Genomic DNA, 227730 nt, shown 5'->3' with positions numbered 1-227730 from the left:
GGCCGTGCAGCAGCACCTCCACGTCCGACTTCTCCCAGTGGAAGCCTTCCTGCTCGTAGCCGATGTCCTTCACCGCCTTGCGGGCGACCTCGACGATCGCGTCCTCGGTGATGGAGGAGGGGCCGCGGGTCTCGCCGGCGATCACCACGCGGTTGGTGGTGGCGAGGGTCTCGCAGGCGACGCGCACCTGGGAGATGTCCATGCCTTCCTTCAGCGCGGTGTCGAAGAACAGGTCCACCACCTCGTCGGAGATGCGGTCGCAGACCTTGTCGGGGTGGCCTTCGGAAACCGATTCGCTGGTGAACAGGTAGTTTTGGCGTGCCATGTCGTGACCCCAATTGCGCCCGCGCCGCGAGGCGATGCCGCCGTTTTCGCAGCGCGGGATTGACCGGTCAAGATCAAGGCGCGGAATCCGTTCGTCAAAACGAACGGATCAGGCCTCCTGCTCTCCGGCGATGGCGGTGACGAGGTCGACGATCTTGCGCCGCACCTTGGCATCCGAGATGCGCATGAAGTTGCGCGTCAGCGCGAGCCCGTCCGAGGTGGCGAGGAAGTCGGCGACGTAGGCCGGAGAATGACTTTCCGTCACGCCGTCGACTTCCGGTCCGACCGACGGCGCGCCTTCGAAGAAGAAAGCGACGGGCACGCCCAGCACAGTCGAAATCTGCTGAAGACGACTGGCCCCGATGCGGTTCGTACCTTTCTCGTATTTCTGGATCTGCTGAAAGGTGATGCCGAGGTGTTCGCCCAGCTTCTCCTGGCTCATCTGAACCATCATGCGGCGCATGCGCACGCGCGCGCCCACATGCTTGTCGATAGGATTAGGCGCCTTCTTGGCCATGGTCTCCCCGGCTACGTCGGAAAAGAGAATACGCACTACTTCGCATCGCGAAGGCTGCCCTGATTGGTGGCGAACATAGGCACACAACGTGCGAGCGTCGATCAACTTCTGCGTGCAAACCGGGGTTGCGATAGAATTTGCGACGCGACAAATCCAGATAAAATGAGACAAATCAGGATCAGCCCGCCGGCTGTGGCGGCGGCGGGAACCGTTTTCAAAGGCTGAGGAAGCCATCCGTCCACCAGCGTCTCCTCTCCCAATTGGGAGCCTGCGACGATACGTCCCAGTGGATCGACGATGGCGGAGAGGCCGGTGTTCGCCGCGCGCACCAGCGGCAGGCCCTCCTCGACCGCCCGCAGACGCGCCTGTGCGAAGTGCTGGTAGGGGCCGGGAGTACTTCCGAACCACGCGTCGTTGGTCACGTTGAGCAGGAGTCCCGGCCGTGGACCGGGCGGAATCACCTTTCCCGGAAAGATAATTTCATAGCAGACCAGGGGCGCGGCCAGCGGCAGGCCAGGCACCGAGAGCGTGCTCAGGACCGCACCTGAAGAAAATCCACCGCGTACACGGGTAAGTTGTTCCAGGCCCAGTTCTTCGAGAGCTGCCTGAAACGGCAAGTATTCACCGAACGGCACCAGATGGACCTTGTCGGTGCTCGCCAGAACCTGCCCTTCGTGGTCGATCACCCGGATGGCATTGAAGAAGGGCGAGACCTGTCCCTTCGGCGGGGTGTCGTATCGCACCGCGCCGGTGACGAGGGTGACGTTCGCCGGCAGCGCGGCGGCGATCGCCTCCGCCGCCCAGGGCTCGCGCTCGTAGATGAAGGGGAAGGCCGATTCCGGCCAGACCAGGACGGTGACGTCCTTCAGGCCCTGCGGATAGGAGGCCGAAGGCTGGGCGCTCAAGGCGAGGTAACGGGCGAGGATGTCCTTGCTGCGCCCGTAGGCGAACTTCGCGTCCTGCGCCAGGTTCGGCTGCATGATGCGAAGGCGCACCCCGTCCACCGGCACCGCGGGATGAGTGGCGAGGCGCGCTTCGCCCCACAGGGCGGCCGCGACCAGGATCAGCGCCGCGCCGCCGGCCAGGGCGAGCGCCGCCCGGCGCGGCCTGAGCAGCAGCACCGGCGCGGAGAACAAGAGCAGCGCGAAGAAGGTGAGGCCGTAGACCCCGACCAGCGCCGCGCTCTGCATCAGCGCCGGGTCCTGCGCCACGGCATAGCCGAAGGTGTTCCAGGGAAATCCCGTAAGCACGTGGCCGCGCAGCCATTCGCTCGTGGTGAAGCCGGCCGCCAGGGCGAACACCCGTCCCGGCCCCCGGCTCCACAGCAGCTGCGCCAGCGCCGCGCCGAGCGCCATGAAGAGCGCGAGCCCCGCCGGCATGGCGATGACCGCGAACGGCAGCAGCCAGCCGAACACGTCCGCCTCCACCAGGAAGGCGGCGCCGATCCACCACAGGGAGGCGAGGAAATAGCCGAAGCCGAACCACCAGCCGACGCTTCCCGCGGCGCGAAGGCGTGACGTCATCCGGCCAGCGCCATGCGCTCCGTCCAGCAGCAGCACCAGCACGGGAAAGCTCACCGCCAGCGCCGGCCAGGCGCCGAGCGGCGGCATGGCCAGCGCCCCGAAGGCGCCCGCAAGGAAAGCCATCGCCAGCCGCGCCCGGCCGTCGGCATGGCGCACGCGCGCGGGAACGGCGAGGAGCGGCAGCAGGCGCTGCGCGAATCCGGGCCCGCGCCTGGCGGGCGCCGATGGCGCGCCGGTCCCCGTCACGCCGGATCAGGCGCCGCGGCGTGCTCGCCCCCATCCGGGCGCGGGGGAATGATGCGCAGCTTCTTCACCCGGCGCGGGTCGGCCTCCAGCACCTCCACCTCGAAGCCGCCGGGCAGCGCGATCACCTCGCCCTCCACCGGCACGCGCGAGGCGATCATCACCAGCAGCCCGCCGAGGCTGTCCACCTCCTCCAGCGCCTCCTCGGACGCGAAGTCGGGCCCGAGCACCTCGACGGCCGCTTCCAGTGGCGTGCGGGCGTCGGCGAGGAAGCTGCCGTCGTCCTGCCGCGTGAGCAGCGTCTCCGGCGCCTCGTCGTGCTCGTCCTCGATCTCGCCGACGATCTCCTCCACCACGTCCTCGATCGAGACGAGGCCGTCCGTGCCGCCGTATTCGTCGATCACGAGGGCAAGATGGGTGCGCGCCGCCTGCATGGACACCAGGAGGTCCACCGCAGGCATGGAAGGCGGCACGTAGAGCAGGCGCCGCACCAGGCCGGCATCCTCCAGGCTGCGGTCGAAATTCACCGCGCCGAGATCCAGCTTGCTGTCGGCCTCGTCCATGACGCCGGCCGCCAGCACCGCCAGAAGGTCGCGGATGTGGACCATGCCCACGGGGTCATCGAGGGTGTCGTCATAGACCACGAGGCGGGAGTGGCCCGCGCTCACGAACACCTTCAGCAGCTCGCCCAGGCTGATGTCCTTGCGCACCGCGACGATCTCGGCGCGCGGCACCATGATGTCGCCGATGCCCACATCCCTCAGGTGCAGGATGTTGCGCAGCATCTTGCGCTCGGAGGCGGTGAACTCGCTTTCCTCCTCGGCGGCCTCCGTCGCTCCGAGCACCTCCTGCAGGTCGGTGCGCAGGGAACCGTGCGGACGGAACGTGCCGAGGAGGGCACGCAATCGATCGAGAAAACTCTGGGGCTCCGCGGAGCTGGTCTCGGTCGGCTGGTCAGTGTTTGACATGGGTCCTTCTTCGCCTTCGAACGTCATCCGTCCTGCGGCAGGCGGTAGGGATCGTCGATCCCGAGGCCTGCGAGGATGCTGCGTTCCAGCGCCTCCATTTCCTCTGCTTCGTCGTCTTCAAGGTGATCATAGCCCATCAGGTGCAGCGTGCCGTGCACCACCAGATGGGCCAGATGATGCGCCGGCGCCTTGGCTTCCGCTTCCGCCTCGGCCTTGAGCGTCTCGAAGGCGACGATGACGTCGCCGAGCGGCTGCGGCGCGTCCACCCCCTCAGGCAGGTCGGCCTGGGGGAAGGAAAGCACGTTGGTGGGCTTGTCCATGCCGCGCCATTCAAGGTTCAGCACCCGGATCGCGGCATCGTCGGTGAGGGTGACGGCAAGCTCGCAGGGGGTGGGAACCTCGTCCCCGCAGGCATCGAGAGCGGCCTGCGCCGCGCGCCGCGCCACCGCCTCGGCATCCGGAACGGCGGACCAGCCGTCCGCCTCCACCAGCACGTCGATGGCGACGGCGGCCTCGTTCCGGGGCGCGGGCAAAGCGGACATGGGCCTCAGGACCCGGGCTTGCCGAGGCGCGCGGCGGCGGCCTCGATCTTCTGCGCGTCCAGCCTCTCGTAGGCGGCGACGATGCGCTGCACCAGCTCGTGGCGCACCACGTCCTCGGCCTTGAAGTGGCAGACGCCGACACCCTCGACGCCATCGAGCAGCCGCACCGCCTCCGCGAGACCCGACACCTGCCCGCCGGGCAGGTCGGTCTGGCTCGGGTCGCCGGTGATGATCATGTGCGAGTTCTCGCCGAGGCGGGTCAGGAACATCTTCATCTGCATGGAGGTGGCGTTCTGCGCCTCGTCCAGGATGATGGCGGCGTTCGACAGCGTGCGCCCGCGCATGAAGGCGAGCGGAGCGATCTCGATCTCGCCCGACTGCAGCGCCCGCTCGACGAACTGGCGGTCCATGAGGTCGTAGAGCGCGTCGTAGATGGGGCGCAGATAGGGGTCGACCTTGTCCTTCATGTCGCCGGGCAGGAAGCCGAGCCGCTCGCCCGCCTCCACCGCCGGGCGCGAGAGGATGAGGCGGTCCACCATGCGCCGCTCCAGCAGGTGGACGGCATAGGCGACCGCGATCCAGGTCTTGCCGGTGCCGGCCGGGCCGGTGCCGAACACCAGCGTGTGGCGCTTCAGGGCGCGGATATAGGCATCCTGCGCGGCGGTGCGGGCGCGGACCGGGCGGCGGCGCAGGTGGATCTCGTCGAAGGACTGGCGCTGGGCGGCGGGGTCGAAGTCGAACAGCGAGCCTTGGGAGACCGCCTCCCTTATGGCGCCGTCGACGTCGCCTTGGGAGATGTCCCGGCCTTTCTTCAGCGCCTCGTAGAGGTGCTCGAGGACCGCCCGCGCCTGCTCGCAGGCCTCGCGCTCGCCCTCCAGAGTGACGTGGTTGCCGCGCGAATCCGCCTTCACGCCGAGCTTGCGCTCGACCAGGGCGAGGTTCCGCCCGTAATGGCCGAACAGCTGGCTGGCCAAGCGGTTATCGTCGAACGCCAGCACCACGTGGGCCGGCGCTTCCGCGTCCGCGCTGGCCCAGGGGGCGGTCACGGCGGCGCGGGCGGGGCCCTGGGGAGGGCCTTGGGGAGGGCGGTCTTGGTCGCTGCCGGATCTGCGCAAGCTCAGGCCTCCATGGCCGCGAGGGGCCGGGACAAGGCGGGGGCCGGCGCGCGGCCGGCGAGGCTGTTGGGGCCGACCTCGGTGATGGTCACCGCGAGGAGGTCGCCGATGGCGGCCGGCGGGTCGGTGACCACCACGCTCTGGAGATAGGGCGAGCGGCCGATGAGCTGGCCCGGATAGCGCCCGCTCTTCTCCAGCAGGATCTCCAAGGTCTTGCCCTGCAACGATTTGTCGAACGCGGCCTTGGAGGCCTCCAGCAGCTTCTGGAGCGCCTTGAGGCGCTCGGACTTCACGTCCTCGGGCACCTGGCTGCCGTGGCCCGCGGCCGGCGTTCCGGGGCGCGGGGAGTATTTGAAGGCGTAGGCGCCGGCGAACCCGACCTCCCGCACGAGCTCCAGGGTGGCCTCGAAATCGGCGTCGCTCTCGCCCGGAAAGCCGACGATGAAGTCGGACGACAACGCCAAATCCCGCCGCGCGGCGCGCAGGTCCCGCACCAGATCCAGGTAGGTTTGGCGGGAATGGCCCCGATTCATCAAGTCCAGCACCTTGTCTGATCCCGACTGCACCGGCAGGTGCAGATAGGGCATCAACTGGGGCAGGTCGCGATGGGCGGCGATCAGGTCCGCCCCCATGTCGCGCGGGTGTGAGGTGGTATACCGCAACCGCGCGAGGCCGTCGATGCCGGCGAGGGCCCCCATCAGCCGGGCGAGGCTCCAGGGGCGCCCGTCCGGACCCTCCCCATGGTAGGCGTTCACGTTCTGGCCGATGAGGGTCAGCTCGCGCACCCCCTGCCCGACGAGCCGCTCCGCCTCGGCGAGGATCTTGCCCGCCGGCCGCGAGACCTCGGCGCCGCGGGTATAGGGCACGACGCAGAAGGTGCAGAACTTGTCGCACCCTTCCTGCACCGTGAGGAAGGCGGCCGGGCCGCGGGCGCGGGTGGCGGCGCGGGAGGGGGCGGGAAGGTGGTCGAACTTGTCCTCGACCGGAAACGCGGTGTCCACCACCCGCTCGCCCTTGCCGGCGGCGCGGAGCAGCTCGGGCAGGCGATGGTAGCTCTGGGGGCCGACCACCAGGTCCACCACCGGGGCGCGGCGCATGATCTCGGCGCCCTCGGCCTGGGCGACGCAGCCGGCGACCGCGACCAGGGTGTCGGCGCCCGCCTCCTGCTTGGCCTTCCTGAGGCGGCCCAGCTCGGAATAGACCTTCTCGGCGGCCTTCTCGCGGATATGGCAGGTGTTGAGGATGACGAGGTCGGCCTCGGCCGGGTCCTGCGTCTCGGTGAAGCCCTCGCGCGCCAGGGTGTCCGCCATACGCTGGGAATCGTAGACGTTCATCTGGCAACCGAAGGACTTCACATAGAGCTTGCGGGGCTGCTGCATCGTGCCGTGTCTGCCGTGGTCATTCTCGCGCCTGGGCGCGACGCGATCATGACGCCGGCTCCCGTCGCTCCCCTTCGTGGTTCAGGAGGGGATATGTTTAATGGCAAACGGGGGGTTTGGGAATGGCGGGGGGTGGCGCATCAGGCGCCGGCGCTCTCCGGAAACCTTCAAGGGCGGCCCAGCCGGCGGCCCCAGGCCGCCAGATCCACCGCCTCGTCCCCGACGACCGCGATCTGCGCGGGCTTCGCGTTCTCCGTGAAGACCACCACATTGCTGGCCGGCCACCGCGCGTTCGGCACCACGATCGCCTCGTACTCGTAGAAGAAGGCGGCCTCGGCGATCTGCTGGAGGCGCGGATATTCCTCGCGCCGCTGGATGTAGGACAGGCGCCCGTAGGCGGCCATGTTGACGCCGAGGGCGGCGAGCCTGTCGCCGGTCAGATCGAGCGTGCGCTCCAGCGCCGCCTCCAGCCGGTGGAGGCGCTTTCTGGGCTTCGAAGGAACCACGGGCTGGCCCTGCGAGGCGTGGAACCAGGCTTCCGCCAGGGCGCCGTCCCGGGCGGTCGAGGTGTAGAGCACGTCGAAGGTGCCGTCGTCCCAGCGGCCGCCCGCGGGGCCGGGGCGCAGCGGATCGTAGCCGTTGGTGACGACCCGCCAGACGCTCCCCGTGAACGGCCGGGCGACCTCGGCTTCGATGGCGTCGAGCAGCGCCTTGGGGCGCACCCGCCGATGGTCGGGCGTCAAAGATAGGCCTCGGCGTCGAGCCGGTCGAGGATGCCGATGACCTCCTCCGCGCCGCCCTCGACGATCACGTCGATGGCCCGCCGCCCCTCCAATTGCGGATGGGGCGCGTAGAGCCAGAGGCGCACCTCCTCGGGCGTGTAGTAATCGTCCAGCCGGCTGACGATGTAGTGCAGCTGCGCCAGCAGAAGCTGCGTGCGGGGGTGGGGCGTGTGCGACCCCGCCTTCCAGCGATGCACCGTGGCCGAGGACACATCCGTGAAGTTGGCGATATCCGTGCCCTTCAGGCCGCCCTGGTCCTGGAGGGATTCGATATAGCGGGCGACGGCGGCGGTCATGTCAGGCGGGCCTTGGCAGGGGGCGGTTGGCTGGATAGCTCATGGGGATAGGCTATCATTTTGTTTTCATCGGCGCCATGTGGTGAAAACAAAAGCGCTCGGTTTGGAAATCCTGCGCCTGCGATCCGTGACCGCCGCCAAACCCTCTCCCGCTTGCGAGACCTCTGCGAAATGACGTGAGCTTTGGGTTGTGATTCACTGCGTGTGAGGGGGATGCGGTGATGGATCAACAGAGCTTCCTTGACGCATTGTTGCCTGCGGGGTTTGGGCGCAATGCGCGGCTCGAGCGGATCAGCGGTCTGCTCGACTGGACGCGGATCGAGGCGCTGGTGGTGGCGGTGCGGCCCGGCGAGACCGGGCGTCCGCCGTACAGCCCGCTGTCGATGTTCAAGGCGCTGCTGCTGCAGCAATGGTACGGCCTGTCCGATCCGGGCCTGGAGGAAGCCCTGCTGGACCGGGTGTCGTTCCGTCGCTTCTGCGGCCTCGCCTTGGATGCCGCCACCCCCGACGAGACGACGCTGTGCCGGTTTCGCAACGCGTTGAAGCAGGCGGGCCTGGGCGAGGCGCTGTTCTGCGAGGTGCTGCGCCAGCTGGAAGCGGCGGGCTTCGTGCTCAAGACCGGCACCCTGATCGACGCCACCCTGGTGCAGAGCGCGGTGCGCCCGCCGCCCTCCCGCTCCACGCCGCGGGAGCAGGAAAGCCGCTCGCCGCAGGACCCGGACGCGAACTGGACCCGGCGGGGGGCGGCGCGCACCCTGTTCTTCGGCTACAAGGTCCATATCGGTGTGGACCAGACCTCTGGCCTGGTGAGAAGCCGGGTCCTGACCCCGGCCAAGGTGTATGAGAGCGAGGTCGCCGATCGCCTGATCCTGGGCGACGAACGGGCGGTCTATGCCGACAAGGCCTACGAGAAGAAGGCGCGGCGGCAGGCCCTGAAGGCGCAGGGCATCAAGGACCGCATCCAGCACCGCCGGAACAAGCACCAGAAGGGGCTGCCCCGCTGGCAGGCGGTGCGCAACACGCTGATCGGCCGGGTGCGCTCCGGCGTCGAGCGCACCTTCTCCCAGCTCAAGGGGCGCTACGGCCTGGGGCGGATGCGCTACACCGGCCTTCTCGCCAACGCCTTCCACCTGGACCTGATGCTCATCGCCTTCAACCTCAGGACCCTGACCGGCAAGGCCGCCTGAGCGCCACAGGCGCTCGCCCGAAGCGTCCGCGCACTCCCATCGCTTCGGTGCGCAACACCCTCGGAACACGCCAAACGCTCAATCCCAGCCGTGACGCGATGTTTCGCAGAGGTCTCGCAGGCGGGGGAGGGCAGGGAGGGGGAATTCCCGCGCGCTGCGCCGAACGCCAGTGAAGCCCCCGCCACGCTTGCCCCCTCCCCAACCCTCCCCCGCAGGCGGGAGAGGGAGTTGGGTGCGGGCTGCATTCAATGCGCCTGATGGCGTCGCGATCGCGTCGCCGGCTCCCGTCGCTCCCCTTCGTGGTTCAGGAGGGATATGTTTGATGGCAAATGCGGGGTTTGGGAATGGCGGGGGTTGGGGGTGATCGGATCCTTCCCAGCCTTCGGAATCTCCTCTGTCCGATGCCATCAGAAGTTCAAATCCATTGCGCCGTTCGTGCAAAGCTAGCCAACTTGAGCTGCTAGGCCTATTTGTCGAATAAGGGAGGCCTCAGATGTTTAGAAGCCAAGTGCGTCAAAGCGTCATAAATGCCCTAATCGATCGAGCTGCAACTCGCAATTACGGAAAGTATCTTCCAAAACTAACCCTCAAAAGGGTCCGAGGTTTCGAAAATCAACCGATCAGTTTTGACTTTCCGGTAACCGCGATAATTGGCCCTAATGGTGGTGGAAAAACCACCGTTCTCGGCGCAGCGGCTTGCGCTTATAAAGAAGTAAGTCCTCGACGATTCTTCGCTAAGAGCGGTGCTTACGATGAGAGTATGCAAGACTGGTCAATTGAATATGAATTAATTGATCGAAATCTTGCGCAACGCGATACAGTAAGGCGCACTACAAGCTTTCGGAACCGTCGGTGGAATCGAGAAGCCCCTGATAGGCGGGTTCTGATATTTGGCGTGTCGCGAACTGTACCTGCCAATGAACGAACCGAATTAGCAAAATGTGCAACGACATCGTTTGCCGTTCCAGAAGACCGTGTAACTGCGTTTTCAGATCGTGTCCGCGAAGCGGTGGGTCGAATTCTGGGAAAGGACGTCGCAGGCTATCGCACAATGAAAGTGCGTAGAGATGGCCGAATCCAACTCCTCACGGGACGCACCAAAGGTGGAACTGGTTATTCTGAATTCCATTTTGGGGCTGGAGAATCAAGCATCATCCGAATGATAGCTGAAATTGAAGCTGGAGAAGATCAATCTTTGATTTTAATAGAAGAAATTGAGAATGGGTTACATCCAGTAGCTACTATTCGTCTTGTTGAATATCTAATTGAGGTTGCAGATCGCAAGAAAGTGCAAGTGGTATTTACAACTCATTCGAATGAAGCCCTTCTTCCGCTCCCTTCAAAAGCGATATGGGTTGCAACCGAGGATCGACTGTTCCAGGGAAAACTTGATGTTGGATCACTTCGTGCAATTACCGGCCAGATCACACGTGAAGTGGTAGTCTTTGTCGAAGATGCATTGGCGAAGACATGGGTGGAAACCGCAATTCGTCAACGCCAACCCGCATTCATCGATCATGTCGAGGTGCATGCGATGGAGGGAGACGGCGCCGCCGTCAAAACACATCGCTATCATAATGCTAACCCAGTCACAGATGTTCCTTCAATTTGCTACATTGATGGAGACTCGCGACAGGAAGTTGACGGACCATCAGGAATCTATCGCTTGCCAGGCGCGATGCCAGAAACCTATATCCTGGATAGTGTTTTGTCTGCATGGGATAGGTTTGGCGGCAAACTTTCTGTAGCGTTATTAAAGGAGTTTGAGCAAGCGCCCGATGTAAAACGAGTATGCGAAGAAATATCACACACAAACATGGATCCACATCTTTTGTTTTCACAGATCGGCGAGCGCTTAAGTCTGCTCCCGGAAGAGACGGTAAGGATGGCATTCTGCACCATATGGGCTCAAGCTTACCCAGAAGAGGCAGATGCGATCGTGTCCCGAATAGTGGCGCTGAGGCGGGCCGAGACGGCATAACAAATGGGTTTCTTGGCAGTTTTTAGCGTGAGCGGTGCTTGACTACCCCAACCGCCCCAACGCCCACCCCGCCGCCTCCCGCACCACCTCCGCCTCATCCCCCAGCCGTGCCTCCACCAGCCCCCGCAGCCCCGCGTCGCCCGAGTTCCCGATCGCGATCAGCACGTTCCGCACGAACCGGTCGCGCCCCACGCGCTTGATGGCGCTCTTGGGAAACCGCGCGCGGAACGCCGCGTCGTCCAGCGTCACCAGCTCGGCGAGGTCCGGCGCGTCGTTCTCGGCCCGCGCCGCGAGCTTGGCCTCGCGGCCCGCCACGGCGAACTTGTTCCAGGGGCAGGCGGCGAGGCAGTCGTCGCAGCCATAGATGCGGTTGCCCATGAGCGGGCGCAGTTCCAGCGGAATGGACCCCTTGTGCTCGATGGTGAGGTAGGAGATGCAGCGCCGCGCGTCGATCACATAAGGCGCCGGGAAGGCGGCCGTCGGGCAGGCGTCCAGGCACGCGCGGCACGAGCCGCAATGGTCGCGCTCGGGGGCAGTGGGGGCAAGCTCCAGCGTCGTGGCGATGGCGCCGAGGAACAGCCAGGAGCCGAGATCGCGCGAGACGAGGTTGGTGTGCTTGCCCTGCCAGCCGAGGCCCGCCGCCGCCGCCAGCGGCTTCTCCATCAGCGGCGCGGTGTCCACGAACACCTTCACGTCGGCCGCGACGCCGCGCGCCTTGGCCTCGGCGAGGAGCGCGCGGGCGATGCGCTTCAGGCGCGGCTTGATGACCTCGTGATAGTCCTCCGCCCGCGCATAGGCCGAGATGGCGCCCTTGGTGCGCTGCGCCAGCACGGCGCGCGGGTCCTGCGCCGGGCCGTAGTTCAGGCCGAGCATGATGACGGAGCGGATGTCCGGCCACAGGGTGCGCGGGTCGGCCCGGCGCTCCAGCGTGTCGGCCATCCAGCCCATGTCGCCGTGCGCGCCGTCCGCCACCCACGCCTTCAGGCGCGCGCCGGCTGGCTCGATGGCGTCCGGGGCGGCGATGCCGAAGGCGTCGAAGCCCTCGTCCAGAGCGAACCGGCGGGCGACGTCCTCCAGGGGGACAGACGATGCGGGCGCGGGCGACCTGTCGGCAGGTGCCGGCGTCCGGGAGCGGTGATTTTCGCGCAGCACTGTCATGGCCGGGCTTGTCCCGGCCATCCACGCCGGGCCGTTTCGACAAGGATCGGATGCTGCGCCCGGCCCCGGCCGGTGGATGCTCCGGTCAAGCCGGAGCATGACGGCGGGAGGGGCGGAGGGGCGGCCTGCCTCAGGGCGGATGGTGGCGCCGTGCGGGTCCGCCTGGGGATCTGCGCTTGCGCCCGGCCCCGGGCCGTGGATGGCCGGGACAAGGCCGGGCATGACGGCGGGAGGGGGCGCGGGGCGGTGTCCCTCAGGGCGGCGGACGGAGCGGGGCCGGCGGCATCCTTCTCCGGCAGCGGCCTCAGAAGTCCAGGTCCGCGTAGGTCTTGGACGGCGGCATGCCGGGGATGCTCTCCGCCAGGAGCTGGCGGAAGGTGGGGCGCGACTTCACCCGCGCATACCAGTCCCGTGCGTTCTCGTCCTCGTCCCACGGCACGTCGCCCAGATAGTCGGCCACCGACAGATGCGCGGCGGCGGCAAGGTCGGCCTGGCTGAAGCGCTCGCCGGCGAGCCAGTTGCGCGCCTTGGAGAGCCAGCCGATGTATTTCAGATGATAGCGCAGATTGGCGCGCGCCATGCGCAAGGCGGTGGCGTCCGGCGGCCCGCCGCCCTGCTCGCGGCTCATGTAGCGCTTGTAGATGCGCTCGCGCACCAGCGGCTCGGTGCATTCCACGAACATCTTCTCGTGGAACCAGGAGGTGAGGCGGCGCACCTCCACCCGGCCCAGAGGGTCCTCGGGCAGGAGGCGGCGCTCGGCGAGCGCGAGGCCGCGCGTCTCGTCGAGATATTCGGCGATGATGGCGGCGCCCGGCACCGAGGGCGCCTGCGCCTCGACGATCACCGGCGTGTCGCCGGCCGGGTTCAGCGCCAGCAGGCCGGGCCGTCGCTCCCACACCCGCTCCTCCACCAGCTCCGGCTCGAGCCCGTATTCGGCGAGCAGCAGGCGGACGAAGCGCGAATGGGGGCAGAAGGGATGATGGTGCAGCTGCATGTCGGGAGGCGGCTTTCGGAAGCGGGGTCGGCGGACCGGCGGGGAAACCTTAAGCGGCGAATCTTTCCGTTTGGTTCCGCGCGGGGGAAGGGGGCGCGATGCGCCGGCCGGATCGCGCGCACCGTGCCACAGCGGCGGGGAAAGATTGTGGCCCGAGCGCCACAGAGGGCCACAAAGCGGGCCTGACGCTGGGTCGCCCGCCACGGCGGCGCCGGGCCGCGCATTGCGCCCGCGCGGGCGAGCGGCGAGGATGGCGCCGCCCCGCGCGCCCTCACCTTCCGGAAGGCTCCATGACCCTCGGCGACATGCTCGAAGCCCTGTTCCTCGGTCTCCTGGAGGGGCTCACCGAGTTCATCCCGGTCTCGTCCACGGCGCACATCCTGCTCGCCGGGCACTTCCTGGGCTTCGAGAGCACCGGGCGCACCTTCGAGGTGCTGATCCAGCTCGGCGCCGTGCTCGCGATCCTGACCGTCTATTTCCACCGCTTCCTCAACGTCGCCAAGGCGCTGCCCACCAATCCGGCGGCCCGGCGCTTCGTCATGGGCATCCTCATCGCCTTCCTGCCGGCGGCGGTGATCGGCGCCTTCGCCCACGGCTTCATCAAGAGCGTGCTGTTCGAGACCCCGGTGCTGATCTGCGCCATGCTGATCCTCGGCGGCATCGTGCTCTTGTTCGTCGACCGCATCGTGCCCGAGCCGCGCTACGACAACGCCATGGCGCTGCCGCCGCTCACGGCGCTGAAGATCGGCTTCTGCCAGTGCCTCGCCATGATCCCCGGCGTGTCGCGCTCGGGCTCCACCATCGTCGGCGCCATGCTGTTCGGGGTCGACAAAAGGGCGGCGGCGGAGTTCTCGTTCTTCCTGGCGCTGCCGACCATGTTCGGCGCCTTCGCCTACGACCTCTACAAGAACCGCAACGCGCTCTCCATGGATGACGGCATCCTGATCGTCATCGGCTTCGTCGCCGCCTTCTGCGCCGCGGTGCTGGTGGTGCGCACGCTCTTGGAGTTCGTGGCGCGCCACGGCTACGCGCCGTTCGGCTGGTGGCGCATCTTCGTCGGCACCGCCGGCCTGATCGGCCTCTATCTGGTGGGCTGAGGCGGGTCTCAGAAGTCGGTGGCGATGCCGCCCACCTCCCAGTCGCCGTAGCGCACCGGCTCGGGGCCGTCGCGGCCGTTCAGCTCCCTGGGGCGCTCCTTCTGCGCCGCGTCGATGGCGGCGCGGCGCGCCTCGGCCTCCGCCAGCGCGCGCTTCGCCGCATCGCTCAGCACCTTGCCGGGGGCGGCGCCGGGCGGCGCGGGCGGGGGGGATGTTTCGTCGGCCATGGGTCACGGTCCTCGATCGCGTCACGGGCGCCATCCTTGCCGCTCGCCTGGAAGCGTGCTAGCGGACGCCCGCCTTTCGAGGCCACTCTATCAGAGCATTCAACCTTATGGAGACGCGCATGGCGACGCAGAATGGCGGCCCCACCGAGAACAAGGCGCCGTCGCTGAACGTGCTGGCGCAGTTCGTCAAGGACTTCTCGTTCGAGAACCCCAACGCTCCGCGCTCGCTGATGGCGCCGCAGAGCCAGCCGGACGTGAACATCCAGATCAACGTCAACGCCAAGCCCGGCGCCAACGGCGAGTTCGAGGTGGAGCTGAAGATCGAGGGCGGCGCCAAGGTGGAGGGCAACACCCTGTTCGCCTTCGACCTCGCCTATGGCGGCATCTTCCGCATCCTCAACATCCCGGAGCAGAGCCTGCAGCCGGTGGTGCTGATCGAGTGCCCGCGCCTGCTGTTCCCGTTCGCGCGGCAGATCATCGCGGACGCGGTGCGCAACGGCGGCTTCCCGCCCCTCATGATCGACCCGGTCGACTTCGCCGCGCTCTACCAGCAGCGCATGAACGCCGAAATGCAGCGCCAGGCCGCCGCCGGCCAGGCCTGACGCCACCAGCCCTCCCGCAGGCCGGGAGGGCGTCCGCACCGGTCGGAGCGGCGGCGGTTTGACCGCGCCCGCCCGTGTGCTACTCCTCCGCCAAGAACGGACGCATGGCGCAGGGGCAGGTGAGCCCTTCGCGCACTGCAACGACAAGCGGGCAACCGCCGCGGCGTCTTGATCGGGTACTTCTGCCCCTGTCCAAGGCGATGCCATGGGTCCGCGCGTCCGCATCCTGATTCTCCGCCCAGCTTCCCCGCCGGCGCGCGCGCCGCGACGGCAGGCCGCGCCATGACCGCCGGCGTGGTCCGTGGCGACGTGCTGTGCCCCTTCTGCGGGCTCGGCTGCGACGATCTGGAGGTGGAGGTCTCCGGCCGCGCCGTGCGCCCCCGCAAGGCCTGCGGCGAGGCCGCCCGGCTCCTGGAGCGCAGCGGCGATCCGCCGCCCGCCTGCCGGGTGGAGGGCCGCCCGGCTTCCTTCGAGGAGGCGGTGCGCGCCGCGGCCGGGCTCATTGCGCCGCGCCGCGCCATCGCGATGGCCGGCCTCGGCGCCGACCTGGAGGGCCTCGGCCGGCTCTACGACCTCGCCAGGACGGTGGGCGCGAGCCTCGACCATGCCGCCTCGGCGGGCCTGTTCGCCAATCTCGACCGCCTCGCCCGCAAGGGCTGGATCGCCGCGACGCTGGCCGAGGTGCGCAACCGCTGCGACCTCATGGTGGTGCTCGGTCCCGATCCGAGCGCCGCCTTCGCCCGCTTCTTCGAGCGCGCCCTTCCCGCGCCCGCCCTGGCGGCGGGCGATCAGGCGGCGCCCATGTTCGTCGATCGCACGCGCCGCCGCCGCGTCGCCGTCCTGGGCGGCCCGCTGAGCGCCGCCGGCCGGCGGGCGCTGGCGCCGCACGACGTGGCGGAGATCGGGCTCGACGGGGCGGGGCTGCCGCAGGTCGCGGCGGCGCTCGCCGCGCAGGTGAGGGGCGCCGCGCCCGGCCTGTCGGCGCTGTCGGCGGAGCTCGGCGCCGCCGTGTCCGAGCTCGCGGGCCTTCTGGCCAAGGCGCGCTATGCGGTGTTCGCCTTCGATGCCGGCCGCCTGCCGCCCGCCGATGCGGCCCTGGTGGCCGAGGCCGCCGCCGAGGCGGTGGCGGCGCTCAGCCGCACCACCCGCGCCGCCGTCTTCCCGCTGGGCGGGCGCGACAATGTGGTGGGCGCGCACCAGCTCTCTTTGTGGCGCTTCGGCTGGCCGCTGCGCACGGCGGTGGGGCCGGGCGGCGCGCGCCACGCGCCGGACCTCTACGAGACCCGCGCCGCGCTCGCCGACGCCGACCTCCTCGTCTTCGCCAGCGCCCTGCGTCCCGACGCGCCGCCGGACTTCGCGCGCGGGCCGGTGATCGCGCTCGGCCACGCCCAGACCGTGTTCCCGCGCGAGCCGGACGTGTTCATCCCGGTCGGCACGCCCGGCGTCGACCATGCCGGCCATGTCTTCCGCATGGACCAGGTGGTGTGCCTGCCGCTTTCCGCCTTGCGGCCGGCGGAGCTGCCGAGCCTCGCCGAGGCGGCCGGCGCGATCCTGTCGGCGCTGGAGACGCGGCCATGAGCGCGCGCATCCGCATATCCGGCGGGCGCGTCTACGACCCCGCCAACGGCGTCGCCGATCAGGTGCGCGACCTGCTGATCGCCGACGGCCGCATGGTCGCCGACGCGCCGCCCGCGCCCGGAGAGAGCGTGATCGACGCCGCCGGCACGGTGGTGATGGCGGGCGGCATCGACCTGCACAGCCATATCGCCGGCGGCAAGGTGAACCTCGCCCGCCTGCTCATGAGCGAGGACCGGGCCGCCTTCCCGGAGCCCGAGGGCGCCTTCTGCGGCTGCGGCGGCGGGCGCGCCGCCCCCACCACCCACGAGACCGGCTGCCGCTATTCCCAGATGGGCTACACCGCCGTGTTCGAGCCGGCCGTGGTGGGCGCCAATGCGCGCCACGCGCACCTGGAGATGGCCGACATCCCCAACATCGACACCGGCGGCTTCCTGGTGCTCGGCAATGACGACTTCCTGCTGCGCCTGATCGCCGAGGGCGAGGGGCAGCAGGCGGTGAACGACTACGTGGCCTTCATGCTCAGGGCCACCCAGTGCTGCGCGGTGAAGATCGTCAATCCGGGCGGCATCTCGGCCTTCAAGTTCAACGCCCGCGCGCTCGACCTCGACGAGGCCGGCCCGTTCTACGGCCTCACCCCGCGCCGCATCCTCGCGACGCTGCAGCGGGCGGTGACGGAGCTGGGCGTGCCGCACCCCATCCATCTGCACGGCTGCAATCTCGGCGTGCCGGGGAACGTGGCGACGACGCTCGCCACCATCGGCGCCACCGAGGGCTTCCCGCTCCACCTCACCCACGTGCAGTTCCACGCATACGGCACCGAGGGCGACCGGCGCTTCTCCTCCGGCGCGGCGGAGATCGCCGCCGCCGTGAACGCCAATCCGCACATCAGCGTGGACGTGGGCCAGATCATGTTCGGCCAGACCGTGACCGCCTCGGCCGACCTCATGTCGCAATACCGCAACCACCGCCTCGCCCATCCGAACAAGTGGATCGGCATGGACATCGAGTGCGACGCGGCGTGCGGCGTGGTGCCGTTCGCCTACCGCGACCAGTCGTTCGTGAACGCGCTGCAATGGGCCATCGGGCTGGAGCTGTTCCTGCTGATCGAGGACCCGTGGCGGGTGTACCTGACCACGGACCATCCCAATGGCGGCCCGTTCACCTCCTACCCGCATCTGATCCGCCTGCTGATGGACAAGGATTTCCGCGACCATCACCTCGGCCGCATCCACAAGGCGGCGCGCGCCCACACGCGTCTCGCCGAGATCAAGCGCGAATACACGCTGGAGGAGATCGCCGTCGTCACCCGCGCCGCCCCCGCGCGCACGCTGGGCCTCAGGGACCGCGGCCATCTCGGCCCCGGCGCGCGCGCGGACGTGGTGCTCTATGCCGACGCCGCCGACCGGGAAGCCATGTTCGCGGCGCCGCGCCTGGTGCTGAAGGACGGCGTGGAGGTGGTGCGCGACGGCGCCGTCACGGCGCTGAGGCGCGGGCGCACCTATGCCGTCCACGCGCCCTATGACGGCGCCATGGACAGGCGCCTCGACCAGTGGTTCGACGCCGCCATCGGCCTCAAGGCGAAGCATTTCCGCATCGCCGACGGCGAGATCCGGAACGGCGAGGGCCCGGAGCTGGTGGAGCTTCAGCCATGAGCGGCGCCCCCGACCTCGTCCTCAACGGCGTCGCGGTGCGCGATGGCTTCGCCGAGGCCTTTCCCATGGCGGGAACGCGGCTCGTCATCACCGCCGACACGGCGCGCTGGGCGCTCACCGCAGCGCGCAGCATGACCGGCTTCGCCACCTCGGTGATCGGCTGCGGCTGCGAGGCGGCCATCGAGCGCGAGCTCGGCCCCGCCGAGACGCCGGACGGGCGGCCGGGCGTCAGCGTCCTGGTCTTCGCCATGTCGCTGAAGGACCTGAGGAAGGTGGTGCCGCTCAGGGTCGGGCAGAGCGTGCTCACCTGCCCCACCACCGCCTGCTATGCCGGCATCGAGGGTGGACCTTCGATCCCGCTCGGCCGGGCGCTGCGCTATTTCGGCGACGGCCACCAGGTGTCGAAGCGCCTGGCGGGCAGGCGCATCTGGCGCATCCCGGTGATGGAGGGCGAGTTCGTCTGCGACGAGGCGACCGGCGCGGTTCCGGCGGCGGTGGGCGGCGGCAACTTCCTGATCCTCGCCCGCTCGCGCGCCGCCGCGCTGATCGCCGCCGAGGCGGCGGTGGAGGCGATGGCGCAGGTCCAGGGCGCGGTGCTGCCCTTCCCCGGCGGGGTGGTGCGCTCGGGCTCGAAGGTGGGCAGCAAGTATCCCGGCCTCATCGCCTCCACCAACGGCGCCTACTGCCCGACGCTGCGCGCGGTGACGCCGAGCGCGCTGCCGCCGCAGGCCGAGAGCGTGCTGGAGATCGTCATCGACGGCCTGTCGGAGGCGGCGGTCGCCGCCAGCATGCGCGCCGGCATCGCCGCGGTGTGCGAGCTCGGCGCCGAGGCCGGCGTCCTCGCCGTCGACGCCGGCAATTACGGCGGCAGTCTCGGCCCGTTCCACTTCCACCTGCACGCCATCATGGAGGGCGTGCCATGAGCGGGCTGCGCCTCGTCCTCAGGGCACCGCTTCAGGCGCGGCTCGACTGCTCGGCGCTGGCGCCGGCGGCGCTTGCGGGCCTGGGCGAGGCGGCGGCCGAACGCCTGCTCCTGCCCTACGGAACCGGGCGTGCGGCGCTGGGCGACCTCTTCACCGTGACGCGCGGCGCCTCGGCGGCGCTGGTGATCTCCGGCGACCCGCGGCTCGACGGTGTCGGTGCCGGCCTCTCCGTGGGCGAGATCCTGGTGGACGGCCCCATCGGCGCCGGCGGCGGCCGGGGCATGGCCGGCGGGCGCCTGGTGGTGCGCGGCGACGCGGGCGACGATCTGGCGACCGGCATGGCGGGCGGGCGCATCGAGGTGTCGGGCGGCGCCGGCGCGCGGCTCGGCGGTCCGGTGCCGGGCGCGCGCGCCGGGATGCGCGCCGGGCTGGTGAAGGTGGGCGGCGGCGCCGGGCCCGGTCTCGGCACGCGCCTGCGCGGCGGGCTGATCCTCATCGGCGGCGATGCCGGCGAGCGGGCGGCGGAAGCCATGATCGCCGGCACCCTGGCGGTGGCGGGCTCGATCGGCCCGCGCGCCGGGCGCGGCATGCGGCGCGGCTCGCTGCTGCTGGGCCGGGCGCCGGAGCACCTGCCGGCCGGCTTCGCGTCGAGCGGCGCCGGGGATTTCGTGCTGCTGCTGCTCCTCGCCCGGCGCGTGCCGGAGATCGCCGCCCTGTTCGGCGGCGGCGTGTCCGGCCGGGCCGAGCGGCTGGTGGGCGACCGGCTCTCGGGCGGCGAAGGCGAGATGCTGCTGCTCAGGTGAGCGCGCGGCCGAGCCGCGCCACCGCCACCGCCGGCGCGCAATCGGCCGCCGCGCCGGCCAGGCCGCGCCCGTCGTCGCTCCCGTCCGCCAGCAGGGTCCCGGCATCGCGGAAGGGCCGGCCCGCGCGCACCGCGAGGCGCGCCATCAGGCCGCGCCCCACGCCCGCCCCCACCAGCGGCGCGTCGTCCGGCAGGCCTGACGCGGCCAGCACCCGCCCGAGCCCGCGCGTCAGCAGGCCGAACTGCGCCTCGCACGCGGCGGCGGCGAGCACGCCGGCCTCTTCCAGGCCGCCCGGTTCCAGATCGCGCCCCACCATGCGCAGCAGCCGGCGGGCGCTCGCTTCCTCGGTCTTGGCGCCGCCGTCGGCCGCCGGGTGGAGGTCCGCGCCCTCGGGCAGCTCCTCCAGCAGGCGGTAGACGTCGGCGGTGGTGGCGAAGTGCTCCGCCATCAGCGGCACCCAGGCGCCCCGGAACGGCAAGGCCGGCGACAGCGCCATCACCGGCGTGCGGGCGATGCCGGTATAGACCAGCTCCCCCGCCACCAGCCGGTCGGCGTCCGCATAGGCCATGGCGCGCACCGCGCCGTCCGCGAACAGCACCAGATCGGTGGTGGTGGAGCCCATGTCGGCGAGCAGGCCCGCCGGCAGAAGCCGCGCCAGGGCGCTGGCGGTGGCGTGCCAGTTGGCGGAGGCGATGTCGCCCGCATGGGCGCCGAGCCGGTCCGCGCCGACGAAGCCCGCCGGCCCGGCATAAAACAGCGTCCCCGCCCCGAGCCGCTGCGCCAGCGCCGCGCCCAGCGCGGCGACGCCGGTCGCGCGGTCGGGCCACAGGTCCACCAGCTCGCCGGTCATGGTGACGAAGGACGGCGCCGCGGGCGCCGGCGGCAGGCCGGCGATCGCCGCCTCCAGCCGGTCGAGCCCCTGCCAGAGCGCGCAGGGGGCGATGGCGACGGCCTGAAGCCGCCCGTCGGCGCCGAGCACGGCGCGCTTCAGGTGGGCGCCGCCCACGTCCCAGCCGATGACGGGGCTCATCTGAGGTCGATCTCCACGGGTGTCGCCGCCGGCAGATGGGGCAAGGCCGGCGGCGTGCCGGCCCGGATCAGCTCCGGCAGGAAGGCGGCGGGGTTCACCCCGAGCGCGGCATGGAGGCCGGCATAGGCCGTGGTGACGCGCGGGTTCACCTCCACCACCACCGGCCCGGCGTCCGTCAGCACGAGATCGATGCCGACGATGCCGGCAAGGCCGGGAAAGGCCGCCGCCACCTGCGCGGCGAGGCGGGCCAGCGTCCCGTCCGCATCCTGAAGGCCGCCGACGGTAAGCCCGGTCAGGCTCAGGGCGCCGTCCGCCACCGCCAGATGCTGGCGGTTGACGGCGAGCAGCCGCACCCCGTCCGGCCGCACCAGCACGCTGAGGCTCGCGGGAACGCCTTCGACGAAGGGCTGCACCACCAGGCCCGGCGCGGTGGATGGCCGTGTGCCGGCCGGCCACAGGCGGGTGTCCGCGCACCCCGCGCCGTCGTCGGGCTTGGTGAGGCGCGGCCAGGCAAGGTCGTCCGGCGCCGCGTCGGCGGGAAAGGTGGGGATGCGCGGCAGGCCGGCGGCGGCGAGGCGGCGCGCGGTCTCGCTCTTGCTGGAGCAGGCCTCCACCGCCGCCAGTTCGCTGGCGACAAGCCGCGCCCCGCCGCGCCCCAGCCGGCGGATCATGGCGGCGAGCAGGCCGGAGGTCTCCGGCGCCACCGGCCAGATCACGTCCGCCTGCGCGGCGAGCGCCCCCCACGCCGCCCACGGGTCGGTCCCCTCGGATACCGGCACGGAGGTCGCGCCCGGCGCCGGGAGCCGGTCGTCATGGGTGGTGAGAACCTCCCGCACGCCGGGCAGCAGCGCGAGATCGCCGCAGATGGCGTCGCGCATGCGCGTGCCCTCGGGCACCAGGGTCTCAGGCAGCGGCACATCCCTGAGGCCGCCCGCGGTCACGAACTCGCAGACGAAGACGCGCATGACGGGCTTCCTTCGGACCGCAGGGGACGGGGCTCGGCGAGGCGCGCGGCCAGCGGTTCCGCCATGTCGCGGCCGGTGGCCTCGTAAAGGCCCTTCCAGGCGGGCATGGAATTGACCTCCAGCACGAACAGGCGGCCCTCCCGATCGGCGATGATGTCGACGCCGGCATGGTCGGCGCCCACCGCCGCCGCCGCCTTCACGGCGAGGGCCGCGAGCGCCCCCTCGGGCGCCACCGCAGAGCCGACGGCGCCCTGGTGGATATTGGTGATCCAGCCCGTGCCCCGCCGCACCATGGCGCCTTCCGCGCGCCCGCCGACGACGAAGACGCGAAAGTCCTCATGGGCGGGCGCGGCGACGAAGTCCTGAAGATAATAGAGCGCGTCGACCGTGTCCGGCTCGGGCAAGGGCGCGCCCGGGGCGAGGCGCGCCAGGCCCCGCCCCTGGGCGCCGAACAGCGGCTTCAGCACCGTGTCGCCGGGCGCGGCGTCGACCAGCATCTGCGCCGCGGCGCGGTCCTCCAGCACCCAGGTGCGCGGGGTGGACAGGCCGGCGCGGGCCAGAAGGAAGGTGGCGGCGCTCTTGTCGACGCAGCGCTCGATGGCGCGGGCGTCGTTCATCACCGGCACCCCGAGCGCGCCGAGGGCATGCAGCACGCCGAGCCGCGCCGTCACCTGCTCGAAGCTGCCGGCCGGCACCGCGCGCACGAAGCAGGCAGCGGGCAGGAGGTCGCCGAAGCCGGGCAGCAGCAGACCGTGGGCGGTCTCGCCCACGGCGAAGCCGCAGGCCTTCAGCGACAGCACGCGTCCCGCGCGGCCGTGCCGCTTCAGCGCCGCGAGGAGACGCCGCACATGCCAGTCGGCGTGCTCGGCGAAGACGACGATGTCGGCGGCGCGGGCGCCGGTGCGGGCGCGGGCCATCTCAGCCGCCGAACGAGCGGGCGACGAGGTCGGGCGCGAAGCCGCCGGCGGTGAAGCTCACGCCGTGCTCCAGCGCGCTCACCGTGACGCGCGCGGGCGAGAACAGCATCGCGTCCACCTTGTAGAAGTCGCATCCATAGCCGGCGAACACGTCGGCGAACGGCCGGCCGTGGTCGCGCGAGGTGCTCGACGGCAGGCGCGCCGCGAGGTCGCGCGCGGCTTCCGCCGGGCCGGCGACGAACAGGTGGACCTCGCCGCCATAGAGCACTGCGTCGTTGGTGCGGCCCATGGCGGCGAGGAAGTCCGGCGCCGGCGGCGGCAGCGGCGCGCTGGCGAGCCCGTCGACGATGCGCTCCAGCGGGAAATGGAGCGCGTGCGCCTTGTGCAGCGCCACCTCCAGCGTGCGGGCGACGATCTGCACCGTGCCGGCGAGCGACGAGGTGGGGGTGAGGATGAGCGTCACCGCCTCGGCCGGAACGCCGGAGCGGGCGGCGATCTCGGCCACCACCGCGCCGGGCGGCATCTGCGCCGTCTCCAGCACCAGCGTCACGGCGTCCGCCGCGTCGGCATAGCCGAGCTCCGCGAACAGCGGCTCGACCCGGGCGACGGCGCGCCCCGGCCCGGAGCCGAGGGCGAAGAAGTCTCCGGCCGCAAGGCTCCAGCCGGCATACTGGCTGGCGAGGCAGGCGAGCACCGGGTCCTCGGCCGAGACCGACACCAGGGTCGACCAGGGCGAGAAGCGGTCCGAGGGCGTGAGCGCGACGCGGCCGAGGCCGCCCATGCAGATCTCGGCGATGCGGCGCCCGGCCTCGATGCCGCCCGGCACCGCGATGCCGGCATCGACGATGCGCGCTCCCGAGGGGTCCCGCGAGACGGCGAGGCGCAGGCGCGCCGCATCGGCGACGAGCGCCGCCACCAGCGGCCGCGCGCCTGCGGCGAGGCTCGGGCGGGGGGCCGGGCGGGCGGCTTGGGGGTCGGCGGTCATGGCGCCCCCTCAGGCGAGCTCGCGCGCCAGCGCGAACATGACGGAAAGGTCCAGGAACTGCGCCTGCCGAGCCGCCAGCAGGCGCTGGAACAGCGCCTGCTGGACCCGGTACTTGAGATCGCCGACGGCGAGCGCGCCGATGCCGGCGCCCGTGCCGTTGGCAAGCGGCGCGCCGTCGTCGTACGCGCCGATGCCGGCGATGCCGGAGGGCGGCACCGCATTGACGTCGGCGGCCACCAGAACCCGGCCGGCGGCGGCGATCAGGGGCGCGGAGAGAATCTCGATCCCGGCCCGGCCGGTGCACAGCACCACGTCGCTGGCGGCGAGAAGGTCCGCCTTCTCGGCGTCGGTCTCGGCTCCGGCGCCGGAGAGCTCGACCCCGAAGCGCCGCCTGAACTCCGCCGCCTTGATCTCCACCGGCGTCAGGCCGCGATGGCTCACCATCGTCACCCTGGCGCCCGCCCCGGCGGCGATCACGGCGGCGATGGAGCCGACGACGCCGGTGGCGCCGAACACCTTCACCTCCGCGCCCGTCAGGGCGCCGGGGCGCCGCCCGGCGAGCCGCCGCTCCACCTTGGCGATCAAGGCGGCGGCGGTGGTGAAGGCGCCGGAGGGATCGGGAAAGATCGAGATCTCGAACGGGGGGAACAGGGCGGCGCGCGCCGCCTCCGCCATGTCGAGCGCCAGGCTCGCGTCGCGCCCGCCGATGAAGAGGGCCGTGCGCGCGGCGGCGGCGGGCGGGCGCGAGAACATCATGTCCTGGGTGAGCGCGCGCATCTCGTCGAGCGTCACGTGGGCATAGGGCGCGATGCGCGCATAGCCGGCATCGAACGCCATGTTCACGTCGAACGGACTCACCTGGGACAAAGGCGAGATCATGTGCAGGATCGGTGCGGCGTCCGCCATTGGGGGGATGCTCCAGTTGGGGGAGGCATCGGCGGGTGGCCGCGCCGCGATCGCAAGGGATCACGGCGCGGCGGTTTCAGCCCCGCGCGGGTACGTTCAGGCTGGCAGGCGCGTTCCGGCCGGTCGCGCCCGTGCGAGCGCGGGCCGGCCCGGAACCTGCCGGCCCTCAGGCCGCGAACGGGTGCTTGGCCTTGTCGCGCTCGGCGGTCACGGTCGCCGCGGTCGGGGTGCCGGCGACGGCGCGCTCGATCGAGAGCTTGGTGGCCTCGTAGTTGTACTGCTGGATCTTGGCGTCGTCCGCCGCCTCCCAGTGGATGAACACGCCGACGCAGATGAAGATGTCGTCGGCCTCCTCCATGGGGATGGTGCCCTCGGCGACGCAGTCCTGCACCGCCTTGGCGACGCCGTACTGCGCCGGGCCGAACATCTGCACCGCCTGGCGCGCGTCCTTGATGGTCACCTTGTTGAACATCACCGTGTTGGGCTTGCACGGCAGGTTCGGGGCGATCACCGCCAGGAGCGAGGTGAAGCCGTCCTTGTTGTTGGTGAGGCTGTTGCAGAACGCGGTCTCGACCGCGCTGCCGCGCGGGCCGATCAGCAGGTCGATATGGGCCACCTCGTTGCCCTCGCCCACCAGCGCCTCGCCCACCAGGACCTTGGAAATCTTCGCCATCTTCAGCCTCCCTCGTCGGATGGATCCATGGGTGGCCGCCGCCGGAAACGGGCAGCGGTTCCACGCCGCCTATCCTTGTTGCAGCGTCCGGCGGGGAGGCCGGACCGGTTCGCCAGATAGCGCGGCAGAACCTAGCCGAGCCCCCTGCCGCCAGCAAGCGGCGGCGCGGCGGGCACGGGGCGCCTGTTGCCGGGCCTCTTGCAGGGGAAGGCGCCGCTTCCCATCCTTATTGCGACGATCCGGCGCAAGGCCGGATTTCTGGAGGAGGACGATGAACCATCTGAAGACGGTGATCCTGCTCGCGGGCATGACCGCGCTGTTCATGGGCGTCGGCTACATGATCGGCGGCCAGGGCGGCATGATGATCGCCTTCCTGGTGGCCGCGGCCACGAACATCTTCAGCTACTGGAACGCGGACAAGATGGTCCTGCGCATGTACGGCGCGCGCGAGGTGGACGACCGCACCGCGCCGCAGCTCGTCGGCATGGTGCGCCAGCTCGCCCGCAATGCCGGCCTGCCCATGCCCAAGGTCTACATCATGGACAACCCGCAGCCGAACGCCTTCGCCACCGGCCGCAACCCGCAGAACGCCGCCGTGGCCGCCACCACCGGCCTGCTGGAGATGCTCACCCCCGACGAGGTGGCGGGCGTGATGGCGCACGAGCTGGCGCACATCAAGCACTACGACACCCTGACCATGACGCTCACCGCCACCATCGCCGGCGCCATCTCCATGCTGGCGAACTTCGGCATGTTCTTCGGCGGCGGCCACAACCGGGAGGGCGGCAGCCCGTTCGGCGCCATCGGCACCATCGCCATGGTGATCCTCGCCCCGCTCGCCGCCATGGTGGTGCAGATGGCCATCTCGCGCTCGCGCGAGTACGAGGCCGACCGGGGCGGCGCCGAGATCTCCGGCAACCCCATGGCGCTCGCCAGCGCGCTCGCGAAGATCTCGGGCGCCGCGCACCAGGTGCCCAACTACGAGGCCGAGGCCAACCCGGCCACCGCGCACATGTTCATCATCAACCCGCTGTCGGGGGCGCGGATGGACAATCTGTTCTCCACCCACCCGGCGGCGGAGAACCGCATCGCCGCCCTGACCGAGCTGGCGCGCCGCATGGGCGGCGCCTTCCGCGGCGCCCGCCCGGCGCCCGCCGGCCCCGATCCCCGCGGACCGTGGGGCGGCGGCCAGAGCGGCGGCCGCGGCCCCTGGGGGTGAGGGGCTTCGCGCCAAACCGTCATGCCCGGCCTTGAGCCGGGCATCCACGTCCCGCGACCGGGCGCGCCTTGCGGACGCCGGGAGATCGGCCCGGCGTGGATGGCCGGGACGAGCCCGGCCATGGCGGTGGACTTGGACCACCCCCCTTTTCCTGTCGAAGGCGGACCCAAGCGCGCTGACAGGGGCGCCCGCGCCCTTTAGCCTCGCGGCCCATGACCGCGCACACGCCCGCCCCCGCTCCCGCCGCCCCGCCCGCCAAGGCGGAGGAGGCGCGCGTCACGCCCATGATGGCGCAGTACATGGAGATCAAGGCGGCGAACCCGGACAGCCTCCTGTTCTACCGCATGGGCGACTTCTACGAGCTGTTCTTCGAGGACGCCGAGGCCGCCTCGCGCGCGCTCGGCATCGTGCTCACCAAGCGCGGCAAGCACCTGGGCGCGGACATCCCCATGTGCGGGGTGCCGATCGAGCGCGCGGAGGAATATCTCCACAAGCTGATCGCCCTCGGCTTTAGGGTCGCGGTCTGCGAGCAGCTGGAGGACCCCGCCGAGGCCAAGAAGCGCGGCCCGAAGAGCGTGGTGCGCCGCGACGTGACGCGCCTCGTCACCCCCGGCACCCTCACCGAGGACGCGCTGCTCGACGCCCGGCGCGAGAACGTGCTCGCCGCCCTCGCCCGCACCGGCGCCTCCGGCGCGGATTTTTCCTACGCGCTCGCCTTCACCGACATGTCCACCGGGGCGTTCCGGGTGATCGCCAGCGCGGCCGATGCGCTCGCCGGCGACCTCGCGCGCATCGACCCGGCCGAGCTTCTGGTCTCCGACGCGCTCTATGACGACCCGGCGCTGAAGGAGATCCTGCGCGCGCTTCCGGCCGTCACCCCGCTGCCGCGCGCCGCCTTCGACGGGGCGAGCGCGGACAAGCGCCTTTCCGCCTTCTTCGGCGTCGCGGCGCTCGACGGCTTCGGCGCCTTCAGCCGCGCCGAGCTGACCGCCGCCGCGGCGGTGGTGGCCTATGTGGAGCGCACCCAGCTCGGCGCCCGGCCGGTGCTGGCGCCGCCGCGCAAGGAGGCGGACGGCGGCGTCATGGCCATCGACGCCGGCACCCGCGCCAACCTGGAGCTGGTGCGCACCACCTCCGGCGAGCGGCGCGGCTCGCTGCTCCACGCGGTCGACCGCACCGTCACCGCCGCCGGGGCGCGCCTGCTGGCGCGGCGCATCGCCGAGCCGCTCACCGACCTTTCCGCCATCCGCGACCGGCACGACGCGCTCGATGTCCTGGTCGCGGACGGCGGCCTGCGCGCCGACCTGCGCGCCCGCCTCGCCCGCGCCCCCGACATGGCGCGCGCCCTCACCCGCCTCGCTCTGGGCCGCGGCGGCCCGCGCGACCTCGCGGCGGTGCGCGACGGGCTTGCCGGCGCGCTCGACCTCGCCGCCTTGTTCGGCGCCGCGCCCCCGGCCGACCTCGCCCGCGCCGCGGCGGCGCTGGCGGCGGTGGACGCGGCGCTCGCGGCGCGCCTTGCCCAGGCGCTCGCCGAGGAGCTGCCCGCCCACCGGCGCGACGGCGGCTTCGTCGCCAGGGGCCATGACGGCGACCTCGACGCCACCCGCGCCTTGCGCGACGAGAGCCGGCGCGTGGTGGCCGCTTTGGAGCGTCGCTACGTCGAGGAGACCGGCGTCAAGTCCCTGAAGATTCGGCACAATGCCGTGCTCGGCTACTTCGTCGAGGTGACGGCGCAGAACGCCGACCGGCTGCGCGAGCCGCCGTTCGCCGAAATTTTCGTCCACCGCCAGACCATGGCCGGCGCGGTGCGCTTCTCCAGCGTCGAATTGGGCGAGCTGGAGAGCCGCATCGCCTCCGCCGGCGAGCGGGCGCTGGGCCTGGAGCAGGCGATCTTCGACCAGCTCGCCGCCGAGGTGGTGGCGGCGGCCCCGGCGATCCGCGCCGCCGCCGAGGCGCTCGCCGAGCTCGACGTCGCCACCGGCCTTGCCGAGCTCGCGGTCAGCGAGCGCCATGTGCGCCCGCGCATGGAGGAAAGCGCGGCGTTCCTGATCGAGGGCGGGCGGCATCCGGTGGTGGAGCAGGCGCTGGCCCGCGACGGCGGCCCGTTCGTGCCCAACGGCTGCGACCTCTCCCCGCCGCAAGGCGAGGCGGACGGGCGCATCGTCCTCGTCACCGGCCCCAACATGGCGGGCAAGTCCACCTTCCTGCGGCAGAACGCGCTGATCTGCGTGCTGGCGCAGGCCGGCGCCTTCGTGCCGGCGCGCGCGGCGCGCATCGGCGTTGTGGACCGCCTGTTCTCCCGCGTCGGCGCGGCGGACGACCTGGCGCGCGGGCGCTCCACCTTCATGGTGGAGATGGTGGAGACCGCCGCGATCCTGAACCAGGCCACCCATCGCTCGCTGGTGATCCTGGACGAGATCGGCCGCGGCACCGCCACCTTCGACGGCATGTCCATCGCCTGGGCGAGCCTGGAGCACCTGCACGAGGTGAACCGCTGCCGGGCGCTGTTCGCCACCCATTTCCACGAGCTGACCGCGCTCTCCCAGCGCTGCCGCCGCCTCGTCAACGCCACGGTGAAGGTCACCGAGTGGCAGGGCGACGTGATCTTCCTGCACGAGGTGGTGCCGGGCGCGGCGGACCGCTCCTACGGCATCCAGGTGGCCAAGCTCGCCGGCCTGCCGGACCAGGTGATCGCCCGCGCCCGGGCGGTGCTGGCGGAGCTGGAGGCGGCCGAGCGCGCCTCGCCGGCGCAGAAGCTGGTGGACGACCTGCCGCTGTTCGCGGCCCTGCGCCCGGTGCCGGCCTCCCCGGGGGCGCCTTCGGGGCCGGACCCGCTGCGGGCGGCGCTGGAGGGGATCGATCCCGACGCCATGAGCCCGCGCGACGCGCTGGAGGCGCTCTACCGGCTGAAGGGGCTGGCGCAGTAGCTTGGCGCGCGGGGCGGATTGGCCTGCGTTACCGGAGCCGTTCTGCCGGGCCTTTTTTGATGCGTTCGGGGCTTATGAGGACAGCCCCTTCCGGGACATGCCGCCATGGCCGGGCTTGTCCCGGCCATCCACGCATTGCGGCGTGGCGCAAACATTCCCAGCGCAGCCTCGGCGGCCCGGCGTGGACGCCCACCAGGACAAGCCCGGCCATGACGGCGCGCGCGGGGCCGTCCCGCTGGCGCTACTGCGCGGCCGGGGCCGGCTGCTGTTGCTGCTGGTCCTGGGCCGGCGGGCGCGGCAGCAGCTCGCCCCAGGCGGAGAAGGCGTCGTTGAACGCCTGGTCGCCCGGCTCGCCCTTCTGCAGGGTGATGAGCGCGCGCTTGCTGTTCGAGAACACCACCGGCACGTCGATCCACTGCGAGAACTGCAGCAGCGCCATGTTGCGCTGCTTCTCCGAGGCGCCCGGGGCGAGGCCCACCAGGAACAGGGTCGGGTTGACCTTCACCGACAGGCCCGCGAGCGGCGTGCCGCGCGCCTGGGGATTGGGCTTGGCCGCGATCAGCGGCACGCTCGCCACGTCGCCGAACGGGAAGTCCTTCGGCAGCGTGAAGTTCACCTCGATGGTGTGGGAGGCGGGCAGGGTCGGGTCGGTGTTGCGCCGGAGCACGAAGGTCATGCTGATCTGGCGCTCGGGAATGGTGACCTCGCCGCGCACGCCGATGTCGGGCGGCAGGCCCGGCCCGGCGCTCACCGTCTCGGTCTTCCAGGTCACCGTGCCGTCGAAGCTCTGCGGCTGGCCGCCGCCGGGCGTCTCCTCGAGCAGGACCGCCCGCTGGGCGGTGCCGGGGGTGCCGGCGGGGCGCGGCGCGGCCGGCGTGCGCCGTGCGCCGTCGGTGGTGGGCGCGACGCGGTCGGCGGATTTCTGGGCATCCGCCGCCGGGGCCGGGCCGCCGCCGTCGCCGCCCAGGAGGAGATGGCTGTTGACCACGGCGAGGGCGACGCCGCCCAGCACCACGCACGCCACCAGCGCCCACAGGATCAATTTCTGCCAGGAGCCGCCGCGCTCGCTCTTGCGCGGCTTGCGCTTGGCGCCGTTGGCGGCGCCGCGGCTGCGCACCTCGCCCCGGCGCAGGCCGGGACGGGGGTCGGTTCCGGCCTCGGCGGCCTCCGCCCCCTCCTGATCGCCATCGGCGCGCGGGCGCGGCGGGGCCTCGCGGCGCTGGGGGTCCGCGGCCGTCTCGTCGGGGGCATCGTTGGCCGGCAAGGCGCGCGGGGCGATGCGCCGGGGCTCGCCTTGGGCCGGCGGCCGCAAGGCGGGCGGGGCGGCGGCTGGCGGCGGCGCCTCCTCGGGCGCGGCTTCGGCCGCTTCCGGCGGCGCTTCGGGCGGCGGCGGGAACTCCGCCTCCACGCGGCGGATCGCGTCTTCCAGCGACATCCGCTCCCGGGTGATCTCGCCTTCCGGCAGCGGCGGGTCGACGCTGCGCAGCTGGCGCAGCAGCGTCGCGCGGGCACGATCGTAGACCGCGCGACGGCTCTCGGCGCTTTTCTGCGGCAGGCTCGAAATGGCGCGAGCCAGAAGCGGGAAATAATCGGCCATCGGGACTTTGCTTCGCGCTCCGTTGGGTGGCCCTGGGGTCAGGCCTGGAAGGGATTATGCACGAGTATGGTGTCGTCGCGCTCCGGGCTTGTGGACAAAACCGCCACGGGGCAGCCGATCAGCTCCTCCACGCGGCGCACATATTTCACGGCCTCCGCCGGCAGGTCCGCCCAGGAGCGCGCCCCGGCGGTGGAATCCTGCCAGCCTTCCATGGTCTCGTAGATCGGCTCGGCCCGCGCCTGCGCGCCGCTCTCCGCCGGCAGGTAGTCGATCTGCCTGCCGTCCACCTTGTAGCCGACACAAACCTTCAGCTCGGTAAATCCGTCGAGCACGTCGAGCTTGGTCAGCGCGATGCCGTGGATGCCGCAGGTGCGCACGGTCTGGCGCACCAGCACCGCGTCGAACCAGCCGCAGCGGCGCGCCCTGCCGGTGACGACGCCGAACTCGCGGCCCTTCTCGCCCAGCGTCTTGCCCACCTCGTCCGTGAGCTCGGTGGGGAAGGGGCCGCCGCCGACGCGGGTGGTGTAGGCCTTGGTGATGCCGAGCACGTAGTCGAGCGCGCCGGGGCCGATGCCGGAGCCGCTGGAGGCCGCGCCCGCCACCGTGTTGGAGGAGGTCACGAACGGATAGGTGCCGTGGTCGATGTCGAGCAGCGCCCCCTGGGCGCCCTCGAACAGGATCTTCCTGCCCTCGCGCCGGGCGTGGTCGAGCAGCTCCCACACCCGGTCCATGAACGGCAGCACCTTGGGGGCGATGGCGTTCAGCTCGCACACCAGGGTGGTGGCGTCGACCTCTGGGACGCCGAGGCCGCGGCGGATGAGATTGTGGTGCGCCAGCAGGCGCTCCACCTTGCCGGGCAGCGTCTGCGGCTCGGCGAGGTCGACCAGGCGGATGGCGCGCCGGCCCACCTTGTCCTCATAGGCCGGGCCGATGCCGCGCTTGGTGGTGCCGATGCGCGCGCTCTCCACCGTCGCGTTCTCGCGCAAGGCGTCGAGCTCGCGGTGCAGCGGCAGGATGAGGGGGGTGGTCTCGGCGATGCGCAGGCGCTCGGGGCCGATCACGACGCCCTGCCCCGCGAGGCGCGCCAATTCGTCCACCAGCGCCTGGGGGTCGAGCACCACGCCGTTGCCGATCACCGACAGCTTGCCGGGGCGCACCACGCCCGAGGGCAGCAGCGACAGCTTGTAGGTGACGCCGCCCACCACCAGCGTGTGGCCGGCATTGTGGCCGCCCTGGAAGCGGACCACCACGTCCGCCTGCTCGGAGAGCCAGTCGACGATCTTGCCCTTGCCTTCGTCGCCCCATTGCGAGCCGACCACGACCACGTTGGCCACGGGGTGGAGCCTCCTCGAAGCGGCGCGGATCATCGCCATGCGGCCCGCGCGACAAAACAAAGCCCCGGCGCTGGTCCGGGGCGTTTAGCTGGCGTCTTAAGGGATCGCCGCACGGGAGGCAAGGCTGGGCGCCGCCGCCGATGGTGCCCGGCTAACGGCGTTCCGGGCCGCAGCTGGGGCCGCGCCTGGCGCCGAGGTTGGTTTGGCCGCCGCTTCATGCTCTATCTGCGGCGATGAGACCTCCTTCCCGTCCGCCGTCCCGTCCCCCCGCCCGCTCCGGTTCGGGGGCGCCCGCCCGTCCGCCCGAGCGCCGGCCCCGCCCGCCGGCCGCTCCGGGCCTTGCCGCCCGCGTCCTGGCGGTGGACGGGCTCGAGAAGGTGCTGCGCCACGGCGCCGCGCTGGAGGAGGCGGCCGAGGGCTTCGACCCGGCGCTGGAGCCGCGCGACCGGGCGCTCGCCTTCCGCATCATGGCGACCGCGGTGCGGCGCCTCGGCACCCTGCGCCTGGTGCTCGGCAGGCTGCTGGAGCGCGGCCTGCCGAAATCGGCGCCGCGCCTGGAGGCGATCCTGCTCGCCGGGGCGACGCAGCTGCTGTTCATGGACGTGCCGGACCATGCGGCGGTCGGCCTCAGCGTCGATCTCGCCCGCGCCGACCGCTCCACCGCCGGCTTCTCCGCGCTCGCCAACGCGGTGCTGCGGCGCCTGGCGCGGGAGAAGCAGGCGCTGCTCGCCGGCATCGACCCGGTCGAGGCCGACACGCCCGACTGGCTGCGCGCGCGCTGGCGCGCGGCCTACGGCGCCGAGGCGGCGCGCGCCATCTGCGCCATCAACGCCGTGGAGCCGCCGCTCGACATCACCGTGAAGGCGGACCCGGAGCGCTGGGCGCAGGCGCTCAGCGGCGAGGTGCTGCCCACCGGCTCGGTGCGCATCGTCCAGGCCGGCCCGGTGCGCGCGCTGCCCGGCTTCGCGGACGGGGAATGGTGGGTGCAGGACGCCGCCGCCGCCCTTCCCTCCCGGCTTCTGGGCGAGGTGAAGGGCCTGAAGGTCGCGGACCTGTGCGCCGCCCCGGGCGGCAAGACCGCCCAGCTCGCCGCCGCCGGGGCGCAGGTGACGGCGGTGGACCGCTCCGGCGCGCGCATCGGCCGGCTGAAGGAGAACCTCGCCCGGCTCAGGCTCTCCGCCAAGGTGGTGGCGGGCGACGTGCTGGAGTTCCGCGACGGGCCGTTCGACGCGGTGCTGCTCGATGCCCCCTGCACCGCCACCGGCACGCTGCGGCGCCATCCCGACATCGCCATCACCAAGCGCCCGGGCGACGTGGCGGCGCTGGCCGAGCTGCAGGGCCGGCTCCTCGCCCATGCGGCCGACCTGGTCCGGCCCGGCGGCACGCTGGTCTATTCCACCTGCTCGCTGGAGCCCGAGGAGGGCGAGGCGCAGGTGGAGCGCTTCCTCGCCGCCCATCCCGACTTCGCCCGCGCGCCGCTCGCGCCGGGGGAGATCGCCGGCATCGATCCGTTCATAACTCCTCAAGGGGAATTGCGCACACTGCCGAGCGGATGGGTGCGCGGCGAGCCGGAGCGCTCGGGGCTCGACGGCTTCTTCGCGACGCGCCTGCGCCGGCTGCGGTAAGGCGCGCCGCGCCCGTCCGTCAACGCGGCGAGCGAATGTTTCGCTCGATCCGCCAGAGGGATGGGCGCAGATGGACGAGAATGGCGGGCGGTCTGGTGGCGTGCTTCGGCCCTTGCGCGGGCTTGGCGCCCTGAGCCTGCCGGCCCCCTTTCGCGGCCAGAAGGGAGCGGGGACCAAGGTGAGCCGGGGCAGCGTGGCGGAGCGGGCGCGACTTGCCGGCATCGTCGCCGGGGCGTGGGTGCGCGCGCTGGTGGCGCGCGCCGGCGGCGGCGACGTGGCGCTGTCCTATGTCCCGGTCCCGGTGCCCGAGCGGCTCCTCATCGCCCCGCAGGACCTGCGCACCGGCGACGCCACCCTCGCGAGCGAGTTCTATGCCGGCCGCTTCGCCTTCGCCGGCAAGGTGGTGAGCCTCGACGGGCGCACGCCGTTCGAGCTGGTGCCACCCTCCATCGAGTGGGCGGAGACCCTGCACGGCTTCGGCTGGCTGCGCCACCTGCGCGCCGCCGGCACCACCATCGCCCGCGCCAATGCCCGCGCCCTGGTGGGCGACTGGATGCGCGACCCCGGCGCCTCCCGCGCGCTCGCCTCCCGCTCGGACGTGACCGCCCGGCGAGTGATCTCCTGGCTGACCCAGGCGACCTTCCTGCTGCAGGACGCCGACCACGATTTCTACCGCCGCTTCATGCGCTCGCTGGCGCGGCAGGTGCGCCAGCTGCGCCGGGCGGCCGGCGAGGCGCCGGACGGCTATCCGCGCCTGCTGGCGCTGCTCGCCCTCGCCTTCGCCGGCCTGTGCATGTCCGACCAGGGGCGCCTGATGAAGGCGGCCGAGCGGCGCCTCGCCGAGGAGCTGGAGCGCCAGATCCTGCCGGACGGCGGACCGCTCTCGCGCAATCCCGGCATGCTGATCGACCTGCTGCTGGACCTTCTGCCGCTGCGCCAGGCGTTCGCGGCCCGCAACCTGCCGGCGCCGCCCGAGATGATGAACGCGGTCGACCGCATGATGCCCATGCTGCGCTTCTTCCGGCACGGGGACGGCGCGTTCGCCCACTTCAACGGCATGGGCCACACGGCGGCGGACCAGCTCGCCACCATCCTCGCCTTCGACGACGCGCGCGGCGCGCCGGTGGCGAACGCGCCCTATAGCGGCTACCAGCGCCTGGAGGGCAAGGGCTGCGTGCTGATCGCCGACACCGGCACGCCGCCGCCGGTCTCGGCCAGCTGGGAGGCGCATGCCGGCTGCCTGTCGTTCGAGTTCTCCTCCGGCCGCAGCCGCATGGTGGTCAATTGCGGCGTGCCGGCCACCGCCCGCGACACCTGGCGGCAGGTGGCGCGCTCCACCGCCGCCCACTCCACGGCGGTGATCGCCGACACCTCCTCGTGCCGCTTCCTCCAGAGCGCGCGGGCGAGCCGCATCATGGGCGTGCCCATCGTCGCCGGGCCGCGCACCGTGGACGTGCAGCGGGGCGCCCGCGGCGGCGCGGTGCTGCTGCGGGCGAGCCATGACGGCTATCTCGATCCATTCGGGGTGATCCACCAGCGCTCCTTCCGCCTGGCCCAGGAGGGCGGTCGGCTCGACGGCGAGGACGTGTTCCGCGCCGCCGCCGAAGGGAGCGCGGTGCCGGACGCGCCGTTCGCCGTGCGCTTCCATCTCCATCCCACGGTGCGGGTGGAGCGGCTGGACGATCCCCATACCGCGTTGCTGAGCCTGCCCAATGGCGAGGCCTGGGCGTTCGCGGCGCCGCATGTGCCGCTGGCGGTGGAGGAGAGCGTCTATCTCGCCGCCCCCGGCGGGCCGCGCCGCACCGCCCAGCTGGTGCTCGCCGGCTCGACCCAGCGCACGCCCCGCCTCATCTGGACCTTCGTGCGCACCCGCGAGGCGACCCCCGCGCCCGGCGCACCCCTGCGTCCCGCCCGCTGAGGGACGCTTCCGCCCCGGCTCCAATGGTGATAGGCGAGCGGCGAAACGTCGTTCGCCTATCCGCCCGCGCGGCCGGTCTTTGGCCCCGGTCGGGCGCGCCACCAGCCGGAGCCGCCTCATGTCCGCCCATATCCGTCCCGTCACCCGCGCCTTGATCTCGGTGTCGGACAAGACCGGACTGGTGCCGTTCGCGTCCGCCCTCGCCAAGAGCGGGGTGGAGCTGGTCTCCACCGGCGGCACCCGCAAGGCGCTCGCCGAGGCCGGCCTCGACGTGAAGGACGTGTCCGACCTCACCGGCTTTCCGGAGATGATGGACGGGCGGGTGAAGACCCTGCACCCGAAGATCCACGGCGGCATCCTCGCCATCCGCGCCGACGCCGGCCACCAGGCCTCGCTCGCCGAGCACGCCATCGCCCCCATCGACCTGGTGGTGGTGAACCTCTACCCGTTCGAGGCGACGGTGGCGCGGGGCGCCGATTTCGACGAGACCATCGAGAATATCGACATCGGCGGCCCTGCCCTTATCCGCGGCGCCGCCAAGAACCACCACGACGTGGCGGTGGTGGTGGACGCCGCCGACTACGAGGCGGTGCTTTCGGAGATCGCCGAGCACGGCGGCACCACGCTCGCGCTGCGCCGGCGCCTCGCCCAGGCCGCCTATGCGCGCACCGCGGCCTACGACGCCGCCATCTCCAACTGGTTCGCGCGCGAGCTGAAGCTCGATGCGCCACCCTACCGCGCCTTCGGCGGCAAGCTGCTGGAGGCCCTGCGCTATGGCGAGAACCCGCACCAGGGCGCGGCCTTCTACGCCTCGGACGAGAGCCGGCCGGGGGTCGCCACCGCGCGGCAGGTGCAGGGCAAGCAGCTGTCCTTCAACAACATCAACGACACCAACGCCGCCTTCGAGGCGGTGGCCGAGTTTCCGTCCGCGCGCACGGCGGCGGTGGTGATCGTCAAGCACGCCAATCCCTGCGGCGTCGCCGAGGGGGCCTCGCTCGCGGACGCCTACCGCAAGGCGCTCGCCTGCGACCCGGTGTCGGCGTTCGGCGGCATCATCGCGGTGAACCGCACGCTCGACGCCGAGGCGGCGAAGGCGATGGTGGAGATCTTCACCGAGGTGATCGTCGCCCCCGACGCCACCGAGGAGGCGATCGCGGTGGTGGGCGCCAAGAAGAACCTGCGCCTGCTCATCACCGGCGGCCTGCCGGACCCGCGCGCGGCCGGCCTCGACGTGCGCACGGTGGCGGGCGGTCTCCTGGTGCAGGGCCGCGACAATGCCAGCGCCGACGATGTGGAGCTGAAGGTGGTGACGAAGCGCGCCCCCACCAACCAGGAGCTCTCGGACCTGCGCTTCGCCTTCCGGGTGGCCAAGCACGTGAAGTCCAACACCATCGTCTATGCCAGGGACGGCGCCACGGTGGGCATCGGCGCCGGGCAGATGAGCCGGGTGGATTCGGCCCGCATCGCCGCCCGCAAGGCCGAGGACGCGGCCGAGGCGGCGGGCCTCGCGGCGCCGCTGACGAAGGGATCGGTGGTGGCCTCCGACGCCTTCTTTCCGTTCGCGGACGGGCTGCTGGCGGCGGTGGCGGCGGGGGCGACGGCGGTGATCCAGCCGGGCGGCTCCATGCGCGACCAGGAGGTGATCGACGCCGCCGACGCGGCCGGCCTCGCCATGGTGTTCACCGGCGTGCGCCACTTCCGGCACTGAGGGGCGATCCGGTCCGATCGAGCCGGTCCGGGCGGCGTATCGACGGACACCAGCCGCTCCTCGCGCGCCGTCATGCCCGGCCTCGTGCCGGGCATCCCGCCGCGCCGCCGGCGCTCCGTTGCAGATGGGCGCGCCCCGCCGCAAGACGTGGATGGCCGGGTCAAGCCGGTGGTCGCGGGAGCAGGCTGTCCTCGGGGATGGTTCGGGGGCGGGAGCGCGCCCGCGCGCGCTCAGCCCTCGGTGAGCTGGCGGATGATGCGCCGGCTGAGATAATGCGGTCCCTCGAACACGAAGGTCTCGATGCCGCGATAGGTGTCGAGCTGGGGCCTCAGCTCCTGGGCGGTGGCGGGGCGCAGGCCGCCGGAGCCGTCCGGGCGGAACGCCTCGGCGATCAGCGCCACCCGTTCCGGCCCGAGCCGCACCCTGAGCGCCTCCACGTACTGGCGGGCGGATTCGGCGGTGCGCATGTGGCCGCCGAGGCCGTCCTGGAGCATCACGCCCACGTCCTTCGGCAGGAAGCTGGCGAGCCAGTCGCCCAGCGCGGCGCCGCCGACGTTGGAATTGTCGTAGCAGCTCACCCACAGTGGGCGCGGAATGTCCGCGAGCAGCGGTCCGATCTGGCCGGCGGCCTGCCAGGTGGGGTCGATCTCCACCGGGAAGTAGAAGGCGGACGGCTTGAACGGCAGCCTGGCGCGCGCGACCTTGGCCGACAGGGCGGCGAGCTGGGCCACGTCGCGCCGGGCATTGGGCTCGTTGCCGTAGGAGGCGAGGCCCATGATGATCTTCTTCGCCCACGGCTCGCGTTGGATGCGGCGCCAGTTGGGCGCGTCCTCGATGGTGGGCAGGCCGAGCAGGTTGGGGATGAAGGACACCCCGTCCAGCACCGTCCACTGCAGCAGCAGCGAATGGGCGCCGATGCGCTGCCATTCCCCGTGCGGATCCAGCATGCTGGCGAGCAGCTGCCAGACGATGCCGTCGATCAGGTTGCGCTCGGGCGGGTCGATGCTGGCGGTGGTCTCGGCCGGGCTCACCGGCGGCGGCGGCGCGGGCGGATGCGGTGTCGCCGCGCGGTTCTCGCGCAGGAAGAGGTCGGCGCCGAGCGCCCCGAGCGCGGCGGCGCCTCCGGCGATGATGAGGGTGCGGCGATCCATGTCGTCATGCATATGTTGGGTCACGGCATGGCTGCAAGGCCCGCCGCAGGTGTGATCGGGTCTGCGCGGCGGCGGCGTGTCCGGTGCCGGCGCCGGGCGCGCCGCGAAGGGCGCGCCGCCTCAATGGCTTACCATCAGGATGCGCGCGCGGCCTCGCCGCGGCGCCAGCGATAAATTTATGCCGGCACCAGCGGGGCGACGCGCTGTTCCTGCTCCTTGAGGGTGGCTTCGAGGGCTTCCGCCTGCACCACGCCGCAGCGCACCAGGTATTCGCCGATTCGGCCGTCCTCCTCGGGGCGGTACTGGTCCATGGCGGCCTCGAAGGCCTCGCGGCGCATCAGGCCCCGCTCCAGCAGGATGTCGCCCAGCAGCGGCGCCGACTGCTGGCCCTCGATGGTGTCGCCGACGCCGCGCAGCAGGCGCAGGCCGTCATTGATCTCGCTCTCGCGGGCGATGCGCTGCTCGGGCACGTCGCCGGCGGCGGCGCGCAGCTCCTCCTTGGCGCGGGCGCCCAGCGGCGAGGTGGTGGCCACCACCAGGCGGCCGGTCTCGTCGCGGCCGATCGGCACGATGCGCCAGCGCACCATCACGTCGAGCGGCAGGAGATCCTGGAACGTGCGCACCATCTGCTCGGTGACATGGGTGCGCGGCAGGTTGGCCTGGAAGGCGATGGCCTCGGCCAGCGTCTCCTCGTCGAGCCAGCCATGGGCGACGAGGATGCGCCCGAGCGGCTGCTGGCGCTTGCCCTGGACTTCCAGCGCGTTTTCCAGATGCTCCGGCGTCACCGCCTGCCAGGTGAGCAGCAGCTCGCCCAGGCGCTGGTGGCGCTGGTCGAAGGCGGAGGCCTCCGGGAAGTCGTGCATGGTCTTGTCCCAGACGATGCGCGTGCCGAAGATCAGGTGCGAGATGAAGATGCGCCAGGCGCGCACGGTGGCGGCGAAGTTGACGAAGTTGCCCATCACCAGGCGCGGGATGGACATGAGGCCCTGCTCCCAGCCGTACACCGCGGTGACGAAGTAGAAGCGCTGGGCCATGCGCAGGGCGAAGCAGAGCGCGTTCGCCGCCAGCACTGCCAGCAGCCAGCCCTCGGTGGCGAAGATCGAGGGGAAGCGGGCGGGCAGGAGGTTGAACTGCTCGGCGAAGTAGATGAGCAGGAAGTGCGCGGCCAGCACGTAGGCCATCACCGCCACGATGGAGGTGACGATGCCCTTGCGGTCGCGGAACAGGAAGTATTTCGACTGCCAGGAGCCCTTCCAGCCGATCTGGCGCCAGCCCTGGAGCGCGATGCCGAGCACCCAGCGCGCCTTCTGGCGGTAGGAGGTGCGGAACGTGTCCGGGAAGAACTCGCGCACGCACAGGGGCATGACGAGCTGCATCTCCTTCTCCGGGCCATAGCCGAAGAGGGTGCGGCGGCGCACGCGGAACTCCACCGGGAAGCGGGCGATGATGCAGTGCATGTGCTCGCGCGCGAGCCGGTTGGAGACGTCGTAGTCCTCGGTGAGGCTCTCGGTGTTGAACACCTCGCCGGTGCCGTCGCCGCGCAGCGCCATCAGCGCGCGCCGCGAGAAGCAGGTGCCCACGCCCGCGGACGGCACCGATCCGGCGACGCTCTCGCGCACGATCAGGTCCTTGGCGTGCCACTCGGCGAACTCGTCCATGTAGATGCCGGCGACCACCTCCGACCAGTGGCGCTCCAGCGACACCACCGGGATCTGGATCAGGTCCTTGCGCGGCAGCAGGTAGTTGAAGAAGCGCAGCTCCAGCGGGTGCAGCACGTCCTCGCAGTCGTGCTGGACCACGCCGGCGAACTGGGTGCCGGTCATCATCTCGTGCTGGAACACCGCCTGGACCACCGCGTTCAGGCAGTCCGCCTTGTTGGTGGGGCCGGGATGGCGCGTCTCCACGCGCACCAGCTGCTTGTAGCGCCGGCGCATGCGCTCGACCTCGGCGATGGTCTCCGGGTCGTTGGGATAGGTGCCGACGAAGATCATGTAGCGGCGGTAGTCGAGCACGCTCACCGCGTTCTCGATCATGGCCGCGATCACGTCCGCCTCGTGCCAGGCGGGGATGATGATGGCGATCGGCTGCTCGTCCTTCTGGTAGAGCGCGCTGGCGGTGAGCGGCCGGATGTAGGGCTCGACCGTGACGCGGCGCCAGACGCGGCGGGTCCAGTACCAGAAGTCGACGAACAGGTCGTCGAGCGAGGAGATGAGGATCAATACGGCCACCACCGCCGCCACGTATTCGACGACGCGGATGTATTCCGCCAGAAGGTAGGGCCAGTACAGCTCCATGGCTGCGATCCTCGGGAGCCGCCGTCGGCGGCTCGGACGGAGTACAGGAGGGACGCCGGCGCGGAGGCCGGCGTCCGGTCTTCGTCAGCCCCTGCGGCGCACTTGGGTGGCGCGCACCAGCAGGAGGAAGAACAGCGCCGCGGCGCCGATGCCGAGCGGCAGGCCCCAGTCGGCGGAGCTCTGCCACAGCCGTTGCAGCGTGGCGGCGGCGCCCTCGGTGTCGGGCAGGCGGACGGTGCCCGGGGCGGCGCCGCTCGCGGACATCTCCATCAGCGTGCCGTCGATGCCCACCAGGGCCACGTCGCCGCGCGACAGGCGCACGGACTTCTGCGGCGTCACCGCCACCGAGCCCACGCTCTGCCAGAGGATACCACGATAGGCGTCGGCGCGCAGCGCCTGCACCAGGGCCACGTTCTTGAGGCCGGAGATGTCCAGCAGGCGGGACTGCTCGTCGGTGCCGACCACCAGGCGGTCGCCCTCCACCCGCGCCTTCAGGTTGGCGCCCTGGGTGGGCACGTCCATGGCGAGGAAGGTGCCGGCGACCCGGTAGGGCGCGCCCGCGGGGGCGACGTCGAAGCTGCTGGTGCCGGCCGGCAGGCCTGCGGCGGCGGCGGCGCGCACCACCCGCGGCAGGCTCTGGCTCTGGGTCGACAGGTAGGTGTCGGGCACCACCAGCTTGCCGCCGCCGGCCATGGCCGAGATCACGCCCAGGAAGTCCGCGCCGGGCGAGGTGCCGCCGAGCTCGAAATTGCTGGAGGGCAGCACCGACACCGGGAACGCCTGGGGCGTCTCGCGGCAGCGGTCGCTCACCGGCTGGCGCTGGAACGAGACGCGCAGCACGTTGCGGGCCGCCAGCGCATAGGCCGGGATGGCGGCGCTGATCTGCTCCGGCTCGCCGTTGGCCTTCAGGCGCTTGGCGGCGAGCAGCACGTCGTTGAGGAACACCGCCGCGACCGGGTCGGAGGTGGAGGCGCCGGGGGCGGCCGCCACTTCCAGGTTGACCCGGCTCGGCAGGCTGGTGCCGCCGGTGGCCGCGGCGAGGTCGAAGTTCACCACCCAGTCGCCGCGCGAGAGGACGTCGATGTTGCCGGCCGCCGCGCCGAGGCTCGACAGAGGCAGCCGGTCGCCGGTCAGCGGCGGGGAGGCGGCGGTGCGCACGTTCACGGTGCCGCCGGACAGGGCGTTGCGCCAGAAGCCGTCGAACAGGTCGGCCGCCTTGGCGCCGGCATTGATGCCGACGGCGATGACGGGCTGGCCGGCGAGCGACTGGAGGCTCACCTCGTCCGGGGAGATCACCGCCGCGGTGAGGCTGGCGGCGCGCTGGCGCCACTCCGCCAGGGCCGGGCTGGCGCCGCCGAGGCGCGCGGCCACCGCGTCGAGCGCGGTGCGCAGGCCGGTCAGCAGCGCGCTGTCCGCCACCGCCACGTCGGCGGCCAGCGGCGAGCCGCCGAGCAGCAGCAGCGCGCCGACCTCGGACAGGTCCTTGATCTTGTAGCGGCCACCGCCCACGAACGAGGAGAAGGGGGCGATGGAGCGCAGGGTGGCCGGCACTTCGAGGTCGGTGAGGTCCACCTCGTCGCCCACCACGGGCAGGGTCTTCACCTTCAGGCGCTTGCCCGAGCCTTCGAGCGCGAGGCCGAGGCGCCAGGCGGTGTCGTAGCTCTCCTTGGCGAGCGTGCCGCCCGCCACCAGCATCACGCCGACGCCCGGCAGCGCGCTCCAGGCGGTGGAGAGGTCGCGCACCGCGCCGGCGTCGAAGGAATAGGTGAAGTGGCTGCCGGGGCGGATCTTGGCGGCATTGCCGATGGCGCGCTCGTCGGCGCACAGGTCCTCGCCGATCACCGACGACCAGGCGAGGCCGAGCCGGACGAAGCCGCTGTCGCGCGGGTTGCCCTCGACCGCCAGATTGGCGGTGGTGGAGCCGCTCTCGCCCTCCAGGCGGCGCGAGAAGACGGGGTTGCCGTCGACGATCAGCACCAGCGTCGTGCGGCCGCCGTCGCCGCGCAGATAGTCGGCGTCCACCACCATGCGCGCGTCATAGAGCGGCACGCGGGCGGGCACCGGCAGGTAGATGTCGCGCCGGGCGTCGAGGCCCTGGAGCACGACCGGCCCCTCGATGCCGAGGTCGGAGAGGGTGATGCGGCGCGTCACCCGGGTGTCGCGCGCCCGCTCGTTGAGGGCGGCGGAAATGGCGTCGTTCTGGGGCGAGGGGACCGGCTGCGCGTACGCGCCGGGATAGGCCGCGGCGGGCGCGGGCAGCTGGCCGGGCGCCGGGAGCTGGCCCGGGGCGGCGGTCTGCGCCTGTGCGGGCTGGACCTGGCCGGGATATTGGGCCTGGAGCGGATATTGGGCCGATGCCGTCCCGGCGAGCCCGAGGGCTGCCGCGAAGGCGAGGGGCAGGATGCGCGCTGCGCGCCGGGTGTGATGAGGTGCCATCTCTTAGTCTCTCGCGACCATAATGGGGAGGCCGTCGACCGGCCGAAGGATGGGCGCCGCCTTGGACGGGGTGGCGTCGGCGGAAAACTCGTCCACGGGCCGGCCGCAGATGCGGTCGACGATGCGCCGGCATGCCTGGCCGTCGCCGTAGGGGTTGATGATCTCGGCGAAGCGCGCATAGGCGTCGTCGTCGTCGAGCAGGTGGCGGGCGGCGGCGAGGATCTTGTCGACCACGGTGCCGACCAGCAGCACCGTTCCGGCTTCCACCGCCTCGGGCCGTTCCGTCACCTCCCGCATGACCAGCACCGGCTTGCCGAGCGCCGGAGCCTCCTCCTGCACGCCGCCGGAATCGGTGAGCACGATGTGCGCGCGGTCGAGCAGGCGCTGGAAGGAGAGGTAGTCCAGCGGGCCGGGCAGATGGATGTTGGCCCGCCCGCCCAGGGCTTCGCGCACCGGGCCCTCGACATTGGGGTTGAGGTGGACCGGATAGACGATCTCGACGTCCTGGCGCTCGGACAGGATGCGCAGCGCGTCGCAGATGTTGCGGAAGCCCGCGCCGAAGCTCTCCCGGCGATGGCCGGTGACGAGGATCAGGCGCCGCGCGGGATCGAGGTTCGCGAACGGCGCGTCGAGCCGGGCGCGCAATGCGGCGTCTCCGGCGATGCGGGACTGGGTCGCCTGCAGGGCGTCGATCACGGTGTTGCCGGTGACGGTGATCTCGCCTTCCACGTGCTCGCTGAGGAGGTTCGCCTTGGAGCCCGCGGTGGGCGCGAACAGGAGCGCGCCGGTGACGTCGACCACGCGGCGGTTCATCTCTTCCGGGAACGGCCGGTCCATGCGGTAGGTGCGCAGTCCCGCCTCCACGTGCCCCACCTGGATGCGGCGGTGGAAGGCGGCGAGCGAGGCGGCCATCGCCGTGGTGGTATCCCCGTGCACCAGGACGAGGTCCGGGCATTCCGCGTCCAGGATCGGGTCGAGGCCGGAGAAGATGGCGCCTGTGAGCGCGTTGAGGCTCTGGTTGCGGACCATGAGCTTGAGGTCGAAATCAGGCTCGATGCCGAAGAAATCCAACACCTGATCAAGCATTTCCCGATGCTGGCCCGTCACGCAGACGAGCGAGACGATCCCCGGCTCACGCGCAAGCGCCTGAACCAGCGGAGCCATCTTGATGGCCTCCGGCCGTGTGCCGAAGATCGAGAGAATTTTCAATGATCCCACCACTCAGCATCTCAGCAAATTTCGATGAAGCCGGGACAAATGATTGTCAAGACAAAGAATCCGGCACGCGGCGCGCCGAGTTAGACTCATCACACGGTTCAGGAGCCTCGGCCGCTTTGGAAACAGGATACCAGGATACCGAAGCGGAGTCGCGGTCAGCAGTGTGGATGCCGAAGGTTGCTGGAAGCTTAAGCCGCGCTTACCTAAATGGAGTCTGCCCGCTCCGGGTGGGCGGAACGGGCCGCCTCCGCCTGCCGCGCCAATTTAAGAATTGGTTAACAGGCGTGGTTAACGCACATGGTTAACGCGCCCTTATCGCGCTTGCGCCCGCCGGTCGGCGATGGCGGCGCGCAGCAGCGCCACCGCCTCGGGCCCGGCCCATTCGGCCGGGCCGGCGAGATAGGCGATCTCGCAGCCCTTGCCGTCGACGATGAGCGTCGTGGGCAGGCCGAAGCCGCGTCCGGCGCTGCGCAGGGCCTGGAACGACTTGGTCGCCGGGTCGGCGAAGTAGCGCAAGTGCTTCACGCCGATCTCGCCGAGGAAGGACTTGGGCTTTTCCGGATCGCGGGTGTCGAGGTTGATCGCCACCACCTCGAAGGACCCGTTGCCCAGCGTTCCCTGGAGCGTGTCGAGCGCCGGCATCTCCTTGCGGCACGGGACGCACCAGGTGGCCCACAGGTTCACGAGCACGGTGCGGCCCTCGAAATCCTGCAGGCTCATGGGCTTGCCGGACGCATCGGCGAAGCTCAGCGCCGGCAGCCGCCGCGGCTCGGTGGCAAGCCTGAGCGCGGCGATCTCGCCCTTCACCAGCGGCTCGAGCGCCTTGGCGCGCGCCACCGCCGGCGCGCAGGCGGGATCGGCCGCGCTCGCCACCTGAGCCGCCGGCGCCGCCGGGGCGGCGGCTGGCGCATTGCCGGGAAGCCGGTTCATCCCGTATAGGGCGAGCGCGCCGACCGCGGCGCCCGCCACGGTGGCCAGCGCCACGACGCCGATGGCGCGAAAGGAAGTCGCGCGGCCTCCGGATGCGGGAGCCGCGCCGGACGCGGGCTCCGCCGGCGTCCGGCCGGCGTCTTCCATCTGCGGGTTCGAGGGGTCGAGCGTCACCATACCGGAGGTCCAAAATGAGCAACAAGATGTGGGGCGGCCGTTTCTCTTCCGCCCCCGACGCCATCATGGAGGAGATCAACGCCTCCATCGGCTTCGACCAGCGTCTTTACGCGCAGGACATCGCCGGTTCCAAGGCCCATGCCGCCATGCTGGGCGCCCGGGGCATCGTGGCGGCGAAAGATGCCGAGACCATCGCCAAGGGTCTAGACACGATCCTGTCAGAGATCGAGCAGGGCAAATTCACCTTCCGCCGCGAGCTGGAAGACATCCACATGAACGTGGAGAGCCGCCTCGCCGAGCTCGTGGGCGCGCCGGCCGGCCGGCTCCACACCGCGCGCTCGCGCAACGACCAGGTGGCGACCGACTTCCGCCTCTATGTGCGCGACACCATCGACGCCTTCGACGCCCAGCTCGCCGACCTCCAGCGCGCGCTGGCGGAAAAGGCGCTCGCCCATGCCGGAACCGTGATGCCGGGCTTCACCCACCTGCAGACCGCGCAGCCGGTCACCTTCGGCCATCATCTCATGGCCTATGTGGAGATGGTGGCGCGCGACCGCGGCCGGCTGAAGGACGCGCGGGCGCGCCTCAACGAGTGCCCGCTGGGCTCGGCGGCGCTCGCCGGCACCTCCTTCCCCATCGACCGGGAGGCCACCGCCAGGGCGCTCGGCTTCGACCGGCCCACCGCCAACTCGCTCGACGCCGTCTCCGACCGCGACTTCGTGATGGAGACGCTGGCGGCGGCCTCGATCTGCGCGATCCACCTGTCGCGCTTCGCCGAGGAGGTGGTGATCTGGACCTCGCCCTCGTTCGCGCTGGTGAAGCTGTCGGACGCCTTCACCACCGGCTCGTCCATCATGCCGCAGAAGCGCAATCCGGACGCCGCCGAGCTTGTGCGCGCCAAGGCCGGGCGCATCGTCGGCGCCCTCACCGCCATCCTGGTGGTGATGAAGGGCCTGCCGCTCGCTTATGCCAAGGACATGCAGGAGGACAAGGAAGGCACGTTCGACGCCTTCTCCGCCTTGTCGCTGGTGATCGCCGCCACCGCCGGCATGGTGCGCGACCTGGAGCCGGACGCGCGGCGGATGGAGAAGGCGGCCGGCCAGGGCTATTCCACCGCCACCGACCTCGCCGACTGGCTGGTGCGCACCCTCAACATGCCGTTCCGCGAGGCGCACCATGTGACGGGGCGGATCGTCGCGCTCGCGTCCGAGCGCGGCATAGCGCTCCACAAGGTGCCGCTCGCCGACATGCAGCAGATCGAGCCCAGGATCACGCAGGACGTGTTCTCGGTGCTCTCGGTGGTGCGCTCGGTGCGCAGCCGCGTCAGCTATGGCGGCACCGCGCCGACGCGGGTGCGCGCCCAGGCCAGGCGCTGGCTGAAGCGTCTGGGTGACACGCCGGCATGAAGCGATGCCGGCGCCCGCTCGCGCCTCTGTTCCCGCTCGCCTTTGGCGCGCCAGGGACTATAGTGGCGGCAAATTCATCGGATGGCACGGATCGTGATGGCCCGCCTCAGATCGTTTGACCCTGCCGCCGCGGCGCGGCGCGCCCGGAGCCCCGCCGGTCGGGTGCCCGCGGGAGCGGCTCGCGTTGCGCTGGCGCTCGCCGGGGCGCTGGCGCTCGCCGGCTGCGGCGTCAAGGGGCCGCTGGAGCTGCCTCCGGGCGCCCATGCCACCCCCGCGCCCGCCGCGGCGGCTGCGGATGCCAGCGCCAGCAGGAACGGCTCCTCTTCGAGCACGCCCCTGATCGGCGGGTCCGGCAGCAGCACCGGCTGGACGTCGGGCACCACCAACAGGAATACCTCCGCAGAGCCCGAGCAGCTCAAGGGCGCCAGCCGGCCCAACCAGCCGTTCATCCTCGACGGCCTGCTCTGAGCGGCCGCTTGCTCCGGGAGCCGCACGGGAGCACGCAAGCGTGCTTCAGGAGGCGCGCGATGGGAGGGGCGCCATGCGGGACGCAGGACGGGCGTTCCGTCCGCAGTCCAGTGCCGGCTCAGACGGCCCAACCTGATCAAGCCACCCGTTTCCGATGCACCACTTCACCTATCGCAATGCCAGCCTCCACGCCGAGGACGTGAACCTCACGTCGCTCGCCGAAACGCTGGGCACGCCCTTCTACTGCTATTCCACCGCCACGCTGGAGCGGCACTACCGCGTGTTCATGGAGGCGTTCGCCCACCGCGACGTGACGCTCTGCTATGCGCTGAAGGCCAATTCCAACCAGTCGGTGATCGCGACGCTGGCCCGCCTCGGCGCCGGCGCGGACATCGTCTCCTCCGGCGAGCTCATGCGCGCGCTGGAGGCCGGCGTGCCGGCGGATCGCATCGTCTTCTCCGGCGTCGGCAAGACGCGCGAGGAGATGGCGCAGGCGCTCGCCGCCGGCATCCTGTGCTTCAACGTGGAGAGCGAGCCGGAGCTGGTCCTGCTCTCCGAGGTCGCCCGGAGCCTCGGCCGCGCCGCGCCGGTCTCCATCCGCGTCAATCCGGACGTGGACGCCAGGACCCACAAGAAGATCTCCACCGGAAAGTCGGCCACCAAGTTCGGCATCCCCATCTCCCGCGCCCGGGAGGTCTATGACGAGGCGGCGCGCCTGCCGGGCCTCGCCATCGCCGGCGTCGACATGCACATCGGCAGCCAGATCACCGACATGGCGCCGTTCGACAATGCGGTGGCGCTGCTGGCGGAGCTGGCGCGCGACCTCATGGCCGCCGGCCACCGGCTGCACCATCTGGACCTCGGCGGCGGCCTCGGCGTGCCCTATGCGGCCTCCGACCCCGTTCCGCCCGCCCCCGACGCCTATGCGAAGGTGGTGGAGCGCGCGCTCGGCGGGCTCGACCTGCCGCTGGTGTTCGAGATGGGGCGCATGATCGTCGCCAATGCCGGCATCCTGGTCACGCGCGTGATCCGGGTGAAGCAGGGCGAGGGCAAGACCTTCGTCATCGTCGACGCGGCCATGAACGACCTGATCCGCCCGACCCTCTACGAGGCGCACCACGACATCATCCCGGTCGCCGAGCCCGCGGCCGACGCGCCCATGATGCTGGCGGACGTGGTGGGGCCGGTGTGCGAGACCGGGGATTTCCTCGCCCTCGACCGGCCGCTGCCGGAGCTGAAGGCGGGCGACCTCCTGGCGGTGATGACCGCCGGCGCCTATGGCGCGGTGCAGTCCGGCTTCTACAACACCCGCCCGCTGGTGCCGGAGGTGCTGGTGCGCGGGGGAACGGCGGCGGTGGTGCGCCCGCGCGTCGACGCGCGGGCCCTGATCGGCCTCGACCGCATGGCGCCGTGGCTCGGGTAAATCTGGCTCGGGTAAATCTGGCTCGGGTGAAGCTGGCTCGTATGAATTTGGCCCGGGTGATCAGGCCCCGGAGCGCCGTGGCTCAGTTCGCGAAGCCGTGGCTCTGCTGCGGCTGCGCGAGCCCGTGGGCCGAGATGAAGTCCAGCAGCGCCTCTTCCGTCATGGGACGGCCGAGGAAGAAGCCCTGCACCTCGTCGCACTCGTCGTTGCGCAGGCATTCGAGCTGGCTCTCGGTCTCGACGCCCTCGGCCACCACCTGCATGCCCAGCGCCCGGCCGAGCCCGACGATGGCCTGGACGATGGCGAGCGCGCCGCGGCTCTGGTCCAGGTCGCCGACGAAGCGGCGGTCGATCTTCAGGGCGTCGAACGGGAAGGTTCGCAGGTAGCCGAGCGAGGAATAGCCGGTGCCGAAGTCGTCCATGGACAGGCGCACGCCCAGTCCCTTGAGCCGGATCAGGATGTCCAGCGCCTTGTCGGTGTTCTCGATCAGCACGCTCTCGGTGATCTCGAGCTCCAGGCGGTGGGCGGGCAGGTCGAAGGCCTTGAGCGCCGATTCCACCGTGCCGACGAGCTCGCCGCCGCGGAACTGGACCACCGACACGTTCACCGAGACGTTGAGCTGAGGCAGCCGCGAAATGGTGTCGCAAGCCTTGCGCAAGACCCATTCCCCGAGTGGGACCACCAGCCCGCTCTTCTCGGCCAGCGGCACGAACTCGTCCGGCGCGAGCCGGCCGAGCTGGGGGTGATCCCACCGGATCAGGGCCTCGACGCCGAGGATTTCCAGGGTCTTGGTGTTCCAGCGCGGCTGGAACAGCAGCACGAACTGGTCAGAGGTGATGGCGCGGCGGAGGTCGCCCTCCAGCGAGCGCAGGCCGCTCGCCTCGTCGTTCATGTCGGCGGAATAGAAGCGCCAGACCCCCGGGCCGTCCGACTTGGCGCGTTCCAGCGCCCGCTCGGCGCTGCGCACCAGCTCGTCCGCATCGAGCCCGTCCAGCGGGGCGAGCGAGATGCCGATGGCCACCTGCGGATAGGAGGTGCCCTCGGACAGGTTGACGGGCACGTTGATGGCTTCCTGGAGCCGGCGGCACAGGCCTTCGACGGTCTTCAGGCCGGCGACGCCGGTGGCGACAAGCACGAACTCGTCCGGACCGGTGCGCGCCACGAGGTCGTTGTCGCGGACGCAGCGGCGCAGCCGCCGCGCGATCTCCGACAGGATGGCGTCGCCGGCATTGAGGCCGTAGCTCTCGTTGACGGAACGGAAATTGTCGAGGTCGATCGCCAGCACCGCCACCGTGCGGTCGCCTTCGCGCGCGGTGCCAAGGGCGCCCGACAGGAACTCCATCATCAGGAGCCTGTTCGGCAGATTGGTCAGGGGATCATGCAGGGCCAGATATTCCGACCGCCACGGTCCTCCCGGCTGATCTGTGGCCTCGGTCGTCATTCTCCTCGCTCGATCCGTTCTATTGCCCGTGCGGCAGCCCGCCGTGCGTTTCGTTTGCCTGGGCGGTACGCCGCCGGTCTCCACGCTCTAGGTTCAGAGTTCTATGTCCAGAGTTCTACGTCCAGACGCCGGCGCGCCGCGCATGCCGGTGCCGCGTCATGACTCGATTCAACTCTCAACTCGACGCAATATCGTTATAATTATCTCATGGTGAGCTTTGCCCGTCCATGTGGCAAGCGCGGATATCGCCTGAGGTGGCCTGCGGGTCAAGGTTCAACCGGGTTTCCGGGCCGGCTCAAATTCCGGTGTGCTTTCTTAACGATATGTTTCCATGACGCTTTTCCCAGCTGGACTGGCCGCGGCCGGCTGGCCCGGCGGTAGCCGATGCGGTCCAAGTTTGAGCATCGCGGAGCGGGGCTGGACGACGTTCGAATGCTGTCGGCCGCGCTTAAAGCGCGATGTCGACCCGCATGATGGAGGGGTCCTCGCTGCCCGGCCGCATCTTGAAGCCGAGGTCCTCGGCCATGTGCAGCATCGGCAGGTTCTCCCGCATCACGTCCCCGAACACGCGCTTCAGGCCGCGCTTGCGCGCATGGTCGAGGATCTCGGTCATGAGGCGGTAGCCGAGACCGCGCCCCTTCATGTCCGAGCGCACCATGATGGCGTATTCGGCCTCCTCGTTGTCGGGATCGGCGATGATGCGCACCACGCCGCAGATCTCGCCTGAGGACTCGATCGCCACATAGGCCATCTCCCGGTCGTAGTCGATCTGCGACAGGCGCGCCGCCATCAGGTGCGGGAAGTCCTTCACCGAGCCGAGGAAGCGCATGCGCACGTCCTGCGGATCGGAGCGGCGCACCACGTCGACGAGGCCGGGCTCGTCCTCCGGGCGGATGGGCCGCAGCGCCAGCACCTGCCCGTCGGTGAGCACGATCTCCTTCTGCTGGTTCGATGGATAGGGCCGGATGGCGAAGCGGTCGGTGCCGCTCACCTGCGCCTCGTGCACGACGATGCGCGCGTCGAGGGCGATCACGCCGCGCTCGTCGGCCAGCAGCGGATTGATGTCGAGCTCGGCGATCTGCGGCAGGTCGGCCAGCAGCTCGCCGACCTTGATCAGCGTCCCAGCGATGGCGTCGATGTCGGCGGCGGGGTGGTCCCGGTAGCCGGCGAGAAGCTTGGAGACGCGCGTGCGCTCGATCATCTCGCGCGCCAGCACGCCGTTCAGCGGCGGCAGGGCCACCGCCCGGTCGGCGATCACCTCCACCGCCGTTCCGCCCTGCCCGAACAGCACCACCGGGCCGAAGGTCGGGTCGTGGGCGATGCCGGCGATCAGCTCCTGGGCGTTGGGGCGGCGGATCATCTGCTGCACCGTGAACCCCTCCACCCGGGCGCCCGGCTTCTTCTCCGCCACCGAGGCGAGGATGGCGCGGCAGGCGTCCTCGACCGCCGCGGCGCTGTGGAGGTCGAGCCGCACCCCGCCCACGTCCGACTTGTGGGTGACGTCGTGCGATATGACCTTCACCACCACCGGCCCGGCGATGTCGCCGGCGAGCCGCCCCGCCTCCTCGGGGGTGGCGGCGATGCGGGTGTCCACCACCGGGATGTCGTAGGCCGCCAGCACCGCCTTGGCCTCGAACTCGGTGAGCACGCTGCGGCCCGCGGCGAGCACCGCGTCCACCACCTCCCGCGCCCGGCCGCGGTCCGGCTCCTCGAAGGTGCGGGCCGGCGGGGTCTCCATCAGCAGGGTCTGGTTGTGCTGGTAGGAGACCAGGTGGGCGAAGGCGCGCACCGCCTCGTCCGGGGTCTCGTAGGTGGGTATCCTGCGGGCGGCGAACCGGCGCCGCGCCTGCGCCACCGTCTGCTCGCCGAGCCAGCAGGTGAGCACCGGCGCGCGGGGCCGCGTCTCCAAGAGGCCCATCACCGCGTCGGCGGCCTCGGAGCTGTCGGCGACCGCGGTGGGGCAGTTGAGCACCAGGATGGCGTCGGAACCCCTGTCGCTCAGCAGCGCCGCCAGCGCGTCCCGGTAGCGCGCGCTCGGCCCGTTTCCGGCGATGTCCACGGGATTGCCATGCGACCAGCCGGAGGGCAGCACCTTGTCGAGCGCCTCGACGGTGGCGGGGGCGAGGGTGCCGAGGCGGCCCGGCGTGCCGTCCAGCGCGTCCACCGCCAGCACGCCGGCGCCGCCGCTGTTGGTGAGCACCGCCAGCCGGTCGCCGGCGAGGCGGATGCCGGAGGACAGCGTCGTCACCGCCTCGAACAGCTCGCGCAGCTCGCCCACCCGGAGCATGCCGGCGCGGCGGAAGGCTGCATCGTAGACCGCGTCGGAACCGGCGAGCGCGCCGGTGTGGGAGAGCGCCGCTTTGGCGCCGGCCGCGGTGCGTCCCGCCTTGATGACGATCACCGGCTTCGCGCGCGCGGCGATCCGGCCGGCGGACATGAACTTGCGCGCGTCGGTGATGCTCTCGACATAGAGCAGGATGGCGCGGGTGGAATTGTCGAGGGCGAGGTAGTCCAGCAGGTCGCCGAAATCCACGTCGGTCTTGTCGCCCAGCGAGACGATGTGGGAGAAGCCGAACCCGCGGGCGCTGGCCCAGTCGAGCACCGCGCTGGCCATGGCGCCCGACTGGGAGACGAAGGCGACGTCGCCCTTGGCCGGCATGAGATGGGCGAAGCTGGCGTTCACCCGCGCGCCGGTGGAGATGAAGCCCAGGCAGTTGGGGCCGACGATGCGCAGGAGATGGGGCCGCGCCGCGTCCAGCATCCGCTGGCGCAGGTCCGGCCCCACGGCGCCCTCGCTTTCGTCGAAGCCGGCGGTGATGGCGACGGCGGCGCGGCAGCCTTTCTCGCCGAGGCCGGAGATGACGCCGGGAATGGCCTCGGGCGGGGTCGCGATCACCGCGAGGTCCACCGGAATGGGCAGGTCCGCCACCGAGGGATAGTTGAGCGAGGACCGGACCGCCCGCTCCTTCGGGTTCACCGTGAGGATCGGCCCCTGGAATCCCGCCTCGAACAGGTTCCGGGCGATCACGGCGCCGATGGAGCCGGGCCGGTTGCTGCCGCCCACCAGGGCGATCGCGCCCGGACGGAAGAGGGCGTCGAGATTGCGCGTGGTCATGTCTCGCCTCGCTGGTGCGGCGGTGCGGCCGCCGGCATTGGCGCTCGGACTATGCCCCAAACGTAAGACGGCCGCGCGTGAATGTCCGGCATGAATTTCCCCAGGGGAACGCCCTCGGGGCACCGAATGGCGAACGGGGTCCGGCCTGCACCGGGCTCCTGTCGGCTTCACAGCGGCGGCGAGCGTTTCCCCGGCGTGGTGTTCTTGGATGGATCGCGCCCGACCTTAATGAGGGAGAACGCGGTATCCGCTCAGCTTGCGGCGCAGGCTGAGCGGCGCGCGCTCTAGCAGGGGCGGGAGCGGCAGAAGCTGTCGCGCACCGCCTCGCTCAGCTGGTTTCCCAGCAGGGGCTTCTCGATGATCGCCACGCCCTGGTCGACGGCGCGGCGCCGCACACGGGCGGTGGGGTTGGAGGTGATCAGGAAGGTCGGCAGCTTCACGTCGCGCCGGTCGAGCTCGTTGACCAGGTCGAGCCCGTTCAGGCCCGGAAGATTGTAGTCGACGATCATGCAGCCGCGGCAGGAGATGTCGGCGTCCAGGAACTCGCGCGAACTGGCGTAGGTGCGCACGCAGAACCCTTCGATCTCCAGGGCGAATTTCAGGGAATTGCAGACCGCGAGGTCGTCGTCGACCACGTGGACAATCCAACCTTTCGTCTCGCCGGTCATTGCCTCTCATTCCTTCCCACGACCCGCTCGTGGGGTTGCACGTGGCCGGTGAGGGCGGACGCTAGCGGACGCGGGCGGGGCGCGCCTTGCGGCAGATCAAGGGGTTTCACGCGCCGCGCGGGACAATGCCGGCCAGAAGCGCCATGCGCACCAGCTCGGACAGGCTCTGGGCCTTCATCTTGGTCATGACGTTGGCGCGGTAGACCTCGACCGTGCGGGGGCTGATGCCGAGGTCGTAGGCGATCATCTTGTTGGCCTGGCCGGCCACCAGCAGCTCCAGCACCTGCCGCTCGCGCTGGGACAGGGCGGCGACGCGCTCGGCCACCTCCTCGCGCATGGCGTCGTGCTGGTGGGTCTGCTCGCGCCGGGCGAGGGCCGACTTCACCACGTCGATGATCGCCACGTCGTCGAACGGCTTCTCCAGGAAGTCGGCGGCGCCGAGCTTCATGGCCGTCACCGCCAGCGGCACGTCGCCATGGCCGGTGATCACCACCACCGGCACGGTGGAGCCCTTGTCCTTCAGGTGCTGCAGCAGGTCGATGCCGGTCATCTCCGGCATGCGCACGTCGGTGATGATGCAGCCCGCCGCGGCATCGGTCGCCGGCAGCCCGGCATCGACGAAGGATTGGGCCGAGGGGTGCTCCTTGACCTGGTAGCCGACGGTCGCGAGGAGGAAGGCGAGGGACTGGCGCACCGCATCGTCGTCATCGATCACATGGATGACCGCCGTCTCAGTCATCGACCGTCGCCTCCTCGTCCACCGCGCGCAGGGTGAAGCGGAACACCGCGCCGCCCTCCGGATTGGGGTCGGCCCAGATGCGTCCGCCATGAGCCTCGATGATGGTGCGCGAGATCGACAGCCCGACCCCCATGCCGTGCCGCTTGGTGGTCAGGAACGGCGTGAACAGCTGCGCGCCGACCTCGGGGCTTATGCCGTGGCCCGTGTCGGACACGCTGATGAGAACCATGTCGTCCTCCGCCGGTTCGGTCCGGACCGTGAGCTGGCGGCGCGGCGTGTCCATCATCGCCTCCACCGCGTTGCGCATCAAGTTGAGTAATACCTGCTGCACCTGGACCTTGTCCGCAAGCACGAGGTCGCATTTCGCGCCAAAGTGAAACCGTACCTGGATGCCGTGTTCCTTGGCGCCCACCAGCGCGAGCGCGCTTGCCTCCTCCACCAGCTTGGAGAGGCTCTCCAGCCGCCGCTCGCTCTCTCCGCGGGAGACGAAGTCCCTGAGCCGGCGGATGATCTGGCCGGCGCGAAGCGCCTGCTCGCCGGCCTTCTCCAGCGCGTCCTGCATCATCTCCAGGCGCGGCGGGTCGCCCTCCAGCAGCCGGCGCGAGCCCTTGATGTAGTTGGCGATGGCGGACAGCGGCTGGTTCAGCTCGTGCGCCAGCGTCGAGGCCATCTCGCCCATGGCGGTGAGGCGCGAGATGTGCACCAGCTCGGCCTGCAGCTCCTGCAGCCGCGCCTCGGTCTCCTGGCGCTCCGTGAGGTCGCGGATGAAGCCGGTGAAGAAGCGCTCGGAGGCCGACTTCATCTCCCCCACCGACAGCTCCATGGGGAAGGTCGTGCCGTCCTTGCGCTCGCCCACCACCACCCGGCCGATGCCGATGATGCGCCGCTCGCCGGTGGTCAGGTAGCGCTGGATGTAGCCGTCATGGGCGGTGCGGTAGGGCTCCGGCATGAGCGCGGAGACGTTGCGGCCCACCGCCTCGGCGGCGCCGAAGCCGAACAGGCGCTCGGCGGCGGAGGAGAAGGAGCGGATCACGCCCTGCGCGTCGATCACCACCATGGCGTCGGGCACGGTGTCGAGGATCGAGGAGAGGTGCGCCTCCCGCGCCATCAGGTCGCGGTTGCGGGCCACCGCGTCGGAGGTGGTGCGGCGCAGCCGCTCGCCCATCGCGCAGATGCCGATGCCGCAGGCGGCGAACAGGGCGGCGGCGACCGGGTCGAAGGCGGCGCTTGCGGGCGCGACGGCGGCCATGGTCGCCGCGCCCGCGATGCCGGCGATCAGCGCCGCGATGCCGGCCGCGATGCCGCGCGCGCTCACCACCACCACGGCGCCGAGCAGAAGCGGCAGGCCGTGGCCGCCGAGCGGGGGCAGCGCGAACAGCTGGCACACGAGCAGCGCCGCCCCGGCCACCGCCACCCCGGCGACCACCTGCCGCACCGGCGCCGACACCCATGACGCCGCGCCTGCCTTGGTCTTGCTCACGTTCTGCGCCTCGCTCACGGGTTCGCCGATCCGGGTTGAGGAGCCGCCGGGCCCCTCCGTAGTTCTACCTAAGGAGACGGACTTAAGTGTAAGAGCCGAATTTATCGTTTTCCTGCAAGCGCCTATCCAAAGCAGGCCTCCCGAGCGAGGCGCATTGCAGGAGGTAACGATGCCGACCCCCGCCGCCGCGATCGCCACCAGAGCTTATGCGCCGCTCCCGCCTTCGGGAAAGTGGAAGGATGACGCGGATACCCATCGGCCTGTCAGCATCCTCTCGACGCTCGGTGCCGTGGTCGGCTACGACCGCAATGCGGAAATCTACGGCGAGGACGCCAGCGCCGAGCACGTTTATGTGGTCCTGTCCGGCGCGGTGCGGATCTGCAAGCTGCTCGGCGACGGCCGGCGCCAGATCGAGGCCTTCTGCCTGCCGGGCGACGTGTTCGGCTGGGAGGCTTCCGGCCGGCACCGCTTCTCGGCCGAATCGGTGTGCGACACCAAGGTGGTGCGCATCAAGCGCTCGATGCTGTTCGCCCGCGCCTCCGATGATGCCGAACTCTCCCACGCCTTGTGGTCGCTGACGGTGGCCGAGCTGCACCGGGCGCAGAACCACCTGCTCGTGCTCGGTCGCAAGAACGCCCAGGAGCGCGTCGCCACCTTCCTGGTCGACATCGCCGCCCGTTCCGGCGCCAGCACGGACGAGGTCCTGCTGCCCATGTCGCGCCAGGACATCGCGGACTATCTCGGCCTGACCATCGAGACCGTCTCGCGCACCCTGACCCATCTGGAGGAGCGTGGCGCCATCGCGCTGCCCTCGTCGCGCCGGGTCGTGCTGCGGGACCGGAATGCGCTGCGCCAGCTGAATTCCTGATCCCTCCCGGTCATTCTTCCAGGGCGCGGCGGATTGTCTTCCCCCCGCGGCCGCCCTCCTGCCTCGGCACGCGTGATGGCGGTCCTCAGACGGCCGCCGCGTGCCGCATTTTTTGCCCGCCCTCGGCTTCCTCCGCCGCCTTCTGGGCGGCGAGGCGCGCGTCGAAGCGGGCGCAGGCGACGCGGGTGAAGGCGCGCGCCGCCTCCGGCACCCGCACCACCCCTCCGCTCACCTCGGCGAGGCCGTCCGCCACCAGGTCCGCCATGCCGGCGAACTCGGCGGCGAAGGTGCCGCGCGCGAAGCCGTGGCGGTCGCAGGCGGCGTCGAGGTCCACCTCCAGGTCGCACATGAGGCGCTCGATCACGTCGCGGCGCAGGCGGTCCTCGGCCGTGACGGCGATGCCGCGCGCCACCGGCAGCCGGCCTTCCGCCACCGCCTTGTGCCAGAGCGGGGTCGAGGCGATGTTCTGCGCGTAGCCCTGGGGAAGCGCGCCGATGGCCGAGGTGCCGAAGCCCAGCAGCAGCGGCGCGTCGTCGGTGGTGTAGCCCTGGAAGTTGCGCTTCAGCGTGCCGGCGCGGGCGCGCGCCGCCATGGCGTCCTCGGCCCTGGCGAAATGATCGAGCCCGACCGCCGCATAGCCGTGGTCGCCGAGCAGCGCCGCCACCGCCTCGGCCTGGGCGAGGCGCGCCTCAGGTCCCGGCAGCTGGGCCTCGGGGATCAGCGCCTGATGCTTCTTCATCCACGGCACGTGGGCGTAGCCGAACACGGCGATGCGGCTCGGGTCCAGCGTCAGCGCCGCTTCCACCGTGCGCCGCACCGACGCCTCGTCCTGGTGCGGCAGGCCGTACATGAGGTCGAGATTGATCGCGCCGATGCCCTCGGCCCGCAGCGCCTCGACCACCGCCCGCGTGGTCTCGAAAGACTGCGTGCGGCCGATGGCGGCCTGCACCTTCGGCTCGAAATCCTGCACCCCGAGGCTGGCGCGGTTGAAGCCCTCGCGCGCCAGCACGCGGGCCTTGCCCGCATCCATCACCCGCGGATCGATCTCGATGGCGATCTCGGCGTCGGGCGCAAAGTCGAACGCCGTCCTGAGCGCGCCCATGACGGCGGCGAAGTCCGCGTCCTCCAGCATGGTGGGCGTGCCGCCGCCGAAGTGGAGATGGGTGAGGCGCCGGTGCCCGGGCACGCGCGCGGCGACGAGGCCGATCTCCTCCACCAGCCGCCGCGCATAGGCCTCCACCGGCACGCGCGTGCGCGCCACCTGGGTGTGGCAGCCGCAATAGAGGCACAGCTCGGCGCAGAACGGCACATGGACATAGGCCGAGACGGCAGCCTCGGCGGGCGCGTCGGCGAGCCAGCGGGCATAGGTCTCGCCGTCCATGGCGCTGAAGTGGGGCGCGGTCGGATAGCTGGTGTAGCGCGGCACGGGCCGCGAATAGCGGGCGAGGAGATCCGGTCTCATGGCCGAATGCATCGCGCCGCCCGGCCACGCGCGCCTTGACGTGGCGCAACGCCGGCCCGCGGCATGCGGACCCGGCGTTGCGCGGCCGTGCCCCGGCGCGCCCGTCAGTAGGACAGGAAGGCGCCGGCGAAGATGCCCTCGGCGCGGTCGTCGCCGGCGAGCTTGAAGCGGTACTGGAGCGTGAGGTCGAGATACGACATGGGCGCCGTGTACTCGTCCTCGCGGAACCAGTAGCGCATGGTCGCTCCCGGTCCGGCGCCGAGCGCGAACGGCGTGTCCACGCTGTTGTCGTAGCTGCCGCCGATGGCGAGGAACGGCCACAGCACCAGCCGGTTGCTGATGGCGTCGAGCCGGAACGATTCGCCGTACCGGGCCTCGAAGCTGGAGACCGTCTGCCCCGACATGGCGAAATAGTTGTAGTCGGCATAGATCTGCCAGGTGCGCCAGTGCGGCACGTCCACGCGCAGGTCCGTGCCCTCGCTCTTGGAATAGGCGGCGCGCAGCAGCCAGTCCTGGCGGGAGGCCTGTCCCACCGGGAACAGGTAGGCGGTTTCGAAGATCAGGTTCTGGTCCTTGAGCGGCTTCCAGCGCGCGCCGACGCTGCCCTGGACCGTGTCCCAGCCGGCGCCGCCGTTCTCGGAGTAGGCCGTGCCGTAGCCGCGCACGAACAGCTCGAAGATGGCCCCGTCGCGATAGCCGATGCCCGGCGGGCGCCAGTAGATCTCGCCGCCGATGCCCACGGCCCGGTTGGCGCTGATCGGCAGCGGCGCCAGCGCCGAGGACGGCGCGATGCCGGCCGAGGAGCCATAGCTCGCCGAGAGGTAGGCGCCCCAGGTGCGGCTCAGCTCCGCCACCTCGCGGCGCAGGCCGAACAGATACTGCGGGTCCATCGGCAGCTTGCCCTCGCGGTGCTCGTCGATGGCGCGCTTGAAATAGCCGATGGCCTCGTTGTTGTGGTAGGTGCGCCGGGCGTTGTAGGCGGCGTCGATCAGCGTCGTGCCGCGCAGCTGCCACTTGGCGTCCGCTTCGGTGAAGTAGTCGTAGGCGATCTGGTCCTCGCCCACCTGGCCGGCGAGCACGGCGAGGTCGACCGCCTTCATGCCGCGCAGCTCGCCGCGGTTGTAGGCCTCGAGGAAGATCTGCTTCGCCTCGTCCTTGCGGCCGAGCTGCACCAGCACGCCGATGCGGGCGGACAGCATGGTGCGCCGCTGCTGCGCCGTGGTGGCGTAGACCGCGGCCTCGGAGAAGGCGGCGAGCGCGCTCTCCTTGTCTTCGAGCGCCAGATAGGCATAGCCGAGGCGCGCCTGGACATCGTAGCTGCGCTCGTTGGCCATGGGCTTCAAGGTGGCGAGCGCGATCTCCGGCTGCTTGGCGGCGAGCGCCGCGTCGGCGAGCGAGAGGCGCACTGCGCGATACTGCGACACCGGCAGGTTTCCGGAGGCGAGCGCGGCGCGGTAGTCGCGGATGGCGCCGGTATAGTCCTTGGCGCTCAGGCGCAGGCCGCCGCGCTGGACCAGGAGCGTGGCGTCGCGCGGGCTGCGGGCCAGCAGATAGCTGGCGATCTGCTCCGCCTCGGCATATTTGCCGCGCGCGGTGAGCACCTGCATGAGCAGCAGGCGGTAGCCGCGATTGTCGGGATCGGCCGCCACCGCGCGGCGCGCGGCCGCCTCGGCGCGGGCATAGTCGCGCTTGGCCAAGGCCTCGTAGGCCTCGGTGCCGTCGGCGTAGCCGGGCGAGCTCGCATCCCCGCCCCCGCCGCCCTGGTTGGCGAACACCGAGCAGATGACGCCGTAGGTGGTGGGCTGGCAGAACACCTGCGGCTCCTGCAGCGCCGGGCGCTTCGATGTCGGGTTCTTGAGCATGGCCTGGGCGACCTTGCGAAGCGCATCGATCTCGCGGTTCTTCGGGTCCTCGATCGGCTCGATGAGGCTCAGCGCCTCCTCGGCCTGGCCGTTGGCGAGCGCCGCGTTGGCGGCGATCAGGCGGTAGTTGACGTTCTCGAGGTCGGTGAGGATGTTCGAGCCGATCACGGCGTCGAAGTCCTTGCGCGCCTGGAGCGTCTTGCCGGTCTTCTGGAGCAGATAGCCGCGCACCATGCGGGGCAGCGGGTCGTTCTCGTCCATCTGCACCGCGGCGTTGGCGGCGGCGAGCGCCTCCTCGGTCTGGTCGGCGGCGAGCAGCGCCTGCAATTGCACCACGCGATAGACCATGGCGTCGGGCGCCCGGTCGACGGCGCGCTTGGCGGCGGCGACCGCGGACTTGGTCTTGCCGGCGGCCACGTCCTTGATCGCCTGCACCGCGTCCGGCTCGGCGAGGCGCTTGTCGGTCACCGCCTTGCGGGCGACGAGGGAGGGATCGGTGTCGCCCAGCGCGATCGCCTCGCGGATGGCGGTCGCGAGATCCTGGAGCTTGTTGGCGCGGTCGAGGGTGTCGATCAGCAGGCGCCGCCAGGCGAGGTTGCCGGGGCTCGCCTGGAGCGCCTCGCGGATGCGCGTCTCGGCGAGCGCGTTGTCGCCGTCGCGATAGGCGTTGAACGCCTCCAGCGCCTCGATGTAGCCGGGCGTGTCGGAGACGCCGGCGCCGGGCGGGGTGGTGGCCGGGACGAGGCTGCAGACCGGCCCGTAGGGCGTGTCGGTGCACTTCTGGTAGGGCACCGGCAGGATCTGGTTGGCGTTGTCCGGGACGATCTGCGGCTTGTCCTTCTGGGCGTTGGCCACCTGGCGCCGGGCGGCGACGCCGGGCTCCTTGGCGTCCAGCCCTTCCAGCACCCTGAGGGCGCGCTCGGGATGGCCGGCGGCGATGGCCGCGTCGGCGATGACGATGCGCACGTCGCGATTGGTGTCGCCGGTCAGCACCTCGTCCTTCAGCGCCTCGTCGAAATCCGCCTCCGCCGCCTCGATCTGGCCGAGCCGCTCGCGCAGGTATCCGCGCAGGGTGCGGGGCAGGAACGAGCGCGGATCGGCCTCGATGGCCTGCGTCGCCGCCTTCTCCGCCGCCTCGATCTGGCCGTCGGCGATCAGCGAATAGACCAGCAGCATGCGGTAGCTGAGATCGTCCGGCACCAAGGCGATGGCGCGGCTCGCGGCCTCGATGGCGGCCTTGGGGTTGTGGTCGGCGAGCGCCTTGTTCGCGGCCAGGGACGGACCCTGGGCGAGGATGCGGCTCTGGGCCCTGAGGCGGGCGATCACGGTCGGGTCCTTGATGCCGGCGGCAACCGCCTCCGACGCCGCGGCCACCGATTCGGCGAGGCGGTTCTGCGCCTCCAGCGAATCCATGAGCAGCAGCCAGAGCCGCGGCACGTCCGGCCGCAGCTTCAGCGCCTCGCGGGCGAGCGCCGAGGCCTGGGCGTAGTTCTTGTCGCGGTGCGCCTTGTAGGCCATGTCGGCGGTGCGCCAGGCCTCGCCGGTGAGTTCCGGCGGCTCGGGTGCCGGCGGCTGGGCCGAAAGCGCGGGCGCTGCGGCGGGGCCTCCGGGCTGCGGCGGCGCGGCCTGCTGCTGGGGGGCGGGAGCCGGCGCGGCCACCGAGGTGGTGGGTTGCGGGGGAGTGGCGGAGGGCAGCGACGGCAGCGTCTGCGCCAGGCGCGGCGGCGCGGCGAGCCGTGGCGGCTCGGATGGCTGGGCCGGAGCCCCGCCCGAGAAGGCGAGAGACATCGCGCCGGCTGAAGCGGCCACCATCAGGCCCAAGGCGATCCGCCTCAGGAGCTTCTTCCGTTGCCGTGAACGGGCGGAGGGCACGTGTCGGATATCGAGCGCGGTGGTCATGGCGTCACCGTCGCCGCAAATGCTTAAATAGCAGTTAACCTTAACATGGGAACAACTTGGCGCATGTAAGTATTCACCATTTGTTTACTATTGTGGCGACGGGGCCGGGCGTCCGCTGGAAGGCCGAGGCGCCGCGCGCCGCCCCAGGTGTGCGCCAGAATAATATTTTATAATCAATATCTTAATTCAATAGCGAAGACGCCGCTCCGGGGGCGTCGGGACGCCCGGCGTGGCTTCGGCGCGGGCCGGTCGGGCGCAAAAGCTTGCTGCTCTTGACGTGGGCGTGTGGCGCCTGCGCCACCAAGTATTCAGGATTTGTTTACTCTCTGCGGCGGCGCGCGGGGCGGGGCGGCGGCATCGGCTGAAATGTGTGAAATGCCAGCTTGTTATCAGCAAAAAGGCCGCGGCTCCGGATCTGTCCGTTCCGGAGCCGCGGCCGAATACTTTAGCGTGCTACCGCCGCACGCCCTGCTGCATGCGATCGCGGAACGTCTGCGGGCTCATCAGCGAGGCGGTGTCCCACTGGTCGGGCGATTCCGGGCCGGAATGGAACGGCCCCTCGTTGAACTGCCAGATGACGATCTGCGGCGGGGCGCGCTGGAAGTCGGGCGCCGCCAGGAACTGGAGGAAGGTCGCCCACGGCCCTACGTTTCCCGGCTGCCACGTGAGGGACACCGGCCGGTCGATGACGCTGGAGAGCTTCTGCGGGAAGCCGAGATAAGGCTGCACGAAGCTGTTGCCCACCACGTGCACCGGTGCCGGGCCGGAGCCGAGCAGGCCGCCGCCGCTCTGGCCGGAGGCGCGCACGGTGAACAGGTCCGGGCCCACCTGGCGCTGCTGCTCGGGGGTGAGGAAGCGCTGGGCGAGATCGCCCAGATTGCGCTGGGTGACCCACTGGCCGAGCTTGTCGCCGGTGCCCGGCTGTCCCGCGAGCCGCGGGAACTTCTGCTTGATGAGCTGGCCCACGGTGTCGGCCGCGGCCTCGGCCGCCCAGGCGGTCCAGTGATAGTCCGCCCGGTAGAACGCGGTCTGCTTGCCGGTCTCCACCGACTTCAGCGCCGGGCGAAGGTCCACCGCCTCGATCCCGGCCTGCCGCAGCTTGCCGAGGATGTAGTCGTACTGGCCCTCGATCTCGGCGGAGATGCGCGTGCCGTCCGGGAGGTTGGTCGCATAGGAGCGCGCCTTCAGTGGCACCACGGGCACGATCAGGGCGATGTTCCGCCCGGCGAGCGCGGCCTTGGTGTCGGCGATCAGGCCCACCACCTTGTCGATGCCGGGCTTGTCGAGCGTCGTCAGGCTCTCCCAGCCGGGAAAGAGCCATCCGCCCTTGCCGATGATGACGCTGTTCTGCGCCCGGGCAGGCGCCGCGCCGAAGGCGGCGGCGACCATCAGGCCGGCGGCGGCGGCGCCGAAGGCGCGGCGCGTGATGGCGCGGGGGCGCGGAGGGGGCAGCGTCATTTCTCGTCTCCCAGGAAGCGGCGCTCGGCCTCGGTGAGGGGGTAGGTCAGCGTGCGGATGGGCAGCTCCCAGACCACGAGACGCGTACCGTCCAGCACTTGGGGATTGTTGAGCAGGATGTCGAGGATGGCGCCGGAAAAAGCGCCGCCTTCGCGGCTTTTCTGCCCGACCTCGCGCGACAGCGCCGCGGACAGGAAGTCGGGAAAGCCGGAGCGCAGCGAGAAGGAGGTGCCGATCAGAACCACGCTCGGCGCGGGAACGTCGTCCAGCAGGCCGCCGGAGCGGATGATGCGGCTCGACACCTCGCCCTGCATGTCCGGCGCGGGACCCGACCAGGTGTAGGAGCGGTCGAGGCCCGACAGGTGCATCAGGTCGCCGATCCGGGGCTGCGGCGCGCCCACCGTCACCTCCACCTTCTCCGTGCCCGGCCCGAGGCGCGCGGTGATGGCGGCGGCGAGCGTCTCGGCGGCGTAGCGCGCGCCGTCCGAATTCCAGTGGGTGTCGGTGCGCAGGTAGCCGTGGGCCGGGAAGCCGGTGATCACGTCCACCTGCTGGAGGCCCATGTGGGCGGTGCCCGCCCGCCAGGCGTCGAGGCGCCCCTGCGCCTGGCGCGACACCGGCAGGCCGCAACTGCCGTCGCGCGAGACGGAGATCTTGTCGGGCACCGGCATCACCAGCATCTCGACGCCGCGCGCCTTCACCGCGTCGCGGATCTTGGCGGCGATCTTCAGCCGCGCCGCGAGGTTGGCGTCGCCGCCCTTCTGGAACGCGATCTCCTCGGTGATGAACAGCCAGCCGGGGCAGCCCGCGCGCACCTGCGGGCCGGCGTCGTCGAGGGCGAGATAGGTGAGGCCGGCCATCAGCCCGTCCAAGGCGGGCGTGCCCGGCAGCGCGCCCACCACCTGCTTGTCCACCACGGCGGTCACCCCGCCGTCGATGAGGTTCTTGCCGTGGGCGGCGGCGAGGATCGGCTCCTTGCCCGGGCCGGCGAGATGCACCGCCACGAAGGCGAAGCCCGGAAAGATCAAGGCGAGGAAGCCCAGGGTGGCGATGGTGCGGAACAGGTCGGCCATGCGCTCCCCCCTAGAACTGGAAATAGAGGAAGGGGACGACCGTGCGCCCCTGCAGCACCCAGACCGCGAACAGGAACAGCGGCAAAGCGAGCGCGGCGCGCAGCGTATGGCCCGGCTCGGGGGCGGACGGGTCGATGCGCATCAGCTTCGGCAGGTAGATGAGGCCGATGCCCACCACGAAGGTCATGATCTCCACCGGCCGCAGCACCGCGCCCATGCCCGGGGAGAGGCCGACGCCGTGGTTGCCGAACAGCCCGCTGGTCATCAGCCCGGCCTCGGCCCAGCTCTGGGAGCGGAACAGGATCCAGCCGAGATTGATGAAGACGATCGCCAGGATGTGGCCGACCAGCGGCGGCACCTTGGGCCAGCCCGAGACGTCCCACAGCTTCTCGAACACCAGGGCGGCGCCGTGCCACAGGCCCCACACCATGTAGGTCCAGCTCGCTCCGTGCCACAGGCCGCCGAGGCCCATGGTGATGAGCAGGTTGGCGCACACCCGCGGCAGCTTTGCCCGGCTGCCGCCGAGGGGGATGAAGAGATAGTCGCGCAGCCAGGTGGACAGCGAGATGTGCCAGCGGCGCCAGAAGTCGCCGATGGAGGTGCAAAGGTAGGGATTGTCGAAGTTCTCCGGGAACTTCAGGCCCACCATCAGGCCGAGGCCGATGGCCATGGCGCTGTAGCCGGCGAAGTCGAAATAGAGCTGCAGCGAATAGCCGACGATGGAGACGATCACGTCGACGGTGGACGGGTCGGGCAGGTGGTAGCCGGCATCCACCACCGGGGCGAGGGTGTCGGCGATGAGCACCTTCATGGCGAAGCCCATCATGAAGCGCTCGACGCCGAACATGAACTCGGCGCGGTGGAAGGTGCGCTCCTTGAGCCGCTCCGCCACCCACTTGTAGCGCACCACCGGGCCGGCCACGAGGTGGCCGAACATGGACTGGTAGGTGGCGTAGTTGATGAACGAGGGCTCCGCCGGCACGGTGCGCCGGTAGACGTCCATGGAATAGGAGATGGCGCCGAACACGAAGAAGGAGAGGCCGATCGGCAGGAGCACGTCGGCCCACCAGGCGGTGGCGCTGGGTCCCAGCACGTCCGCGGAGTGCACCAGCATGTTGGCGTACTTGAACCAGACCAGCGAGGCGAGCGGCCAGGCGATGCCCACCAGCAGCGCCCGGTGGCGCTCCGGCTCCTGCGCCCGCGCGATCCACAGGCCGGTGAGCCAGGACCAGATGGCGATGGAGACGATGAGGGGCAGGAAGTCCACCCGCCACCAGGCGTAGAAGAGCCACGAGAAGGAAAGGATGCAGAGGTTCCGCACCCCTGCCGGACTCAGCGCATAGGCGATGAGGAAGGCAGGCAGGAATAGGAACAGGAAGCTGTCCGAGGCGAAGACCATGCGGGCGCCGTCAGTTCGCGGTGCCGCGATAGGGCTCGGTCTCGTCCCGCTGCCCGAGGAGTGTCACGCCCGAGGGACCCTGGACCAGGAACAGGCTGAAATTGTCGCCCGCCTTCAGCGGCGGCAGCTTGAGCGCCTGGGAGGCGGCGCCGCCGCAGCGGCCGGTGAGGCTGGCCTCGATGGGATTGATGACCCGCTGGCGGGTGCCGAAGGTGGCCACGTCCTCGAACACGGTCGGGCCGTCGACCACCGCCACGGCGCCGGCGCAGCCGGGCACGAAATTGTAGAAGCGTAGTTGCGCCTTCAGGTCGTTGCGGCCCTCGGTGGAGTCAGAGATGATCTGCGCCGGCGCGCCGCCGGGCGGGATCACCACGGTGGAGAAGCCGTCGGCGGCCGGCACCAGGGCGCCCGCCACCGGCTTGCCGTCGCGCGACAGCGTGAGCGGGACGCCGCCCTTCACGATCCGGAACAGGGTGGCCGCCTCGCCGTCCGCGGCCTTGGCCGCCGGGCCGTCGCCGAAGGTGAAGCTGCCAGGCGAGCCGGAGAGGTCCACCACCCGCACGAATGCCGAGCCCGGCGGCGGCTTGGGGGCGTAGAGGCGCGCCACCTCGCCGGCTGCGCGGGCGCCGGGCGCCGGCAGCAGGAGCGCGGTCGAGGCGAGCGCGGCGAAGATGAGAGCGAGGCGTCCGGTCGAGCGCATGGGTGAACCTTCGGGACGGCGCGCCGGGGAGCGGCCCGTCGCGCGCGGGCGGTCTGGCTCCCTCCCTCGGCGGCGCGGGCCCGGAGCGATCCGCTCCGCTGCCAGCCTGATCGGCGCACCATGGTGGGGAGAACGCTGAACACGGTCGAGGCGCCGCTCGCGCCTGCAATCCGTGCTCTAGGGCGCAAACGCGGCCATTGCAACAGCCGCGGCCATCACAGCGGCGCCAGAAGCCTGGATTGCGGCGCTGCGACGCCCCGCGCCGGGCTGGCGACGCGGCGTGCGAGCTGGCCTAAGATCATGCACGGGCCGTAAGGCCGTGCCAGCCACCGCGAGCATTAAGCATGATCTCAAGAATGCCGTTCCGCCGCCGTTTCCGGGCGACTCCCGGGGGGCGAATCCGCTGATGCCTCCGGTGTCCTTCGCGCCCTGGCTGGCGGCCAAGGCGTTCGCCGTCCGCAACCTGCGGGCGCTCGCCGGTGCGCTCGCTGCCGGACTCACCGCATCCGTTCTTCTGGTCGGCGCCTTCTCGGCCCGTGGCGGCGGAATGCCTGCCGATGCCCCAGCGCTTCCCGCGGACGTCGGGCGCCTCGCCGCGTTCGCGCCTCAGGGCCATGTGGGCTCGCAGGCCTGCGCCGGCTGCCATGCGGCCGAGGCGAAGGACTGGGCCGCCTCGCACCATGCCCTGGCCATGGCGGCGGCGGCGCCGCAGAGCGTGCTCGGCGACTTCTCGGGCGTGAGCGTCCGCGATTTCGGCGCCACGGCGCGCTTCTTCCGCGACGGCGCGCGCTTCCTGGTGGAGGCGCAGGGACGCGACGGCAAGCCCGAGACCTTCGAGGTCTCCGACGCGTTCGGCATCACGCCGCTGCAGCAATACCTCGTGACCTTCCCGGACGGGCGCCGGCAGGTGCTGCCCTGGGCCTGGGACAGCCGGCCGAAGGCGGACGGCGGCCAGCGCTGGATCCACGTCTATCCCTACGAGGTGAAGCCGGGCGATCCGGAGCACTGGACCGGTGCGCTGCAGACCTGGAACCACATGTGCGCCGAGTGCCACTCGACAGCGCTCAAGAAGGGATATGACCCCTCTTCGAATACCTATAAGACAACCTTCTCCGAGGTCAGCGTCGGTTGCGAGAGCTGCCACGGGCCGGGCGCTGGACATGTGGCCTGGGCCACCGCCACGCCACGCCCAGACCAGCCGCTGAAGGGATTTGAGGCCGCCTTCGCCCGCCGGCCGCCGGTGGACTTCACGCCCGATCCGGCCACCGGAAGCCCGAGCGTCGCGAGCCCCGCGCGGCCGGCGGGCGACGAGGTGGAGCTGTGCGCGCGCTGCCATGCGCGGCGCGGCCTCCTCTCCGAGGATTGGAAGCCCGGCCACCCGCTGGCCGACACCCACCTCGCCGCCTTCCTCTCCGAGGGCCTGTTCGAGGCCGATGGGCAGATGCGCGACGAGGTGTTCAACGACCACGCCTTCAAGCAGTCGAAGATGTTCGAGAAGGGCGTGGTCTGCACCGACTGCCACAATCCCCATTCCGGCCGCCTGAAGGCCGAGGGGGCGGCGGTCTGCGCCCAGTGCCATGCGCCGGAAAAGTTCGCGGCGAAGGCCCACACCGGCCATCCCGACGGCCCCGGCGCGCCCGACTGCATCTCGTGCCACATGCCGGCGCGCACCTACATGCGCGTGGACGTGCGCCACGACCACTCGTTCCGCGTTCCCCGGCCGGACCTTTCGGTGAAGCTCGGCACGCCGAACGCCTGCACCGACTGTCACAAGGACAAATCGGCCGAATGGGCCGCCGACGCGGTGGAGGCCTGGCACGGGCCGGTGCGCAAGGGCTTCCAGACCTATGCGGACGCCTTCGCCGGCGCCCGGCGCGGCGATCCCTCCGCCCGCGAGAAGCTGATGGCGCTCGCCGCCACCCCCGGCGTGCCGGGGGTGGCGCGGGCCACCGCCCTTGACGCGCTGGCGCGCTTTCCCTCCCGCGCCGGGCAGCAGGTGATCGAGAAGGGCCTCGCCGATCCCGAGCCGCTGGCGCGGGTCGCCGCCCTGCGCGCGCTCGTCGGGCAGCCGGCCGAGCGGCGCTGGGCGCTGGCGGCGCCGCGGCTCTCGGACCCGGTCCTCGCGGTGCGGCTCGCGGCGGCGCGCGCGCTGGCCGATATCCCGCCCGCGCGCGTGCCGGAAGCCGACCGCGCCCGGTTCTCCGCGGCGCTCTCCGCCTACGAGGCCTCGCTGTGGCTCAATTCCGACCGGCCGGAAGGGCGCGGCAACCTTGCCACCTATTTCCTGCTCAAGGGCGACACGGCGGCGGCGGAGCGGGAGCTGCGCGCCGGCCTCGCGCTCGATCCCGGCGCCGAGGCGCTGGCGGTCAACCTCTCCGACCTCTACCGCCGCACCGGGCGGGAGGCGGATGCCGAGCGGATCCTGCGCGAGACCCTGCCCAGGAGCGTGGCGCCGGCGATGCTGCACCACGCCCTCGGCCTCAGCCTGGTGCGCCAGAAGCGCACCGAAGAGGCGGTGAAGGCGTTCCAGACCGCGGCGGCGCTGGCGCCGGACGATCCCGGCTTCGCCTACGTGCTCGCGGTGGCGCTGCGCTCGACCGGGGACGCGGCGGGAAGCCGGGCGGTGCTGGCCGCGGCCCTCGCCCGCGCGCCCCATGACGGCAACCTTCTCGCCCTGGCCCTGAACGACGCGCTGAGCGCCGGCGACGTGGCGGCGGCGCGCCCGCTCGCCGCCCGCCTCGCCCGGCTGCTTCCGGACGACCCGCAGATCGCCGCCCTCGTCACGCGGCTGCGGGGGACGCCCCCGCCGCCATAGGCGGGAGCGTGCTCTCGCTTAATGATAGAGTGCGCGCTGTCCGATCAGCCTGCGCCGCAAGCTGATCGGCGCAGGCTCTAGGCGCCGGCGGCCTGCTTCCGGCGCGCCTCGTCGCCCGCTGGCTTGGCGTCGCGGAACGGCTTGAGGAAGTCGCTGCCGCGCAGCGAGGGATGGCAGCGCTCGTAGGGATGCGGAAAATAGACGTTGGCGCCGAGCGCCTCCGCCGCATGCCAGGCCCAGCGCGGGTTGTAGAGCATGCCGCGGCCAAGGGCGACGAGGTCCGCCTTGCCCTCGCGCAGGATGTCCTCGGCCTGGGCGGGCTCGGTGATCAGCCCCACCGCGATGGTGGGAATGTCCGCCTCGGCGCGGATGCGCTCGGCCAGCGGCACCTGGTAGCCGGGCTTCACGGCGATCTTCTGCTCCGGCGTGCTGCCGCCGCTCGACGCGCAGACATAGTCGCAGCCGCGCGCCTTCAGGCGCTGCGCGAACACCACCGATTCTTCCAGGGTCCAGCCGCCCTCCGCCCAGTCGGTGGCGGTGATGCGCACGCCGAGCGGCCGGTCCGCCGGCCACGCCGCGCGCACCGCGTCGAACACTTCGAGCGGGAAGCGCATGCGCCCTTCGAGCGAACCGCCATAGGCATCGGTGCGGGCGTTGGCGAGCGGCGTCAGGAAGGAGTGGAGCAGGTAGCCATGGGCGTTGTGGATCTCCAGGAGATCGAAGTCGAGCGCCTCCGCCCGGCGCGCCGCCGCCGCGAAGGCGTCGCGGATCTCTGCGAGCTCCTCCACGCTCAAGGCGTGGGGCACCGGCCGGCCCGGATAGGCGACCGGCGAAGCGCTCTTCAGCTGCCATCCGCCATTGGTCTCGTCGAGGGCGATCTGCTTCTCCCACGGCACCGAGACCGAGCCCTTGCGTCCCGCATGGGCGAGCTGCATGCCCATCGAGGCGCCGCCATGGCGCCGGCAGAAGGCCATGGCCGCGCGCAGCGGCGCGATATGGTCGTCGGACCAGATGCCGAGGCAGGCGCTGGAGACCCGGCCGGCCGGCTCCACCGCCGTCGCCTCGGTGATCACGAGGCCGGCGCCGGACACGGCGAGATGGCCGAGATGCATCAGGTGCCAGTCGGTGGCGAACCCTTCGGGTGTCGCCGAATACTGCCCCATGGGCGACACCACGATGCGGTTCGGCAGCTCCAGGCCGCGCATCCGGAAGGGCGAGAAGAGAACTGGCTCGGTCATGGACGTCCCTTGGGGCTGTTGTGGCCCGCGCGCGAAGGCCCCTCCCGCGCGCGGAGCTCGACGCCTCAGGCGTCGAGCGTGAGATCCGATGTGGGCACCGCGCGGCAGGTGAAGCACAGGCCCTCCTCCAGCCCGGCGACGTCGGACAGGTGGGCGATCCGGCCGGAGACGACGCCGACGGCGCAGCTCTCGCACTGGCCGACGCGGCAGCCGTTCGGCAGATCGAGCCCGCCCGCCTCGGCGCAGGCGAGGATGGTGCCCTTCTCCGGCGTCCAGTCCATGGACCGGCCGGAGCGGGCGAAGACGATGCGGTGGGTCCCGGTGGGCATGGCGCCGGTGGCCTCCCCGCTCCAGAAGCGCTCCTGGAAGATCTCGAAGCGCGGCACGCCGCGCGCCATCAGCCCGTCCGTCACCTGCCGCATCATGGCGTCCGGCCCGCACAGGTAGAAGCGGGCGCGGGCGCCGACCAGCGCGTCGTCGATGGCCGCGCCGGTGATCCGGCCCACGGCGTCCGGCCGGTCTCCAGGCATCGGGCGGGAGAGATGCCGGCGCACGGCGAGGTTCGGCAGCCGCGCCGCCAGCGCCGCCAGCTCCGCCCCGAACGCTTCGGAGGCGCCGTCCCGGCTGCCGTAATGGAGGATCACGCTCGGCTCGCCGGCGGCGCCCGAGAGCGTGCGCAGGTAGGAGATGAAGGGCGTGATGCCGACGCCGGCGGCCACCAGCACCACCGGGAACTCGTTCTGCAACGGCAGCACGAACAGGCCGCCGGGCGCCTGGCACTCGACCTCGTCGCCCGGGGCCAGGGCGGCCACCAGCGGCGAGAACGCGCCGCCTTCGAGCCGGCGCACCGTCACCTCGTAGGCGCCGGGCGCCGGATCGGCGGCCGAGGACAGCGAATAGGAGCGCGCCAGCCCGCCGCGATGAAGCGTGATGTGCTGGCCCGGCAGGAAGCCCGGCAGGGCGCCGCCGTCGCAGGGCGCGAGGCGCAGAGTGACGACGCCGTCGCATTCCTCGCGCCGCTCGGCGATCCGGAAGGCGCGCCGGCCGATCCAGGCGCCCGCGCTCTCGCGCGACACCTCGCAGGCGAAGGAGCGCAGGCCCGGCGCGCCGCTCACCGGGTCGCCATCGGCATTGGAGATCAGGTTGTTGTAGTTGAACCCGTCGGGATCGCCCGCCACGCTGCCGGGCAGGCCGAGGTCCGGGCAGGCTTGCCACCAGCCATAGTCCGCTACCACCGTTCCCGGCTGCACCGCGGCGTCGATCCGCGCCCGGAAGCGCGCGCTGCCCACGCGGCTCGTCAGGCGCACCCGGTCGCCGCCGGAAATGCCGCGCGCCGCCGCGGTCTCGGGGTTGAGGCTCGCTTCCGGCTCCGGCGCCCGCCGCCGCAGGGCGACGATGTCGCGGTGCTGGGAGTGGCAGAAATTGCCGCGGTTGCCGGTGGTGAGCACCAGAGGGAAGCGCGCGCTGGTGGGCTCGGCCGGGGGCGCGAAGGCGGGCACCGGGTCATAGCCGTGCCGCAGCAGCAGCTCGGAATAGATCTCGATCCGGCCGGTGTCGGTGGCGAACCCCGTCTGCTCGTACTTGCGCGGGCGCCAGGCGAGCGGCAGGCGGATGCCCTCCGGGCGGCGCCGCAGGTCGTCCACGGTGAGGCCGATGGGCTCCAGCATGTGGTTCCATCCCGCCTCGACGCTGCCGCCGAAGAAGGCGTCGCCGAGGCCGAGGCGGCCGGCGAGGTCGAACACGATGTCGAGGTCGGAGCGCGCGCGCCCCAGCGGCTCGACCATGCGCTGGCGCAGCTGCACCAGCTCCTCGGCCTCCTGGGTGATCTCGAAGCCGACGCGCAGGCTCTCGCGCTCCCAGGCGCTCGCCACCGGCAGGACGATATCGGCGAAGTCCGCGGTCGGGTTCAGGAACAGGTCGCAGTGGACCTGGAATTCCAGCGCCTCCAGCGCCGCCCGCGAGCGCGCGGGATCGGGGTGCGAGACCAGGATGTTGGAGCCGAACCCCACCAGCGCCCGCACGCGGTAGGGCTCGCCTTCCAGGATCGCCCGGTGGAGGTCGCGCGAGGTGATCCAGCCGTTGCGCGGCGGGCCAAGGGGATGGGAGCCGAGGCCGAGCGCCTTGGCGCGCTGCTCCGGGGCCAGCAGGGACGGCGGGTTGATGCCGCGCACCGGGTGCTTGGCGAACAGCACGTTGCCGCCGGGCGCGTCGAAGCTGCCGGTGAGCGCGTGCAAGGTGGCGACGGCGCGGTCGGTCTGGGTGGCATTGGTGTGCTGGCCGATGCCGGTCCAGCCGTAATAGCTCACCGACGTCGCGCCGGCGAAGGCGTCGGCGACCGCCTCCAGCAGATCGGGCGCGACGCCCGTCTCCGCCGCCACGCGGTCCGGCGTGAACGGGGCGAGCGCGGCGCGGTAGTGGGCGAAGGCGGTGCGGCAGGGCCGCGTGCCGCCGGGCGTCTCCACGGCGATGGCGGCGTCGAGGTCGGGCGCCCGCACCTGCTCGGCCGACGCGATGGCGCCGGAGCGCGCGTCGACGGCGACGTAGCCGTCCGCATCGTCCCAGCAGAGGTCGGCGCCGCGCAGGAAATGGCCGGTATCGTCGCGCACCAGGAACGGGGCGTTGGTCCAGCGGGCGACGAAATCCCGGTCGAACGCGCCGCGCGCCACCAGCAGCCGGGCGATGCCCAGCGCCAGCGCGCCGTCGGTGCCCGGCCGCACCGGGCACCAGATATCGGCGCCCGAGGCGCTGCCGGAGCGGTGGGGATCGACCACCACCAGCTTCGCCCCGCGCGCCTGCGCGTCGCCGATCGCCTGGGCCTGGGCGAGCCAGGAATTGGCGGGGTCATGGCCCCACAGGACGATCAGGTCGGCGTTGCGGTAGTCCGGCGTCGGCAGGCCGACGCCGAAGGTGAAGGCGTGGCCGTAGTCCTTGTGCCAGTTGCACATCTCCACGGCGAAGCAGTTGTTCGGGCTGCCGAACAGGCGCACGAAGCGCTGCAGCCAGTCGGTGCTGTCGGAGATCGGGCTGGAGCTCTGCGAGGTGATGGCGAAGGCGACGCTCTCCGGCCCGCTCTCGCCGCGCAGCGCGTCGAGGCGCCCGGCGATCTCGCCCATGGCCTCGTCCCAGCCGATCTCGCGCCAGCCGGGGTCGGCGGCGCCCTTCGGCGCCGTGCGGCGCAGCGGCACGGTGAGGCGGCGCGCGTGATGGGCGATCTCCGGGGCCGCCCGCCCCTTCGGGCAGATCGCCTGGCCGGTGGGGTGGGACCGGTCCGGCCGCACCTCTACGAGGCGGCCGTTCTCCACCACGTTGAGGGTCCCGCAGCGCGAGCGGCACAGGGAGCAGAAGCCGGCCTTCGCCGTCATGGCGCCGCCCCGCCGGCCGCGTTCCGGCGCTCACGCATCCACATAGGCGATGCCTTCCATGATCCGGCGCGCGGTGCGGCCGAAGGCGGCGCGGGTGACGCCGCCGGCGGCCACCTCCGCTTCCGCCTCCACCACCCCGGCGGGGTGGCCGATGCGGATCGGCGCGCCGGGCGCGACCGCGCGCGCCACCTCGGCGGCGATGCTGCCGGGAAGGCGGGCGGCGACGCCGGTGCAGGCGATGGAGGTGGCGGCATAGCTGGGATGGACGCGCTCCAGGAAGATCAGCCGCGCGGCCATGTCCATCTCCGGCGCGGCGATCTCGCGCCCGTCCGGCCCGGCGCGGTAGGCGGCGGGCGGGCCGGCGATCACCACCATCGGCGTCACCCGGCTCTCCTCGCGCGCCTTGCCGGGATCATCCACCAGGCCGAAGCGGAAGGCCGCCTGCCCGCGCACCTGCTCCAGCTGCTCCATGAGGCCGGGCCGGCGGTGGATCTCCTCCGCGCTCTCCGTGCCGGAGAGGCCGAAATCGGCCGCCCGCACGAACACGTGCGGATTGGCGATGTCGACCAGCGAGACCTCGACCGGCCCGAGGCCGGGCACCTTCACGGTATCGCGCGCCCGTCCGGTGGGCAGCAGCGCGCCCGAGGCGGCGCCGGCGGTGTCGGAGAAGTCCACCAGGATCCTGGCGCCCGATCCCGGCACGCCGGGAATGGCGTAGTCGCCGGCCTCCACCGCGCGCCCGCCCGCGACCGGAACCTCGACGGTGATGATCCGGCGCAGGTTGGTGTTGAAGATGCGCACCGGCGTGAACGGTCCCTGCGCCTTGACCAGGCCGCGCTGCACCGCGTGCAGGCCGACGGCCGAGACGATGTTGCCGCACGGGCTCGCATAGTCGATGGCGGCGCGCTCCAGCTCCACCTGCCCGAAGGTGTAGGTGACGTCGGCGCCCGAGGTGCCGCCGGGCGCGATCAGGGCCAGCTTGCTGGTGAGCGGATCGCCGCCGCCGAGCCCGTTCACCTGCCGCCGGTCGGGCGAGCCGAACACGGCGAGGATCACGCGCAGGCGCTCCTCTTCGTCGGCGGGCAGGTCGGCCGCGTCGAGGAACACGCCCTTGCTCGTGCCGCCGCGCATCAGCGCGCAGCGAAGCTCGCGAAACATCGTTCCATTCCTCCCGGCGCGCTTCCCGTCGTCATTGCGATGGGTTATCGTCCATTTTCATAGAACATAGTTCTGCAATATAGAACAGTCGAGAGGGAACGATGCGCAGGAGAGAATTCCTTCTGGGGGCGGCCGCCGCGTGCGCCCTGCCGGGGCCGGGCTTCGCCTCGTCCTATCCCGACCGGCCGGTCCGGGTCGTGGTCGCCTTCGCCGCGGGCGGGGGGACGGACCTCATCGGGCGCACCGTGGCGCAGCGCCTGCAGGCGGTGCTGGGACAGCCGTTCGTGGTGGAGAACCGGGGCGGGGCCGGCGGCAACATCGGCACCGACCTCGTCGCCAAGGCGCCGCCGGACGGCTACGCGCTGCTGCTCGGCTACAGCTCCAACTTCGTCATCAGCCCGTTCCTCTATGACGACCTCGCCTACAAGCCGTTGAAGGACTTCGCGCCGATCTCGCTGGTGGCGACCGCCACCAACATCCTCGCCGCGCACCCCTCCTTGCCGGTGAGCACCCTGAAGGAGCTCCAGGCCTACGCCAAGGCCAATCCGCGCAAGGCCTATTTCGGCACCGCCGGGGTGGGCACGCTCGGCCATCTCACCGGCGAGCTGTTCTCCTCCGTGGCCGGGGTCGAGATCGTCCACGCGCCCTACAAGGGCAACAGCGCCGCCCTGACGGACCTGCTCGCCGGGCGCGTGCAGCTGTTCGCCGGATCGCCGGCGGTGGTCATGGAATTCGTCCGCAACGGGCGCCTCAAGGCGCTCGCGGTCGCCAGCCCCCAGCGTGAGCCGGGCATGCCGGAGATCCCCACCTTCATCGAGCAGGGCTTTGCCGTGGAGGCGCTCGCCTGGTTCGGCCTGCTGGCGCCCGCCGGCACCCCGGCGGAGGTGATCGACAAGCTCAACAAGGGCGTGGTCGTCGCGCTCGACGACCGGGAGGTGAAGGAGAGCTTCGCCAAGCTCGGCTACGAGGTGCGCACCAGCACGCCCGCGGCCTTCGCCGACTTCATGCGCACCGACTACGAGCGGTGGCAGAAGGTCATCAAGGCCGCGGGCATCAAGGCCGAATAGGTCTCAGCTCCCCGTCGCCGCCTGCGGCGACGGGCCGTCCACGCCCCAGTCGGCCAGCACCTCGGCCCCGTCGCAGCCGAGCGGGCCCATGGCGCGGGCGACCAGGGCCGGCGTCGCCGAAAGGCGGATCGGCGATGCCAGAAGCGGCCAGGCCTGGCCCAGCGGCGAGGTGCCGGCGGCGATGACGCCGCGCGTGCGCGCCCGCTCGCTCTCGGCGACCTCGCTCACGCTCAGCACCGGCGCCGCCCTGAGGCCCATGGCCTCCAGCTTGGACGCCGCCTCGGCGCGCGGGAGGCTCCCCACGAGGCCGGGCGGCAGCTCCCGGTCGGCGCGGTCCACGGCGATGAAGCCGTCGGCGCAGGCGAGCACAGTGGTGGCCGGCGCCGTGGCGCCGTTCCAGTCGAGGCGCGTCATCCAGGCCGCCGCGTCCAGCATGGACAGGTCGATGAACTGGCCCTCCCCGGTGCGCTCGCGGTGGTCGAGGGCGGAGAGGATGAACAGCAGGCCGAGCTGGCCGCCCACGAGGTCGATCAGCGAGATGCCGGCCTTGTAGGGCACGTCCTCGTGCCGGATCGCGTCCATGATGCCGGCGGCGCTCTGGATGGTGGTGTCCATGGCGCCGCGCGCGCGGTCGGGCGCATCGGCGCCGAAGCCGCTGACGGCGCAATAGACGAGGCGCGGATTGATGCGGTTGAGCGCGTCCGGCGAGAAGCCGAAGCGGCCGAGCGCGCCCGGCTTCATGTTCTCCACCAGCACGTCGGCGCGGGCGACGAGCGCCGCGAACATGGCGGCGTCCGCCTTGTCGCGCAGGTCCACGGTCACGCCGCGCTTGTCGGAATTGCTCATGGTGAAGAAGTAGCCCTGCCCCTCGCGCATCGGCGGCAGGAGGCGCGCGGGCTCGCCGCCGGGCGGCTCGATCTTCACCACGTCGGCGCCGAACGCGCCGAGCTGGCGGGCGCACAGCGGGGCGGTGGTGTACTGGCCGATCTCCAGAACGCGCAGCCCCTCCAGCGCCCGCTCCGGCGCCCGGCCGGCCGGCGCGCGGCGCGGCGGCGCGGGCCTGCGGGCGAGAAGGTCGCGCACGAAGTCCCGGTCGGCGCCCGGGGCCGGCACCCGTTCCGGGGCCCGGCCGCGTGTGCGCGATCCGCGGTAGAGCGCGCCCGGCACCCGCGTGCCGGCGCCGTCCGCCGCCTCCTGTATCATGTGGCGATGGCGCAGGTTGCGCTCCTCGAACAGGTCGGCGATCCGCGCCACCGGGCCGGCGGGGATGGCGCCGGCGTCCAGCCGCTCCATGCATTCGGCCACCGAAAGGCCGGCGGTCCATTCCTCCATCAGCCGGTCGACCGCGGGATTGTGGGTCACCCGGCCGGACGGCGTGGTGAAGCGCGGATCGTCGGCGAGGTCCGGCCGGCCGATGATCTGGCAGATCCGCACCCACTGGTCGTTGGAGCCGGAGCAGACCATCACCCAGCCGTCGCGGGCGCGATAGGCGTTCCACGGCGACATGGAGGGATGGTGGTTGCCGATGCGGTTCGGCGTCCCGCCGGCGAAGTGCCGGGGCAGGAAGGTGGTGAGCATGCTGAAGGCGCAGTCGTACATGGCGACCGCGGCATGCTGCGCCGGCGCCCCCCGCGCCTGCGCCCGCAGCGCCAGCAGCACCGAGGACGCGGCATAGAAGCCGGAGGTGAACTCCAGGATCGGCGTGTTGCAGGGGATCGGCGGCCCGTCCGGGTCGCCGGTCACGTCCATCACCCCCGAGAGCGCCTGGACGAGGCCGTCCGGCAGGGCCGGCGCGTCCCGCCCGGCGCCGAGCGCGGTGACGTCGCAGACCAGGCTCGCTCGGGCCAGCGCGGCGGCGATCGGCTCGGGCCAGTCCCGGTCGAGGTCCCGCGAGACCAGCACCGCGTCCGCCCGGGCGATGAGGGCGGCGGCGTCCTTCTGCTCCTCCGCCGTTCCGGCGCTCAGGCTGCGCTTGCCCGCGCCGAGGCTGGCGCGGTGCGGCCACTTGGTGCCCGGCCCTTCAGGCGCTGCCGGCTCGATCATCACCACCGTCGCGCCGAGCTCGGCGAACAGCGCCCCGCAGACCGAGGCGGAGATGCGCTCGCCGAGCTCGACGATCAGCAGATCGGGAGAAAGGGGGGTCTTCATGTCCGGTTCGGCTCCCCTGGGGTGGCGGATGCTGGCGTCGGGCGGCATGGCGGCGCTCACGTTTCCTCCTCGAATGCCAGCTCGCGGGTCTTGCGCACGTTGGGCAGCACCACGATCACCAGCAGGCACACGGCGAGCGCCAGCAGCACCGCGCTGATGGGCCGGGTGACGAACACGCTCGGATCGCCCGACGACAGCAGCATGGCGCGCCGCAGGTTTTCTTCCAAGAGCGGCCCGAGCACGAACGCCAGCAGCAGCGGCGCCGGCTCGCACTGCCACTTGGTGAGCGCGTAGCCGAGCACGCCGAAGACGATCAGCAGCAGCACCTCGAACGAGGAGTTGTTGACGCTGTAGACGCCGATGCAGGACACCACCAGCAGCACCGGGTGGAACATGCGGTAGGGCACCTTGAGCAGCGCCACCCAGACGCTGATCAGCGGCAGGTTGATGATCACCAGCATGATGTTGCCGATCAGCATGGAGGCGATGACACCCCAGAACAGCTCCGGGTTCTTGGTCATCACCTGCGGGCCCGGCTGGATGCCGTGGATCATCATCGCCCCCGCCATCAGCGCGATCACGGCGTTGGAGGGGATGCCGAGCGTTAGCAGGGGGATGAAGGAGGTCTGCGCGCCGGCATTGTTGGCCGCCTCGGGCGCCGCCACGCCCTCGACCGCGCCCTTGCCGAAGCGGTCGGGATTCTTGGCGATGCGCTTCTCGAACGCATAGGCCGCGAAGGCGGAGAGCGTCGCCCCGCCGCCCGGCAGAAGGCCGAGGATGGCGCCGAGGATGGTGCCGCGCACCGCCGCCGGCGTCGCCTCCTTGAAGTCCTGGCGGCTCGGCATCAGGCTGCCGATCTTGGCCTGCACCAGCGAGCGGTATTCGGGGCTCTCGAGGTTGCGCAGCGTCTCGGCGATGGCGAACAGGCCCATGGCCAGCGGCACGAAGCCGATGCCGTCATTGAGCTCGGGGATGCCGAGCGTCATGCGCGGCTGTCCGGTGTTGATGTCGGTGCCCACCATGGACAGGAAGAAGCCCAGCACGATCATGCCGAGCGCCGAGAGGATCGAGCCGCGCGCCAGCACGATGGCGGCGATCATGCCGAGCACCATCAGCGAGCAGTACTCGGCAGGGCCGAACAGCAGCGCCACCTCCGCCAGCGGCGGCGCAAACAGCGCGATGAAGAAGGTGGCGAACAGGCCGGCGAACAGCGAGGCCAGCGCGGCGACGGCAAGAGCCGGTCCGGCGCGGCCCTGGCGCGCCATCTGGTAGCCGTCGAGGCAGGTGACGACGGACGAGTTCTCGCCCGGCAGGTTCACCAGGATGGCGGTGGTGGAGCCGCCATAGGAGGCGCCGTAGTAGATGCCCGCCAGCATGATGAGCGCCGAGACCGGCTCCAGATAGAATGTCACCGGCAGCAGCATGGCGACGGTCGCCACCGGGCCGAGGCCGGGCAGGACGCCGATGAGCGTGCCGATGAGGGCGCCGATGAGGCAGTAGAGCAGGTTCGCCGGCTGCGCGGCGGTGGCGAAGCCCGACAGGAACTGATTGAACAGGTCGAACATCAGAAGAACTCCGGCCACAGCGGCATGGGCAGGCCCAGCGCATCGACGAAGATGAGGCTGGCGGCGACGGCGAGGCCGATGGCGAGGATCAGGGTCTCGCGCCAGCGGGTCTCGGTGTCGGCGAGGCCGGCGATGATGACGACGCCGCAGATGGTGATCGGCAGGCCGAGGCGATCGAGCGCCACGGAAAAGAAGGCGATGGCGGCGCAGATCAGGATCAGCGGACGCGGATACCAGCGCGCGAGCTTCTCCTCGTCCGCGAACAGGCTGCGCACCGCGATGGCGATGCCGAGCGCGATCAGCACGTAGGCGCTGGCGGTGGGCAGCCAGCCGGGCCCCATGCGCACCACGGTTCCCATCCTCAGGTTCTGTGCCAGCCACAGCCCCCAGCCGGCGATGCCGATGAAGGTGGCTCCGGTCAGAACGTCGTTCCAGTTTTTTATGAGTGGCACGTGGCTGGCCGATCCGGGACGCCCCGTCTCGGCGACTGCACCCTTGAGCTTCGTGTCCATGCGTTCCTCCCTCTCGCGGCATCTTCGGCCGTCAGGATCGGTTTCCGATCTCGCTCTTGTAGGTCTCGATTCGCTGTTTCAGGCCGGGACGCGCGACGGAGGCGGCGAGGTCGGCCATGTCCTGCGCCCGTGTGTCGGCACGCAGGCAGCGGGAGATGGCCTTGCGCGTTTCGGGCGCGACGAGGCCGAGGCCGGCGAGGATCGCCGACTGGCGCTCCGGCCAGGCGGCCCGCGCGGCGATCTCGCTCGCGAAGCCGTTGGCGAGGGCGGTGTCGGCATCGATCTCGATGCCATCCAGAATCAGGCGCCGGGCCTGCGGGCCGACGATGGCGCCCAGCCTGCGGGTGCCGAGCACGACGCCGAAGCGCACGCCGGGAAACCGGAACGTGGTTCCGGGGGCGGCGATGCGCCGGGCGCAGGCGCCGAACAGGTCGGCCCCGGCCCCGAACACCCGCCCGTGCGCGAGCGCGAGCGTCTCGCCGGGGAAGTGGTGCACCGCCTGCAGCAGCTCTTCCGCCTGCAGGAACCTCAAGGCGAGGTCGCCGTCGCTCTGCCGGTCGAGCCCGCCGAGGTCGAAGCCGGAGCAGAAGCTCGCTCCGCTGCCAGCGAGGACCAGCAGCCGCGTGCCGTCGCGCGCGGCGCTGGCGACCGCGTCGCGCAGGGCCAGAACCACTCCGGCGCTGAGGGCGTTGCCGCGTGCCGGCCGGTTGAGCTCAAGGCGCGTAACCGGCCCTGCCTGCTCGATGATCAGTTCGCTGGCGCCTTGAGCGATGTTCATCGGACGATCCGTCTCCTCATTCCCTTGCGACATGGTTCCCCGGCGACATGGCAGAAGGCCCGCCGCCGATCGGTGGCGGGCGTCATGCGAAGAAATGGAACGTTGTTTCGTAAAATGTCAACGGTGATCCACAGCGTGGATCACGGCGCGATGTCCTCGGGAGGAACGAAGTAGGGCGTGGGCTCCAGCTCGGCCTCGCTGAACCGGCGCATGCTTTGCCGGTAGGCCTGATAATCGGTCACGAAAAGCGCGCGGGCGATGGCCTGGGCGGCGCGCGTGGTGGTCGCGCGCACCGCCGGCAGATCGCCGGCAAGCGCGCCGTGGCTGAGGCTGGCGCCGAAGCTCAGGAGATAGAGGTTTTCCACCTCCGGTGCATGGGCGCCGGCCTTCGCGGTCAGCTGGAAATCGGCGGTCAGATAGGGCAGGCGCGCGAGCGCCGGGAAGCGCGCCGCGTCCTGCGGCGCGACGCGCGCGCCCCAGGTCTCGATCTGCGGCAGCAGCGAGGTCAGATAGGGCACGTCGGCAAGGTCGACATTGAAGCCGGTGGCGAAGATCACGGCATCGAACCGGTGGCGGCCCTTGGCGGTGACGATGTCGATTTCGTCGCCGTCCGCAATCACGTCGGTCCAGGGCTCGGCGAACCGCAGATCGAAGCCGGCGTGCCGCGTGCAGCGCAGGACCGATTCGTGGGGCGGCGGCATCTGCACGCTGGCGACGTGGCTCATGAATTCCCAGCGCGCGGCGTCGTCCATTGCCGGAAAGCCGTGCTGGAAGCCGGGAAAGACCATCCAGCGGGATTTGTTCACCTGCGGCAGCGCCGGCCGGCGGCAGAACATCACGGCCGCCGCCGCCCCGGCTTCCAGCGCCGTGCCGGCATTGTCGAGCGCCGAGGCGTTGGCGCCGAGGATCGCCACGCGCCGGCCCTGGAGCGGCCCGAAGTCGATGGGATCGGCGGAATGATGGATGCGCGGATGCCGGTCTCCGCGCGCCATGCTGAACGAGGGGAAGGCGGGCACCTGCCGCCCGCCGGCGCCCTCGCGGCCGGTGGCGAGAACCACGTTCCTGCAGAAGACGCTCTCGCGCCCGCGCGGGCCCTCGATCTCGGCGCGCAGCAGCCCGCCCGCAGGTTCGAGCGCGAGGAGGCGGGTCCCGTTCTCGACCGGAAGGTCGAGCACCCGCCGCAGCCACAGGAGATAGGCGAGCCAGTCCAGGCGGTGGATCTTGTAGAGCTCGTCCCAGCTGCGCCCCTGCGCCTCGTGCCAGGCGCGGAAGGTGAGCGAGGGCACGCCGAGATCCGGGCCGCACTGCCGCTTGGGCGAGCGCAGGATGTCCATGCGGGCGTAGGTGCCCCACGGCCCCTCCTCGCCCTCGCGCGCGAGATCGATGACCCGCAGGTTGCGGATGCCCTCGCGATAAAGCGCGAAGGCCATGGTCTGGCCGTACATGCCGCCGCCGACCACGAGCGCGTCGAGCGCCGTCGATCCGTCGGGCGCCGGCTTCGGCACCGGCCAGGCGCGCGGGGGATAGTTCAGCCGGTCGAGATCGCGCGTCACCTCGCGCTCAAGGTCGGCGAGGCCGGCCGCGCCCTGCGGCGACCGTCCCGATCCCACGCGATCCAGCATCAGGCCCATGCCCCGTCTCCCTCCCTGCGCCGCCGGTTGCCGGCGATCGATGATCTGTTCTGATAATTAGATCATATGTTCATAATTCGGAACATAGGAAAATGCCGCCGCGCCGAGCCCGGGCGCGTGCGAGTCGGCCCGGCGCGCCTTGACAGGGCGCGCGGAACACGTGCCATATATCGAACCCTGTGCTCAAAATATGAGACAAGAGGCATCCAGGCCCGACATACGGACCGGAATACCAAGCCGGAGGGGAGGAGAGAATGAAGCTGATCGTGAACCTGATGCGCGGCGTGGCGCTGGCCGCCGTGCTCGGCCTGTCGGGCGCGCCCGCGCGTGCCGACGATGCCGCCGCCAACTACCCGGACAAGCCGATCCGCCTCATCGCGCCGTTCGCGCCCGGGGCGCTGACCGACACGCTGGCGCGGCTGATCGGCAACAAGATGTCCGTGGACTGGGGGCAGCCGGTGGTGGTGGAGAACCGGCCCGGAGCGGCGGGCGCCATCGGCACCGCCGTGGTCGCCAATGCGCCGCCCGACGGCTACACGCTGGTGGTGATCACCAGCGGCCACGTGATCAATCCCAACTTCACCCAGATGCCCTACGACCCGGTGAAGAGCTTCGAGCCGATCATCCTGCTCACGGAGATCCCGAACCTGGTCGCGGTCCATCCCTCCGTGCCGGTGAAGACTCTCGACGAGTACGTGAAGCTGGTGAAGGCCAACCCGAAGGACTACCCCTACGCCACGTCGGGCGCCGGCGGCAGCAGCCACATCACCATGGAGTGGTTCAAGAACGTCGCCAAGCTCGACAACGCGCACGTCTCCTACAAGGGCGGCTCGCTCGCCATCTCCGATCTCTCCGCCGGCCACATCAAGACTGCCATGAGCACGGTGCCGACCGGCTTCCCGTACGTGGATTCCGGGCGCGTGCGCGCCATCGCCGTGTCCAGCAAGAAGCGCTCGCCGGTGCTTCCGGACGTGCCGACGCTGGAGGAGTCCGGCTATCCCGTGGTCTCAGTGGAATGGTGGGGCGTGCTCGCGCCGGCGGGGACGCCGCTCGCCATCCGCGAGAAGCTCAACGCAGAAATCGCCCGCATCATGACGTCGCCCGACGTGGAGCAGAAGCTGTCGCAGATCGGCGTCGCCTTCACCGGCGGCTCCATCGCCCAGTTCGACGAGTTCGTGAAGGACGAGATGGTCAAGTGGGCGCGCGTGATCAAGGAGGCCAATGTCAAGAACGAATAGGGCCGCCGCGCCCTGGAGCGCGTCCGATCGGCTCGCAATGCAAGCTGATCGGTGCGTGCCCTTGCCGCCGCTGGCGGCATGAGCCGACCTCCCGCCCGGCCGCGCACGGATCGCGGCCGGGCGCTTCCGGATCGAGGACGCCCGCCCGCCATGAACTACGCCGCCATCATCCCCGAGGCCGCGGCCACCCACGTCCGCGATGGCCTCGCCGTGGTCGCGGCCGCGATCCGCTTCGAGGATCTGCCGCCCGAGGTGGTGGCCAAGGCCAAGATGCTGATCCTCGACACCATCGGCTGCGCGCTCGGCGGGCTTTCCGGCGCGCCGACCAAGGCGGCGCACGCCATGGTCGAGGCCCTCGGCGGCCGGCCGGAGGCGACGATCATCGGCTCGACCGCCCGCACCTCCTCGACGCTCGCCACCTTCGCCAACGGCACGGCGCTGCGCTATCTCGACGTGAACGATTATTATTTCGGCCGCGATCCCGCCCATGCCAGCGGCAACCTCGCCGCCATCCTGGCCGTGGGCGAGAAGACGGGCGCCTCGGGGCCCGACATCATCGCCGCATTAGTGGCGGCCTACGAGGTCCAGTTCCGGCTCTGCGACCATGCGGGCACACCGAGCCTGTGGGACCGCGGCTGGCACCACGCCACCAACATGTCCTATGCCAGCGCCGCCGCAGCAGCGCGTCTCCTCGGCCTCGACGCGGCGCGCACCGCCGAGGCGCTCGCCATCGCCGGGACCCACGGCAACATCCTCACAGAATCCATGCGCGGGCAGATGGCCACCATCAAGGCCACCATCGAGGCCGTGGCCGCCAAGGGCGGCGTCGAGGCGGCGCTGATGGCGGCGCACGGCCTCACGGGGCCGCAGGCGATCTTCGAGGGCGCCTATGGCTGGGACCGGGCGGTGGCAGGCGGCTCGGACCTCGCCGCGCTCGCCGCGCCCCTCGACGGCACGTTCCGCATCATGCAGGCGCGCATCAAGCCGTTCGAGGCCTTCTCGCCCGCCCAGGGCCTGATCCAGGCGGCGCTCGATCTGCGCGCGCGGCTGTCGCCGCGGCCCGAGGAGATCGTCGCCATCGAGGGTCGCTTCCCCCAGCAGATCCTCGACTGGCCGACCTCGGACGGGCAGAAGGCCGCCCCCACCACCAAGGAGCTCGCCGACCACAGTCCCTATTACCTCATGGCCGTGGCGCTCATGGATGGCGCCTGCGGACCGGCGCAGTTCACGCCGGCCCGCCTCGCCGATCCGGTGCTACGCGCCCTCATGGCGAAGGCGAGCCTGGTGGCGGACGCGGCGTTCACGCGCGACTATCACCGCGGCACCGGCGCCGCCGTAACCGTGACCCTCGCGGACGGCCGCAAGGCCGAGGCGGTGTGTCCGCTGCCGCCGGGCCATCCGGACAATCCGCTCGACGATGCCGCCATGGCGCGCAAGTTCAACGAGCATGCCGAGTCGGCGGTGGGCGCCGAGCGGGCCCGCGCCATCCGCGACGCGCTCGCCGGCCTCGACCGCGCCCCCGACATCCGCCATCTCATGGGGCTGCTCGCCGCCCCGGCGCCGGGCGCGGGCTGAGGCGAGGGCTCTCCATGCTGCCGACGCCGAACCGCCCCACCGTGACGACCCATTGGGGCATCTATCGCGCCGCCATGGCGGACGGGCGCGCGGTCGCCCTCGATCCCTTTGAGGGCGACCCCGACCCCTCGCCCATCGCCCAGTCCATGATCGGCGCGCTCGACCATCCCTGCCGCATCCTGCGGCCGGCGGTGCGGCGCTCGTTCCTGGAGCGCGGCGCAGCGGCCACGGGCGCCGGGCGCGGCGCCGAGCCGTTCGTGGAGGTGGAGTGGTCGCAGGCGCTCGATCTCGTCGCCCGCGAGCTCGACCGGGTCCGTCGCACCCACGGCAACCGCGCCATCTTCGGCGGCTCCTACGGCTGGGCGAGCGCCGGGCGCTTCCACCATGCCCAGAGCCAGATCCACCGCTTCCTCAACACCATCGGCGGCTATACCCGCTCGTTCTCCAACTACAGCCACGGCGCGGCGGACGTGATCGTGCCTCACGTGGTGGGCGAGCGGCTCGGCCTGCATGTCGAGCACACGCCGTGGCGGCTGATCGCCGGCCACGCGGAGCTGATCGTCATGTTCGGCGGCGTCGCGGCCAAGAACGCGCAGGTCTCCTCGGGCGGCATCGTGCGCCACAGCGTGCGCGAGGCGCTGCGCGCCTGCCGGGAAGGCGGCGCCGAGCTGGTCTCCATCAGCCCCATCCGCGACGACACGGCTGTCGATGCCGATGCCGAATGGCTGGCGCCGCGCCCGGGCACCGACGTCGCCTTGATGCTGGCGCTGGCGCACACGCTGACGGCGGAGAGCCTGTGCGACACCGGCTTCCTCGACCGCTACACGGTGGGCTTCGAGCGCTTCCTCGCCTATCTCGCCGGCCGCGCGGACGGCGTGCCGAAGACCCCGGAATGGGCCGAGCAGATCACACAGGTGCCGGCTGAGGACATCCGCGCTTTGGCGCGCCGGATGGCGGCGAAGCGCACCTTCCTGATGATGTCCTGGTCGCTCCAGCGCGCGGACCATGGCGAGCAACCCTACTGGATGGCGATCGTGCTCGCCGCCATGCTGGGGCAGATCGGCCTGCCGGGCGGAGGCTACGGCTTCGGCTTCGGCTCGGTGAACGGCATTGGCAACCCGATCCACGATTTCGCCTGGCCGTCTTTGCCGCAGGGCGAGAACCCGGTGCCGGACTTCATCCCGGTGGCGCGGGTCGCCGACATGCTGCTCGACCCGGGCGGCAGCTTCGACTTCAACGGGCGGCGGCTCGCCTATCCCGACATCCGCCTCGTCTACTGGGCCGGCGGCAACCCGTTCCACCACCACCAGGATCTCAACCGGCTGGTGGACGCCTGGCGGCGCCCCGAGACCGTGATCGCCCATGAATCCTGGTGGAACGGCCTCGCGCGCCATGCCGACATCGTGCTGCCGGCGGCGACCCAGCTGGAGCGCAACGACGTCGCCTGCTCCTCGCGCGACCGCATGATCTCAGCCTCGCACAAGGTGGCGGAGCCGGCGGGGGAGGCGCGCGCCGATTTCGACATCTTCACCGCCATCGCCGATCGGCTCGGGGCGAGGGAGGCCTTCACCGAGGGGCGCGACGAGGAAGCCTGGCTGCGCCAGCTCTATGGCGTGGCGCGCCAGCGCACGGCAGCGAAGGGCCTCGATCTGCCCGACTTCGACACCTTCTGGCGCCAGGGCATCGCGCTCCTGCCCGAGGCGGAGCACGCCGAGCCGACGCTGGCCGCGTTCCGCCGCGATCCGGTCGGCAACGCCCTGCGCACGCCGTCCGGGCGGATCGAGATCTTCTCCCAGACCATCGCCGGCTTCGGCTACGACGACTGCCCCGGCCATCCGGTGTGGATCGCGCCGAAGGAGTGGCTCGGCGCGCCCGAGGCGGAGCTTTATCCGCTCCATCTCATCTCCAGCCAGCCGGCGACCAAGCTCCACAGCCAGTACGATCTCGGCGCGGTGGCGCAGGCGGCGAAGGTGAAGGGGCGCGAGCCGATGCGCATCCATCCCGACGACGCGGCGGCGCGCGGCATCGCCGATGGCGACATCGTTCGGCTGTTCAACGGGCGCGGGGCGTGCCTGGCGGCGGCGGTGCTCGCGCGCGATCTCAGGCGTGGCGTGGTCCAGCTCGCCACCGGCGCTTGGTTCGATCCGCTCGAGCCCGGCGTCGCGGGGGCGCTGGAGAAGCACGGAAATCCCAACGTGCTGACCGCCGACCGGGGCACCTCGCGCCTCGGCCAGGGATGCTCGGCCCATTCCTGCCTGGTGGAGGTGGAGCCGTTCCGGCAGGCCGCGCCGGACCTGACCTGCTTCATCCCGCCCGCCTTCGCGGCCGGACGCGCCGCCGGCTGAGCGGACATCCGGCCGGCGGCGCCGGGCTCAGGGCCGCAGCAGGATCTTGCCCGAATGCCCCGCGCTTTCCATGAGGTGGTGCGCCTGCGCGGCCTCGGCGAGCGGGAACACCTTGAAGGTAGATGGCCGGATCGCGCCTTCGGCGATCTTGGGCCAGACCTTCTCCACCAGGTCGCGCGCCACCTGCGCCTTGTAGGCGTCCGGCCGCGTGCGCAGGGTCGAGCCGGAATAGCTGAGCCGCTTCAGCATGACCGGCATCAGGTCGATCTCCACCTTGCTGCCGAGGGCGAAGGCGATCTGAACGATGCGGGCGTCGTGCCGCGTGGCCTTGATGTTGCGCTCCACGTAAGGACCGCCCACCACGTCGAGGATGACGTCGGCGCCGCCGGCCGCGCGCAGCACCTCGACGAAGTCCTCGGTGCGATAGTCGATCACGGTGTCGGCGCCGAGCTGCCGGCAGAAATCGCAGCGCGCCTGCGGGCTCTCGGTGGCGAACACCCTGGCGCCGAACGCCTTGCCGAGCTGGATCGCGGTGGCGCCGATGCCGCCGGCGCCGCCATGGACGAGGAAGCTCTCGCCGGCCTTGAGCCCGGCGCCGAGGAAGATGTTGCTCCAGACGGTGAAGAAGGTCTCCGGCAGCCCGGCCGCATCCTCCAGCGTCACCCCGGCGGGAATGGGCATGCAGTGGCGTGCGTCGACCGCGCAGTATTGCGCGTATCCGCCGCCGTTGGTCAGCGCGCAGACGGCGTCGCCGACGCGCCATGCCTCGACGCCCTCGCCCACCGCCGCCACGTGGCCGGAGATTTCCAGACCGAGCAGGTCGGAGGCGCCCTTGGGCGCGGGATAGAGCCCGCGCCGCTGCATCAGATCCGGCCCGTTCACGCCGGCGGCGGCAACCTTCACCAGCACGAAGCCGGCGGGAACGGCGGGCAGCGGCCGCTCTCCCGGGACCAGCCCGTCGGGGCCTCCCGGCTGCGACAAATCGATCACCTTCATGCGGTCCGGAAGCTTCGTCATGGCCTTGCGTTTCCCCTGGTCTGTGCCCCGTTATGAGCAGCTTGGCCGAGCTGTCGTCAACCTGCTCCGAGATCGCGCCGTGCATGGATCAGAATGTGGAACGAGCACCCGCCGGAAGCCGTCCGACGGGTTGACATTCGACGGCGGATTTCCTTAAGTAATGAAACATTGTTCTAAAAAACAGCACAAAGAGCGTCGCGCTCCGGTGCCCCACCTCGTCCCCCCGGCCTTGCCCCGACGGAGCGGTTCAGGACCCCGGATGGCGAACCTCAACGGAGATGAAGAGTGCTGCCCCTCAGCGGTGTAAAGGTGATCGAGTTCTGCGAGGTCGCATCCGGCCCGTACTGCGGCATGCTGCTCGCCGACATGGGCGCCGAGGTGATCAAGGTGGAGCGCGAGGGGGTCGGCGATTCGCTGCGCCAGTGGCCGCCGCTGAGCAACGGCTACAGCGAGAACTTCGCCTCGCTCAACCGCGGCAAGAAATCGATCGCCCTGAACCTTAAGGATCCGGCCGACCGCGAGATCGCCCGCAAGCTCATCCTCTCCGCCGACGCCGTGGTCGAGAACTACCGGCCGGGCGTGATGGAGAAGAACGGCCTCGGCTATGCCGCCATGTCGAAGGACAAGCCGGCGCTGGTCTACTGCTCCATCTCCGCCTACGGCCAGAGCGGCCCGCGCTCCCACGAGGGCGGCTTCGACCTCACCATCCAGGCGGCGGGCGGGGTGATGAGCGTCACCGGCGAGGCGGAGGGGCCCCCGGTGAAGTGCGGGGTGCCGATCTCCGACTTCGGCGCCGGGCTCTATGCCGCCTTCTCCATCGCCGCCGCGCTGCGCAAGGCGCAGGTCAGCGGCGAGGGTGACCACATCGACATCTCCATGCTCGGCGCGACGCTTGCCATGGCGGCGCTGCAGACCAGCGAGTATTTCGGCACCGGCGTCGATCCGAAGAAGCTCGGCTCGGCCCATCCGCGCAACGCGCCCTACCAGGCCTTCAAGGCCAAGGACGGCTACTTCGCCATGGCCGCCGGCAACGACCGGCTCTGGCGCTCGGTGTGCGAGCTGGTGGGGCGGCCGGACCTCGTCGAGGACGCGCGCTTCGTCAACACCGCCAGCCGCACCAGGAACCAGACCGAGCTGCGCATCCTCCTGGAGGAGATATTCGCCGCCAAGAGCGCCGCCGAGTGGATCGAGGGCTTCACCGGCGTCGGCGTTCCGTGCGGCCCCATCAACAGCTATTCTCAGATTCTCGCCGACCCGCAGGTGGAGCACATGGGCTGGGTGCGCGAGACCACCCTGCCGTCCGGCGTCACCACCCGGACCTTCGCCTCGCCGGTGATGCTCTCCGGCAAGGGCATCGAGATCCGTTCAGCGCCGCCGGCGCTCGGGGAGCATCGCGAGGAGATCGTCCGCGCGCTCGACAGCGCGGTCGCGCTGAAGGCGATCGCGGGCTGAGGCGCAGCAGGGAAAGGCAAGGGCACATGTCGACCGATATCAGCCGCCTTAGGGATTTCATCGTCCGCTCCACCGAGATCGTCGGCGCGGCCAAGGACGAGGCCGCGGTGCTCGAGCAGATCCGGCCGCTGCTCCAGGACCTCGTGAGCCACGACGACTGGCTGCCGGAGGAATACACCCGTCCGCACCCACAATATTATCAGCAGTACCTGCTGCACTGCGATCCGCTGGAGCGCATCAGCGTGGTCAGCTTCGTGTGGGGGCCGGGTCAGTCGACGCCGGTCCACGACCACACCGTGTGGGGCCTGGTGGGCATGCTGCGCGGCGCCGAGACCAGCGAGAGCTTCGAGCGCGACGCCGCCTCGGGCCGGTTGACGAAGACCGACGAGGAGGTCCTGAAGCCGGGCCAGGTCTGCGCCGTCAGCCCCACCGTGGGCGACATCCACAAGGTGTCGAACGCGGTGCCGGACAAGCCGTCCATCTCGATCCACGTCTATGGCGCCAACATCGGCGCGGTGAAGCGGCACGTGTTCGTGCCGGACACCGGCGAGGTGAAGAGCTTCGTGTCCGGCTACGCCAATGCGGTGACGCCGAACCTGTGGGACCGCTCGCGCGAGACAAGGGCCTGATTGCGGGCGCCTGATCCCGACGCATGATCGTGGCGCCGACCCTGGGCACCTGCCGGACGCCCCCGGCGGGTGCCCTTTTTCATTGCGATGCCCGGGGCGCCGGCAAATGCCCGGCACAAGGCCGGGCATGACGTTCCGTCCACGTGGAGACGACGTCGTCCAATACCCACCCGTTGCGGTGGATGCGGCCCGGCTACTTCGCCGCGGCCTTCGTCGCCACCTTCGCCGGCGACTTGCGCGGCGCGCGCTTCTTCGGCTCCGGCAGCGGCTGGGGGACGGGCGCGCTCGGCAGGTAGCCGAGCTCGCGCGAGATGGTTTCGGCGCAGGCGATCACCGGCGGCGCGAAACGCTCGAGCGAGTCGGGTTTCAGACGCTCCGCGGGACCGGAGATGCCCACCGCCGCCACCACCTGGCCGCTCCAGTCGCGGATCGGCGCGGCGACGCCGCAGACACTCTCGCGCCACTCGCCGCGATTCTCGCTGAAGCCGCGCTTGCGGATGATCTCCAGCTCCTTGCGCAGCACGCGGGCATTGGTGATGGTGCGGGCCGTGTATTTCGGCAGGCCCTGCTCTAGGCGCTTCTCCAGCACCTCTTCCGGCAGGTAGGCGAGCAGCACCTTGCCGGTGGCGACGCTATGGGCCGGCGGGCGGTCGCCCACCCGCGAATAGGCGCGCACCGCCTGCTCGCTCTCGATCTTCTCGATATAGGTGACCTCGCCGCCCACCAGGATCGACAGATGGACCGATTCGGTGGTGGTCCGCATCAGCTCCTCGATGTGGGGGGCGGCGGCCTTCTTCACGTCGAGGCGCGAGAGCACCATCATGCCCAGGTGCCAGACCTTGAGGGTCAGCTCGTACTGGCCGGCATCCTCGTAGCGGCGCACGTAGCCGCGCCGCGCCATGGTGTTGAGCAGCCGGAAGACATTGCTCTTGGTCAGGCCCAATTCCTGCGCCAGGGCCGTGATCCCGGTGGGCTTGTCCATCCCGGCGAGGGTTTCGAGCAGCTCGAACGCCTTGACGACCGTCTTTTCCATCGTGGCCCCAACCTTTCGACGGGAAGCTCCTACCATACCGGGCGCGGGCGTTCCATAGAGCCTCCCGGTGGCAGCGCACCTTGCGGAACGTCGTTTCGCAAATCAACCCGCGTCGTCAGGAGTTCAGCAGGATGACGACGCCCACCACGACCAGGACGATGCCGAGCGCGTCGCGCGGGCTGGTCTTCTGGCGGAACATGTTGCGCGAGACGATCTGCGCGAACAGGATCTCGGCCAAGGCGAGCGTGCGCACCCGCGCCGCGCTCTCCAGCGCGAAGGCGAGATACCAGAAGGCGGAGGCCACCGCGCCGAGGAAGCCGGCGCCGAGCGAGGGGCGCCAGGCCTTGACGATCTCGCGCAGCGCCGCCCGGTCCCGCAGCGCCAGCCAGGCGGTGAGCATGGCGGTCTGCATCAGGAGGCCGATGGCGAGGGTGGTGATCGCCGCGAGGAGGTAGTTCTGCTCCTGAAGCGCCAGGATGCCGCCCCGGAAGCTGATGGCGGCCATGGCGAAGAAGGCGCCGGCCGCCATGCCGAGGAGAGCCGGCTTCAGCCGGTGTCGGTCCCTGCCCGGTCCCTGGCGCGCCGGCCAGCCCATGATCATCACCCCGGAGGTGGCGATCAGTATGGCCGCGATCAGCGGCAGCGTCAGCTTCTCCGAGAGCATGACGATGCCGAACAGTGCCACCTGGACCGGCTCGGTCTTGGTGTAGGCGATGGTGACCACGAACGAGCGCTCGCTCATGGCGGAGAGCATCAGCGCCGTGCCGAGGATCTGCATCAGCGAGCCGGAGAGCATCCAGCTGAGGGCGGTGAGGGACGGGCGCGGCGGCGCCTGCCCGGTCAGCACGAGCACCAGCGCCAGGAACAGGAGGCCGAACGGCAGGCCGAACAGGAAGCGCACATGGGCGGCGGCGGCGGCGCCAAGCTCGGCGATCAGCCCGCGCTGGGTCGCGTTGCGCAGCGTCTGCGCCAGCGCCGCCGCCAGGGTGAAGATCACCCAGAGCCAATCGGAGAGTATCAGCACGGCTCGGAGCCCTGTTGTGGCGGTCGGCCGGGGATGGCCGGAGGCGGCGGGGGACGTGGGGCCGCCCGGGAGGCCGCGTTCCGACCGGTCGCATCGTCGCGCCCGGTCGGCTGGGCATGGGCTCCACGGCCGGGGCGGGGGGCACCGGCCGTGGAGCTGCGCCCGGCGCCCGCCCGGCGATAGCGCCGGGCGGGCGCCGAAACGGGTGCCGGAAGATGCCGGGCGGCCGAGGCCGCCCGGTGCGAGGCTCAGCCCTCCCGGACCTTGCGCTTGCGGTAGGCGCGGAAGTTCGCCTTGCGCTTGTCGAGCCAGGCGGTTGGGCCTTCGATGAACTCGTCGGTGTCGATGTGCATGGACAGCAGCTCGGCGCCAGCGAACATCCCCGCCCACAGGCTCTGGTCGGATTCCTGGTTGAAGGCGAGCTTGGCGATGCGCAGCGACTGCGGGCTCTTGTCGAGCAGCTCCTGGCACCATTCCTCGGTGGTGGCGCGCAGCTCCGACATGGGCACCACGTGGTTGACGAGGCCCATCTCCAGCGCCTGCTGGGCGGTGTACTGGCGGCAGAAGAACAGGATCTCGCGCGCCTTCTTCTCGCCCACCACGCGGTGGAGCAAAGTGGTGGCGCCCCACACCGGCACGCTGCCCATCTTCGGCCCGGTCTGGCCGAACTTGGCGTGGTCGGCGGCGATGGTGATGTCGCACATCACGTGCAGCTCGTGGCCGAGGCCGATGGCATAGCCGTTCACCGCGGCGATGGTGGGCTTGGCCGCCGTGCGCAGCATCAGCGCCAGCTGCGCCATCACGCGCAGGTGGTTGCGCTTGTGGGAGGAGGTGCGCTCGGCGATGGCCTGCATGTTGCCGCCCGAGCAGAACGCCTTCTCGCCCGCGCCGGTGAGGACGATGACGCCGATCTCGTCGTCCTCCGCCGCGTCGCGCAGGGCCGCGATCATCTCCTCGGCGGTGAACTGGGTGATGGAATTGTAGGTCTGCGGGCGGTTGATGGTGACGGTGGCGATGCCGTCCCGCTTCTCGTAGAGGATGTCCTGGAACGGCGCCTTGGTGTGCTGGTTCATGTCCGTGCTCCCGTGCGTTTCCTTATGGGCGCTACTCGCCCTTGAATTGCGGCTTGCGCTTCTCGAGGAAGGCGGCCATGCCCTCCTTCTTGTCGGCGGTGGCGAACAGCCCGGTGGTGAGCTGGCGCTCGTAAGCGAGCGCCGACTGCAGGTCCATCTGCAGGCCGTTGTTCACCGCGAGCTTCGCATAGTAGACGCTCAGCGGCGCGCGCTGCGCATAGGCCTCGATGCGGGCCCTGGCGGCGGGCACCACGGCGTCCGGCTCCACCACCTCGCTCACGAGGCCGATCCTCAGCGCCGTCCCGGCGTCGATGAAGTCGCCGCTGAACAGCAGGTGCTTGGTCCATTCCGGACCGATGAGGCGGGCGAGGCGCTGCGTCGCCCCCGCCCCGGCCACCGTGCCGATGCGGCTCGACGTGACGCCGAACTGCGCATTGGTGGCGGCGATGCGGATGTCGCAGCACAGGGCAAGCTCCAGGCCGCCCGTGAGACAGAAGCCGTGGATGGCCGCCACCACCGGCTTCGTCAGCCCCTCGATGCGGGCATTGGTGCCGGCGAACCGGTCGAGCCAGAACTTGGTCTGAAGGATGGTGTTGACCTCCAGCGCCTGCTTCAGGTCGCCGCCGGTGGAGAACACCTTGGAATTGCCCGTGAGCACGACGCCGCGGATGTCCGTCTCGCGGTCGAGCACGTCGAAGGCGGCATCGAGCGCGTCGAACATCTCGATGCTCAACGCGTTCTGCTTCTCCGGCCGGTTGAGGGTGACGAGCGCGGTCGGCGGCGCCCGGTCGATGGTGAGGATCTCGCTCATGCACGCCCCCTTAGCCCGGCATGGCGAAGCCGCCGTTCACGCTGACGATCTGTCCGGTGACGTGGCGGGCGAGGTCGGAGGCGAGGAAGACGACGGCGTTGGCCACGTCCTCGGATTCGCCGATGCGGCGCAGCGGATACATGCGGCGCACCTTCTCCTCGCGCTCCTTGGCCTTCTCCTCGCCGATCTTGGAGGTGAGCTGGCGCAGCATCTCCATGCGGATGGGGGAGTTGGTGGCGCCGGGGGAGACGGCGTTGACGTTGATGTTGTGCGGGCCTACTTCCTTCGCCAGCGACTTGGTGAACGAGATCACCCCGCCCTTGGCCGCGGAATAGTTGGCCTGGCGCTCCTGGCCCACGCGGGCGGCGTCGGTCACGATGTTGACGATCTTGCCGAAGCGCCGCTCGATCATCCCCGCGAGCACCGCCCGGGTGCAGTTCAGGGTGCCGTAGAGGACGACCTTGATCTCCTTGTCGCAATCCTCGGGCTTGGTCTCGACGAACAGTTCGTGGGCGACGATGAGGGCGGCGTTGTTGACCAGGGCGTCGATGCGGCCGAGCTCGCCTTCCACCTTCCTGACGGTCTCGCGGACCGCGGTAAGGTCGGTGATGTCGCAACGCGCCGGCACCGCCGTGCCGCCGGCCGCGCGGATCATGTCGATGGTCTCGGCGATGCCCTTCTCGGAGACGTCGTTCACGGCGATCTGCGCGCCCTCGCGCGCGAAGCCCAGCGCCATGGTCCGGCCGATGCCGCCGCCGCTGCCGGTGATCATGACCACGCGGCCTTCAAGCCCAGTATCCACCCTCGATCCTCCCATATTTCACAATTTATAACAGTGTTTCGTATATTAGACCATTAACACAGCCCCTCGGGCTGTCAACACGCCGCCGCCCGGTGCCGCCGCCGGACCGTGGCCGGCGGCGTCGGGCCTCATACGCGCGCGACCCCTTCGCCCAGCAGGTCGGCAAGGCCGCGCACGTCGCGCGCCGCGCCGAGCGCGAACACGGCGTCCAGGATCGCATCGGCCCGGGCGGGCGGGACGATGCCGTCCGTGAGCGCGCGGAACTTGCCGGTGATGCCGGCCCGGTCCACCGGCTTCTCCGGCGTGCCGAAGGAATCCAGCAGGGTCTTCTCGATCGTCCGCCCGTCCTTGAGCCGCGCGGTGAAGCCGCCCGGATACTTGGCGGGGAAATACCGCTCCAGCTCCGCGCTCGCCTCCGCCGACACCCGGTCGGCGAGCGCTAGCACGTCGGGGCGCGCCATGGCCTCGGCATTGAACGAGCGCGGGTCGCGCGGGTCCAGCATCACCGCGGCGGAGATGGTGTAGGGCAGCGAATACTGCGCCGACATCACCGAGCGCGGGCGATACTCCATATGTCCGTCGGACATGATGCGCGGACCGGACGCGGTCATCTCCACCACGTCGTCGGCGCCCCAGCCCGCCTCCTCCCGGCTCGACCTGATGGCGTCCACCAGCGCGTGGAACATGCGGCAGCAGGCGTAGAACTTGATGCTGATGCGGTCGACCGCGAAGTCCGAACCGAGGTCCTGCGTGAGCCGCCAGTTCTCGGGGTGCGGACTGAAGACGTGGACGAAGCCCGCGCGCCCGTCCAGCGCCCCGCGCGGCCCCTGGAAGCCGCGCACGGCGAGCATGGCGGCCAGCACCCCGTTGTGCGCCGGGATGCCGGCGTGCAGGCGCTTCACCATGGTGCCGAGCGGGTCCTGGGTGAACTGCATCACCCCCGAGGCCATGGAGACGCCCAGACCCCAGGCGGACTGCATCTGGTCCGAGGTGAGGCCGAGCAGCCGCCCGGCGGCCGTGGCGGCCCCGAACACGCCGGAAAGCGCGGTCGGGTGGAAGCCACGGCTCATCAGGTCGCCGGTGAGCGCCGCGCCGGCGCGGGTCTGCGCCTCGTAGCCGGCGACGATCGCCGCGATGAGGTCACGCCCCGAGGCGCCGGTCATCTCCGCCACCGCGAGCGCGGCCGGGATCACCACCGCGCCGGGGTGGGAGCATGACTGGTCGTGGGTGTCGTCGAGCTCGATGCCGTGGGCCATGGTGCCGTTGATGAGCGCTGCGGTTCGCGCCGGCAGCCTGCCGCGGCCATAGATCGTCGCGTCCGGCCGGCCGCCCTCCTCGGTGCCGAACTCGGCAATGATGCGCGACCACGGCAGGTCCAGCCCGTGGAGCGCGACGCCGAGGTGATCGACGACAAGGTCCATGGTGCGCTCGAAGGTGGCGGGCGGAAGCGCCGCCGCATCGAGGGTCGAGAGGACGTCGGCGAGCGCCGCCGTCCGGTCCGCGGCCTCGGCCGCGCCGTGCGTGGAATGAGCCTGTGCGCCTTGTGCCATGCGATCCTCCCGCGCGTTCATTCGCTCTTGATGCCGGCCGCCTTGGCGACCTTGCTCCAGCGTGCGGATTCGGTGGCGATGAAGGTCGCGAACTCGGCCGGCGTGCTGGCGACGATCTGCGCCCCCTGGGCCTGGAGCTTCTCCTTCACCTCCGGCATCTGCAGGATATCGACGATCTCCTTGTTGAGCCGGGCGATGATCTGCGGCGGGGTGCCGGCGGGAACCAGGATGCCGTTCAGCTCGCCGGCCTCGAAATTCGGGAAGCCGGCCTCTTCCATGGTGGGCACGTCCGGAAGCAGCGGCGAGCGCTGGTTCGAGGTGATGGCGAGCGGGCGCACCCTGCCGCCGCGGATCAGCTCCAGGATCGAGGTGATGTGCGCGAAGGCGAGGTCGATCCGCCCGGCGATCAGGTCGACGTTCATGGGCGCGGCGCCGCGATAGGGCACGTGGGTCATCTTCACGCCGGCCATCTGGTTGAACAGCTCGCCGGCGATGTGGCCGCCGCCGCCGGTGCTCGACGAGCCGAACTTGAGGCTCGCGGGCGTTCCCGCAAGCGCCTTCATCTCCTTCACCGTCTTCGCCTGCACCTCGGGATAGACCACCAGCACGCACGGGAACTTCGCCACCAGGATCACCGGATCGAGATCCTTGACGATGTCGAAGTCGATGTCCGGGAACAGCACCGGCAAGGTGAGGTAGTTGAACGAGGCGGCCACCAGCGTATAGCCGTCCGGCGCCGACTTGGCGCCCGCGCGCGTGCCGGTGAGGCCGCCGGCGCCGGAGCGGTTGTCGACGATCACCTGCTGGCCGAGCCGCGCCGAGAGCTTCTCGGCGATGATGCGCGCCAGCGTGTCGACGCCGCCGCCAGGCGGGAACGGCACCACGTACTTGATCGGCCGGCTGGGCCAGGTGTCGGCGGCGGCCGGCAGCGGGGCGAAGGCCGCCGCCGCGACCATCGCGGCCACGGCAAGGCCGATGCGTCGTCTCGAGATCATGTGTCCCTCCCTCGTTTTTGTTTCGTATTTTGGAACATTGTTTCTTTCAGAATGCTCGCCGGTCCCTTGGGTGTCAAAGAACCGGCACGCGCGTGTCTTGTTCCAGCCGCGGCGGGGCGGCCGTTCGGGACGCTCAGAACGGGATGCGCAGCGCCTCGATGCGGTCGTCGTCGAGCTCCAGGCCGAAGCCGGGCCGGTCGGAGACGCGCAGGAACCGCCCGTCCATCTGCACCGGCTCGGTCACCACGTCGGCGCCGATCAGCCCGCAGATGCCGACCGCGAACGGGCCTTCCAGCAGCGGCCCGGGCCAGGCGGTGGCCAGATGGGCGACCGCGGTGGCGACGATGCTGGTGCCCGGATGGTTGCCGGGATAGATGCGCATGCCGGCGGAGCGCGCGATGGTCCACAGCTGCCGGCAGCGCCAGATGCCGCCGTTCTTGGGGCTCTTGGTCTGCATCACTGTGGCGGCGCGGCGCTGGATCACGTCGAGAAGATCGTGGTCGGTGGCGATGCATTCGTCGGCCATGAGCGGGATCGAGGTCTTGCGGGCGAGCTCCGCCATGCCGGCCACGTCCCAGGGCGGCACCATCTGCTCGGCGGCGTCGATGTCGAGCGGCTCCAAGCGCTTCAGCACGCCGACGGCGGTGTCGAAGTCCATGCCGGCATTGGCGTCGACGCGGATCAGCGCGTCGTTCGGCAGGTGCGCGCGGATCGCTTCCACCGCCTTCACGTCCTTCACCGCATCGTTGCCGATCTTGACCGTGAAGCTGCGGAAGCCCTTGTCGTAGAAGCCCTGCGCGTCCTCCAGCATGCGCTTGAAGTCGGCCTTGATGCCGATCACCGCGCAGGCGCCGACGCCGTCGCGGCACTTGCCGCCCAGCAGCTGATAGACCGGCACGCCGAGCAGCTTGCCCTGCAGGTCCATCAGCGCGTCGGCGATGCCGGCCTGGGCGTAGTTGGAGTGCCAAATCTCGGTGTCCATGTCGGCGAGGATGGCGCCGATGTCGAATGGCGAGCGCCCCACCACCAGGGGCGTGAAGTGGTCGCGGATCAGGGTGGTGATCGACGCCACGGTGTCGTTCGAGCCCTGGCGCCGCCAGGCCGGCGTCTCGCCGATGCCGGTGACGCCGGCATCGGTGTGGAGGCGCACCAGGATCACGTCGACGCCGGGCCGGATGCCGCCGGTGGCGATCTTGAACTCGACCGCGAACGGAATGCGCGCGGCGATGATCTCGACCCTGGTGATGCGGACCTGCGCCCGCACCTCCGGCGGGGCGGCCGTGGCCGGCTTGAGCTCTGCCAACATGGGATCTGTCCTCCGGGTGCTTCAGGCGTTGTGAGGGTCCTTGCGCGTGTCCGGCGCCGTCAGCCGCCCGCGGCGCCGCGGAAGGCCTCGAAGCCGGTGATCTCGCGACCGTGGATCAGCGCCAGGATCTCGTTGGTGCCGTCCGGGATCGGCAGCATGCGGATGTCGCGATACATCTCCTCGAGCCCCGCCTCGCGCGAGAGGCCCATGGCGCCGAGCACGTTCATGGCCTGCCAGACCGCCTCGGTGCAGTTCATCTGCGCGAAGCGCTTGGCCATGGCGGAAGCGCCGCCCGCCTCCTCGCCCGCATCCATCATCCACAGCGCGCGGTAGCACAGCATGCGGCTCGCGGTGATGGCCGTGACCATGTCGGAGAAGTTCTTCTGCACCAGCTGGTGCGCGGCGATGGGCTTGCCGAACTGCTTGCGCACGCGGCCATAGTCGAGCGCGGCGAGGTAGGCGCGCTCGGCGAGGTGCACCGCCTGGAGCCCCACCATGCAGCGGTTCACGTACCAGGAGCGGTTGAGCACGCGGGTGCCGCTGTCGGCCTCGACGATGTTCTCGGCCGGCACCTCGCAATTGTCGAACACCGCCTCGCCGAGATAGCCCTGGTTGAGGCCGATGGCGTCGATCTCGCGCGCCTCGAACGGCGACTTGTCGCGCTCCACCACCACCTTGATGATCACCGGGCGCCCGTCCTTGCTGCGCCCCTCGTCGATGCAGGTGACGAGGATGAGGTCGCAGGCGCTGACATTGGTGATCCACATCTTGCGCCCGTTCAGCACCGCCTTGTCGCCTTTGCGGGTGAGCCTGGTCTTGATGCCGCGCGGGTCGGATCCGGTGTCCGGCTCGGTGGAGCCGGTGCAGGCGAGCTTGTGGCCGGCGACGAGGTCGGGCAGGAAGCGCGCCTTCTGCTCTTCCGTGCATTCGGCGTTGAGGCGGGTGATGCAGCTGTCCTGCGACAGCATGGACATGGAGACCGTGGGCGGGATCTGCTCGAACATGATGCCGTAGTCGAGCATGGAGATGCCGGGGCCGCCGGCCTCCTCGGGTAGGCGCGGACACAGGAGGCCGTATTCGGCGATGCGCTCGAACAGCTTGACCATCTCGGCCTTGGGCAGCGCGCGGTCGCGCGGGTTGGCGGCCAGCACCGGCCGGATCTCGCGCTCCACCAGCCGCGCGATCCCGTCGCGCATCCGCTCCTGATCGTCCGTCAATGCGAAATCCACGTCCTCGCTCCTTTCGTCATCCTGTTCTGAATGCCGTCACGGCGTTTCTATTGTTTCGGCCTCACCCCGCGAGGTGCCCGCCGTCCACCACCACCACCGTGCCGGTCGCGTAGGGGCTCTCCATCAGGAACATCACCGCGCGGGCGAGGTCCTCGGGCGCGCCAACGCGGCGCAAGGGCAGCTTCGCGGCGACCTCGGCCAGCACCTTCTCGCGCGCCGCGTCGCGGTGGCCGTCGGTGTTCACGAAGCCGGGGCTGACCGCGTTCACCCGTACCGGCGCGAGCGCCATGGCGAGCGAGCGGCACAGCGCGTCCACCGCCCCGTTGATGGCGCTCGCCACCACGAGGCTCGCAAAGCCGCGCCGGCTGGAGATGCCCGAGAACAGCGTGATGCTGCCGCCCGTCCGAATGAACGGCGCGCCGATGCGCGCCACGTTGAACTGCGACCAGAACTTGGTCTCGAACGCCTGGTGCGCCTCTTCCAGCGTGATCTCGGCGAGCGGCTTGCGGTTCACCACGGCGGCGGTGACGACCACATGGTCGAGCGGGCCGGTGCGCTCGAACAGCGCGCGCACCTGGCCCTCGTCGGCCGCATCGGCGGCGAGGGTCGAGACCGGGGCGGGGAAGCGGGCGCGGGCGGCGGCAAGGCGGGCCTCGGAACGCGACGACAGCACCACCTCGGCGCCCGCCTTCTGCGCCATCAGCGCCGTGGCGAGGCCCATGCCGGAGCTGCCGCCCACCACCAGGATCTTCTTGCCGGATAAGGACATCCCTTGCTCGCAGTCCTGCAACGGAGACGGAAAGCCCCGCCGGGCGGCGGGGCGGCTGCGGCTCACTCGGCGGTGATGCCGGAGTCCTTGAACACCTCGGCCCATTTGGCGCTCTCGGTGCGCAGATAGTCCGCGAACTCCGCCGGCGTTCCCGCCACCGGCGTGGCGCCGAGATTGACGAGGCGGTCCCTCACCTCGGGCAGATTGAGGATGCGCACGATCTCGCGATTGAGCTTGTCGATGATCGCCGGGGGCACGCCGGCCGGCGCGACGATGCCCTGCATCTCCTCGGTGACGAAGCCCGGCACGCCGGACTCCGAGATCGTGGGCAGGTCCGGGAACAGCGCGAAGCGGGTCGCCGAGGTCACGGCGATGGGGCGCACCTTATTGGCGCGGATCGCCTCGACGATGGAGGTGGTGGTGGCGAACGAGATCTGGACGTGGCCGCCGATCAGGTCCGCGGTGGCCGGGCCGCCGCCCTTGTAGGGGATGTGGGTCATGTCGACCCCGGTCATCTTCTTGAACAGCTCGCCCGCCACATGCCCGCCGGTGCCCACCCCGCCGCCGGAGGCGAAGCCGATCTTGCCGGGGCTGGCCTTCGCCGCGCGGATCAGGTCGTCCACCGAGTTCACCGGCATGGCCGGCGTGACCACCAGGATGGAGGGGATGCGCGCGACCAGCGTGATCGGGCTGAAGTCCTTCAGGATGTTGAAGGGGAAGCTCGGATACAGGAACGGATACATGGTGTAGTTCAGCGAGATGCCGCCGATCGTGTAGCCGTCGGGGGCGGCCCGGGCGATGAGGTCGGTGGCGAGCGTGCCGCCGGCGCCGGGCTTGTTCTCCACCACCACCGGCTGGCCCCACGCCTCCTGCATCTTCTGCCCGACCACGCGGGCGACGATGTCGGTCGCCCCGCCGGGCGAGAAGGGGACGATCCAGCGGATCGGCTTGCTGGGGAATTCGTCGGCAAGGCTCGGCGAGACGGCACCGGCGAGGCACGCCGCCGCGAGCGACAGCGCGTAGGCTGCCCGCAAGATCCTGAGCATCTTTTCCCTCCCGCGCCGCGGGCATTCTGTGAGCCCGTTGCTTGGCGTGCGCGATCGCGTATTGCGATATTTGAAACAGTGTTTTGAAAAATTGGCAGATCGGCGATGAGGTGTCAATTGCGCGCCGGCTCGCGCGCCGCGATCCCGAAGGGGCGTTGATGGTGGGGGATCGCCGCCGCACGGGTGGCAGGAGCAGCCTGCACGGCGCGGCGAGAGCAGCCAGAGCACGCGCCGATCAGCTCGCGTTGCAGGCTGACCGGTGCATCGCCCTACGTCGAGGCAGGGCGCCGGGCCTTCTCGAACCGCTTGACGACGCGCTCCCGCTTCAGGCGCGAGAGCCTCTGGAGCCAGAAGAGGCCGTCCAGCTGGTCGATCTCGTGCTGGTGGCAGACGGCGCGCAGGCCTTCGGCCTCCTCCACATGCGCGGTGCCGTCCAGGTCCTGATAGGCGACCCTGACGCGCGCATGGCGCTCCAGCTCCTCCGTCACGCCGGGCATGGAGATGCTGCCCTCGGCATGCCGGATCAGCTCCGGGTCAGCCCAGGCGATCTTCGGATTGACATAGGTGAGCGGCGCTTCGTCCGCCGCCAGCTGCAGCACCACCACCCGCAGGCCGACGCCGATGTGCGGCGCCGTGATGCCGATGCCCGGCGCCGCGCGCAGGGTGTCGAGAAGGTCGGCCGCGAGGCTGGCGAGCGCCGCATCGAAGACGGCGACGGGCTGCGCCGGACGGCGTAGCCGCGCGTCGGGGAACTGGACGATCTCCCGGACCGGCACGGCGTGGGTCTCCTCGGCTCGAATGGCAGGCGAGGGCGACGCGCGCCCGTCGCCGCCGAACCGATATCGCATCCTGCGCGGCGAGAACATGCGGCCGTCCGCGAGGCGCCCGAGGCGGTGTCAAATCCATCGGTGCCTGCGGTCACGCGCGACGATGCTGCGCGGAGCATGAAGGTCTTTTGATACCACCATGCTCACAGGTGCGGGTTGGGAAATTCCAGGAATTGGAATATCAAAAATGGGTTGACTCGAATAATATGGATAATTGATATTCCAGTTTAAGAAATGCCGCAGTGCAATCGTGTCCCGTGTCCATCCGGCGCGCGGCCACGGCGGCGCTTCATCACGATCGCGAGGACAGGTCATGGAACGGCGGGCGCGGATCATCATCCTCGGGGGCGGTCCGGCGGGGCTGACGGCGGCGATCTATGCCGCCCGGGCCGGGCTGCGCCCGCTGCTGCTCGCAGGCCTCCAGCCCGGCGGACAGCTGACCACCACCACCGAGGTTGAGAACTTCCCCGGCTTCGCGAGCCCGGTCCAGGGCCCCTGGCTGATGGCGCAGATGCAGGCCCAGGCCGAGCTCGTGGGCGCCGAGATCGCCTGCGACAGCGTGCACGCGGCCGATCTGTCCGTGCGCCCGTTCCGGCTCGAAGGCGACGCGGCCGCCTACCGCTGCGAGGCGCTGGTCATCGCCACCGGCGCCAAGGCCCGCTGGCTCGGCGTGCCGGGCGAGAGCGCGCTCTCCGGCTACGGCGTCTCGGCCTGCGCCACCTGCGACGGCTTCTTCTACCGCGGCAAGAGCGTCGCCGTGGTGGGCGGCGGCAACACGGCGGTGGAGGAGGCGCTCTATCTCTCCAGCCTCGCGGCCGAGGTGACGCTGATCCACCGGCGCGACACCCTGCGGTGCGAGCGCATTCTGGGCGACCGGCTCGCGGCGCGGCCCAACGTGCGCGTTCTGTGGAACCACGTGGTGGAGGCCGTGGTCGGCGATGCGCAGGGCGAAAGGCCGGCCCTGCGCGCCGCCCTGGTGCGGGACCTTGCCGCCGGCACGCCGCGCGAGCTGCCCGTCGACGGCCTGTTCGTCGCCATCGGCCATGCGCCCGAGACGGGCCTGTTCCGGAACCAGCTGCCCATGGACGATGCGGGCTACCTTCTCACCGTCCCGGGGCGCACCGCCACCGCCGTGCCGGGCGTGTTCGCCGCCGGCGACGTCCAGGACCCGGTGTTCCGGCAGGCCGTGACCGCCGCCGGCTCGGGCTGCATGGCGGCGCTCGAAGCGGAACGCTGGCTCGCCGCCGCGCTGCCGGCCGCGGCCTGAAGCCGGCAACGGCGGAGCCCGACCCATGGCCTCCCACCGCAGGCTCGGCGTGCTCGGCGGCATGGGGCCGCTCGCGTCGGCCCAGTTCATGTGCCGCCTGACCGAGCTCACCCCGGCCCGGCGCGACCAGGACCATATCCCCACCGTTCTGTGGTCGGACCCGCGCGTGCCGGACCGCACCGAGGCCCGGCTCCACGGCGGCGCCGACCCCATGCCCTGGTTCGCCCGCGGGCTTGAGGCGCTGGAGGCTGCGGGCTGCGGCGCGGTGGTCATCCCGTGCAACACCGCCCATGGCTGGCATGCGACCATGGCGGCGGCCTCGCGCCTGCCCATCCTCCATATCGTCGATGCGGCCGCCGCCGACCTCCGCCGCCGCGGGGTGGAGGGCGGGCCGGTCGGCATCCTGGGCACGGCGGGCACCATCGCCATGGGCCTCTACCAGGAGCGCCTGGCGGCGCGCGGCTATGCCTGCCTCTCGCCCGCGCCGCAAGACCTGGAGGGCGCCGTCATGCCCGCCATCGCGGCGGTGAAGGCGGGGGCGGTCCGCGATGCCCATGATCCGCTGGTCGCCGCCGCGAAAGCGCTGGTGCGGGCCGGGGCCCGCGCCGTCGTCCTCGCCTGCACGGAGATCCCCCTCGCCATCCGGCCCGAGGACGAGGCGCCCGTCGGCGTGCCGCTGGTGGACACGATCGACGCGCTGGCGCGCGCGGCGCTTGCCTGGGCCCGCCCGCAGGCGGCCCGGCGGCCGGCGGGCCTGCTGGAGCCCAGCTGAGCGTCCGGTCCCGAGCGCGCGGCAGCGGGGACGCCGCGGTCAGGACACCTCGGCATCGTGCCGCCGGCGCGCGGCACCCTTCTCCAAAGTGCGCATCAGGTCGACGGCGAGGGACTGGACGATCTGCACATGCCCGGCCAGCTCCGCCTCGGCCTGGGGAATGCGGCCGGTGACCGCGAGGTCAATGATGCGGCGATGCTGCATCACCGCCCGCCGCATGCGCTCCATGTCGTTCGGGATGCGCCGGCGCAGCGCCTCCACCCGGTCGGCGATGCTGCGATAGGCGCTGGTGAGCAGCTGGTTCTCGGCCGCCGCCACGAGCGCGTTGTGGAAGGCGGAATCCATCTGGGTGGCGCGCGCGAGCTCGCCCTCCTCCACCGCCAGCGCCCCGCCCGAGAGCGGGACGGCGACCGCCGCGACCAGGCGTTCCGGGTGCTTGGCGGCGGCGATGCGCAGCGCCCCGCATTCGAGCACGCCCCGCATCTCGGAGATCTCGCGGATGGAGGCGGGCGTCGGCGTCATCACGAAGGTGCCGCTCTGGGGGCGGATCACCACCAGGCCCTCGTTGGCGAGCCGCGCCAGCGCTTCGCGCACCGGGGTGCGGCTGATGTCCAGCGTCAGCGCCAGGGTCCGGTCCGACAGCCGCATGCCGAAGGCGAACTCGCCCTCGACGATCTTGCGCCGGATGATGGCTTCCGCGCGGAGGCTGAGGCTCTCCTGCGTCTCCCGCGCTGGCGTGGTCTCGTTCATCGGCACCGATCGGTTCCCAGAGGTGGCGTCGGAGGCGGACGGTCGGCCCCGGCCGGACGCCCGACAGTCCGCCAGCCTATCCCCGGCCCCGGCCGCGCGGCAACAAAGCCCGGCGGTGCGGTCCGGGCCGGCGGCTCCCCGCGCGCCGCCGGCCCGCCGGCGCCGGCTGCCGCTTCAGGGCGTCGGCGGCCGGCTCCAGGCACAGGGTCCCGCCTGCTTTCCAGGCCTGGAGGGGCGTCACTGCATGCTGCCCGCCGCTCCCGAGAGCTGCACCAGATCGTGCGAGATCTTCATCTGGCGCGACAGGAAGGCGTCGAAGCTCTTGCCGGCGATGTCGGACGGCACCGCGCCCTGCGCCGCCAGCTTCTCCCGCACGTCCGGCATCCGCAGCGCGGCCTGGACCTCGCTCGCCAGCCGGTCGACGATCGCCGGCGGGGTCGCGGCGGGCGCCAGCAGGCCGTACCAGAAATCGTACTGGTATCCGGGAAGCCCCGATTCGGCGATCGTCGGCACGTTCGGCAGCGCCGGCGAGCGCGCGGCCGTGGTGACGGCCAGCGCCTTCACCTTGTCCTTGGAGATCAGCGGCAGCGAGGCGCCGAGCGGGGCGAAGAAGTACTGGATGCGCCCGGTCATCAGGTCGGTGAGGGCGTCGGGCGTGCCCTTGTAGGGAATGTGCAGCGCCTTCACGCCGGCCTGGGAATTGAACATGGCGGTCGCCATGTGGCCGGCGCTGCCGACCCCGGGGGAGCCGTAGTTGAAGCCGTCCGGGTTCGTCTTCAGGAGCGCGATCAGCTCCTTGGTGCTGCCGGGCGGGAAGTCGGGCGCGGCGAGGAGGACGCTCGGCACCGCGGCGACCAGGCTGATGCCGGTGAAGTCCTTCGCCGTGTCGTAGCGCAGGTTCTTGTAGAGCCAGGGATTGATGACCTGCCCGTTGGCGGTCATCAGCAGCGTGTAGCCGTCGGGTGGAGCGCTCGCGACCTGGGCGGCGGCGATGGTGCCGTTGGCGCCCGCCTTGTTCTCCACCACCACCGGCTGGCCGAGGCTCTGGGCCAGCTTGTCGGCGACGATGCGGGCCAGGATGTCGACCTGGCTCCCTGCCGACAGGGTGACAAGGATCCGGATCGGCCGCGACGGGAAGGTCTCCTGGGCGGCGAGCGGGCTCGTCGCCAGGCTGAAGGCGGCCGCCAGTGCGAGCAGAACGCGCCTGGGCTCGATTCTCATGCTGATCCCCTCTGGTTGTTGGCTTGGGATTATGCTGCAAGTGCGAAAAAACTAATATTCCAGTTTGGGCAGGTCAAGCGGAATCGAGGCCCATTCGCGGCCATCGTGCCGGGACCGACATGCCGAGTCCCGGCGCTTGCGGTCCGTCCAGCGACGGGCGCTCGGGGGCCAATAAAATGAATGATTTCATGTGCAAGGAACCGGCTGCGCGGCTGCGCGCGCGGGACTCGGGGACGCCGGACAAGCCGGTCCGGGCGGTCCGGCCCCGAGTCCCGTCCAATGGCATAGAATTGGAATATTAGATTTGAAAATGACCCAGAAATCAGATAATTGGTACACCAGTTTCACGATGCAGGAGCTATCGATGACCCTCCCTGCCCCCGGCGCGGCGCTGCCCGACGATGGCTATGTCGCCTACCTGAAGGCGGAGTGCCCCACCTGCCAGCTCGTCGCCCCGCTGCTGGGGGAGCTGGGCGCCACCGTGGTGGTGCAGGATGAGCCGGGCGCCTTCGACGGCGCCATCGACGACACCGCGCTCGCGCTCTCCTTCGCTGCCGACGTGGAGGCGGTGCCGACCCTGGTGCGGCGCGCCGGCGGCGCCGAGGTGGGCCGCACCTTCGGCTGGAGCCGGGCGGACTGGCGCCGGCTCACCGGCCGCCACACCCTCGGCGCGGACCTGCCGGAGCTGCGCGCGGGCTGCGGCTCGAAGACCCGGGAGCCCAACGTCTACGAGCATCTCGTCGCCCGCTTCGGCGCCCCGGGCTTCTCCAGCCGCGCGATCGCGGTCGGCGACTGGGACGACCCCGTCGAAGCCTGCTTCGACCGCGGCTGGACCGACGGCCTGCCGGTGGTGCCGCCCACCGACGCCCGCATCCTGCGCATGCTGGACGGCACCGCCCGGCGCCCCGGCGAGGTCATCGGCCGCATGCCGCCGGACCTCGCGCCGCTGACAGTGGAGAAGGTCGCCATCAACGCGGTCATGGCCGGCTGCCGGCCGGAATACATGCCGGTGCTGCTGGCGGCCATCGAGGCCGCGCTCAAGCCGGTCTTCACCCTCCACGGGGTGATCTGCACCACCTGCTTCTCCTCGCCCGTCATCATCGTCAACGGGCCGATCGCCCGGCGCATCGGCATGAACTCCGGCATCAACGCGCTGGGCCAGGGCAACCGGGCGAACGCCACCATCGGCCGCGCGCTCAACCTCATCATCCGCAACGTGGGCGGCGGCCGGCCGGGCGAGCTCGACCGCAGCACCATCGGCGGCCCCGGCAAGTACACCTTCTGCTTCGCCGAGAACGAGGCCGACCCGCGCTGGCAGCCGCTCGCCGAGGCGCGCGGCATCGCCGCCGGCCGCTCCGCCGTCACCCTGTTCCAGGGCGACGGCATCCAGGGCTTCATCGACTGGAAGAGCCGCACGCCGCAGGACCTGTCGCGCTCGCTCGCCATGTCGCTCCTGGCGGTGGGCCATCCCAAGCTGTGCGAGTTCTTCAACGCCGTGCTCGTGCTCTCCCCCGAGCACCACGCCATCTTCGCCGACGCCGGCTGGGACCGGGCGCGGATCGAGGCGAGCCTCAGGGACAACCTGCGCCGGCCGGGCCGCGACCTGGTGGCGGGCGCCCATGGGGTCGGCGAGGGCATGCCCGCCGACCGCGGCGACGCCATGGTGGACAAGTTCTGGCCCGAGGGCCTGCTGGTGGTGCGGGCCGGCGGCGCCGCCGGGCTCTACTCGGCCATCTGCTGCGGCTGGACCGGCGGCCGGTTCCGCGAGGAGAGCCAGCCCGTGACCATCGAGATCGCCGAATGACGCCGCGCCCCGCACCGGAAGGAAGGAAGATCAGCCCATGAGGACCGACGACAGCATCCTGCGCGATCCCACCGCCGAGGCGGCGGCGGAGCGCCGCGCCCCGCTCGCCCCGCCCGCGGACCTCAAGGCCGGCACCCTGGCGCTGCTGGACATCGGCAAGATGCGGGGCGACGAGTTCGTGGACAAGCTCGACGCCCTCCTGACCGCCGAGGGCTTCACCATCCGCCGCTGGAAGAAGCCCACCAACACCCGCACCGCGCCGCTCGCCATCCTCCAGGAGATCGCCGGCGAAGCGGACGCGGTGATCATCGCCCTGTCGGACTGCGGCTCGTGCACCTCCTGCTCCACCCACGACCTCAACGACCTCGACCAGCGGGGCGTGCCGGGGGTGAACGTGCTCACCGAGGAGTTCCGCGACGCGTTCGCGCGCCAGTGCGGCACGCTCGGGTTCGACGGCCGCTCGGTGTTCGTGCCGCATCCGATCCTCAACCGCACCACGGCCGAGATTCACGCCATCGCGGCGGCGTTCCTGGACGAGATCCTGGAGCGCCTCGGCCACACGCGCCGCCGGGCGGCGTAAGTTCGCTCAGCCCGCCAGCAGCCGCGCGCCGCCCGCGAGCACCGCCGCGCGCACCGCGCCGGGCTGGCGGGCGAGCGCCGCGAGCGCCTTGGTGCCCTCGGCGTCGCCGATCTCGAACGGGAAGTCGGTGCCGAACACCACGCGCTCGGGTCCTGCCAGCTTCAGCAGGAAGTCCAGCGCGTCCTCGTGCGCGACCACGGTGTCGTAGAAGATGTTCCGCAGATAGCTGCTCGGCGGGCGGCTGATGTGGGCGCGGCAGGCGGGGTTGGCCTCGTAGCGCGGCGCCTCAAAGGCGAGGTCGAGCCGGCCGGCGAGCATGGGCAGGGTGCCGCCGCCATGGGCGAGCACCAGCTTCAGCTGCGGGTGGCGCTCGAACACGCCGGCGAAGATCAGCCGCGCCACGCACAAGGCGGTCTCGGAAGGCCAGCCGACGAGCTGCAGCATGGTGTAGCTCGAGAACGCCTCGCGCGCGACGCCGGTGGTGGGATGCATGAAGACGATGCAGCCGGCCCGCGCGCACTCCGCCCACAGGGGCGCGAAGGCGTCGTCGTCCAGCGCGCGCCCCGCCGCCGAGGTCGGCATCGCGACGCCCGCATGGCCCTCATCCAGCGCGCGCCGGATCTCGTCCACGCAGCGCTCCGGCTCGGCGATCGGCGGCACCGCGAGGCCGCCGACGCGTCCCTCGCCGTCCTTCACCGCCGCCAGGGTCTGGGCGTTGAGGCGCCGGGCGAAGGCGACGTCCGCCGCCCAGTCCGCATGGGACACGATGCGCGGCGGCGGCGACACCAGCTGAAGGCCGATGTCGCGCCGCTTCAGGCTCTCCAGCCGGCCCGCCATGTCGAACAGCAGCGGGTCGAGCGGGCCGTAGCCCGCGAACCGGAAGCCCTCGGGGCAGGTCTCGATGCCGAAGGCGCCCTCCCGCGCGAGCTCCCCGAGGAAGTCGCGCGAGAGGGAATGGGCGTGGACGTCGACGATCACGGGAACGGCTTGCGGGGATAGGCCACCGGCGCGGCCGCGATCGCCTTGGGGTAGACCGGCACGGCCTTGCCGCCCTGCACCTGCGCCACCACGGCGGACGCCTTCTCGTCGACGCCGGCGTCGTTGAACTTCACCGGCCCGAAGAAGGTGTCGGTGTCGAGCTGGAGCATGGCCTCGCGCACCTTCACCGGATCGACGCTGCCGGCCTTCTCGATGGCGAGCTGGAGCACCAGGGCGCCTGCGGTGCCGGCGGCGGTGATGTAGGTGGGCGTCTCGCCGTTGAACTGCTTCTTGAAGGTGTCCACATAGGTGGCGCTGTCGGCGATCACCGGGCCTTTGTAGGTCAGAACCGGGTCCCAGATCTGGACGCCGAACAGGTCCTCCGCCGCCGGGCCGAGGGCGTTGAGGAAGTCCGGGATGCCGACCGCGAAGGCGAAGCCGATCAGCTTCGGGTTCACCTTCAGCGTCTGCAGCGTCTTGATGAGCAGGATCGAGTCCTGCACGTAGCCGGTGAGGATGAGCACGTCGGGATTGCTCTCCTTCACCGCCGTGGCGACGGTGGAGAGGTCGGCCGAGCCCTTGGGATACTTGGTGGTGTAGACCACCTTCAGGCCCTCCGCCTCGGCCTTCTTCAGCGCCGCGCCGGCGAACACGTTGGGGAACAGGTCGTCGGGGCCGGCGATGGCGATGGTCTTGGGCGGGTCGTTCACCGTCTTCAGCAGCGACAGCATCGGGTCGAGCGTCGTCGAGGCGAGCGGCGCCGGGCAGAAGATGTACTTGTAGCCGCGCTGGTAGAGGCTGTCGGCGGTCGCCATGGGGGTCATGGTGATGACCTTGTACTTCTCGCTGATCGCCGCCGTCGCCGTGGCGATGCCCGAGGAGTACGGGCCGAGGATGAAGCTCACGCCGTCCTCGGTGATGAGCTTCTCGGTGAGGCGCGCCGAGGTCTGCGGCTTGCTCTCGTCGTCGTAGTAGATCACCTCCACCGGCATCTTCTTGTCGCCGACCTTGATGCCGCCGGCGTCGTTCACCAGCTTCTCCCAATAGGCGTAGCCGTTCTTCAGCAGATGGCCCTCGCGGGCGAAGTTGCCGGTGAGGCTGACGGCGGCGCCGATCTTGATCTTGTCCTGCGCGGCGGCGGGCCCGGCCGCGAGGAGGGTGGCGAGCCCGAGGGCCGCCCAGCCTTTCACCAGATGTCTCCTGTGCATGACACGCTCCTCGCTGTTGGTCCTGGAAGGTGGATTGCTTGCGTTGAAGATCATCCGGCTGCGGCGGTGCCCGGGACGAACTGGCCGTATCCGGGGCCGGTGCGCAGCTTGCCGTCCTTGGCGACGAGGGTGCCGCGGACGATGGTGTGGGTGGCCGCGCCCTTGGTCGACATGCCCTCCCAGCTCGAGTAGCCGGTCTTCGAGAGCATGTCCTCGTTGCGGAAGGTGCCCTCGCGCGCCATGTCGAGGATGGTGAGGTCGGCGTCCGCGCCGGGCTGGATCACGCCCTTCCTCGGGAAGATCCCGAACCGGCGCGCCGGCGCCTCGGCGGCGAGGCGCGCCACGTCGTTGAGCGTCAGCCGGCCCTCATTCACCGCGTTCATCAGCAGCGGGATGTATTCCTGCGCGCCGGTGACGCCGAGCGGCACCGAGAACAGGTCCTGCCAGCCGGGCTCCACGTCGTCCTTCGAATGGGGCGCGTGCTCCAGCACGATCATGTCGGCGGTGCCGTCCCTGATCGCGTCCCAGCCGGCCTCAGGGTCATAGGCCCAGTTGTAGGTGCGCGGGCCGACCTTCTCCATCTGCGCCCGGTTCATGAACAGGGTGCCGAGCTCCAGCTCGCACGACACGTCCTGGCCGAGGTCGAACTTGGCGTGACGGATCATCTCGTTGGCGCCCTTGGGCATGACGCCGAGATGCAGCACGTGCAGCTTCACGCCGCTGATGCGGGCGTAATAGAGCGAGGCGGCGAGCCCCGCCACCATGCCGTGGCCGTACATGTAGCCCTTCGAGAAGCTCTCGTGATAGGCCATGGCGTCGGTGCGGCCCTTGTCGATGTAGTCGCGGAAGGTGAGGCGCTTGCACCATTCCGGATCGTCGTGGTGCACCGAGGCGACGAGGCCCATGTCGCGGGTCGCCTCGTAGAGCTCGTAGAGGATGCCGTGGTCGAGCACCCCGAGCTCGGAGATGTAGGGATAGACTTCCTTGATATGGCGGGTGTTGAAGATCTTGATGCCGATGGCCCCGGCCTTGGCCAGCGGCTCCACCGTGCGCGGATAGAGGCCGCCGCCGTAGAGCGCGTAGTCCACGTGCGCCTTGGGGGCGACGAGCGCCTTCTTCATCTCGAAGTCGTCGAGGGTGGTGGGGTGGGGCGTGTTGTTGGTCATGTCGATGCACATGGTCACGCCGCCGACCGCCGCCGCCGCCGAGCCGGTGGCGAAGTCCTCCTTGTAGGTGTGGCCGGGCTCGCGGAAGTGGCAGTGCACGTGCCAGATGCCGGGCAGCACATCGAGCCCCTTGGCGTCGATGCGCTCGGCCGCGGCCTCGAACGGGCCGCCGATGGCCGCGATCTTGCCGTCCATCACCGCGATGTCGGCCTTGTACGAGGACGTCGGCGCATGGATCGTGCCGTTTTCGATCACCAGGTCATACGGTCGGGACACGTCGCTCTCCACGCACGTCAGTTGAGGCCGAGATAGGCGGCGCGGATGTCCTCGCGCCGCAGGAGGTCGTCCGCCGGGCCGTCGATGGTGATCCGCCCGGTGTCGAGCACGTAGCCGCGGGTGGCGATCTCCAGGGCGAGGCCCACGTCCTGCTCCACCAGGAGGACGGTGATGCCGCGCTCGCGGTTGACCTGCCGCACCGCCTCGGCGATGCGCTCGACGATCACCGGGGCGAGGCCGAGCGACATCTCGTCGATCAGCAGCAACGAGGGGCGCGCCATGAGCGCGCGGCCGATGGCGCACATCTGCTGCTCGCCGCCGGACAGCAGGCCGGCGAGCCGGTCCTCCAGCCGCACCAGCTCCGGGAACAGCTGGAGCACGAGCGCGAGGTCGGCGTCCTCGCCCTCGCGGTCGGCGCGCGCGGTGGCGCCGAGCCTGAGGTTCTGGCGCACGGTGAGGCCGGCGAACAGGCGCCGTCCCTCCGGCACCATGGCGATGCCGCGCCGGGCGCGCTCGTAGGACTTCAGCGGCGCGAGGTCCGCGCCCGCGAAGCGCATGGCGCCGCCGCGGATCGGCACGAGGCCGGTGAGCGCCCGCAGCAGCGTGGTCTTGCCGGCGCCGTTGGCGCCCACCAGAGCGACGATCTCGCCCCGGGCCATGTCGAAGCTCACGTCCCACAGCACGCGGCTGTCGCCGTAGGCGACCGCAAGGCCCTTCACCGAGAGCAGGCCGGCTTCGGGAGCGCTCATGGCGCGCCTCCCGCTGCGACCTGCGCCGACGCATGCGCCTTGGCGAAGCGCTGGCCGAGATAGGCCTCCACCACCTTGGGGTCCGACACCACCTCGCTCGGGGCGCCCTCGGCCAGCTTGGCGCCGAAGTTCAGCACCATGATGCGGTCGCACAGCGCCAGCACCGCCTTCATCACGTGCTCGATGATGACCACGGTCAGCCCGGCCTGCTTGAGGCTCTTCACCAGGTCGATCATGCGCTCGATCTCGGTGTGGTTGAGGCCCGCCATCACCTCGTCGAACAGGATGATGCGCGGGCCCATGGCGAGGGCGCGCGCCACCTCCAGGCGCTTCCTGTCGGCGAGGGTGAGCTGGGGCGGCATCAGCTCCGCCTTCGGCGCGAGGCCGGTGCGCTCCAGGGCGGCGTCGGCGGCGGCGAGCCAGTCGGCGCGGGTGCGCAGGCGGGCATGGCCGAACATGGCGCCGATGGCGACGTTCTCGCGCACGTTCATGGCCTTGAACGGCTGAACGATCTGGAACGTGCGGGCGATGCCGAGCCGCGACAGGCGGTGCGGCCTGAGGCCGGTCACGTCGGCGCCGTCGAAGCGGATGGCGCCGCCGTCGAGCCGGTAGACGGCGGAGATGGCGTTGAGCAGCGTGGTCTTGCCGGCGCCGTTGGGGCCGATCACGCCGAAGATCTCCCCCGCCTCCACGTGGAACGAGACGCCGGCGAGCGCCTTGACGCCGCCGAAGCGGATCTCCAGCTCGCTCGCCTCAAGCAGCGCCATGGCGCGACCTCCAGCGCTGGATCAGGGTGCGCCCGGCGACCAGCATGCCGTTGGGCGCGACGAGGCAGATGGCGACGATCAGCACGCCGAAGATGATCTGGTGCGCGGTCACGAAGCCGCCCCACACCAGGGTCGACAGGAACTCCAGCACGAAGGCGCCGAGCACCGGGCCGATCACCGTGCCCATGCCGCCGAGGATCAGCATCATGTAGGCCTTCACGCCGATGGCGGGGTCGAAGGCGCTCGCCGGCTCGATGAAGGTGATCCAGTAGGCCCACACGCCGCCGGCGAAGCCGGTGATGCCGGCGGAGATGGCCCAGGCCGCCACCTTGCTGGCGGTGGTGTCGATGCCCATCACGCCGGCCGCCCGCTCGCCGTCGCGGATCGCCCTCAGCGCATAGCCGAACGGCCGGGTGAGGATGAAGGCGACGATCAGGGTGGAGGCCACCATGCCCGCCAGCATCACCAGGTAGATGGCGCGGTAGAGCGGCCCCGGCGGCAGGTCCGAGAGCGGCAGCGGCAGGCCCTGCGCGCCGCCGGTGATGCCGCCCACCTGGATCACCAATTGGATCGCGGCGAGGTTCAGCGCCACCGTGGCGATAGCGAAATAGTGCCCCCGCAGCCGCAGGATCGGCCAGCCGATCACCCCCGCGACCGCCGCGGAGACCGCCACCGCCGCCACCAGCGCCAGCGGAAACGGCGCCCCCAGCGTCATGGCGACGCCGCAGCCATAGGCGCCGAAGCCGAAGAACACCGCGTTGCCGAAGGCGTGGTAGCCGGCAAGGCCGACGATCACGTTCAGGCCCTGGGTGACGATGGCGTACATGAACACCGTCGTCATCACCCGCAGCCAGTAATTGTTCAGCGCCAGCGGCGCCGCCGCCAGCAGGACGACGCCAAGGACGGCGAGCGCGCCGAGGACCAGCGCCCGGCGCGGGATGCGGGGCGCCGGGCTCATGCGTGTTCCCCGAAGAAGGCGCGGCCGAACAGGCCCTGCGGCCGCAGCACCAGCACCGTCAGGAACAGGGCGAAGCCGACGATCTCCTGGTAGTTGGCGCCGAGATAGTAGCCCGACCAGGCCTGGACCAGGCCGTAGATGAAGCCGGCGACGATGCACCCTTCCACCGAGCCGATGCCGCCCAGCACGGTGATGACGAACACCGCGCTCAGGAAGGTGAGGCCCATGCCCGGCATGATCGGGAACAGCATGGAGGCGAGCGAGCCGGTGGCGCCGGCGAGCGCCGCCCCGGCGCCGGCGGTGAGCGCATAGATGCGCTCGGGGTTGATGCCCATGAGGGCGGCGACCTCCCGGTCCAGGGCGGTGGCGAGGATCATCTGCCCCGCATGGGTGAAGCGCAGGAAGGCATAGAAGCCGACGCCGAGGGCGATCGAGAGGCCCGCCGCCACCAGCCGCACCACCGGGATGAGGATGCCGAACAGCTCGATCGAGCTCGCCGCGTAGGAGGCGTTCACCGAGCGCACGTCGGAGGTGAAGGCGATGGAGACCGCGTCCACCATGATGAGCTCGATGCCGAAGGTGACCACCAGGGACAGGAGCAGGCTGGTGCGGATGATCTGGTTCAGGATCAGCACCTGCAGCGCGTAGCCGAGCGCGAACATGGCCGCCATGGAGATCGGGATCGAGGCGATCGGGTCGAGACCCGCCCAGTGATAGAGGCCGTAGGTGGTGTAGGCGCCGAGCATGATGAAGCCGGTGTGGGCGAGGTTGATCACCCCCATCACGCCCCAGACCATCGAGAAGCCGATGGTCGCGATGCCGTACAGCCCACCCAGCAGCAGCCCGTTAGCGGTTGCTTGCCAGAGCACTTATCCCCTCCAAAGCGTTGGAAGAACATTATTTTTCGCTGGACAAACGCGATATTTATACATAGTTTATGCAAAATAAATTGGATCGTGCAATGGCTCATGTCTGAACGCAGCGCACAAAGAAGACGCAGTGCTGGCGCCGAAACCGGCAAAGGGGGCCGGCCGGCCCTGCCGAAGGGCGGAATCTCCAAGGGCGGATCAAGCGAGTTCGCCTATCAGGTGATCCGCGGCGAGATCGTCTCGCTGGCCCTGGCGCCGGGCAGCGACCTCGACGAGGCGGCCCTGGTCGCCCGCCTCGGTCTTTCGCGCACGCCGCTCCGGGAGGCGGTGGTGCGCCTCGCCGGCGAGGGCCTGGTGCAGATCCTGCCCAATCGCGGCGCCCGGGTCGCGCCCATGGGCTGGAACGACATCCGCGAGCACCTGGAGGCGTTCGACCTCTCCCAGCGCCTCGTCACCCGCTGGGCCGCGCTGCGCCGCACCGAGGCGCAGATCGACCTGATCGAGGCCGAGTGCGCGGGCTTCGAGACGGCGGCGGGCCGGCGCGACAGCGAGGCCATGCTCGAGATCAACTGGCGTTTCCACGCCGCCATCGCCGCCTGCTGCCGCAACACGGTGATCGAGCGCTTCTACCTGCAGCTGCTGACCACCAACCTGCGCATCTCGCGCCTCGCCATGACCTATGACTGCTTCCCCACCGAGGAGGCCTACGGCTCGCACGTGGGCAACATCCTGCGCGAGCACCGGGAGATGGTGGAGGCGATCCGCGCCCGCGACGGCGACCGGGCCGACGCGCTCGGCAGCTCGCATGCCGGGCTCGCCCGCAAGCGCGTGTCCGAGTGCCTCACCCAGAGCATGCTCTCGGAGATGGAGCTGCCGCTCGGCGGCGTGCCGGACAGCATCGGCTGAGCCACGGAAGGAGGGACGCCATGTGCGAGGTGTGTGCGATCTTCGGCGCCGGCGAGCACTGGAGCGATTTCGCCCGCCAGCGCGACACGCGGTTTCCGTTCGCCGACATCCTGCACTACCGGGCCGAGCGCAAGCGCCGCATCGCCATGCTCAACACGCTGGTGGGCCCGCTCGGCCTCCTGTGCGAGGACTGGGACGGGGAGGCGCTGGCGCTCACCGACGCGCGCGGGCGCACGCGCATCGCGCCGACGCTCGCGGATGTGTGGCCGGTGGCCGAGGGGCTCGCCGGCGCCCGCGTCGACCCGCTCGCCGACGCCTTCTTCGCGCCCCTTCCCGCGACGGAACCGGCCCATGGATGAGCGCCTGCCCCTGATCGTCGTCACCGGCTTCCTCGGCAGCGGCAAGACCACCCTTATCCGCCGCTTCGTGGAGACCCCGGAGGGGGCCGATTCCGGCATCGTCGTCAACGAGTTCGGCGAGGCGGGCGTCGATCACCGGCTGCTGGTGCACGCCAGCGAGGCGGTGGAGCTGATCGACGGCGGCTGCCTGTGCTGCGCCCGCCGCGCGGACGTCGCCAAGGCGCTGCACGACCTCGTGCGCATGGCCAGGACCAAGGGCGGATTCAGCCGCGCCATCCTGGAGACGTCGGGCCTCGCCGATCCGGCGCCGGTGATCGCGACGCTCGCGCGCGATCCCTGGCTGAAGGCCCATGTGCGCCTCGCCTCCGTGGTGGCGGTGGTGGACGCGGTCGCCGGCGTGGGCAACCTGGAGCACCGCGCCGAAGCGCGCCGGCAGGTGGCCATCGCCGACACGGTGGTGCTCACCAAGGCGGATTTGCGCGCCGCCCAGCCGCGCGCGGCGCTCGACGCCGCCATCCGCGCCATCTCGCCCGACGCCCGCATCCTCGATGCCCAGGACGAGGACTTCCGCCCGCGCGACGTGCTCGGCGGCGCCGGGAGCACGGCCGCGCCGCCCTCGCCGTTCCTGGCGGAGGCGCCCGAGCACGATGCCGGGGTCTCCTCGTTCACCGTGCCGCTGGATGGCCGGGTGGACTGGCCGGCCTTCACCGTGTGGCTGTCGGCGCTGCTGCACGCCCATGGCGACCGGATCCTGAGGGTGAAGGGCCTCTTGCGCACCACCTCGTCCGACCAGCCCCTCGCCATCCACGGGGTGCAGCACGTGATGCACCCGCCGACCCACATCTCCGGCGGCGATGCCGGACCCTCGTTCCTGGTGTTCATCGCCACGGGCATCCGCAAGCCGGAGATCGAGCGCAGCCTCGGCCGCGCGCTGCGGCTGCTGGCCGCGGAGCCGGCCTGAGGGGTCCCGCTCCCGCCTGCCCTGCGATCACGCCCCGTCCGGGTCGGAGGCGCGCTCCCGCGCGGGCGCGGAGAGGCCGCGCAGCGCCAGGGCGACGCCGCCCAGCGTCAGCGCCAGCGCCCCGCCCTCGCGCAGGCCGAACGGGTCGCCGAGAATGGCGGCGGCGGACAGCGTGCCGAGCAGCGGCACCAGCAGCATGGTGATGGTGGCGATGCCGCTCGGCAGCCGGCGCAGCGCCGCGAACCAGCTGAGATAGCACACGCCCATGGGCACCAGCGTCATGTAGACGAGGCTCGCGGCCGCCGCGCCGGTCAGCGCGCCGAGCTGGGGATGCTCGAACAGGAGGCCGAGCACGATCATGGGCGCGCAGCCCACCCCGACCACCCAGGCGGTCTGGGCCAGCGGCGGCAGCGGCAGCGGCTTGGGGTTGGCGACCGTGCCCCACGCGAACAGCACCGCCGCCGCCAATGCGAGGCCGACGCCGAGCATCTGGTCCCTGCCGGCGAGGCTCTTCTGGCCGCTCAGGAGCAGGGCGACGCCGGCGACCGCCAGCGCCAGCGCGACCAGCGCCCGCGCGCCCGGCCGCTCGCCGCGCAGCGGCCAGGCGAGCAGCATCGCCCAGACCGGCATCGAGTAGACCAGCAGCGCCGCCTCGGCGACGCTGATCAGGTTCAGGCTCACGGTGGCGAACCCCATCCAGGCGAACACGCTGGTGAACGCCGCCATCCCCAGCCGCGGCCAGAGGCGCCGCGGGACATGCAGGCTCTCGCCCCGGCTGACGGCAAGCAGGCCCAGGAGGCAAGCCGCCGTGACCCCGGCGACGCCGCGCGAGAACAGGGCCGGCCAGACCGCGAGCAGGAACTTGATGGTGGGCCAGTTCAGGGCCCAGCCGACCGCCGTGACGAGCAGGAACGCCACGCCCCACAACCGGGCACGATCCATTGCGGGGCCTCTCGGGATTGCGGCGCGGGGCGGGTCGGGATGCTGGAGGCCGCGCCGGCTGGCGCGGCGCGTCCTCCGGCGGAACCCAATGATCCGAACCGCGCCACAGATGCAAGGGGCGTTCGCGCCGTGGAGGGCCGGGGGCGCGGGCCGCCGGCTCAGTCCCCGGCGCGCGGCGTTCCCGCCGGCCCGTAGCCGATGCGCGCGAGCCCGGTGGCGCGCTTGGCGAGCCACCAGCCGGCATTGGTCGGCCAGCTCTCGAACGCGGGGTCGAGGCCGAGCGCCTGGGCGGCGTGGCGCGGCCAGTAGGGGTCGTACAGCGCCTGCCGGGCGAGGGCGATGAGATCGGCGTCGCCGGCGGCGAGGATCGCCTCCGCCTGCGGCGCGTCGAGGATCAGCCCCACGGCGGCGGTGGCGATGCCGGCCCCGTGGCGGATCGCCCGCGCATAGGGCACCTGGTAGCCCGGATGCCGGTTGGTGTTCTCGATGGCGGTGGATTCGCGCAGGCCCCCGGACGAGCAGTCGATCACGTCGACGCCTTGCGCCTTCAGCTCCCGGGCCAGGATCACCGAATCCGCGATCTGCCAGCCCTGCGGATGCCCGTCGACGCTGGAGATGCGGAACATCATGGGCTTATGGGCCGGCCAGCGCCCGCGCACCGCCTGCGCCACCTCCAAGGCGAAGCGCATGCGGCCGGCGAGGTCGCCGCCATAGGCGTCGGTGCGGGTGTTGATGACCGGCGAGAGGAAGCTGGCGATGAGATAGCCGTGCCCGCCATGGACCTCGACGAGGTCGAAGCCGGCCGCATCCGCCCGCGCGGCCGCCGCGGCGTAGGCCTCGAGCACCGCGGCGATCCCGTCCGGACCGAGCGCCCGCGGCACCGCATGCCCCGGCCCCAGGGGCTCGGCGGTCGGGCTCACCAGCGCCCACGGCGGCTCGCCGTTGCGGGCATCGGTGTCGGCGAGCGGGCCGCCGTCCCAGGGCCGGCGCGCCGAGCCCTTGCGCCCGGAATGACCGAGCTGGATCGCCGCCAGCGCGCCGGCGCCGCGCAGGAAGCCGGTGACGCGCCTGAGGCCGTCGATGTGGTCGTCGGACCAGATGCCGAGGTCGCCGGGGGCGATTCGGCCCTCGGGCGTGATGGCGGTCGCCTCGGTGGCGACGATGCCGAATCCGCCGAGGGCGAACTTGCCGAGATGGACCAGCAGCCCGTCGTCGGCGAAGCCGTCCTTGGCCACGTGCTGGTTCATCGCCGACAGCATGGTGCGGTTGCGCGCCGTCACGCCGCGCAGGACGAGCGGCGTGAACAGGGCCGGCAGGGTCTCCTTCATCGCGCCGCCTCCGGTCGGTTCAGGCCGGCTGGGCGAGGCGCGCCTCGCGCCACGCCAGCGCCTTGCCGAGGCCCTGCTCGCGCACCACCTTCATGAAGCCGCGCTTGAGGTCGGTGCCCTCGGCCTCGATCAGGAGATCGATCTCCAGCGCCTGGCGCAGCGCCGCCTGCATCCCCATCAGCTCGTAGGTGCGGTTGATCGCCATCTTGGTGCGCTTCATCACCATGGGGTCCATGCGCGCGAGCTTGCTCGCGAGCGCCAGCGCCTCGTCCATGAGCCGCTCGGGCGCCACCACCTGGTTGATGAGCCCCCATTCCAGCGCCTGCCGCGCCGGGATCGCGTCCTCGCCGGTATAGATCACGCCGCGTGCCACCTTGGGCGTCACGTACCAGGGCAGGATCATGGCGACGATGCCGGCGCCGAACTTCAGCTCCGGCTCGCCGAAGGTCGCCCCCTCGACGGCGATGGCGAGGTCGCACGCCATCATCAGCTCGAAGCCGCCCGCCAGCGCCGGCCCGTTCACCGCCGCCACGGAGGGCTTGGCGAGGTTCCAGAACGACATGATGCCCTTGAAGTCCGCCTCCAGCAGCGGCGTCCATTCGGCGACGCCGGAGGGCTGGGCCTCGGCCTGGTCCTTGAGGTCAAAGCCGGCGGAGAAGGCGGCGCCCGCCCCGGTCACCACCACGCAGCGCACGCCGTCGTCGGCGCTGATCTCGGCGCAGACCTGCTCCAGCTCGCGCAGCATGTGCTGGTTCATGGCGTTCGCCCGGGTCGGACGGTTGAACGTCACGCGGCCGATGCCGGCCTCGGGCTTGTCGTAGATCAGCGTCTCCCAGCTCATGGGACTGTCCTTTCGTGTTGATCGGTTAGCGGCGGCCGCCGGCGATGCGCGCGGCGGCCGGCTGGCGCCGCAGGCGCCACATGGCGATGACGCCGAGCGCCGGGCCGATGGCGAGCACCGCGAAGGCGTGCTCCCAGCCGAGCGCGGCGATGACGGGCGGCATCGCCTGGATGGTCAGGAAGGTGAGCAGGAAGCCCATGGAGGTCTGGATGGTCAGCATGGTGCCCACCAGCTGCGGCTGGGCCAGCTCGGCGACGCAGGCGGAGAACTGCGCCGAATCCGCCACCACCGTGAGGCCCCAGACGAGCGCCACCAGGATCAGCGCGCCGGCCCCGAGCGGCGGCAGGAGGCCGATGGTCGCGGCGCAGGCGCCGCTCGCCGCCATGGCGCCCATGGTGATGAGCGTGCGCCCGAAGCGGTCGGCGAGCAGGCCCGCGGCGACGCTGCCCACCGCGCCCGCGGCGATCACCAGGAAGGTGACGATGCCCGGATTGCCCTGGAACCCCGCCTTCGGCAGCGCCCAGGCGAGGAAGGCGCCGATCCACGCCCACATGGCGTAGAGCTCCCACATGTGGCCGAGATAGCCGGCATTGGCGAGCAGCATCGGCCGCTGCCGCAGCGCCGCGAAGGCCTCGGCGAAGCGGAAGCGGCTCGCCTGCATGTGCTTGGGGCCGAGCGATATGGCGAGGATGCCGGCGGCCGCCACCAGCGCGCAGGCGGTGGAGACGGCGATGGTGACGCGCCAGTCGATCCCCGAGACCGCGTTGAAAAGATAGGGCAGGGAAGAGCCGAGCGTGAGCGCGCCCACCACGGTGCCGATCATCAGGCCCACCGCGCGCTCGGTCCACGCGGCGGCCATCTTCATGCCCACCGGATAGACGCCGGCGAGCGCCGCCCCGGTGACGAAGCGCAGCGCCACCGTGAGGGCGCTGTCGAAGCCGGTGGCGAGCAGGCAGAGATTGGCGGCGGCGCCGACCAGGGTCGCGGCGGCGAAGAGGCGGCGGGGGTCGAGGCGGTCGGCAAGGCCGGTGAGCGCGCTCGCCAGCGTGCCGGCGACGAAGCCGAGCTGCACCGCGCCGGTGAGCAGGCCCGCCTGCTGTCCCGACAGGCTGCCCGCGGCGACCAGCGCGCCGGCGGCCGCGGTGGCGGAGAACCAGAGCGTCATGCCGCAGACCTGGCAGATGACGATCATGACGATCGAGCCAGCCTTGCCGAGCATGGGGGAGGTCTCCGGTGGGATGCGGTCGGCCGGCGCGCCCGGATCCGGGAGAGCCGGGCGCGCCGCGGTGGGAAACGGCAGGCCCGTCCCGAGGCCGGGACGCGCCTGCGGGGTCGTCGTTCAGAGGCCCTTGCAGCCGGTGTCGGCGAGCTCGACCTTCATCTGGTCCCAGGTGATCGGGTCCAGCAGCTTCCAGCCCACCTTGGCGCCGAACATCTCCTCCGGCAGCGCCACCGCCTCCGCCATGTAGGCGCCCACCATGGCCTGGTGGTCGCCCTTGCGGATCTGGATCGGCCCGACGATGGTGTCGGCCTTCGTGGTCTCCAGCGCCTTGACGATGGTGTCCGGGGCATGGTCGCTCGATGCTTCGAGCGCGGCCAGCATGAACTGGAAGCCGGCATAGGCCTGGATCGCCTGATAGCCCGGCACCACCCCGTTGGCCGCGTGATACGCCTTCACGAACGCGCGGATCTTCGGGTTGGTCGCCTCCTGCATCCAGGAGGTGGTGAGGCCGCCCGCCACCATGCCGACGCCGTTCTTGCCGAGCGCCTGGAGCATGGAATCGGGGATGCCCACCGGGGCCATCATCACGTAGTTGATGCCGAAGGCACGCGCCTGGTTGACGAAGGCGGTGAGGTCGTCACCCACCGCCAGCGCCAGATAGATGGCGTCCGCCTTGCTCGCCTGGATCTGCGAGATGGCGCTCGACCAGTCGGCGGTGCCCACGGGACGGCCGGCGTCGCCGGCGATCTTGATGCCGGGGATCTTCGAGAACTCGGCCTTGTTGGAATGGCCGTAGGCGAAGTCGTGGTAGACGATGAACCAGTTCTTCGCGAGCAGGTCGGGCCGCTTCTGCATCATGATGCCGATCGCCTTGGCCGACATGGCGTCGTTCGGCACGGTGCGGAACAGGAAGCGGCTGCACTGGTCGCCCGTCACCGCGACCGCCTGGGCGTTGGTGGTGATGATCGGCACGTTGAGGCGCGCCGACTGTGCGTTGACCGCGAGCGTGACCGCGCTGCTGGCGCCGCCGATCAGGATCTTCGCCTTGTCCTCCAGCACCAGCTTCTGGGCCTTGCGGACGCCGTTCGCCGGGTTGGCGGCGGTGTCCTCGATGATGATCCTGACCGGCTGGCCCTTGACCTTCGCGCCCTTGGCGGCGAGCTCGAAGCCGCGCTTCATGTCGTTGCCGAGCGGGGCGAGCGGCCCGGTGGTGGGCAGGAACACGCCGACCACCAGCTCCTCGGCGGCGGCCGGCGGCGCGGCTCCGGCGACCCACGTTGCGGCGCCCAAGGCGCACGCGGCGGCGAAATGGCGAATTGTCCTCATTGGCGTTGTTCCTCCCAAGGCTTTGCCTTTTGGTCATGGCCCGGTCGAGGGCGCGCCCGGGCGGACCCGGGCGCGCCGCGATCGCGGCTTCTCCTCCGTGCCGGCCCCGTCCTGGCCGGGGGCGGCTGCGGATTTCGCGGGTTGGTGGGCGGCCTCGTCCCTGCGGCGCAAGGCGTCGAGGGCGGCGGCCTTGATGTCGCCGATGAGCTGGAACACGGCGATGCGCGCCGCCGCCGGGTCGTTGGCGCGGATGCCGTCGACGATGCCGCACCAGTTGTTGCTCCAGTCCTTCCGGTGGCCGGCGTCCTCGAACACCATCCGGGTGATGGACAGGGTCTGGCGGCCGAGGGAGAACAGGATGCGCCGGGCGATCTCGTTGCCCGAGGCCTCGGCGATGTACATGCTCGCCTGATAGACGAGGACGATGTACTCGGAGATGTCGCCGTTCCGCGACGCCTCGAACAGCTTCTCCGTCGCCTCGTCCAGCAGCTCCTGCACGGCGTCCGAATGGCGCAGCGCCAGCTCCTCCGCGCACACGCTCATGAGCGCGGCGCGCACCGGGAAGATATCCTTCAGGTGCTTCTCGGTGAGCTTGGTGACCGAGGCGCCGCGGCGCGAGGCCATGGTGACGAGGCCCTCGCGTTCCAGCAGGCGCAGCGCCTCGCGCACCGGGCCGCGGCTCACCTCGAACCGCTCGGACAGCATCACCTCGTGCAGGCGCTCGCCGGGCTGGAACGTGCCGTTGATGATCAGCTCGACCAGGCGCTCGGCGAGCTGCTCCGGCAGCGTCTTGATGGCGTCGGGGTTGGAGTCGAACAGGTTGAAGAACGTGCCCGCCACGTCCGACCTCGACCCGAACCGGCCACTCTGCACACGGGGCTTCCTGGTCACAGCACTCTCCTAAGGTCCGACGAGCCGCGCCTGCGCGCGCACCGCGCGCGAGGTCGTCGGATACACCGAAATACCCTGTCCCATCAGCTTCACGCGCTGGTCGCGCACGAGATCGTCCTGGTGGCGGTCGCCCGAGGTGCGCAGCGCCAGCGACATGGGCGGCCCGTCCCGGCGCGCGCGGGCGACGGAGGCGCAGATCGCTTCCACCGCGGCGATGCCCGCCGCGTCGCTGGGCATGAAGTCGAGCACCCAGCCGACCTCCACGAACACCACGATGCGGTCGATGTTCGGGTCGCTCTTCAGGGCGTTGATGATCTCCTCGAAGATGTAGCGCTCGCCGTCCTTGAGCCCCCAGACCGGGATGTCGATGGGATTGGCGACGCTGGTCCCGGGAATGCCGAAGCGGCTCAGGACCGCCCCGGTCCCGGCGCTGAGCTCGGGGATCACCAGCCCCGCGCGGGACGCCGCGTCGGCGGTGGTCACGCTCACGCCGCCGCCGGAGCCGAACAAGGCCAGCCGGTTGCCGGGGCTGCGGCCGTGGACGTGCAGCGCCATCAGCGTGTCCATCAGGTCGTCCATGGCGCTGACCTGGATCACGCCGGACTGGGCGAGCCCCGCCTCCCACAGCACCCGGTCGGTGGCGAGCGCGGCGGTGTGGCTGGAGGCGGCGACCTGGCCCTGCGCCGTGGCGGCGCCGCGCAGGATCACCACCGGCTTGGTCATGCCTTGGGCGATGCGGAAGAACAGGCCCGGATCGCGCATGGACTCGATGTAGAAGGCGGCGATGCGGGTTTCGGGATCGTCCTGCGCGTAGAGCAGGAAGTCGACCATGTCGAGGTCGGCGCAGTTGCCGCAGGACAGCGCCTTGCCCACCGGCAGGCCCCACACCTGGGCGCGCCGGACCACGTCGCCGGCATAGGTGCCGCTCTGGGAGAAGAAGGTGATGCCGCCCTCGTTCACCGGATTGTAGCGCGCCGCGCCCACCGCCATGCGGCTCCTGGCGGAGAAGGTGCCGATGCAGTTCGGCCCCACCATGCGCATGGGGCCTTCGGCCACCTGGTCCAGCATCGCCTGCTCCAGCGCGCCGGTGTCGCTGGAGAATTCGGAGAAGCCGGCGGTGAGCACCTGGGCCACGGTCACGCCCTTGGCGCGGCACTGGGCGAGGACGTCCGGCACCGCCTTGCTGGCGACCGCCACATAGGCCCGGTCCACCGTGCCGGGAATGTCGGCGACGGACGGATAGGCCTTGAGGCCGCAGATCTCCGGCGCCGTCGGGTGGACCGGGTAGATGTCGCCGGTGAAGCCGAACTCCACCAGGGAGTTGATCAGGTGGTAGCCGAGCTTGTCCTTGGAGGCCGAGGCGCCGACGAAGGCGATGGCCTTGGGCTCGAACAGCGCGCCGAGCCCTCCGAGCCGCGCCCGGCGCCGGGCGATGGCGGCGGCCACCTCGGCATCGGTGCGCGGCAGGTGCGCGTCGGCATCGTCCACGTCCCCGGCGACGGCGTCGACGGCGATCGCGCCCGCCCCGTTGACGATGATGGGGTTGATGTCGATCTCGCCGATGGGCTCGCGCAGGAGGAGGCCGCTCTCGCCGCCCACCGCCAGGATGCAGCGCGCGAGCTTCTCGCGGCCGGCGCCGCTGCCGTTGGTGAAATGGCCGGGAAAGGCGGCGTCCACCAGCGCCAGCGCCGCGCGCTCGTCCACCGGCGCGAAGGCGGCGATGGGCTTCGAGCGCTGCTCGACCCCGGAGCCGCCGGGACCGACCAAGATCACCGGCCCGTAGTCCTTGTCCAGGCGGGCGCCGATGAACACCTCCAGGCCCGGCGGCACCATCTCCTCCACCAGCACGCCCTCGATGTCGGCGCCGGGATGGGAGGCCCGGCAGGCGGCCATGATGGAGCCGAAGGCCTCCGCGGCGCCGTCCGCCTCCACCGACAGGCGCACCCCTCCGGCGTCCACCTTGTGGACGATGTCGGAGGAGACCACCTTCAGCGCGCACGGCCGGCCCACCGCCTTCACCGCCTCGGCCGCCGCCGCCGGCGAGGTCGCGAGGCGCGGCGCGGTGGTGGCGATGCCGTAGCGCGCCAGCAGGGTCTTGGATTCGATCTCCGTCTTCATCGACTGGTCTTTCGCTCGATCATTGGAAACTCGGGGCGCGCTTCTCGAGGAAGGCGCGCAGGCCTTCCTCGGCGTCCGGCCCGCTCTGGAGGCGCCGGCCCTCGGCCCATTCGAAGCTGCGCGCCGCGTCGGCGCCCTCGCGGGCATAGAGGTCGAGGCCCTTCTTGATGCCGGCCACCACCGCCGCCGAGTTGGCGGCGATGGCGCGCGCCAGCTCCATGGCCTTCCCCGGCGCGCCGCCGGGGGCGGTGAGGTGGTTGACGAAGCCGACCCGCGCCGCCTCCTCCGCGCCCACGCGCCGGCCGGTGGCGAGCATCTCGAAGGCGAAGCCGATGGGCATCAGCGACGGCAGGCGGCTCACCTGCCCGCCGATGGGCAGGAGGCCGAGCCGGGCGCCGGGCGCGGCGAAATCGGCGTTCTGCGCGCAGACGCGGATGTCGCAGGACAGCGCCAGGATGAGGCCGCCCGCATGGGCGACCCCGTTCACCGCGGCGATGGTGGGCGTCGCCATGCGCGCGGGCGCGGTGAAGGGCGCGTTCAGCGCCTCGTCGGCGGCGTGGTCGCGGTCGTCCAGGAGCTCGTTGAGGTCGTGGCCGCTGGAGAAGGCGCGATCGCCGGCGCCGGTGAGCACCACGCAGCGCACCGACGGGTCCGCCTCCGCCTGCGCCAGGAGCCGGCCGAGGCGCTCGGTCATGGCGTGGGTGAAGGCGTTGCGGCGCGGCTCGTTGTCGAAGGTGAGGATGAGGATGCCGCCCTCGCGGCGGACCAGGATGTCGGGCATGGCTCAGCTCACCGTCAGCAGGCGCTCGATGGCCGCTGGCTCCGCGAGCGCCTCGGCGCGGGTGAACGAGCGCACGATCTGCCCGTTCTCCATGATGTGGAAATGGTCGCCAACGGCGAGCGCCAGCGGCAGGCTCTGCTCCACCAGGATGATGCCGATGCCGCGCCCGCGCGCCACCTCGATGGACTGGCGGATCGCCTCCACATAGGTCGGCGCGAGGCCCTCGGTGGGCTCGTCCAGCATCATGTAGCGCGGGTTCACCAGCATGGCGCGGGCGACCACGAGCATCTGCTGCTCGCCGCCCGAGAGCGTGCCGGCCTTCTGCTCCATCCGCTCGCCGAGGCGGGGAAAGATCTCCACCGCCGCGGCGATGCCGAACGCCGCGTCGCGGGGCGCCATGGCCTTGGCGACCTCCAGGTTCTCGCGCACCGAGAGGTTGGCGAACACCTTGCGGTCCTCGGGCACCAGGGTGATGCCCATCTGCGAGCGCCGGAAGGTCGGCCCGCCGAGTTCCCGGCCGTCGAGGAGGATGCGGCCCTCGGTGCGGTCGACGAGGCCCATGGCGGCGCGCAGCGTGGTGGTCTTGCCCATGCCGTTGAGGCCCAGCAGGCAGGCGACGGAGCCCGCCTCCACCTGCATGTTGACGCCGTGCAGGATCTCGCTCTGGCCGTAGAAGGCGTGGAGGTTCTCGAAGGTGATGGCGCCGCTCATGCCGCGAAGCTCCCGTGCAGGTAGGCGCTGCGGACCGCCGCGTTGTCGCGGATCTCGCAGGGCGGGGCGTCGGCGATCACCGTGCCGTGCTGCATCACGGTGATGCGGTCGGACAGGCGCATCACCATGCCCACGTCGTGCTCGACCACCACCACCGTGAGGCCGAGCGTGTCGCGCAGCATGGTGATGAGGCTGGCGACGGTCTCGCGGTCGCCGCGCGACATGCCGGCGAGCGGCTCGTCCATGAGGATGAGGCGCGGCTTCAGCGCCAGGCCGATGGCGATGTCGAGCGCCCGCTGGAAGCCGTGGGCGAGGTCGCCCGCCTTCGCGCCCGCGCGGCTGTCGAGGCCGACGCGGGCGAGGATGTCGCGCGCCTCGGCGGCCACCATCTGCGCGTCGCCCCGGCTCTGCCAGACCGCGCGGCTGATGCCCTCCCGCGCGCGGATCGCCAAGGCGACGTTCTCGTCCACCGGCAGCTCCCTGAAGATGCTGGTGCGCTGGAAGGTGCGGGCAAGGCCCGCGCGCGCCAGGCGGTCCGGCGTCCAGCGGGTGATGTCCACATTGTCGAACGTCGCCGTGCCCTGATCCGGCGCGATGGCGCCGGTGATCAGGTTGAACAGCGTGGTCTTGCCGGCGCCGTTGGGGCCGATGATGGAATGGATGCTCGCCTCGGCCACCGCGAAGCGGGCGTCGTTGACCGCCTTCAGCCCGCCGAAGCTCTTGGAGAGGCCGTCGACCTTGAGGATCATGGCGCTCATCTCCCCTGGCCCTGGAGGCGCCGCCAGACATGGCCGAGCGCGCCGAAGATGCCGCCGGGAGCGACGATGACGATGAGGACGAACAGGCCGCCGAAATAGATCAGCCAGGCGCTGGTGAGGCTGCTGACATAGTGCTCGGCGAAGGTGAAGACGATGCCGCCCAGTACCGGCCCGACGAGCGTGCCGACGCCGCCGAGAACCACGTACATGAGGATCTTGCCGGATTCGAACCAGGACAGCAGGTCCGGCGAGGCCGCGCCGTTGAACAGCGCCAGCAGCGCCCCGGCGAGCGCGCCAAGCCCGGCGGAGATCACGAAGGCGAGCAGCTTCAGGCCGTTGACGTCGATGCCGATGAAGCGCGCGCGCTCGGCATTCTCGCGGATCGACAGCCAGGCCCGCCCGAGCGGCGAGCGCCGGATGTGGAGGCTGGCGGCCAGGGATGCGATCAGCACGCCGTAGAGCAGCCAGTACCAGGTCTGGGGCTGCACCACGGGCTGGCCGAGCACGGTCATGACCGGCACGCCCTGCAGGCCGTCCTCGCCGCCGGTGATGTCCGAGGCGACGAACACGAGGGCGAACATGATCTGGCTCAGCGCCAGGGTGAGGATGGCGAAGGTCTTGCCGATCTGGCGCACCAGCACCGCGCCGGCGATGGCGGCCGTGAGGCCGGCGGCGATCACGGTGGCGGGCACCACGATCAGCATCTCCGGCGTCACCAGCTTGGCGAGCAGCCCGGCCACATAGGCGCCGAAGCCGAACCAGGCGGCATGGCCGAAGGAGAGCAGGCCGGTGTTTCCGGTCAGCAGGTCGAGGCTCAGCGCCAGGATCGCGGCGATCACCGCCTGCGAGGCGAGCATCAGCAGGAACGGCGCGTTTGTGGTCCAGAAGGGCACCAGGGCGCCCGCCACCACCACCAGCGCGGCGCCGGCGACGAGGAGCCCGCGGCCGGAGGCGCGGCGCTCGACAGCGGGGGTCGCGACGAGGTCGCTCATTCCGTCCTCCCCTCTCCGAAGAAGCCGCGCGGCCATTTGATGAGCATGGCCATCACGAGCAGGAACAGCGCCATGAGGGCGAGCTGGCCGCCGAAATAGCCCTCGCCGAAGACGATGATGAGGCCCACCACATAGGCCGCCACCACCGCCCCGCGCAGGCTGCCGAGGCCGCCGAGGATCACGGTCATGAAGGCGAGGATCAGGATCTTGTCGCCGACGGTGGCGAAGGCGGTGAAGATGGGCGCGCCGGCCACTCCCGCGGCGGCGGCGAGCGCGGCGCTGATGCCGACCACAGAGTGCATGAGCCGGCCGCGGTCGATGCCGAGGCAGGCGCCCATCTCGGGGTCGTCGTTGGCGGCCCGCACCCTGAGGCCCCAGGTGGAATTGCGCAGGAAGAGAAGCAGCGCCGCGGTGAGCGCCACCGCCAGCAGCGAGACGAACACGCGGTAGACCGGCAGCGTCACCCCGCCCACGGCGACGATGCCTTCGAGCTGCGGCGGCACCGGCAGGATCTGCACGTTGCGTCCGCCCAGCTCGTAGAGCACGCCGGTGATGAGGAGCGCGAGGCCGAAGGTCAGCAGCAGGCTGTCCACCATGGGCCGGTGGCGGATGCGCGCCAGGATCGCCCAGTCGAGCACCACGCCGATGAGGCCGACGCCGAGCGGGGCGAGGATGAGCGTGAGCCAGAAGGGCAGCCCTGCGCCCGCGAGCCAGACGCCGGCCATGGCGCCCAGGCTGAACAGCGCCCCGTGGGCGAAATTCACGATCCGACCGACGCCGTAGATCAGGGTCAGGCCGAGGCTGCACATGAGCAGCACGGACCCCAGGACGACGCCGTTCATTGCGAGCGAAGCCGCCAGCATATGAACCCTCCCTAACTGTCTCGCCGCTTTGCGCGGTCTGGAATGGGATCGTATGGACGACTTTACGAATGTCAACAATCTAACAAATTTAAATGAGCGGCGCTGCCGGTTGCGGGCAGTCGGAGGGAGTGAAAATACATATAAATCAAATTATTATGGGTTGATGCAGGGGCGGAGCGCGAGCGCTGCCGGTCCTGGCCTTCGCGCGCGGCGTGAGCGAAGGGCGTCCCGCAAAACCCTCTCCGGCAAACGGGAGAGGGAGTCGGGTCCGGGCGATGTTCAAGCCGGCCCTTGGCCCGATCCGGCCGGGAGCGTTTCCGAGCGAAGCGGAGTCCGGTTCCCGTGAGGAAAACGCGATATGACGATCTCATCGAACAGCCGACGATCGCGTCCCCGCGATGGAAGGCCGGGCAGAAAGGCCGAGGACCAGGACGATGCAGACCATCGGGAGCGACCAGTTCCAGGACATCCGCGATGCCGTGCGGGCGCTGTGCGCCGACTTTCCGGCCGAGTACCACCGCAAGGTGGACGAGGCCCGCGCCTATCCGGAAGCGTTCGTCGACGCGCTCACCAAGGCCGGCTGGATGGCGGCGCTGATCCCGGAAGCCTATGGCGGCTCGGGGCTCGGCCTCACCGAGGCCTCGGTCATCATGGAGGAAATCAACCGGGCGGGCGGCAATTCCGGCGCCTGCCACGGCCAGATGTACAACATGAACACGCTGGTGCGGCACGGCTCGGAGGAGCAGCGCCGCAAGTACCTGCCGAAGATCGCCACCGGTGAGCTGCGCCTCCAGTCCATGGGCGTCACCGAGCCCACCACCGGCACCGACACCACCAAGATCAAGACCACGGCGGTGAGGACCGGGGACCGCTACGTCATCAACGGCCAGAAGGTGTGGATCTCCCGCGTGCAGCATTCCGACCTGATGATCCTGCTCGCCCGCACCACGCCGCTCGCCGACGTGAGGAAGAAGTCGGAGGGCCTGTCCATCTTCATCGTCGACCTCGCGGAGGCCATGAGGAGCGGGATGAGCGTGCGCCCCATCCTCAACATGGTGAACCACGAGACCAACGAGCTGTTCTTCGACAATCTGGAGATCCCGGCCGAGAACCTGATCGGCGCGGAGGGGCAGGGCTTCAAGTACATCCTCACGGGTCTCAATGCCGAGCGGACCCTGATCGCCGCCGAATGCATCGGCGACGGCTACTGGTTCATCGACAAGGTCTCCGCCTACGCCAAGGAGCGGACCGTGTTCGGGCGGCCCATCGGCCAGAACCAGGGCGTGCAGTTCCCCATCGCGGAAGCGTTCATCGAGGTGGAGGCGGCGAACCTCATGCGCTTCGAGGCGTGCCGGCTCTACGATGCCCACGCGCCCTGCGGCACCCAGGCCAACATGGCCAAGTACCTCGCCGCCAAGGCATCCTGGGAGGCGGCGAACGCCTGCCTGCAGTTCCACGGCGGCTACGGCTTTGCCTGCGAGTACGACGTGGAGCGCAAGTTCCGCGAGACGCGGCTCTACCAGGTGGCGCCCATCTCCACCAACCTGATCCTCTCTTATGTGGCCGAGCACGTCCTCGGCCTGCCCCGGTCGTTCTGAGCAGCCCGCCGCGACGGCCGGTTTCGATGATCCGTCCAGCCCGCGCCCGCAGGTGGCGCGGGGCGGTCATTTCCGCGCCGGGGCGAAGCTGTCTCCCGATTCCTTCACGGTTTCCATGGTGACGTAGGTTGACGTGTTTGCGACGTAGGGAAGAGAGGAAATATTTTCCGCCAGGACGATCCGATACCGCCGAATATCCCTGGTCCTGATCTTAAGAAGATAGTCGAATCGCCCGGCGATCATGTGGCATTCCTCGACCTCTTTTATCTTCTTGACGGCCGCATTGAACTCCTTCAGGGCCTCCTCGTGCGTGCGCGTCAGCTTCACCTCCGTGAACGCGATGTGGTCCATCTCCATCTTCGAGGGGTTCAGCACGGCCTTGAAGCCTTCGATGTAGCCGCTGCTGACCAGCCGCCGGAACCGCGCGAGGCAGGGCGTCTTCGACAGGCCGATCCGATCCGCGAGATCGGTGATCGAGATGCGGCCATCCTCGACGAGAATGTCGAGAATCCGTCTGTCGAAGGAGTCGATTTCACTATTTGAACTGTTATTGGTGGTCATATGGATCACATGGCATCGTCATTATAAGCCATTATGGGAACAGTCTGCGAACAATCAAGTCTGAACGGCAACGGCGCTCGTGCTAGCGTGAAGGGGTGAGGCAGGAGGGATCGGCAAGCGTGGACGTCGCCGGGGCGCGGCAAAGCGCCGGCTTCGGCCGCCCGCCCGGCGTCCTCCCCCTTCAAGGCCCGGCTTTTCCTTGAGTGCGCCCGATGCTGAACGCGATCACTTCACCGTCCGACGCCGATGCCCATGCGCCGTTTGCGCGCTTCGCCCCCCCGGTCCGGCCGCAGAGCGACATGCGCCGCGCCATCTCCGCGGCCTGCCGCCGTCCGGAAACCGCGTGCGTGCCCCCTCTTCTGACGGCAGCCACCTTTCCGCCGGAGACGAAGGAGGCGATCGCCCGGACCGCGCGAGGGCTCATCACCGCCATGCGCGGCAGGAACAGGCGAAACGGCGTCGAGGGGCTGGTGCAGGAATATTCGCTTTCCAGCCAGGAAGGCGTGGCCCTGATGTGCCTTGCCGAAGCGCTCCTGCGGATTCCCGACAGCGCCACGCGGGATGCGCTCATCCGCGACAAGATTTCATCGGGCGACTGGAAGTCCCACCTCGGAAGCGACCGCCCGCTGTTCGTCAACGCCGCCACATGGGGGCTGCTCGTCACCGGCAAGCTGACATCCACGGTCAACGACCGCGGCCTTGCCGCGGCGCTGAGCCGGGCGATCGCCAGATGCGGCGAGCCGGTCATCCGCCATGGCGTGGACATGGCCATGCGCATGATGGGCGAGCAGTTCGTCACCGGCGAGACCATCGACGAGGCGCTCAGGCGCGCCGGGCCGTTCGAGGCGCGCGGCTTCCGCTATTCCTATGACATGCTCGGCGAGGCCGCGATCACGGCCGACGACGCGCAGCGCTACCTTGCGGACTACACGAGCGCCATCCACGCCATCGGAGCGGCGGCGGACAAGCGCGGCGTCTACGAAGGCCCGGGAATTTCCATCAAGCTCTCCGCGCTGCACCCCCGCTACAGCCGCGCGCAGGCGGAGCGCGTGATGGCCGAGCTGCTGCCGCGCGTGCGCGACCTCGCCGTCCTGGCACGCCGATACGATATCGGCCTCAACATCGATGCGGAGGAAGCGGACCGCCTGGAGCTCTCGCTCGACATCCTCGAGGACCTCAGCTTCGACGAGAGCCTCAAGGGGTGGGACGGCCTGGGCTTCGTGGTCCAGGCCTATGGCAAGCGCTGCCCCTTCGCGCTCGACCATGTCATCGATCTCGCCCGGCGCGCCGAGCGCCGCATCATGGTGCGGCTGGTCAAGGGCGCCTATTGGGATGCCGAGATCAAGCGGGCGCAGGTGGACGGGCTGAGGGACTTCCCGGTCTACACGCGCAAGGTCCACACCGACGTCGCCTATATCGCCTGCGCGCGAAAGCTGCTGGACGCGCGCGACGCGGTGTTCCCGCAGTTCGCCACCCACAATGCCCAGACGCTGGCGACGATCTATCATCTGGCGGGGCCGGATTTCCGCGTCGGCCAGTATGAGTTCCAGTGCCTCCACGGCATGGGCGAGCCGCTCTATGACGAGGTGGTCGGCGCGCACAATCTCGACCGGCCATGCCGGATCTATGCGCCCGTCGGCACCCACGAGACGCTGCTGGCCTATCTCGTGCGGCGGCTCCTGGAGAATGGCGCGAACTCCTCGTTCGTCCACCGGATATCGGACCCGAACGTGCCGGTCGACGACCTGATCGTCGATCCCGCGGACCTGGTCCGGGGGATGCCGGTCATCGGGGCGCCGCACGACCAGATCGCGCGTCCCGGCGCGCTCTTCGGGCACGAGCGGCAAAATTCCGAAGGCATCGACCTGTCCGACGAGCCCTCGCTCGCACGGCTCTCCGGCGTGCTCGGCGCGGGCGCCCGCCTGGGCCTGCACGCGGTCCCGCTGCTTTCGGATGGCGCCGATGCGGGCGACGCCCGCGCGATCCTGAACCCGGCGGATCACACGGATGCCGTGGGCATGGTGACGGAGCTGCCCCTCGATGCCGCCGCGCACGTGGCGCGCCTCGCCGCCGAGGGCGCGCCGCAATGGGCGGCGGTGCCGCCCGACGCGCGCGCCGCATGCCTGGAGCGCGCCGCCGACATCATGCAGTCGCGCATGGAAGCCCTCATGGGCATCCTCATGCGCGAGGCGGGCAAGTCGGCGGCGAACGCCGTCGGGGAAGCGCGCGAGGCCATCGACTTCCTCCGCTACTACGCCGACCAGGCGCGCCGGACGCTGGGGCCGTCGCACGCCCCGCTCGGCCCCATCGTCTGCGTCAGTCCGTGGAACTTCCCGCTGGCCATCTTCACCGGCCAGGTCGCGGCCGCGCTCGTCGCCGGCAATCCGGTCATGGCGAAGCCCGCCAGCGCCACCCCGCTGATCGCGTTCGAGGGCGTTCGGATCCTGCACGAGGCCGGCGTGCCGCGCGGCGCGCTCCAGTTCGTGCCCAGCAGCGGGCGCTTCGCATCCGCGCTCATCGCGGCGCCGGAGACGGCGGGCGTGATGTTCACGGGCTCGACCGAGGTGGCGCGCCTCATCCAGGCGGTGCTGGCGGAGCGCCTGTCCTCCACCGGCAAGCCGATCCCGCTGGTCGCCGAGACCGGCGGTCAGAACGGCATGATCGTGGATTCGTCGGCGCTCGCCGAGCAGGTGGTCCCGGACGTCATTGCCTCGGCGTTCGACAGCGCCGGCCAGCGCTGTTCCGCGCTTCGCGTCCTCTGCCTGCAGGAGGAGGTGGCCGACCGGACGCTGCGCATGCTCAAGGGCGCGCTGAAGGAGCTTGCGGTCGGACGCACCGATCGGCTGAGCGTGGATGTCGGGCCCGTCATCTCGGAAGGCGCCAGGGGCGACATCAACGCGCACATCGCGCGCATGCGCGGCCTTGGGTGCGCGGTGGAGCAGCTCGACCTGCCCGCCGCCGCCGCGCGCGGAACCTTCGTTCCGCCGACGATCATCGAGCTGCGAAGCCTCTCGGACCTCAAGCGGGAGGTGTTCGGGCCGGTGCTTCATGTCATCCGCTATCGCCGGGACGAGCTGGACCGGCTGATCGACGACATCAACGCCTCGGGCTACGGCCTGACCTTCGGCCTCCATACGCGCCTCGACGAGACGATCGCCCACGTGACGAGCCGCATCAAGGCCGGCAATCTCTACGTCAACCGCAACATCATCGGCGCCGTGGTCGGCGTGCAGCCGTTCGGCGGCCGGGGCCTGTCGGGAACCGGGCCGAAGGCTGGCGGCCCGCTTTATGTGGGGCGTCTCGTGCGCAAGGCGCCGGTGCCGCTTCTGCAGGGCACGGCGCACACCGATCCGGCCTTGCGCGATTTCGCGGCCTGGCTCGGCCGCAAGGGCCTGCGCACGGAGGCGAGCGCGGCGCGCGAGTTCGCGGCGCGCTCCGCGCTCGGGGTGGAGAAGGAGCTCGCCGGCCCGGAAGGCGAGCGCAACCTCTACGCTCTCCACCCGCGCGGCCTCATCCTCCTCGTTCCGCAGACCGAGCGGGGCCTCTACCGCCAGATCGCCGCGGCTCTCGCGACCGGCAATCGCGTGGCCATCGACGCCGGGCCCGGATTGCACGGCGCGCTTGCCGATCTTCCGCCCGCCGTCGCTGCCCGCATAAGGCTGAGTTCGGACTGGCAGGCCGGCGGGCCGTTCGCGGGGGCGCTCATCGAGGGCGAGGCCGAGCGCGTCCGTGCGGTGAACCGCAAGATCGCCACCCTCGCCGGTCCGCTGGTTCTGGCTCAATCCGCCTCGACGCAGGACCTGCTCGACGATCCCGACGCCTATTGCCTCAACTGGCTGATCGAGGAGGTCTCGACATCCATCAACACCGCCGCCGCGGGCGGAAACGCCAGCCTGATGAGCATCGGGCCATCATAGGCTCGGTTTTCCCCGGTTCTATCCGCGAGCGCCCGGCCCCCGCGGTGGCGACCGCCGCCGACGCAACGACGACATAGACCAGGAGCGCCATGTGGCATAGACTGACCGCCTTCCGTGAGGGTGGTCCGAAGGGATGACGGCAGACCGGCGGGACAAGCTCATCGTCGCTCTTCCCGATGCGCCGGGAGAGATCGTCCGCGTCGCCGACGCCGTCGGCGACGGGCCGCTGCTGGTCGAGTTCGGCGAGGCGGCCGAGCATCGCCAGGTCCGCATCCGGCGCCATGACGGCAGCGAGGGCTGGGCGGCCTTGTCCGAGGCCATCTTGCAGGTGGGCGGGGCGCCGCACCGGGTGACGGTGCTGCACGATGCCGCCGAGGATCTGGAATCCCGCGAGCAATTGCGCCGCCTTTCGCTGGTGGCGAATGCCACCGACCGGGCCTTGCTCCTGCTCGATGAGAACAGGCGCGCCATCTACGCCAATCCGGCCTTCACCGAGCTGTTCGGCTACACCCAGGCAGAGATCGTGGGGCGCGTGCCCACGGAGGTGCTGGAGGGGCCGCAGACCGACCAGGAGGCGCTGGCGCGACTCCGCCGGCGGGCGGCCAGCGGGGATTCCTTCCACGACGAGTTTCTCGCCCGCGACAAATGGGGACGGGACATCCTCACGCTGGTCTCGGTCAGCGCCGTCCGGGCGGAGGACGGAAGCGTCCGGAACATCGTTCTGGTGATGGAGGACATCACCAAGGACAAGCAGATCGAGACCCTGCGGCGGGAGATGCTCGAGGCGCTGACCAGCGCGGCCTCGCTGCGCGACGTGGGCGACTTCCTCTGCCGGCAGGTCGAGGCCCTGGCGCCGGAGGTGGTCTGCTCCTTCATCCTCGTGGATGCGGAGCGCAGGCTGCGGCCGCTCTCCGCACCGAGCCTGCCCGCGTCCTTCAGCGATGCGATCAACGGCGCCGAGATCGGTCCCTGCTGCGGCAGCTGCGGAACGGCGGCCTATCGCGGCGAGCCGGTCCAGGTGACCGATATCGCCAGCGACCCCCTTTGGGCGCCGTTTCTCGATCTCGGCCTGCCGCCCGGCCTCAAGGCCTGCTGGTCGTCGCCCATCAAGGCGCGATCGGGGCGCGTGGTCGGCACCTTCGCCTTCTACTATTCCGAAAATCGCGGTCCGAGCGCCTGGCACGAGCAGATCGTCGCCACCTGCCTGCACCTGTGCATGATCGCCATCGAGCAGCACGAGGCCAACCAGCAGATCGCGCAGCTCGCCCATTTCGATCCGCTGACCGGCCTGCCCAACCGGAGCCGGTTTCACGAGGATATCGAAGGCCAGCTGCGCGAGGCGTCGGAGGAGGGCGTCGCCTTCTTCTTCCTCGACGTGGACCGCTTCAACGACGTGAACGAGACCCTCGGCCACAGCGCGGGCGACCAGATGCTGATGGAGGTGGCGCGCCGGCTGCAGCGGCTGTTCCACGGCGCGGACGCGGTCTATCGCTTCAATGGCGACGAGTTCCTGATGGTTCTGCCGGGCTGCACCGCGGCGCGGGCGGCGGCCGAGGCGCGGAGGGCGCTGGCGGCCCTGAGCGAGCCCTTCAACCTTTCCGGCGTCACGCTCGCCAAGTCGGCGAGCATCGGCATCAGCCTCTGCCCTGAGAACGGCGGCGACGGCGAGACGCTGCTCCAGCATGCCGGCGCCGCCCTGTCTGAGGCGAAGAAGACGCAGCGGGGCACCATCCACTTCTTCAGCCCGGAGATGGACGCCGCGCTCCAGCAGCGTCTCCATCTGGGCAACGCCCTGCGCGAGGCCATCGCGGGGAATGCGCTGGAGCTGCACTATCAGCCCCAGCTCGCGCCGGAGAGCAGGGCGCTTCACGGGGTCGAGGCGCTGGCCCGATGGACGCATCCGACGCTGGGCCGGATCGCGCCGGACAAGTTCATTCCGGTCGCCGAGGAGACCGACCAGATCGAGGCCATCGGCACCTGGTCGCTCGGCGAGGCCTGCCGGCAGCTGGCGCTGTGGCGCGCCATGGGGATCGACATCCCCACCGTCTCGGTGAACCTGTCGGCGCTGCACTTCCGAAACAGCGCGCTGCCGGGCTTCATCGCCGGCGTGCTCGACCGGTACGGCCTGCCGCCGCGGTGCCTTACGGTGGAGATCACCGAGAGCATCATGGTGGATCGGGGCGGCCGGACGCTGGAGACTGTGCGCGCGGTGCGGGACCTCGGCGTCGGCCTGTCCATGGACGATTTCGGCACCGGATTTTCCAGCCTTTCCAACATCTCCCGCCTGCCGATCAGCGAGTTGAAGATCGACCGCAGCTTCATGCAGCACTTCGAGCAGGACGGGAACGCCCAGGCCCTTGTCCGGGCGGTGATCGGCATCGGCCAGAGTCTCGGCCTCGACGTGGTCTGCGAGGGGGTGGAGACCGAGCCGCAGCGCCGCTTCCTCGTGGAGCTGGGGTGCTCGGTCGTCCAGGGCTACCTGTTCTCGCGGCCGCTGACGCCGGACGGGCTGGTCGCCTGGTTGGCGGAGCAGGCGGGCGCCGCGGCAGGGACGCCGCGGCGCTGATCCGAATCTGAATTCCAGGAAGCGTGCGGTGTCGGATCGAGGATGCGCCAGGCGTCCTTGGGCCATGGACCGGCGATGGGCTGCGCACAGGCGCGGCCTGCCCCGGTCCGTGACCCGCGCCCGGACGGCGCGCCGTCGTTCCGCCGATCCATGAGGATGAGCGCCAATGCCAAGCACCCTTCGCCTGCACCGGGTCTTCCCGACCCGTCCCGAGAAGCTCTATCGTGCCTTCACCGAGGCGGACGCGCTCGCCAAGTGGCTGCCGCCCAACGGATTCGTCTGCACCGTGGAGCATCTCGACGTGCGCGTCGGCGGCACGTTCCGGATGTCGTTCCGCAACTTCACCACCGGCCAGAGCCACGTCTTCGGCGGAACTTATCTCGAACTCGTTCCCGGCGAGCGGCTGCGCTACACGGACCGCTTCGATGATCCCAACCTGCCCGGCGATATGCAGGTCACGGTGGTGCTGAGGAAGGTCTCGGTGGGCACCGAGGTGGAGATCGAGCAGGCCGGCGTGCCGGACCTGATCCCGCCTGAGGCCTGCCATCTCGGCTGGCAGGAATCGCTGCGCAACCTCGCGCGTCTGGTCGAGCCCGAGATCGATCAATAAGTCTTGCGCCGGGCTGGAGCGCGGGCGGCGGGGCCTCAGGCCCTGAGCGCCTGGCGCGCCACCTCCACCCACCAGGTGGCGCCGAGCGCCAGCACGCCGTCGTCGAAGTCGAAGGTGGGGCTGTGGAGCGACTTGCCGCCCTCGATGGGCCCGGTGCCGAGCCACAGGTAGCAGCCCGGCTTCTCCCTCAGCATGAAGGCGAAGTCCTCCGACACCATGGAGGGCGCGACCTCGGTGGCGACGGAGGCCGCGCCCGCCGCGCGGGCCGCCGCGGCGGCGAGGCCGAGCTCGGCGGCGGCGTTCACGGTGGCCGGATAGCGCCGGTCGTAGGCGAGCCTCACCTCGCAGCCGAACGATGCGGCGACGCCGCGGCAGATGTCGCCCATGCGCTGTTCGATCAGGTCCTGCGCGGCGAGGGTGAAATGGCGCGTGCAGCCGCGCATCACCACCTCGGACGGGAGCACGTTGTAGGCGTCGCCGCCGTGGATCTGGGTCACCGACACCACCGCATTCTCCAGCGGGTCGAGCGAGCGGGCGACGATGGACTGGAGCTGGGTCTGAAGCTGGGCGGCGGCGAGCAGCAGGTCCGTGCCCTGGTGCGGCATGGCGGCATGGGCGCCGCGGCCGGAAAGGGTGATGTCGAAGATGTCGTAGGCCGCCATCAGCGGGCCGGCGCGGCCGGCGAACGAGCCCTTCTCCTGGCCCGGCCAGTTGTGCAGCCCGAACACCCGCTCCACCGGGAAGCGGGCGAACAGGCCGTCATCGATCATCGCCTTGGCGCCGCCCGCGCCCTCCTCCGCCGGCTGGAAGATGAAGCGGATGGTGCCCGCGGCCGGCGGGTTCTCGGCGAAGTAGCGGGCGGCGGCGAGCAGCATGGTCATGTGCCCGTCGTGGCCGCAGGCGTGCATCCTGCCGGCGATGCGCGAGGCGTAGGGCAGGTTGGTCTGCTCGTGGATCGGCAGCGCGTCCATGTCGGCGCGCAGGCCCACGGAAGGGCCGGCGCCGCGGGTGAGGCTCGCCACCACGCCGGTGCCGCCGAGCCCGCGCTCGGGCGCGTAGCCGAAGCTCCTGAGCTTGTCGGCGACGAAATCGGCGGTCCAGCGCTCCTCATAGGCGAGCTCGGGATGCTGGTGCAGCGTGTGGCGCCAGTCGGCCATTTCCGTTGCGAGCGCCTCGAAGTAAGCGGCTGCGTTCGATCCCATCTGCCTGTCTCCGATGACCGCCGCGGCGGCTTGACGACCTACTTACTAATGGTACAGTAAAATTCAGAATCCGGACAAGGAGCCTTCCATGACGCTCGCCCAGGCCTCGACCGCCCCGACCGAGTTCGTGAAGACGTGGCGCGAGGGGCCGATCGCGCGCATCAGCCTCAACCGCCCCGAGAAGCACAATGCCAAGAATCTGGAGATGATCCAGCAGCTTCACGATGCCATGATGGCGGCGGACGAGGACCCCGAGGTCCGCGTCATCGTCCTGAGCGGCGAGGGCCCCTCCTTCTCCTCCGGCCACGACGTCTCCGACATCGACTTCGTGCCCGAGGTCGCGGCCATGTACGCGACCCCCGAGCGCCGGCTCGAGACCGAGCGCAAGATGTATTTCGACAAGTGCCTCGCCATCCGCAACACCCGCAAGGTGACCATCGCCCAGGTGCACGGCTACTGCCTCGCCGCCGGCATGATGGGGGCGGCCATGTGCGATCTCATCGTCGCCTCGGAGGACGCGAAGTTCGGCATGCCGGTGCTCAGCCGCTTCTGCGCCGTGGGCGAGATGCTGTTCGAGCCGTGGGACATGGGCGCCCGCCGCGCCAAGGAGTTCCTGTTCACCGGCGACGTGGTGGACGCGCGCCGCGCCGAGCAGCTGGGCTTCGTCAACCGGGTGGTGCCGCGCGACCAGCTGGATGCGCAGACCAAGGCGCTCGCGCTGAAGATCGCCGCCCAGCCGCCGGTGTCGCTGGAGCTGACCAAGGCCTCGATCAACCGCACGCTCGACATCATGGGCCAGCGCGAGGCGTTCGAGTATCACTTCATGGCCCACGTCTTCTCCCACTTCACCCAGGAGGCGGAGCTGGAGCGCGCGCGTCGCAAGGAGGCGGGCTCCACCAAGGGCGCGCGCCGCATGACGCCGAAGGCGGTCTGAGCGGCCATGGAGGGAGCGACGATGGAGGGAGCGGCAGGCGGCGCCGGCGCCCCGGTGCCGGGAGCCCCGGTCACGCTGGACATCAAGGTCCGCTTCAGCGACCTCGACGCCTCGGGACACCTGAACAACGCCAACATCGTCAAGTATGTCGAGGAAGCGCGCATCCTCTACTACAAGTCGGTCACCGGCATGGCGATCCCGCGCGACCTCGACCATTGGGTGCTGGCCGAGATCCTGGTGAGCTACCGGGCGGTGGGGCGCTTCGACGACGACATCCGCATCGCCATCAAGGTGCCGTGGATCAAGCGGTCGAGCGCCGGCTGGGCCTTCACGCTCACGCGCCTGTCCGATGGCGCGCTGATCGCCGAGGGCAGCGGCGTCCATGTGCATGTGGACCAGGCCACCGGCAAGGGCAGCGAGATCCCCGCCCGCTGGCGCCAGGCCATCCTCGACCACGAGGGCATCGAGACCGGCGCGCCGGCCGGCTAGAGCGCCGCATGAACCGCGCTGTCCTTGTCGCAGCCCGACGCGGTCAGCCCCATCGTCATCCCCCGGCTTGTCCGGGGGATCCACCCTGCGGCCTTGCCGGCGCTCAGGATCGAGGCGCAGGGCAAACGGTAGAGTGGATGCCTCGGACAGGCCGGGGCATGACGTCGGAGAGCGTTTTCCGCGCCCCGTTGCCCGACCAGCCGCCGTCGCCCTCCGGCTCGACCGGAGGGCCCATCTGTCGGCCGGGCTCGGGGCGGGGAGGTTGCTTGGATGCTCCGATCAAGTCGGAGCATGACGGCGGCTTGGTGGGTGCCGCGCCCTGTGCCTCCTTTGACCACCGTCATCCCCCGGCTTGTCCGGGGGATCCACCCCGCGGCCTTGACGGTGCTCGGGATCGAGGCGCAGGGCAAACGGTAGAGTGGATGCCCCGGACAGGCCGGGGCATGACGTCGGAGAGCGTTTTGCGCGCCCCGTTGCCCGACCAGCCGCCGTCGCCCTCCGGCTCGACCGGAGGGCCCATCTGTCGGCCGGGCTCGGGGCGGGGAGGTTGCTTGGATGCTCCGATCAAGTCGGAGCATGACGGCGGCTTGGTGGGTGCCGCGCCCTGTGCCTCCTTTGACCACCGTCATCCCCCGGCTTGTCCGGGGCATGACGTCGCGAACGATGACAACGGCCGACAAGGACTGTCCGACCTGCGCGTCTCAAGCGCGCTCCCGAAGACGCCTCTTTCCCCGCGAGACCGCCATGCCCGCTCCCGACGATCTGTCCTACGTGCTCGTGGACGTGTTCACCGACACCCCGTTCGGCGGCAACCCGCTCGCCGTGTTCACGCAGGCCGAGGGGCTCTCGGACGGCGAGATGCAGGCCATCGCCCGCGAGCTGAACCTCAGCGAGACCACCTTCGTCTCGCCGCCGCCCGCGGGGGAGGAAGGCCATGCGGTGCGCATCTTCACGCCGCTCTCGGAGCTGCCCTTCGCCGGCCATCCCACCATCGGCACGGCCCTGGTGCTGCACGCTCTGTCCGGCGGCGCGCGCATCGTGCTGCACGAGCGGATCGGCCCGGTGCCGGTGCGCATCCTCGCCGGCGCGGGCGCGCCCCGGGCGGTGCTCTCCAGCCCGAAGATCCCGGAGCGGGTGGCCGACGCGCCGCCCGCCGACCTCCTGGCGCGGCTGCTCGGCCTTGCCCCCGGCGACGTGCGCGACGGCCCGGTCGCCCCCGCCTGCTGCTCCGGCGGGGTGCCCTTCACCTTCGTCCCGGTTCGCGACCGGGCCGCGCTGGCCCGCATCCGCCTCGACGGCGCGCTGTGGCAGGCGGAGATCGCGGAGGGGCCGGCGCCCCACCTCTATGCGCTGACCATGGAGGACTGGGGCGCGGGCACGGACATTTCCGCGCGCATGTTCGCCCCTGCCATGGGCATCCCGGAGGACCCGGCCACCGGGGTCGCGGCGGTGGCGCTCGCCGCCTATCTCGCCGGGCTGCGCACCCTTGCCGAGGGGGAGAACCTGTTCGCCATCCGCCAGGGCGAGGACATGGGACGCCCGAGCCTGGTGGACCTGTCCGTCGACGTCGCGGACGGCCGCATCGCCGGCGTCCATGTCGGCGGCGGGGCGGTGCGGATCGGCGGCGGCGCCCTCTCCCGCGCCGCGCTGGCGCGCCGCGCCGGCTAGAGCACGCGCCCACCAGCCTGCACCGCAGGCCGATCGGGCAGCGCTCCGGCGCTGCCGCCAGTCGCCTGTTCCCCCGGCGGTGAGGGGCGGGCGCCGCGCCCCGTCGCCCCTTCGCAGCCGCCGTTTCCGCCTCCACCCCCGTCGCCCTCCGACTTGATCGGAGGGCCCATCCCGCAGCCGTCTTACCCGCTTCCCTCCGCGCAGGCCCTCGGCTCGACCCGAGGCCCTCCGCGCCTTGACAGGTGCGGCGACCTGGCTTATCCCTTACTTACTGATCAATAGAACGAGGTCCTCCCCATGGAGTCGCCCCTGTTCAAGTCCATCATGTCGTCCTTTCCCACCGGGGTCTCGGTGGTCACCGCGCTCGACGGCGAGGGCAATCCGCGCGGGCTCACCTGCAGCGCGGTGTGCTCGGTGTCGCTGGAGCCGGCCATGCTGCTGGTGTGCATCGGCAAGGGCTCGGGCACGCTGCCGGTGCTGCGCGAGCGCGGATCGTTCGTGGTGAACTTCCTGGCGGAGAACGGCGGCGACGTCGCCTATGCCTGCGCCTCGCGGTCGGCGGACAAGTTCGCCGGGCTCCCCTGGCAGCCCTCGGAGCGGGCGCACGGCGCGCCGATCCTCGCCGACCACGCGGTCGCCTATGCCGAATGCACGGTGCACGAGATGATCGATGCCGGCGACCATCTGGTGGTGATCGCCAAGGTGGAGGATGGCGCGGCGTTCGAGGCGCGCCATCCGCTGGTGCATGCGCGCGGCCGGCTGGCCCAGCTGCACAAGAGCGCCGCGCAGGCGGCCTGAGACGGCCACGGTCCGCGCGGCGGCACGGCGCGCGCGGCAGCGGCGTCGGTGCCGACCGGCACGGGCCTCAGCGGTCGCCGCCGTCGCCCATCTGGAAGCGCCGCAGCAGCGTGGCGTGGGAGCCGACGCCGAAATGCCGGTAGAGCGCCTTCTGGTACTGGGCGACGGTGTGCTCGGACAAGGAGAGGCTCGCCGCCATCTCCTTGCGCGTGCGCCCGTCGAGCAGGAGGTTCAGCACCAGCCGCAGCCGGGGCGAGAGGCGCGGCACCGAGGCGCCGCGGTCCTGCGGCCATCCCTGCTCGTGCAGCCACGGCAGCTCGGTGAGAAGGATGTGGGCGATGCGCGCTTCCCGTTCCGAGAAGTCCGGCGCGCCCTGGCGCCGGTACAAGGCGATGATGCTGACCGCCCGGCCGTCGATGGGCCGCAGCGAGAAGATGAACGGGCCGATGTCGGCCTCGCGCAGGTGTGCGTCCACGCCCGAGGCGACGAACGTCGCCTCGTCCACCACCTGCTGCCTGAGGCGCGTGACGTGGGCGTCCTTCGCCCGCATCTCGGCGAGCAGCTTCTCCGAGGTCCACGCCATGTCCGGGTGGCCGGCGGCCAGCAGCAGGCGCGTGTAGCGGGCGTCGTCGAAGCCGCCGTGCGCCATGCCGAGATAGACCGGCTGCGCGCCCGGCTCGGCGAAGCAGCCGAGGCTCCAGGTCCAGGCGTCGGCGTCGATGAGCCGGCAGATGCCCTCGACCAGCTGCCGCTTTACGCTTGAGAAATCCTGCCGCGAGACAATCACGTCGCCGAGCAGCCTGACGATCTCCCGCACGTCCTCCTCGCCGAGCAGCGGGACGGCATCGTCGGGCGGGGGGCCGAGATCGCGGGTCATCGGGCACTCGCTCTCGCAGGGCGCCGGGCCGGCCTGAGCCGCCGGGGCGGGCGCGGGAGAGGTCGCGCCGCGCCATTGTGTGGCGGCTGGCCGGGCGATTGGCAAGTCGGGCGCGAGCGCGCCGCCGGGCCGGACGGGAGAGGGACGGATCGAGCCGACATGAAGTATCTTCTGCCCAGCCTCCTGTGCTTCAACGCCGGTTTCGTGGACACGGCGGGCTTCGTGGCCCTGCACGGGCTGTTCGCGGCGCACGTCACCGGCAATCTCGTCACCTTCGCGGCGGCGCTGGCGGACGGCCGCATGCCGGGCCTCTCGAAGATCATCGCCGTGCCGGTGTTCTGCGTCGTGGTCGTCGTCGCGCGGCTGCTCAGCCAGGCGCTGGCGCGGCGCGGGATCGACGACTTCCGCGTCCTCATGGCCGCCAAGCTGGTCCTGCTCGCCCATGCCGGCCTGGTGGCGATCCAGCTCGGCCTGCCGCTCGCCGCCGACACGCCCAACGCGGTGATGATGGGCATGACGCTGGTGAGCGCCATGGCGCTGCAGAACGCGCTGCATCGCACCCACCTCACCGACGCCCCGCCCTCCACCGTGATGACCGGCACCATGACGCAGGTCCTGCTCGACCTCACGCAGGCGGTCCGGCCGCCGGCCGGGGTCGACCCGGCGCCGGTGCGCCAGCGGCTGCGCCGGTTCGCGATCTTCTTCACCAGCTTCTGCGGCGGCTGCGCGGTGGCCGCGCTGCTCTACCGGGCGGCGGGCGCGTGGTGCTTCCTGCTGCCGCCTCTGGTGGCGCTGGCGGAGATCCTCCTCCTGTCCGCCGCCCCGCCGGCCGAGCCCGCGCCTGCGGCCCATTGAGGCGCGGGCCGCGCCCGGTCAGCCGGCGAAGCCGGCGCCCGCCGGCAGGGCGCGGAAGCGGATCAGCCGGCTGTCCGCCACGGCCGCCTGCCGGTGCACCATGGCCTCGCGGTAGCGCGGATCGGCGAACATGCCCACGAACGCGGCTGGGCTCGGATACTCGGCGATGAAGGCGATGTCCCAGGACGCGCCCGCCGGACCCACCAGGTTGAGCTCGAAGCCGCCGCGCCAGGCGATGCGGCCGCCAAGCCGGGCCAGAACCGGCGCGCTCAGCCACCCATAGGTGCGGTAGGCCTCGAGGCCGGTGGCCGTGCGCCCGTCCTTGTACACGGCCTGGAGGCGCAGCCGGACGAGGTTCAGCATGTGCACCGGTCCCGGCCGGTCGTCGGCGCGGAAGGCCTCGAACACCGAGCGGTTGAAGCTGGTATGGCCGGCCATGGCTCAGCCGCCCGCCACGGCCGACCAGAGGCCCGGATACTCCGGCGCGCGCCGGGCGATCCAGGCGTCGAGCCCCTCGCGGAGGTCGGCGGTGGGCGCCATGCGGGCGAACTGCTCCGCCTCCACCAGCAGCCCCTCGGCGATGGGCAGGTTGATGCCGCGCGTCACCGCCGTGAGGATGGTGGCGACGGCGAGCGGGGAATGCACCAGGATGCGCGCCAGCAGGGCGCGCGCCGCCGGCAGCAGCGCGTCGTGCGGCACGACGGCGTTGACGAGGCCCAGCTCCAGCGCCCGCGCGGGCGGGAACGGCGCGCCGGTGAGCAGCAGCTCCATGGCCCGCTTGCGGCCGGCGAGGCGCGGCAGGCGCTGGGTGCCGCCGAAGGTGGGCGGCATGCCGAGGCGGATCTCGGGCTTGGCGAACATCGCCCGGTCGCTGGCGATGGCGAGCGGCGCCGCCTCCGTCACCTCGCACCCGCCGCCATAGGCCAGGCCGTTCACCGCCGCCACGACGGGCTTGCGGAAGGCCTCGATGCGCGCCGTGAGGCGCTGGCCCCGGGCGACGAAGTCCCTGAGCGCGGCCTCGGGGCTCTCGGCCACCGAGCGCGAGAACTCGGGGATGTCGCCGCCCGCCGAGAAGGCGCGGTCTCCCGCGCCGGTGAGGATGACGCCGGCGATGCCGTCGTCGGCGTCGATCGCGTCGAGGCGCTCCAGCAGCGCATCGATGGTTTCGTAGTTGAGCGCGTTGAGCTTTTCCGGACGGTTGAGCGTCAGCGTCGCGATCGTCCCATCCAGCTCCATGAGAACAGGTTGCGTCATGGTCCCGCTCCTCTTGATCGGTGTCGAAGCGAGGATGGGCGGGGACCGCCGTTGAGTATACTCACTCGTCAGTATACATTGGAGCGATGCCGAAGCCGTCGGGCACCCGCGAGCGCATCATCAAGGCCGCCTCGAAGCTGTTCTATGCCGAGGGGATCGGCCGCGTGAGCGTCGATGCCGTCGCCGAGGCGGCCGGGGTCACCAAGCGCACGCTCTATTATCATTTCGAGAGCAAGGACCAGCTCGTCGCCGCCTATCTCGATGCCCGCGACCAGCCCAACCTGAAGCAGATGGCGGACTGGTTCGCCGCCGCCGAGGGCGGGCCGGGCGAGAAGGTCGCCGCGGTCTTCGCCGCCCTCGGGCGCAGCGCGCGGCACCCGAAGTGGAAGGGCTGCGGCTTCCTGCGCACGACGGCGGAGCTCGCCGCCATGCCCGGCCATCCGGCGGTGAAGATCGGCGCCCGCCACAAGAGCGCGTTCGCGGACTGGCTGGCGGGCGAGCTCGCGCAGGCGGGCTTCGAGGCCCCCCAGGCCCTGACGCGGCATATCCTGCTGCTGCTGGACGGTGCCTTCTCCGCCTCCCTCCTGCACCGGGATGCGAGCTGGTTCGACGCCGCGGGCGATGCCGCGCGCGCCCTCGTCGCGGCGCATCCGCGGGCGCGGCGCGCCGCCGGCGCGGGGTGACGGCGGCCCGGCGCGCGGGCGGTCAGCCCGCCAGCTCGCGGGCGATGATGAGGCGCTGGACCTCGCTCGTACCTTCGACGATCCGCAGCACCTTGGCCTCGCCGAGCAGGCCGGAGACGTCGAACTCCTCGAACACGCCGTAGCCGCCGTGCACCTGGATGGCGATGTCGGCGATCTCGCTCGCCATCTCGCTGGCGAACAGCTTCACCATCGAGGTCTCGGTGCGGAACGGCCGCCCGGCGTCGGCGATGGCGGCGGCGTTGCGCACCATCAGCTCGGCCGCATGGATCTTGGTCAGCGCGTCCGCGAGCGGGAAGGCGACGCCCTGGTTGGCGAGGATCGGCGCGCCGCCCACCTTGCGCTCCGCCGCATAGGCGCGGGCGAGGTCCACGGCCTTGCGCGAGAGGCCGAGGCCGGTCGCCGCCACCAGGATGCGGCCGATGGACAGCGTGGTCAGGATCTGCTTCAGCCCGTCGCCCCGGTTGCCCACCATGTTGGCCTTGGGGATGCGGCATTCGTCGAGGTAGAGCTCGACCGAATCGGCGATGCGCCAGCCGATCTTGCGTCCCGCCTTGCCCACCCGGAAGCCGGGCGTGCCGACCGGCACCACGAAGGTCGACAGGCCCCTGGCGCCCTTTTCCGGGTCGGTCACGGCGATGATGGTGGAGAGGCCATGGAGCGGCGTGCCGCCGTTGGTCGAGAAGATCTTGGCGCCGGTGAGCACGAAATCGTCGCCGTCCTCCACCGCCCGGGTGCGGGTCGCCGCCACGTCCGAGCCGCCATGGGGCTCGGTGACGCCGAACGAGGCCACCATCTCGCCGCGGCACAGCGGGGCGAGCCATTTCTGCTTCTGCTCCGGCGAGCCGTAGCGGGCGATCACCGTCATCGGCGCGCTGTTGCACAGATAGATGGCGGCGAAGCCGGGCTCCACCCGGGCCAGGGTCTCGGCGACGATGGCGGCGCCGCGCGTGCCCATTCCGCCGCCGTCATAGGCCTCGTCATAGGCGGTGCCCATGAAGCCGAGGGCGAGGAACTCCCGCACCAGCTCGGCCGGGAATTCGTGGCGGTCCACGAACGGCTTGACGCGGGGGGCGAGCACCTGCTGGGCGAACGCCTCCAGGCTCGACTTCAGCAGGGTCTCGTCGTCGGACAGGTCGAGCAGCATGGCATCCTCACAGGGCTTTGGCGCGGAACGTGTCGAAGGTGGCGCGGGCGGCGGGGGCGGCGCAGTTGGCCGCGAACAGGAGGCTCGCCTCCACGTCCATGGCCTCGCCCTCGGCCATCACGTGGCGGGCGAAGAAGCGCTTGGTGGCGGCGACCGCGGGCGGCGGCAGATCGGCGAGCAGCGCCGCGTGGCGCAGGGCCGAGGCGAGCGCCTCGCCGTCGCCCGCCAGCCGGTCGGCAAGGCCCATGGCGACGGCCTCCTCGCCGGACAGGGCTTCCAGGCAGAAGCACAGGGTGCGGGCGCGCACGAAGCCGACGCGCGCCACCAGCGCCTTCAGCCCCCAGGGGGTGAGCCAGCCGATCGGCACCTCCGGCAGGCTCCAGCGCGAGCCCTTCGCCGCCACCACCAGGTCGCAGCAGGCGGCGAGGGTGAGGCCGCCGCCGATGGCGAAGCCCTCCACCGCCGCCACCACCGGCTTCGACAGGAAGCTCATGAGCCGGCCGAGGTCGCCGCAGGCCTGCTCGAAGCGGCGCATGGCGTCGAGCTCGAGGGCGCTGATGTACTTGAGGTCGCTGCCGGCGCAGAAGCCGGGGGCGGCGCCGTCGAGGACGACCGCCCGCACGCCTTCGTCCCGGTCGAGGCGCCGGAGCGCCGCGGCGAGCGCCTCCACCAGCGCGCCGTCCATGGCGTTGCGGCGCAGCGGCCGCAGGAGGGTGAGGCGGCGCACCGCCCCGTGGGCCTCTTCGGCGAGGACGCCGCTGGTGTCGGTCATGGACGCCCTCACTGGGTATGGGCCGGGAGCCACATGGCGATCTCGGGCAGAGCGATCACCGCGCCCAGCGCCACGATCTGGAGCAGGATGAACGGCCACACCCCGGCGAAGATGTCGCTCAGCGACACTTCCGGCGGCGCCACGCCCTTCAGGTAGAAGGCGGCCGGGCCGAATGGCGGCGAGAGGTAGGAGAGCTGCATGTTCATGCAGAACAGGATGCCGAACCAGACCGGGTCGTAGCCGAGGCTTTTGATGATCGGCACGAAGATCGGCATGGTGAGCAGCGCGATGCCGATCCAGTCGATGAAGCAGCCGAGCACGATCAGGATGCCCATCATCATCAGCAGCGTGCCGAGCGGGCCGAAGCCGAGGTCGAGGATCTCGCCGCGCAGGAAGTCGGTGCCGCCGGCCAGCGTGTAGATGCCCACCAGCGCCGAGGCGCCGAAGAAGATCCAGGTCACCATGGCCACCGTGCGCCCGGTCTGCACCACCGAATGGCGCAGGTTGGCGAGGGTGAACTGGCCGTTCACGGCGAGGATGACGAGGGCGCCGAGGGTGCCGAGCGCGCCCACCTCGGTGGGGGTGGCGATGCCGGTGTAGAAGCAGGTCATCACGAAGGCGATGAGCAGCGCCGGGGCGATCAGCTGGCGCATCTCGGCGAGGCGCTGGGAGAGCGGGACGGCGTATTCGCGCGCGTCCGGCGGCGGGGCGAGCTCGGGTCGGCGCCAGCAGAGGAACACCGTGTAGGCCGCATAGAGGCCGGCCAGCAGCAGGCCCGGCCCGATCGCCGCCATGAACAGCTTGCCGATGGAGACCTGGGCCACGAGGCCGTAGACGATCAGCACCACCGAGGGCGGGATCATGGTTCCGAGCGAGCCGCCGGCGCAGATCACGCCGCTGACGAGGCGCTTGTCGTAGCCGCGCCGGAGCATGGCCGGCAGGCAGACGAGGCCGAGTGTGACGATCTCGGCGCCGATCACGCCCACCATGGCCGCCATGATGGTGGAGGCGACGATGGTCGCCACCGCGAGCCCGCCGGGAATGCGCCCCACCAGCAGATGGAGCGACTTGAACATGCCCTCCACCAGGCCGCTGCGCTCCAGGATGCAGCCCATGAGCACGAACAGGGGCACCGAGATCAGGGCATAGTTGTTCATCAGCGTGAAGATGCGGCTGACGATCAGGAAGAAGCTCTCGGTACCGAAGAGGATGAAGCCGAAGACGCCCGCGGTGAACGCGGTCACGAAGGCGAGCGGAAGGCCGATCACCATCAGCGCGACCATGAGCGTCACGATCAGGAGCGTGCCGTATTCGATGGACATGGGATACCTGTGCCGGTCGGAGGGCGGGCGCGCTCAGTCGAGCGGACGGGAGGAGGCGTCGGCGGTCTCGGCCGGCGCCCCGACCTCGCCGCGCAGGCGGCGGGCGAGGTTCACCACCGCCTGCGCCAGCATGAGCGCGGCGCCGACGGGGATGGCGATCTTCATGACCATGGGCGTCGGCGCGTTCCAGGCCGTGCCGGTGGTTTCGAAGTCGTGGATCGACGGCAGGGCCTGGGCGACGCCGAACCAGACGAGCGCCACCAGCACGGCGATGATGATGAGGTCGGAGGCGATGTCCGACAGGTATTTCAGGCGGCCGGGCAGGAGGTTGTAGATCACGTCGATGCGCACGTGGTCGCCGCGCTGGAGCGCGCCGGCGCCGGAGAGCATGTAGTGGATGCCGGCGAGCGCGATCACGAGGTCCGCGCCCCAGACCGTCGGCGCGTTGAAGATGTAGCGCGCCGCCACGTCGTAGGCGGTGATCAGGAACACGATGAAGTAGATCCAGGCGATGGCGTCGCTGAAGGCGGCGCTCGCGCGGTCGAACCGGTTCATGGGGCTCTCCTCCGGGGGTGGGCGCGCGGGCGGGTCCCGCGCTCCCGCGCGCTCATTCTTGGAGCGGCCGGGCGAATCCGCCCCGGCCGCCGCGCGGGCCGGCCGGCCCGCGCTCCCTGGCCCGCGCTCCCTGGTGCGCCGGGCGCGGCGCCGGGCCGGCTGGGCCGGCCCGCGCGTCAGCCGATGAGGCCGCGGCTCTTGAGGTAGGCCACCTGGCCGTCCACGGCCTTCTTGCAGAGCTCGTTCTTCTGGGCGTACTGCTGCCAGACCTCCTCGGCGACGGTGCGGAACTTGCGCCGCCCGTCGGGGGTCCAGGAGATGAGCTCCACCTTCTTGTCGGCGAGGGCGACGGCGGTGGCGGCGTCCTGGCGCGCCACCGACTGGATCATGTCGCGGCAGAAGTCGCGCACGCCCACCGTCAGGATCGCCTTGAGGTCCGGGGTCAGCGCGTCCCAGCGGTCCTGGTTCACCGAGACGTCGCCCACCGGCATGGAGTGGAAGCCGGGGAACAGCGCCCACTTGGCCTTCTCGTGGAGGCCGATCTCGGCGTTCATGCCGAGCGTGCCCCAGTCGGCCGCCTCGATGACGCCGCGGTCGAGGCCGCTGAACACCTCGGTGCCGGGCAGGTTCACCGCCACCACGCCGAACTTGGCGAAGATGTCCGCCGACATGCCCTGCGGCAGGCGCATCTTCAGGCCCTTCAGGTCGTCGGGGCCGCGCACCGGGCGCGCCACGGGGATCGATTCCATGCCCCACCAGGCGACGCCGATGGGGTAGATCTTGAACGGCTTGTAGATCTCCTTCAGCAGATCGAGGCCGCCGTAGTTCTCGAAATAGTCCTGCGCCTGGTAGGGGGTGTCGTAGGCGCCGTTGAGGTCGCCGATGACGCCGAAAGCCGGGTTGCGGCCGGTCCAGTAGACGGTCGCGGGATGATGGCCGTCGAGCAGGCCGCGCGAGACCGCGTCCAGCGTCTCCTGCTGCCCCACCGCCGCGCCCGAGGCGAGGGCGGTGATCTGAAGCCGCCCGTCGGTCATGGCCTTGACGTTCTCGCAGAAGCGCTCGAACGCCTGCTGGTTCACCGTGCCCGCCTGCCACAGCGTCTGGATGCGCCAGCGGTGGGTCTTCTGGGCGATGGCCGGGGCGGCCAGCGTCGCCGAGGCGGCGAGCGCCGCGCCGCCCGCGATCATGTTGCGTCTCGTAACCATGTGCTCCTCCCTATGTGTTTCGGGCCGGATGGGGCCCGTTCTTGTTTTCGGCTTGGCTCGACCCCGGCTACCGGAACAGCGCCGGGTCCATCTTCGGCAGCGGGTCGGCGATCCGCACCGGCGGATAGGCCATCAGGTCGAGGATCTGGCTGCGGACGTCGATGCCGTCCGCCACCTCGGCGAGGACCAGCCCGTCGGCCTCGACCCGGAACACCGCCCGCTCGGTGATGATGAGCGCCTCCTGGCCCCTGTCGCGGACGCCGTCCTGGACCCGGTAGGTGATGCTGTCGGCGGCCTGGACGAACTTGCCCACCTTGCCCTCGCGGACGATGGAGAGCCGGCCGCCCTCGAAGGCGCAGTCGAGCCCGGCGGTGGTGAAGGTGCCGGTGAAGACGAGGCGCCGCGCGTTCGCCGCGATGTCGATGAAGCCGCCGGCGCCGGGGTTGGCGGCGCCGAACTTGCTGACGTTCACGCAGCCCGCGGCATCGAACTGGGCGAAGGCCAGCGCCGCGAACGGGCACAGGCCGCCGTCGATGAAGTCGAACTGGCTCGGCCCGTCCAGCAGCGCCTCCGGGTTCCAGTTGGCGGAGAACTGCCAGCCGCTCATCACAAAGCCGCCGAACGGGCCGTGCTCGGTGGTGAAGGGATAGTCGTAGAGGCGCTCGCCCGTGAGCAGGCCGTCCTCGGCCATCACCTGCGGCGTGTCGGAGGAGGCGCCGAAGCCGAAGATGGAGACCTCGCCCGGGCGCACCTCGCGAGCCGCGCGGCGGGCGATCACCTTGTCCGCCGAGATCGGCAGCGGGCCGAGGTCGAGCGGATGGTTCGCCATGCCGAGATAGCCCGCGTCGTAGTCGACGCCGGTGCTCATGACCATCTGCGGGTCCACCACCACCGCGTCCACCAGCACGCCGGGCACCCGCACCGCGGACACCGGGCGCGAATGGCGCGGCACGATCCGCCGCACCTGGGCGATCACCTTGCCGCCCGAGGCCTTCACCGCCAGGGCGATCTGGAGGTTGCTGGAGAGCAGCGGCTCGTCCTCCCACGAGAGGTTGCCGAACTCGTCGGCGGAGGCGGCGCGGATGATGCCCACGTCGAGCGGCCAGGAGGGATAGAACAGGTGCTCCTCGCCGCGGAAGCTGATGACCTCGATCAGGTCGTCCTTGCAGCGGTCAGTGAACTTGCCGCCGCCGTGGCGGGGGTCCGCATAGGTGCCGAGGCCGATCTTGGTGAGATAGCCGGGCGAGCGGCGCGCCACCTCGCGCAGCCAGTGCATGGTGGCGCCGATGGGCCAGGAATAGGCCTCCACCTTGTTCTCGCGGATCAGCCCCATCAGGGCCGGGCGCGCGCCGGTCCGCGGATTGACGGGGTTGATGTAGGAGCCGGACACGATGCGCTTCATGAGCCCTTCGCGGGCCACGTGGTCCATGCCGCGGATGTCCACCGCGTCGCCGGTGCCGACGGGAAAATAGAAGGTCAGCCCGCGCGGCGTGCCGGCGGCGGCGAAGCGCTCGCCCACCGCCTTGAGGACGGCGTCCGGCGTGATCCAGCCGATCACGCCGACGCAGGCCACCGTGTCGCCGTCGCGGATCAGGCCGGCCGCTTCCTCGGCGCCGACCACCTTGCTGCGCGCGTGGGAAAGGGGGGCGTTCATGCGGTCATCCCGAAGCGCTGGAAGGTGGCGTTGGCCGCGGCGCTGCGGCAGTCCTCGACGAACAGGCGGTTGGCCTCCATGTCCTCCGCCTCGCCCTGGGCCATCACCTGCCGGGCGAAGAAGCGCTTGGTGGAGGCCACCGCCTCGGCGGGAAGGCGGGCGAGCGCCTGCGCCTCCTCCACGGCCGCCTCCAGGGCGTTGTCGGCGAGGATGTCGGCGACCCCGAGCCGGTGCGCCTCGCCGCCGTCCACCGGGCGGGCGCCCCAGGTGAGGCGGCGCGCGGCGACCGGCCCGCAGCGGGCCGACAGGACGGTGAGGCCCCAAGGCGGAATCCAGCCGTTGGTGACCTCCGGCAGATGCCAGCGGGCGGCCGGCTCGGTGGCGACCACGTCGCAGGAGGCGGCGAGGATGAAGCCGCCGCCGAGGGCGAAGCCCGACACCGCCGCCACCACCGGCTTCGACAGGAAGGTGAGGGCGCGCGCGAAGGCGGCGGTGTCGGCCTCGTGCTCGGCCATGCCGTCCCGGTCGAGGGTGGCGAGCTCCTTGAGGTCCGATCCGGCGCAGAAGCCGGGCGCCGTCCCGCCGAGCACGATGGCCGCCACCGCCGGATCGCTGTCCAGGGCGGCGAAGCGCGCGCGCAGGGCGGCGACGGTGGCGTGGTCGAGGGCGTTGCGCCGGCGCGGACGGTCGATCTCGACGACGCAGACCGTCCCGCGGCGATCTTCCTTGATCATTGATGGCTCCTCTTCGAATGGGTCAGTCGAGCCGCGCGCCGTCGCGGTTCAGCACCTGCCGCAGGTCGCGGCCGTCGATGTCGCGGGGGCGCGCGCCCTCCTTCACGGCGATGGCCGCCGCATGGCCGATGGCGTGGCCGTAGGAGAAGCACTGGGCGGTGACGCGGGCCGAGGCGAGCGCCTCGTGCTCGGCGGACAGGCAGCGTCCGGCGACGAGGATGCCCTCGCCGCGCTCGGGCACGAAGCAGCCGTAGGGCACCTCGTAGACGTCCTCCATGAGCCATTCGAGCTTGGGCTTGGCGCCCGAATGCAGCTCGATCGGCCAGGGCGAGCGGGCGATGCCGTCGGCGAACTTGCGGCCCGCCAGCACGTCCGCGTTGGCGAGCCGGCTCTTGCCGACGATCTGCCGGGTCTGGCGCACGCCCACCTGCACGCCGGTGTCGTTGACGAAGGCCGCCTCGCAGCCGGCGATGTGGTTCCTGATGAACCGCTCGTACTGCCGGACCTGCTTCCTGCCCTCGATCTCCGCCTCGGTGAGGTCGGCGGCGACTAGCGGGTTCAGCTCGCGCCCGTCGCGCCCGATGACGCGGGTGACGTTGCACAGGATCTCGTTGGGCCGGGGGGTCGGGAACAGGAAGATCTTCGAACGGGGGAGCACGTATTCCCCCTGGGCGTGGAGCTTGGCGATCAGGTCGGAGACGTGGGGGCCGAGGATGGAATCCTCCCCTTCCGCCGCCTTCAGGCGGTCGACGTCCGCGCCCATCATGCGGAAGATCATGGTGGGGTTCTGCACCCGGCCCTCGTCGCCCACCGTGCAGGGCAGGCCCGCCATCACCGCGAGGTCGGCATCGCCGGAGGCGTCGACCACGAGTTTCGCCGTGGCGGTGAGCGGCCCCTGCTTGGTGTAGCCGCGCACGCCCCGCACCCGGTCGCCCTCGCACAGCGCCTCGGTGACGACCGTGTGGTAGACCACCTCGACGCCGGCATCCGCCAGCAGGTCGTCCGCGGTCTCGCGCCAGGCGAGCGGCTCGTGCACGCGGGTGAAGGTCTTGCCGTAGCGCACCGGCCCGGTGAGGCCTCCGCGCGCCTCCATGCGGGCGACGAACTCGTCGAGGAAGCCGAACACCGCCTGCACCGGCGGGCGCGCCGCGTCGTCGGAGGCCTCGTACATGCCGCACACGGTGCCGGAGAGGCCGGCCACCGCGGCGCCGCCGCAGAAGCCGTAGCGCTCCAGCAGCGTGACCTTCAGCCCCTGGCGCGCGGCCGTGACCGCGGCGGCCAGGCCTGCAGCTCCGCCGCCGACCACCAGCACGTCGCAGTCAAGCGCGATGGGGGACCGGTCATCCCGGCCCTGCCGTCCCTGTTCCACGCGTCTCGCTCCAGATATTTTTGTAATATATCGCAAAAATATCCAAAAATCGGACACCGTCAAGCGGGGCTTCCCTCCCGCCCGAAAATTCAATTCAAGTCACTACAAGAAATAGATATTCAGCGCTCTCGCTCGACGATGCGGCGGGTCAGCTGCTCCGCATAGTCGATCATGTCGTTCACCGCGCCGGCGGTGGCGGTCTCGTCGCCGCTCGCCACGGCGCGCAGCAGCGCGGCATGGACCGCCGTCACCTCGGGCAGGTCCTCGAGGTCGGGGTGATAGCGGAAATAGAAGCGGCGGGTGAGGATATGCAGTGGCTCCAGCGCCGCCGCGGCGAAGGGGTTGCCGGCGATCTCGGCGAGCAGGTGCTTGTAGATGAACTGCTTGCTCAGGAATTCCTTGATCTGCTGGGTGCGCCCGATCACCTCGAGCTCGTCGGCGATCTGCCGCAGCTCGCGCTTGTCGGAGGCCAGCACCCGCCGCGCCGCCCGCACGGCGACCAGACGCTCGAGCTCGCGGCGGGTCTCGATGACCAGCAACTGCGTCTGGAGGTCGATCGGCGAGATGACGATGCCGTGCCCGCGCACGATCTTCACCACATGGCCCACGGCGAGCCTCTGGAGCGCCTCGCGCACCGGGGTGCGGCCGATGGCGACGGCCTCGGCGATCGCCGCCTCCGACCAGGTGCTGCCAGGCGCGAAGGCCAGCGTCACGATGCGCTCTTCGATCGCCCGAAATGCCTCCGACGACAGGGATTCCGCTGACTTAACGTCAGGCTTGGCGTCCGGCTTGGCGTCGAGAAGCTTGGCTGGCTTGGTCACAGTCCGTCCCTGGCAGCGTACATCCCACTAACCCATTCAATTCACGTCCGCCTTGTCAAGGGAGAGGGCGCCACGCCGCCCGGTGGGTCCGGCGGCGGCCGGGCAGGCACCGGTCCGTTCACAGGTCGCCGCCGAGGACGGTGAAGATTCCTCAAAGTCATCACGGCGGGAATTTCCAGCATCGACCAGCACTTGCAGGAATGCGGCCAAATCGTGGCGCGGTTGGGCGTGCGCGCCGGGCCGTAACACGCAGAGGTTTTGCCCCGCTTTGTCGCCGCGGGGGTGGGTTACGGCTTTTCCGCGGTGCGGAAAGCGGCTAAGGAAAGGCGGGAACATTCGGGGGCTGCACCGCAATTCGAGGAGCCGTTGGGTTGGCGCGCACCACCTTCCTTTCGCCTGCCACGCGCACGCTTGCGGCCTTCAGGCTCATGCGCACGTTCACGGCCTTCGGCCTTCTGTGCGCGTTCTCGGCCTTCGGCCTCATGTGCACGGCGCTCGCCCTCGCGTCGCCGGCGCGCGCCCACCCCTATCTGCTGGTCGAGGCCGATTCCGGCCGGGTGATCGAGCAGCAGAACGCCGGCGCGCCCTGGTATCCCGCCTCCGTCACCAAGCTCATGACCGTCTATGTGGCGCTCTCCGCGGTGAAGGACGGGCGCGTGACCATGGACACGCCGTTCACCGTCTCGGCGCTCGCGGCCTCGCAGCAGCCGTCCAAGATGGGCTTCCAGCCCGGCACCAAGCTGACCCTCGACAACGCCCTCAAGATGCTGATGGTGAAGTCCGCCAACGACATCGCGGTGGTGATCGCGGAAGGCGTCGGCGGCTCCATGCCGGCCTTCGTCCAGGAGATGAACGCCACCGCCCAGCGCCTGGGCATGAACGGCACCCACTACGAGAATCCGAACGGCCTGCCTGACCCCGACCAGGTGACCACCGCGCGCGACCTCGCCATCCTCGCCCGCGCCATCATCTATCATTTCCCCGAGCACGAGATGCTGTTCCGCATCCCGGCGATCCGGTTCGGCAAGATCCTGCTGCGCAACTACAATCGCCTGATCGACCGCTATCCCGGCGCCGACGGCATGAAGACCGGCTTCATCTGCGCCTCGGGCTTCAACCTCGTCGCCACCGCCACGCGCGGCGGCAAGCGGCTGATCGCGGTGGTGCTGGGCGCCTCCTCGGCGGTGGGCCGCAACGAGGAGGCGGCGGTGCTGTTCGAGAAGGGCTTCCAGCACACCTGGTCGATCTTCGGCGGCGGCGCCAGCCTCGCCTCGCTGCAGAATGCCGGCGGCCCGCCCACCGACATGCGCGACGTGGTCTGCAACGCCAAGCGCAGGGGCACGGCGGCGGAGAACGAGGACGAGCTGGTCGGCGCCCAGAACGACGGCGGCTCGCCCTTCTCCTTCGCCAGCCCGGTGCAGTATTCGGGCGCGGTGCTGCTGCAGCAGCAGCTGCCGCCCTCCATGCCGCCGGTGCAGGTCTATGTGGGCGTCAAGGGCGCGCCGGCGGACCCGCAGAGCGCCATCGCCAGCAACAAGCCCCGCAAGAAGCCCGCCGTGCAGGAGGCCTCCCGCAGCACCGACGGCGCCGGCAAGCCGTCGGCGAAGCCGGCCGCCAAGCCGGATGCCAAAGCAGCTGCCGCCAAGAAGAAGCCGGTGGACACCGCGTCCGCTCCGGTGACGGCCGGCGCCGCGCCAACCGCCAAGCCGAAGCCCAAGCCCAAGGCGCCCGAGACCCAGGCGGCGCCGCTGCCGCCCTCCAAACCCCAGGGCTGACCCACGGGCATCGCCCGCGCACGCGGTCGGCAATCGTGCTAGATCGGGCCATGCCCGATCCTCGCGCCGCCGATTCTCGCGCTTCCGATCCGCGCGCCGCTTCCGAGGCTTCCGCGCGCCGTCCGCCGCCGCCCGTTCCGGTCACGGTGCTGACGGGCTTCCTCGGCGCCGGCAAGACCACCCTGCTCAACCGCCTGCTCGCCGATCCCGCGCTCGCCGACACCGCCGTGCTCATCAACGAGTTCGGCGAGATCGGCCTCGACCACCTGTTCGTGCGCGAGGTGAAGGAGGGGGTGGTCCTGCTCTCCTCCGGCTGCCTGTGCTGCACCGTGCGCGGCGACCTGGTGGCGGCGCTGGAGGAGCTGCTGCGCGGGCGCGACAACGGCCGCCTGCCGCCGTTCTCGCGCGTCATCGTCGAGACCACCGGCCTCGCCGATCCCGCCCCCATCCTGCAGACCCTCATGGGGCATCCCTATCTCGCCCTGCGCTACCGGCTGGACGGGGTCGTCTGCGTGGTGGACGCGGTGAACGGCGCCGCCACCCTCGACGCCCACGAGGAGGCGGTGAAGCAGGCGGCCATGGCCGACCGCATCGTGCTCACGAAGGCCGACCTGCTCGCCGGGCCGGCCGGGGAGGCGGCGCGCGGCGCGTTGCTCGCGCGCCTCAAGCGGCTCGCGCCGGCCGCTCCCGTCCTCGACGCGGCGGCGGGGGAGGCGGACGCCGCGCGCCTGCTGGAGGCGGGACTTTACGATCCCTCCGGAAAGATCCCGGACGTCGCCCGCTGGCTCGCCGCGGAGGCGGTGGCGGCCGGCGCCGCCGCCGGCGATCACCACCACCCGGACCCCAACCGCCACGACGGGCGCATCCGCGCCTTCACCCTCGCCACCGACGCGGCGATCCCGCTCTCGACGCTCGACCTGTTCCTGGAGCTGCTGCGCGCCACCCACGGCGCCAAGCTCCTGCGCATGAAGGCGATCGTGAAGGTGAAGGAGCATCCCGACATGCCGCTGGTGCTGCACGGGGTGCAGCACCTCATGCATCCGCCGGCGCGCCTTCCCGCGTGGCCGGACGACGACCACCGCACGCGCCTCGTGATGATCGTGCGCGACCTCGACCCGCAGGTGATCGAGCGCCTGTTCCACGCCTTCCTCGGCGTGCCGCAGGTGGACGCGCCGGATGCCGCCGCGCTCGCCGACAACCCCCTGGCCCCCCCCGGATTGCGCCCATGATTGACACCGCCGCCGGCGTGCTCGGCTTCTGGCTCGCCGCCGGGCCGGACAAGTGGTTCACCGCCGACCCCGCCTTTGACGCGGCGGTGCGGGAGGCCCTCCTGCCGCTGCACGAGGCGGCGGCCGCCGGCCGGCTCGACGGCTGGGCGCAGGCGCGGGAGGGCGCGCTCGCGCTCGTCCTGCTGCTGGACCAGGTGCCGCGCAACCTCTTTCGCGGCACGCCGCGCGCCTTCGCCACCGATCCCGCCGCGCTGGCGGTGGCCGAGGCGGCGCTGGCGCGCGGCGACGACGATCCGGCGCGCCTGGGGGACTATTCCGCGCTGGCGAATTTCTTCTATCTGCCGCTGATGCATGCGGAGGACCCGGCGCGGCAGGCGCGCTGCGTCGACCTCTACCGGCAGGCAGGCGACGAGAACGGGCTGAAATACGCGCTGATCCACCAGGAGATCATCGACCGCTTCGGCCGCTTTCCCCACCGCAACCCCATCCTCGGGCGGGACATGCGCCCCGAGGAGCAGGCCTACCTGGACCAGGACGGCTTCAGGGGGTGAGGCGGGCCAAGACGCCCTCCGCCGCCGCCCGGCCGGTGGAGAAGCAGGCCTGGAGCAGGTAGCCGCCGGTGGGCGCCTCCCAGTCGATCATCTCGCCGCAGACGAAGGTGTCGGGGCGGGCGCGCAGGGAATAGTCCGCCGCCACCTCGGGCCAGGCGATGCCGCCGGCGGTGGAGATGGCGCGCGCGAGCCCGGAGGTTCCGGTTACGGTGACCGGCAGCGCCTTCACCAGCGCCGCGAGCGCCTCGGCACTGCGCGGGGCGTCCGGTCCCATGGCCTCGCGCACCAGCCCGGCGGCCGGCGGCGCGAGGCCCGCCGCCTTGCGCATCAGGTTCGGGAAGGAGAGCTTGCGCGGCGCGGCGGCGAAGCGCGCGGCGAGCAGGTCCTCTTCCACGTCCGGGCGCAGGTCGACGATGAGACGGGCCGGCCCGGCCGCGGTGGCGCGGCGCAGGCGCTTCGACAAAGCGTAGACGGCGCCGCCTTCCAGGCCTTCCTCCGTTACCATCGCCTCGCCGCGCACCCGCACGCCGTCGATGGCGAGCGCGATGCGCTTCAGCGGCGCGCCGGCATAGCTCGCGCGGTAGGGCTCGGACCAGGGCACCTTGATGCCCATGTTGGCGGGCGCGAAATCGGTGACGCGGACGCCCTTCTCCCTGAGCAGCCCGGCCCAGGCGCCGTCCGAGCCCAGGCGCGGCCAGGAGGCGCCGCCGAGCGCCAGCACGGTGGCCGCCGGCGCCTCCGCGACCGCGCCCTCGGGCGTGTCGAACAGCAGGCGCCCGGCCTCGTCCCAGCCGCGCCAGGCATGGCGCGCATGGAAGGTGACGCCGGCGCCGGAAAGCCTGGCGAGCCAGGCGCGCAGCAGCGGCGAGGCCTTGAAGCTCTTGGGGAACACCCGCCCGCTGGTGCCGACGAAGGTCTCCTCGCCGAGTCCCTGGGCCCAGTCCATGAGGGCGGACGGCGGGAACGCCGCCAGCGCCGCCTGGAGCTGGTCGCCCGCCTCGCCGTAGCGGCTGACGAGCCGCTCGAACGGCTCGGAATGGGTGAGGTTCAGCCCGCCGCGCCCGGCCATCAGGAACTTGCGCGCGAGCGAGGGCATGCGGTCATGGACCGCCACGCGGAAGCCGGCGCCGGCAAGGCGCTCGGCGGCGGCGAGGCCCGCGGGGCCGGCGCCGACGATGGAGACGAGCGGCGCGTCGTTCTCACAGACCATGTCCGTCATTTAAGCGCGGCCGCGGCGATTGGAAAGGGTGGAGGTGTCTGCGGCCCGCGGTATGCTGGGGAGGATCGGCGCCTGCGCCCCGCGCGGCGGCCCGTGCCGCAGTTCGCGAAACCGGAAATCCGATGCCTCCGTCCCGCCGCCTGATCGTCTCCTCGCTGCTCGCGGGCCTCGCCGCGCCGGGCGCGCAAGCGGGAACGGGCGCCGGCGCGGCGGACGTCGTCGAGACCGCCTGGAGCCTCGGCGGCCTCGAGGGCACGCTGCTCACCCCTCGGGCGGCGCGGCGCGCGCTCGGGGTGCTGATGATCGCCGGCTCCGGCCCCACTGACCGCGACGGCAACGGCCCGGGCCTTGCCACCGACCTCTACCGCCGCATCGCCGAGGGCCTCGCCGCAGCGGGCCATGCGGTGCTGCGCTACGACAAGCGCGGGGTGGGCGGCAGCCGGGCGGCGGCGCGGCGGGAGGAGGATCTCTCCTTTCCGGTGATGGAGGCCGACGCGCGCCTCGTCCTGCGCTCCCTGGCGGCGCGGGCGGAGGTGCGCGGCGTGGTGCCGCTCGGCCACAGCGAGGGCGCCATGATCGCCACCCGGCTCGCTTGCAGCGAGGCCGTGGCCGGCCTCGTGCTCATGGCGGCGCCCGGCCGTCCGCTGGGGGTGGTGCTGATGGAGCAGCTCGCCGCGGCCGGGCTGCCGCCGGAGCTCATGGCGCAGAGCGAACGCATCCTGGCGGCGCTGGCGCGGGGGGAGGCGGCGGCGGACGTTCCGCCCGCGCTGGCATCGCTGTTCCGTCCCTCGGTGCAGCCCTATCTCGCCTCGGTCATCGGCGTGGACCCCGCCCGCGATCTCGCGGCGGTCGGCGTGCCGACGCTGATCCTGGCCGGCGGCCGCGACCTCCAGACCGGCGAAAGCGATATCGCCGCGCTCGAGGCGGCGCGGCCCGATGCGCGGGTGGTGCGCCTCGCGGCGGCCAACCACGTGCTCAAGCCGGCACCGGCGGACCGGGCCGGCAACATCGCCGTCTACGCCGATCGCGCGGCGCCGCTCGATCCTGGCGTGATGCCGGCGCTCGAAGGCTTCCTTGCGACCCTGTCCTAGACCATGGGCAGCGGCCGCCGGCCGTTGACGCCGCTGGGGCAGGGCGAGGCTTGCGCGCGCGGCGATTGACGCGCGCTCCCGGTCCCCCTATAAGCGCCCCCGAACTCAGGCGGCTCCGGCGGCCGGAGCCCAGCCCTCATTCCTCGAGCCGATCTCGCCTGTCGAGCCGATCGAGCGGGCATCGGCGCAAGGCGCCGTGGCAGCGATGCTGCTGGGGTCCGTGTCATCGCGGCGGCCACAGGAACCCCGGAGACCAGACCCGTGAAGCGCACCTATCAACCGAGCAAGCTCGTGCGCAAGCGCCGCCACGGCTTCCGTGCGCGCATGGCGACCCGCAACGGCCGCAAGGTCATCGCCGCCCGCCGCGCCCAGGGCCGCAAGCGCCTGTCCGCCTGAGAGGTGGAGACCGCGGAGCTGCCCGTCGTGGATCGCCTCCGCAAGCGCCGCGACTTCCTCGCCGCCGCCAAGGCCGCCCGCGCCGGCGTGCCCGCCTTTCTGTTGCAGGCGCGTGACCGGGGCGATGCGGGCGAGGTCCGCGTCGGCTTCACCGTGACCAAGAAGACCGGCGGCGCCGTGGTGCGCAACCGCATCCGCCGCCGCCTGCGCGAGGCGGTGCGCCGCGTCCTGCCCGGCCGTGGCCGGCCCGGCTACGATTACGTGCTGGTGGCGCGCGCCGAAGCCCTGCGCGCGCCCTTCGCCGATCTGCTCGGCGACCTCGAGCGCGCCGTGAGCCGGGTCAACGCCCCCGGCAAGCCCAAATCCCGCCCCAATCTGTCAGCGATCCCACGGCAACCGGGGATCGACGCCCCCGCCGACGGAGGCCATTCGCAATGAGCGACAACCGCAACATGTTCATCGCCATCGCGCTGTCGATGGCGATCCTCATCGGCTGGCAGTATTTCTTCGGCATGCCCCAGGCGGAGCGCCAGCGCCAGGAGCAGCAGCGCATCGCCGAGCAGCAGGCGGCCCAGCCGGCGCAGCCCGGCTCCGCCGCTCCGGCGCCGGGAAGCGCGCCGGGCGCTGTGCCCCAGGCCGGCGGCGCCGCCCCTGCGGCCGCCGCGCCGCTCTCCCGCGCCCAGGCGCTCGCCGCGAGCCCGCGCGCGCCCATCGCCACGCCGAGCCTGAAGGGCTCGATCGCGCTGCGCGGCGCCCGCGTCGACGACCTGGAGCTGACGCAGTATCACGAGACCGTCGACCCCAAGAGCCCGAACATCGTGCTCCTGTCGCCCTCGGGCGCGCCGAACCCCTTCTATGCGGAGTTCGGCTGGACCTCGGCCGCCGGCGCGAGCCTGAAGCTGCCCGGCGCGGACACCGTCTGGACCGCCCCCGCCGGCGCCACCCTGACCGAGAAGACGCCGCTGGTCCTCACCTACGACAACGGCCAGGGCCTGATCTTCCGCCGCACCTTCTCGGTGGACGACCACTACATGTTCGCGGTCAAGGACGAGGTGGAGAACAGGACCGGCGCGCCGGTCACGCTCTATTCCTACGCGCTGGTCTCGCGTCACGGCCGGCCGAAGATCGAGGGCTTCTACATCCTCCACGAGGGCCTGATCGGCGTGCTGGGCGAGAGCGGCCTGCACGAGATCACCTACGCCAACATGGAGAAGGAGAAGCAGGTCACCGCCGCCGCCACCGGCGGGTGGCTCGGCATCACCGACAAATACTGGGCGGCGACCGTGATTCCCGACCAGAGCGTGAAGGTGGACGGCAAGTTCTCCGCCGGCATGATCGGCAACGTGCCGACCTTCCAGGCCGACTTCCTCGCCGCGCCGCTCACGGCGGAGCCGGGCGGCACCATCGCCGCCAACGGCCAGCTGTTCGCCGGCGCCAAGGTGGTGCAGCTCGTCGACGGCTATGCCGAGAAGTACAAGATCGACCGCTTCGACCGGCTGATCGACTGGGGCTGGTTCTACTTCATCACCAAGCCGCTGTTCCTAGCCATCGACTGGATCTACGGGCTGGTGGGCAATTTCGGCGTGGCGATCCTGATCATCACCGTGGCGCTGAAGCTGGTCTTCTTCCCGCTCGCCAACAAATCCTACGCCTCCATGGCGAAGATGAAGGCGGTGCAGCCGGAGATGACCGCCATCCGCGACCGCTACGCTGACGACAAGGCGAAGCAGCAGCAGGCGCTGATGGAGCTGTACAAGAAGGAGAAGATCAATCCGGTGGCGGGCTGCCTGCCCATCCTGGTGCAGATCCCGGTCTTCTTCGCGCTCTACAAGGTGCTGTTCGTGACCATCGAGATGCGGCACGCGCCGTTCTTCGGCTGGATCCGCGACCTCTCGGCGCCCGACCCGACGACCATCTTCAACCTGTTCGGCCTGATCCCCTGGGACCCGGGCTCGGTGCCGGTGATCGGCTCCTACCTGCTGCTGGGCGCCTGGCCGATCATCATGGGCATCACCATGTGGGTGCAGATGAAGCTGAACCCGGCGCCGCCGGACCCGACCCAGCAGATGATCTTCAACTGGATGCCGCTCATCTTCACCTTCATGCTGGCGCACTTCGCCGCCGGCTTGGTCATCTACTGGGCGTGGAACAACACGCTCTCGGTGGCGCAGCAGGCGCTCATCATGAAGCGCCACGGCGTGAAGATCGAATTGTGGGACAACATCCGCGGCATGTTCTCGAAGAAGGCGCCGGCCAAGAGCTGACGCCAGGGACCTTCCCGCACGCGAACCGCGCACGGCGCCAGCCCCCGGCTGGCGCCGTCGCCGTTTCCGGGCCCGCCCTCAGGCCGCGCGCAGCTGGCCCCTCAGGTGGTCGATGAAGAAGCGGATCTTGGGCGGCACCAGCGTTCCACTCTTGTAGGCGGCATAGATCGGCATGGCGTCCGGCGGCTCGAACGCCTGGAGCAGCCGCACGAGGCGCCCGGCACCGATGTCCTCCAGCACGCGCAGATCGGTCATGCGGCCGATGCCGAGGCCGGAGATCACCGCCTCGTAATTGCCGTGGCCGCCGTTCACCACGTAGTTGCCCGACACCTTCAGCGTCGCCGGGTGCCCGTCGATGCGGAACACCCATTCGTTGGTGGTGAGCCCGAGGCGGCTCATCATCAGGCAGTTGTGCCCCAGCAGGTCGTCCGGATGGGCGGGGGCGCCGAAGCGGGCGAGGTAGGACGGCGCCGCGCACAGGATCTGGCGGCTTTCCGCCACCTTGGTGATGCGCAGCGCCGAGGGCTTCTGCTCGCCCCACCTCAGGCCAACGTCGTGCTCGGCCAGCGCCGGGTCGATGAGGTCGTCGGACAGGTCGAGCTGGATCTTGATGTGCGGGTGGTGGGCGACGAAGTCCGGCAGCAGCGGGATCAGCTTGTGCAGCCCGATCATGATCGGGCTGGTGATGCGCAGCGTGCCGCGCGGCGCCTCGCCGAACTCGCTCACCAAGAGCTCGGTCTCCGCCACCTCGGCGAGGATGTTGGTTCCGCGCCGGTAGAAGGTCTCGCCCGCTTCGGTGAGGCTGAGGCGACGGGTGGTGCGGTCGAGCAGGCGCACGCCGAGGCGCTTCTCCAGCCCGTCGACGCGCCGGCAGACGGCGGAACGCGTGACCCCGAGCGCCTTGGCGGCGGCGGCGAAGCTGCCCCGGTCGACCACGCTGGTGAAGATCGTCAGCTCGTTGAGTCCGCTCATGGCTTTCCAATTGGTGCGCTGAACTCAACAGTATGTATCGCCCCCGGGGAGTTTCTCGCAAGGGAAACAGCCCCTAGGGTCTCCTTCGCGCCGCAAAGAGCGCTGTCGAGAACAATTGCAAACTGGGCAGGAACGGACCAGGACGAGATGCGCGATTGACCGCGCCCGCCTTATGCCGCACCCGCTCACTGGTGATCTTTCGGAAGCGTGCGGTGCGGAATGGACGGGTCCAAGGCGAGCAAGACGGCTCTGGTGATCGGCGCCACCGGCGTGTCCGGCCGCGCGCTCGTCGAGCACCTCACGCGCCAGCCGGACTGGCGCGTGATCGCCGCCTCCCGCACGCGGCCCTATTTCGAGACCACGGCGGATTTCGCCGCCGTCGACCTCATGGACGCGGCGGGCGCGGCGCGGGCGATCGGCGCGCTCACCGACGTCACCCACGTCTTCTATACCGCCTATCTCGACCGGCCGACGGTGGCCGAGACGCGCGAACCCAACACCGCCATGTTCGCCAACGCGCTGGCGGGGCTCGCCGCGCTGCCGCGGCTTCAGCATGTGTGCCTGCTGCAGGGCACCAAGTATTACGGGCAGTATCTCGGCCCCTTCAAGACGCCGGCCAAGGAGCGCGACGGGCGCATCGGCGTGCCGCATTTCTACTATGACCAGGAGGACCTCCTGGTCGCCGCCAGCGCGAAGGGTGGCTTCTTCTGGTCGGCGGTGCGCCCGCACATCATCTGCGGCATCTCCATCGGCAACCCGCTGAACATGGTGAGCACCATCGCCGCCTACGCGGCGATCCGGCGCGAGCTCGGCCTGCCGCTCACCTTCCCAGGCAAGCCCGGCGCCTTCACCGCGCTCTACCAGGCGACCGACGCCGGGCTGCTCGCCCGCGCCATGACCTGGATGGCGACCACGCCCGCCTGCGCGGGCGAGGCGTTCAACATCACCAACGGCGATTTCTTCCGCTACCAGAACCTGTGGCCGCGCTTCGCCGCCGATTTCGGCATGGAGGCGGGCGGCGTCGAGACTCAGGACCTCGTCGCCGAGATGGAGCCGAAGGCGGCGCTCTGGGACGCCATGGTGGCGAAGTACGCCTTGAAGCCGATCCCGCTCGGCCAGCTCGCCGGCTGGCGCTTCGCCAACTACGCCTTCGCCAACGACTGGGACGTGATGAGCGACACCACCAAGTGCCGCCGCTACGGCTTCCTCGAATTCATCGACAGCGAGGAGATGTTCCTCGGCTACTTCGGCAGGCTCCGGGAAATGAAGGTCATTCCGTGAGGTGCCGCGCGCGCCCGCGAGGAGGAAAGGTCACGCCATGTCCGCGCCCATATCCGTTCCAGCACCCGCGACGCCGTCGCTGACGCCCGACGCCAGCCTCTCCGAGGAGCTGAAGGCCGAGCTCGCGCGCAACGCGTTCAACCCCTGCGTCGGCCAGGTGCTGCTGTCGCAGACCGACAAGGTGCGCGTCTGGCACATCACCATCGCGCCCGGCGAGCGGGTGGGCTTCCACCGCCACGTGCTCGACTATTTCTGGACCGCGCTCTCGGCCGGCACCGCTCAGTCGCACCTCAATGGCGGCCCGGCCCAGCGCGCCGAATACCGCGCCGGCGAGACGCGCCACCTCACCTTCAAGCGCGGCGAGTTCCTGCTGCACGACCTGGAGAACATCGGCGCGACGCCGCTCACGTTCGTCACGGTGGAGTTCCTCGCCAGCGCCAACGACCCGCTGCCTCTGCCCGCTTCCGTCACGCCCCGCACCCTCGACACCCAGGCCGCTTCCGCATGAACCACATGGCGCCCATCGAAACGCCCGTCTTCGCCCCCGGCATCTTCAAGGGGCGGGTCTTCCTCGTCACCGGCGCCGGGCGCGGCATCGGCAAGCTTCTGGCCGAGCGGCTCGCCGCGCTCGGCGGCCAGGTGGCGGTATGCGACATCGTCGCCGAGCGCGCCGAGGAGACCGCGAAGGCCATCGCCGCGGCCGGCGGCAGCGTCGCCGCCATGGCCGCCGACGTGTCGCGCGAGGCGGACGTGAAGCGCATGGTGGACGAGGTCGTCGCCCGCTTCGGCCGCATCGACGTGCTGGTGAACACCGCCGGCAGCTACGGCGCCGCCTACCGCGCCACCCACGAGACGCCGGTGGAGGAGTGGGACAACGTGTTCGCCTCGAACGTGCGCGGCTCGTTCCTGTGCGCCAAGGCGGTGCTGCCGCACATGATCGCCGGCGGCGGCGGACGCATCATCAACTTCGCCTCCAATGCCGGGCGCTCGGTGAGCCCGCTGCTGGGCTGCTCCTACACCGCGGCGAAGACCGCCGTGATCGGCATGACCCGCCACCTCTCGCGCGAGTACGCCAAGCACGGCGTGCTGGTGAACACCATCGCCCCCGGCCCGGTGGCGGGGGAGCGCGTCGCCGAGCTGCTCGACGGGCCGCAGGACAGCGCCGCCCTCAACGCGCAGATCCCCATCGGCCGCCTCGCCTCGTCCGCCGACATCGTCGACGTGGTGCTGTTCATGGCCTCCGACGCCTCGCGCTACATGACCGGCGCCATCCTCGACGTGTCCGGCGGCCTCATCCTCGCCTGACCCCGTTCCAACGACACCCGGACCACACCAAGAACAAGCAAGCTGGAGGAACCCGATGACCCTTTCGCGCAGAGCCTTCCTCGCCACGTCCGCCGCGGCCGTGACCACCTTCTCCATCGTCCGCCCGGCGTTCGCCGCCACCTACAAGCTGGCGAGCAACCTGCAGGCCTCGCACCCCATGCTGGTGCGCCTGCAGGAGGCGGCCGACAACATCAAGGCCGACACCAACGGCGCGGTCGACATCCGCGTGTTCCCGAACAGCCAGCTGGGCGGCGACCTGGAGGTGCTCTCGCAGCTGCGCGCGGGCGCGATCCAGTTCTACCCCCTCGCCGGCGCCCAGCTCTCGAACCTCGTGCCGGTGGCCTCGCTGAACGGCGTCGGCTTCGCCTTCGACGACATCGGCCAGGTGTGGAAGGCCATGGACGGCGACGTGGGCGCCCTGGTGCGCAACGCGCTGACCGATTCCGGCCTGTTCGTCTACGACAACATGTTCGACAACGGCTTCCGCCAGATCACCACCGGCTCGAAGCCGATCGAGAAGCCGACGGACCTCTCGGGCGTGCACATCCGCGTGCCGCCGAGCCCGCTCTCCACCTCGCTGTTCAAGGCCTTCGGCGCGGCGCCGCAGTCGATCAACTTCGGCGAGGTCTACACCGCGCTCCAGACCAAGCTCGTGGACGCGCAGGAGAACCCGCTGCCGCTGATCGACACCTCGAAGTTCTACGAGGTGCAGAAATACGTCTCCATGACCTCCCACATGTGGGACGGCTTCTGGGTGCTCGGCAACCGCGCCTTCGTGCAGAAGCTGCCCAAGGACGTGCAGGAAGTCATCGCCCGGCGCTTCCGCGAGGCCGCGCTCGCCGAGCGCGAGGACATCGTCAAGCTGAACGCCTCCATCGTCGAGAAGCTGAAGGCGGCCGGCATGACCTTCGTCACGCCCGACCGGCAGGCGTTCCGGACCGCGCTCGCCGCCACCCCCTTCTATTCCGACTGGAAGCAGAAGTTCGGCGACAAGGCCTGGTCGACCCTTGAGCAGTACACCGGCAAGCTCGGGTGAAGATGATGGACACGGCTGAGCTGACCCGCACCACCAGCGGCGCCGCGGGCGCCGCCCCCGGCATCCGTGCCGCCGTCGACCCGGCGCTCGATTTCCTCGAACGCAATATCGGACGGGTGGTCGACGCGGTGGCGGCGACGCTGCTGCTTGTCGATATCGTGCTGCTCGGCTCGGCGGTCACGGCGCGCTACCTCCTGCATATCCCCATCACCTGGATCGAGGAGCTGGCGACGCTCCTGTTCCTGTGGTTCGGCATGCTGGGGGTGGCGAGCGCGCTCCGGCGCGGCGTCCACATGCGCCTGTCCTTCTTCGTCAACATGGCGAGGCCGCGCACGCGGCTCGGCGTCGAGGTGTTCGCCTCCTTGATCCTGCTCGTCTTCCTCGCCAAGCTGATGGTGCCGGCGCTGGAGCTGATCGATCTCAACCACCCGCTGCGCTCGCCCAATCTCGGCATTCCCGGCTCGGTGGCCCCGCTCGCCACGGTGACGAGCGTCACGCTGATGATCTTCTTCCTGCTGGCGCGCCTTTGGCGCATGCTGCCGCCGCCGGTCTTCCTGCCCTGCGCGGTCGCGGCGGGCGCCGCGGCCTACGTGCTGGAACACGTGCCGCCGTTCATGATGGACCTCGGCAACCTCAACCTGCTGATCTTCTTCGGCGTGGGCGTGATCACGCTGATCATGATCGGCCTGCCCATCGCCTTCTCGTTCGGCACGGCGACGCTGCTCTACTTCCTGTTCACCACGGACCTGCCGCTGAGCGTCATCGTCGGGCGCATCAACGAGGGCATGTCGCACTTCATCCTGCTCACCATCCCGCTGTTCATCTTCCTGGGCCTGCAGATCCAGTACACGGGCATGGCGAAGAGCATGATCGACTTCGTCGCCGCCCTGATCGGCAATGCGCGCGGCGGCCTCTCCTATGTGATGCTGTGCGCCATGTACCTCGTCTCCGGCATCTCGGGGGCGAAGGCGGCGGACATGGCGGCCATCGGCCCGATCCTGTCGCCGGCCATGAAGGCCCGCGGCACCCGCGAGGGCGACATCGCCGCGCTGCTCGCGGTCTCGGCGGCGGCGGCGGAGACCATCCCGCCGAGCCTGGTGCTCATCATCATCGGCTCGGTGACGGGCATCTCCATCGCCGCTCTGTTCATCGGCGGCCTGGTGCCCGGCGTGGTGTGCATGCTGGCGCTCGCCATCGTGGCCTGGATGCGCTCGCGCAAGGAGGAGGTGGGCCGCAACACCCGCTCCTGGCGGCTGATCGCGAAGACCTTCATCACCGCGGTGCCGGCGCTGGCGCTGCCGCTCATCATCCGCGCCGCGGTGCTGGAGGGCATCGCCACCGCCACCGAGGTGGCGGTGATCGGCATCCTCTACGTGGCGGTGGTGGGCGCCATCACCATGCGCGGCATCGACATGAGGAAGATGGCCGACATGCTGGTGGAGACGATCGCCATCTCCGGGGCGGTGATGATCATCATCGCGCTCGCCGGCGCCATGTCCTGGGCCCTCACCCAGTCGGGCTTCGCGCAGACGCTGGTGGAGTTCATGACCAACCTGCCGGGCGGCAAGGCGGCCTTCCTCGCCGTGTCGATCCTCGCCTTCATCGTGTTCGGATCGATCCTCGAGGGCATCCCGGCGATCGTGCTGTTCGGCCCGCTGCTGGTGCCGGCGGCGCAGGCCATCGGCGTGCACCCGGTGCAGTACGCGATGGTGGTGCTGCTCTCCATGGGCCTCGGGCTGTTCGCGCCGCCGTTCGGCTACGGCTACTACACCGCCTGCGCGGTGGCGAAGGTCTCCCCCGACCACGCCATGTGGAACATGGTGCCCTACCTCGCCGCCCTTGCGGTGGCGATCGTGGTGATCGCCGCCTTCCCCTGGCTGAGCATCGGCTTCCTGTGAGCCTGCGGCGCTCCGCCCTCAGGCGAGGGCGGGGCGCCTGACGCGGGGGCCGTAGCGCCCGCTCATGCCGGCGACGAAGCCGAGCTCGTAGACGAGGTAGGCGAGCCCGGCCACCGGGATCAGCACCACCAGGCTGCGGCAGCCGGAGCGGTTGCGGTCGTGCCACCTCTTGGTGGCGAGGGCGGCCAGCGGCAGCAGCAGCGAGGCCGCGACGGCGGCTGCCGCGGTCGCCAGCGCCGGCACGAGATGGGCGGCGAGCGCCAGCCCCGCGCCGAGGGCGGCGAGGACGCCGAGGCCGGCCCAGAACTGGCGCCGCGAGATGCGCCCCCTGAAGCTGGCAAGAAGGAAGATCCAGTCGATCCGCTGTCCGGTGGTCATGGTGGTTGCCCTTCGGCCTGTCCAACCGGCGGGCACCTTGGCGGCGGGCGGTGTCGGCGCGATTTCCCGGACATTTCCCGCAGCAGGCGCGTCCTCGCCCGTCTGAAACCGAGGCGCGGGACGCGGGCGATTGTTTCAGCCGCGTCACAGCGTGGCGCCGCGCGCGAAAACGGCGTGAAACAGGCGCCTCCTAGCTTCCCGCGCATCCAGGGAGCCGGGGAGGCTGCAAATGAAGCTGTTCACGTTCGAATTCTCGCGCGCCATCGTCCATCTGGCGGCGGTGGCGATCGCCGCCGGGGCGCTCATGACCGTCGCGGGCGGCGCGCACGCGCAGGGCGGCGTCCCGCTGTTCAAGATCGTCACCGTGCGCGACGACATCGTCGTCGGCGTCACGCCGCAGGATGCGGCGGTGATCGGCGGCGCCGACGCCACGGCCCTTGGCCGGGCGCTGAAGTCGGGCGAGGTCACGCTCTGGCAGTACGCGGTGCGCAAGGCGCCGGACGGGGCGCTGGAGCAGGCGCCGCTCAAGCGCGTCAGCATCCTCGGCCACGACAGCCTGCGCGTCGAGCCCTACGCGACGCCGCTGCGCGTGGCGGCGCCCCAGCGAGCCGCCCCGTGAGCGCCGAAGGCCGCAGCCCCATGGCCGTCCGCACGATCCACGCGCGCCGCACGGCGGTCGCGCTTCTGGCCGGCGTTGCCTTCTGGTTCGCCGCTCCCGCGGCCCTGCGCGCCGAGCCGCCGGCCTGGATCGCCGAGGCCGGCCAGAAGCTGCCGCGCGGGCTCATTGCCGGCCGCGTGATGCGCCTCGACGAGGAGGGGCTGAAGGCCACCATCGCGGTGTTTCCCGCGGGGGCGGATTCCGTCGCCCATCCCGGCAGCGTGTTCACGCCGCTCAACGTCGCGGACGTGACCTTGAAGTCCGACAAGGGCGTGCTGTCGGTGGTGTCCGTGGCCGTGCGCGCCCGGCGCGCCGAGGAGGCGCCGAAGGACGACGACGGCGCGGACTTCGAAGCCGAGATCCTGAAGGCGCTCGCCGGCAAGAAGAAGGCCGAGCCCGGCGTCGAGCCCTGCCGTATCCGCGGCTGGTCGATGGACGAGAGCCGCGCCGGCCTCGCCGTGCGCGCCGCGCCCGCGGACGACGCGAAGATCGTCGGCCGCCTCGCGCCGCCGCTGCGCACGCCCGATTCCGGCCAGGGCTCGGAGGACGGCTGGCGCGCCGAGTTTGCCATCACCGGCTACAAGGACGGCTGGTTCCGCATCTCCGGCGCCACGCCGCCCGGCACGCCCTATGGCGACGATCCGCCGAAGGGGTACCCGAAGACCTATTCCGGCATGGGCTGGGTGCCCGCGACGGCGGTGGGCGGCGCCTACGCGAACACGCAGATGCCGGTCGCCCGCCTGCTCGCCTTTCCCCATGTGGACGCGCCGGGCGATGAGCCGGGCGGCCCGGACGGGCGGATGTCCATCGACGGCACGCTCACCCGCGTGCTGGCCTGCTCGGGGCCGTGGGTGCTGTCGGTGAGCAACGACTTCCGGCGCGGCTGGTGGCGCGGCATGTGCTCCAACCAGGCCACCAACTGCAGCTGAGCCTCCTCGGCGCGGCCGACACGGTTGACGTTGAGAAAACACGTTAAATCAAAGATCTAGAGCATTTCATCGATTCCGCGAACCGTGAGAATGCTCTAGAATGGCTCCACTGCGGGCATCTCAACCGAGGGGAGCGCCTCAGGCGGCAGGGCATGACCGTGGAAGAAGGGGGCTGGCGCATCGTCGTCGTGGACGACGAGGAGGCGCTTCGAGAAATCGTGTCCGAGTACCTGGCAGGCCAGGGCTTCCGGGTGCGCGGCGCCAGCGGCGGGCGTGAGCTCGACGCGCTGCTCGCCGAGGCGGAGGCGGACCTGATCCTGCTGGACCTGAACATGCCGCGCGAGGACGGGCTCTCCGTTGCCCGCCGGCTGCGGACCACGGGCAGGACGCCGATCATCATGCTCACCGCGGCGGACGACATCGTCGACCGGGTCGCCGGCCTGGAGGTGGGCGCCGACGACTACATCGTCAAGCCGTTCGACCTGCGCGAGCTGAAGGCCCGCATCCGCGCCGTGCTGCGCCGCGCGCCGGGACCGGCGCCGGCCGCCGCCGCAGCTCCCGCGCCCGCAATCCCGATACCCGCGGAGAGCGCAAACCTCGTGCCCTGCGGCGCCGTCTTCCTCGACATGGACGCCCATTGCCTGGTGCGCGCCGACGGCGCGCGCGAGACGCTCACCGCCATGGAGTTCGATCTCATCCGGGTGTTCATGCAGAACCCGAACCGGGTGCTGACCCGGGACCGGCTGCTCGACCTCGCCCACGACCGCGACAACGAGCCGTTCGACCGCAGCATCGACGTGCGGGTGACGCGCCTGCGCAAGAAGATCGAGAAGGACCCCGCCAAGCCCCAGGCCATCAAGACCGTGCGTGGCGTCGGCTATCTTTTCGTGCCGGGTCGGCGGGGCGAATGAGGATGCCTCCGGCCGGTGGCGGGCGCGGCCCGTCTCCGACCGGAGGCGTCACACGGAACGGGGGTGCGGGGTATCCGCCGTCCGGTGTCGGTGCGGGAGGGCGGCTGCGGTCCCTGCCCTCTGGCCGCGCTGTGCGCGACCGTTCCTGCCCTCGAGCCGCGCCGGGCGCGGCGGAGGTTTGGGAAATCCATGGTGGAGAATGCTTCCGGCCGGGGCGGGTGGAGCCGGCTCCGGCCGGAAGCTTCACACGGGCGGCGGTGCGGGGTCCCGCGGCCCGTGTGGTTCGGAATGCTCAGAGCGAGGCGGGCGCCGCCGCGGCGGCCCGCTCGCGGTGCTCCTGCGGCCGGTGGGCGGCGAGGATCATCACCGAGGCGACGGTCTCGTAGGCGCCGGTCCAGGCGGCGCGCAGCTCCGGCGTGAAGCGCGGGCCGAAATAGAGCGACAGCGTTTCGATGAGGGCGGTGCCCACGGTCGCGTAATGCTCGTCTCGCACGCCGTAGCCGGTATGGCGCACCGCCAGCGTCTCCAGCACCGGCACCACGGCCGGAAGGTTGCGCAGCGAGCCGACCACCAGCTTGAGCGCGGTGAGCAGCTTCTGGCCCTGCACCGCCATGTCGGTATCGCCGAACAGGCGCTTCAGCGAGGGGTCGTGGACGAACAGGCGTTCATAGAACAGCGCCGCCGCGGCGTCGCGCGCCGCATAGACGTCCGCGAAGCTCGTCTCCAGGAGTTCGATCTGATCGTCGCGCATGGGCCTTTCCCGGATCCTTCCGTTGCGGTGCGTAGGAAAGATCCTGGGCGGCGCGCGTTGCTGGCGCAGGTCGCAGGCCGTTCAGCCGTGTTTCAATTGTTTCGGCCGCCCGCAAGCGCTCCCGGGGCGGGACCGGCGGCGAGATCGCCCAGGAACGCCCGCACGTCCTGCGGCGTGAACGGCTTCTCGATCAGCGGGCAGCCGGAGCGGGCAAGGAAGCGCCCGGCCGCGGGCCCGAGCGTGTCGCCGGAGATGAAGCCGATGCGGCCCGACAGGTCCGGCCGGTGCGAGAGCAGCCAGTCATAGAGGCCGGGCCCGTCGCCGTCGGGCATGCGGATGTCGCACAGGATGGCGACGATGGGGGCGCCGCCGCCCGCGCCCGAGAGCAGGGCGCGCGCCTCGATGCCGCCGTGGGCGGAAACCGCGGTGTAGCCGGCATCCTCGGCGATCTCGCACAGCAGCCCGGCGATGTCCGGCTCGTCGTCCACCACCAGCACCGTGCCGCGCCCGGGCGCTGCCGTGGACACGGCGGGCGCCGCCTCGGCGCTGCCGGCGCCGGCCACCTGGAGCGGCAGCCGGATGGTGAAGGAGGCGCCGTCCTCCGGGCCGTCGGACAATTCCAGCGTGCCGCCATGGGCCTCGATCAGGCCGCGCGAGACCGCGAGCCCGATGCCGGTGCCCACCCCCTGCGGCTTGGTGGTGAAGAAGGGATCGAAGATGCGCGAGCGGATAGCGCCGGGGATTCCCGGCCCGTTGTCCGTGACGCGGATGTGCACCGAGCCGCGCGCCGGATCGCTTGCCGCGGCGATGGTGATGCGCCGCGCGCCGGACTGCTCCTGCAGCGCCTGCTGGGCATTCACCAGGAGGTTCATCAGCACCTGCTGGATTTGACCCGCATCGAGCATCAGCCGCGGCAGGCCCGGCGCGATCTCGATCGCGACCGTCACCCCGGAGGAGCGCATGTTGTAGGCCATGAGCTCGGTCGCCTCGCGCACCACGTCGGCGAGCTCGGTGGGGCGGCGCTCGGCCTCGCGCTGGCGCGCCATGTCGAGGAACGAGCGCACGATGCGCGCGCAGCGGTGGGCGGCGGCCTCGATCCGGTCGCAGCGCTGGAGCACCCGGTCGAGGCCCGGCACCGCGTCCGCCTCCTTCTGCACCTGCTCGCGCAGCAGCATGGTCTGGCCGGCGACCACGGACAGCGGATTGTTGAGCTCGTGCGCGACCCCGGCCAGGAGCGAGCCGAGCGCGGCGAGCTTCTCCTTCTGGTGCAGCGCGTCGCGCTGGCGCTTGATCTCCTCCTGCGCCGCCTTGGCGGCCGAGAGGTCGCGCATGTGGGCGGCGAACAGGCGCCGCTCGCCACGCGTGACATCGGTGATGGCCAGCTCGATGGGGATACGGGTGCCATCCGCCATGATGGCGGGCAGCTCCAGGCGCTTGCCCACCACGTGGCTGATGTTGGAAGTCAGGTAGCGCCGCATGCCCGAGGCATGGGCCTCCCGGAATTCCGGCGGGATGATGAGGTCGGCGATGGGCTGGCCGACGGCCCGCTCGCGCGCATAGCCGAAGGTGTGCTCGGCGGCCGGGTTGAAGTCCACCACAAGGCCGGCATCGTCCACCACCACGATGGCGTCGAGCGCGGTGCCGACGATGGTGGCGTGATAGGCCTCGGCCTCGATCTGCTGCTCGATGCGGCGCGCGATCTCCAGCTCCTGGAGCTTCAGCGCCGTGAGGTCGCGCGCCACCCCGAAGCACCCGGCGATGGGGCCGTCCGGCTCCGCGCGGTACGGGGTGACAACTTCCTCCAGATACATCCGGCCGAGCGTGCCGTAATCGACCCAGCCCTCGCGGCGGATCGGTTCGCCCGCGAACACCTTCTCCATCACCGGCGCATAGGAAGCGAACACCTCCGGCTCCAGGAACTGGCTCACGTGGGCGCCGATCACTTCCGCCTCGGGGCGGCCGATGAAGTCGACGAACTCCCGGTTGGCGAAGCGGCAGATGCCCCCCGCATCCACCAGCACGGCCCGGCCCGGTATGGCCTGGAACAGGGCGGTGAAGAGGTGGAGGTCCGCCGGCCGCACCAGGCTCTGCGCGTCAGCGGCGCCGGTCGCCGCCAGCTCCTGCCCGTGCCCGCTCGTGGTCATGACGCCCATCCGCCCCCTGTTGCGCCGCGCCGTTCCGCGCGGCGGCTCACGCCCGCGGCGCGTTTCCTTAGGCCATCATCGTTTCACGCCGGTTTCAACCGTGGAGCGCATATCTCCCGAGACGTTCGCCGCGCCGCGGGAGGCGGGGACGCGGCCGGGAATGGGCTATCCTGCGCGCCGGAGCCGGCCGGATTCTCCGTGCCGGGGCTGGGAGACGGCGGGCATCGCCGGAAGGGACGGACCAATGTCGGCAGGCGCGCGCATCCTCTCGTCGCTCAAGGCCTCCATCGGCGACGTGGTGTTCGGGATGGAGGACGGCACCGTTTCCATCTTCGGCCTCGTGTTCGGCGTCGCGATCAGCACCAGCGATCCGCGCACGGTGCTGATCGCCGGCGCCACCGGCGCGGCTGCGGCCGCGGTCTCCATGATGGCGGGCAGCTATCTCGACGCGGAATCGGTGCGCGACGCACGCGCGGCCCGGCGCGCCCGGGCGGTCGACCCGGTGGCCGCCAAGGCCGAGGCCGACGCGATCACCGCCGCGCTCGCGCGCGGCGGCATGGCGCCGCAGGATGTGGGCGCGGTGGCCTCCGCGCTCGCCCGCGCGCCGGCGGCCGCCGCCGGCCTGCGCTCCGAGCTGGCCGACGCCGAGGACGGGGCGAGCCCGGCCTCGCACGCCTTCTGGATGTTCGTGTCCGACCTGTTTGCCGGCTTCACGCCGGTGCTGCCGTTCGCCTTCCTGCCCATGGAGAGCGCCCGCATCGTCTCGCTGGTGCTCACCACGGTGCTGCTGGTGGCGCTCGGCGTGGGGCGTGGGCTGGTGGCGAAGCGCCCGGTGCTGCGCGCGACGCTGGAGACCCTCGCCATCGCCGCCTCCGCCGCGCTGGCGGGCATCGCCATGGGACATTTCCTGTCCTGACCGGGCTCCGGGCCGGCGGAGCGGATCAGGGGATGGTCGATGCCAGCCGCATGACGATGGCCATCAGCTCGCCTTGCCGGCGGATGCCGAGCTTCGCGAACACGCTGCGCAGCTGGGTCCGGGCCGTTTCGTAGCTGATGCGGTTGGCCTCGGCGACCTCCTTCAGGGCGCCGCCCTGTCCGAGGGCCTCGGCGAGCCGCGCCTCCGCGGGGGTAAGGCCCATCTCCTGCAGGTGGTGGGCGACCCGGCGCGGCGCGGCGTCCAGCGTGCGGATCAGCAGCAGGGCGCCGCCGGCGCCGAAGGTGATGAAGTCCAGCGGGTCGCGCTTGGGCCGGATCGGCACCGCCTCCGCGTAGAGCCAGCCCTTGCCGGAGGGCCGGCGCACGAGCACGCCCTTCGCGGCCGGCATGGCGCCGGGGAGGGCCGCGGCGATGGCGCCCTGAAGCCGCGCGTCGTCATCGCGCGCCGCGGCCTCGATGCGCCGCCCGATCACCTGCAGGCCGTCGCCGAGCAGGGCTCCGGCCACCGGGTTGACGTGCCGAACCTCGCCCGACGCCGACAGCATCACCACGCCCCAGGCGAGGCGCTCCACCGCCTCGGCGAGGTCGCCGGCCATCTGGCGCGCCTCCGCCAGCGCGGAGGTGACGGCGATGGCGCGCCCGAGATGGGGCGCGATGCGCGCCAGCGCGGCGACGTCCTCGTCCTGGAGCAGATCGCGCTTCAGGCTGCGCTGCACGCCGATGGACAAAAGCCGCCCCTGGCCCAGCGGCGCGATTGCCGCCATGGTCTGGCGGATGCCGTGCCGGCGCAGGAACTCCTGATAGAAGGGATCGCGGGCGATCTCCTCCTCGGTCATGACGACGCGGTCTGTGCCGACGATGCCGGGCCTGAGCCCGCGCTCCAGCACCCGCCGGCTCGCCTTGTCGTGGCGCCACCACTCGCGCTGGTAGTCGGCATTGGCCTCGGCGAGGGTGTCCGAGGCCAGCGCGCGCAGCGGTCCGTCGAGGCCGAGGGGAATCATGGTGGTGCCGAGGGCGCCCAGCGCCACCGAGAGGTCGCCCAACGCCTCCTGCCAGCGCTCCGGCGCGAGCGCCGCCGCATAGATGCTGTCCACCACCGCAAGCAGATCGTGCGCCGCCACCCCCCGCCCCCCGCGGCTTCCGGAGCGGCAAGTTAAACGTCATGGCACCCGAGAACGCAACCGCGCTGCTGGCGCGATCAGGCCCCCACCGCCTCCGCGCTCGGGGCCTCGATCTGGCTGACGCGGTCCATCACCGCCTTCTGCACCTTCTCGAAGGCGCGCACCTCGATCTGGCGCACGCGCTCGCGCGAGACGCCGAACTCGCTCGCGAGGTCCTCCAGCGTCATGGGGTCCTCGCTGAGGCGCCGCGCCTCGAAGATGCGCCGCTCGCGGTCGTTGAGCACCGACAGCGCGCCGGTCAGGGCGGCGCGGCGGTTGTCCAGCTCCTCGCTCTCGGCGAGCTGCTCCTCCTGGTCGAGGCGCTCGTCCACCAGCCAGTCCTGCCACTCGCCGCCTTCGCTGTCCTCGCGGATGGGGGCATTGAGGGAGGCGTCGCCCGACAGGCGGCGGTTCATGTCCACCACGTCCTGCTCGGTGACGCCGAGCTTGGTGGCGATGTGCTTCACCTGGTCCGGGCGAAGGTCGCCTTCCTCCAGCGCGGAGATCTGGCTCTTGGCCTTGCGCAGGTTGAAGAACAGCTTCTTCTGCGCCGCCGTGGTGCCCATCTTCACGAGGCTCCAGGAGCGCAGGATGTATTCCTGGATCGAGGCGCGGATCCACCACATGGCATAGGTGGCGAGGCGGAAGCCCTTCTCGGGCTCGAAACGCTTCACCGCCTGCATGAGGCCCACATTGCCCTCGGAGATCACCTCGGAGATCGGCAGCCCGTAGCCGCGGTAGCCCATGGCGATCTTCGCCACCAGGCGCAGATGGCTCGTCACCAGCTTGTGAGCGGCTTCGCGGTCGCCGTGCTCGCGCCAGCTCTTGGCGAGCATATATTCCTCTTGCGGCTCCAGCATGGGGAACCGGCGGATCTCCTCGAGATACCGCGTGAGCCCGCCCTCGGCGGAGGGAATGGGAACGTTCTTGACCTGGGCCATCAGAGGCCTCCTTGCGCTGCGGTCCCCGTCCGGGCGGCCGCGTTCGCGGCCGCATGACGCGCGCCGCGTCGTCTGATCATACAGATACGTTCGGGGCGCGAATAGGTTCACGCGCTCACGTCGATGCGAGTGCGTCCCTGAGCGCCTCGAGGTCCGGCGGCAGTGTGCTGTCGAAGACGAGCGTCGCGCCGGTCACCGGATGGGCGAAGCCGAGCCGCTCGGCGTGCAGCGCCTGCCGGCCGAGCCGGGCCAGCCTCTCTCTCGCGGCCTCCGGCAGCCGGGCCGCCTTGGTTCGGAAGCCCTGGCCATAGACCTCGTCCCCCAGCAGCGGATGGCCGATATGGGCCATGTGCACGCGGATCTGGTGGGTGCGGCCGGTCTCGAGCCGGCACCGCACGAGGCTCGCGACGGGGGCTCCATCGGTGCCGGGGTAAGTCTCCACCAGCTCCCAATGGGTCACGGCGTGGCGCCCGCTCTGGCGCACCGCCATCTTCTGCCGGTGCGCGGGATGCCGGTCGATGGGCGCGTCCACGGCCCCGCGCGTCTCCGGCACGCCCCAGACGAAGGCGAGATAGGCCCGCTCCAGCGGGCCGGTGCGGCCGTGGTCCGCGAACTGGGCGGCGAGGCCCTTGTGAGCGGCGTCCGACTTCGCCACCACCAGCAGGCCGGAGGTATCCTTGTCGATGCGGTGGACGATGCCGGGCCGCTTCACGCCGCCGATGCCGGAGAGGCTGTCGCCGCAATGGTGGAGCAGGGCGTTCACCAGCGTCCCGCCGGCATGGCCGGGGGCAGGGTGCACCACGAGCCCGGCCGGCTTGTCGATGACGATGAGGTGGGCGTCCTCGAAGGCGATGGCGAGCGGGAGGTCCTCCGGCACCGGCGCGGCCGGCTCTGGCGCCGGCACGGTCACCGTGAAAGCGTCGCCGGCATTGACCCTCAGCGCCGCGTCCCCTACCACTCGCCCGGCGAGCGCCACGTGCCCTTCGGTGATGAGGCGCTTGACGCGGGTGCGGCTCAGATCGGCGAGGTGCCGCGCCAGCACGCGGTCGAGCCGCTCGCCGGCGTCCTCGGGCGCGGCGACGACGGGGCGCCCGGCGCCCGCCGCGGGATCGAGCCCGTCGGCAAGCTCGTCCTCCAGATCGTCTTCTATCGCTTGCGCCGGCACCATCAGACCTCAGGCTTGCCCATGTTCCACCGCCCGCCGCCCATCGACACGCCCGACGAGGCGCTGACCCCCGAGCAGGAGCGGGTCATCGCCAAGTTCCGGCGCTTCTCCACCATCTCCATGCTGATCATGGTGCTGGGGGTCGCGAGCGTCATGGGCGTCATCGCCTACCGGATGATCCGCGCCAAGCCGCTGGCCGAGGGCGCCCAGACGGTGCTGCTGCCCAAGGGGGCGAAGGTCGTCTCGAGCGCGGTGGCCGGCGACGTGGTCGTCGTGACGCTGGATATAGGCGGTGCGGTGGAGATTCGCACCTTCGACGCACGCACGCTGGCGCCCGCCGGCACCCTGCGCTTCGCCGAGCAGCCCTGAGCGGGGCGGGACGGGAGCTTCGGCGACAGGCCCCGGGCGAGGCGGCCAGCCAGGCTCGCGCGAGGTGTCCCCTCGCTCCGCCGTCGCCCTCCGGCTTGACCGGAGGGCCCATGAGCGGCCGGGCGCCCTGACCGCGGCGGAATGGGTGCTCCGGTCAAGCCGGAGCACGACGGCGGGAAAAAGCCGTGCAACCCGGGGAGGCGTGCGCCCCGCCTCAGCCCTTCTGGCCGGCCTCGATCACATCGTCGAGGGTGCGCAGGCCGGTGCGGGGGGCGTTCACCAGAACCGCCATGTTGCCGGGGGCATGCTGGTTCTTCCACATCTTGGTGTGGGCCTCCGGAATACGCTCCCAGGGGAACACTTCGGACATGCACGGGTCCACGCGCCGGTCGATGATGAACTGGTTGGCGGCGGAGGCCTGCTTCAGGTGCGCGAAGTGCGAACCCTGGATGCGCTTCTGGCGCATCCACACATAGCGGGCGTCGAAGGTGATGTTGAAGCCGGTGGTGCCGGCGCAGAACACGATCATGCCGCCGCGCTTGCCCACCAGGGTCGAGACCGGGAAGGTCTGCTCGCCCGGATGCTCGAACACGATGTCCACGTCGCGCTTGCCGGTGATGTCCCAGATCGCCTTGCCGAACTTGCGGGCTTCCTTCAGCCACTCATTGTATTCCGGCGAGTTCACCTTGGGCAGCTGGCCCCAGCACTTGAAGTCCTTGCGGTTGATCACGCCCTTGGCCCCGAGGCCGAGCACGTAGTCGCGCTTGGTCTCGTCCGAGATCACGCCGATCACGTGCGCGCCCGAGGCGGCGGCGAGCTGCACGCCGAACACGCCGAGGCCGCCCGAGGCGCCCCACACCAGCACATAGTCGCCCGGCTTCACGGTGTGCGGCGGATGGCCGAACAGCATGCGGTAGGCGGTGGCCATGGTGAGGGTGTAGCAGGCGCTCTCCTCCCAGGTCAGGTGGGTGGGGCGCGGCATCAGCTGGCGCGCCTGCACCCGGCAGAACTGGGCGAACGAGCCGTCCGGCGTCTCATAGCCCCAGATGCGCTGGGAGGGGGAGAACATCGGGTCGCCGCCGTTGCACTCCTCGTCGTCCCCATCGTCCTGGTTGCAGTGGACGACCACCTCGTCGCCCATCTTCCAGCGCTTCACCTTGGCCCCCACGGCCCAGACGATGCCGGAGGCGTCGGAGCCGGCGACGTGGAACGGCGCCTTGTGCACGTCGAACGGCGAGATCGGCTGGCCGAGGCCGGCCCAGATGCCATTGTAGTTCACGCCCGCCGCCATCACGAGCACCAGCACGTCGTGCTCGCCCAATTGCCAGGTCGGCACCACCTCCAGCTGGAACGACTGCTCGGGCGGCCCGTGCCGGTCACGCCGGATGGCCCAGGCGTACATGTTGGCGGGCACATGGCCGAGCGGCGGGATCTCGCCCAGTTCGTAGAGATCCTTCACCGGCCCCTCGGTCGAGCCGGCGGTTGCAGTCTGGCCCATGGCGTCGCGTCCTCTTCGCTGGCGGACCGTTTCGGTCGCGTTGATGTCATATCGCAGTGCAGCGTAGCAGAGAATAATTCCAGGTCGATAGCCCACTTTCTGGCGATCTCGCACCGTTTCGCATTGCCGCATCGAACCGCAAGGCCGCGCCTGCGTTTCCATTTCCGCCCGGCGGCCGGACCGCTAAGGTGAAAGCGGCCGCGGGGCCCGCTTAGGGGGCTCCGGATCGGCGGTGGAGAGGGAGATGCACATGGGTATTCTGTGGATGATCATCGTCGGCGCCATCGCCGGCTTCCTCGCGGGGCAGCTGTTCCGCGGCTACGGTTTCGGGCTGGTGGGCAACATCGCCGTGGGCATCGTCGGCGCGCTGATCGGCGGCTTCCTGTTCGGCAACGTGTTCCTGGTGGGCGGCATCCTCGGCCAGATCGTCTCGGCCACCATCGGCGCGGTGATCCTGCTGTTCGTGATCTCGCTGGTGAAGCGGTAGGGCGCGCCGTCCGGGCGGGCCGCCACGGCCCGTCCCGGAACGCCGCGCGCGAAATTTCCATCGACGGCGCGCGCATTGCGACGCACAATTCGCGCCAGAATGGTTCTGAAAACGGGGAACAAGTATGGCGGGCCGCGATAAACCCTGGCTCTTCCGCACCTATGCCGGGCATTCCACGGCGGCGGAATCCAACAAGCTCTATCGCTCCAACCTCGCCAAGGGGCAGACCGGCCTGTCGGTGGCCTTCGACCTGCCCACCCAGACCGGCTACGACAGCGACCATCCTCTCGCCAGGGGCGAGGTGGGCAAGGTGGGGGTGCCGATCTCCCATCTCGGCGACATGCGCACCCTGTTCGAGGGCATCCCGCTCGCCGAGATGAACACCTCGATGACCATCAATGCCTGCGCGGCGTGGCTGCTCTCGCTCTACATCGCCACCGCCGACGAGCAGGGCGCCGACCGCGCCAAGCTCCAGGGCACGACGCAGAACGACATCATCAAGGAATATCTCTCGCGCGGCACCTACGTGTTCCCGCCGGCGCCGTCCATGCGGCTCACCAAGGACACCATCATCTTCACCACCGAGCATCTGCCGAAGTGGAACCCGATGAACGTGTGCTCCTACCACCTGCAGGAGGCCGGGGCGACGCCGGTGCAGGAGCTCGCCTTCGCGCTCGCCAACGCCATCGCCGTGCTCGACACGGTGAAGAAATCCGGCGAGGCGGAAGGCCCGGTGTTCGGCGAGGTGGTGGGGCGCATCTCCTTCTTCGTGAACGCGGGCATGCGGTTCATCACCGAGATGTGCAAGATGCGCGCGTTCGTGGACCTCTGGGACGAGATCTGCGTCAACCGCTACGGCATCACCGACGCCAAGCAGAAGCTGTTCCGCTACGGCGTGCAGGTGAACTCGCTCGGCCTCACCGAGCAGCAGCCGGAGAACAACGTCTACCGCATCCTTCTGGAGATGCTGGCCGTCACCCTTTCCAAGAAGGCGCGCGCCCGCGCGGTGCAGCTTCCCGCCTGGAACGAGGCCCTCGGCCTGCCGCGCTCATTCGACCAGCAATGGTCTTTGCGCATGCAGCAGGTGGTGGCCTACGAGACCGACCTCCTGGAATATGGCGACATCTTCGACGGCTCGGTGGAGGTCTCGCGCAAGGTCGAGGAGCTGAAGGAGGAGGCCCGCGCCGAGCTCGCCCGCATCGACGCCATGGGCGGCGCGGTGGCGGCGATCGAGAATTCCTACATGAAGCAGGCGCTGGTGGAGAGCAACACCCGGCGCCTGGAGGCCATCGAGCGCGGCGACCAGGTGGTGGTGGGCGTCAACCGCTGGACCGAGACCGAGCCCTCCCCGCTCACCACGGGCGAGGGCGCCATCCTCACCGTGCCGGAGCATGTGGAGCCGGAGCAGATCGCCCGCCTGAAGGCCTGGCGCGAGGCCCGCGACGCCAAGGCGGTGGCCGCCGCCCTCGCGGACCTGAAGAGCGCCGCGCAGGAAGGTCGGAACGTCATGGAGCCGTCCATCGCGTGCGCCAAGGTGGGCGTCACCACCGGCGAGTGGGGCACCTGCCTGCGCGAGGTGTTCGGCGAGTACCGCGCCCCGACCGGTGTCGGCCGCGCGGTGCGCGCCGACACGAGCGGCCTCGACGCGGTGCGCGAGAGCGTCGACGCGGTCTCGGCGAAGCTCGGCCGGCGCATCAAGTTCCTGGTGGGCAAGCCGGGGCTCGACGGCCATTCCAACGGCGCCGAGCAGATCGCCGTGCGCGCCCGCGACTGCGGCATGGAGGTGGTCTATGAGGGCATCCGCCTGACCCCGGCCGAGATCGTCAACGCCGCGCTGGAGGAGAGCGTGCATGTCATCGGCCTCTCCATCCTCTCCGGCTCGCACGTGCCGCTGGTGCGCGACGTGATGGAGCGCTTGCGGGCGGAAGGCCTGTCCGACGTGCCGGTGGTGGTGGGCGGCATCATCCCGCCCGAGGACGAGGCGCAGCTCAAGGGCTTCGGGGTAGCGGCGGTCTACACGCCGAAGAACTTCGAGCTCAACCGCATCATGGCGGATATCGTCTCGATCGTGGACCGCGAGGCGCAGAAGGCCGCCTGATCGGTGGCGCGCGCCGGACCGACGTGGCCCGGCCGCGGCCGTCCTCCGTTCGGTTCGCCCGCGCGGGCGGGCTCTGGATCAGGCAAGCGGGGTCATTTGGCCCGATCGCACTCTAGATTGCCCCGCAGGAAGCGCAGTTGGGGGGCTTCGGCGTGGGACATCTTTCGGGACGATGGGACCTGAGCCGCCGCCGCGCCTGAAACGCAGGCGCAACGCGGCGGAAAGCGGCCCGACACCGCCATCCCCTACATCTCTCCCGGCGAACGGGAGGGGAAAGATGAACACGCTGGTGCTGACGGCGTGCGCCGCCGCCGCGCTCGGCCTGCTGGTCTGGTCGGTGAACGCCGCGGAGGAGCCGCAGGCTGGCGCCGCCGCGGCCCCGTCTCAGGCGGAGGACCCCTATGCCGCCCTGCCGAAGGCGCTGGTCCCGGTGGTGCAGGAGATGGAGGCCCAGTGCCGCGCGGCCGAGGGCACGCCGGCTTGGGCCGCGAAAGACCTGTTCACGGTGGTCGACTTTTCCCGCGACGGACAGCCGGACTACCTGCTGGACAGTCACGGCATGCGGTGTAACGACGGCGGCGACATCCCCTGGATGGGCTCCGACGGCTTCCGCCACGTACTGTTCGTCTCCACCGGCTTCGGCCGTTGGACCCGCGCCTTCGACCGCCGCGCCCGCGATATCGACATCCTGGTCGAGGGCGGGGAGCCGCGGCTCTGGCTGTTCTCGCACGGGGCCTATTGCACCAAGCCGAACCCCAAGCGCTACCAGCGCTGCGAGCAGGTCTATGCCTGGGGCGGCAAGGGCAAGCTTCGGAAGGTCAGCGAGGACTGGTTCACCGGCGAATGAGACGCACATCGGCTCGCCACGCCGAGATTTCCTTGCATTTGCGCAATCGCATTTCGGGATGGTAACGGCCATATTTCCGAAAACGCCCGCCTCGACGCGGGTGATCGGAGATGACCATGCTTCAAGCCCCCCCTGACGCCGCGCCCGCCGCCGGCGCCCCCGCTCCGCTGCCGGACAGCCTCGCTCTGGGGCCGGTGACGCTCGTGAGCCGCGATCCCGAGAGCCTCGTGCCGTTCTACCGCGCGGCGGTCGGCCTCGATGTCCTGGCGCGCGCCGACGGACGCGTGGTGCTGGGCGCCGGCGGCCGGCCGCTGGTGGAGATCGTGCGCAATGCGGCGGCGCCTCTGCCGCCCGCCCGCGCGCCGGGCCTGTTCCACCTCGCCGTGCGCGTGCCCGACCGGGCTGCGCTCGCCGCGCGGCTTCTCGCGGCACGCCGGCTCGGCCTGCGCCTCGGCGCCTCGGACCATCTGGTCAGCGAGGCGCTCTATCTCGACGACCCCGACGGCAACGGCATCGAGATCTATCGCGACCGCCCGCGCGACGCCTGGCCCGCCACCGAGGACGGCGCCATCGCCATGGAGACGCTGCCGCTCAACCTCGCCGCTTTGGCCGCCGAGGCGGCCTCGGAGGGCGGTCCGGCACCGGCCGGAACCGACATGGGGCACGTGCACCTCAAGGTGTCCGACCTCGACGCCGCCCGGCGCTTCTGGGTGGACCTCGTGGGGATGCGGGTGATGGCGGCCTATCCCGGCGCGCTGTTCGTGAGTGCCGGCGGCTACCATCACCATCTCGGCCTCAATGCCTGGCATTCGGCCGGCGCCGCGCCGGCGCTGAAGGGCTCCACCGGGCTCGATCATTTCGTCGTCCGCCTGCCGGCGGAGGGCATCGCGGCGCTCGCCGGCCGGCTCTCGGCCGCCAACTGGCCGTTCGAGCGGCAGGACGGCGCGCTCACCGCCGCCGATCCCGCCGGCAACCGGGTGGTGTTCCAGCCGGAGCCGCTGGCCACCTGAGCGGCGGCCATCGGCACCAAAACGGGCAAATCACACTGGAGCACGCCGCCCAGCCCCCACCGCACGCTGGGGGGATAACGCGCTATCTATCATTGAGTTAGAGGGCGATTCACCGATCAGACTGTTTCGGTTTGATCGGATCGCGCTCTAGGGTACCGTCCAGAGAAAGGCGGTCCGCAGGGCCGCGTCTGAAGAACAACAAGGGGCGCCCACCGGCGCCCCGGAGGCGGCGCCCATGATGTCCATCCCCTTCTTCGGGGTCTTCCTCGCCTTCGTTGCGACGCTGGCGGGATCGCGGACGCTCGCGCTCGCATTGTGGTTCGTGTCCATGGCGGCGATGCTGGTGCTGTTCAAGCTGCACGCCACCGACCCCCTCAACATCGCGCTGTGAGGGGATCATGAGCCCGGACCTCGCCCGCATCCTCAACGCTTTTGGTCTCGCGGCCGCGTGCGTGGTGCTGATCGTCGCCTTCGCGGACCAGCTCCTGTTCGGCGACCTGCCATGCCCGCTGTGCATCCTCCAGCGCGCCGGCTTCCTGGGTGTCGCCGCCGGCCTCGCCCTCAACGTGAAGTTCGGCCCCCGGCCGTCCCATTACGCTGTGATGCTGATCTCCTCGCTCGCCGGCGCGGCGGTCTCGCTGCGGCAGACGCTGCTGCACATCGTGCCGGGGGAGGGCGCCTACGGCGACGCCTTCTTCGGGCTTCACTTCTATGCCTGGGCCTTCATCGTCTTCATGGTCTGCGTCGCCGGCACGGCGGCGATGCTGCTGTTCGACCGCCAGTTCGCCGAAGGCGTCAGGCCGCCGGCGCGGATCGGCGCCCTGGGCGGCGTCATGGTGGCGCTCGGCCTGTTGCTCGCCTTCGCCAACGGCGCCTCCACGGTGCTGGAATGCGGCGGCGGCCTGTGCCCGGACAATCCCACCAGCTACCAGCTGCTCCAGGACGGTGCCGTCGGCGCGCCGCTGCGCGAGCTTCTCGGCCAGTGATGCGCCCTCATCAAGGTTGCTGATCGAGCCCCAACGAGAATGCATTTCCGGACCGGAGCGAAACCGGCTAGATGAGCCCGCGTGGCTGGATCGGCGATCCGGCCTCGTTGCACCCCAAAGGCCGGATCGGTGGTCCGGCACCCGCCATCCTGCGGGAGCAGGCCGCGCGGCGATCACGCCGGGCCGCGGCCCTTGCGTTCCCCGATCGCACCAGCCTCCGCCCGCCCCCCAACGCCTTCGGAAGAGGTCATGTCCGCACCCCGTTCGACCGGTCCGCTCGGCGCCTTCTTCAACGCGCCCTATCTGCTGCTGGTGCTGGTGGCGCTGCTCTGGGCGGTGAACATGGTGCTGGGCCGCTACATCGTCGGGCATGTGCCGCCGCTCACCCTCGCCTTCGTGCGCTGGACCGGCGCGACGCTGATCCTCACGCCGTTCGCCTGGCAGCAGCTGATGCGCGACTGGCCGCTGGTGCGCACGCACCTGCCGAGCCTGCTGCTGCTCTCGGCCACCGGCATCTCCTGTTACAACTCCATGACCTATTACGGGTTGCAGTATACGGAGGCGGTGAACGGGCTCCTGGTCCAGTCCACCACGCCGCTGATCGTGGCGGTGTGGACCTTCGTGCTGTTCCGCGACCGGCTTTCGCTGGGCCAGACGGCGGGCATCGGCGTCTCGCTGGTGGGGGTGATGTTCATCATCAGCCGCGGCGACCTCGACACGCTGCTGCACCTCAAGCCCAACGAGGGCGACCTCTGGCTGATCCTCGCCATCGCCATCTACGGCTTCTATGCGGCCATGCTGCGCAAGCGCCCGCCGCTGGGGTCACTGTCGTTCCTGCTGGTGATCATGGCGATGGGGGCGGTTATCCTCATCCCCACGGTGCTGTGGGAGATGCACCTCGGCAAGTATCTGCAGTTCGACGGCCTGACCCTCTCGGCCATGGCCTATGTGGCGGTCGGGCCCTCGCTCATTGCCTACATGTTCTTCAACCGGGCGGTGGAGCTTGTGGGCGCGAACCGGGCGGCGCCGTTCATCCACCTCCTGCCGGTGTTCGGCACCGCGCTCGCCATCGTGTTCCTGGGCGAGCGGCTCGCCTGGTACCATCTCGTGGGCTACGTGCTGGTGATCGGCGGCATCGCCCTGGCGACCTTCACCAGCCGCAAAGGCATTCCCGGAAAGTCCGCCGCCGAAGAGCCCGCACCCCCGGGCTGACCGGCGGCGTCGCCGCCGGTCTCGCCTCCGGCTTCCGGAGGGCCTGCCTCAGAAGCCGAGCGCCTTGGCCTGCTTCACGTGCGGCAGGCTCAGCACCTTGCCCAGCACCTCCGCCGGCACCTTGCCGTCCACCGCCACCAGCGCGATGGCATCGCCGCCGGCATGATCGCGGCCGAGGGCGAAGGTGGCGATGTTCACGCCCGCATCGCCCAGCAGGCCGGCGAAGCGGCCGATGAAGCCGGGCTTGTCCTCGTTGGTGACGTAGATCATGGCCGGGGCGAACTCGGCGTCCACCTTGATGCCCTTGATGTTGACGATGCGCGGATGGCCGTCCGCGAACACGGTGCCGGAGACCGAGCGCTCGTACTTGTCCGTCACCACGGTCAGCGTGATCAGGCTGTCATAGTCGCCGGTGGCCGCGCGGGTGGTCTCCTCGATGACGATGCCGCGCTCCTTCGCGACCGACGGCGCGGAGACCACGTTGATGTCCGCCAGCGCCGGGCGCAGCAGGCCGGCGATGGCGGCCGAGGTGAGCGCCTTCACCTTGAGGTCCGCGACCGCGCCCTCATAGGTGATGCGCACGGTCTTGATGTCGGTGTCGGTGAGCTGGCCGGCGAACGAGCCCAGCTTCTCGGCGAGCTCGATGAAGGGCTTCAGCTTCGGCGCCTCCTCGGCGGTGATGGAGGGGAAGTTCACCGCGTTGGAGATGGCGCCCGAAAGCAGATAGTCGCTCATCTGCTCGGCCACCTGCAAAGCGACATTCTCCTGCGCCTCGGTGGTGGCGGCGCCGAGGTGCGGGGTGCACACCACGTTGGCGCGGCCGAACAGCGGGTTGGTCTCGGCCGGCTCGACCGTGAACACGTCGAAGGCGGCGCCGGCCACGTGCTTGCTGTCCAGCGCCGCCGCGAGCGCCGCCTCGTCCACCAGGCCGCCGCGGGCGCAGTTGATGATGCGCACGCCCTTCTTGGTCTTGGCGATGTTCTCGGCCGAGAGGATGTTCTTCGTCTTCTCGGTGAGCGGCGTGTGCAGCGTGATGAAGTCGGCGCGGGCGAGCAGGTCGTCCAGCTCCACCTTCTCGACGCCGAGGTCGAGCGCGCGCTCGGGGGAGAGGAAGGGATCAAACGCGATCACCTTCATCTTCAGGCCCACGCCGCGCTCGGCGACGATGGAGCCGATATTGCCGCAGCCGATGATGCCGAGGGTCTTGCCGGTGACCTCGACGCCCATGAAGCGGTTCTTCTCCCACTTGCCGGCCTGGGTGGAGGCGTCCGCCGCCGGGATCTCGCGGGCGAGCGCGAACATCATCGCGATCGCATGCTCGGCGGTGGTGATGGAATTGCCGAACGGCGTGTTCATGACGATCACGCCCTTGGCGGTCGCGGCCGGCAGGTCGACATTGTCGACGCCGATGCCGGCGCGGCCGATCACCTTGAGGCGGCGCGCCTGCTCCAGGATCTTCGGCGTCACCTTGGTGGCCGAGCGGATGGCGAGGCCGTCATAGTCGCCGATGATGGCGGCGAGCTTGTCCTTGTCCTTGCCGAGGTCGGGCTGGAAGTCGACCTCGACGCCGCGGTCCTTGAAGATCTGGATGGCGGCGGGCGAGAGCTTGTCGGAGATGAGGACGCGGGGTGCCATGATGGGGCTCCGGGAATTTCGGGTGGCCTGAGCCGGTGCGCGCGCCATCGCGGCTTCACCGGCGTGAACCCTCTCCCGCTTGCGGGGGAGGGCAGGGAGGGGGAACGGCGGTTAGGGCCGGCAGCGGCGGGCTCTTCCGGGGCGGGCGAAGGCCCCCACCCCATCCCTCCCCCGCAAGCGGGAGAGGGAGCCGGGCGGCTCAGGCGCTCACGCGGCTGGTCTCACGCCGCCGGTCTCACGCCGCCTTGGGCAGCGCCGCCTTCGCCTCGTTGAAGGCCCAGTCGAGCCAGTGGGTCAGCGCCTCCACGTCGAAGCGCTCCACGGTCGCGCCGCACCAGATGCGCAGGCCGGGAGGGGCGTCGCGATAGGAGCCGATGTCGTAGGCGATGCCGCCCTTCTCCAAGCCCGAGGCGATGGCCTTGGCGAACGCCGCCTGGGCGTCGGCCGGAAGCGCGGTCACGTCCGGGTCCACCACCTTCAGGCACACCGAGGTGTTGGAGCGCGTCACCGGGTCGGTGGCGAGGAAGTCCACCCACGGCGTGCGGTACACCCACTGGGCGATGGCCTCGAAGTTGCGGTTCGAGCGCTCCTGGAGCGCGGCGAGGCCGCCGATGTTTTTCGCCCACTTGAGCGCATCGAGATAGTCCTCGACGCACAGCATGGACGGGGTGTTGATGGTCTCGCCCTCGAAGATGCCGGCGATCAGCTTGCCGCCCTTGGTCATGCGGAAGATCTTCGGCAGCGGCCAGGACGGCTTGTAGGTCTCGAGCCGCTCCACCGCACGCGGGGAGAGGATGAGCATGCCGTGCGCCGCCTCGCCGCCCAGCACCTTCTGCCAGGAGAAGGTGACGACATCCAGCTTGGCGAAATCGAGCTTCTGCGCGAACGCGGCCGACGTGGCGTCGCAGATGGTGAGGCCGGCGCGGTCGGCCGGAATCCATTCGGCATCCGGCACCATGACGCCGGAGGTGGTGCCGTTCCAGGTGAAGACCACGTCGTGGGAGAAGTCGACCTGCTTCAGGTCCGGCAGCTCGCCGTAGGGAGCCGACAGCACGCGCGCGTCAGCGAGCTTGAGCTGCTTGGCGACGTCGGTCACCCAGCCCTCGCCGAAGCTTTCCCAGGCCAGCATGTCCACCGGGCGGGCGCCCAGCATGGACCACAGCACCATCTCGACGGCGCCGGTATCGGAGGCGGGGACGATGCCGATCTTGTAGTCGGCCGGAACCTCGAGCACCTCGCGGGTGAGCTCGATGGCTTCCTTGAGCTTGACCTTGCCCACCTTGGCGCGGTGCGAGCGGCCGAGCGGCGCGTCGGCGAGCTGGTCCAGCGACCAGCCGGGGCGCTTGGCGCAGGGGCCGGAGGAAAAGTTCGGATTCTCCGGGCGCGAGGCCGGAGCGGGATTCGTCGTCATGTGATCCATCCTTACAGATGGGCGCCTCCCGTTGGGGGGAGGTGTCCCGCGGATGGCGATACGCCTGGGGCGGTGAGGCGTCAAGGGCGTTGCTGCCGCCCGCTGCTTGTGCCGGCCTTGACCGGCGCCGCTTGTGACGTGCGCGCTCACTCGACACCGAGGTCTCCGTGCCAACTTCGGCTTCTGCGGTGCCGGAGGGGTGCAATTAACGGAAGCTCACCTTGAACTAAGGATCGTTTGCTAAATCAAGATCGCGCGTCATTTCTACAAATGTAATAGCAAACAAGAAAAATCGCGGTTCTATTTGCGTCGAATCCAGGCGGTGGTCCGAAAGATTTGCGTGTGAGTCCGCGTCATGATTCACGTTCCCGAACGGGAAGCGAGCGATGCGTCGCCACGAACTGACCGACGATGGGCCGTCATTGCCCCGCTGCTGCCGAACAAGCCGCGGGGCGTGGCTCGGGTGGACGACCGCCGACCCGAAACCGTCCTCGCAGCTCTCAAGCCCGCCGCCGCTCGTATCCGGATCAATGCGCTATGAGCGCTGCCTCTTGGAGAACCGGGTCAAAATCCCCCCAATGTTCTCAAAGGGAAATGGTGCCCAGGAGAGGACTCGAACCTCCACGGCTTTCACCACTGGTACCTGAAACCAGCGCGTCTACCAATTCCGCCACCTGGGCCCCGTCAGGCCGAGGCCCATCAGGAGCCGCGACACATAAGGGGGTGCCGCGGGGCTGTCAACGGTCCGTCGGCGGCGCGTCGCAACAATCCGCAGGCCGGCTGGCGCCAGGCGCGAACGCGCGCCCTGAAGCGGGTGCCGGCCGGGCGCATGCCGGCCGGCGTGCGGTGTCCGTGAACCGGGCCGGCGGTCCCTGGGGCGTCCTGCCCCCATGGGGTAGCCCCACGGGGCAGGACACGCCCGTGGCGCCGCCTGCGCCGGCGGGCCCTCGACATAGGCTGCGTCCTGCCAGGCTGCCGGCCGGGTTCCGCCCGGGGGCCGGCGCGCGGCGCGGCCCCCGGGACAGGCGGGCCTGCTCAGCGCTGGAATTTCGGCGCGCGCTTCTCGATGAAGGCGGTCATGCCTTCCTTCTGGTCGGCGAAGGCGAACTGCGACTGGAACACCCGCCGCTCGAAACGGATGCCCTCCGAAAGCGTGGTCTCGTAGGCGCGGTTCACGCTCTCCTTGGTCTGCATGGCCACCGGCAGCGACATGTCGGCGATCGTCTTCGCCACCTTGAGCGCCTCGGTCACGAGGTCGGCGGCGGGCACGATCCGGGAGACGAGGCCGACGCGCTCGGCCTCGGCGGCGTCCATCATGCGACCCGTCAGGCACATCTCCATGGCCTTCGACTTGCCGACGAAGCGGGTGAGGCGCTGGGTGCCGCCCGCGCCCGGCATCACGCCCAGCTTGATCTCGGGCTGGCCGAACTTCGCCGTGTCGGCGGCCAGGATGAAGTCGCACGACATGGCGAGCTCGCAGCCGCCGCCGAGCGCGAAGCCCGCCACCGCGGCGATGATTGGCTTGCGCGCGCGCGACAGACGCTCCCAGGAGGTGATGAAGTCGTCGAGATAGGTCTCGGGGTAGGAGTATTCCTGCATCTGCTTGATATCGGCGCCCGCCGCGAAGGCCTTCTCCGATCCGGTGAGCACCATGCAGCCGATGCCGCGGTCGGCCTCGAAGGTGTCGAGCGCGGTGTTGAGCTCGCCGATCAGCACGGAATTGAGCGCGTTCAGCGCCTGCGGGCGGTTGAGGCGAATGAGCCCAACGCGCTCGTGCCGCTCCACCAGGATCGTCTCGTAAGCCATCTTCTGCCTCCCATCCCCACCCCGTGACGGGGCGGGCTCCGTGCATTTAGAGCGGGATGGCCAAAAGGAAAAGGAAGTCTGCCGCGCGCCGGGCCGCCCCGGGCTCGGATGTCCGAGAGAAGCCGGCTCTGGCAACGCCTTGCCGGACCGCGGCGGGACGGCCCCGTTCTTGCTCCGAGCCGGGTCGGAGGCGGGTCCGCCGCTGCCGGCCTGTCGCGACGCCGCCAAAGTGTCGCGCTTCCGACAGCTTCAGGCGAGGCCGCCGGGCAGGAGGAAGGCGGGCCATGAAGCTCATCGTCGAACGGCTGGTGGTGGAATCGCTCGTCGAGAGCTTCCCGGCGCATGCTCCGCTGCTCGACCAGGCGCGCTTCTCCTCGCGCATCGAGGTGGGGCTCGACGCGCTGGCGGCGCCCGAGGTGGCGCGCCTGTCGGTCCTGCTGGCGCAGGGCGGGATCACGGGCGGGCAGGCCGAGCAGCTTTCTAGCCTCGCCGACGCGCTCTCCGCCGGGGGCCGCGCGTTCGGCCCGGACGAGCTGGAGGACCTCGCGCCGGAACTGGCGCTCTATCTCATCCGGGACGCGATCCGCGGATGGCTGTTCCACATGAGCCCGGCCGCCAAGCCCCAGCCCTATCTCGTCACCCGCATCGACTATACCCCGCCCGGCGACGAGGAGGCGGGGCGCATCATCATCGAGCTGAAGGCCAACAGCCGCGGCAAGGTGGCGGTGGAGCAGCTTCTGATCCGCGCCCGCGACCTCAGCGGCAAGACCGTGGCCGGGCTCCTCGCCGCCAAGGGCTGGCTGAAGGAGAGCGCGCCGCTGCTCGCCGCCTTCGATGCCCACGCGGAGCGCTATTTCGACTGGCGCGCGCGCTACGGCCATCAGTTCTCGGGGGCGGGCACCGGCATCTTCGCCGAGGACCCGAGCGCCAACCGCCGCGACACCGATTGGGCGCGCAAGTCGGTGGTGGTGCTCTCCTCCTCCGGCGGCACGGCGCGGCTCGTGAACGACGAGGAGCTGCTCGGCGAGCGGGCGCTGGGGCTCGATTCCTCCGGCTTCATCCTCGACAAGCTGGTGAAGCGCGCGGACAAGTACAATTTCTTCGACCGCGACACCGAGGAGGCGCTGAAGCAGGCGCAAGGGTCGATCCCCAAGGGCTGCTTCACCCAGCTGCCGGTCCATCCGCTGATCCTGATGTTCCATCTGGAACTCCACCATCACCTCTGGGTGCACGTGGACAATGTCGCGCCGTACGAATACCGGCCGCAGATCAAGACCAAGCTGGTGCTGCCGCCGGAGCAGACCGACCTCATCGACATCCTCACGGCGGAGATGGACACGCTGATGGACGACGTGGTGGCCGGCAAGTCCGGGGGCACCACGGTGCTGTGCGCCGGGCCGCCCGGCGTCGGCAAGACGCTCACCGCCGAGGTCTATTCGGAGATCATCGGCCGTCCGCTCTACCGGGTGCATTCCGGCCAGCTCGGCCTCGACGTGGGCCAGATGGAGCAGGCGCTGAAGGATGCGCTCACTCGCGCGCAGAGGTGGGGCGCGGTGATGCTGATCGACGAGGCCGACGTCTACATCAAGCGCCGGCAGGACAATCTCACCATGAACGCGGTGGTGGGCGTGTTCCTGCGCGTGCTCGAATACTTCAACGGCCTCCTGTTTCTCACCACCAACCGGGTGGACGATATCGACGAAGCCATCGTCTCGCGCTGCATCGCCCTCATCAAGTATCACCCGCCCGGCCCGGACGACCGGCGCAAGATCTGGCGGGTGATGGCCGAGCAGTTCGGCCTCGCGCTGGCGGATGACCTGGTGGACATGCTGGTGCACCAGTTCCCCGACGCGAGCGGGCGCGACATCAAGGGCCTCGCCAAGCTGGTGGCGAAGTTCTGCGCGCAGAAGGGCGTCGCGCCGAGCCTCGAGGTGTTCCGCCGCTGCGCCATCTTCCGGGCGCTGGACGTGCCGCCGCTCGCGGCCGAGCCCGTCGCCTGACGGCTCCGGCTCGGCGCCCCGGCAGTGTAGCCACCCGGCGGTTGACGCCGCGCAAGGACGGGTGCCGGCATCCCAGGTATGCAGGTGTTCCGGAAGGCCGGCAGGCGGTTGTAGGCGCTTGCCCGTGGCATCCGGCAGCATGGCCTCGCGCGAGGATTTCCGCCGCGATGAGGGGCTGGGCCTGCCTTGTGAGGATTGGAGAGGGTCATGAAGGTTTCCGCGCGCAATGCATTTGCCGGCAGGATCGTCGACATCAAGAAGGGCGCCACCACCGCCCACGTGGTGCTCGACGTCAACGGCATCAAGGTCACGGCCTCCATCACCAACGAGTCGGTGGACGATCTGGGCCTCAAGGTGGGCGGCGCCGCCACCGCCATCGTCAAGGCGTCGGATGTGATCATCGCCGTCGATTGAGTGCGGCCGCCGCCGCACGGGAGCGTGGCCTTGTGCGCCGGCGCCGGTGAATGAGGTGGTGGCGCGGAAGGGCATTCCTTTTCGCGCACCTTGCGCAGGGTGACGGCGCGCTTGCTTTTGGCGCCGCAAGGGATCACCACTCGCGGCCGGCCCCACCGGACGGACCCGCAGCCCATGGACCAGGCACGCATCGGCATCCTCACCATCTCCGACCGGGCGAGCGCCGGTGCCTATGAGGACAAGAGCGGCCCGGCCATCGAGGCGTGGCTGCGACGGGCCATAGCGAGCCCGTGGGAGGCCGACTACCGCATCATTCCGGATGGCCTGGAGAGCGTGCGCGACACGTTGCGCTTCCTGTGCGACGTGGAGAAGCTCGACCTGGTGCTGACCACCGGGGGGACCGGGCCGGCACCGAGGGACCTGACCCCGGAGGCGATGGCGGCGGTGGTGGAGAAGCCGCTGCCCGGCTTCGGCGAGCAGATGCGGCGCATCAGCCTCAACGCGGTGCCCACCGCGATCCTCTCGCGCCAGGAGGCGGGAGTGCGCGGCAAGACCTTGATCGTCAACCTTCCCGGCAAGCCGGCGTCGATCTCGGTCTGTCTCGATGCGGTGTTTCCGGCGGTGCCCTATTGCCTCGACCTGATCGGCGCGGCGCGCATCGAGACCCATGCGGAGGTGGTCGCCGCGTTCCGCCCGAAAGGCGCGTGAGGCGGGATTCCGGGACCAGGACCGCCTTGGTCAGGCGGCAAATCCCGGCGGGAACAGCGCCAGTTCCGCTAAATCCTGCCCCGCCAAATCCCGTCCGGCAAAAACAGACACCCGGAGCGCGGAGGCCCCGGGTGTCCAAGGTATCAAGGTAATATCCGGCGCCGGCCGGAGGCCGAGCGGCCGCTCAGGCGGCGGCGCGGCGGCGGGTGGTCTTCTTGGCCGGGGCGGGCGCCTTCTTGCGGCTCTGGCCGAGGCCCATGTTCTTGGCGAGCTCGGAGCGCGCCGCCGCATAGGCCGGGGCGACCATGGGATAGTCCTTCGGCAGGCCCCACTTCTCGCGATAGGCTTCCGGCGTCATGCCGTAGCTGGTGCGCAGGTGCCGCTTCAGCGACTTGAACTTCTTCCCGTCTTCCAGGCAGATGATGTATTCGGGCGTCACCGACTTCTTGATCGGAACCGCCGGCTTCTGCTCTTCCACCGGCTGGGCGGCCGGGGTGCCGAGCTGGCCGAGGGCGCGATGCACCGCCTCGATCAGGGCCGGAAGCTCGGCCGCCGAGACGCTGTTGTTGCTGACATACGCCGCGACGATGTCCGCGGTGAAGTCGATATGGCTGGGCGCCTGGGGCATGGTGGCCGTTTCGCTCACGGGTATCCCTTTCTGCATTCTCTGCTCCGCCGATGGCCGAGCAGTTGGATATCGATTCAACACAATTGTTTCACAGCGCTCCAATTAAGGCAAATTTTCTATTTTCCAATCTTTTTTTCAAAACTGATGCTCGACCATGAACTCTTGTCGCACCAGCAAAGGCGTCGGCTCGATGTCTCTTCCAATCCGCATTGACGAGTGGCGCGCAGCCGACATCACCCGGTAGCGGGCTGATTCGCGGAAAAATTTCCCCTGCGGAGCGCTGAACCGGGAATTGATCTTGCGCAACCCGCAACCGCTTGCATGTCAACATGGTGTGGCGCCAAGCGCGCGCGCCCGCAAGCCGGCTTGTGCCGCACGCGGCTCGGAAATCGGATTTTCTTCTTGCGGGCCGGAGCCGGAAACACCGGCAAGACCGTCGACATCCTCCCGTCACCAGAGCACGCGCCGGTCAGCCGGCGCCGCGCCGAGACAAGGCATTCCCCATCGTCAATCCGACGGGCGGTTCAGCCATCAAGTAGATCCGGCTTGATCCGATCGAACGCCAGCGATGGCCGCGCCGTCCGCGGCACCTCCGCGGCACCTCCGCGGCACCTCCGCGGCGCGGCCCGCAGGCCCCGGCGCCCCAAGCCCGTTGGCGGAACGGCGCGCACGCGCTACATGCGGCGCAAAGCCCCTCGATCGCCGCCTGCCGCGCGGCCGGAACCCGCCATGCCCCGTGCCGTCGCCGGCCCCGAGATCGAACGCCTCATCCAGCTGCTCGCCCGCCTGCCCGGGCTCGGCCCGCGCTCGGCCCGGCGGGTGGCGCTCCACCTGATCAAGAAGCGTGAGGGCCTGATGGCGCCGCTCGCCGCCGCGCTGACGGACGCGCTCGGCAAGATCGTCGAATGCCGGACCTGCGGGAACGTGGACGTGCGCGACCCGTGCAGCATCTGCACCGATCCGACCCGCGACCGGCAGGTGCTGGTGGTGGTGGCGGACGTGTCGGACCTGTGGGCGCTGGAGCGCGCCGGGGTGCTGAACGCGCGCTACCACGTGCTCGGCGGCGTGCTCTCGCCGCTCGATGGCGTGGGACCGGAAGACCTGAACCTCGCCAGGCTCGTGGACCGCGTCCACCAGGACGGCGTCGGCGAGGTGATCCTTGCGCTGGGCGCCACCGTGGACGGCCAGACCACCGCCCATTACGTCACCGACCTGCTGCGCGACCTGCCGGTGAAGATCACGCGCCTCGCCCAAGGCGTGCCGGTGGGCGGCGAGCTGGATTATCTGGACGAAGGCACCCTTTCCGCCGCGATTCGCGCCCGCACCCGCATGTAGCGGCCGGGCGGCGGCGGGCTCACGCAAACTTGAGCGCAGCCATCAGCCGCTCGCGCCGTCGAGCGGTGTGGTGCCGCGCGACGGGGGTGACGGGCCGATCCGGTTGTCATTGCGCCGGGATGCAGCCCTGCACAAAATTTGCGCTTAGAAAACGCCTTAACCCGCTTGAAGCCCGAGGGCGATCGCTTCGGTCGGGCGGGCTCGGGCGCCGGAGAACCCAGGCACGCGGACCGCCGGCGCGCTCAGAACTCGACGTCGAGCTCTTCCAGCTCCTCGGGCTCGGCCAGCGCCCCGGCAATCCATTCCTGCATATGGTCCAGGGCCATGACGCGGTCGCGATAGGCGGCGCACGTGGCGTCGAGCGGCACGTCATAGGTGGTGAAGCGCGAGCAGACCGGGGCGTACATGGCGTCCGCCAGCGTCGGATACGGCCCCATGAGGAAGGGGCCGCCATGGGCGGTGAGGCAGCCGCGCCAGATGGCGACGATGCGCTCGATGTCGGCCTGCGCGCCGGCCCAGACCTTGAAGCCGGGATAGCGCGCCTTGATGTTCATGGGCAGGGCGGAGCGCAGGTTGGCGAAGCCCGAGTGCATCTCGCCCGAGATCGAGAGGCAGTGCGCGCGCACCGCCCGGTCGGGCGGCAGCAGGCCGGCCTCGGGGAACACCTCGTTGAGATAGGCGGCGATGGCGAGGGTGTCCCACACGGTGACGCCCTCGTGCACCAGGCGCGGCACCAGGAAGGAGGGCGAGAGCAAAAGCAGCTCCGCCTTGGCGTCCGGGTCGTCCACCGGCACGCGCTCCTCCTCGAAGACGAGGCCCGCCATCTTGCACATCAGCCAGCCGCGCAGCGACCAGGAGGAGTAGTTCTTGCTGGAGATGGTGAGGGTAGCCATTGTTCCCGCGCGCCTTCCGTCCCGACCGGTGTTTCCTCGAAACCTGGTCTTCCGCCTGCCCGGCCCGAGTGAACCACCCCGGGCCGCAAGGGCTCAAGTCTCAAAATTTGAGCACGAAACCGGCGACCTGCTCATGCGGCAAGCAGACCGGGCCCTCTCGCGCGCCCCGATCCAAGCATCCGCCGGAAAACCGGGCGATGACGACTTGGACCGATTGGTTGCGTGTTGCATTGCATCACGCGCCGTTTCAATATCATTAGAACAGCTACTACCTCTCGGGGCCGCTGAAAAGAACGAAAACGGCCCTGCGACAATAACTTAAGGATCCGACGTCCGCGGGGGGCGCCGGCCCTCCGGAAGGCGCGGAACAGAAGGGTTCTTCAAGAACATGCCTGAGCTTTCCCCCTCGTCCACCTGCGCCGGGCGGCTCGGCCGCGTGGCGCGTCAAAGCCGGCGGCCGTGATGTATCTGGCCTATCAGACCCGCGCCGATCTCATGGAGCCGCTCCGTTTCATGGCGGGGCTGGCGCGCCAGACCCTCACCGGCCCCCTCGTCAACGGCTACGGCCATGCCGGCCTGCGGCACTTCGCGGCCGCCTGCGAGATGATCGAGCGCGCCGGGCTCAGCCATGGCCGCCCCGATTTCGGCATCCGCTCGGTGGAGGTGGGCAACCGCGAGGTCCAGGTGGTGGAGGAGCGGTCCACGGTCCTGCCCTTCGGCACCCTGCTGCGCTTCAAGAAGGACGTGGAGATCGCGCAGCCGCGCGTGCTCGTGGTGGCGCCGCTCTCCGGCCACTTCGCGACGCTGCTGGTCAACACGGTGAAGACGCTGCTGCCCGACCACGACGTCTACATCACCGACTGGCACAATGCCCGCGACGTGCCGCTCTCCGAAGGGCCGTTCGCCTTCGACGACTATGTGGAGCACATCGTCAAGTTCCTGGAATACCTCGGGCCGGGCGCGCACCTGCTCGCCGTGTGCCAGCCCTGCGTCCAGGCCCTGGTCGCCACCGCCGTCATGTCGCAGGATCGCAACCCGGCGACGCCCGCTTCCATGACCCTCATGGCGGGGCCCATCGACTGCCGGATCAATCCCACGGTGGTGAACAACCTCGCCACCTCCAAGCCCATGCGCTGGTTCGAGCGCAATCTCATCTCCAAGGTGCCGGCGGGCTTTCCGGGCGTCGGTCGGCGGGTCTATCCCGGCTTCATGCAGCTCACCGCCTTCGTCTCCATGAACATGACGCGGCACCTCAAGGCCCACATGGAGCTCTACAACCACCTCGCCGAGGGTGACATGGAGAAGGCCGAGGCGGCCAAGACCTTCTACGACGAATATTTCGCGGTCCTCGATCTCGACGCCGACTTCTATTTGCAGACCGTCCAGTACGTGTTCCAGGAATACCGGCTTCCCAAGGGCGAGCTGACCTATCGCGGCAACCCCATCGACTTCCGCGCCATCCGCAAGACGGCGCTGCTGACGGTGGAGGGCGAGCGCGACGACATCTGCTCCATCGGCCAGACGGTGGCGGCGCAGGACATCTGCTCGGCGCTGCGGCCCCACAAGAAGCGCCACCACATGCAGGCGGGCGTCGGCCATTACGGGGTGTTCTCCGGCCGCAAGTGGGCGGGCCAGGTCTACCCGATCGTGCGCAACCACATCCTCGCCAGCGACTGAGAGGACCAGGCAGATCCGCGGTCGACCGGCGGTCTTCTGCGCGCCGCCGATTTCCGTCCGCTCGTCATCCCCCGCCTTGTGCGGGGGATCCGCTTCGCGGCCAGGCCGGCGCTCGCCTTTCCAGGGCAGAGCGAGCGACCCGGTGGATGTCCCGGACAAGCCGGGGCATGACGGCGGCCTGACCAAAGCGAGCCGGGTCCCCGCGGCCTTCAGGCGCGAGCCATGCCGCGTTCGCCCTTTCCCGCCGGTCGCGGCGGGAGTATGCGCAGGCCATGAGTTCCGCCGCCGTTCCGCCGCATCCCCCGCGCCTCGCCGACCATCCCGACTTCGCGCTGTTCTGGATCAGCCGCGTGGCCTCCTCGCTCGCCTTCCAGGTGCTGGCGGTGGCGGTGGGCTGGATGGTCTACGACCTGACGCGCAGCGCGCTGGCGCTCGGCCTGGTCGGCCTGTTCCAGTTCCTGCCGCTGCTGCTGCTCACCCTGGTGGTGGGGCAGGTGGCCGACACCTTCGACCGCCGCCGCATCGTCATGGCCTGCCAGGCGGTGGCGGCGGCGACCCTGGCCGCGCTGGCGGCGGGGCTCCTTTCCGGCGCGGCGGGGGTGCCGGCGCTGTTCGCGACGGTGAGCCTGATCGGCGCGACGCGCGCCTTCGAGCATCCGACCCTCAACGCCCTCTTGCCCGGCCTCGTGCCGGCGGACCTGCTGCCGCGGGCGCTGGCGGTCTCCGCCTCGGCGATCCAGACCGCCACCATCGCCGGGCCGGCGCTGGGCGGCCTTGCCTATGCCGTCGCGCCGACCCTGTCCATCGCGCTGGCGGCGGCGTGCTACGCGGTCGCCGCGCTCGCCATGGCGCTGGTGCGCCACCGCGCGGCGCGGGTGCAGCGCGGGCCGGTGTCGCTGGAGACGCTGCTCTCGGGGCTCGCCTTCATCCGGCGCAGCCCGGTGGTGCTGGGGTCGATCTCGCTCGACATGTTCGCGGTGCTGCTGGGCGGGGCGACCGCGCTCCTGCCGATCTTCGCCAGCGACGTGCTGCATGTGGGCGCGGAAGGCCTCGGCGTGCTCAGGGCGGCGCCGGCGGCGGGGGCGGTGGCCATGGCGTTCGTGCTTTCCCGGGTGCCGCTGACGCGGTCGGTGGGGCCGACCATGTTCGCCGCCGTCGCGGTGTTCGGGCTCGCCACCATCGTGTTCTCGCTCTCCACCAGCTACTGGCTGTCGCTCGGGGCGCTGGCGGTGCTCGGGGCGGCGGACAATGTCAGCGTCGTCATCCGCTCCTCGCTGGTGCAGCTCTCCACCCCCGACGAGATGCGCGGCCGGGTGAGCGCGGTGAACTCGCTCTTCATCGGCACCTCGAACCAGCTGGGCGAGTTCGAATCCGGGGTCACCGCGGCGCTGCTCGGGCCGGTGGGCGCCGGGCTGATGGGCGGGATCGGCACCATCCTCATCGCCGCCTGGTGGGTGCGCCTGTTTCCCGCTTTGTGGCGCATCGACGACATGCCGGCGCGGCCGAAGCCCGCACCCCAGGCGGCGAAAGCCATTGAAATCACCTGATTTGCCGGCTCTTCTCCCGATCCTTTGTTGACGCGCCCGGCGCAGTTTCCCATGGTGCGCCCGCCCGCCGCCCCCTTCGGGCCGGCGGACCTTCCTCCCGCGCTGACCCGAGGAGTTTTGCGCCATGAGCGACTGGCCGGTCCATGCCAAGATCGACGGCCCCATCGTGATGATCGGATTCGGTTCCATCGGCCGGGGCACCCTGCCCCTGATCGAGCGGCACTTCGATTTCGACCGCGAGCGGATGGTGGTGATCGACCCGGTGGCGGACCACCGCAAGCTGCTCGATGCCCGCGGCATCCGCTACATCCAGGCCGAGGTGACGGCGGAGAGCTACCGCGACCTGCTGACCCCGCTGCTCACCAACGGCCCCGGTCGCGGCTTCTGCGTGAACCTGTCGGTGGACGTGTCGTCGATCGCGGTGATGGAGCTGTGCCGCGAGCTGGGCGTGCTCTATGTGGACACCGTGATCGAGCCCTGGAAGGGCTTCTATTTCGACGAGGCCATGCCGACCGCCGCGCGCACCAACTACGCGCTGCGCGAGAGCCTGCTGGCCGCGCGCCGGCGCAATCCGGGCGGGCCGACGGCGGTCTCCACCTGCGGCGCCAATCCCGGCATGGTGTCCTGGTTCGTGAAGCAGGCGCTCATCAACATCGCCCATGACACCGGCCTCGACCGGCCCGAGCCCACCAGCCGCGAGGAATGGGCGCAGTTCGCCCGCGCCCTGGGGGTGAAGGGCATCCACATCGCCGAGCGCGACACCCAGCGCGCCCGTGAGCCCAAGGTGATGGGCGCGTTCTGGAACACCTGGTCGGTGGAGGGCTTCGTCTCCGAGGGGCTGCAGCCGGCCGAGCTCGGCTGGGGCACCCACGAGAAGGAGCTGCCGCCGGACGGGCGCACCCACGAGGGCGGCTGCGGCGCCGCCATCTATCTGCTCTCGCCGGGCGCGGCCACCCGCGTGCGCTCCTGGACGCCGACGCCGAAGGCGCAGTACGGCTTCCTCGTCACCCACAATGAGAGCATCTCCATCGCCGACTATCTGACGGTGCGCGACGGCAGCGAGGTGCTCTACCGGCCCACCTGTCACTACGCCTACCACCCCTGCAACGACGCGGTGCTGTCGCTGCACGAGATGTTCGGCAATGGCGGCCACTTCCAGGAGAGCTGGAAGATCCTCGACGAGCACGAGATCGTCGACGGCATCGACGAGCTGGGGGTGCTGATCTACGGCCATGCCCGGAACGCCTACTGGTTCGGCTCACAGCTCTCTATCGAGGAGACGCGCGAGCTCGCGCCCTACCAGAACGCCACCGGCCTGCAGGTGACCTCCGCCGTGCTCGCCGGCATGGTGTGGGCGCTGGAGAACCCGGAGGCCGGCATCGTCGAGGCGGACGAGATGGACTTCCGCCGCTGCCTCGAGGTGCAGCTGCCCTATCTCGGCCCGGTGATCGGCACCTACACCGACTGGACCCCGCTGACCGGCCGCCAGAAGCTGTTCCCGGAGGACCTCGACCTGGAGGACCCCTGGCAGTTCAAGAACGTCATCGTGCGCTGAGGGCCGGCTTGAAAGGCCGCGGACCAGGCTTTCGCCTGCTCCATTTCATTCATCGCCGTCATCATCGCCGTCATGGCGGGGCTTGTCCCGGCCATGACGCGGATCGAGCGGAAACAAACTTTCGCAAGTTGGCGCAAGCCGTTGGACGTGGATGCCCGGGCCTGGCCCGGGCATGACGGCGGTGCTTGCGGTGCTGTCCTTCTGAATGTCCTGGCGGGCTCTGCGGCGGGCGGGGGGCTCCGCGCGCCCTGTGTGTCCTGCCCCGGCGCCATCGTCTTCCTCGCCGCCCCGCGGCGCCGTCGCCCTCCGGCTGGACCGGAGGGCCCGTGAGCGAGGGATTTCTTCCGGCCGCCGGGATGGATGCTCCGGTCGCGCCGGCGCATGACCGTGGAAAGGAGGCGTGGCGCTCCCGCGCCCCACGTCGTCGCCGCATCCCCCGCCTCTGCTCCACCCCCCACCCCATCCCTCCCCCGCAAGGGGGGAGGCGGCTTCTGCTTGGAGGGGGCGGACGTGTCCCGGGCGATGGCGAGCCACGGCCGGCCGCGCCGGCCCGACCGGCAAAAAGAAAACGCCCGCCGAAGCGGGCGTTTCTCGTTTCTGGGAGCCCCCCGGTCCGGCCGGAGGCGGAAGTCGCCGGGGCCGGGCGCGACGCCTCAGGCCTGGGGCTGGGGCTCGATGGAGCCGCCGGCGCCGCCGGGACGGGGGCGGTTCTTGCCCGCGGCGGGGATCGCCGAGCCGCGCGGGTTCGGCGGATCGATCACGCTCTCGCGGTTCGGCGTCTTGCCGTTCAGGAGGTCGACGATCTCGTCGCCGGACAGGGTCTCGTACTCCAGCAGGCCCTTGGCCAGGGTCTCGAGGTCCTGGTAGCGCTCGGTGAGGATGCGCTTGGCCTCCTGGTAGCCCTCGTCCACCAGCCGCCGGACCTCCTTGTCGATGGTCTGGGCGGTGGCCTCCGAGATGTTCTGGTGGCGCTGCATGGACATGCCCAGGAACACCTCGTCCTGGTTCTCGCCATAGGCCACCTGGCCGAGCAGGTCGGAGAAGCCCCAGCGCGTCACCATCATCTTGGCGAGCCGGGTCGCCTGCTCGATGTCGGAGGCGGCGCCCGAGGTCACCTTGTCGTGGCCGAACACCAGCTCCTCGGCCACACGCCCGCCCATCATGATGGCGAGGCGCGAGGTCATCTGCTCGTAGGACATGGAGAGCTTGTCCCGCTCGGGCAGCTGCATGACCATGCCCAGCGCGCGGCCGCGCGGGATGATGGTGGCCTTGTGCACCGGGTCGGTGGCCGGCACGTTCAGCGCCACGATGGCGTGGCCGCCCTCGTGGTAGGCGGTGAGGAGCTTCTCCTCCTCCGTCATCACCAGCGAGCGGCGCTCGGCGCCCATCATCACCTTGTCCTTGGCGTCCTCGAACTCCTGCATGGTGACCATGCGCTTGTTGCGCCGGGCCGCCATGAGCGCCGCCTCGTTGCAGAGGTTGGCGAGGTCGGCGCCGGAGAAGCCGGGGGTGCCGCGGGCGATGGTCTTCAGGTTCACGTCGGGGGCGACGGGAATCTTGCGGGCATGCACCTTCAGGATCTGCTCGCGGCCCACCACGTCGGGGTTCGGCACCACCACCTGGCGGTCGAAGCGGCCGGGGCGCAGCAGCGCCGGGTCCAGCACGTCCGGACGGTTGGTGGCGGCGATGAGGATGATGCCCTCGTTGGCCTCGAAGCCGTCCATCTCCACCAGGAGCTGGTTCAGGGTCTGCTCGCGCTCGTCATTGCCGCCGCCGAGGCCGGCGCCGCGGTGGCGGCCCACCGCGTCGATCTCGTCGATGAAGATGATGCAGGGCGCGTTCTTCTTCGCCTGCTCGAACATGTCGCGCACGCGGCTCGCGCCGACGCCCACGAACATCTCGACGAAGTCGGAGCCCGAGATGGTGAAGAACGGCACGTTGGCCTCGCCGGCGATGGCGCGGGCCAGCAGCGTCTTGCCGGTGCCGGGCGGGCCGACCAGCAGCACGCCGCGCGGGATGCGGCCGCCGAGGCGCTGGAACTTCTGCGGGTCGCGCAGGAACTCCACGATCTCGGTCAGGTCGCTCTTGGCCTCGTCGATGCCGGCCACGTCCTCGAAGGTCACGCGGCCGTGCGCCTCGGTGAGGAGCTTGGCGCGCGACTTGCCGAAGCCCATGGCCTTGCCGCCGGCGCCCTGCATCTGGCGCGACAGGAAGATCCACACGCCGATCAGCGCCAGGAACGGCAGCCAGGACACGAGCAGGCTCACGAACCACGGCACGTTGTCGGACGGCGGCCGGGCGGTGATCTGCACGCCCTTGCCGTAGAGCCGCTGGATCAGCGAGGGGTCGTTCGGCGCATAGGTCTGGAAGCTGCCGGGGCGGTCGGAATAGGTGCCGGTGATGTTCGGCCCCTCGATCACGACCTCGCGCACCTTCCCCGCGTCCACGTCGGCGAGCAGCTGGGAGAAGGAAATCTCATTGGCGTTCGAGCGCTGGCCAGGGCTCTGGAACAGCGAGAACAGCGCAAGCAGCAGCAGGACGATGATCACCCACAGGGCGAAATTACGTAAATTGGCGTTCATTGAACCCTCTTGGGGACGCCCGAAGGCATGGCACCCATCATCCGCATTCCCTTCCGGAAATCGCTCCGGCCGGGCGCAGATGAAGCCCCATTCCCGCTACGTCCGCTCCCTAATCTAGGTTGCGCCCCCTCTCTTGCCAAGGCGAGGGGGCGCCAGACCGCCTGAAATCAACGCGAGGCCGGGCCCTTGCGGCGCTCCGGCGCGGGCGATACGCACAGTTCGCCGCGCCGGATCGCCACCAGGGCGCCGGCGAGGGTGCGGCGAAATGGTGACGGCTCGCCTTTCAACCTGGCGTAGATCTGCTCCAGCATCGCCTCGAGCTTGGCGAGCTCGGCGGGTCCCTCGCGGCCGTTCTGGTCGATGGCGCGCGCGAGCAGGCGCAGGCCGATCTCCTTTGGCAGCTCGCCGAAGCCCGCGAGGTCGAGACGCACCGGCGCGCCGGCCTGCCATGGCGCGAGCCCGATCCGCGCCCCGGCCTGGTCGGTGGCGCGCTCCAGCGCCTCGTCCGCCCGCGCCATGCGCCGCGCGAACAGGGCCAGCCGCGCCGCGCTCAAGCCTTCATCGGCCAAGAGCGGCGCCAGAACCCTCAGGCGCGCCCGCGCGTAGCGGGTGTCGCCGTTGCTCGGATCCTCGACGAAAGGCACCCCGGCCGCCCGAAGCGTGGCGATGAGCCGCGCCTTGGGGAGGCCGAGCAGCGGCCGCAGCAGGGCAACGCCGTCACGCCGGCTCGCCGGGCGCATGGCGGCGAGGCCGGAGAGGCCGGAGCCGCGGGAGAGGCGGAACAGCACCGTCTCCGCCTGGTCGTCGAGCGTGTGGCCGAGGGCGATGGCGCCGCTTCCGCGCGCCTTCGCCTCGGCGGTCAGCAGCCGGTAGCGCGCGGCGCGCGCGGCCTCCTGGACGCCGGTGGTGGGCTTGGCGCCGCGCCAATGCAGGGTGCGGTGGGACAGGCCGATGGCGTCGGCGAGCGCGCGGACGGCCTCCGCCTCGCGCGCCGAGCCCGGCCGCAGCCCGTGGTCGACGGTGACGAGCCCGAGCATGGGACCCTCGCCCCTCGCCCTGCGCCAGCGCGCGGCGAGGACGGCGAGGGCGGTGGAATCCGGGCCGCCGGAGACCGCGATCAGAACGCCGGGATGGCCGAGGAAAGGGGCGAACAGGCCTTCGAGCTCGTCGTCGCCGACCGGTTCGGCGCGCGCGCCGCGCGGCCCTCGTAAGGAAGGGTCGCCGTCAGCAGCCGACACGCTTCTGCTCCCGCTCCACCGCCTGGCGCACGGCGGCCTGCGCGCGGGGATACTTGCGGTCCACCTCGGACAGGGTGGCGCAGGCAGCCTCCTTCTCGCCCAGGATGGCGAGCGACTGGCCGACGCGCAGCAGCGCCTCCGGGGCACGCAGGGAGTTGGGATATTTCACCGTCAGGTCCAGGAACGCGTTCGCCGCGTCCTTGTAGTTCTTCTGCAGGAACAGGCTCTCGCCCAGCATGAAGGTGGCGTCGGGGACCACGCGGTCATTGCCGCCGGCCTGGATGATCTGGCGGAAGGTCTGCTCGGCGCCGGCAAAGTCCTGGCGCTGGATCTGCCCCTGGCCGGCGTCGTAGAGCTCGCGCGGGGTGGCGCCGGGGCCGGGCAGGGCCGCGACCTGGGTTCCGGCGGCGCCGACGGGCGGGCGCACCAGCCCGGCCGAGGCGCTCGCCGGCGAACCGAGGGGCTGGGGGGCGCCGGGGGCGCCCGGCTCGGCATTGGGATCGAAGGCGTCCGAGCGCCGGCCGTTGGCGGCCGGAGCGAGCGGCGGCCTGGCCGAAGACGCGCCGCCGGTCGCGGCGGGCGGACGGGGAACGCCGCCGCCTTCCTCCAGGCGGCGGATCTGGGCCTCCAGCTGCTGGTTGCGGTACTGGAGCTGCTCCACCTGCCCGGTGAGCTGGCGCAGGGCGTTCTCGAGCCGCTCCATGCGCGTCACGAGCTCGGTCGCGTCGGCGCCCTGGGGATGCTCCTGGACCTGGCCCGGCGGCTTGAACAGGTTGCCGAACAGCCCGCCGTCCTGCTGCGCCGAGGCGGCGGGAGGAAAGGCGCACAGGGCGACGGCGAATACTCCGGCCAAAGCGCCGGCCACGGGCAGACGATGCATCATGATCGAGAACGGGGCGCTCGGTTTCGAGGGAGGAACGGGGAACCGTCCTCGGCCCTCATGTTACCGTTGGGATCGCGTCCAAAGTGTGACCCGGCAACGGGTTTCCGCTGCTCGGCGGCGATCTCCCGCAGGTCGCCCCGCGGGAGAGGGGCGCCCGTCAGGAGGCGCCGCCGGCGTTCAGCACCGTGACGGCGCGGCGGTTCTGCGACCAGCAGGAGATGTCGTTGCACACCGCCACCGGGCGCTCCTTGCCGTAGGAGATGGTGCGCATGCGGGCGATGTCGATGCCGCGCGAGGCGAGATAGTCGCGCACCGCCTGGGCGCGGCGGGCGCCGAGGGCGATGTTGTACTCGCGCGTGCCGCGCTCGTCCGCGTGGCCCTCGATGACGAAGGTGTAGCGGTTCCACTGCTGGAGCCACTGCGCCTGCCGGTCGAGGGTGGCGCGCGCCTGCGGGGTGAGGTCGGTCTGGTCGCTCTCGAAGAACACGCGGTCGCCGACGGCGACGATGAACTCCTGGGGAGACCCGGGGGGACCGGACTGGCCGCCCGCGGCATTGGGATTCGGCGTGTTCGCGCACGCGGCGAGCGCCAGCGCGAAGCCGAAAAGAGCCGCGAACCGGAAGCCGCGAGCAAAGCCGATGAAACGCATTCCGGTGTCTCCCTTCTCAACGCGTACCGGAGGCTTCATCTAGCCGCCGTCCGGTTAAGCGAACCTTCCGAGCGGGGCGTCCGCGGCGGCAACCCGCCTTGGGACGCCGCAAACCGCGGCGCATGGTTTCCCAAACCTTGTCGCGCCGCCCCGCATCCGGCCGAAGCGCCGCAATGCCATGTGCCGCGCGTGCGTCTGCGGACGCGGCGGCGGCTCGGCGTTTGGAGCTTCCAGGGCGGGATCGGTCCCGTCCGCCGGACGTGCCTTCACTGATGGCCTCTCATGGCGTCATCATGGCGAGGGGGTGCAGGGCTTGGGGCGGCGCCGGTCGAGGCGCAGGGGAGCCGCCGCCTGTGGCGCGAACGCAACAGCGGTCCGAGTCAGGCGCGCCCGTCGCGTTCCAGGAAGATCAGCTCGCTGCCGTCATAGGCGCGCCGCTCCAGCTCGCGGAAGCCTTCGGGCGCGGCGAAGGCGCCGGTGCGCTCCTCCACCACCACGAGCGCGTCGTCCGTGAGCCAGCCGTCCCGCGCCGCCGCGAGCGCGGCCTCGGCGAGACCCTTGCCGTAGGGCGGGTCGCAGAAGACGAGGCCGAACGGCCCGTCGTGCGGCCCGGCCGGGCCGAGGCGGCCGGCGTCGCGGCGGAAGACCTTGGTGGTCCCGGTGAGGCCGAGCGCCTCCACATTGTCGCGGATCAGCCCGCGCCCCTCGGTGCTGTCGTCCACGAACAGGCAGAAGCGCGCCCCGCGCGAGAGCGCCTCGATGCCGAGCGCGCCGGTGCCGGCGAACAGGTCGAGCACCCGCGCCCCGTCGCACGGGTCGCCATAGGCATGGGCGAGCATGTTGAACAGGCTCTCGCGCAGCCGGTCCGAGGTGGGGCGGACGAGGTCGGAGCGCGGGCCCTTCAGCGCGCGTCCCTTGAGGCGGCCGCCGACGATGCGCACGCCGCCGCCTCAGCGCTTGCCGCGCGGCCCCGGCCGGCCGCCTTTCGGCCCGCCCGCCGGCCGCCCGCCCTTTGCAGGACCCTTGCCGCCGAATCCCTTCGGCCCGGCGCCCTTGCTCCCGGGACCCTTCGGACCCGCACCGCGCGGCCGCTCGCCGCCGAAGCCCTCGCTGCGGGGACGCTCGCTTCCGCCGCCTTCGCTGCGGAAGCCGGCGCCGCCGCCGCGCCGGGGCGGGCGGCCGTCCTCCCGGCCGTCGCCGCGTTCGCCGAAGCCGCGGCCCTGGCCGCGCGGACCGGTGCCGGCGGCACCCTCGCGCCGGGGCGGGCGCTCGCCATAGGACGGACGCTCGCCGCGCGGCGGGCGCTCGCCGGCTCCGTCGTCCCGCCGCGCGCGGGGCGGGCGATCCTGGAAGCTGCGCTGCGGGCGCTCGCCGCCCCGCTGCTCATCGCCCCGTGGACGGGGCGGACGGGAGGCGCGCTCGGCCCTCTCGCCGGTGAAATCGTCGCGGCGCGGGCGGCCCGGACCGCGGCCGATGCGGTGGTCGCCCTCGCCCGCGCGGGGGCCGCGCGGGGGGCGCTCGGTTCCGGCGTCCTCCCGCCGCGCGCGGGGCGGCCGGTCCTGATAGCTGCGCTGCGGACGCTCGCCGTCGAAATCGTCGCGGCGGGCGCGCTGCGGCCGGTCGGCGAAGCTGCGGGAGGGGCGCTCGGCCCGTTCGCCGCTCCGGGTGCCGCCCTTGCGGAAATCGGGGCGCGCCTCGCGGTCGTCGGATCGGAAGGAGCGCCCACGCGGCCCCTCGCGGCGCTGCTCGCCCGCACCCTCCTCGCGGGCGAAGCGGCTCGGGCCGGCGCGGCGCGGCTTGTCGCCGAAGCGGCCCGCGGGCCGCTCGAAATCCCTGCCCCCGTCCTTGCCGGCGGGGCGGCCGCGGCGCGGTCCCTCGCTCTTGCCCGCGCGGGCGGGGCGGGCCGGGGCCTCCGTCTTCACCACCCGCTCGACCTTGACGGCACGGCCCTTGCGGTCCGCCACCGTGCCGAGGCTCTCCAGCTCACGCTCCTCGCGCCGCCGGCGGTCGCGGCCGCGCGGGGCGGGCGCGTCCTCGAACGCCTGCTCCTGCCGGGCGCGGCCGGCGCGGCGCGCCGCGTCGATCTCCTGCTCGCGCTTGACCTGCCGCTTGCCGGCGGGACGCAGCGGGCGCACCGGCGCTTCCTCGATCTCGCGCTCCACCAGCGGGCCGGAGAAATCCGCCCCCGCCGCGGCGGCGATCTCGGCACCGATCTGGTCGCGCAGGATGCGGGTCTTCACCTCCTCGATGCCGCCCTCGGCGATCTCGCCCAGCTGGAACGGCCCGTAGGAGACGCGGATCAGCCGCCCGACCTTGAGGCCGAGCGCGCCGAGCACGTTGCGCACCTCGCGGTTCTTGCCCTCGCGCAGCGCCACCGTGAGCCAGACATTGGCGCCCTGCGCGCGGTCCAGCGTCGCCTCGATGGGGCCGTACTCGATCCCATCGACGGTGATGCCCTTGATCAGCGCGTCGAGCTGCGCCTGGTCGACGGTGCCGTTGGCGCGCACGCGGTAGCGGCGCAGCCAGCCGGTCTCCGGCAGCTCCAGCACGCGGGCGAGGCCGCCGTCATTGGTGAGCAGCAGCAGCCCTTCGGAATTGAGGTCCAGCCGGCCGATGCTGACGAGGCGCGGCAGGCCCTGGGGCAGGATCTCGAACAGCGTCGTGCGCCCTTCCGGGTCGCGGTTGGTGGTCACCACGCCGGCGGGCTTGTGGTAGAGGAACAGGCGCGTGCGCTCGCGCTCCGGCAGCGGCGCGCCGTCGACCGTGATGGCGTCGGCGGCGGTCACGGTGAAGGCCGGGCTCTCCAAGACCGTGCCGTTCACGGCGACGCGGCCTTCGGCGATCCAGTCCTCGATCTCGCGGCGCGAGCCGAGCCCGGCGCGGGCGATGACCTTGGCGACGCGCTCGGCGTCCTTGCTGGGGGCCGCGGGGAGCGCGCGCTTGTCGCGCGGCACGCGGTTCTTTTCCTTGCGGGGCGGTGTGGTGCGGGGCATTCAGGGGCGATAGCACAGCGCGGGCGCCGCCGCGAGCGGCGCTTTTGGGGGAGTTTCGGGGATCGGATGTCGGGGACCTTCATGCAGATGGCGCTCAACGAGGCGCGCGCCGCCGCCGAGCGCGGCGAGGTTCCGGTGGGGGCGGTGCTGGTGCGCGGCTCCCAGGTGATCGCCCGCGACGGCAACCGCACCCGCGAGCTCTCGGACCCCACCGCCCATGCCGAGCTGCTGGTGCTGCGCGCCGGCGGGGCGGCGCTGAAGTCCGAGCGGCTGCTCAACTGCGACCTCTACGTGACGCTGGAGCCGTGCGCCATGTGCGCGGCGGCGATCTCGTTCGCGCGCATCCGCCGGCTCTATTTCGCCGCCGCCGACCCCAAGGGCGGCGGCGTGGAGCACGGCCCGCGCTTCTTCTCGCAGGCGACCTGCCACCACGCGCCCGAGGTCTATGGCGGCATCGCCGAGCGGCAGGCGTCCGAGGTGCTGAAGGCGTTCTTCAGGGAGCGGCGGTGAGGGGGGCGCTGGGACTGAGCCGCGTCGCGCGACCCCCACCCCCGCCCCTCCCCACAGGGGGGAGGGGCGCGCGAAGCCCCATCGCCGCGCTATTTCCCGGCCTGTCCGTTTGCTCCGGCCAGCCCGTGCGGGCCACCCCTCCCCCTTGCGGGGAGGGGATCGGGGTGGGGGTGCCGGGACACCCGAAAGCCCGTGCCCCCGCCTCACCCACCCGCCAGAAACGCCCCCGCCGCCTCCAGCACCGCCTCCGGCGCCTCCTCGCAGACGAAATGGCCGCTCGGCACCGCCGTGCCGGCGATGCCGGGGGCGAGCGCCGCCCATGCCTCCAGCGGGCTCGCGCCGCGGCTCGGGATGCCGGCCTCGCCCCAGACCGCGAAGGTCGGGCACAGTAGCGTCCGCCCGGCGGCGAGGTCCGCCTCGTCGTGGGCGAGGTCGATGGTGGCCCCCGCCCGGTAGTCCTCGCACATGGCGCGCAGGTGATCCGGCGCGTTGAAGGCGGCCCGGTAATGGGCGAGCGCGCGCGGGTCGAAGGCGGAGAGGTCCTTCTTCGCGGTCCAGCTCGCCAGCGTCCAGTCGAGGAACCAGCCGGCCTTCGGGCCGATCAGCGTCTCCGGCAGGGGATGCGGCTGGGCGAGGAACGCCCAGTGGTAGACCTGGAGCGCCCGCGCCCGGTCCATGCGGTGCCACATGACATAGGTGGGCACGATGTCGAGCACCACGAGCCGGTCGAGGCGGCCGGGATGGTCGAGACCCATGCGGTAGCCCACCCGCGCCCCCCGGTCGTGGCCCACGAGCGCGAAATGGGCGAAGCCCAGCTCCTCCATCACCTTCACCAAGGCGGCGGCGGTGGCGCGCTTGGAATAGGGCGCGTGGTCGGCGCCGGGGGCGGGCGCCGCGCTCCAGCCGTAGCCGGGCAGGTCCGGGATCACCAGGGTGTGGGTCTTCGCCAGGGCCGGGGCCACCTTGTGCCACATGGCGGAACACTGCGGGAAGCCGTGAAGCAGCAGCAGCGGCGGGCCCTCGCCGCCCTGGCGCACGAAGATGCGGCCCGCCTCGGTGTCGATGTTGTGCGCGGAAAAGCCGGGGAAAAGGTCGGCAAGGTCGGTCACGGCGTCCTCCGGGGCATGGGCCGCGATTCATAACGCGGGCGGCGAGGGTTCATGACGAAAATCCATTTGTGAAGCCGCGCGCGCGGCGCTACGCCGCGAACGGGAAGCGTAACAGGGCGAAAGAGGACGGAAAGTGCCGCACATTCTCTCGATCCAGTCGCACGTGGCCTACGGCCATGTGGGCAACGCCTCGGCGGTGTTTCCGCTCCAGCGGCTGGGGGTCGAGGTCTGGGCCATCAACACCGTGGAGTTCTCCAACCACACCGGCTACGGCGCCTGGCGCGGCCAGGTGTTCGACGCCGGCCTGGTGTCGGACCTGGTCGCCGGGATCGCCGACCGCGGGGTGCTCGGCCGCTGCGACGGCGTGCTCTCCGGCTACATGGGCGCGGCCGACATCGGCGCCGCCATCGTCGATGCGGTGGAGCGGGTGAAAAGCGCCAACCCCAAGGCCCTCTACTGCTGCGATCCGGTGATCGGCGACGTGGGGCGCGGCATCTTCGTGCGCCCCGGCATCCCCGAATTCATGTGCGAGCGCGCGGTGCCGGCGGCCGACATCATCACCCCCAACCATTTCGAGCTGGAGCTGCTCTCCGGCCGCAAGGCGACCAGCCTTGCGGACGCGATCGCCGCCTGCGACGCGCTCCACCGCATCGGCCCGAAGGTCATCCTCGTCACCAGCCTGCACACGCAGGAGACGCCCGACGGCTTCATCGACCTCGTCGCCTCGGGCCCCGACGGTCGATTCCTGGTGCGCACGCCGCGTCTTGACGTGAGCCTGAACGGCGCCGGCGACGCCATCGCCGCCTTGTTCTTCTTCCACCACCTGAGCACCGGCTCGACCGCCGCCGCGCTCTCGCGCGCCGCCTCCTCCGTCTTCGGCCTCCTGGAGCGGACCGAAAAAGCACAGTCGCGGGAATTGCTTCTGGTGGAGGCGCAGGAGGAGTTCGTTGCCCCCTCGCGCCTCTTCACGGCCACGGCGATTTAAGGCAAATTTGTGGCGCCGCGCCGTCCGGCGCGGTCCTTCCATCCTGTGCGCGGGGGCGCGGGGAGACGAAGCTCGTTGCGCGGGGCCCGGCTCGAAGGGCCGGCCGCCGCCTGGGGACATGGGATGCCACGCCGGTACGTGACGCTCGACGTCTTCACCTCCCGTCCGTTCGGGGGCAATCCGCTCGCCGTGGTCCTCGACGCCCAGGGGCTCGACGACGCGGCCATGCAGCAGATCGCCCGCGAGTTCAACGTCTCCGAGACGGTGTTCGTGCTGCCGCCGAAGAACCCCGCCAACAAGGCGCGCATCCGCATCTTCACGGTCGCCCACGAGATGCCGTTCGCCGGCCACCCCACCGTCGGCGCGGCGGTGCTGCTCGCCCTGGAGGGCAAGATGGAGAAGGGCACCTTCTCCATCGAGGAGCAGATCGGCGCCATCAAGTGCGAGGTGGCGACCCAGGGGCCGGGCTCGCGCAAGGGCACGGCGGTGTTCACCGCGCCGCGCCGCGGCGAGCTGGAGGAGGTCAACCTCTCCCGCGCCGCCTGCGCCGACGCGCTGAGCCTCGACCCGAGCGACATCGGCTTCGACGCCCACCGTCCGGTGGTGGCCTCCGCCGGCGTGCCGTTCCTGTTCGTGCCGCTGTCGAACCTCACCGCGCTCGCCCGCGCCCGCCCCGACGAGGCCGCCTTCATCGCCGCGCTGGGCGCGTTCGGCGAGGCGCTCTATCTCTACACGCCCGACGAGGAGGGCGACGCCGACTTCCGCGCCCGCATGTTCTCCCCCGGCCTCGGCACCGAGGAGGACCCGGCGACCGGCGCCGCCGCCGCCGCCTTCCCCACCGTGCTGATGGACGCGGAGAACCGCGTCGACGGCCACCACAAGGTGCGCATCGACCAGGGCTTCGAGATGGGCCGGCCGAGCCGGCTCGACCTCGGCTTCACGGTGAAGGGCGGGCAGCTGGTGGAGGCCACCATCGGCGGCGGGGCGGTGGTGATCGCGGAAGGCGTGCTGCACCTGTGAGGCGCGGCCGGCGGGGACGAGCCGCGCCGGCGCCGGATTTTACAGTGGCGTCAAGTCGTTCCCGAGCGGTACGTCACGCAAAATTCACGCCCGCGCCCTTGGCGCGGGGCCTATGCGGACTATCTTCTCCCCATCCCCAAGGCCGCGCTCCGGCCTTCCCCCCATGCGAGAGCCTGCCCTCATGAGCGCCACGCATCCCTCCCTGTTCGACAGCTTCCGCCTCGGCGACGCCACCCTCTCCAACCGGGTCGTCATGGCCCCGCTCACCCGCAATCGCGCGGCGGCGGGCGGCGTGCCCGGTCCGTTCGCGCTCGAATACTATGCCCAGCGGGCCGGCGCCGGCCTCATCATCACCGAGGGCTCTCCCATCTCCCAGGAGGGACAGGGCTATCAGGACACGCCCGGCATCTACACCGACGCCCAGGTGGAAGGCTGGAAGAAGATCACCGACGCGGTGCACGCCAAGGGCGGGCACATCTACATCCAGATCTGGCACGTGGGCCGCGTCTCCCACGTCTCGCTCCAGCCCGGCGGCGCGCCGCCGCTCGCGCCCTCCGCCCTCCGCGCCGAGACCAAGACCTACGTGAACAACGGCTTCGTCGAGACCTCCGAGCCGCGCGCGCTCAAGACCGAGGAGATCCCGCTCATCGTCGACCAGTATCGCCGCGCCGCCGCCAACGCGGTGCGGGCCGGCTTCGACGGCGTGGAGCTGCACGGCGCCAACGGCTATCTCATCGACCAGTTCCTGAAGGACGGCACCAACCGGCGCACCGACCGGTATGGCGGCTCGATCGAGAACCGCGCCCGCTTCCTCATGGAGGTGGTGGACGCGGTCTCGGCCGAGATCGGCGCCAGGCGCACGGGTCTGCGCCTCTCCCCGGTCTCGCCCGCCAACGGCATCTCCGAGAGCAACCCCCAGCCGCTGTTCAACCACGTGATGGACGAGCTGGAGAAGCGCCACCCGGTCTATGTGCACGTGGTGGAGGGCGCCACCGGCGGGCCGCGCGACATCACCCCGGGCTTCTCGTTCGAAGAACTGCGCAAGCGCTATTCCGGCGCCTGGATGGTGAACAACGGCTACGACCGCGCCATGGCCGAGAGCGCGGTGGCCGAGGGCAAGGCGGACCTGGTCGCCTTCGGCAAGGCGTTCATCTCCAATCCCGACCTGGTGGAGCGCCTGAAGCGCGGCGCGCCCCTCAACGAGCCGGTCCGCGAGACCTTCTATGGCGGCGGCGCCGAGGGCTATGTGGACTATCCGACCCTCGAGGGCGTGGGGGCCTGATGGCCCCCGGCCGGGGCGCGGGGGCGGCGGGCGCGGAGCGGCGCATCGCCCCGGTCCGCGCGCTCGACCTCGTCCTGGAGCCCGGCGGCTGGCCTGAGGCCGAGCCGCACCGGGGCGAGATCGAGGCCCATTTCGCCGCCCGGCGCGCCGCCAACCCCGCCTTGTGGAACGGCGCGCTCCTGCTCCTGCGCCGCCACGCTCTGGTCGACGGCGTGTTCTCGGGCGCGTTCCGCCAGACCGACTTTGCCGCCTTCCTCTGGTGGCGCGAGGCGATGGAGTGGCGCGATCTCGGCCTGGTCAACGCCTTTGCCCTCGCCGCCATCGAGGGGGCCGACGGCGCCTTCGTCCTGGGCGTCATGGGGCCGACGACGGCGGTGCCGGGCCAGACCTACTTTCCCGGCGGCACGCCCGACCTGTCGGACGTCGCCGACGGGGGCCGGGTCGACCTCGACGGCCAGGCCATGCGCGAGCTGGCCGAGGAGACCGGCCTCCAGCCGCGCGACGTGGCCCGCGACGAGGGCTTCGTGGCGCTCTTTGACGGCCCGCGCATCGCCTTCATGCGCCGTCTCGTCTTCGCCGCGACCGGCGCGGAGCTGGCGGGGCGCATCCGCGGGTTTCTCGCCGCCGAGCGGGAGCCGGAACTGGAGGACGTGCTGGTGGTGCGGGACGAGCGAGACATTACGCCGCGCGTCGTGCCGTTCGCCGCGGCCTATATCCGCGCTCGCTGGGCGGCAGGCCGCCGCTGACGGCGAGGAAGCCGGAGGGAAGTCCATGGTCCGCAGCTGGTTCGAATGTCTCCGCGGCAGCATGCTCGCGCTCGCGCTGGCGATGCCGGGCGCGGCCGTGGCCGAGGGCTGGGGCGAGTATCGCCAGCCCGACCTGACCGGCGCCGTGTACGCCGCCGCCAATGGCGACCTCCTGTTCCTCGTCGGCTGCAAGGACGGCGGCAAGCCGGCGCTCCAGGCGGTGCTGCCCGAGGGCAGCAAGGCCCGCTCCGGCCGGCAGGGCAGCCTCTCCCTGACGGTCGACGGGCGCGGCTTCGGCTATTCCGGCGAGGTGATGGACCTGGAGGACGGCGCCGGGAAGGTGATCATCGCCACGATCAAGGCGAACGATCCGCTGCTGAAGGCGCTCGCCGACGGCACCGAGCTGAAGGTGGCCCAGGGGCGGGTTTCCTATGCGCTTCCCCTCGCCGGCGCCGGTCCGGCGCTCGCCAGCTTCCTGTCGGCCTGCGGACCCAAGCCGCGCGGCGCGGCGCAGGCATCGGCCCAGCCGGCCGAGACGGCGCCTCAGCCCGCCGCCGAGGCGACGCCGGCCGCGTCCGCCGCGGCGCAGGGCGAGCGGGCCGAGCGCGCCAGGCCGCAGCCGCTGCCCGGCAACGAGGCGCTGGCGGACGCCATCTTCGTCGACAAGCAGGAGGGCCGCCGCATCGCCGGCAAGCTGAAGGTCGCGGCCATCGACCTGAACGGCGACGGCGCCAACGAGGCCATCGTCACCGTCACCGATCCCGGCTGGTGCGGGGAGAACGGCTGCACCATCTTCGTGGTCGACTTCTCGGGCGGCCAGGCGCGCACCATCGGCGAGTTCATCGGCCAGAGCCTCACCCCCGGCAAGGGTCGCACGGGCGAGTGGCGCGACCTGGTTCTGCGCGGCCCCACCGGCCAGGAGGTGGAGAACTTCGTGGACGGCCGCTACCGCTGATCGCGCCCGGTAAAGCGGCGGCCTTGGCTTCGTCTTTTTGGGCGACACGGCCACCTCCACGGCGAAGCACGGCACCGCCTGGCCGGCCGCCGGAACGAACCGGACCGCCTTCACGCGCGCCCGGTTCGCATCGTCGCGCGATGATGTGAATTGCACCTTCTCCAAATTGAGAGGCCCCGAGCCCAAGACAATGCGAGCAAGATGGGAAGATGCTCGGTATTCAACCACCGATTTGAGTTGATCGTGCCCTTGATGTCGATATAGTCTTAAAAAAAATAATTGGAGGAGACGCCCCGGTCATGGCGACCCTGGAGGAGCGGCGCACGATTGTGGTCGTTCATTGCGGCGACCTGCGCGTGGGAATTCCGGTGGACACTGTCCGGAAGGTTGTTGCCGCGCCCGTTCCATCTCCGCTTCCGGAAGCGCCGGCGATCGTCGCCGGCTTGCTCAACCTGCATGGCACGCCGCTGGTCGTCGTCGATCTCGCGCGGCGGGGCGGCGGCGCGCGCGAGGCGATCACGCTCGCCAGCCGCATCGTCGTGGTCGAGACGCCGTCGCAATCTTTCGGATTGCTGTGCGAAGCCGTGGAAGGCGCCCGCGCCATCAGCGATCGGGACTGGCTCGCTCTTGACGAGATCGTTCCCGGAACCGGCTATCTCGCCGCCGGCACCGCGGGAGAGGAAGAGCTGATCGTGCTGCGCGATCCGGGCACATGGCTGTCCGCCAGCGATGTCGAGGACCTCAAGGCGGCCATCGACCGGCATCATTTCGGCCTTGTGTCATGAGCCCAACGAGCTGCGATCTCACGGCTTTCCGGGGCCTGATATCGCAGCGGCTGGGCTTGGCTCTGCCCGATCGCTTCGACAGGCATCTCAAGCCCGCGCTCGATCGCGTCCGTGATCTTCTCGAGGGCCCCGGCGGACGACCCGCCTGGCTTGAGCTCGAGGCGCAGCCGTGGTCCGCGCCGGCTTGGCAGGAGGTCATCAAGCGCGTCACCGTCCGGGAGACCTCGTTCTTCCGCCAGCGGACCTGGTGGGACTCGCTGATCGAGGCGGCGCTGCGCCCCCTCGTCGCCGCCCGGCGGCGCGACGGCAGCCGGCGGCTGCGGTGCCTCAGCGTCGGCTGCGCCTCCGGCGAGGAGCCCTATTCGCTCGCGATCATCCTGGAAGGCCTGATCGGCCTGGAGGCCGGCTGGACCGTGGAGATCGTCGGCCTCGACCTGTGCGCGGCGGCGCTGGAGGGAGCCCGGGCGGGCGTCTACGACATGCGCGCGATCCGCGAGGTGAGCCCGGAAGACCGCGCGCGCTGGTTTCGGCCCGCCGGCCGCGCGCATGTCGCCCTCGACGCGCGGCTGCGCGGCAAGGTGGACTTCCGCCTGTTCAATCTCGCGGACGCGGCGGCGGCCGGCCCCGAGGGTGCGGCCGCAGGCGCGCTCGCAGGGCCGGCGGATTTTGTCATCTGCCGGAACATGCTGATCCACATGGAGCCGTCGCTCCAGCCGGCGTTCGCCCGGGCGCTGTGCGCGCTGGTGAGGGAGGGCGGCATGCTGGCGGTCTCGCCGGTGGAGGCGACCGCATCCTGGTTCGCTCCCCTGCGGCTTTTGACCGTTGGCCACGCCATCCTGTTCGTCAATGAGGGGCGGAAGGCCGCGACCGCAGCCCGAACCGCCTTTCGGAGCGCCGCGGCGGAGAGCGCCACCGCGGCGCCGCGCGCGCATCCAAGCGAGGGAGCTGAGCCCGCCGCGGCGCCGCGCAGGAAGGCGGCGGCGCACGAGGATGCGGATCCGCTCCAGCGGGCACGCCTGCTCGCGGATCTCGGCCTCCTGCAGGAGGCCCGGCACCTGTGCGGCCAGATGCTGGCGACGCGTCCCGAGGCCCGCCTGCTCATGGCGCTGGTCTGCCAGGCGCTCGCCGACATCCCGGCCGCGGAGGCCGCGGCCCGGCACAGCCTCGCGGCGGCGCCGGGCGCGGCCGCGGCCCACTATGTCGATGCCATCGTCCAGCTGCGCAAGGGCGAGACCGAGCGGGCGCGGCGCGCCCTGGGCGAGGCGGTGCGGCTGCTCGACATGGACGCCGGCGGCAATCTGGTGGGCCGCCAGCTCGGCATCGAGGCCGGCCACATCCGGCAGGCCGCGCGGCGGCTCGGCGCCCTTCCGGCGGAAGGAGGCGGCCGTGCCCGACCGGTCTGAGCCGCGCCTTTCCGCGCAGAGCATCGATTGGGGGCGCATCCACGAGCGCCTCGACTCGATCTCCATGCGACTGGCGGACGGCGATTCGCCGGAGGCGCTGGCCGCGCGCATGGCGCAGCGGGCCCAGGCGCTGGCCGCTCCCGAGGAGCGCACCGGCCCCGCGCCCGGCGACGACCTGGTGGTGTTCGGGCTCGCCGGCCAGCGCTACGCCATCGATATCCCCGCGGCGGAGGCCGTGGTGCCCATCGACCAGCTGGTTCCGCTTCCCGGGCTCGGCGCGGCGCATCTCGGCCTGCTGATGCACCGCGGCCTGCTGTACGCCGTCGTCGACGTCAACGCTTTGCTGGATCGGCCGGTGGCCGAGCCGGCGACGCCGGCCTTCGCCGTCCTGCTCAACGATCCCGGCTGCGCCATCGGGCTCGCCGCCGACGCGCTGTTCGGCGTGGCGCGGGAGGCCACGCCAGAGCGCGGCGGCGCCGGCGCCGGCCTCCTCTGCGCGCTGCTGCCGGACGGCACCGGCGTGCTTGACGCCGAGGCGCTGTCGCTCAGCGCGCGTCTCGTCGTCGACCACCGCCTGCGCCCCTCTTCCCCGCCATAGAAGAAAAACGGCCATGCAGCACAAACCAGCGGTCACCATCGGCATCAGTCGCCTGGTCATCATCGGCGGCATCCTGGCTTCGCTGGTACCGGTGGCCCTGCTCGCCATCGGCTACACGCTGAAGACCCGCGCGCTGGTTCTCGACACCACCCTCGACCAGAACCAGCTCTTCGCCTCGGAAGCCGTGCTCTATGTGGACCGCGTGCTCACCGACCACCAGAAGCTCCTGGGGTTCGTGGGCGAGGACCTGGGCGCCGATGCGCTCCAGCCGGCGCAGACGCTGCCGACCCTCGCGCGGCTGCGCCGCAGCTTTCCCCTGTTCGACCGGATCCTCGTCGCCTCCACCGACGGGATGGTGCGCTTCTCCGATCCCGAGACCGCCGACACCGGCCAGAGGATCGCCGGCGTCAACATCGCCGACCGCGCCTACTTCCAGACGGTGATGCGCACCGGGAAGCCCTATATCGACCCCGAGGTCCTGATCGGCCGCACCTCAGGCGCGCCGGTGATGATCATCGCCGCGCCGATTCCGGTC

General features: G+C 70.9%; 195 protein-coding genes, 1 tRNA gene and 1 pseudogene (2 of these 197 only partly in view). 82 read left to right on the top strand and 115 right to left on the bottom strand.

Going from position 1 to position 227730, the window contains the following annotated elements; translation table 11 throughout:
- The 9 genes from metK to V5F67_RS02275 all read right to left on the bottom strand — a co-directional run.
- Positions 1 to 325, bottom strand: partial view of a methionine adenosyltransferase gene (gene metK, locus V5F67_RS02315; protein WP_394021443.1) — the start only. 869 nt of this gene lie to the left of the window's left edge; the window shows 325 of its 1194 coding nt (coding positions 1-325); the start codon lies at positions 323 to 325; the stop codon falls past the left edge of the window.
- A gap of 108 nt (positions 326 to 433) precedes the next feature.
- Positions 434 to 841: a helix-turn-helix domain-containing protein gene (locus tag V5F67_RS02310; RefSeq protein WP_394021444.1), complete on the bottom strand. Its 408-nt coding sequence runs from the start codon at positions 839 to 841 to the stop codon at positions 434 to 436.
- A 101-nt stretch (positions 842 to 942) separates the two neighbouring features.
- Entirely contained in the window at positions 943 to 2487 is a 1545-nt protein-coding gene (gene lnt, locus V5F67_RS02305) for an apolipoprotein N-acyltransferase (protein ID WP_394021445.1), read from the bottom strand.
- A 119-nt stretch (positions 2488 to 2606) separates the two neighbouring features.
- Positions 2607 to 3575, bottom strand: a complete 969-nt coding sequence (locus tag V5F67_RS02300) for a hemolysin family protein (RefSeq protein WP_394021446.1) — start codon at positions 3573 to 3575, stop codon at positions 2607 to 2609.
- A 23-nt stretch (positions 3576 to 3598) separates the two neighbouring features.
- Positions 3599 to 4117: an rRNA maturation RNase YbeY gene (ybeY, locus tag V5F67_RS02295; RefSeq protein ID WP_394021447.1), complete on the bottom strand. Its 519-nt coding sequence runs from the start codon at positions 4115 to 4117 to the stop codon at positions 3599 to 3601.
- A 5-nt stretch (positions 4118 to 4122) separates the two neighbouring features.
- Complete coding sequence (locus V5F67_RS02290; RefSeq protein WP_394021448.1) at positions 4123 to 5163, bottom strand: PhoH family protein; 1041 nt, start codon at positions 5161 to 5163, stop codon at positions 4123 to 4125.
- 71 nt (positions 5164 to 5234) lie between these two features.
- Complete coding sequence (gene miaB, locus V5F67_RS02285; protein WP_394021449.1) at positions 5235 to 6611, bottom strand: tRNA (N6-isopentenyl adenosine(37)-C2)-methylthiotransferase MiaB; 1377 nt, start codon at positions 6609 to 6611, stop codon at positions 5235 to 5237.
- Between the two features lie 167 nt (positions 6612 to 6778).
- Entirely contained in the window at positions 6779 to 7354 is a 576-nt protein-coding gene (locus tag V5F67_RS02280; protein WP_394021450.1) for an RES family NAD+ phosphorylase, read from the bottom strand.
- Positions 7351 to 7689, bottom strand: coding sequence for an antitoxin Xre/MbcA/ParS toxin-binding domain-containing protein (locus V5F67_RS02275; RefSeq protein WP_394021451.1), 339 nt, complete (start codon positions 7687 to 7689; stop codon positions 7351 to 7353). The genes V5F67_RS02280 and V5F67_RS02275 overlap by 4 nt, the downstream gene beginning before the upstream one ends.
- Positions 7690 to 7910: 221 nt before the next feature.
- On the opposite strand from V5F67_RS02275, the gene V5F67_RS02270 reads away from it, so the two are divergent.
- Positions 7911 to 8876, top strand: a complete 966-nt coding sequence (locus V5F67_RS02270; RefSeq protein WP_509210583.1) for an IS5 family transposase — start codon at positions 7911 to 7913, stop codon at positions 8874 to 8876.
- 493 nt (positions 8877 to 9369) lie between these two features.
- Positions 9370 to 10857 (top strand): ATP-dependent nuclease, encoded by a 1488-nt coding sequence (locus V5F67_RS02265; RefSeq protein ID WP_394022203.1) that lies wholly within the window; start codon positions 9370 to 9372, stop codon positions 10855 to 10857.
- Between the two features lie 42 nt (positions 10858 to 10899).
- Here V5F67_RS02265 and queG read toward each other — a convergent pair whose 3' ends face one another.
- Both queG and V5F67_RS02255 read right to left on the bottom strand, forming a co-directional pair.
- Positions 10900 to 12015 carry a tRNA epoxyqueuosine(34) reductase QueG gene (queG, locus tag V5F67_RS02260; RefSeq protein ID WP_394022204.1) on the bottom strand — a complete coding sequence of 372 codons (1116 nt, stop codon included), beginning with the start codon at positions 12013 to 12015 and terminating at the stop codon, positions 10900 to 10902.
- 304 nt (positions 12016 to 12319) lie between these two features.
- Positions 12320 to 13009: a glutathione S-transferase family protein gene (locus V5F67_RS02255; RefSeq protein ID WP_394022205.1), complete on the bottom strand. Its 690-nt coding sequence runs from the start codon at positions 13007 to 13009 to the stop codon at positions 12320 to 12322.
- Between the two features lie 290 nt (positions 13010 to 13299).
- On the opposite strand from V5F67_RS02255, the gene V5F67_RS02250 reads away from it, so the two are divergent.
- Positions 13300 to 14106: an undecaprenyl-diphosphate phosphatase gene (locus V5F67_RS02250; RefSeq protein ID WP_394022206.1), complete on the top strand. Its 807-nt coding sequence runs from the start codon at positions 13300 to 13302 to the stop codon at positions 14104 to 14106.
- 8 nt (positions 14107 to 14114) lie between these two features.
- Here the strand turns inward: V5F67_RS02250 and V5F67_RS02245 are convergent, their stop codons facing one another.
- Complete coding sequence (locus tag V5F67_RS02245) at positions 14115 to 14333, bottom strand: DUF1674 domain-containing protein (protein WP_394022207.1); 219 nt, start codon at positions 14331 to 14333, stop codon at positions 14115 to 14117.
- 119 nt (positions 14334 to 14452) lie between these two features.
- Between V5F67_RS02245 and secB the strand changes: the two genes are divergently transcribed.
- The 5 genes from secB (at position 14453) to V5F67_RS02220 (ending at position 19891) form a co-directional block, all read left to right on the top strand.
- The gene (secB, locus tag V5F67_RS02240) at positions 14453 to 14935 is read left to right on the top strand and encodes a protein-export chaperone SecB (RefSeq protein WP_394022208.1); all 483 of its coding nucleotides are present in this window, start codon (positions 14453 to 14455) and stop codon (positions 14933 to 14935) included.
- 282 nt (positions 14936 to 15217) lie between these two features.
- Entirely contained in the window at positions 15218 to 16513 is a 1296-nt protein-coding gene (locus V5F67_RS02235; protein WP_394022209.1) for a formylmethanofuran dehydrogenase, read from the top strand.
- Positions 16510 to 18165, top strand: a complete 1656-nt coding sequence (locus V5F67_RS02230) for a formylmethanofuran dehydrogenase subunit A (RefSeq protein WP_394022210.1) — start codon at positions 16510 to 16512, stop codon at positions 18163 to 18165. The genes V5F67_RS02235 and V5F67_RS02230 overlap by 4 nt, the downstream gene beginning before the upstream one ends.
- Complete coding sequence (gene fhcD, locus V5F67_RS02225) at positions 18162 to 19088, top strand: formylmethanofuran--tetrahydromethanopterin N-formyltransferase (RefSeq protein WP_394022211.1); 927 nt, start codon at positions 18162 to 18164, stop codon at positions 19086 to 19088. Before V5F67_RS02230 ends, fhcD begins: the two co-directional genes overlap by 4 nt.
- Positions 19085 to 19891: a formylmethanofuran dehydrogenase subunit C gene (locus tag V5F67_RS02220; RefSeq protein WP_394022212.1), complete on the top strand. Its 807-nt coding sequence runs from the start codon at positions 19085 to 19087 to the stop codon at positions 19889 to 19891. The genes fhcD and V5F67_RS02220 overlap by 4 nt, the downstream gene beginning before the upstream one ends.
- Here the strand turns inward: V5F67_RS02220 and V5F67_RS02215 are convergent.
- The 6 genes from V5F67_RS02215 to fae form a co-directional block, all read right to left on the bottom strand.
- Positions 19884 to 20921: a hydantoinase/oxoprolinase family protein gene (locus tag V5F67_RS02215; RefSeq protein ID WP_394022213.1), complete on the bottom strand. Its 1038-nt coding sequence runs from the start codon at positions 20919 to 20921 to the stop codon at positions 19884 to 19886. The genes V5F67_RS02220 and V5F67_RS02215 overlap by 8 nt on opposite strands.
- Positions 20918 to 21886, bottom strand: coding sequence for an ATP-grasp domain-containing protein (locus tag V5F67_RS02210; RefSeq protein ID WP_394022214.1), 969 nt, complete (start codon positions 21884 to 21886; stop codon positions 20918 to 20920). The genes V5F67_RS02215 and V5F67_RS02210 overlap by 4 nt, the downstream gene beginning before the upstream one ends.
- Complete coding sequence (locus tag V5F67_RS02205; RefSeq protein WP_394022215.1) at positions 21859 to 22803, bottom strand: RimK family alpha-L-glutamate ligase; 945 nt, start codon at positions 22801 to 22803, stop codon at positions 21859 to 21861. The genes V5F67_RS02210 and V5F67_RS02205 overlap by 28 nt, the downstream gene beginning before the upstream one ends.
- A 1-nt stretch (position 22804) precedes the next feature.
- The gene (gene mch, locus V5F67_RS02200; RefSeq protein WP_394022216.1) at positions 22805 to 23788 is read right to left on the bottom strand and encodes a methenyltetrahydromethanopterin cyclohydrolase; all 984 of its coding nucleotides are present in this window, start codon (positions 23786 to 23788) and stop codon (positions 22805 to 22807) included.
- A 9-nt stretch (positions 23789 to 23797) separates the two neighbouring features.
- The gene (locus V5F67_RS02195; RefSeq protein WP_394022217.1) at positions 23798 to 24694 is read right to left on the bottom strand and encodes a methylene-tetrahydromethanopterin dehydrogenase N-terminal domain-containing protein; all 897 of its coding nucleotides are present in this window, start codon (positions 24692 to 24694) and stop codon (positions 23798 to 23800) included.
- A gap of 166 nt (positions 24695 to 24860) precedes the next feature.
- Complete coding sequence (gene fae, locus V5F67_RS02190) at positions 24861 to 25367, bottom strand: formaldehyde-activating enzyme (protein WP_394022218.1); 507 nt, start codon at positions 25365 to 25367, stop codon at positions 24861 to 24863.
- A 271-nt stretch (positions 25368 to 25638) separates the two neighbouring features.
- On the opposite strand from fae, the gene htpX reads away from it, so the two are divergent.
- A complete protein-coding gene (htpX, locus tag V5F67_RS02185) occupies positions 25639 to 26586 on the top strand; it encodes a zinc metalloprotease HtpX (RefSeq protein WP_394022219.1) in 948 nt (315 codons plus the stop codon).
- Positions 26587 to 26798: 212 nt separating this feature from the next.
- Entirely contained in the window at positions 26799 to 29513 is a 2715-nt protein-coding gene (gene mutS / locus V5F67_RS02180; protein WP_509210602.1) for a DNA mismatch repair protein MutS, read from the top strand.
- Between the two features lie 241 nt (positions 29514 to 29754).
- Here the strand turns inward: mutS and V5F67_RS02175 are convergent, their stop codons facing one another.
- On the bottom strand, positions 29755 to 31110 hold the full coding sequence (locus V5F67_RS02175; RefSeq protein ID WP_394021885.1) for a hypothetical protein: 1356 nt from the start codon (positions 31108 to 31110) through the stop codon (positions 29755 to 29757).
- Between the two features lie 38 nt (positions 31111 to 31148).
- Positions 31149 to 32444, bottom strand: coding sequence for an adenylosuccinate synthase (locus tag V5F67_RS02170; protein WP_394021886.1), 1296 nt, complete (start codon positions 32442 to 32444; stop codon positions 31149 to 31151).
- A gap of 233 nt (positions 32445 to 32677) precedes the next feature.
- Between V5F67_RS02170 and rsmB the strand changes: the two genes are divergently transcribed.
- From rsmB to purH, 3 genes are all read left to right on the top strand, one after another.
- Positions 32678 to 34069 carry a 16S rRNA (cytosine(967)-C(5))-methyltransferase RsmB gene (gene rsmB, locus V5F67_RS02165; RefSeq protein WP_394021887.1) on the top strand — a complete coding sequence of 464 codons (1392 nt, stop codon included), beginning with the start codon at positions 32678 to 32680 and terminating at the stop codon, positions 34067 to 34069.
- 178 nt (positions 34070 to 34247) lie between these two features.
- Complete coding sequence (locus V5F67_RS02160; RefSeq protein WP_394021888.1) at positions 34248 to 35987, top strand: heparinase II/III family protein; 1740 nt, start codon at positions 34248 to 34250, stop codon at positions 35985 to 35987.
- A 118-nt stretch (positions 35988 to 36105) separates the two neighbouring features.
- On the top strand, positions 36106 to 37695 hold the full coding sequence (gene purH / locus V5F67_RS02155; protein WP_394021889.1) for a bifunctional phosphoribosylaminoimidazolecarboxamide formyltransferase/IMP cyclohydrolase: 1590 nt from the start codon (positions 36106 to 36108) through the stop codon (positions 37693 to 37695).
- Positions 37696 to 37925: 230 nt separating this feature from the next.
- Here the strand turns inward: purH and V5F67_RS02150 are convergent, their stop codons facing one another.
- The 5 genes from V5F67_RS02150 to tlpA form a co-directional block, all read right to left on the bottom strand.
- Positions 37926 to 38870 carry an alpha-amylase family protein gene (locus V5F67_RS02150; RefSeq protein WP_394021890.1) on the bottom strand — a complete coding sequence of 315 codons (945 nt, stop codon included), beginning with the start codon at positions 38868 to 38870 and terminating at the stop codon, positions 37926 to 37928.
- 152 nt (positions 38871 to 39022) lie between these two features.
- Positions 39023 to 41140: a glycosyl transferase family protein gene (locus V5F67_RS02145; protein ID WP_394021891.1), complete on the bottom strand. Its 2118-nt coding sequence runs from the start codon at positions 41138 to 41140 to the stop codon at positions 39023 to 39025.
- Between the two features lie 84 nt (positions 41141 to 41224).
- A complete protein-coding gene (locus V5F67_RS02140; RefSeq protein ID WP_394021892.1) occupies positions 41225 to 43576 on the bottom strand; it encodes a hypothetical protein in 2352 nt (783 codons plus the stop codon).
- A gap of 3 nt (positions 43577 to 43579) precedes the next feature.
- On the bottom strand, positions 43580 to 44794 hold the full coding sequence (gene wecB, locus V5F67_RS02135; RefSeq protein ID WP_509210653.1) for a non-hydrolyzing UDP-N-acetylglucosamine 2-epimerase: 1215 nt from the start codon (positions 44792 to 44794) through the stop codon (positions 43580 to 43582).
- Positions 44795 to 45106: 312 nt separating this feature from the next.
- On the bottom strand, positions 45107 to 45901 hold the full coding sequence (gene tlpA / locus V5F67_RS02130) for a thiol:disulfide interchange protein TlpA (protein WP_394021893.1): 795 nt from the start codon (positions 45899 to 45901) through the stop codon (positions 45107 to 45109).
- A 14-nt stretch (positions 45902 to 45915) separates the two neighbouring features.
- Between tlpA and argH the strand changes: the two genes are divergently transcribed.
- The 3 genes from argH (at position 45916) to lysA (ending at position 49198) form a co-directional block, all read left to right on the top strand.
- On the top strand, positions 45916 to 47307 hold the full coding sequence (argH, locus tag V5F67_RS02125) for an argininosuccinate lyase (protein WP_394021894.1): 1392 nt from the start codon (positions 45916 to 45918) through the stop codon (positions 47305 to 47307).
- Positions 47308 to 47469: 162 nt separating this feature from the next.
- Positions 47470 to 47775 carry an LPS translocon maturation chaperone LptM gene (lptM, locus tag V5F67_RS02120; RefSeq protein ID WP_394021895.1) on the top strand — a complete coding sequence of 102 codons (306 nt, stop codon included), beginning with the start codon at positions 47470 to 47472 and terminating at the stop codon, positions 47773 to 47775.
- Positions 47776 to 47929: 154 nt separating this feature from the next.
- Positions 47930 to 49198, top strand: coding sequence for a diaminopimelate decarboxylase (gene lysA / locus V5F67_RS02115; RefSeq protein ID WP_394021896.1), 1269 nt, complete (start codon positions 47930 to 47932; stop codon positions 49196 to 49198).
- An 82-nt stretch (positions 49199 to 49280) separates the two neighbouring features.
- On the opposite strand, the gene V5F67_RS02110 is transcribed toward lysA, so the two are convergent.
- From V5F67_RS02110 to V5F67_RS02090, 5 genes are all read right to left on the bottom strand, one after another.
- Positions 49281 to 50639 (bottom strand): putative bifunctional diguanylate cyclase/phosphodiesterase, encoded by a 1359-nt coding sequence (locus tag V5F67_RS02110; RefSeq protein ID WP_394021897.1) that lies wholly within the window; start codon positions 50637 to 50639, stop codon positions 49281 to 49283.
- 448 nt (positions 50640 to 51087) lie between these two features.
- On the bottom strand, positions 51088 to 53754 hold the full coding sequence (locus V5F67_RS02105; protein WP_394021898.1) for a bifunctional acetate--CoA ligase family protein/GNAT family N-acetyltransferase: 2667 nt from the start codon (positions 53752 to 53754) through the stop codon (positions 51088 to 51090).
- A gap of 284 nt (positions 53755 to 54038) precedes the next feature.
- A complete protein-coding gene (locus tag V5F67_RS02100) occupies positions 54039 to 54422 on the bottom strand; it encodes a response regulator transcription factor (RefSeq protein ID WP_394021899.1) in 384 nt (127 codons plus the stop codon).
- Positions 54423 to 54528: 106 nt separating this feature from the next.
- Positions 54529 to 55161, bottom strand: coding sequence for a response regulator FixJ (gene fixJ, locus V5F67_RS02095; protein ID WP_394021900.1), 633 nt, complete (start codon positions 55159 to 55161; stop codon positions 54529 to 54531).
- Positions 55154 to 56659 carry a sensor histidine kinase gene (locus tag V5F67_RS02090; protein ID WP_394021901.1) on the bottom strand — a complete coding sequence of 502 codons (1506 nt, stop codon included), beginning with the start codon at positions 56657 to 56659 and terminating at the stop codon, positions 55154 to 55156. The genes fixJ and V5F67_RS02090 overlap by 8 nt, the downstream gene beginning before the upstream one ends.
- Before the next feature lie 151 nt (positions 56660 to 56810).
- Between V5F67_RS02090 and V5F67_RS02085 the strand changes: the two genes are divergently transcribed.
- Entirely contained in the window at positions 56811 to 57509 is a 699-nt protein-coding gene (locus tag V5F67_RS02085; RefSeq protein WP_394021902.1) for a helix-turn-helix domain-containing protein, read from the top strand.
- Positions 57510 to 57594: 85 nt separating this feature from the next.
- Here the strand turns inward: V5F67_RS02085 and hemN are convergent, their stop codons facing one another.
- From hemN to V5F67_RS02055, 6 genes are all read right to left on the bottom strand, one after another.
- Positions 57595 to 58971 (bottom strand): oxygen-independent coproporphyrinogen III oxidase, encoded by a 1377-nt coding sequence (hemN, locus tag V5F67_RS02080; protein ID WP_394021903.1) that lies wholly within the window; start codon positions 58969 to 58971, stop codon positions 57595 to 57597.
- A 104-nt stretch (positions 58972 to 59075) separates the two neighbouring features.
- Positions 59076 to 62645 carry a bacteriophage N4 adsorption protein A gene (locus tag V5F67_RS02075; RefSeq protein WP_394021904.1) on the bottom strand — a complete coding sequence of 1190 codons (3570 nt, stop codon included), beginning with the start codon at positions 62643 to 62645 and terminating at the stop codon, positions 59076 to 59078.
- 540 nt (positions 62646 to 63185) lie between these two features.
- Positions 63186 to 64190, bottom strand: coding sequence for an alginate O-acetyltransferase AlgX-related protein (locus V5F67_RS02070; RefSeq protein ID WP_394021905.1), 1005 nt, complete (start codon positions 64188 to 64190; stop codon positions 63186 to 63188).
- The gene (locus V5F67_RS02065) at positions 64187 to 65263 is read right to left on the bottom strand and encodes an alginate O-acetyltransferase AlgX-related protein (RefSeq protein WP_394021906.1); all 1077 of its coding nucleotides are present in this window, start codon (positions 65261 to 65263) and stop codon (positions 64187 to 64189) included. Before V5F67_RS02065 ends, V5F67_RS02070 begins: the two co-directional genes overlap by 4 nt.
- A 10-nt stretch (positions 65264 to 65273) precedes the next feature.
- On the bottom strand, positions 65274 to 66662 hold the full coding sequence (locus tag V5F67_RS02060) for an MBOAT family O-acyltransferase (protein WP_394021907.1): 1389 nt from the start codon (positions 66660 to 66662) through the stop codon (positions 65274 to 65276).
- A 10-nt stretch (positions 66663 to 66672) separates the two neighbouring features.
- Positions 66673 to 67362: an alginate O-acetyltransferase AlgF gene (locus V5F67_RS02055; RefSeq protein ID WP_394021908.1), complete on the bottom strand. Its 690-nt coding sequence runs from the start codon at positions 67360 to 67362 to the stop codon at positions 66673 to 66675.
- 406 nt (positions 67363 to 67768) lie between these two features.
- Here V5F67_RS02055 and V5F67_RS02050 point away from each other — a divergent pair, with 406 nt between their 5' ends.
- A complete protein-coding gene (locus tag V5F67_RS02050) occupies positions 67769 to 70177 on the top strand; it encodes a tetratricopeptide repeat protein (RefSeq protein ID WP_394021909.1) in 2409 nt (802 codons plus the stop codon).
- Positions 70178 to 70254: 77 nt separating this feature from the next.
- On the opposite strand, the gene V5F67_RS02045 is transcribed toward V5F67_RS02050, so the two are convergent.
- The 3 genes from V5F67_RS02045 to V5F67_RS02035 form a co-directional block, all read right to left on the bottom strand.
- Complete coding sequence (locus tag V5F67_RS02045; RefSeq protein WP_394021910.1) at positions 70255 to 71415, bottom strand: NADH:flavin oxidoreductase/NADH oxidase; 1161 nt, start codon at positions 71413 to 71415, stop codon at positions 70255 to 70257.
- 65 nt (positions 71416 to 71480) lie between these two features.
- On the bottom strand, positions 71481 to 74777 hold the full coding sequence (locus tag V5F67_RS02040; protein WP_394021911.1) for a molybdopterin-dependent oxidoreductase: 3297 nt from the start codon (positions 74775 to 74777) through the stop codon (positions 71481 to 71483).
- Positions 74778 to 74807: 30 nt separating this feature from the next.
- Complete coding sequence (locus tag V5F67_RS02035) at positions 74808 to 75935, bottom strand: PrpF domain-containing protein (RefSeq protein WP_394021912.1); 1128 nt, start codon at positions 75933 to 75935, stop codon at positions 74808 to 74810.
- Positions 75936 to 76036: 101 nt separating this feature from the next.
- On the opposite strand from V5F67_RS02035, the gene V5F67_RS02030 reads away from it, so the two are divergent.
- Positions 76037 to 77002: a Bug family tripartite tricarboxylate transporter substrate binding protein gene (locus V5F67_RS02030; protein WP_394021913.1), complete on the top strand. Its 966-nt coding sequence runs from the start codon at positions 76037 to 76039 to the stop codon at positions 77000 to 77002.
- Between the two features lie 3 nt (positions 77003 to 77005).
- Here V5F67_RS02030 and V5F67_RS02025 read toward each other — a convergent pair whose 3' ends face one another.
- The 5 genes from V5F67_RS02025 to V5F67_RS02005 all read right to left on the bottom strand — a co-directional run bounded on the left by V5F67_RS02025 (position 77006) and on the right by V5F67_RS02005 (position 83636).
- Complete coding sequence (locus tag V5F67_RS02025; RefSeq protein ID WP_394021914.1) at positions 77006 to 79210, bottom strand: CaiB/BaiF CoA transferase family protein; 2205 nt, start codon at positions 79208 to 79210, stop codon at positions 77006 to 77008.
- Complete coding sequence (locus tag V5F67_RS02020) at positions 79207 to 80715, bottom strand: tripartite tricarboxylate transporter permease (protein ID WP_394021915.1); 1509 nt, start codon at positions 80713 to 80715, stop codon at positions 79207 to 79209. Before V5F67_RS02020 ends, V5F67_RS02025 begins: the two co-directional genes overlap by 4 nt.
- A complete protein-coding gene (locus V5F67_RS02015; protein WP_394021916.1) occupies positions 80715 to 81227 on the bottom strand; it encodes a tripartite tricarboxylate transporter TctB family protein in 513 nt (170 codons plus the stop codon). Before V5F67_RS02015 ends, V5F67_RS02020 begins: the two co-directional genes overlap by 1 nt.
- A 31-nt stretch (positions 81228 to 81258) precedes the next feature.
- The gene (locus tag V5F67_RS02010; RefSeq protein ID WP_394021917.1) at positions 81259 to 82005 is read right to left on the bottom strand and encodes an enoyl-CoA hydratase/isomerase family protein; all 747 of its coding nucleotides are present in this window, start codon (positions 82003 to 82005) and stop codon (positions 81259 to 81261) included.
- A gap of 140 nt (positions 82006 to 82145) precedes the next feature.
- Positions 82146 to 83636: an NAD(P)/FAD-dependent oxidoreductase gene (locus V5F67_RS02005; protein ID WP_394021918.1), complete on the bottom strand. Its 1491-nt coding sequence runs from the start codon at positions 83634 to 83636 to the stop codon at positions 82146 to 82148.
- 254 nt (positions 83637 to 83890) lie between these two features.
- Here V5F67_RS02005 and V5F67_RS02000 point away from each other — a divergent pair, with 254 nt between their 5' ends.
- The 3 genes from V5F67_RS02000 (at position 83891) to V5F67_RS01990 (ending at position 88794) form a co-directional block, all read left to right on the top strand.
- Positions 83891 to 84874: a tripartite tricarboxylate transporter substrate binding protein gene (locus V5F67_RS02000; RefSeq protein ID WP_394021919.1), complete on the top strand. Its 984-nt coding sequence runs from the start codon at positions 83891 to 83893 to the stop codon at positions 84872 to 84874.
- Positions 84875 to 85024: 150 nt separating this feature from the next.
- A complete protein-coding gene (locus tag V5F67_RS01995) occupies positions 85025 to 86449 on the top strand; it encodes an MmgE/PrpD family protein (protein ID WP_394021920.1) in 1425 nt (474 codons plus the stop codon).
- A 14-nt stretch (positions 86450 to 86463) separates the two neighbouring features.
- On the top strand, positions 86464 to 88794 hold the full coding sequence (locus V5F67_RS01990; protein WP_394021921.1) for a molybdopterin-dependent oxidoreductase: 2331 nt from the start codon (positions 86464 to 86466) through the stop codon (positions 88792 to 88794).
- A 27-nt stretch (positions 88795 to 88821) separates the two neighbouring features.
- On the opposite strand, the gene V5F67_RS01985 is transcribed toward V5F67_RS01990, so the two are convergent.
- A complete protein-coding gene (locus V5F67_RS01985) occupies positions 88822 to 89811 on the bottom strand; it encodes an NAD(P)H-quinone oxidoreductase (protein WP_394021922.1) in 990 nt (329 codons plus the stop codon).
- A 285-nt stretch (positions 89812 to 90096) separates the two neighbouring features.
- On the opposite strand from V5F67_RS01985, the gene V5F67_RS01980 reads away from it, so the two are divergent.
- Both V5F67_RS01980 and V5F67_RS01975 read left to right on the top strand, forming a co-directional pair.
- Positions 90097 to 91263 (top strand): CaiB/BaiF CoA transferase family protein, encoded by a 1167-nt coding sequence (locus V5F67_RS01980; protein ID WP_394021923.1) that lies wholly within the window; start codon positions 90097 to 90099, stop codon positions 91261 to 91263.
- A 26-nt stretch (positions 91264 to 91289) separates the two neighbouring features.
- The gene (locus tag V5F67_RS01975; RefSeq protein ID WP_394021924.1) at positions 91290 to 91892 is read left to right on the top strand and encodes a cysteine dioxygenase family protein; all 603 of its coding nucleotides are present in this window, start codon (positions 91290 to 91292) and stop codon (positions 91890 to 91892) included.
- 193 nt (positions 91893 to 92085) lie between these two features.
- On the opposite strand, the gene V5F67_RS01970 is transcribed toward V5F67_RS01975, so the two are convergent.
- The 12 genes from V5F67_RS01970 to V5F67_RS01915 form a co-directional block, all read right to left on the bottom strand.
- Positions 92086 to 92925, bottom strand: a complete 840-nt coding sequence (locus V5F67_RS01970; protein ID WP_394021925.1) for an IclR family transcriptional regulator — start codon at positions 92923 to 92925, stop codon at positions 92086 to 92088.
- Between the two features lie 115 nt (positions 92926 to 93040).
- Positions 93041 to 93949: an EamA family transporter gene (locus V5F67_RS01965; RefSeq protein ID WP_394021926.1), complete on the bottom strand. Its 909-nt coding sequence runs from the start codon at positions 93947 to 93949 to the stop codon at positions 93041 to 93043.
- 248 nt (positions 93950 to 94197) lie between these two features.
- Positions 94198 to 95022 (bottom strand): enoyl-CoA hydratase-related protein, encoded by an 825-nt coding sequence (locus tag V5F67_RS01960; RefSeq protein ID WP_394021927.1) that lies wholly within the window; start codon positions 95020 to 95022, stop codon positions 94198 to 94200.
- Between the two features lie 31 nt (positions 95023 to 95053).
- Entirely contained in the window at positions 95054 to 95833 is a 780-nt protein-coding gene (locus tag V5F67_RS01955; protein ID WP_394021928.1) for an enoyl-CoA hydratase/isomerase family protein, read from the bottom strand.
- Positions 95834 to 95843: 10 nt separating this feature from the next.
- Positions 95844 to 96635 carry an SDR family NAD(P)-dependent oxidoreductase gene (locus V5F67_RS01950; protein ID WP_394021929.1) on the bottom strand — a complete coding sequence of 264 codons (792 nt, stop codon included), beginning with the start codon at positions 96633 to 96635 and terminating at the stop codon, positions 95844 to 95846.
- A 128-nt stretch (positions 96636 to 96763) separates the two neighbouring features.
- Entirely contained in the window at positions 96764 to 98185 is a 1422-nt protein-coding gene (locus V5F67_RS01945; protein ID WP_394021930.1) for an MmgE/PrpD family protein, read from the bottom strand.
- Positions 98186 to 98202: 17 nt separating this feature from the next.
- Positions 98203 to 99180 carry a Bug family tripartite tricarboxylate transporter substrate binding protein gene (locus V5F67_RS01940; RefSeq protein ID WP_394021931.1) on the bottom strand — a complete coding sequence of 326 codons (978 nt, stop codon included), beginning with the start codon at positions 99178 to 99180 and terminating at the stop codon, positions 98203 to 98205.
- A gap of 133 nt (positions 99181 to 99313) precedes the next feature.
- Positions 99314 to 100486: a mandelate racemase/muconate lactonizing enzyme family protein gene (locus V5F67_RS01935; protein ID WP_394021932.1), complete on the bottom strand. Its 1173-nt coding sequence runs from the start codon at positions 100484 to 100486 to the stop codon at positions 99314 to 99316.
- Between the two features lie 59 nt (positions 100487 to 100545).
- Positions 100546 to 101715, bottom strand: coding sequence for an acyl-CoA dehydrogenase family protein (locus tag V5F67_RS01930; RefSeq protein ID WP_394021933.1), 1170 nt, complete (start codon positions 101713 to 101715; stop codon positions 100546 to 100548).
- A gap of 61 nt (positions 101716 to 101776) precedes the next feature.
- Complete coding sequence (locus V5F67_RS01925; RefSeq protein WP_394021934.1) at positions 101777 to 102484, bottom strand: SDR family oxidoreductase; 708 nt, start codon at positions 102482 to 102484, stop codon at positions 101777 to 101779.
- A gap of 62 nt (positions 102485 to 102546) precedes the next feature.
- Positions 102547 to 103530 (bottom strand): Bug family tripartite tricarboxylate transporter substrate binding protein, encoded by a 984-nt coding sequence (locus V5F67_RS01920; protein ID WP_394021935.1) that lies wholly within the window; start codon positions 103528 to 103530, stop codon positions 102547 to 102549.
- A gap of 269 nt (positions 103531 to 103799) precedes the next feature.
- Complete coding sequence (locus V5F67_RS01915; RefSeq protein ID WP_394021936.1) at positions 103800 to 104306, bottom strand: peptide deformylase; 507 nt, start codon at positions 104304 to 104306, stop codon at positions 103800 to 103802.
- Positions 104307 to 104670: 364 nt separating this feature from the next.
- On the opposite strand from V5F67_RS01915, the gene trxB reads away from it, so the two are divergent.
- Together trxB and cuyB are read left to right on the top strand one after the other, a co-directional pair.
- Positions 104671 to 105624 carry a thioredoxin-disulfide reductase gene (gene trxB, locus V5F67_RS01910; RefSeq protein WP_394021937.1) on the top strand — a complete coding sequence of 318 codons (954 nt, stop codon included), beginning with the start codon at positions 104671 to 104673 and terminating at the stop codon, positions 105622 to 105624.
- A gap of 25 nt (positions 105625 to 105649) precedes the next feature.
- Positions 105650 to 106396, top strand: a complete 747-nt coding sequence (gene cuyB / locus V5F67_RS01905; RefSeq protein ID WP_394021938.1) for a cysteate racemase — start codon at positions 105650 to 105652, stop codon at positions 106394 to 106396.
- A 39-nt stretch (positions 106397 to 106435) separates the two neighbouring features.
- Here the strand turns inward: cuyB and V5F67_RS01900 are convergent, their stop codons facing one another.
- Positions 106436 to 107146, bottom strand: coding sequence for a GntR family transcriptional regulator (locus V5F67_RS01900; RefSeq protein WP_394021940.1), 711 nt, complete (start codon positions 107144 to 107146; stop codon positions 106436 to 106438).
- Positions 107147 to 107383: 237 nt separating this feature from the next.
- Entirely contained in the window at positions 107384 to 108367 is a 984-nt protein-coding gene (locus tag V5F67_RS01895) for a tripartite tricarboxylate transporter substrate binding protein (protein WP_394021941.1), read from the bottom strand.
- A gap of 364 nt (positions 108368 to 108731) precedes the next feature.
- Between V5F67_RS01895 and V5F67_RS01890 the strand changes: the two genes are divergently transcribed.
- Together V5F67_RS01890 and V5F67_RS01885 are read left to right on the top strand one after the other, a co-directional pair.
- Positions 108732 to 110171 carry a thioredoxin gene (locus tag V5F67_RS01890; protein WP_394021942.1) on the top strand — a complete coding sequence of 480 codons (1440 nt, stop codon included), beginning with the start codon at positions 108732 to 108734 and terminating at the stop codon, positions 110169 to 110171.
- A gap of 37 nt (positions 110172 to 110208) precedes the next feature.
- A complete protein-coding gene (locus V5F67_RS01885) occupies positions 110209 to 110751 on the top strand; it encodes a UGSC family (seleno)protein (RefSeq protein ID WP_394021943.1) in 543 nt (180 codons plus the stop codon).
- A 6-nt stretch (positions 110752 to 110757) separates the two neighbouring features.
- On the opposite strand, the gene V5F67_RS01880 is transcribed toward V5F67_RS01885, so the two are convergent.
- The 7 genes from V5F67_RS01880 to V5F67_RS01850 are packed head-to-tail and all read right to left on the bottom strand — an operon-like array spanning position 110758 to position 117722.
- Positions 110758 to 111729 carry an amidohydrolase family protein gene (locus tag V5F67_RS01880; protein ID WP_394021944.1) on the bottom strand — a complete coding sequence of 324 codons (972 nt, stop codon included), beginning with the start codon at positions 111727 to 111729 and terminating at the stop codon, positions 110758 to 110760.
- A complete protein-coding gene (locus tag V5F67_RS01875) occupies positions 111726 to 112937 on the bottom strand; it encodes an amino acid ABC transporter substrate-binding protein (RefSeq protein WP_394021945.1) in 1212 nt (403 codons plus the stop codon). The genes V5F67_RS01880 and V5F67_RS01875 overlap by 4 nt, the downstream gene beginning before the upstream one ends.
- Positions 112938 to 112987: 50 nt before the next feature.
- Positions 112988 to 114379, bottom strand: coding sequence for an amidohydrolase family protein (locus V5F67_RS01870; protein ID WP_509210601.1), 1392 nt, complete (start codon positions 114377 to 114379; stop codon positions 112988 to 112990).
- A gap of 17 nt (positions 114380 to 114396) precedes the next feature.
- Positions 114397 to 115128 carry an ABC transporter ATP-binding protein gene (locus V5F67_RS01865; protein WP_394022101.1) on the bottom strand — a complete coding sequence of 244 codons (732 nt, stop codon included), beginning with the start codon at positions 115126 to 115128 and terminating at the stop codon, positions 114397 to 114399.
- Positions 115125 to 115895: an ABC transporter ATP-binding protein gene (locus V5F67_RS01860; protein WP_394022102.1), complete on the bottom strand. Its 771-nt coding sequence runs from the start codon at positions 115893 to 115895 to the stop codon at positions 115125 to 115127. The genes V5F67_RS01865 and V5F67_RS01860 overlap by 4 nt, the downstream gene beginning before the upstream one ends.
- Positions 115882 to 116853 (bottom strand): branched-chain amino acid ABC transporter permease, encoded by a 972-nt coding sequence (locus V5F67_RS01855; protein ID WP_394022103.1) that lies wholly within the window; start codon positions 116851 to 116853, stop codon positions 115882 to 115884. The genes V5F67_RS01860 and V5F67_RS01855 overlap by 14 nt, the downstream gene beginning before the upstream one ends.
- The gene (locus tag V5F67_RS01850) at positions 116850 to 117722 is read right to left on the bottom strand and encodes a branched-chain amino acid ABC transporter permease (RefSeq protein ID WP_394022104.1); all 873 of its coding nucleotides are present in this window, start codon (positions 117720 to 117722) and stop codon (positions 116850 to 116852) included. Before V5F67_RS01850 ends, V5F67_RS01855 begins: the two co-directional genes overlap by 4 nt.
- Before the next feature lie 99 nt (positions 117723 to 117821).
- Between V5F67_RS01850 and V5F67_RS01845 the strand changes: the two genes are divergently transcribed.
- The 3 genes from V5F67_RS01845 to V5F67_RS01835 are packed head-to-tail and all read left to right on the top strand — an operon-like array spanning position 117822 to position 119948.
- Complete coding sequence (locus V5F67_RS01845) at positions 117822 to 118628, top strand: GntR family transcriptional regulator (RefSeq protein WP_394022105.1); 807 nt, start codon at positions 117822 to 117824, stop codon at positions 118626 to 118628.
- A 20-nt stretch (positions 118629 to 118648) separates the two neighbouring features.
- On the top strand, positions 118649 to 118987 hold the full coding sequence (locus V5F67_RS01840; protein ID WP_394022106.1) for a hypothetical protein: 339 nt from the start codon (positions 118649 to 118651) through the stop codon (positions 118985 to 118987).
- On the top strand, positions 118980 to 119948 hold the full coding sequence (locus V5F67_RS01835; protein WP_394022107.1) for a CobW family GTP-binding protein: 969 nt from the start codon (positions 118980 to 118982) through the stop codon (positions 119946 to 119948). The genes V5F67_RS01840 and V5F67_RS01835 overlap by 8 nt, the downstream gene beginning before the upstream one ends.
- A 27-nt stretch (positions 119949 to 119975) precedes the next feature.
- Here the strand turns inward: V5F67_RS01835 and V5F67_RS01830 are convergent, their stop codons facing one another.
- The 13 genes and pseudogenes from V5F67_RS01830 to V5F67_RS01770 all read right to left on the bottom strand — a co-directional run bounded on the left by V5F67_RS01830 (position 119976) and on the right by V5F67_RS01770 (position 132721).
- Complete coding sequence (locus V5F67_RS01830) at positions 119976 to 120890, bottom strand: DMT family transporter (protein ID WP_394022108.1); 915 nt, start codon at positions 120888 to 120890, stop codon at positions 119976 to 119978.
- Between the two features lie 158 nt (positions 120891 to 121048).
- Complete coding sequence (locus V5F67_RS01825; RefSeq protein WP_394022109.1) at positions 121049 to 122218, bottom strand: NADH:flavin oxidoreductase/NADH oxidase; 1170 nt, start codon at positions 122216 to 122218, stop codon at positions 121049 to 121051.
- 19 nt (positions 122219 to 122237) lie between these two features.
- Positions 122238 to 123059: an enoyl-CoA hydratase/isomerase family protein gene (locus tag V5F67_RS01820; RefSeq protein WP_394022110.1), complete on the bottom strand. Its 822-nt coding sequence runs from the start codon at positions 123057 to 123059 to the stop codon at positions 122238 to 122240.
- Between the two features lie 25 nt (positions 123060 to 123084).
- Positions 123085 to 124278 carry an MFS transporter gene (locus V5F67_RS01815; RefSeq protein WP_394022111.1) on the bottom strand — a complete coding sequence of 398 codons (1194 nt, stop codon included), beginning with the start codon at positions 124276 to 124278 and terminating at the stop codon, positions 123085 to 123087.
- A gap of 120 nt (positions 124279 to 124398) precedes the next feature.
- The gene (locus tag V5F67_RS01810; protein WP_394022112.1) at positions 124399 to 125607 is read right to left on the bottom strand and encodes an ABC transporter substrate-binding protein; all 1209 of its coding nucleotides are present in this window, start codon (positions 125605 to 125607) and stop codon (positions 124399 to 124401) included.
- Positions 125608 to 125640: 33 nt separating this feature from the next.
- Positions 125641 to 126498, bottom strand: coding sequence for a GntR family transcriptional regulator (locus V5F67_RS01805; protein ID WP_394022113.1), 858 nt, complete (start codon positions 126496 to 126498; stop codon positions 125641 to 125643).
- Positions 126499 to 126507: 9 nt separating this feature from the next.
- A complete protein-coding gene (locus tag V5F67_RS01800; RefSeq protein ID WP_509210652.1) occupies positions 126508 to 127944 on the bottom strand; it encodes a CoA-binding protein in 1437 nt (478 codons plus the stop codon).
- Positions 127945 to 128010: 66 nt separating this feature from the next.
- Positions 128011 to 128619 (bottom strand): annotated as a pseudogene (locus V5F67_RS01795) (acetate--CoA ligase family protein); the annotation flags it as partial.
- A 16-nt stretch (positions 128620 to 128635) separates the two neighbouring features.
- On the bottom strand, positions 128636 to 129397 hold the full coding sequence (locus tag V5F67_RS01790; protein WP_394022114.1) for an enoyl-CoA hydratase/isomerase family protein: 762 nt from the start codon (positions 129395 to 129397) through the stop codon (positions 128636 to 128638).
- Positions 129398 to 129400: 3 nt separating this feature from the next.
- The gene (locus V5F67_RS01785) at positions 129401 to 130108 is read right to left on the bottom strand and encodes an ABC transporter ATP-binding protein (protein WP_394022115.1); all 708 of its coding nucleotides are present in this window, start codon (positions 130106 to 130108) and stop codon (positions 129401 to 129403) included.
- The gene (locus V5F67_RS01780) at positions 130105 to 130857 is read right to left on the bottom strand and encodes an ABC transporter ATP-binding protein (RefSeq protein WP_394022116.1); all 753 of its coding nucleotides are present in this window, start codon (positions 130855 to 130857) and stop codon (positions 130105 to 130107) included. The genes V5F67_RS01785 and V5F67_RS01780 overlap by 4 nt, the downstream gene beginning before the upstream one ends.
- A 5-nt stretch (positions 130858 to 130862) precedes the next feature.
- Positions 130863 to 131858, bottom strand: a complete 996-nt coding sequence (locus tag V5F67_RS01775) for a branched-chain amino acid ABC transporter permease (RefSeq protein ID WP_394022117.1) — start codon at positions 131856 to 131858, stop codon at positions 130863 to 130865.
- Positions 131855 to 132721, bottom strand: a complete 867-nt coding sequence (locus tag V5F67_RS01770; protein ID WP_394022118.1) for a branched-chain amino acid ABC transporter permease — start codon at positions 132719 to 132721, stop codon at positions 131855 to 131857. Before V5F67_RS01770 ends, V5F67_RS01775 begins: the two co-directional genes overlap by 4 nt.
- 434 nt (positions 132722 to 133155) lie before the next feature.
- On the opposite strand from V5F67_RS01770, the gene V5F67_RS01765 reads away from it, so the two are divergent.
- On the top strand, positions 133156 to 134319 hold the full coding sequence (locus V5F67_RS01765; RefSeq protein WP_394022119.1) for an acyl-CoA dehydrogenase family protein: 1164 nt from the start codon (positions 133156 to 133158) through the stop codon (positions 134317 to 134319).
- A gap of 66 nt (positions 134320 to 134385) precedes the next feature.
- Here V5F67_RS01765 and V5F67_RS01760 read toward each other — a convergent pair whose 3' ends face one another.
- On the bottom strand, positions 134386 to 134880 hold the full coding sequence (locus tag V5F67_RS01760; protein WP_394022120.1) for an Lrp/AsnC ligand binding domain-containing protein: 495 nt from the start codon (positions 134878 to 134880) through the stop codon (positions 134386 to 134388).
- A 212-nt stretch (positions 134881 to 135092) separates the two neighbouring features.
- Between V5F67_RS01760 and putA the strand changes: the two genes are divergently transcribed.
- The 3 genes from putA (at position 135093) to V5F67_RS01745 (ending at position 141973) form a co-directional block, all read left to right on the top strand.
- The gene (gene putA, locus V5F67_RS01755) at positions 135093 to 138797 is read left to right on the top strand and encodes a trifunctional transcriptional regulator/proline dehydrogenase/L-glutamate gamma-semialdehyde dehydrogenase (protein WP_394022121.1); all 3705 of its coding nucleotides are present in this window, start codon (positions 135093 to 135095) and stop codon (positions 138795 to 138797) included.
- A 133-nt stretch (positions 138798 to 138930) separates the two neighbouring features.
- The gene (locus V5F67_RS01750) at positions 138931 to 141363 is read left to right on the top strand and encodes an EAL domain-containing protein (protein WP_394022122.1); all 2433 of its coding nucleotides are present in this window, start codon (positions 138931 to 138933) and stop codon (positions 141361 to 141363) included.
- A gap of 166 nt (positions 141364 to 141529) precedes the next feature.
- Positions 141530 to 141973 (top strand): SRPBCC family protein, encoded by a 444-nt coding sequence (locus V5F67_RS01745; RefSeq protein WP_394022123.1) that lies wholly within the window; start codon positions 141530 to 141532, stop codon positions 141971 to 141973.
- Positions 141974 to 142008: 35 nt separating this feature from the next.
- On the opposite strand, the gene V5F67_RS01740 is transcribed toward V5F67_RS01745, so the two are convergent.
- Positions 142009 to 143175: a M20 aminoacylase family protein gene (locus V5F67_RS01740; protein ID WP_394022124.1), complete on the bottom strand. Its 1167-nt coding sequence runs from the start codon at positions 143173 to 143175 to the stop codon at positions 142009 to 142011.
- An 88-nt stretch (positions 143176 to 143263) separates the two neighbouring features.
- On the opposite strand from V5F67_RS01740, the gene V5F67_RS01735 reads away from it, so the two are divergent.
- The 4 genes from V5F67_RS01735 to V5F67_RS01720 all read left to right on the top strand — a co-directional run bounded on the left by V5F67_RS01735 (position 143264) and on the right by V5F67_RS01720 (position 147064).
- The gene (locus tag V5F67_RS01735; protein WP_394022125.1) at positions 143264 to 144109 is read left to right on the top strand and encodes an enoyl-CoA hydratase; all 846 of its coding nucleotides are present in this window, start codon (positions 143264 to 143266) and stop codon (positions 144107 to 144109) included.
- Between the two features lie 21 nt (positions 144110 to 144130).
- Positions 144131 to 144598: an acyl-CoA thioesterase gene (locus V5F67_RS01730; RefSeq protein WP_394022126.1), complete on the top strand. Its 468-nt coding sequence runs from the start codon at positions 144131 to 144133 to the stop codon at positions 144596 to 144598.
- A 744-nt stretch (positions 144599 to 145342) separates the two neighbouring features.
- Positions 145343 to 146266: a PhzF family protein gene (locus V5F67_RS01725; protein WP_394022127.1), complete on the top strand. Its 924-nt coding sequence runs from the start codon at positions 145343 to 145345 to the stop codon at positions 146264 to 146266.
- A gap of 297 nt (positions 146267 to 146563) precedes the next feature.
- Positions 146564 to 147064, top strand: a complete 501-nt coding sequence (locus tag V5F67_RS01720) for a flavin reductase family protein (RefSeq protein ID WP_394022128.1) — start codon at positions 146564 to 146566, stop codon at positions 147062 to 147064.
- A gap of 67 nt (positions 147065 to 147131) precedes the next feature.
- Here the strand turns inward: V5F67_RS01720 and V5F67_RS01715 are convergent, their stop codons facing one another.
- The gene (locus V5F67_RS01715; RefSeq protein ID WP_394022129.1) at positions 147132 to 147941 is read right to left on the bottom strand and encodes a helix-turn-helix transcriptional regulator; all 810 of its coding nucleotides are present in this window, start codon (positions 147939 to 147941) and stop codon (positions 147132 to 147134) included.
- 159 nt (positions 147942 to 148100) lie between these two features.
- Here V5F67_RS01715 and V5F67_RS01710 point away from each other — a divergent pair, with 159 nt between their 5' ends.
- A complete protein-coding gene (locus V5F67_RS01710; protein WP_394022130.1) occupies positions 148101 to 148796 on the top strand; it encodes a YoaK family protein in 696 nt (231 codons plus the stop codon).
- An 18-nt stretch (positions 148797 to 148814) separates the two neighbouring features.
- On the opposite strand, the gene V5F67_RS01705 is transcribed toward V5F67_RS01710, so the two are convergent.
- Entirely contained in the window at positions 148815 to 149234 is a 420-nt protein-coding gene (locus V5F67_RS01705) for a DUF1330 domain-containing protein (protein WP_394022131.1), read from the bottom strand.
- Positions 149235 to 149237: 3 nt separating this feature from the next.
- Positions 149238 to 150050 carry a crotonase/enoyl-CoA hydratase family protein gene (locus tag V5F67_RS01700; protein WP_394022132.1) on the bottom strand — a complete coding sequence of 271 codons (813 nt, stop codon included), beginning with the start codon at positions 150048 to 150050 and terminating at the stop codon, positions 149238 to 149240.
- Between the two features lie 86 nt (positions 150051 to 150136).
- Between V5F67_RS01700 and V5F67_RS01695 the strand changes: the two genes are divergently transcribed.
- Positions 150137 to 150733 carry a TetR/AcrR family transcriptional regulator gene (locus V5F67_RS01695; protein ID WP_394022133.1) on the top strand — a complete coding sequence of 199 codons (597 nt, stop codon included), beginning with the start codon at positions 150137 to 150139 and terminating at the stop codon, positions 150731 to 150733.
- A gap of 22 nt (positions 150734 to 150755) precedes the next feature.
- On the opposite strand, the gene V5F67_RS01690 is transcribed toward V5F67_RS01695, so the two are convergent.
- The 9 genes from V5F67_RS01690 to V5F67_RS01650 form a co-directional block, all read right to left on the bottom strand.
- Positions 150756 to 151898, bottom strand: a complete 1143-nt coding sequence (locus tag V5F67_RS01690; protein ID WP_394022134.1) for an acyl-CoA dehydrogenase family protein — start codon at positions 151896 to 151898, stop codon at positions 150756 to 150758.
- A gap of 7 nt (positions 151899 to 151905) precedes the next feature.
- Positions 151906 to 152670, bottom strand: coding sequence for an enoyl-CoA hydratase/isomerase family protein (locus tag V5F67_RS01685; protein WP_394022135.1), 765 nt, complete (start codon positions 152668 to 152670; stop codon positions 151906 to 151908).
- Between the two features lie 8 nt (positions 152671 to 152678).
- Positions 152679 to 153992 (bottom strand): TRAP transporter large permease, encoded by a 1314-nt coding sequence (locus V5F67_RS01680; RefSeq protein WP_394022136.1) that lies wholly within the window; start codon positions 153990 to 153992, stop codon positions 152679 to 152681.
- 33 nt (positions 153993 to 154025) lie between these two features.
- Complete coding sequence (locus V5F67_RS01675; RefSeq protein WP_394022137.1) at positions 154026 to 154547, bottom strand: TRAP transporter small permease subunit; 522 nt, start codon at positions 154545 to 154547, stop codon at positions 154026 to 154028.
- Between the two features lie 176 nt (positions 154548 to 154723).
- Positions 154724 to 155752, bottom strand: a complete 1029-nt coding sequence (locus V5F67_RS01670; protein WP_394020440.1) for a TRAP transporter substrate-binding protein — start codon at positions 155750 to 155752, stop codon at positions 154724 to 154726.
- Between the two features lie 67 nt (positions 155753 to 155819).
- Positions 155820 to 157406 carry an acyl CoA:acetate/3-ketoacid CoA transferase gene (locus V5F67_RS01665; RefSeq protein WP_394020442.1) on the bottom strand — a complete coding sequence of 529 codons (1587 nt, stop codon included), beginning with the start codon at positions 157404 to 157406 and terminating at the stop codon, positions 155820 to 155822.
- Entirely contained in the window at positions 157403 to 158140 is a 738-nt protein-coding gene (locus V5F67_RS01660; RefSeq protein WP_394020444.1) for an enoyl-CoA hydratase/isomerase family protein, read from the bottom strand. The genes V5F67_RS01665 and V5F67_RS01660 overlap by 4 nt, the downstream gene beginning before the upstream one ends.
- Positions 158141 to 158162: 22 nt before the next feature.
- On the bottom strand, positions 158163 to 159509 hold the full coding sequence (locus V5F67_RS01655; RefSeq protein ID WP_394020446.1) for an FAD-dependent oxidoreductase: 1347 nt from the start codon (positions 159507 to 159509) through the stop codon (positions 158163 to 158165).
- Between the two features lie 119 nt (positions 159510 to 159628).
- Positions 159629 to 160330, bottom strand: coding sequence for a GntR family transcriptional regulator (locus V5F67_RS01650; RefSeq protein ID WP_394020448.1), 702 nt, complete (start codon positions 160328 to 160330; stop codon positions 159629 to 159631).
- Between the two features lie 371 nt (positions 160331 to 160701).
- On the opposite strand from V5F67_RS01650, the gene V5F67_RS01645 reads away from it, so the two are divergent.
- The 3 genes from V5F67_RS01645 to V5F67_RS01635 are packed head-to-tail and all read left to right on the top strand — an operon-like array spanning position 160702 to position 163885.
- Positions 160702 to 162105: a D-alanyl-D-alanine carboxypeptidase family protein gene (locus V5F67_RS01645; protein ID WP_394020450.1), complete on the top strand. Its 1404-nt coding sequence runs from the start codon at positions 160702 to 160704 to the stop codon at positions 162103 to 162105.
- 50 nt (positions 162106 to 162155) lie between these two features.
- Entirely contained in the window at positions 162156 to 163334 is a 1179-nt protein-coding gene (locus V5F67_RS01640; protein WP_394020452.1) for a CobW family GTP-binding protein, read from the top strand.
- Entirely contained in the window at positions 163331 to 163885 is a 555-nt protein-coding gene (locus tag V5F67_RS01635) for a DUF924 family protein (RefSeq protein WP_394020454.1), read from the top strand. The genes V5F67_RS01640 and V5F67_RS01635 overlap by 4 nt, the downstream gene beginning before the upstream one ends.
- Here the strand turns inward: V5F67_RS01635 and V5F67_RS01630 are convergent.
- Positions 163875 to 165095 carry a TIGR03862 family flavoprotein gene (locus V5F67_RS01630; RefSeq protein WP_394020456.1) on the bottom strand — a complete coding sequence of 407 codons (1221 nt, stop codon included), beginning with the start codon at positions 165093 to 165095 and terminating at the stop codon, positions 163875 to 163877. The genes V5F67_RS01635 and V5F67_RS01630 overlap by 11 nt on opposite strands.
- Before the next feature lie 131 nt (positions 165096 to 165226).
- On the opposite strand from V5F67_RS01630, the gene V5F67_RS01625 reads away from it, so the two are divergent.
- The 4 genes from V5F67_RS01625 to yidC all read left to right on the top strand — a co-directional run bounded on the left by V5F67_RS01625 (position 165227) and on the right by yidC (position 168855).
- Positions 165227 to 166195: an alpha/beta hydrolase gene (locus V5F67_RS01625; protein WP_394020458.1), complete on the top strand. Its 969-nt coding sequence runs from the start codon at positions 165227 to 165229 to the stop codon at positions 166193 to 166195.
- A 261-nt stretch (positions 166196 to 166456) separates the two neighbouring features.
- A complete protein-coding gene (gene rpmH / locus V5F67_RS01620; RefSeq protein WP_238122056.1) occupies positions 166457 to 166591 on the top strand; it encodes a 50S ribosomal protein L34 in 135 nt (44 codons plus the stop codon).
- Between the two features lie 3 nt (positions 166592 to 166594).
- The gene (gene rnpA / locus V5F67_RS01615; RefSeq protein ID WP_394020461.1) at positions 166595 to 167029 is read left to right on the top strand and encodes a ribonuclease P protein component; all 435 of its coding nucleotides are present in this window, start codon (positions 166595 to 166597) and stop codon (positions 167027 to 167029) included.
- The gene (gene yidC / locus V5F67_RS01610; protein WP_394020463.1) at positions 167026 to 168855 is read left to right on the top strand and encodes a membrane protein insertase YidC; all 1830 of its coding nucleotides are present in this window, start codon (positions 167026 to 167028) and stop codon (positions 168853 to 168855) included. Before rnpA ends, yidC begins: the two co-directional genes overlap by 4 nt.
- A 78-nt stretch (positions 168856 to 168933) precedes the next feature.
- On the opposite strand, the gene V5F67_RS01605 is transcribed toward yidC, so the two are convergent.
- Positions 168934 to 169827: a LysR family transcriptional regulator gene (locus V5F67_RS01605; RefSeq protein WP_394020465.1), complete on the bottom strand. Its 894-nt coding sequence runs from the start codon at positions 169825 to 169827 to the stop codon at positions 168934 to 168936.
- A 219-nt stretch (positions 169828 to 170046) separates the two neighbouring features.
- Here V5F67_RS01605 and V5F67_RS01600 point away from each other — a divergent pair, with 219 nt between their 5' ends.
- The 5 genes from V5F67_RS01600 to V5F67_RS01580 are packed head-to-tail and all read left to right on the top strand — an operon-like array spanning position 170047 to position 175368.
- A complete protein-coding gene (locus V5F67_RS01600) occupies positions 170047 to 171108 on the top strand; it encodes an SDR family oxidoreductase (RefSeq protein ID WP_394020467.1) in 1062 nt (353 codons plus the stop codon).
- Positions 171109 to 171145: 37 nt separating this feature from the next.
- Positions 171146 to 171616 (top strand): cupin domain-containing protein, encoded by a 471-nt coding sequence (locus tag V5F67_RS01595; protein WP_394020469.1) that lies wholly within the window; start codon positions 171146 to 171148, stop codon positions 171614 to 171616.
- A 5-nt stretch (positions 171617 to 171621) separates the two neighbouring features.
- The gene (locus V5F67_RS01590; protein WP_394020471.1) at positions 171622 to 172413 is read left to right on the top strand and encodes an SDR family NAD(P)-dependent oxidoreductase; all 792 of its coding nucleotides are present in this window, start codon (positions 171622 to 171624) and stop codon (positions 172411 to 172413) included.
- Positions 172414 to 172468: 55 nt separating this feature from the next.
- Entirely contained in the window at positions 172469 to 173470 is a 1002-nt protein-coding gene (locus V5F67_RS01585; RefSeq protein ID WP_394020473.1) for a TRAP transporter substrate-binding protein, read from the top strand.
- Between the two features lie 2 nt (positions 173471 to 173472).
- Positions 173473 to 175368, top strand: coding sequence for a TRAP transporter large permease subunit (locus tag V5F67_RS01580; RefSeq protein ID WP_509210600.1), 1896 nt, complete (start codon positions 173473 to 173475; stop codon positions 175366 to 175368).
- 18 nt (positions 175369 to 175386) lie between these two features.
- Here V5F67_RS01580 and V5F67_RS01575 read toward each other — a convergent pair whose 3' ends face one another.
- Positions 175387 to 175746, bottom strand: coding sequence for a DUF805 domain-containing protein (locus V5F67_RS01575; RefSeq protein WP_394020475.1), 360 nt, complete (start codon positions 175744 to 175746; stop codon positions 175387 to 175389).
- A 229-nt stretch (positions 175747 to 175975) separates the two neighbouring features.
- Between V5F67_RS01575 and V5F67_RS01570 the strand changes: the two genes are divergently transcribed.
- From V5F67_RS01570 to V5F67_RS01560, 3 genes are all read left to right on the top strand, one after another.
- Positions 175976 to 176365: a hypothetical protein gene (locus tag V5F67_RS01570; RefSeq protein ID WP_394020477.1), complete on the top strand. Its 390-nt coding sequence runs from the start codon at positions 175976 to 175978 to the stop codon at positions 176363 to 176365.
- On the top strand, positions 176362 to 177333 hold the full coding sequence (locus V5F67_RS01565) for an SH3 domain-containing protein (protein WP_394020479.1): 972 nt from the start codon (positions 176362 to 176364) through the stop codon (positions 177331 to 177333). Before V5F67_RS01570 ends, V5F67_RS01565 begins: the two co-directional genes overlap by 4 nt.
- A 152-nt stretch (positions 177334 to 177485) precedes the next feature.
- Positions 177486 to 178244, top strand: coding sequence for a response regulator (locus V5F67_RS01560; protein WP_394020481.1), 759 nt, complete (start codon positions 177486 to 177488; stop codon positions 178242 to 178244).
- 292 nt (positions 178245 to 178536) lie between these two features.
- On the opposite strand, the gene V5F67_RS01555 is transcribed toward V5F67_RS01560, so the two are convergent.
- Both V5F67_RS01555 and V5F67_RS01550 read right to left on the bottom strand, forming a co-directional pair.
- Entirely contained in the window at positions 178537 to 178995 is a 459-nt protein-coding gene (locus tag V5F67_RS01555) for a globin family protein (RefSeq protein WP_394020483.1), read from the bottom strand.
- Positions 178996 to 179087: 92 nt separating this feature from the next.
- A complete protein-coding gene (locus tag V5F67_RS01550) occupies positions 179088 to 181139 on the bottom strand; it encodes a PAS domain S-box protein (RefSeq protein ID WP_394020485.1) in 2052 nt (683 codons plus the stop codon).
- Between the two features lie 244 nt (positions 181140 to 181383).
- On the opposite strand from V5F67_RS01550, the gene V5F67_RS01545 reads away from it, so the two are divergent.
- A complete protein-coding gene (locus V5F67_RS01545; protein ID WP_394020487.1) occupies positions 181384 to 182055 on the top strand; it encodes a VIT1/CCC1 transporter family protein in 672 nt (223 codons plus the stop codon).
- A gap of 25 nt (positions 182056 to 182080) precedes the next feature.
- Here V5F67_RS01545 and V5F67_RS01540 read toward each other — a convergent pair whose 3' ends face one another.
- The 3 genes from V5F67_RS01540 to V5F67_RS01530 form a co-directional block, all read right to left on the bottom strand.
- The gene (locus V5F67_RS01540; protein ID WP_394020489.1) at positions 182081 to 183196 is read right to left on the bottom strand and encodes a helix-turn-helix transcriptional regulator; all 1116 of its coding nucleotides are present in this window, start codon (positions 183194 to 183196) and stop codon (positions 182081 to 182083) included.
- A 77-nt stretch (positions 183197 to 183273) separates the two neighbouring features.
- A complete protein-coding gene (rpoH, locus tag V5F67_RS01535; RefSeq protein ID WP_394020491.1) occupies positions 183274 to 184176 on the bottom strand; it encodes an RNA polymerase sigma factor RpoH in 903 nt (300 codons plus the stop codon).
- A 115-nt stretch (positions 184177 to 184291) separates the two neighbouring features.
- Complete coding sequence (locus V5F67_RS01530; RefSeq protein ID WP_394020493.1) at positions 184292 to 185344, bottom strand: RluA family pseudouridine synthase; 1053 nt, start codon at positions 185342 to 185344, stop codon at positions 184292 to 184294.
- Positions 185345 to 185362: 18 nt separating this feature from the next.
- On the opposite strand from V5F67_RS01530, the gene V5F67_RS01525 reads away from it, so the two are divergent.
- Entirely contained in the window at positions 185363 to 185710 is a 348-nt protein-coding gene (locus V5F67_RS01525; RefSeq protein WP_394020495.1) for a DUF6476 family protein, read from the top strand.
- 214 nt (positions 185711 to 185924) lie between these two features.
- On the opposite strand, the gene ccrA is transcribed toward V5F67_RS01525, so the two are convergent.
- On the bottom strand, positions 185925 to 187208 hold the full coding sequence (ccrA, locus tag V5F67_RS01520; protein ID WP_394020497.1) for a crotonyl-CoA carboxylase/reductase: 1284 nt from the start codon (positions 187206 to 187208) through the stop codon (positions 185925 to 185927).
- A 250-nt stretch (positions 187209 to 187458) separates the two neighbouring features.
- On the opposite strand from ccrA, the gene V5F67_RS01515 reads away from it, so the two are divergent.
- The 7 genes from V5F67_RS01515 (at position 187459) to V5F67_RS01485 (ending at position 193848) form a co-directional block, all read left to right on the top strand.
- Positions 187459 to 187695, top strand: a complete 237-nt coding sequence (locus tag V5F67_RS01515) for a GlsB/YeaQ/YmgE family stress response membrane protein (protein WP_394020499.1) — start codon at positions 187459 to 187461, stop codon at positions 187693 to 187695.
- 124 nt (positions 187696 to 187819) lie between these two features.
- Positions 187820 to 189793, top strand: a complete 1974-nt coding sequence (locus tag V5F67_RS01510) for a methylmalonyl-CoA mutase family protein (RefSeq protein WP_394020501.1) — start codon at positions 187820 to 187822, stop codon at positions 189791 to 189793.
- A 277-nt stretch (positions 189794 to 190070) separates the two neighbouring features.
- On the top strand, positions 190071 to 190640 hold the full coding sequence (locus tag V5F67_RS01505; RefSeq protein WP_394020503.1) for a hypothetical protein: 570 nt from the start codon (positions 190071 to 190073) through the stop codon (positions 190638 to 190640).
- A 116-nt stretch (positions 190641 to 190756) separates the two neighbouring features.
- Positions 190757 to 191650, top strand: a complete 894-nt coding sequence (locus tag V5F67_RS01500; protein WP_394020505.1) for a VOC family protein — start codon at positions 190757 to 190759, stop codon at positions 191648 to 191650.
- A gap of 235 nt (positions 191651 to 191885) precedes the next feature.
- On the top strand, positions 191886 to 192041 hold the full coding sequence (locus V5F67_RS01495) for a DUF5993 family protein (RefSeq protein ID WP_170168571.1): 156 nt from the start codon (positions 191886 to 191888) through the stop codon (positions 192039 to 192041).
- Positions 192042 to 192048: 7 nt separating this feature from the next.
- Positions 192049 to 192636: a disulfide bond formation protein B gene (locus tag V5F67_RS01490; RefSeq protein WP_394020507.1), complete on the top strand. Its 588-nt coding sequence runs from the start codon at positions 192049 to 192051 to the stop codon at positions 192634 to 192636.
- A gap of 249 nt (positions 192637 to 192885) precedes the next feature.
- On the top strand, positions 192886 to 193848 hold the full coding sequence (locus tag V5F67_RS01485; RefSeq protein WP_394020509.1) for a DMT family transporter: 963 nt from the start codon (positions 192886 to 192888) through the stop codon (positions 193846 to 193848).
- 48 nt (positions 193849 to 193896) lie between these two features.
- Here the strand turns inward: V5F67_RS01485 and serA are convergent, their stop codons facing one another.
- The 4 genes from serA to V5F67_RS01465 all read right to left on the bottom strand — a co-directional run bounded on the left by serA (position 193897) and on the right by V5F67_RS01465 (position 198700).
- Positions 193897 to 195483: a phosphoglycerate dehydrogenase gene (serA, locus tag V5F67_RS01480; RefSeq protein WP_394020511.1), complete on the bottom strand. Its 1587-nt coding sequence runs from the start codon at positions 195481 to 195483 to the stop codon at positions 193897 to 193899.
- Between the two features lie 235 nt (positions 195484 to 195718).
- Entirely contained in the window at positions 195719 to 196894 is a 1176-nt protein-coding gene (locus tag V5F67_RS01475; RefSeq protein ID WP_394020513.1) for a phosphoserine transaminase, read from the bottom strand.
- A gap of 595 nt (positions 196895 to 197489) precedes the next feature.
- Positions 197490 to 197574: transfer RNA gene (locus V5F67_RS01470), tRNA-Leu, on the bottom strand.
- Between the two features lie 355 nt (positions 197575 to 197929).
- Positions 197930 to 198700, bottom strand: coding sequence for an enoyl-CoA hydratase (locus V5F67_RS01465; protein ID WP_394020515.1), 771 nt, complete (start codon positions 198698 to 198700; stop codon positions 197930 to 197932).
- Positions 198701 to 198984: 284 nt separating this feature from the next.
- On the opposite strand from V5F67_RS01465, the gene V5F67_RS01460 reads away from it, so the two are divergent.
- The 3 genes from V5F67_RS01460 (at position 198985) to mog (ending at position 201822) form a co-directional block, all read left to right on the top strand.
- Entirely contained in the window at positions 198985 to 200700 is a 1716-nt protein-coding gene (locus tag V5F67_RS01460; protein WP_394020517.1) for an ATP-binding protein, read from the top strand.
- Between the two features lie 207 nt (positions 200701 to 200907).
- Complete coding sequence (locus tag V5F67_RS01455) at positions 200908 to 201114, top strand: TOBE domain-containing protein (protein WP_394020519.1); 207 nt, start codon at positions 200908 to 200910, stop codon at positions 201112 to 201114.
- Positions 201115 to 201288: 174 nt separating this feature from the next.
- Complete coding sequence (mog, locus tag V5F67_RS01450; protein WP_394020521.1) at positions 201289 to 201822, top strand: molybdopterin adenylyltransferase; 534 nt, start codon at positions 201289 to 201291, stop codon at positions 201820 to 201822.
- A gap of 184 nt (positions 201823 to 202006) precedes the next feature.
- Here mog and V5F67_RS01445 read toward each other — a convergent pair whose 3' ends face one another.
- On the bottom strand, positions 202007 to 202450 hold the full coding sequence (locus V5F67_RS01445) for a Ros/MucR family transcriptional regulator (RefSeq protein ID WP_394020730.1): 444 nt from the start codon (positions 202448 to 202450) through the stop codon (positions 202007 to 202009).
- A 729-nt stretch (positions 202451 to 203179) separates the two neighbouring features.
- On the opposite strand from V5F67_RS01445, the gene recR reads away from it, so the two are divergent.
- Positions 203180 to 203785, top strand: a complete 606-nt coding sequence (recR, locus tag V5F67_RS01440) for a recombination mediator RecR (protein WP_394020523.1) — start codon at positions 203180 to 203182, stop codon at positions 203783 to 203785.
- A 242-nt stretch (positions 203786 to 204027) separates the two neighbouring features.
- On the opposite strand, the gene V5F67_RS01435 is transcribed toward recR, so the two are convergent.
- A complete protein-coding gene (locus V5F67_RS01435; protein WP_394020525.1) occupies positions 204028 to 204678 on the bottom strand; it encodes a glutathione S-transferase family protein in 651 nt (216 codons plus the stop codon).
- Between the two features lie 459 nt (positions 204679 to 205137).
- Between V5F67_RS01435 and V5F67_RS01430 the strand changes: the two genes are divergently transcribed.
- From V5F67_RS01430 to V5F67_RS01420, 3 genes are all read left to right on the top strand, one after another.
- On the top strand, positions 205138 to 206355 hold the full coding sequence (locus V5F67_RS01430) for a polyhydroxyalkanoate depolymerase (protein ID WP_394020527.1): 1218 nt from the start codon (positions 205138 to 205140) through the stop codon (positions 206353 to 206355).
- 272 nt (positions 206356 to 206627) lie between these two features.
- Positions 206628 to 207902: an MFS transporter gene (locus tag V5F67_RS01425; RefSeq protein ID WP_394020529.1), complete on the top strand. Its 1275-nt coding sequence runs from the start codon at positions 206628 to 206630 to the stop codon at positions 207900 to 207902.
- A gap of 124 nt (positions 207903 to 208026) precedes the next feature.
- Complete coding sequence (locus V5F67_RS01420) at positions 208027 to 209457, top strand: homospermidine synthase (protein ID WP_394020531.1); 1431 nt, start codon at positions 208027 to 208029, stop codon at positions 209455 to 209457.
- 653 nt (positions 209458 to 210110) lie between these two features.
- On the opposite strand, the gene ftsH is transcribed toward V5F67_RS01420, so the two are convergent.
- The 6 genes from ftsH to V5F67_RS01390 all read right to left on the bottom strand — a co-directional run bounded on the left by ftsH (position 210111) and on the right by V5F67_RS01390 (position 217802).
- Positions 210111 to 212039 carry an ATP-dependent zinc metalloprotease FtsH gene (gene ftsH, locus V5F67_RS01415; protein WP_394020533.1) on the bottom strand — a complete coding sequence of 643 codons (1929 nt, stop codon included), beginning with the start codon at positions 212037 to 212039 and terminating at the stop codon, positions 210111 to 210113.
- Between the two features lie 167 nt (positions 212040 to 212206).
- Positions 212207 to 213277: a tRNA lysidine(34) synthetase TilS gene (gene tilS / locus V5F67_RS01410; RefSeq protein WP_394020535.1), complete on the bottom strand. Its 1071-nt coding sequence runs from the start codon at positions 213275 to 213277 to the stop codon at positions 212207 to 212209.
- Positions 213264 to 214160, bottom strand: coding sequence for a tol-pal system protein YbgF (ybgF, locus tag V5F67_RS01405; RefSeq protein WP_394020537.1), 897 nt, complete (start codon positions 214158 to 214160; stop codon positions 213264 to 213266). The genes tilS and ybgF overlap by 14 nt, the downstream gene beginning before the upstream one ends.
- 157 nt (positions 214161 to 214317) lie before the next feature.
- A complete protein-coding gene (pal, locus tag V5F67_RS01400) occupies positions 214318 to 214809 on the bottom strand; it encodes a peptidoglycan-associated lipoprotein Pal (protein WP_394020539.1) in 492 nt (163 codons plus the stop codon).
- Between the two features lie 380 nt (positions 214810 to 215189).
- Positions 215190 to 215750: a 16S rRNA (guanine(966)-N(2))-methyltransferase RsmD gene (gene rsmD / locus V5F67_RS01395; RefSeq protein ID WP_394020541.1), complete on the bottom strand. Its 561-nt coding sequence runs from the start codon at positions 215748 to 215750 to the stop codon at positions 215190 to 215192.
- Positions 215751 to 215759: 9 nt separating this feature from the next.
- Complete coding sequence (locus tag V5F67_RS01390) at positions 215760 to 217802, bottom strand: pseudouridine synthase (RefSeq protein ID WP_509210599.1); 2043 nt, start codon at positions 217800 to 217802, stop codon at positions 215760 to 215762.
- Between the two features lie 66 nt (positions 217803 to 217868).
- Between V5F67_RS01390 and V5F67_RS01385 the strand changes: the two genes are divergently transcribed.
- On the top strand, positions 217869 to 218312 hold the full coding sequence (locus V5F67_RS01385) for a nucleoside deaminase (protein ID WP_394020545.1): 444 nt from the start codon (positions 217869 to 217871) through the stop codon (positions 218310 to 218312).
- 203 nt (positions 218313 to 218515) lie between these two features.
- Here V5F67_RS01385 and V5F67_RS01380 read toward each other — a convergent pair whose 3' ends face one another.
- Positions 218516 to 219421 carry an alpha/beta fold hydrolase gene (locus V5F67_RS01380; protein WP_394020547.1) on the bottom strand — a complete coding sequence of 302 codons (906 nt, stop codon included), beginning with the start codon at positions 219419 to 219421 and terminating at the stop codon, positions 218516 to 218518.
- Between the two features lie 133 nt (positions 219422 to 219554).
- Between V5F67_RS01380 and pdxY the strand changes: the two genes are divergently transcribed.
- The 9 genes from pdxY to V5F67_RS01335 all read left to right on the top strand — a co-directional run.
- Positions 219555 to 220406: a pyridoxal kinase PdxY gene (pdxY, locus tag V5F67_RS01375; protein WP_394020549.1), complete on the top strand. Its 852-nt coding sequence runs from the start codon at positions 219555 to 219557 to the stop codon at positions 220404 to 220406.
- Positions 220407 to 220529: 123 nt separating this feature from the next.
- The gene (locus V5F67_RS01370; protein ID WP_394020551.1) at positions 220530 to 221426 is read left to right on the top strand and encodes a PhzF family protein; all 897 of its coding nucleotides are present in this window, start codon (positions 220530 to 220532) and stop codon (positions 221424 to 221426) included.
- Between the two features lie 181 nt (positions 221427 to 221607).
- Positions 221608 to 222708, top strand: coding sequence for an alkene reductase (locus V5F67_RS01365; RefSeq protein ID WP_394020553.1), 1101 nt, complete (start codon positions 221608 to 221610; stop codon positions 222706 to 222708).
- Positions 222708 to 223454 (top strand): NUDIX hydrolase, encoded by a 747-nt coding sequence (locus V5F67_RS01360; protein WP_394020555.1) that lies wholly within the window; start codon positions 222708 to 222710, stop codon positions 223452 to 223454. The genes V5F67_RS01365 and V5F67_RS01360 overlap by 1 nt, the downstream gene beginning before the upstream one ends.
- A 25-nt stretch (positions 223455 to 223479) precedes the next feature.
- Entirely contained in the window at positions 223480 to 224409 is a 930-nt protein-coding gene (locus tag V5F67_RS01355; protein WP_394020557.1) for a hypothetical protein, read from the top strand.
- Positions 224410 to 224708: 299 nt separating this feature from the next.
- Entirely contained in the window at positions 224709 to 225194 is a 486-nt protein-coding gene (locus tag V5F67_RS01350) for a chemotaxis protein CheW (protein WP_394020559.1), read from the top strand.
- A 56-nt stretch (positions 225195 to 225250) separates the two neighbouring features.
- Complete coding sequence (locus tag V5F67_RS01345; RefSeq protein ID WP_394020561.1) at positions 225251 to 226597, top strand: CheR family methyltransferase; 1347 nt, start codon at positions 225251 to 225253, stop codon at positions 226595 to 226597.
- The gene (locus V5F67_RS01340) at positions 226581 to 227195 is read left to right on the top strand and encodes a chemotaxis protein CheW (RefSeq protein WP_394020563.1); all 615 of its coding nucleotides are present in this window, start codon (positions 226581 to 226583) and stop codon (positions 227193 to 227195) included. Before V5F67_RS01345 ends, V5F67_RS01340 begins: the two co-directional genes overlap by 17 nt.
- A 13-nt stretch (positions 227196 to 227208) precedes the next feature.
- A protein-coding gene (locus V5F67_RS01335; protein ID WP_394020565.1) for a methyl-accepting chemotaxis protein crosses the window boundary here: on the top strand, positions 227209 to 227730 show its 5' portion. 1611 nt of this gene lie beyond the right edge of the window; 522 of the gene's 2133 nt are visible here — the first part of the coding sequence; its start codon is at positions 227209 to 227211; its stop codon lies off the right edge, out of view.

This window comes from Xanthobacter pseudotagetidis (assembly GCF_043194795.2).
GTDB classification, from domain to species: Bacteria; Pseudomonadota; Alphaproteobacteria; order Rhizobiales; family Xanthobacteraceae; genus Xanthobacter; species Xanthobacter tagetidis_A.
Note: the sequence above shows the minus strand (reverse complement) of the source record. Positions and strands in the feature narration are given on the sequence as shown.

Bases quoted from the DNA above. Each gene is read 5' to 3' on its own strand.
- V5F67_RS02310 (WP_394021444.1), bottom strand. From the start codon at position 841: ATGGCCAAGAAGGCGCCTAATCCTATCGACAAGCATGTGGGCGCGCGC.
- lnt (WP_394021445.1), bottom strand. From the start codon at position 2,487: ATGGCTTTCCTTGCGGGCGCCTTCGGGGCGCTGGCCATGCCGCCGCTC.
- V5F67_RS02300 (WP_394021446.1), bottom strand. From the start codon at position 3,575: ATGTCAAACACTGACCAGCCGACCGAGACCAGCTCCGCGGAGCCCCAG.
- ybeY (WP_394021447.1), bottom strand. From the start codon at position 4,117: ATGTCCGCTTTGCCCGCGCCCCGGAACGAGGCCGCCGTCGCCATCGAC.
- miaB (WP_394021449.1), bottom strand. From the start codon at position 6,611: ATGCAGCAGCCCCGCAAGCTCTATGTGAAGTCCTTCGGTTGCCAGATG.
- V5F67_RS02275 (WP_394021451.1), bottom strand. From the start codon at position 7,689: ATGACCGCCGCCGTCGCCCGCTATATCGAATCCCTCCAGGACCAGGGC.
- V5F67_RS02270 (WP_509210583.1), top strand. From the start codon at position 7,911: ATGGATCAACAGAGCTTCCTTGACGCATTGTTGCCTGCGGGGTTTGGG.
- V5F67_RS02265 (WP_394022203.1), top strand. From the start codon at position 9,370: ATGTTTAGAAGCCAAGTGCGTCAAAGCGTCATAAATGCCCTAATCGAT.
- queG (WP_394022204.1), bottom strand. From the start codon at position 12,015: ATGACAGTGCTGCGCGAAAATCACCGCTCCCGGACGCCGGCACCTGCC.
- V5F67_RS02255 (WP_394022205.1), bottom strand. From the start codon at position 13,009: ATGCAGCTGCACCATCATCCCTTCTGCCCCCATTCGCGCTTCGTCCGC.
- V5F67_RS02250 (WP_394022206.1), top strand. From the start codon at position 13,300: ATGACCCTCGGCGACATGCTCGAAGCCCTGTTCCTCGGTCTCCTGGAG.
- V5F67_RS02245 (WP_394022207.1), bottom strand. From the start codon at position 14,333: ATGGCCGACGAAACATCCCCCCCGCCCGCGCCGCCCGGCGCCGCCCCC.
- secB (WP_394022208.1), top strand. From the start codon at position 14,453: ATGGCGACGCAGAATGGCGGCCCCACCGAGAACAAGGCGCCGTCGCTG.
- V5F67_RS02235 (WP_394022209.1), top strand. From the start codon at position 15,218: ATGACCGCCGGCGTGGTCCGTGGCGACGTGCTGTGCCCCTTCTGCGGG.
- V5F67_RS02230 (WP_394022210.1), top strand. From the start codon at position 16,510: ATGAGCGCGCGCATCCGCATATCCGGCGGGCGCGTCTACGACCCCGCC.
- fhcD (WP_394022211.1), top strand. From the start codon at position 18,162: ATGAGCGGCGCCCCCGACCTCGTCCTCAACGGCGTCGCGGTGCGCGAT.
- V5F67_RS02220 (WP_394022212.1), top strand. From the start codon at position 19,085: ATGAGCGGGCTGCGCCTCGTCCTCAGGGCACCGCTTCAGGCGCGGCTC.
- V5F67_RS02215 (WP_394022213.1), bottom strand. From the start codon at position 20,921: ATGAGCCCCGTCATCGGCTGGGACGTGGGCGGCGCCCACCTGAAGCGC.
- V5F67_RS02210 (WP_394022214.1), bottom strand. From the start codon at position 21,886: ATGCGCGTCTTCGTCTGCGAGTTCGTGACCGCGGGCGGCCTCAGGGAT.
- V5F67_RS02205 (WP_394022215.1), bottom strand. From the start codon at position 22,803: ATGGCCCGCGCCCGCACCGGCGCCCGCGCCGCCGACATCGTCGTCTTC.
- mch (WP_394022216.1), bottom strand. From the start codon at position 23,788: ATGACCGCCGACCCCCAAGCCGCCCGCCCGGCCCCCCGCCCGAGCCTC.
- V5F67_RS02195 (WP_394022217.1), bottom strand. From the start codon at position 24,694: ATGGCGGACGCCGCACCGATCCTGCACATGATCTCGCCTTTGTCCCAG.
- fae (WP_394022218.1), bottom strand. From the start codon at position 25,367: ATGGCGAAGATTTCCAAGGTCCTGGTGGGCGAGGCGCTGGTGGGCGAG.
- htpX (WP_394022219.1), top strand. From the start codon at position 25,639: ATGAACCATCTGAAGACGGTGATCCTGCTCGCGGGCATGACCGCGCTG.
- mutS (WP_509210602.1), top strand. From the start codon at position 26,799: ATGACCGCGCACACGCCCGCCCCCGCTCCCGCCGCCCCGCCCGCCAAG.
- V5F67_RS02175 (WP_394021885.1), bottom strand. From the start codon at position 31,110: ATGGCCGATTATTTCCCGCTTCTGGCTCGCGCCATTTCGAGCCTGCCG.
- rsmB (WP_394021887.1), top strand. From the start codon at position 32,678: ATGAGACCTCCTTCCCGTCCGCCGTCCCGTCCCCCCGCCCGCTCCGGT.
- purH (WP_394021889.1), top strand. From the start codon at position 36,106: ATGTCCGCCCATATCCGTCCCGTCACCCGCGCCTTGATCTCGGTGTCG.
- V5F67_RS02145 (WP_394021891.1), bottom strand. From the start codon at position 41,140: ATGGAGCTGTACTGGCCCTACCTTCTGGCGGAATACATCCGCGTCGTC.
- V5F67_RS02140 (WP_394021892.1), bottom strand. From the start codon at position 43,576: ATGGCACCTCATCACACCCGGCGCGCAGCGCGCATCCTGCCCCTCGCC.
- tlpA (WP_394021893.1), bottom strand. From the start codon at position 45,901: ATGGTGACGCTCGACCCCTCGAACCCGCAGATGGAAGACGCCGGCCGG.
- argH (WP_394021894.1), top strand. From the start codon at position 45,916: ATGAGCAACAAGATGTGGGGCGGCCGTTTCTCTTCCGCCCCCGACGCC.
- lysA (WP_394021896.1), top strand. From the start codon at position 47,930: ATGCACCACTTCACCTATCGCAATGCCAGCCTCCACGCCGAGGACGTG.
- V5F67_RS02110 (WP_394021897.1), bottom strand. From the start codon at position 50,639: ATGACGACCGAGGCCACAGATCAGCCGGGAGGACCGTGGCGGTCGGAA.
- V5F67_RS02105 (WP_394021898.1), bottom strand. From the start codon at position 53,754: ATGACCACGCGCAATCTCGACGCCCTCTTCCGTCCGGGCGCGATCGCC.
- V5F67_RS02100 (WP_394021899.1), bottom strand. From the start codon at position 54,422: ATGACCGGCGAGACGAAAGGTTGGATTGTCCACGTGGTCGACGACGAC.
- fixJ (WP_394021900.1), bottom strand. From the start codon at position 55,161: ATGACTGAGACGGCGGTCATCCATGTGATCGATGACGACGATGCGGTG.
- V5F67_RS02085 (WP_394021902.1), top strand. From the start codon at position 56,811: ATGCCGACCCCCGCCGCCGCGATCGCCACCAGAGCTTATGCGCCGCTC.
- hemN (WP_394021903.1), bottom strand. From the start codon at position 58,971: ATGAGACCGGATCTCCTCGCCCGCTATTCGCGGCCCGTGCCGCGCTAC.
- V5F67_RS02075 (WP_394021904.1), bottom strand. From the start codon at position 62,645: ATGGTGGCCGCTTCAGCCGGCGCGATGTCTCTCGCCTTCTCGGGCGGG.
- V5F67_RS02070 (WP_394021905.1), bottom strand. From the start codon at position 64,190: ATGACGCTGCCCCCTCCGCGCCCCCGCGCCATCACGCGCCGCGCCTTC.
- V5F67_RS02065 (WP_394021906.1), bottom strand. From the start codon at position 65,263: ATGGCCGACCTGTTCCGCACCATCGCCACCCTGGGCTTCCTCGCCTTG.
- V5F67_RS02060 (WP_394021907.1), bottom strand. From the start codon at position 66,662: ATGGTCTTCGCCTCGGACAGCTTCCTGTTCCTATTCCTGCCTGCCTTC.
- V5F67_RS02055 (WP_394021908.1), bottom strand. From the start codon at position 67,362: ATGCGCTCGACCGGACGCCTCGCTCTCATCTTCGCCGCGCTCGCCTCG.
- V5F67_RS02050 (WP_394021909.1), top strand. From the start codon at position 67,769: ATGCCTCCGGTGTCCTTCGCGCCCTGGCTGGCGGCCAAGGCGTTCGCC.
- V5F67_RS02045 (WP_394021910.1), bottom strand. From the start codon at position 71,415: ATGACCGAGCCAGTTCTCTTCTCGCCCTTCCGGATGCGCGGCCTGGAG.
- V5F67_RS02040 (WP_394021911.1), bottom strand. From the start codon at position 74,777: ATGACGGCGAAGGCCGGCTTCTGCTCCCTGTGCCGCTCGCGCTGCGGG.
- V5F67_RS02035 (WP_394021912.1), bottom strand. From the start codon at position 75,935: ATGTTTCGCGAGCTTCGCTGCGCGCTGATGCGCGGCGGCACGAGCAAG.
- V5F67_RS02030 (WP_394021913.1), top strand. From the start codon at position 76,037: ATGCGCAGGAGAGAATTCCTTCTGGGGGCGGCCGCCGCGTGCGCCCTG.
- V5F67_RS02020 (WP_394021915.1), bottom strand. From the start codon at position 80,715: ATGTTCGACCTGTTCAATCAGTTCCTGTCGGGCTTCGCCACCGCCGCG.
- V5F67_RS02015 (WP_394021916.1), bottom strand. From the start codon at position 81,227: ATGGACACGAAGCTCAAGGGTGCAGTCGCCGAGACGGGGCGTCCCGGA.
- V5F67_RS02010 (WP_394021917.1), bottom strand. From the start codon at position 82,005: ATGAACATCGCTCAAGGCGCCAGCGAACTGATCATCGAGCAGGCAGGG.
- V5F67_RS02005 (WP_394021918.1), bottom strand. From the start codon at position 83,636: ATGGGCCTGATGCTGGATCGCGTGGGATCGGGACGGTCGCCGCAGGGC.
- V5F67_RS02000 (WP_394021919.1), top strand. From the start codon at position 83,891: ATGAAGCTGATCGTGAACCTGATGCGCGGCGTGGCGCTGGCCGCCGTG.
- V5F67_RS01995 (WP_394021920.1), top strand. From the start codon at position 85,025: ATGAACTACGCCGCCATCATCCCCGAGGCCGCGGCCACCCACGTCCGC.
- V5F67_RS01990 (WP_394021921.1), top strand. From the start codon at position 86,464: ATGCTGCCGACGCCGAACCGCCCCACCGTGACGACCCATTGGGGCATC.
- V5F67_RS01985 (WP_394021922.1), bottom strand. From the start codon at position 89,811: ATGACGAAGCTTCCGGACCGCATGAAGGTGATCGATTTGTCGCAGCCG.
- V5F67_RS01975 (WP_394021924.1), top strand. From the start codon at position 91,290: ATGTCGACCGATATCAGCCGCCTTAGGGATTTCATCGTCCGCTCCACC.
- V5F67_RS01970 (WP_394021925.1), bottom strand. From the start codon at position 92,925: ATGGAAAAGACGGTCGTCAAGGCGTTCGAGCTGCTCGAAACCCTCGCC.
- V5F67_RS01960 (WP_394021927.1), bottom strand. From the start codon at position 95,022: ATGAACCAGCACACCAAGGCGCCGTTCCAGGACATCCTCTACGAGAAG.
- V5F67_RS01955 (WP_394021928.1), bottom strand. From the start codon at position 95,833: ATGAGCGAGATCCTCACCATCGACCGGGCGCCGCCGACCGCGCTCGTC.
- V5F67_RS01945 (WP_394021930.1), bottom strand. From the start codon at position 98,185: ATGGCACAAGGCGCACAGGCTCATTCCACGCACGGCGCGGCCGAGGCC.
- V5F67_RS01940 (WP_394021931.1), bottom strand. From the start codon at position 99,180: ATGATCTCGAGACGACGCATCGGCCTTGCCGTGGCCGCGATGGTCGCG.
- V5F67_RS01935 (WP_394021932.1), bottom strand. From the start codon at position 100,486: ATGTTGGCAGAGCTCAAGCCGGCCACGGCCGCCCCGCCGGAGGTGCGG.
- V5F67_RS01925 (WP_394021934.1), bottom strand. From the start codon at position 102,484: ATGTCCTTATCCGGCAAGAAGATCCTGGTGGTGGGCGGCAGCTCCGGC.
- V5F67_RS01920 (WP_394021935.1), bottom strand. From the start codon at position 103,530: ATGCTCAGGATCTTGCGGGCAGCCTACGCGCTGTCGCTCGCGGCGGCG.
- trxB (WP_394021937.1), top strand. From the start codon at position 104,671: ATGGAACGGCGGGCGCGGATCATCATCCTCGGGGGCGGTCCGGCGGGG.
- cuyB (WP_394021938.1), top strand. From the start codon at position 105,650: ATGGCCTCCCACCGCAGGCTCGGCGTGCTCGGCGGCATGGGGCCGCTC.
- V5F67_RS01900 (WP_394021940.1), bottom strand. From the start codon at position 107,146: ATGAACGAGACCACGCCAGCGCGGGAGACGCAGGAGAGCCTCAGCCTC.
- V5F67_RS01895 (WP_394021941.1), bottom strand. From the start codon at position 108,367: ATGAGAATCGAGCCCAGGCGCGTTCTGCTCGCACTGGCGGCCGCCTTC.
- V5F67_RS01890 (WP_394021942.1), top strand. From the start codon at position 108,732: ATGACCCTCCCTGCCCCCGGCGCGGCGCTGCCCGACGATGGCTATGTC.
- V5F67_RS01885 (WP_394021943.1), top strand. From the start codon at position 110,209: ATGAGGACCGACGACAGCATCCTGCGCGATCCCACCGCCGAGGCGGCG.
- V5F67_RS01875 (WP_394021945.1), bottom strand. From the start codon at position 112,937: ATGCACAGGAGACATCTGGTGAAAGGCTGGGCGGCCCTCGGGCTCGCC.
- V5F67_RS01865 (WP_394022101.1), bottom strand. From the start codon at position 115,128: ATGAGCGCTCCCGAAGCCGGCCTGCTCTCGGTGAAGGGCCTTGCGGTC.
- V5F67_RS01860 (WP_394022102.1), bottom strand. From the start codon at position 115,895: ATGGCGCTGCTTGAGGCGAGCGAGCTGGAGATCCGCTTCGGCGGCGTC.
- V5F67_RS01855 (WP_394022103.1), bottom strand. From the start codon at position 116,853: ATGAGCCCGGCGCCCCGCATCCCGCGCCGGGCGCTGGTCCTCGGCGCG.
- V5F67_RS01845 (WP_394022105.1), top strand. From the start codon at position 117,822: ATGTCTGAACGCAGCGCACAAAGAAGACGCAGTGCTGGCGCCGAAACC.
- V5F67_RS01840 (WP_394022106.1), top strand. From the start codon at position 118,649: ATGTGCGAGGTGTGTGCGATCTTCGGCGCCGGCGAGCACTGGAGCGAT.
- V5F67_RS01835 (WP_394022107.1), top strand. From the start codon at position 118,980: ATGGATGAGCGCCTGCCCCTGATCGTCGTCACCGGCTTCCTCGGCAGC.
- V5F67_RS01830 (WP_394022108.1), bottom strand. From the start codon at position 120,890: ATGGATCGTGCCCGGTTGTGGGGCGTGGCGTTCCTGCTCGTCACGGCG.
- V5F67_RS01825 (WP_394022109.1), bottom strand. From the start codon at position 122,218: ATGAAGGAGACCCTGCCGGCCCTGTTCACGCCGCTCGTCCTGCGCGGC.
- V5F67_RS01820 (WP_394022110.1), bottom strand. From the start codon at position 123,059: ATGAGCTGGGAGACGCTGATCTACGACAAGCCCGAGGCCGGCATCGGC.
- V5F67_RS01815 (WP_394022111.1), bottom strand. From the start codon at position 124,278: ATGCTCGGCAAGGCTGGCTCGATCGTCATGATCGTCATCTGCCAGGTC.
- V5F67_RS01810 (WP_394022112.1), bottom strand. From the start codon at position 125,607: ATGAGGACAATTCGCCATTTCGCCGCCGCGTGCGCCTTGGGCGCCGCA.
- V5F67_RS01790 (WP_394022114.1), bottom strand. From the start codon at position 129,397: ATGCCCGACATCCTGGTCCGCCGCGAGGGCGGCATCCTCATCCTCACC.
- V5F67_RS01785 (WP_394022115.1), bottom strand. From the start codon at position 130,108: ATGAGCGGCGCCATCACCTTCGAGAACCTCCACGCCTTCTACGGCCAG.
- V5F67_RS01780 (WP_394022116.1), bottom strand. From the start codon at position 130,857: ATGATCCTCAAGGTCGACGGCCTCTCCAAGAGCTTCGGCGGGCTGAAG.
- V5F67_RS01775 (WP_394022117.1), bottom strand. From the start codon at position 131,858: ATGAGCGACCTCGTCGCGACCCCCGCTGTCGAGCGCCGCGCCTCCGGC.
- V5F67_RS01770 (WP_394022118.1), bottom strand. From the start codon at position 132,721: ATGCTGGCGGCTTCGCTCGCAATGAACGGCGTCGTCCTGGGGTCCGTG.
- V5F67_RS01765 (WP_394022119.1), top strand. From the start codon at position 133,156: ATGCAGACCATCGGGAGCGACCAGTTCCAGGACATCCGCGATGCCGTG.
- V5F67_RS01760 (WP_394022120.1), bottom strand. From the start codon at position 134,880: ATGACCACCAATAACAGTTCAAATAGTGAAATCGACTCCTTCGACAGA.
- putA (WP_394022121.1), top strand. From the start codon at position 135,093: ATGCTGAACGCGATCACTTCACCGTCCGACGCCGATGCCCATGCGCCG.
- V5F67_RS01750 (WP_394022122.1), top strand. From the start codon at position 138,931: ATGACGGCAGACCGGCGGGACAAGCTCATCGTCGCTCTTCCCGATGCG.
- V5F67_RS01745 (WP_394022123.1), top strand. From the start codon at position 141,530: ATGCCAAGCACCCTTCGCCTGCACCGGGTCTTCCCGACCCGTCCCGAG.
- V5F67_RS01740 (WP_394022124.1), bottom strand. From the start codon at position 143,175: ATGGGATCGAACGCAGCCGCTTACTTCGAGGCGCTCGCAACGGAAATG.
- V5F67_RS01735 (WP_394022125.1), top strand. From the start codon at position 143,264: ATGACGCTCGCCCAGGCCTCGACCGCCCCGACCGAGTTCGTGAAGACG.
- V5F67_RS01730 (WP_394022126.1), top strand. From the start codon at position 144,131: ATGGAGGGAGCGGCAGGCGGCGCCGGCGCCCCGGTGCCGGGAGCCCCG.
- V5F67_RS01725 (WP_394022127.1), top strand. From the start codon at position 145,343: ATGCCCGCTCCCGACGATCTGTCCTACGTGCTCGTGGACGTGTTCACC.
- V5F67_RS01720 (WP_394022128.1), top strand. From the start codon at position 146,564: ATGGAGTCGCCCCTGTTCAAGTCCATCATGTCGTCCTTTCCCACCGGG.
- V5F67_RS01715 (WP_394022129.1), bottom strand. From the start codon at position 147,941: ATGACCCGCGATCTCGGCCCCCCGCCCGACGATGCCGTCCCGCTGCTC.
- V5F67_RS01710 (WP_394022130.1), top strand. From the start codon at position 148,101: ATGAAGTATCTTCTGCCCAGCCTCCTGTGCTTCAACGCCGGTTTCGTG.
- V5F67_RS01705 (WP_394022131.1), bottom strand. From the start codon at position 149,234: ATGGCCGGCCATACCAGCTTCAACCGCTCGGTGTTCGAGGCCTTCCGC.
- V5F67_RS01700 (WP_394022132.1), bottom strand. From the start codon at position 150,050: ATGACGCAACCTGTTCTCATGGAGCTGGATGGGACGATCGCGACGCTG.
- V5F67_RS01695 (WP_394022133.1), top strand. From the start codon at position 150,137: ATGCCGAAGCCGTCGGGCACCCGCGAGCGCATCATCAAGGCCGCCTCG.
- V5F67_RS01690 (WP_394022134.1), bottom strand. From the start codon at position 151,898: ATGCTGCTCGACCTGTCCGACGACGAGACCCTGCTGAAGTCGAGCCTG.
- V5F67_RS01685 (WP_394022135.1), bottom strand. From the start codon at position 152,670: ATGACCGACACCAGCGGCGTCCTCGCCGAAGAGGCCCACGGGGCGGTG.
- V5F67_RS01680 (WP_394022136.1), bottom strand. From the start codon at position 153,992: ATGTCCATCGAATACGGCACGCTCCTGATCGTGACGCTCATGGTCGCG.
- V5F67_RS01675 (WP_394022137.1), bottom strand. From the start codon at position 154,547: ATGAACCGGTTCGACCGCGCGAGCGCCGCCTTCAGCGACGCCATCGCC.
- V5F67_RS01670 (WP_394020440.1), bottom strand. From the start codon at position 155,752: ATGGTTACGAGACGCAACATGATCGCGGGCGGCGCGGCGCTCGCCGCC.
- V5F67_RS01665 (WP_394020442.1), bottom strand. From the start codon at position 157,406: ATGAACGCCCCCCTTTCCCACGCGCGCAGCAAGGTGGTCGGCGCCGAG.
- V5F67_RS01660 (WP_394020444.1), bottom strand. From the start codon at position 158,140: ATGATCAAGGAAGATCGCCGCGGGACGGTCTGCGTCGTCGAGATCGAC.
- V5F67_RS01640 (WP_394020452.1), top strand. From the start codon at position 162,156: ATGCCCGATCCTCGCGCCGCCGATTCTCGCGCTTCCGATCCGCGCGCC.
- V5F67_RS01635 (WP_394020454.1), top strand. From the start codon at position 163,331: ATGATTGACACCGCCGCCGGCGTGCTCGGCTTCTGGCTCGCCGCCGGG.
- V5F67_RS01630 (WP_394020456.1), bottom strand. From the start codon at position 165,095: ATGGTCTGTGAGAACGACGCGCCGCTCGTCTCCATCGTCGGCGCCGGC.
- V5F67_RS01625 (WP_394020458.1), top strand. From the start codon at position 165,227: ATGCCTCCGTCCCGCCGCCTGATCGTCTCCTCGCTGCTCGCGGGCCTC.
- yidC (WP_394020463.1), top strand. From the start codon at position 167,026: ATGAGCGACAACCGCAACATGTTCATCGCCATCGCGCTGTCGATGGCG.
- V5F67_RS01605 (WP_394020465.1), bottom strand. From the start codon at position 169,827: ATGAGCGGACTCAACGAGCTGACGATCTTCACCAGCGTGGTCGACCGG.
- V5F67_RS01600 (WP_394020467.1), top strand. From the start codon at position 170,047: ATGGACGGGTCCAAGGCGAGCAAGACGGCTCTGGTGATCGGCGCCACC.
- V5F67_RS01595 (WP_394020469.1), top strand. From the start codon at position 171,146: ATGTCCGCGCCCATATCCGTTCCAGCACCCGCGACGCCGTCGCTGACG.
- V5F67_RS01590 (WP_394020471.1), top strand. From the start codon at position 171,622: ATGGCGCCCATCGAAACGCCCGTCTTCGCCCCCGGCATCTTCAAGGGG.
- V5F67_RS01585 (WP_394020473.1), top strand. From the start codon at position 172,469: ATGACCCTTTCGCGCAGAGCCTTCCTCGCCACGTCCGCCGCGGCCGTG.
- V5F67_RS01580 (WP_509210600.1), top strand. From the start codon at position 173,473: ATGATGGACACGGCTGAGCTGACCCGCACCACCAGCGGCGCCGCGGGC.
- V5F67_RS01575 (WP_394020475.1), bottom strand. From the start codon at position 175,746: ATGACCACCGGACAGCGGATCGACTGGATCTTCCTTCTTGCCAGCTTC.
- V5F67_RS01570 (WP_394020477.1), top strand. From the start codon at position 175,976: ATGAAGCTGTTCACGTTCGAATTCTCGCGCGCCATCGTCCATCTGGCG.
- V5F67_RS01560 (WP_394020481.1), top strand. From the start codon at position 177,486: ATGACCGTGGAAGAAGGGGGCTGGCGCATCGTCGTCGTGGACGACGAG.
- V5F67_RS01555 (WP_394020483.1), bottom strand. From the start codon at position 178,995: ATGCGCGACGATCAGATCGAACTCCTGGAGACGAGCTTCGCGGACGTC.
- V5F67_RS01550 (WP_394020485.1), bottom strand. From the start codon at position 181,139: ATGACCACGAGCGGGCACGGGCAGGAGCTGGCGGCGACCGGCGCCGCT.
- V5F67_RS01545 (WP_394020487.1), top strand. From the start codon at position 181,384: ATGTCGGCAGGCGCGCGCATCCTCTCGTCGCTCAAGGCCTCCATCGGC.
- rpoH (WP_394020491.1), bottom strand. From the start codon at position 184,176: ATGGCCCAGGTCAAGAACGTTCCCATTCCCTCCGCCGAGGGCGGGCTC.
- V5F67_RS01530 (WP_394020493.1), bottom strand. From the start codon at position 185,344: ATGGTGCCGGCGCAAGCGATAGAAGACGATCTGGAGGACGAGCTTGCC.
- V5F67_RS01525 (WP_394020495.1), top strand. From the start codon at position 185,363: ATGTTCCACCGCCCGCCGCCCATCGACACGCCCGACGAGGCGCTGACC.
- ccrA (WP_394020497.1), bottom strand. From the start codon at position 187,208: ATGGGCCAGACTGCAACCGCCGGCTCGACCGAGGGGCCGGTGAAGGAT.
- V5F67_RS01515 (WP_394020499.1), top strand. From the start codon at position 187,459: ATGGGTATTCTGTGGATGATCATCGTCGGCGCCATCGCCGGCTTCCTC.
- V5F67_RS01510 (WP_394020501.1), top strand. From the start codon at position 187,820: ATGGCGGGCCGCGATAAACCCTGGCTCTTCCGCACCTATGCCGGGCAT.
- V5F67_RS01505 (WP_394020503.1), top strand. From the start codon at position 190,071: ATGAACACGCTGGTGCTGACGGCGTGCGCCGCCGCCGCGCTCGGCCTG.
- V5F67_RS01500 (WP_394020505.1), top strand. From the start codon at position 190,757: ATGCTTCAAGCCCCCCCTGACGCCGCGCCCGCCGCCGGCGCCCCCGCT.
- V5F67_RS01495 (WP_170168571.1), top strand. From the start codon at position 191,886: ATGATGTCCATCCCCTTCTTCGGGGTCTTCCTCGCCTTCGTTGCGACG.
- V5F67_RS01490 (WP_394020507.1), top strand. From the start codon at position 192,049: ATGAGCCCGGACCTCGCCCGCATCCTCAACGCTTTTGGTCTCGCGGCC.
- V5F67_RS01485 (WP_394020509.1), top strand. From the start codon at position 192,886: ATGTCCGCACCCCGTTCGACCGGTCCGCTCGGCGCCTTCTTCAACGCG.
- serA (WP_394020511.1), bottom strand. From the start codon at position 195,483: ATGGCACCCCGCGTCCTCATCTCCGACAAGCTCTCGCCCGCCGCCATC.
- V5F67_RS01475 (WP_394020513.1), bottom strand. From the start codon at position 196,894: ATGACGACGAATCCCGCTCCGGCCTCGCGCCCGGAGAATCCGAACTTT.
- V5F67_RS01465 (WP_394020515.1), bottom strand. From the start codon at position 198,700: ATGGCTTACGAGACGATCCTGGTGGAGCGGCACGAGCGCGTTGGGCTC.
- V5F67_RS01460 (WP_394020517.1), top strand. From the start codon at position 198,985: ATGAAGCTCATCGTCGAACGGCTGGTGGTGGAATCGCTCGTCGAGAGC.
- V5F67_RS01455 (WP_394020519.1), top strand. From the start codon at position 200,908: ATGAAGGTTTCCGCGCGCAATGCATTTGCCGGCAGGATCGTCGACATC.
- mog (WP_394020521.1), top strand. From the start codon at position 201,289: ATGGACCAGGCACGCATCGGCATCCTCACCATCTCCGACCGGGCGAGC.
- V5F67_RS01445 (WP_394020730.1), bottom strand. From the start codon at position 202,450: ATGCCCCAGGCGCCCAGCCATATCGACTTCACCGCGGACATCGTCGCG.
- recR (WP_394020523.1), top strand. From the start codon at position 203,180: ATGCCCCGTGCCGTCGCCGGCCCCGAGATCGAACGCCTCATCCAGCTG.
- V5F67_RS01435 (WP_394020525.1), bottom strand. From the start codon at position 204,678: ATGGCTACCCTCACCATCTCCAGCAAGAACTACTCCTCCTGGTCGCTG.
- V5F67_RS01425 (WP_394020529.1), top strand. From the start codon at position 206,628: ATGAGTTCCGCCGCCGTTCCGCCGCATCCCCCGCGCCTCGCCGACCAT.
- V5F67_RS01420 (WP_394020531.1), top strand. From the start codon at position 208,027: ATGAGCGACTGGCCGGTCCATGCCAAGATCGACGGCCCCATCGTGATG.
- ftsH (WP_394020533.1), bottom strand. From the start codon at position 212,039: ATGAACGCCAATTTACGTAATTTCGCCCTGTGGGTGATCATCGTCCTG.
- ybgF (WP_394020537.1), bottom strand. From the start codon at position 214,160: ATGATGCATCGTCTGCCCGTGGCCGGCGCTTTGGCCGGAGTATTCGCC.
- pal (WP_394020539.1), bottom strand. From the start codon at position 214,809: ATGCGTTTCATCGGCTTTGCTCGCGGCTTCCGGTTCGCGGCTCTTTTC.
- V5F67_RS01390 (WP_509210599.1), bottom strand. From the start codon at position 217,802: ATGCCCCGCACCACACCGCCCCGCAAGGAAAAGAACCGCGTGCCGCGC.
- V5F67_RS01385 (WP_394020545.1), top strand. From the start codon at position 217,869: ATGTCGGGGACCTTCATGCAGATGGCGCTCAACGAGGCGCGCGCCGCC.
- V5F67_RS01370 (WP_394020551.1), top strand. From the start codon at position 220,530: ATGCCACGCCGGTACGTGACGCTCGACGTCTTCACCTCCCGTCCGTTC.
- V5F67_RS01365 (WP_394020553.1), top strand. From the start codon at position 221,608: ATGAGCGCCACGCATCCCTCCCTGTTCGACAGCTTCCGCCTCGGCGAC.
- V5F67_RS01360 (WP_394020555.1), top strand. From the start codon at position 222,708: ATGGCCCCCGGCCGGGGCGCGGGGGCGGCGGGCGCGGAGCGGCGCATC.
- V5F67_RS01355 (WP_394020557.1), top strand. From the start codon at position 223,480: ATGGTCCGCAGCTGGTTCGAATGTCTCCGCGGCAGCATGCTCGCGCTC.
- V5F67_RS01350 (WP_394020559.1), top strand. From the start codon at position 224,709: ATGGCGACCCTGGAGGAGCGGCGCACGATTGTGGTCGTTCATTGCGGC.